Annotated in this window: 219 protein-coding genes, 1 tRNA gene and 3 pseudogenes (2 of these 223 running past the window's edge); 86 read left to right on the top strand and 137 right to left on the bottom strand. The window is 69.7% G+C overall.

Going from position 1 to position 226940, the window contains the following annotated elements; translation table 11 throughout:
• Together JYA75_RS06925 and JYA75_RS06920 are read right to left on the bottom strand one after the other, a co-directional pair.
• Positions 1-949 carry the 5' portion of a LutB/LldF family L-lactate oxidation iron-sulfur protein gene (locus JYA75_RS06925; protein ID WP_185713223.1) on the bottom strand. The gene continues 554 nt to the left of window position 1, outside the view, so the window shows 949 of its 1503 coding nt (coding positions 1-949); it begins with the start codon at positions 947-949; its stop codon lies off the left edge, out of view.
• A complete protein-coding gene (locus JYA75_RS06920) occupies positions 946-1710 on the bottom strand; it encodes a (Fe-S)-binding protein (protein ID WP_006940640.1) in 765 nt (254 codons plus the stop codon). Before JYA75_RS06920 ends, JYA75_RS06925 begins: the two co-directional genes overlap by 4 nt.
• Before the next feature lie 187 nt (positions 1711-1897).
• On the opposite strand from JYA75_RS06920, the gene JYA75_RS06915 reads away from it, so the two are divergent.
• Positions 1898-3565 carry an L-lactate permease gene (locus JYA75_RS06915; protein ID WP_006940638.1) on the top strand — a complete coding sequence of 556 codons (1668 nt, stop codon included), beginning with the start codon at positions 1898-1900 and terminating at the stop codon, positions 3563-3565.
• Positions 3566-3572: 7 nt separating this feature from the next.
• Here the strand turns inward: JYA75_RS06915 and JYA75_RS06910 are convergent.
• Positions 3573-3960, bottom strand: a pseudogene (locus tag JYA75_RS06910) (PPOX class F420-dependent oxidoreductase).
• Positions 3961-4037: 77 nt separating this feature from the next.
• Here JYA75_RS06910 and JYA75_RS06905 point away from each other — a divergent pair.
• The 3 genes from JYA75_RS06905 (at position 4038) to JYA75_RS06895 (ending at position 6190) form a co-directional block, all read left to right on the top strand.
• Entirely contained in the window at positions 4038-4778 is a 741-nt protein-coding gene (locus JYA75_RS06905) for an FCD domain-containing protein (protein ID WP_203329818.1), read from the top strand.
• A gap of 12 nt (positions 4779-4790) precedes the next feature.
• Positions 4791-4867, top strand: a tRNA-Met gene (locus tag JYA75_RS06900).
• A gap of 183 nt (positions 4868-5050) precedes the next feature.
• Positions 5051-6190: an AI-2E family transporter gene (locus tag JYA75_RS06895; RefSeq protein ID WP_029546477.1), complete on the top strand. Its 1140-nt coding sequence runs from the start codon at positions 5051-5053 to the stop codon at positions 6188-6190.
• Between the two features lie 3 nt (positions 6191-6193).
• Here the strand turns inward: JYA75_RS06895 and JYA75_RS06890 are convergent, their stop codons facing one another.
• Complete coding sequence (locus JYA75_RS06890) at positions 6194-6745, bottom strand: peroxidase-related enzyme (RefSeq protein WP_037201207.1); 552 nt, start codon at positions 6743-6745, stop codon at positions 6194-6196.
• A 104-nt stretch (positions 6746-6849) separates the two neighbouring features.
• Positions 6850-7347 (bottom strand): MarR family transcriptional regulator, encoded by a 498-nt coding sequence (locus JYA75_RS06885; RefSeq protein ID WP_051446174.1) that lies wholly within the window; start codon positions 7345-7347, stop codon positions 6850-6852.
• A 28-nt stretch (positions 7348-7375) separates the two neighbouring features.
• Here JYA75_RS06885 and JYA75_RS06880 point away from each other — a divergent pair, with 28 nt between their 5' ends.
• Positions 7376-7942: a carboxymuconolactone decarboxylase family protein gene (locus JYA75_RS06880; protein WP_239010538.1), complete on the top strand. Its 567-nt coding sequence runs from the start codon at positions 7376-7378 to the stop codon at positions 7940-7942.
• A 76-nt stretch (positions 7943-8018) separates the two neighbouring features.
• On the opposite strand, the gene JYA75_RS06875 is transcribed toward JYA75_RS06880, so the two are convergent.
• Both JYA75_RS06875 and JYA75_RS06870 read right to left on the bottom strand, forming a co-directional pair.
• Positions 8019-8672 carry a CoA transferase subunit B gene (locus JYA75_RS06875; RefSeq protein ID WP_072636474.1) on the bottom strand — a complete coding sequence of 218 codons (654 nt, stop codon included), beginning with the start codon at positions 8670-8672 and terminating at the stop codon, positions 8019-8021.
• A complete protein-coding gene (locus JYA75_RS06870; RefSeq protein WP_050036039.1) occupies positions 8669-9415 on the bottom strand; it encodes a CoA transferase subunit A in 747 nt (248 codons plus the stop codon). The genes JYA75_RS06875 and JYA75_RS06870 overlap by 4 nt, the downstream gene beginning before the upstream one ends.
• A gap of 169 nt (positions 9416-9584) precedes the next feature.
• On the opposite strand from JYA75_RS06870, the gene pcaH reads away from it, so the two are divergent.
• Genes pcaH through JYA75_RS06840 form a run of 6 tightly spaced genes read left to right on the top strand, consistent with a single transcriptional unit; the run spans position 9585 to position 15460 of the window.
• The gene (gene pcaH, locus JYA75_RS06865; protein ID WP_050036040.1) at positions 9585-10304 is read left to right on the top strand and encodes a protocatechuate 3,4-dioxygenase subunit beta; all 720 of its coding nucleotides are present in this window, start codon (positions 9585-9587) and stop codon (positions 10302-10304) included.
• Positions 10297-10890 (top strand): protocatechuate 3,4-dioxygenase subunit alpha, encoded by a 594-nt coding sequence (gene pcaG / locus JYA75_RS06860; protein ID WP_029546484.1) that lies wholly within the window; start codon positions 10297-10299, stop codon positions 10888-10890. The genes pcaH and pcaG overlap by 8 nt, the downstream gene beginning before the upstream one ends.
• 13 nt (positions 10891-10903) lie before the next feature.
• Positions 10904-12256, top strand: coding sequence for a lyase family protein (locus JYA75_RS06855; RefSeq protein ID WP_203329817.1), 1353 nt, complete (start codon positions 10904-10906; stop codon positions 12254-12256).
• Positions 12253-13422, top strand: coding sequence for a 3-oxoadipate enol-lactonase (gene pcaD, locus JYA75_RS06850; RefSeq protein WP_203329816.1), 1170 nt, complete (start codon positions 12253-12255; stop codon positions 13420-13422). The genes JYA75_RS06855 and pcaD overlap by 4 nt, the downstream gene beginning before the upstream one ends.
• Positions 13419-14225: an IclR family transcriptional regulator gene (locus JYA75_RS06845; protein ID WP_050036044.1), complete on the top strand. Its 807-nt coding sequence runs from the start codon at positions 13419-13421 to the stop codon at positions 14223-14225. Before pcaD ends, JYA75_RS06845 begins: the two co-directional genes overlap by 4 nt.
• 26 nt (positions 14226-14251) lie before the next feature.
• On the top strand, positions 14252-15460 hold the full coding sequence (locus JYA75_RS06840; protein WP_203329815.1) for an acetyl-CoA C-acetyltransferase: 1209 nt from the start codon (positions 14252-14254) through the stop codon (positions 15458-15460).
• A 54-nt stretch (positions 15461-15514) separates the two neighbouring features.
• Here the strand turns inward: JYA75_RS06840 and JYA75_RS06835 are convergent, their stop codons facing one another.
• From JYA75_RS06835 to JYA75_RS06755, 17 genes are all read right to left on the bottom strand, one after another.
• Complete coding sequence (locus JYA75_RS06835) at positions 15515-16801, bottom strand: MFS transporter (RefSeq protein WP_029546489.1); 1287 nt, start codon at positions 16799-16801, stop codon at positions 15515-15517.
• 52 nt (positions 16802-16853) lie between these two features.
• Positions 16854-17258 (bottom strand): RidA family protein, encoded by a 405-nt coding sequence (locus JYA75_RS06830; protein ID WP_202917175.1) that lies wholly within the window; start codon positions 17256-17258, stop codon positions 16854-16856.
• Positions 17255-17572 (bottom strand): hypothetical protein, encoded by a 318-nt coding sequence (locus JYA75_RS06825; protein ID WP_043802519.1) that lies wholly within the window; start codon positions 17570-17572, stop codon positions 17255-17257. The genes JYA75_RS06830 and JYA75_RS06825 overlap by 4 nt, the downstream gene beginning before the upstream one ends.
• A gap of 11 nt (positions 17573-17583) precedes the next feature.
• Positions 17584-18681, bottom strand: a complete 1098-nt coding sequence (locus JYA75_RS06820) for a Rieske 2Fe-2S domain-containing protein (protein ID WP_029546492.1) — start codon at positions 18679-18681, stop codon at positions 17584-17586.
• A gap of 1 nt (position 18682) precedes the next feature.
• On the bottom strand, positions 18683-18925 hold the full coding sequence (locus JYA75_RS06815; RefSeq protein WP_203329814.1) for a recombinase-like helix-turn-helix domain-containing protein: 243 nt from the start codon (positions 18923-18925) through the stop codon (positions 18683-18685).
• Positions 18922-19392 (bottom strand): hypothetical protein, encoded by a 471-nt coding sequence (locus JYA75_RS06810; protein ID WP_203329813.1) that lies wholly within the window; start codon positions 19390-19392, stop codon positions 18922-18924. Before JYA75_RS06810 ends, JYA75_RS06815 begins: the two co-directional genes overlap by 4 nt.
• Positions 19389-21074, bottom strand: a complete 1686-nt coding sequence (locus JYA75_RS06805; protein ID WP_203329812.1) for a thiamine pyrophosphate-binding protein — start codon at positions 21072-21074, stop codon at positions 19389-19391. The genes JYA75_RS06810 and JYA75_RS06805 overlap by 4 nt, the downstream gene beginning before the upstream one ends.
• A gap of 31 nt (positions 21075-21105) precedes the next feature.
• Positions 21106-21891: an SDR family oxidoreductase gene (locus tag JYA75_RS06800; RefSeq protein ID WP_043802461.1), complete on the bottom strand. Its 786-nt coding sequence runs from the start codon at positions 21889-21891 to the stop codon at positions 21106-21108.
• Between the two features lie 40 nt (positions 21892-21931).
• Positions 21932-22669 carry an SDR family oxidoreductase gene (locus tag JYA75_RS06795; protein WP_029546497.1) on the bottom strand — a complete coding sequence of 246 codons (738 nt, stop codon included), beginning with the start codon at positions 22667-22669 and terminating at the stop codon, positions 21932-21934.
• A complete protein-coding gene (locus JYA75_RS06790) occupies positions 22669-23454 on the bottom strand; it encodes an alpha/beta hydrolase (protein WP_235431130.1) in 786 nt (261 codons plus the stop codon). The genes JYA75_RS06795 and JYA75_RS06790 overlap by 1 nt, the downstream gene beginning before the upstream one ends.
• Positions 23451-24452 carry a VOC family protein gene (locus JYA75_RS06785; protein ID WP_006938331.1) on the bottom strand — a complete coding sequence of 334 codons (1002 nt, stop codon included), beginning with the start codon at positions 24450-24452 and terminating at the stop codon, positions 23451-23453. The genes JYA75_RS06790 and JYA75_RS06785 overlap by 4 nt, the downstream gene beginning before the upstream one ends.
• 17 nt (positions 24453-24469) lie before the next feature.
• Positions 24470-25357 (bottom strand): PDR/VanB family oxidoreductase, encoded by an 888-nt coding sequence (locus JYA75_RS06780; protein WP_102800030.1) that lies wholly within the window; start codon positions 25355-25357, stop codon positions 24470-24472.
• Positions 25358-25465: 108 nt separating this feature from the next.
• A complete protein-coding gene (locus tag JYA75_RS06775; protein ID WP_185713228.1) occupies positions 25466-25984 on the bottom strand; it encodes a cupin domain-containing protein in 519 nt (172 codons plus the stop codon).
• Positions 25985-26013: 29 nt separating this feature from the next.
• The gene (locus JYA75_RS06770; protein ID WP_006938326.1) at positions 26014-26385 is read right to left on the bottom strand and encodes a RidA family protein; all 372 of its coding nucleotides are present in this window, start codon (positions 26383-26385) and stop codon (positions 26014-26016) included.
• On the bottom strand, positions 26382-27944 hold the full coding sequence (locus JYA75_RS06765) for an aldehyde dehydrogenase (protein ID WP_185713229.1): 1563 nt from the start codon (positions 27942-27944) through the stop codon (positions 26382-26384). Before JYA75_RS06765 ends, JYA75_RS06770 begins: the two co-directional genes overlap by 4 nt.
• A gap of 256 nt (positions 27945-28200) precedes the next feature.
• Positions 28201-28737 (bottom strand): MarR family transcriptional regulator, encoded by a 537-nt coding sequence (locus JYA75_RS06760; protein WP_029546502.1) that lies wholly within the window; start codon positions 28735-28737, stop codon positions 28201-28203.
• A gap of 262 nt (positions 28738-28999) precedes the next feature.
• Positions 29000-29983 (bottom strand): YafY family protein, encoded by a 984-nt coding sequence (locus tag JYA75_RS06755; protein ID WP_168580236.1) that lies wholly within the window; start codon positions 29981-29983, stop codon positions 29000-29002.
• Between the two features lie 89 nt (positions 29984-30072).
• On the opposite strand from JYA75_RS06755, the gene JYA75_RS06750 reads away from it, so the two are divergent.
• Positions 30073-30489: a VOC family protein gene (locus tag JYA75_RS06750; protein WP_168580237.1), complete on the top strand. Its 417-nt coding sequence runs from the start codon at positions 30073-30075 to the stop codon at positions 30487-30489.
• A gap of 85 nt (positions 30490-30574) precedes the next feature.
• Here JYA75_RS06750 and JYA75_RS06745 read toward each other — a convergent pair whose 3' ends face one another.
• On the bottom strand, positions 30575-31327 hold the full coding sequence (locus tag JYA75_RS06745; RefSeq protein WP_168580238.1) for an isocitrate lyase/phosphoenolpyruvate mutase family protein: 753 nt from the start codon (positions 31325-31327) through the stop codon (positions 30575-30577).
• A 175-nt stretch (positions 31328-31502) separates the two neighbouring features.
• The gene (locus JYA75_RS06740; RefSeq protein WP_029546503.1) at positions 31503-32870 is read right to left on the bottom strand and encodes an NAD(P)/FAD-dependent oxidoreductase; all 1368 of its coding nucleotides are present in this window, start codon (positions 32868-32870) and stop codon (positions 31503-31505) included.
• A gap of 143 nt (positions 32871-33013) precedes the next feature.
• On the opposite strand from JYA75_RS06740, the gene JYA75_RS06735 reads away from it, so the two are divergent.
• The 3 genes from JYA75_RS06735 (at position 33014) to ygiD (ending at position 35720) form a co-directional block, all read left to right on the top strand.
• A complete protein-coding gene (locus tag JYA75_RS06735; RefSeq protein ID WP_029546504.1) occupies positions 33014-33916 on the top strand; it encodes a LysR family transcriptional regulator in 903 nt (300 codons plus the stop codon).
• 99 nt (positions 33917-34015) lie between these two features.
• Entirely contained in the window at positions 34016-34852 is an 837-nt protein-coding gene (locus tag JYA75_RS06730) for an alpha/beta hydrolase (protein ID WP_072636487.1), read from the top strand.
• Positions 34853-34877: 25 nt separating this feature from the next.
• Positions 34878-35720 (top strand): 4,5-DOPA dioxygenase extradiol, encoded by an 843-nt coding sequence (gene ygiD, locus JYA75_RS06725; protein WP_029546506.1) that lies wholly within the window; start codon positions 34878-34880, stop codon positions 35718-35720.
• A 77-nt stretch (positions 35721-35797) separates the two neighbouring features.
• Here the strand turns inward: ygiD and JYA75_RS06720 are convergent, their stop codons facing one another.
• The 5 genes from JYA75_RS06720 to catA form a co-directional block, all read right to left on the bottom strand.
• Entirely contained in the window at positions 35798-36775 is a 978-nt protein-coding gene (locus tag JYA75_RS06720; RefSeq protein ID WP_029546507.1) for an alpha/beta hydrolase, read from the bottom strand.
• 75 nt (positions 36776-36850) lie between these two features.
• Positions 36851-37984, bottom strand: a complete 1134-nt coding sequence (locus tag JYA75_RS06715) for a nucleotide pyrophosphatase/phosphodiesterase family protein (protein WP_029546508.1) — start codon at positions 37982-37984, stop codon at positions 36851-36853.
• Positions 37985-38011: 27 nt separating this feature from the next.
• On the bottom strand, positions 38012-38296 hold the full coding sequence (gene catC, locus JYA75_RS06710; protein WP_029546509.1) for a muconolactone Delta-isomerase: 285 nt from the start codon (positions 38294-38296) through the stop codon (positions 38012-38014).
• Positions 38297-38365: 69 nt separating this feature from the next.
• Positions 38366-39493 (bottom strand): muconate/chloromuconate family cycloisomerase, encoded by a 1128-nt coding sequence (locus JYA75_RS06705; protein WP_029546510.1) that lies wholly within the window; start codon positions 39491-39493, stop codon positions 38366-38368.
• Positions 39494-39622: 129 nt separating this feature from the next.
• The gene (gene catA / locus JYA75_RS06700) at positions 39623-40474 is read right to left on the bottom strand and encodes a catechol 1,2-dioxygenase (RefSeq protein WP_029546511.1); all 852 of its coding nucleotides are present in this window, start codon (positions 40472-40474) and stop codon (positions 39623-39625) included.
• Positions 40475-40670: 196 nt separating this feature from the next.
• Here catA and JYA75_RS06695 point away from each other — a divergent pair, with 196 nt between their 5' ends.
• Positions 40671-41441, top strand: a complete 771-nt coding sequence (locus tag JYA75_RS06695) for an IclR family transcriptional regulator C-terminal domain-containing protein (RefSeq protein ID WP_043802481.1) — start codon at positions 40671-40673, stop codon at positions 41439-41441.
• Positions 41442-41447: 6 nt separating this feature from the next.
• Here JYA75_RS06695 and JYA75_RS06690 read toward each other — a convergent pair whose 3' ends face one another.
• Positions 41448-42377 (bottom strand): AraC family transcriptional regulator, encoded by a 930-nt coding sequence (locus JYA75_RS06690; RefSeq protein ID WP_043802485.1) that lies wholly within the window; start codon positions 42375-42377, stop codon positions 41448-41450.
• Positions 42378-42620: 243 nt separating this feature from the next.
• On the opposite strand from JYA75_RS06690, the gene JYA75_RS06685 reads away from it, so the two are divergent.
• From JYA75_RS06685 to JYA75_RS06675, 3 genes are all read left to right on the top strand, one after another.
• The gene (locus tag JYA75_RS06685) at positions 42621-43184 is read left to right on the top strand and encodes a flavin reductase family protein (RefSeq protein ID WP_043802490.1); all 564 of its coding nucleotides are present in this window, start codon (positions 42621-42623) and stop codon (positions 43182-43184) included.
• Positions 43185-43234: 50 nt separating this feature from the next.
• A complete protein-coding gene (locus JYA75_RS06680) occupies positions 43235-44854 on the top strand; it encodes a 4-hydroxyphenylacetate 3-hydroxylase N-terminal domain-containing protein (RefSeq protein WP_203329811.1) in 1620 nt (539 codons plus the stop codon).
• Between the two features lie 72 nt (positions 44855-44926).
• Positions 44927-45418 carry a hypothetical protein gene (locus JYA75_RS06675; RefSeq protein ID WP_072636498.1) on the top strand — a complete coding sequence of 164 codons (492 nt, stop codon included), beginning with the start codon at positions 44927-44929 and terminating at the stop codon, positions 45416-45418.
• Between the two features lie 75 nt (positions 45419-45493).
• Here the strand turns inward: JYA75_RS06675 and JYA75_RS06670 are convergent, their stop codons facing one another.
• Entirely contained in the window at positions 45494-46459 is a 966-nt protein-coding gene (locus JYA75_RS06670; protein WP_037201213.1) for an AraC family transcriptional regulator, read from the bottom strand.
• Between the two features lie 139 nt (positions 46460-46598).
• Here JYA75_RS06670 and JYA75_RS06665 point away from each other — a divergent pair, with 139 nt between their 5' ends.
• From JYA75_RS06665 to JYA75_RS06625, 9 genes are all read left to right on the top strand, one after another.
• Entirely contained in the window at positions 46599-47810 is a 1212-nt protein-coding gene (locus tag JYA75_RS06665; protein WP_006946207.1) for a cytochrome P450, read from the top strand.
• A 3-nt stretch (positions 47811-47813) separates the two neighbouring features.
• The gene (locus JYA75_RS06660; protein ID WP_006946208.1) at positions 47814-48818 is read left to right on the top strand and encodes a 2Fe-2S iron-sulfur cluster-binding protein; all 1005 of its coding nucleotides are present in this window, start codon (positions 47814-47816) and stop codon (positions 48816-48818) included.
• 209 nt (positions 48819-49027) lie between these two features.
• Positions 49028-50419: a benzoate 1,2-dioxygenase large subunit gene (gene benA / locus JYA75_RS06655; protein ID WP_006946209.1), complete on the top strand. Its 1392-nt coding sequence runs from the start codon at positions 49028-49030 to the stop codon at positions 50417-50419.
• Positions 50420-50432: 13 nt separating this feature from the next.
• Positions 50433-50936, top strand: a complete 504-nt coding sequence (gene benB, locus JYA75_RS06650) for a benzoate 1,2-dioxygenase small subunit (protein WP_043801243.1) — start codon at positions 50433-50435, stop codon at positions 50934-50936.
• Positions 50937-50969: 33 nt separating this feature from the next.
• Positions 50970-52580, top strand: coding sequence for a benzoate 1,2-dioxygenase electron transfer component BenC (gene benC, locus JYA75_RS06645; protein WP_006946215.1), 1611 nt, complete (start codon positions 50970-50972; stop codon positions 52578-52580).
• Positions 52577-53386: a 1,6-dihydroxycyclohexa-2,4-diene-1-carboxylate dehydrogenase gene (locus JYA75_RS06640; RefSeq protein WP_006946217.1), complete on the top strand. Its 810-nt coding sequence runs from the start codon at positions 52577-52579 to the stop codon at positions 53384-53386. Before benC ends, JYA75_RS06640 begins: the two co-directional genes overlap by 4 nt.
• A gap of 108 nt (positions 53387-53494) precedes the next feature.
• Positions 53495-54841: an aromatic acid/H+ symport family MFS transporter gene (locus JYA75_RS06635; RefSeq protein ID WP_185713230.1), complete on the top strand. Its 1347-nt coding sequence runs from the start codon at positions 53495-53497 to the stop codon at positions 54839-54841.
• 11 nt (positions 54842-54852) lie between these two features.
• The gene (locus JYA75_RS06630) at positions 54853-57537 is read left to right on the top strand and encodes a helix-turn-helix transcriptional regulator (protein WP_203330157.1); all 2685 of its coding nucleotides are present in this window, start codon (positions 54853-54855) and stop codon (positions 57535-57537) included.
• Between the two features lie 7 nt (positions 57538-57544).
• Positions 57545-58807 carry a benzoate/H(+) symporter BenE family transporter gene (locus JYA75_RS06625; protein ID WP_006946220.1) on the top strand — a complete coding sequence of 421 codons (1263 nt, stop codon included), beginning with the start codon at positions 57545-57547 and terminating at the stop codon, positions 58805-58807.
• Positions 58808-58860: 53 nt separating this feature from the next.
• Here JYA75_RS06625 and JYA75_RS06620 read toward each other — a convergent pair whose 3' ends face one another.
• Complete coding sequence (locus JYA75_RS06620) at positions 58861-59031, bottom strand: hypothetical protein (protein ID WP_167666173.1); 171 nt, start codon at positions 59029-59031, stop codon at positions 58861-58863.
• 199 nt (positions 59032-59230) lie between these two features.
• Here JYA75_RS06620 and JYA75_RS06615 point away from each other — a divergent pair, with 199 nt between their 5' ends.
• The 4 genes from JYA75_RS06615 to JYA75_RS06600 all read left to right on the top strand — a co-directional run bounded on the left by JYA75_RS06615 (position 59231) and on the right by JYA75_RS06600 (position 63143).
• Positions 59231-60238 carry an NAD(P)H-dependent glycerol-3-phosphate dehydrogenase gene (locus JYA75_RS06615; RefSeq protein WP_006940963.1) on the top strand — a complete coding sequence of 336 codons (1008 nt, stop codon included), beginning with the start codon at positions 59231-59233 and terminating at the stop codon, positions 60236-60238.
• Positions 60239-60328: 90 nt separating this feature from the next.
• On the top strand, positions 60329-61759 hold the full coding sequence (locus JYA75_RS06610) for an NAD(P)/FAD-dependent oxidoreductase (protein WP_185713231.1): 1431 nt from the start codon (positions 60329-60331) through the stop codon (positions 61757-61759).
• A 37-nt stretch (positions 61760-61796) separates the two neighbouring features.
• Positions 61797-62477: a nitroreductase gene (locus JYA75_RS06605; RefSeq protein WP_006940961.1), complete on the top strand. Its 681-nt coding sequence runs from the start codon at positions 61797-61799 to the stop codon at positions 62475-62477.
• Between the two features lie 81 nt (positions 62478-62558).
• On the top strand, positions 62559-63143 hold the full coding sequence (locus JYA75_RS06600) for a sigma-70 family RNA polymerase sigma factor (RefSeq protein WP_029546522.1): 585 nt from the start codon (positions 62559-62561) through the stop codon (positions 63141-63143).
• Here the strand turns inward: JYA75_RS06600 and JYA75_RS06595 are convergent.
• Positions 63097-64284: an AAA family ATPase gene (locus JYA75_RS06595; protein ID WP_029546523.1), complete on the bottom strand. Its 1188-nt coding sequence runs from the start codon at positions 64282-64284 to the stop codon at positions 63097-63099. The genes JYA75_RS06600 and JYA75_RS06595 overlap by 47 nt on opposite strands.
• A gap of 128 nt (positions 64285-64412) precedes the next feature.
• Between JYA75_RS06595 and aztD the strand changes: the two genes are divergently transcribed.
• Positions 64413-65624 (top strand): zinc metallochaperone AztD, encoded by a 1212-nt coding sequence (gene aztD, locus JYA75_RS06590; RefSeq protein WP_072636506.1) that lies wholly within the window; start codon positions 64413-64415, stop codon positions 65622-65624.
• Positions 65625-65779: 155 nt separating this feature from the next.
• On the opposite strand, the gene JYA75_RS06585 is transcribed toward aztD, so the two are convergent.
• The 4 genes from JYA75_RS06585 to JYA75_RS06570 all read right to left on the bottom strand — a co-directional run bounded on the left by JYA75_RS06585 (position 65780) and on the right by JYA75_RS06570 (position 69357).
• Positions 65780-66754 carry an alpha/beta hydrolase gene (locus JYA75_RS06585; protein ID WP_231385965.1) on the bottom strand — a complete coding sequence of 325 codons (975 nt, stop codon included), beginning with the start codon at positions 66752-66754 and terminating at the stop codon, positions 65780-65782.
• Between the two features lie 159 nt (positions 66755-66913).
• Complete coding sequence (locus JYA75_RS06580) at positions 66914-67534, bottom strand: alpha/beta hydrolase (protein ID WP_203329810.1); 621 nt, start codon at positions 67532-67534, stop codon at positions 66914-66916.
• A 412-nt stretch (positions 67535-67946) separates the two neighbouring features.
• Positions 67947-68414: a 2,4'-dihydroxyacetophenone dioxygenase family protein gene (locus tag JYA75_RS06575; protein ID WP_006940945.1), complete on the bottom strand. Its 468-nt coding sequence runs from the start codon at positions 68412-68414 to the stop codon at positions 67947-67949.
• Positions 68415-68460: 46 nt separating this feature from the next.
• On the bottom strand, positions 68461-69357 hold the full coding sequence (locus JYA75_RS06570) for a TauD/TfdA family dioxygenase (RefSeq protein WP_168580654.1): 897 nt from the start codon (positions 69355-69357) through the stop codon (positions 68461-68463).
• A gap of 308 nt (positions 69358-69665) precedes the next feature.
• Between JYA75_RS06570 and JYA75_RS06565 the strand changes: the two genes are divergently transcribed.
• The 3 genes from JYA75_RS06565 to JYA75_RS06555 all read left to right on the top strand — a co-directional run bounded on the left by JYA75_RS06565 (position 69666) and on the right by JYA75_RS06555 (position 74350).
• A complete protein-coding gene (locus JYA75_RS06565; RefSeq protein WP_029546525.1) occupies positions 69666-70718 on the top strand; it encodes an AraC family transcriptional regulator in 1053 nt (350 codons plus the stop codon).
• A 383-nt stretch (positions 70719-71101) separates the two neighbouring features.
• Positions 71102-72523, top strand: coding sequence for an MFS transporter (locus tag JYA75_RS06560; RefSeq protein WP_203329809.1), 1422 nt, complete (start codon positions 71102-71104; stop codon positions 72521-72523).
• Positions 72524-72751: 228 nt separating this feature from the next.
• Positions 72752-74350, top strand: coding sequence for a long-chain fatty acid--CoA ligase (locus JYA75_RS06555; RefSeq protein WP_203329808.1), 1599 nt, complete (start codon positions 72752-72754; stop codon positions 74348-74350).
• A 110-nt stretch (positions 74351-74460) separates the two neighbouring features.
• Here JYA75_RS06555 and JYA75_RS06550 read toward each other — a convergent pair whose 3' ends face one another.
• The 3 genes from JYA75_RS06550 to JYA75_RS06540 form a co-directional block, all read right to left on the bottom strand.
• Complete coding sequence (locus JYA75_RS06550; protein WP_203329807.1) at positions 74461-75900, bottom strand: DUF4185 domain-containing protein; 1440 nt, start codon at positions 75898-75900, stop codon at positions 74461-74463.
• A 145-nt stretch (positions 75901-76045) separates the two neighbouring features.
• Complete coding sequence (locus tag JYA75_RS06545) at positions 76046-76474, bottom strand: VOC family protein (RefSeq protein WP_006940919.1); 429 nt, start codon at positions 76472-76474, stop codon at positions 76046-76048.
• A complete protein-coding gene (locus JYA75_RS06540) occupies positions 76471-76965 on the bottom strand; it encodes an AraC family transcriptional regulator (RefSeq protein ID WP_203329806.1) in 495 nt (164 codons plus the stop codon). Before JYA75_RS06540 ends, JYA75_RS06545 begins: the two co-directional genes overlap by 4 nt.
• 239 nt (positions 76966-77204) lie before the next feature.
• Here JYA75_RS06540 and JYA75_RS06535 point away from each other — a divergent pair, with 239 nt between their 5' ends.
• Positions 77205-78431 (top strand): glycosyltransferase family 87 protein, encoded by a 1227-nt coding sequence (locus tag JYA75_RS06535; RefSeq protein ID WP_203329805.1) that lies wholly within the window; start codon positions 77205-77207, stop codon positions 78429-78431.
• Here JYA75_RS06535 and JYA75_RS06530 read toward each other — a convergent pair.
• The 7 genes from JYA75_RS06530 to JYA75_RS06500 all read right to left on the bottom strand — a co-directional run bounded on the left by JYA75_RS06530 (position 78401) and on the right by JYA75_RS06500 (position 85164).
• On the bottom strand, positions 78401-78730 hold the full coding sequence (locus tag JYA75_RS06530) for an AzlD domain-containing protein (protein WP_168580252.1): 330 nt from the start codon (positions 78728-78730) through the stop codon (positions 78401-78403). The genes JYA75_RS06535 and JYA75_RS06530 overlap by 31 nt on opposite strands.
• Positions 78723-79415, bottom strand: a complete 693-nt coding sequence (locus JYA75_RS06525) for an AzlC family ABC transporter permease (protein WP_185713237.1) — start codon at positions 79413-79415, stop codon at positions 78723-78725. Before JYA75_RS06525 ends, JYA75_RS06530 begins: the two co-directional genes overlap by 8 nt.
• Positions 79346-79720, bottom strand: coding sequence for a WhiB family transcriptional regulator (locus JYA75_RS06520; RefSeq protein ID WP_037201217.1), 375 nt, complete (start codon positions 79718-79720; stop codon positions 79346-79348). Before JYA75_RS06520 ends, JYA75_RS06525 begins: the two co-directional genes overlap by 70 nt.
• Positions 79721-79785: 65 nt before the next feature.
• On the bottom strand, positions 79786-81426 hold the full coding sequence (pgi, locus tag JYA75_RS06515) for a glucose-6-phosphate isomerase (protein ID WP_185713530.1): 1641 nt from the start codon (positions 81424-81426) through the stop codon (positions 79786-79788).
• 21 nt (positions 81427-81447) lie between these two features.
• Positions 81448-82461 (bottom strand): glucose-6-phosphate dehydrogenase (coenzyme-F420), encoded by a 1014-nt coding sequence (fgd, locus tag JYA75_RS06510; RefSeq protein ID WP_203329804.1) that lies wholly within the window; start codon positions 82459-82461, stop codon positions 81448-81450.
• 94 nt (positions 82462-82555) lie between these two features.
• Complete coding sequence (locus JYA75_RS06505; protein ID WP_029546532.1) at positions 82556-84166, bottom strand: NAD(P)/FAD-dependent oxidoreductase; 1611 nt, start codon at positions 84164-84166, stop codon at positions 82556-82558.
• A gap of 50 nt (positions 84167-84216) precedes the next feature.
• On the bottom strand, positions 84217-85164 hold the full coding sequence (locus tag JYA75_RS06500) for an alpha/beta hydrolase (RefSeq protein ID WP_029546533.1): 948 nt from the start codon (positions 85162-85164) through the stop codon (positions 84217-84219).
• Positions 85165-85387: 223 nt separating this feature from the next.
• Between JYA75_RS06500 and JYA75_RS06495 the strand changes: the two genes are divergently transcribed.
• Positions 85388-86308 (top strand): SMP-30/gluconolactonase/LRE family protein, encoded by a 921-nt coding sequence (locus JYA75_RS06495; RefSeq protein WP_029546534.1) that lies wholly within the window; start codon positions 85388-85390, stop codon positions 86306-86308.
• Positions 86309-86377: 69 nt separating this feature from the next.
• On the opposite strand, the gene JYA75_RS06490 is transcribed toward JYA75_RS06495, so the two are convergent.
• The 4 genes from JYA75_RS06490 to JYA75_RS06475 form a co-directional block, all read right to left on the bottom strand.
• A complete protein-coding gene (locus tag JYA75_RS06490) occupies positions 86378-86815 on the bottom strand; it encodes a nuclear transport factor 2 family protein (protein ID WP_029546535.1) in 438 nt (145 codons plus the stop codon).
• A 26-nt stretch (positions 86816-86841) separates the two neighbouring features.
• Complete coding sequence (locus JYA75_RS06485; RefSeq protein ID WP_203329803.1) at positions 86842-88296, bottom strand: aldehyde dehydrogenase; 1455 nt, start codon at positions 88294-88296, stop codon at positions 86842-86844.
• Between the two features lie 63 nt (positions 88297-88359).
• Positions 88360-89550: an FAD-dependent oxidoreductase gene (locus JYA75_RS06480; RefSeq protein ID WP_006934069.1), complete on the bottom strand. Its 1191-nt coding sequence runs from the start codon at positions 89548-89550 to the stop codon at positions 88360-88362.
• Between the two features lie 57 nt (positions 89551-89607).
• Positions 89608-90852 carry a cytochrome P450 gene (locus tag JYA75_RS06475; protein ID WP_006934071.1) on the bottom strand — a complete coding sequence of 415 codons (1245 nt, stop codon included), beginning with the start codon at positions 90850-90852 and terminating at the stop codon, positions 89608-89610.
• Positions 90853-91003: 151 nt separating this feature from the next.
• On the opposite strand from JYA75_RS06475, the gene JYA75_RS06470 reads away from it, so the two are divergent.
• A complete protein-coding gene (locus tag JYA75_RS06470; RefSeq protein ID WP_003938422.1) occupies positions 91004-91201 on the top strand; it encodes a ferredoxin in 198 nt (65 codons plus the stop codon).
• A gap of 87 nt (positions 91202-91288) precedes the next feature.
• Here the strand turns inward: JYA75_RS06470 and JYA75_RS06465 are convergent, their stop codons facing one another.
• Positions 91289-92026: an FCD domain-containing protein gene (locus tag JYA75_RS06465; RefSeq protein ID WP_029546537.1), complete on the bottom strand. Its 738-nt coding sequence runs from the start codon at positions 92024-92026 to the stop codon at positions 91289-91291.
• 225 nt (positions 92027-92251) lie between these two features.
• Between JYA75_RS06465 and JYA75_RS06460 the strand changes: the two genes are divergently transcribed.
• From JYA75_RS06460 to JYA75_RS06430, 7 genes are all read left to right on the top strand, one after another.
• Positions 92252-93037: an enoyl-CoA hydratase/isomerase family protein gene (locus JYA75_RS06460; RefSeq protein ID WP_006934075.1), complete on the top strand. Its 786-nt coding sequence runs from the start codon at positions 92252-92254 to the stop codon at positions 93035-93037.
• Between the two features lie 188 nt (positions 93038-93225).
• Positions 93226-93966: an FCD domain-containing protein gene (locus JYA75_RS06455; RefSeq protein WP_029546538.1), complete on the top strand. Its 741-nt coding sequence runs from the start codon at positions 93226-93228 to the stop codon at positions 93964-93966.
• Between the two features lie 280 nt (positions 93967-94246).
• Positions 94247-95368, top strand: a complete 1122-nt coding sequence (locus JYA75_RS06450) for an NDMA-dependent alcohol dehydrogenase (RefSeq protein ID WP_006934078.1) — start codon at positions 94247-94249, stop codon at positions 95366-95368.
• A 109-nt stretch (positions 95369-95477) separates the two neighbouring features.
• Entirely contained in the window at positions 95478-96023 is a 546-nt protein-coding gene (locus JYA75_RS06445; RefSeq protein ID WP_006934081.1) for an SgcJ/EcaC family oxidoreductase, read from the top strand.
• A 40-nt stretch (positions 96024-96063) separates the two neighbouring features.
• Entirely contained in the window at positions 96064-96906 is an 843-nt protein-coding gene (locus tag JYA75_RS06440; RefSeq protein ID WP_029546539.1) for a mycofactocin-coupled SDR family oxidoreductase, read from the top strand.
• A 25-nt stretch (positions 96907-96931) separates the two neighbouring features.
• Positions 96932-98728 carry an NAD(P)/FAD-dependent oxidoreductase gene (locus JYA75_RS06435; RefSeq protein WP_043801205.1) on the top strand — a complete coding sequence of 599 codons (1797 nt, stop codon included), beginning with the start codon at positions 96932-96934 and terminating at the stop codon, positions 98726-98728.
• Between the two features lie 32 nt (positions 98729-98760).
• Positions 98761-99183 (top strand): nuclear transport factor 2 family protein, encoded by a 423-nt coding sequence (locus tag JYA75_RS06430; RefSeq protein WP_006934087.1) that lies wholly within the window; start codon positions 98761-98763, stop codon positions 99181-99183.
• Between the two features lie 70 nt (positions 99184-99253).
• On the opposite strand, the gene JYA75_RS06425 is transcribed toward JYA75_RS06430, so the two are convergent.
• On the bottom strand, positions 99254-99562 hold the full coding sequence (locus tag JYA75_RS06425) for an EthD family reductase (RefSeq protein WP_203329802.1): 309 nt from the start codon (positions 99560-99562) through the stop codon (positions 99254-99256).
• A 339-nt stretch (positions 99563-99901) separates the two neighbouring features.
• Here JYA75_RS06425 and JYA75_RS06420 point away from each other — a divergent pair, with 339 nt between their 5' ends.
• Entirely contained in the window at positions 99902-101530 is a 1629-nt protein-coding gene (locus tag JYA75_RS06420; RefSeq protein ID WP_203329801.1) for an NAD(P)/FAD-dependent oxidoreductase, read from the top strand.
• A 228-nt stretch (positions 101531-101758) separates the two neighbouring features.
• Here JYA75_RS06420 and JYA75_RS06415 read toward each other — a convergent pair whose 3' ends face one another.
• The 10 genes from JYA75_RS06415 to JYA75_RS06370 form a co-directional block, all read right to left on the bottom strand.
• A complete protein-coding gene (locus tag JYA75_RS06415) occupies positions 101759-103741 on the bottom strand; it encodes an FAD-dependent oxidoreductase (RefSeq protein ID WP_043802046.1) in 1983 nt (660 codons plus the stop codon).
• Positions 103742-103746: 5 nt separating this feature from the next.
• The gene (locus tag JYA75_RS06410; RefSeq protein ID WP_006934096.1) at positions 103747-104262 is read right to left on the bottom strand and encodes a pyridoxamine 5'-phosphate oxidase family protein; all 516 of its coding nucleotides are present in this window, start codon (positions 104260-104262) and stop codon (positions 103747-103749) included.
• Between the two features lie 7 nt (positions 104263-104269).
• Positions 104270-105109, bottom strand: a complete 840-nt coding sequence (locus tag JYA75_RS06405) for a mycofactocin-coupled SDR family oxidoreductase (protein WP_006934097.1) — start codon at positions 105107-105109, stop codon at positions 104270-104272.
• Positions 105110-105139: 30 nt separating this feature from the next.
• A complete protein-coding gene (locus tag JYA75_RS06400; RefSeq protein ID WP_006934099.1) occupies positions 105140-105556 on the bottom strand; it encodes a MaoC family dehydratase in 417 nt (138 codons plus the stop codon).
• Positions 105553-106020 (bottom strand): hypothetical protein, encoded by a 468-nt coding sequence (locus JYA75_RS06395; RefSeq protein WP_029546542.1) that lies wholly within the window; start codon positions 106018-106020, stop codon positions 105553-105555. The genes JYA75_RS06400 and JYA75_RS06395 overlap by 4 nt, the downstream gene beginning before the upstream one ends.
• Complete coding sequence (locus JYA75_RS06390) at positions 106017-107573, bottom strand: AMP-binding protein (RefSeq protein ID WP_029546543.1); 1557 nt, start codon at positions 107571-107573, stop codon at positions 106017-106019. The genes JYA75_RS06395 and JYA75_RS06390 overlap by 4 nt, the downstream gene beginning before the upstream one ends.
• A 24-nt stretch (positions 107574-107597) precedes the next feature.
• Positions 107598-108005 carry a nuclear transport factor 2 family protein gene (locus JYA75_RS06385; protein ID WP_006934104.1) on the bottom strand — a complete coding sequence of 136 codons (408 nt, stop codon included), beginning with the start codon at positions 108003-108005 and terminating at the stop codon, positions 107598-107600.
• 141 nt (positions 108006-108146) lie between these two features.
• Positions 108147-109226: a 2-oxoacid:ferredoxin oxidoreductase subunit beta gene (locus JYA75_RS06380; RefSeq protein ID WP_043802038.1), complete on the bottom strand. Its 1080-nt coding sequence runs from the start codon at positions 109224-109226 to the stop codon at positions 108147-108149.
• Positions 109223-111160 carry a 2-oxoacid:acceptor oxidoreductase subunit alpha gene (locus JYA75_RS06375; RefSeq protein WP_029546545.1) on the bottom strand — a complete coding sequence of 646 codons (1938 nt, stop codon included), beginning with the start codon at positions 111158-111160 and terminating at the stop codon, positions 109223-109225. Before JYA75_RS06375 ends, JYA75_RS06380 begins: the two co-directional genes overlap by 4 nt.
• A 30-nt stretch (positions 111161-111190) precedes the next feature.
• Positions 111191-112339, bottom strand: a complete 1149-nt coding sequence (locus JYA75_RS06370; RefSeq protein WP_185713248.1) for an acyl-CoA dehydrogenase family protein — start codon at positions 112337-112339, stop codon at positions 111191-111193.
• A gap of 163 nt (positions 112340-112502) precedes the next feature.
• On the opposite strand from JYA75_RS06370, the gene JYA75_RS06365 reads away from it, so the two are divergent.
• From JYA75_RS06365 to JYA75_RS06345, 5 genes are all read left to right on the top strand, one after another.
• Positions 112503-113297, top strand: coding sequence for a glucose 1-dehydrogenase (locus tag JYA75_RS06365; protein ID WP_029546546.1), 795 nt, complete (start codon positions 112503-112505; stop codon positions 113295-113297).
• Between the two features lie 20 nt (positions 113298-113317).
• Positions 113318-113755 carry a hotdog domain-containing protein gene (locus JYA75_RS06360; protein ID WP_006934119.1) on the top strand — a complete coding sequence of 146 codons (438 nt, stop codon included), beginning with the start codon at positions 113318-113320 and terminating at the stop codon, positions 113753-113755.
• Between the two features lie 359 nt (positions 113756-114114).
• Complete coding sequence (locus JYA75_RS06355; protein ID WP_144415056.1) at positions 114115-114606, top strand: nuclear transport factor 2 family protein; 492 nt, start codon at positions 114115-114117, stop codon at positions 114604-114606.
• A 33-nt stretch (positions 114607-114639) separates the two neighbouring features.
• Positions 114640-115383 carry an acetoacetate decarboxylase family protein gene (locus JYA75_RS06350; RefSeq protein ID WP_006934121.1) on the top strand — a complete coding sequence of 248 codons (744 nt, stop codon included), beginning with the start codon at positions 114640-114642 and terminating at the stop codon, positions 115381-115383.
• A 335-nt stretch (positions 115384-115718) separates the two neighbouring features.
• The gene (locus JYA75_RS06345; protein ID WP_185713250.1) at positions 115719-116987 is read left to right on the top strand and encodes a cytochrome P450; all 1269 of its coding nucleotides are present in this window, start codon (positions 115719-115721) and stop codon (positions 116985-116987) included.
• 171 nt (positions 116988-117158) lie between these two features.
• On the opposite strand, the gene JYA75_RS06340 is transcribed toward JYA75_RS06345, so the two are convergent.
• The 21 genes and pseudogenes from JYA75_RS06340 to JYA75_RS06245 all read right to left on the bottom strand — a co-directional run bounded on the left by JYA75_RS06340 (position 117159) and on the right by JYA75_RS06245 (position 140166).
• The gene (locus tag JYA75_RS06340; protein WP_185713251.1) at positions 117159-118403 is read right to left on the bottom strand and encodes a cytochrome P450; all 1245 of its coding nucleotides are present in this window, start codon (positions 118401-118403) and stop codon (positions 117159-117161) included.
• 45 nt (positions 118404-118448) lie between these two features.
• A complete protein-coding gene (locus tag JYA75_RS06335; protein ID WP_006941613.1) occupies positions 118449-119282 on the bottom strand; it encodes a mycofactocin-coupled SDR family oxidoreductase in 834 nt (277 codons plus the stop codon).
• Positions 119283-119519: 237 nt separating this feature from the next.
• Positions 119520-121211 (bottom strand): FAD-dependent oxidoreductase, encoded by a 1692-nt coding sequence (locus JYA75_RS06330; protein ID WP_185713252.1) that lies wholly within the window; start codon positions 121209-121211, stop codon positions 119520-119522.
• Between the two features lie 24 nt (positions 121212-121235).
• Entirely contained in the window at positions 121236-121763 is a 528-nt protein-coding gene (locus JYA75_RS06325) for a nuclear transport factor 2 family protein (RefSeq protein WP_185713253.1), read from the bottom strand.
• 41 nt (positions 121764-121804) lie between these two features.
• The gene (locus JYA75_RS06320) at positions 121805-122632 is read right to left on the bottom strand and encodes a mycofactocin-coupled SDR family oxidoreductase (protein ID WP_006941616.1); all 828 of its coding nucleotides are present in this window, start codon (positions 122630-122632) and stop codon (positions 121805-121807) included.
• A gap of 256 nt (positions 122633-122888) precedes the next feature.
• Complete coding sequence (locus JYA75_RS06315) at positions 122889-124163, bottom strand: cytochrome P450 (RefSeq protein WP_050036070.1); 1275 nt, start codon at positions 124161-124163, stop codon at positions 122889-122891.
• On the bottom strand, positions 124160-125236 hold the full coding sequence (locus JYA75_RS06310) for an LLM class flavin-dependent oxidoreductase (protein ID WP_185713255.1): 1077 nt from the start codon (positions 125234-125236) through the stop codon (positions 124160-124162). Before JYA75_RS06310 ends, JYA75_RS06315 begins: the two co-directional genes overlap by 4 nt.
• Positions 125221-126432: an AMP-binding protein gene (locus JYA75_RS06305; protein WP_241009810.1), complete on the bottom strand. Its 1212-nt coding sequence runs from the start codon at positions 126430-126432 to the stop codon at positions 125221-125223. Before JYA75_RS06305 ends, JYA75_RS06310 begins: the two co-directional genes overlap by 16 nt.
• 112 nt (positions 126433-126544) lie before the next feature.
• A pseudogene (locus JYA75_RS28720) lies at positions 126545-126874 on the bottom strand (AMP-binding protein); the annotation flags it as partial.
• A 14-nt stretch (positions 126875-126888) separates the two neighbouring features.
• Positions 126889-128370, bottom strand: coding sequence for an aldehyde dehydrogenase family protein (locus JYA75_RS06300; protein ID WP_051446159.1), 1482 nt, complete (start codon positions 128368-128370; stop codon positions 126889-126891).
• The gene (locus JYA75_RS06295; protein WP_006941630.1) at positions 128367-128687 is read right to left on the bottom strand and encodes a hypothetical protein; all 321 of its coding nucleotides are present in this window, start codon (positions 128685-128687) and stop codon (positions 128367-128369) included. The genes JYA75_RS06300 and JYA75_RS06295 overlap by 4 nt, the downstream gene beginning before the upstream one ends.
• A complete protein-coding gene (locus JYA75_RS06290; RefSeq protein ID WP_006941631.1) occupies positions 128684-130006 on the bottom strand; it encodes an acyclic terpene utilization AtuA family protein in 1323 nt (440 codons plus the stop codon). The genes JYA75_RS06295 and JYA75_RS06290 overlap by 4 nt, the downstream gene beginning before the upstream one ends.
• A gap of 131 nt (positions 130007-130137) precedes the next feature.
• The gene (locus JYA75_RS06285; protein WP_006941633.1) at positions 130138-131349 is read right to left on the bottom strand and encodes a CoA transferase; all 1212 of its coding nucleotides are present in this window, start codon (positions 131347-131349) and stop codon (positions 130138-130140) included.
• Positions 131350-131422: 73 nt separating this feature from the next.
• The gene (locus tag JYA75_RS06280) at positions 131423-132904 is read right to left on the bottom strand and encodes an aldehyde dehydrogenase family protein (protein WP_185713257.1); all 1482 of its coding nucleotides are present in this window, start codon (positions 132902-132904) and stop codon (positions 131423-131425) included.
• 1 nt (position 132905) lies between these two features.
• Positions 132906-133373, bottom strand: coding sequence for a MaoC family dehydratase (locus JYA75_RS06275; protein ID WP_029546556.1), 468 nt, complete (start codon positions 133371-133373; stop codon positions 132906-132908).
• Positions 133373-134263, bottom strand: a complete 891-nt coding sequence (locus tag JYA75_RS06270; RefSeq protein WP_006941636.1) for a CoA ester lyase — start codon at positions 134261-134263, stop codon at positions 133373-133375. Before JYA75_RS06270 ends, JYA75_RS06275 begins: the two co-directional genes overlap by 1 nt.
• A 9-nt stretch (positions 134264-134272) precedes the next feature.
• Positions 134273-135439 (bottom strand): acyl-CoA dehydrogenase family protein, encoded by a 1167-nt coding sequence (locus JYA75_RS06265; protein WP_006941637.1) that lies wholly within the window; start codon positions 135437-135439, stop codon positions 134273-134275.
• A 21-nt stretch (positions 135440-135460) separates the two neighbouring features.
• On the bottom strand, positions 135461-137131 hold the full coding sequence (locus JYA75_RS06260) for an AMP-binding protein (RefSeq protein ID WP_185713258.1): 1671 nt from the start codon (positions 137129-137131) through the stop codon (positions 135461-135463).
• Positions 137131-138156, bottom strand: coding sequence for an LLM class flavin-dependent oxidoreductase (locus JYA75_RS06255; RefSeq protein WP_006941639.1), 1026 nt, complete (start codon positions 138154-138156; stop codon positions 137131-137133). Before JYA75_RS06255 ends, JYA75_RS06260 begins: the two co-directional genes overlap by 1 nt.
• Before the next feature lie 28 nt (positions 138157-138184).
• Positions 138185-138958, bottom strand: a complete 774-nt coding sequence (locus JYA75_RS06250; protein WP_196813340.1) for an SDR family oxidoreductase — start codon at positions 138956-138958, stop codon at positions 138185-138187.
• 44 nt (positions 138959-139002) lie between these two features.
• Positions 139003-140166 carry an acyl-CoA dehydrogenase family protein gene (locus JYA75_RS06245; protein ID WP_029546558.1) on the bottom strand — a complete coding sequence of 388 codons (1164 nt, stop codon included), beginning with the start codon at positions 140164-140166 and terminating at the stop codon, positions 139003-139005.
• Positions 140167-140424: 258 nt separating this feature from the next.
• On the opposite strand from JYA75_RS06245, the gene JYA75_RS06240 reads away from it, so the two are divergent.
• The 4 genes from JYA75_RS06240 (at position 140425) to JYA75_RS06225 (ending at position 143816) form a co-directional block, all read left to right on the top strand.
• Complete coding sequence (locus JYA75_RS06240) at positions 140425-140979, top strand: nuclear transport factor 2 family protein (protein ID WP_185713259.1); 555 nt, start codon at positions 140425-140427, stop codon at positions 140977-140979.
• Positions 140980-141074: 95 nt separating this feature from the next.
• Positions 141075-142250 carry a thiolase family protein gene (locus JYA75_RS06235; RefSeq protein WP_185713260.1) on the top strand — a complete coding sequence of 392 codons (1176 nt, stop codon included), beginning with the start codon at positions 141075-141077 and terminating at the stop codon, positions 142248-142250.
• 27 nt (positions 142251-142277) lie between these two features.
• Entirely contained in the window at positions 142278-143042 is a 765-nt protein-coding gene (locus JYA75_RS06230) for an SDR family NAD(P)-dependent oxidoreductase (protein ID WP_185713261.1), read from the top strand.
• Between the two features lie 9 nt (positions 143043-143051).
• Positions 143052-143816: a crotonase/enoyl-CoA hydratase family protein gene (locus JYA75_RS06225; protein ID WP_029546561.1), complete on the top strand. Its 765-nt coding sequence runs from the start codon at positions 143052-143054 to the stop codon at positions 143814-143816.
• Between the two features lie 127 nt (positions 143817-143943).
• Here JYA75_RS06225 and JYA75_RS06220 read toward each other — a convergent pair whose 3' ends face one another.
• The 9 genes from JYA75_RS06220 to JYA75_RS06180 form a co-directional block, all read right to left on the bottom strand.
• Positions 143944-145107, bottom strand: coding sequence for an ABC transporter substrate-binding protein (locus JYA75_RS06220; RefSeq protein WP_029546563.1), 1164 nt, complete (start codon positions 145105-145107; stop codon positions 143944-143946).
• 17 nt (positions 145108-145124) lie between these two features.
• Positions 145125-145850, bottom strand: a complete 726-nt coding sequence (locus tag JYA75_RS06215; protein ID WP_006941656.1) for an ABC transporter ATP-binding protein — start codon at positions 145848-145850, stop codon at positions 145125-145127.
• Positions 145834-146649, bottom strand: a complete 816-nt coding sequence (locus JYA75_RS06210; protein ID WP_185713262.1) for an ABC transporter ATP-binding protein — start codon at positions 146647-146649, stop codon at positions 145834-145836. The genes JYA75_RS06215 and JYA75_RS06210 overlap by 17 nt, the downstream gene beginning before the upstream one ends.
• Complete coding sequence (locus tag JYA75_RS06205) at positions 146646-147632, bottom strand: branched-chain amino acid ABC transporter permease (protein WP_006941659.1); 987 nt, start codon at positions 147630-147632, stop codon at positions 146646-146648. The genes JYA75_RS06210 and JYA75_RS06205 overlap by 4 nt, the downstream gene beginning before the upstream one ends.
• Positions 147629-148519, bottom strand: coding sequence for a branched-chain amino acid ABC transporter permease (locus tag JYA75_RS06200; protein ID WP_006941660.1), 891 nt, complete (start codon positions 148517-148519; stop codon positions 147629-147631). Before JYA75_RS06200 ends, JYA75_RS06205 begins: the two co-directional genes overlap by 4 nt.
• Positions 148520-148618: 99 nt before the next feature.
• Positions 148619-149803 carry an ABC transporter substrate-binding protein gene (locus JYA75_RS06195; protein ID WP_029546566.1) on the bottom strand — a complete coding sequence of 395 codons (1185 nt, stop codon included), beginning with the start codon at positions 149801-149803 and terminating at the stop codon, positions 148619-148621.
• A 105-nt stretch (positions 149804-149908) separates the two neighbouring features.
• Positions 149909-151159 (bottom strand): quinolone resistance protein norA, encoded by a 1251-nt coding sequence (locus JYA75_RS06190; protein WP_185713263.1) that lies wholly within the window; start codon positions 151157-151159, stop codon positions 149909-149911.
• Positions 151156-151473 (bottom strand): ferredoxin, encoded by a 318-nt coding sequence (gene fdxA, locus JYA75_RS06185; RefSeq protein WP_029546568.1) that lies wholly within the window; start codon positions 151471-151473, stop codon positions 151156-151158. Before fdxA ends, JYA75_RS06190 begins: the two co-directional genes overlap by 4 nt.
• A 66-nt stretch (positions 151474-151539) precedes the next feature.
• Positions 151540-152748, bottom strand: coding sequence for an MFS transporter (locus JYA75_RS06180; protein WP_230304360.1), 1209 nt, complete (start codon positions 152746-152748; stop codon positions 151540-151542).
• Between the two features lie 117 nt (positions 152749-152865).
• On the opposite strand from JYA75_RS06180, the gene JYA75_RS06175 reads away from it, so the two are divergent.
• The gene (locus tag JYA75_RS06175; protein ID WP_043803186.1) at positions 152866-153624 is read left to right on the top strand and encodes a M50 family metallopeptidase; all 759 of its coding nucleotides are present in this window, start codon (positions 152866-152868) and stop codon (positions 153622-153624) included.
• On the opposite strand, the gene JYA75_RS06170 is transcribed toward JYA75_RS06175, so the two are convergent.
• The gene (locus tag JYA75_RS06170) at positions 153625-154287 is read right to left on the bottom strand and encodes a cyclase family protein (RefSeq protein ID WP_043803167.1); all 663 of its coding nucleotides are present in this window, start codon (positions 154285-154287) and stop codon (positions 153625-153627) included.
• Between the two features lie 64 nt (positions 154288-154351).
• Entirely contained in the window at positions 154352-155776 is a 1425-nt protein-coding gene (locus tag JYA75_RS06165) for an FUSC family protein (RefSeq protein WP_029546572.1), read from the bottom strand.
• 72 nt (positions 155777-155848) lie between these two features.
• Here JYA75_RS06165 and JYA75_RS06160 point away from each other — a divergent pair, with 72 nt between their 5' ends.
• Positions 155849-156361 carry a MarR family transcriptional regulator gene (locus JYA75_RS06160; protein WP_006941674.1) on the top strand — a complete coding sequence of 171 codons (513 nt, stop codon included), beginning with the start codon at positions 155849-155851 and terminating at the stop codon, positions 156359-156361.
• A gap of 9 nt (positions 156362-156370) precedes the next feature.
• Here the strand turns inward: JYA75_RS06160 and JYA75_RS06155 are convergent, their stop codons facing one another.
• Entirely contained in the window at positions 156371-156844 is a 474-nt protein-coding gene (locus tag JYA75_RS06155) for a hypothetical protein (protein WP_043803162.1), read from the bottom strand.
• Between the two features lie 62 nt (positions 156845-156906).
• The gene (locus tag JYA75_RS06150; RefSeq protein ID WP_029546575.1) at positions 156907-157719 is read right to left on the bottom strand and encodes a DUF72 domain-containing protein; all 813 of its coding nucleotides are present in this window, start codon (positions 157717-157719) and stop codon (positions 156907-156909) included.
• 108 nt (positions 157720-157827) lie between these two features.
• Between JYA75_RS06150 and JYA75_RS06145 the strand changes: the two genes are divergently transcribed.
• Positions 157828-158421, top strand: a complete 594-nt coding sequence (locus tag JYA75_RS06145) for an HdeD family acid-resistance protein (RefSeq protein WP_037201226.1) — start codon at positions 157828-157830, stop codon at positions 158419-158421.
• A 21-nt stretch (positions 158422-158442) separates the two neighbouring features.
• On the opposite strand, the gene JYA75_RS06140 is transcribed toward JYA75_RS06145, so the two are convergent.
• Positions 158443-158853 carry a PPOX class F420-dependent oxidoreductase gene (locus tag JYA75_RS06140; RefSeq protein ID WP_006941679.1) on the bottom strand — a complete coding sequence of 137 codons (411 nt, stop codon included), beginning with the start codon at positions 158851-158853 and terminating at the stop codon, positions 158443-158445.
• 156 nt (positions 158854-159009) lie between these two features.
• On the opposite strand from JYA75_RS06140, the gene JYA75_RS06135 reads away from it, so the two are divergent.
• Complete coding sequence (locus JYA75_RS06135) at positions 159010-159330, top strand: GYD domain-containing protein (RefSeq protein ID WP_010594059.1); 321 nt, start codon at positions 159010-159012, stop codon at positions 159328-159330.
• A 121-nt stretch (positions 159331-159451) separates the two neighbouring features.
• Here JYA75_RS06135 and JYA75_RS06130 read toward each other — a convergent pair whose 3' ends face one another.
• On the bottom strand, positions 159452-161137 hold the full coding sequence (locus JYA75_RS06130) for an AMP-binding protein (protein ID WP_203329800.1): 1686 nt from the start codon (positions 161135-161137) through the stop codon (positions 159452-159454).
• A gap of 239 nt (positions 161138-161376) precedes the next feature.
• Here JYA75_RS06130 and JYA75_RS06125 point away from each other — a divergent pair, with 239 nt between their 5' ends.
• Entirely contained in the window at positions 161377-162204 is an 828-nt protein-coding gene (locus tag JYA75_RS06125; RefSeq protein WP_231385969.1) for a helix-turn-helix domain-containing protein, read from the top strand.
• 78 nt (positions 162205-162282) lie between these two features.
• Here the strand turns inward: JYA75_RS06125 and JYA75_RS06120 are convergent, their stop codons facing one another.
• The 10 genes from JYA75_RS06120 to JYA75_RS06075 form a co-directional block, all read right to left on the bottom strand.
• Positions 162283-162534, bottom strand: a complete 252-nt coding sequence (locus tag JYA75_RS06120; protein WP_080688664.1) for a hotdog fold domain-containing protein — start codon at positions 162532-162534, stop codon at positions 162283-162285.
• A gap of 130 nt (positions 162535-162664) precedes the next feature.
• Entirely contained in the window at positions 162665-163792 is a 1128-nt protein-coding gene (locus JYA75_RS06115; RefSeq protein ID WP_029546579.1) for an acyl-CoA dehydrogenase family protein, read from the bottom strand.
• A gap of 1 nt (position 163793) precedes the next feature.
• On the bottom strand, positions 163794-165002 hold the full coding sequence (locus JYA75_RS06110; protein ID WP_006941685.1) for an acyl-CoA dehydrogenase family protein: 1209 nt from the start codon (positions 165000-165002) through the stop codon (positions 163794-163796).
• Positions 165003-165034: 32 nt separating this feature from the next.
• A complete protein-coding gene (locus JYA75_RS06105) occupies positions 165035-167236 on the bottom strand; it encodes an acyl-CoA dehydrogenase (RefSeq protein WP_185713265.1) in 2202 nt (733 codons plus the stop codon).
• Between the two features lie 3 nt (positions 167237-167239).
• Positions 167240-168376, bottom strand: coding sequence for a steroid 3-ketoacyl-CoA thiolase (locus JYA75_RS06100; RefSeq protein WP_029546581.1), 1137 nt, complete (start codon positions 168374-168376; stop codon positions 167240-167242).
• A gap of 118 nt (positions 168377-168494) precedes the next feature.
• Positions 168495-169700, bottom strand: a complete 1206-nt coding sequence (locus tag JYA75_RS06095) for a DegT/DnrJ/EryC1/StrS family aminotransferase (protein ID WP_185713266.1) — start codon at positions 169698-169700, stop codon at positions 168495-168497.
• 29 nt (positions 169701-169729) lie between these two features.
• Complete coding sequence (locus JYA75_RS06090; protein ID WP_065923349.1) at positions 169730-170929, bottom strand: lipid-transfer protein; 1200 nt, start codon at positions 170927-170929, stop codon at positions 169730-169732.
• Complete coding sequence (locus JYA75_RS06085; protein WP_050036081.1) at positions 170926-171336, bottom strand: MaoC/PaaZ C-terminal domain-containing protein; 411 nt, start codon at positions 171334-171336, stop codon at positions 170926-170928. The genes JYA75_RS06090 and JYA75_RS06085 overlap by 4 nt, the downstream gene beginning before the upstream one ends.
• A complete protein-coding gene (locus JYA75_RS06080) occupies positions 171333-171743 on the bottom strand; it encodes a Zn-ribbon domain-containing OB-fold protein (protein ID WP_043803139.1) in 411 nt (136 codons plus the stop codon). The genes JYA75_RS06085 and JYA75_RS06080 overlap by 4 nt, the downstream gene beginning before the upstream one ends.
• The gene (locus tag JYA75_RS06075; RefSeq protein WP_050036082.1) at positions 171743-172306 is read right to left on the bottom strand and encodes a MaoC family dehydratase N-terminal domain-containing protein; all 564 of its coding nucleotides are present in this window, start codon (positions 172304-172306) and stop codon (positions 171743-171745) included. The genes JYA75_RS06080 and JYA75_RS06075 overlap by 1 nt, the downstream gene beginning before the upstream one ends.
• A gap of 140 nt (positions 172307-172446) precedes the next feature.
• On the opposite strand from JYA75_RS06075, the gene JYA75_RS06070 reads away from it, so the two are divergent.
• On the top strand, positions 172447-173022 hold the full coding sequence (locus tag JYA75_RS06070; protein ID WP_006941703.1) for a TetR/AcrR family transcriptional regulator: 576 nt from the start codon (positions 172447-172449) through the stop codon (positions 173020-173022).
• A gap of 52 nt (positions 173023-173074) precedes the next feature.
• On the opposite strand, the gene JYA75_RS06065 is transcribed toward JYA75_RS06070, so the two are convergent.
• From JYA75_RS06065 to JYA75_RS06035, 7 genes are all read right to left on the bottom strand, one after another.
• Positions 173075-174241, bottom strand: coding sequence for a CoA transferase (locus JYA75_RS06065; protein WP_043803132.1), 1167 nt, complete (start codon positions 174239-174241; stop codon positions 173075-173077).
• Entirely contained in the window at positions 174238-175473 is a 1236-nt protein-coding gene (locus JYA75_RS06060) for an acetyl-CoA C-acetyltransferase (RefSeq protein WP_185713267.1), read from the bottom strand. The genes JYA75_RS06065 and JYA75_RS06060 overlap by 4 nt, the downstream gene beginning before the upstream one ends.
• Positions 175460-177157 (bottom strand): AMP-binding protein, encoded by a 1698-nt coding sequence (locus JYA75_RS06055; protein ID WP_168580284.1) that lies wholly within the window; start codon positions 177155-177157, stop codon positions 175460-175462. Before JYA75_RS06055 ends, JYA75_RS06060 begins: the two co-directional genes overlap by 14 nt.
• On the bottom strand, positions 177154-178011 hold the full coding sequence (locus JYA75_RS06050) for an alpha/beta hydrolase (RefSeq protein WP_006941707.1): 858 nt from the start codon (positions 178009-178011) through the stop codon (positions 177154-177156). The genes JYA75_RS06055 and JYA75_RS06050 overlap by 4 nt, the downstream gene beginning before the upstream one ends.
• Positions 178008-178742 (bottom strand): hypothetical protein, encoded by a 735-nt coding sequence (locus tag JYA75_RS06045; RefSeq protein WP_006941709.1) that lies wholly within the window; start codon positions 178740-178742, stop codon positions 178008-178010. The genes JYA75_RS06050 and JYA75_RS06045 overlap by 4 nt, the downstream gene beginning before the upstream one ends.
• A complete protein-coding gene (locus JYA75_RS06040) occupies positions 178739-179935 on the bottom strand; it encodes an acyl-CoA dehydrogenase family protein (protein WP_006941711.1) in 1197 nt (398 codons plus the stop codon). The genes JYA75_RS06045 and JYA75_RS06040 overlap by 4 nt, the downstream gene beginning before the upstream one ends.
• A gap of 88 nt (positions 179936-180023) precedes the next feature.
• Entirely contained in the window at positions 180024-180626 is a 603-nt protein-coding gene (locus JYA75_RS06035) for a TetR/AcrR family transcriptional regulator (RefSeq protein ID WP_029546592.1), read from the bottom strand.
• Between the two features lie 123 nt (positions 180627-180749).
• On the opposite strand from JYA75_RS06035, the gene JYA75_RS06030 reads away from it, so the two are divergent.
• From JYA75_RS06030 to JYA75_RS06020, 3 genes are read left to right on the top strand one after another with little or no spacing between them, the layout of a single operon-like run.
• The gene (locus tag JYA75_RS06030) at positions 180750-181244 is read left to right on the top strand and encodes a nuclear transport factor 2 family protein (protein WP_006941715.1); all 495 of its coding nucleotides are present in this window, start codon (positions 180750-180752) and stop codon (positions 181242-181244) included.
• A complete protein-coding gene (locus tag JYA75_RS06025; protein ID WP_006941716.1) occupies positions 181241-181582 on the top strand; it encodes a DUF485 domain-containing protein in 342 nt (113 codons plus the stop codon). The genes JYA75_RS06030 and JYA75_RS06025 overlap by 4 nt, the downstream gene beginning before the upstream one ends.
• The gene (locus JYA75_RS06020) at positions 181579-183195 is read left to right on the top strand and encodes a cation acetate symporter (RefSeq protein WP_006941717.1); all 1617 of its coding nucleotides are present in this window, start codon (positions 181579-181581) and stop codon (positions 183193-183195) included. The genes JYA75_RS06025 and JYA75_RS06020 overlap by 4 nt, the downstream gene beginning before the upstream one ends.
• A 65-nt stretch (positions 183196-183260) precedes the next feature.
• On the opposite strand, the gene JYA75_RS06015 is transcribed toward JYA75_RS06020, so the two are convergent.
• From JYA75_RS06015 to JYA75_RS06000, 4 genes are all read right to left on the bottom strand, one after another.
• Positions 183261-183449, bottom strand: coding sequence for a hypothetical protein (locus JYA75_RS06015; RefSeq protein ID WP_003938775.1), 189 nt, complete (start codon positions 183447-183449; stop codon positions 183261-183263).
• Between the two features lie 138 nt (positions 183450-183587).
• Positions 183588-184124, bottom strand: coding sequence for a DinB family protein (locus JYA75_RS06010; protein WP_050036084.1), 537 nt, complete (start codon positions 184122-184124; stop codon positions 183588-183590).
• A gap of 95 nt (positions 184125-184219) precedes the next feature.
• On the bottom strand, positions 184220-184402 hold the full coding sequence (locus tag JYA75_RS06005; protein ID WP_006941721.1) for a hypothetical protein: 183 nt from the start codon (positions 184400-184402) through the stop codon (positions 184220-184222).
• Between the two features lie 97 nt (positions 184403-184499).
• Positions 184500-184640 carry a hypothetical protein gene (locus JYA75_RS06000; RefSeq protein ID WP_006941722.1) on the bottom strand — a complete coding sequence of 47 codons (141 nt, stop codon included), beginning with the start codon at positions 184638-184640 and terminating at the stop codon, positions 184500-184502.
• A 145-nt stretch (positions 184641-184785) separates the two neighbouring features.
• Here JYA75_RS06000 and JYA75_RS05995 point away from each other — a divergent pair, with 145 nt between their 5' ends.
• The 5 genes from JYA75_RS05995 (at position 184786) to JYA75_RS05975 (ending at position 189888) form a co-directional block, all read left to right on the top strand.
• Positions 184786-185208 (top strand): MerR family transcriptional regulator, encoded by a 423-nt coding sequence (locus JYA75_RS05995; protein WP_029546595.1) that lies wholly within the window; start codon positions 184786-184788, stop codon positions 185206-185208.
• A gap of 112 nt (positions 185209-185320) precedes the next feature.
• Entirely contained in the window at positions 185321-186262 is a 942-nt protein-coding gene (locus JYA75_RS05990; RefSeq protein ID WP_231386039.1) for an aldo/keto reductase, read from the top strand.
• Positions 186263-186395: 133 nt separating this feature from the next.
• Positions 186396-187391 carry a LacI family DNA-binding transcriptional regulator gene (locus JYA75_RS05985; protein WP_050036087.1) on the top strand — a complete coding sequence of 332 codons (996 nt, stop codon included), beginning with the start codon at positions 186396-186398 and terminating at the stop codon, positions 187389-187391.
• Between the two features lie 55 nt (positions 187392-187446).
• Positions 187447-187905 (top strand): type II 3-dehydroquinate dehydratase, encoded by a 459-nt coding sequence (gene aroQ, locus JYA75_RS05980; RefSeq protein WP_006941726.1) that lies wholly within the window; start codon positions 187447-187449, stop codon positions 187903-187905.
• A 153-nt stretch (positions 187906-188058) separates the two neighbouring features.
• Entirely contained in the window at positions 188059-189888 is a 1830-nt protein-coding gene (locus tag JYA75_RS05975; RefSeq protein ID WP_006941727.1) for a sugar phosphate isomerase/epimerase and 4-hydroxyphenylpyruvate domain-containing protein, read from the top strand.
• A 7-nt stretch (positions 189889-189895) separates the two neighbouring features.
• On the opposite strand, the pseudogene JYA75_RS05970 reads toward JYA75_RS05975, so the two are convergent.
• Positions 189896-190902, bottom strand: a pseudogene (locus tag JYA75_RS05970) (NAD-dependent epimerase/dehydratase family protein).
• A 124-nt stretch (positions 190903-191026) separates the two neighbouring features.
• Between JYA75_RS05970 and JYA75_RS05965 the strand changes: the two are divergent.
• Positions 191027-192028 (top strand): MBL fold metallo-hydrolase, encoded by a 1002-nt coding sequence (locus JYA75_RS05965; protein ID WP_203329798.1) that lies wholly within the window; start codon positions 191027-191029, stop codon positions 192026-192028.
• 34 nt (positions 192029-192062) lie between these two features.
• On the opposite strand, the gene JYA75_RS05960 is transcribed toward JYA75_RS05965, so the two are convergent.
• From JYA75_RS05960 to JYA75_RS05945, 4 genes are all read right to left on the bottom strand, one after another.
• The gene (locus tag JYA75_RS05960) at positions 192063-194090 is read right to left on the bottom strand and encodes a TerD family protein (RefSeq protein WP_006941730.1); all 2028 of its coding nucleotides are present in this window, start codon (positions 194088-194090) and stop codon (positions 192063-192065) included.
• A 113-nt stretch (positions 194091-194203) separates the two neighbouring features.
• The gene (locus JYA75_RS05955; RefSeq protein ID WP_203329797.1) at positions 194204-194890 is read right to left on the bottom strand and encodes a tellurium resistance protein; all 687 of its coding nucleotides are present in this window, start codon (positions 194888-194890) and stop codon (positions 194204-194206) included.
• Positions 194891-194971: 81 nt separating this feature from the next.
• Positions 194972-196057: a DUF475 domain-containing protein gene (locus JYA75_RS05950; protein WP_006941733.1), complete on the bottom strand. Its 1086-nt coding sequence runs from the start codon at positions 196055-196057 to the stop codon at positions 194972-194974.
• Positions 196058-196183: 126 nt separating this feature from the next.
• Positions 196184-196759 carry a TerD family protein gene (locus JYA75_RS05945; protein WP_006941734.1) on the bottom strand — a complete coding sequence of 192 codons (576 nt, stop codon included), beginning with the start codon at positions 196757-196759 and terminating at the stop codon, positions 196184-196186.
• 234 nt (positions 196760-196993) lie between these two features.
• Between JYA75_RS05945 and JYA75_RS05940 the strand changes: the two genes are divergently transcribed.
• From JYA75_RS05940 to JYA75_RS05890, 11 genes are all read left to right on the top strand, one after another.
• Positions 196994-198115 (top strand): hypothetical protein, encoded by a 1122-nt coding sequence (locus JYA75_RS05940; RefSeq protein ID WP_203330156.1) that lies wholly within the window; start codon positions 196994-196996, stop codon positions 198113-198115.
• Positions 198112-199302 carry an HpcH/HpaI aldolase/citrate lyase family protein gene (locus tag JYA75_RS05935; RefSeq protein WP_029546599.1) on the top strand — a complete coding sequence of 397 codons (1191 nt, stop codon included), beginning with the start codon at positions 198112-198114 and terminating at the stop codon, positions 199300-199302. Before JYA75_RS05940 ends, JYA75_RS05935 begins: the two co-directional genes overlap by 4 nt.
• Positions 199299-200567, top strand: coding sequence for a phosphoribosyltransferase family protein (locus tag JYA75_RS05930; protein WP_203329796.1), 1269 nt, complete (start codon positions 199299-199301; stop codon positions 200565-200567). Before JYA75_RS05935 ends, JYA75_RS05930 begins: the two co-directional genes overlap by 4 nt.
• On the top strand, positions 200564-201670 hold the full coding sequence (locus JYA75_RS05925; RefSeq protein WP_006941747.1) for a cysteine protease StiP family protein: 1107 nt from the start codon (positions 200564-200566) through the stop codon (positions 201668-201670). The genes JYA75_RS05930 and JYA75_RS05925 overlap by 4 nt, the downstream gene beginning before the upstream one ends.
• A gap of 35 nt (positions 201671-201705) precedes the next feature.
• Positions 201706-202548, top strand: coding sequence for an HAD family hydrolase (locus JYA75_RS05920; protein WP_203330155.1), 843 nt, complete (start codon positions 201706-201708; stop codon positions 202546-202548).
• Between the two features lie 17 nt (positions 202549-202565).
• Complete coding sequence (locus JYA75_RS05915; RefSeq protein ID WP_203329795.1) at positions 202566-203849, top strand: TerD family protein; 1284 nt, start codon at positions 202566-202568, stop codon at positions 203847-203849.
• Between the two features lie 4 nt (positions 203850-203853).
• The gene (locus JYA75_RS05910) at positions 203854-205359 is read left to right on the top strand and encodes a TerD family protein (protein ID WP_203329794.1); all 1506 of its coding nucleotides are present in this window, start codon (positions 203854-203856) and stop codon (positions 205357-205359) included.
• A gap of 243 nt (positions 205360-205602) precedes the next feature.
• Entirely contained in the window at positions 205603-207165 is a 1563-nt protein-coding gene (locus JYA75_RS05905; RefSeq protein WP_203329793.1) for a long-chain-fatty-acid--CoA ligase, read from the top strand.
• A complete protein-coding gene (locus JYA75_RS05900) occupies positions 207162-208220 on the top strand; it encodes an MBL fold metallo-hydrolase (RefSeq protein WP_006941752.1) in 1059 nt (352 codons plus the stop codon). The genes JYA75_RS05905 and JYA75_RS05900 overlap by 4 nt, the downstream gene beginning before the upstream one ends.
• A gap of 4 nt (positions 208221-208224) precedes the next feature.
• Positions 208225-209100 carry a LysR family transcriptional regulator gene (locus JYA75_RS05895; RefSeq protein WP_050036093.1) on the top strand — a complete coding sequence of 292 codons (876 nt, stop codon included), beginning with the start codon at positions 208225-208227 and terminating at the stop codon, positions 209098-209100.
• A 4-nt stretch (positions 209101-209104) separates the two neighbouring features.
• A complete protein-coding gene (locus JYA75_RS05890) occupies positions 209105-209974 on the top strand; it encodes a LysR family transcriptional regulator (RefSeq protein ID WP_043799932.1) in 870 nt (289 codons plus the stop codon).
• Positions 209975-210068: 94 nt separating this feature from the next.
• Here JYA75_RS05890 and JYA75_RS05885 read toward each other — a convergent pair whose 3' ends face one another.
• Together JYA75_RS05885 and fabG are read right to left on the bottom strand one after the other, a co-directional pair.
• A complete protein-coding gene (locus tag JYA75_RS05885; protein ID WP_029546606.1) occupies positions 210069-211277 on the bottom strand; it encodes an acetyl-CoA C-acetyltransferase in 1209 nt (402 codons plus the stop codon).
• A gap of 52 nt (positions 211278-211329) precedes the next feature.
• Positions 211330-212070, bottom strand: a complete 741-nt coding sequence (fabG, locus tag JYA75_RS05880; RefSeq protein ID WP_006944004.1) for a 3-oxoacyl-ACP reductase FabG — start codon at positions 212068-212070, stop codon at positions 211330-211332.
• A 207-nt stretch (positions 212071-212277) separates the two neighbouring features.
• Between fabG and JYA75_RS05875 the strand changes: the two genes are divergently transcribed.
• Positions 212278-213462: an acyl-CoA dehydrogenase family protein gene (locus tag JYA75_RS05875; protein WP_203329792.1), complete on the top strand. Its 1185-nt coding sequence runs from the start codon at positions 212278-212280 to the stop codon at positions 213460-213462.
• 168 nt (positions 213463-213630) lie between these two features.
• Here the strand turns inward: JYA75_RS05875 and JYA75_RS05870 are convergent, their stop codons facing one another.
• The 4 genes from JYA75_RS05870 to JYA75_RS05855 all read right to left on the bottom strand — a co-directional run bounded on the left by JYA75_RS05870 (position 213631) and on the right by JYA75_RS05855 (position 218732).
• Positions 213631-215313, bottom strand: coding sequence for an AMP-binding protein (locus JYA75_RS05870; protein WP_203329791.1), 1683 nt, complete (start codon positions 215311-215313; stop codon positions 213631-213633).
• 10 nt (positions 215314-215323) lie between these two features.
• Positions 215324-216088, bottom strand: coding sequence for an SDR family NAD(P)-dependent oxidoreductase (locus JYA75_RS05865; RefSeq protein WP_006944010.1), 765 nt, complete (start codon positions 216086-216088; stop codon positions 215324-215326).
• A gap of 37 nt (positions 216089-216125) precedes the next feature.
• A complete protein-coding gene (locus JYA75_RS05860; RefSeq protein WP_203329790.1) occupies positions 216126-217256 on the bottom strand; it encodes an acetyl-CoA C-acyltransferase in 1131 nt (376 codons plus the stop codon).
• 135 nt (positions 217257-217391) lie between these two features.
• Positions 217392-218732, bottom strand: a complete 1341-nt coding sequence (locus JYA75_RS05855; protein ID WP_203329789.1) for an MFS transporter — start codon at positions 218730-218732, stop codon at positions 217392-217394.
• A 315-nt stretch (positions 218733-219047) separates the two neighbouring features.
• Here JYA75_RS05855 and JYA75_RS05850 point away from each other — a divergent pair, with 315 nt between their 5' ends.
• The 3 genes from JYA75_RS05850 to JYA75_RS05840 are packed head-to-tail and all read left to right on the top strand — an operon-like array spanning position 219048 to position 222695.
• A complete protein-coding gene (locus JYA75_RS05850; protein ID WP_006944023.1) occupies positions 219048-220313 on the top strand; it encodes a CoA transferase in 1266 nt (421 codons plus the stop codon).
• Entirely contained in the window at positions 220310-221503 is a 1194-nt protein-coding gene (locus JYA75_RS05845; RefSeq protein WP_006944025.1) for an acyl-CoA dehydrogenase family protein, read from the top strand. The genes JYA75_RS05850 and JYA75_RS05845 overlap by 4 nt, the downstream gene beginning before the upstream one ends.
• 34 nt (positions 221504-221537) lie before the next feature.
• Positions 221538-222695, top strand: a complete 1158-nt coding sequence (locus JYA75_RS05840) for an acyl-CoA dehydrogenase family protein (RefSeq protein WP_006944033.1) — start codon at positions 221538-221540, stop codon at positions 222693-222695.
• 99 nt (positions 222696-222794) lie between these two features.
• On the opposite strand, the gene JYA75_RS05835 is transcribed toward JYA75_RS05840, so the two are convergent.
• The 4 genes in view from JYA75_RS05835 to JYA75_RS05820 are tightly spaced (each overlapping or abutting the next) and all read right to left on the bottom strand, a layout consistent with a single transcriptional unit that may run on beyond the window.
• On the bottom strand, positions 222795-223625 hold the full coding sequence (locus tag JYA75_RS05835) for a sugar phosphate isomerase/epimerase (RefSeq protein ID WP_065923331.1): 831 nt from the start codon (positions 223623-223625) through the stop codon (positions 222795-222797).
• Positions 223622-225352, bottom strand: coding sequence for an FAD-dependent oxidoreductase (locus tag JYA75_RS05830; RefSeq protein ID WP_161996801.1), 1731 nt, complete (start codon positions 225350-225352; stop codon positions 223622-223624). Before JYA75_RS05830 ends, JYA75_RS05835 begins: the two co-directional genes overlap by 4 nt.
• Positions 225349-226443, bottom strand: a complete 1095-nt coding sequence (locus tag JYA75_RS05825; protein WP_029546613.1) for a Gfo/Idh/MocA family oxidoreductase — start codon at positions 226441-226443, stop codon at positions 225349-225351. The genes JYA75_RS05830 and JYA75_RS05825 overlap by 4 nt, the downstream gene beginning before the upstream one ends.
• Positions 226443-226940 carry the 3' portion of an aldo/keto reductase gene (locus JYA75_RS05820; protein ID WP_029546614.1) on the bottom strand. 339 nt of this gene lie beyond the right edge of the window, so the window shows 498 of its 837 coding nt (coding positions 340-837); the start codon falls outside the window, past its right edge; the stop codon is at positions 226443-226445. The genes JYA75_RS05825 and JYA75_RS05820 overlap by 1 nt, the downstream gene beginning before the upstream one ends.

The raw sequence follows: 226940 nt of genomic DNA, 5'->3' as shown, positions 1-226940 counted from the left end.
CGGCGAGCGCGGCGGTGCGGCCGTTGTCGAGCAGCACGAGGTGGAACTCCTGCGGTCCGTCGCCGGGGGTGACGCCGGTCCACATCGACGTGTACGGGTTCATCCGCTCCCCCGTCGACGACCGCGGCAGCAGTTGCAGGAACACCTCGAGGTCCCGGAAGGTGGGCAGCAGCTTCTCGATGCCCATCACCGTGATGAGGGTCTGCGGCAGGGTCAGGCACATGCGACCGTTGCCCTCGGATTCGACGACGGCGAGCGTGCCGGTCTCGGCGATCCCGAAGTTCGCGCCCGACACCGCGACCGGCACGGTCATGAACTTCCGGCGCAGGAACTTGCGGGCCGCGGCCGCGAGATGTGCCGGGTTGTCGTCGAGATCGGGGTCGACATCGGGCATCTCGCGCAGGAAGATCTCGCGGATCTCGGCGCGGTTGCGGTGGATGGCGGGGACGAGGATGTGCGACGGCTTGTCGTGACCCAGCTGGACGATGAGTTCGGCGAGATCGGTCTCGTAGGCCGTGATCCCCTGGTCCTCGAGATGCTCGTTGAGCCCGATTTCCTGCGTGGCCATCGACTTGACCTTGATGACCTCGTCCGAGCCGGTCTTGCGGACCAGGTCGGTGACGATGGCGTTGGCCTCGGTGGCGTCGGCCGCCCAGTGCACGACGCCACCGCGGGCGACGACCGCCGCCTCGAGCTCGATGAGCAGTTCCGGCAGCCGGCCGAGCACGTCGCGCTTGACGGCGGCGCCGGCGTCGCGGAGCTGCTGCCAGTCGGGCAGTTCGTCGGTCACGTTCAGCCGCTTGGCCCGGATGGTGTGGGTGGCCTTGCCGATGTTGCGGCGCAGCTGGGTGTTCGCGAGTTCGTGATGCGCTGCGGCGGGGAATTTCTCGGTGCCGCGCAGATTGCCGGAGCCGCGCGGGGGGACGGCGGGCATGCCGAGGACGGTCATGCGGGCACTCCCTTCGGCGCGACGGCCGGTTCGACGGAGGCGAGGATCTCCGCGAGGTGGATGGTGCGGGCCCCGGTGCGCAGGCGCGAGAGCCCACCGCCGATGTGCATCAGGCACGACGAGTCGCCGGCGCTGCAGTATTCGGCGCCGGTCGCGGCTATGTTGCACAGCTTGTCCGCGAGCATCGCGGTGGAGGTCTCGGCGTTCTTGATCGCGAACGTGCCGCCGAATCCGCAGCAGGAGTCGGCCTCGGGCAGTTCGACGAGGTCGATCTCGCGGACCGCCCGCAGCAGTTGCAGCGGTCTGTCGCCGACGCGCAGCATGCGCAGCGAATGGCAGGTGGGGTGGTAGGTGACCCGGTGCGGGAAGTAGGCGCCGACGTCGGTGACGCCGAGGACGTCGACGAGGAACTCGGACAGCTCGTACGTCTTCGCCTTCACCGTGTCGACGCGGCCGCACAGCGCCGGCGAGCCGTAGCGGGCGGCGACGATCTCGTGCTGGTGCCGCACGGAACCGACGCAGGACCCGGACGGCGCGACGATCGCGTCGATGTGGGTGTCGCCGAAGGTGTCGGCGTAGTTCTCGACGAGGGGCAGCGCGTCGGGTTGGTAGCCGGTGTTGACGTGCATCTGGCCGCAGCAGGTCTGGCCTTCGGGGAAGACGACGTCGTGGCCGAGCCGGGTGAGGAGCAGGGCGGTGGCCGAGACGGCACCGGGGAACATCGTGTCCCCGAGGCACGTCGCGAACAGGGCGATTCGCATGTGGATCTCCGCATCGGGTCTGTGTGGTCAGACCACAGTAACGCATGGTCGGTGCGGTGCGTCACCCCCTCGGCCGAAATTCTCCCGGATCCCTCCGGCACTCGATTGTGACCGGGGTCATGGTGTACGGTCCTGTGGTCTGACCACAGAACCCGCCGCGGTCCGCGGCGCAAACCGGGAGTTTCATGTGGAAACCGAACTGCTGGCGGTGACGTACACGCCGTCGACCACCGCCGTCGCCGGCAACCTCACCGCGACGGCCCTGCTGGGCCTGGTCCCCCTGCTGACGTTCTTCGTGCTGCTCGCCGGCCTCAAGCTCAAGGCCTGGTACTCCGGGCTCGGCGCGCTCGCCGTCGCGCTCGTCGTCGCCGTCGTCGGCTTCGGCATGCCGGCGCCGCTGGCCGGACTGTCCGCGCTGCAGGGCATCACGTTCGGCCTGTTCCCGGTCATGTGGATCGTGGTGACCGCAATCTGGTTCTACGAACTCACCGTTGTCAGTGGACGTTTCGAGGACTTGCGGCACGTGTTCAACTCGGTCGGTCACGGCGACATGCGCATCCAGGCGATGCTCATCGCATTCTGCTTCGGCGGCATGCTCGAGGCCCTCGCCGGATTCGGCGCACCGGTCGCCATCACCGGCGCGATGCTCATCGCGATCGGAATGCCCCCGATCCGCGCCGCCGTCACCGTGCTCGTCGCGAACACCGCACCGGTTGCGTTCGGCGCCATGGCAATTCCGATCACCACCGCCGGCAACCTCACCGGCATCCCGTCGACCGAGATCGCGGCCGTCGTCGGCCGGCAGACGCCGGTCCTGGCGTGGTTCGTGCCGTTGCTGTTACTGCTGCTGGTCGACGGCCGGCGCGGCGTCCGGCAGGTGTGGCCGATCGCGCTGGTCACCGGTTTCGCCTTCGCGGTCGCCCAGTACTGGTGCTCGAGCAACTTCTCGTACGAACTCACCGACGTCGTCGCGTCCCTCGTCGGGCTCGCCGCCGCCGTCCTCATGCTGCGGTTCTGGCGGCCCACCACGCCCGAGGACCAGCATTCGCACGTCACGGCCGAACCGATCGGCGCCGTGCGCACGGCAATGGCCCTGTTCCCGTACCTGCTCGTCATCGTGGTGTTCGGCATCGCCAAGCTGTGGACCCTCGGCCTCGACGTGCCGAAGTGGCTGTCGGGCACCGATATCAAGATCGAGTGGCCCGGGCTGTACGGGAATCTGCTCACCGCGAGCGGGGATCCGTCGACCGGGGCGATCTACACGCTGCCGTGGCTGTCGAATCCCGGCACACTCCTGCTGCTCTCGGGGATCATCGTCGGCGTCGTGTACACGGTGCGCAGCGGCGACGGGCGGTTCCCGATGACCGTCCGGCTCACCTTCCGCACCTTCGGCGAAACACTGTGGAAGATGCGGCTTTCCATCGCCACAGTGGCGACGGTGCTCGGACTGGCGTACGTGATGAACCACTCCGGGCAGACCGTCGCGATCGGTACGTGGCTCGCCGGCACCGGCGCGATCTTCGCGTTGCTGTCGCCGATCCTCGGCTGGCTGGGTACCGCCGTCACCGGCTCGGACACCTCGGCGAACGCGCTGTTCGCGCGGCTGCAGCAGACAGCGGGCCAGGCCGCGGGTATCGATCCGACACTGCTGGTCGCGGCGAACACCTCCGGCGGTGTCGTCGGCAAGCTGATCAGCCCGCAGAACCTCACCATCGCGGCGACCGCAGTCGCCCGGCCGGGCAGCGAGCCGCTGCTGCTGCGCAAGGTCGTCGGCTACAGCGTCGGGATGCTCGCGCTGTTGTGTGTGCTGGTGTATCTCCAGTCGACTCCGGTGCTGTCGTGGATGCTGCCGTGAGCCGGCACTACCGGGGCGGGTGCAGCCCGGTCAGCTCGTAGTGCAGTGTGGGCGTGCGCATGACCTTGTGGGCGGCACGCACCAGGTAGCGCTGCAGCACCGGATACTTGCGGTCGATCGCGCGACTCGGCGCCCGACAGCAGCCGGGCGGTGGCCTCGACCGCGGATCCGGTGACCCGCCCCCGCCACGTGCACGGGCTGATGCGTACCTCGGGAAAGTTCTTCAACCGCTTGTTCTTCGATGCCCGCCCGGGCGTACGGAAATAGGCGCGATCGCCCCGCACCGCGATGTTGACGGGGGTGTCGACCCAGCTGCCGTCCCGTTTCCGGGTCTGCAGCAGCACCACCTTCTCGGCGACGAACGGTTCGAGCTCGGGAGGAATCGGTTCGGTCATGACTGCTCCTCACGAGGATCACTGTCTCCCAGGATCCGCGCGTTCGGTGCGACCGGCAAACGGCATAGGCTCGCACCATGTCGCAGTCCGAGCCCCGCGCATGGGAGACCGTGTTGAACCACCTCGAGCAGCAACTGGTCTCGGGACACCTCGCCCCCGGCCAGCGGTTGCCCGGGGAACGCGTCCTGGCCGCCGAGCTCGGGGTGGGCCGTTCGTCGGTGCGGGAGGCACTGCGCGTGATGGAAGCGCTCGGGTTGCTCACCGCGCAGACCGGCTCCGGGCCCACCGCGGGCGCGATGATCGTCTCGCGGCCCACCGGCGGCATGTCCATGCTCATGCGCCTGCAGGTGGCAGCGCAGAATTTCCCGGTGTCGGACGTGGTGCAGACCCGTCTCGTCCTCGAGACCGAGGTGATGCGCGCGCTGGCCGCGAGCGACCCCACCCCGGACCTGTCGCACGCCGAGCAACTGCTCGAAGCGATGGACGACGCGACGCTCGCCGCACACGAATTCCTGGTGCTCGACGCCCGGTTCCACATCGCGATGGCGGACGCGGCCGGAAACCAGGTGATCGCGGCGATGATGACGGGCCTGCGCGACTCGATCGAAAGCTACGTGCTCGCCGGCGCCCCTCTGACCACCTGGCCCACGACGTGCACCCGGCTGCGCTGCGAGCACCGCGGGCTGCTCGAAGCCGTTCGGGCGGGCGATCCCGAGCTGGCCCGCGCCCGTATCGTCGAGCACATTCGCGGCTACTACGCGGAGAGCCTGGGGCGCCCGGACGCCCCTGAACGCGAGCACCCCCGACCTCGTGTATAGTTGGCGATGCAACGCGGGGTGGAGCAGCTCGGTAGCTCGCTGGGCTCATAACCCAGAGGTCGCAGGTTCAAATCCTGTCCCCGCTACCACCACCGGCCCGGACTCTCACGAGTCCGGGCCGGTTTCGTTGTCCCGTGCGAACCCTGTGGGCCGAGCGAATGTATCGCTCATCTCGACAGCGGTAGCGACCGATACATTCGCTCCGAGCCACGGCGGGCAGGCGAGTACATTCCCGCTGTGTACGGAACAGTCGGGCGACCGCGGAGTGTGCGATGAGCGAGGACGACCCGGGCGGGCGACCGGCGCAGCGTGAGAACGCCGGCCGGCGTGCTCCCCGCTGGCTGCGGCCGGCGATCTTGTACGTGCTGTTCGCCGTCGCCGCCTACCAGCTCTCGGGTTGGCTGTTCCACAACCTGCGCGGGTTCCTGGGCCTGCTGTTCCTGGCGTGGTTGCTGAGCATCACCCTCGAGCCGGTCGTCGACTGGCTCGAACGCGTCGGCATGCGGCGCGGCGCCGCCACCGGCCTGGTGCTCTTCTCTCTGCTGGCCTTCGCGATCGGGTTCGTCGCGCTGTTCGGCACCCTGCTCGTCGAGCAGCTGGGCCAGCTGTTGAAGGCCCTGCCGGACGCCCTCACCGCGGTCACCGAATGGGCCAACCGCGTCTTCGACACGAATTTCGCCACCGGTCCGGAGCTCCTCCGCCTGACCCCGGAGACCGTCCGGGAACTGGTCCAGCGGTTCACCCCCGGGGTCGTGGGGGTGGTGTCGTCTGTGGTGGGAGTGGTCTTCCAGGCCATGACGATGCTGCTGTTCGTGTTCTACATGTCGGCCGAGGGACCGGCGATGCGCCGCACGATCTCGAGCTGGTTCCCGGCCCGGCAGCAGCAGGTGATCTCGACGGTGTGGGAGACCTCCGTCGAGAAGGCCGGCGGATACGTCGTCTCGCGGCTCATCCTGGGTGCGGTCAGCGCCGTGGGCACCGGCATCTTCCTGATGGCGATCGGTGTGCCGTACTGGCTGCCGCTCGCGCTGTGGACCGGGGTCGTGTCGCAGTTCGTGCCCACCCTCGGGACGTATCTCGCGATCGCGCTGCCGGCGATCATCGCCGCGGCCAACCAGCCGATCGACGGGCTGTGGGTGGTGTTGTTCGGCACTGCCTATCAGCAGGTCGAGAACTACGTGCTGCACCCGCGGATCACGTCGAAGACCGTGTCGATCCACCCGGCCGTCGCATTCGGTTCGGTGATCGTCGGCGCGTCGCTGTTCGGTGCGATCGGGGCGCTGGTGTCGGTCCCCGTCGTCGCCGTGCTGCAGGCGTTGGTCGAAACATACGGACGCCGCTACGAACTCGTCGTCGACCCCACCGGCAGGACGAAGCCCGAGCCGGAACCCCGCGACGACGAGGACGGCTGAACGTTACTGCCGCGGCACCCGGCCCATGAGATAGAACTCGGGATTGGGCATCATCCCGGTCACGCTGGCCATCTTGTTGCTCAGGCCGAAGAACGCGGTGATCGCGGCGATGTCCCAGGCGTCCTCGTCGGTGAAGCCGTGGGCGTGCAGGGCCGCGAAGTCGGCGTCGTCGACGTCGTAGGCACGCTCGTTGACCTTGGTGGCGAAGTCGAGCATCGCGCGCTGCCGCGGTTCGATGTCGGCGGTGCGGTAGTTGACCGCCACCTGGTCGGCCACCGTCGGCTTCTTCTCGTAGATCCGCAGGATCGCGCCGTGCGCCACGACGCAGTACAGGCAGTTGTTGGCGGCGGAGATCGTGGTGACGATCATCTCCCGGTCGCCCTTGGTCAGGCCGGAGTCCTCCCGCAACATGATCGCGTCGTGGTACGCGAAGAAGGCCCGCCACTCGGCGGGACGTCGCGCGAAGGTGAGGAACACGTTGGGCACGAACCCCGACTTCTCCTGCACTTCGAGGACGCGCTCTGCGATGTCCCCGGGCAGATCCTTCAGTTCCATGGCGGGAAAGCGCGTGCTCACAAGGTCTCCTGGGCCGGTCGGGACAACGGACCCTGAAGTTAACCGGAATTAACCGAGTTGTCCAGATCGCCGCGCCACGGCGGTCACCGGTCGAACCACGCCTGCGCATCGAGACGGAAGCCCTCGGCGCCGGCGACCGTGCGCAGATCGGCTTCGAGCTGCCGCAGGCGCTCGGAGCCCAACGTCCGGCCCCACCGGCCACGGAGTTCGTCGAAGATCGCCGCGGAGCGCCGGAGGCAGTCGAGGCCTCGGTCGGTGAGGACGACGGTCTTCGCGCGCGCATCGGACGGATCCGCCTCCCGCCGCACGTACCCGAGTTGCTCGAGCCGATCCACCGTCTTGCCCGCCGCCTGTTTGGACACGCCGAGACGGCGGCCGATCTCGCTGGCCGAGGCGCCGGCGGTTCCGATGGCCTGCATCGCGAAGCCGTGCGCGGGGCGCACGTCCGGATGCCCCTCCTCGGCGAGCTGCCGATGCAGAGCGTCGACCAGGGCACGGAATCCCGCGAACAGCAGGAGTGGCAGCTCGTAGCCGGGGCCTTGCGCGGATTCGACAACTTGGTTTACCGTTCCGTCAACCATGTTGTCTATCTTAACGGAGGACGGTTCGATGCCCACCACCTTCACCCGCCACAGCCCCGAGACCGCGCCGCCCGCAGCCCGGCCGATCATGTCGGCGATCGGACGAGAGTTCGGATTCGTGCCCGACCCCGTCGCGCTCATGGCCGAATCCCCCGAACTGCTGTCGGCCTTCACCCGCGCCAACGCACTGTTCGAGCGCAGCATCCTCGGCGAGATCGAACGGGAGGTGCTGGTGCTGACGATCGCCACCCGCAACGAATGCCACGTGTGTGTCGCCCTGCACAGCGCGAAGCTCACCAGGATGGGCGCACCCGGGGACCTCGTCGACGCACTGCGCACCGGCCGGGCCCTCGCCGACGAACGACTCGAGGTCCTGCGGAGGTTCACCCTGGCGGTACTCGATTCGGCCGGTGCGGTGCCCGACGACCGGTGGGCCGAGTTCACCGCGGCGGGGTTCACGGCGCGCAACGCCCTCGAGGTGGTCCTCGGCGTCGGCACCTTCACCCTCTCGACGCTCGCCAACCGCCTCACCGCCGCCGAGCTGGACCCGCCGCTCGCGCCGTTCGCGTGGCGACGCGAGGAGGTCGCCCCGTAAACGCAGACGGCCGAATGTCACACGGGTTCAGTCAGATCGAACCCGTGTGACATTCGGCCCGTCAGGGGAGGAAGGGTCAGACGATGAGCGTCGCGGCGGTCGCGGCCAGAACGTCGTCGACACTCACGCCGGGCGCGGTCTCGACGAGCTTCAGGCCCTCGTCGGTGACGTCGATGACCGCCATGTCGGTGATGATCCGCTGGACGCAGTGCTTGCCGGTGAGCGGCAGGGTGCACTCCTCGAAGATCTTGGGCTCGCCCTTCTTGGTGACGTGCTCCATCATCACGATGACGCGCTTGGCGCCGTGGACGAGGTCCATCGCGCCGCCCATGCCCTTGACCATCGCGCCGGGGATCATCCAGTTGGCGATGTCGCCCTTGGCGGAGACCTGCATCGCGCCGAGGACGGCGACGTCGATCTGTCCGCCGCGGATCATGCCGAAGGACTCCGCCGAGTCGAAGAACGAGGCCCCGGGGATGACCGTGATGGTCTCCTTGCCGGCGTTGATGAGCTCGGGGTCGAGCTCGTCCTCGGTCGGATACGGCCCGACACCGAGCACGCCGTTCTCCGAGTGCAGGATCACCTCGACGTCCGGGTCGAGGTAGTTGGGCACCAGGGTCGGCATGCCGATGCCGAGGTTGACGTACTGGCCGTCCGAGAGTTCCGCGGCCACGCGCGCGGCCATCTGCTCACGGGTGAGCTTCTGGATGGTGGTGGCTGCCTGGGTCATGAACGGACCGTCCGATTCTCGATGCCGACAGTGACGGGGCCGACGTGCACGACGCGCTGGACGTGGATGCCGGAAGTATGGATCTCGTTGGGGTCGAGCTCGCCGGGTTCGACGAGGTGCTCGACCTGCGCGATGGTGATGCGGCCCGACGTGGCGGCGGGCGGGTTGAAGTTGCGGGCGCTCGTGCGGTAGACGAGGTTGCCGTGCCGGTCGCCCTTCCAGGCGTGGACCAGGGCGTAGTCGGCGACGATTCCGCGTTCCATGACGTAGGTCTCGCCGTCGAACTCGCGGGTCTCCTTCGGCGGGGACGCGACGGCGATACCGCCCTTGCCGTCGTAGCGCAGCGGCAGGCCCCCCTCCTCGACCTGGGTGCCGACACCCGCGGGGGTGAAGAACGCGGGGATGCCGGCGCCGCCGGCGCGCAGCCGCTCCGCGAGGGTGCCCTGCGGGGTCAGCTCCACCTCGAGCTCGCCGGAGAGGTACTGCCGCGCGAACTCCTTGTTGGAGCCGACGTAGGAGGAGATGGTGCGGCGGATGCGGCCCTTCTCCAGCAGCACCCCGAGGCCGAAGCCGTCGGTGCCGCAGTTGTTGCTGACCGTCTCGAGGTCGGTGGCGCCCTGCTCGAGCAGCGCGTTGATCAGGATTTCCGGAACGCCGACCAGACCGAATCCGCCCACGGCGATGGTGACGCCGTTCGGGATGTCGGCTACGGCCTCGGCGGCGGTGGCAACGACTTTGTCCATGCCTCTACGATAGCGGCAGTTGTGCGTAATGTGAACCCCCGTCCGTGATACGAACCATTTCGAGACTGTTTCATTTTGGAATATTGATTCGGCCAGGACGACCCACTAGCCTCGTACGCATAGCGTCCTTCCGTCCATATCGCGAACACGCATCGAACACCGAGGTCCCATGCTTCACCTGCCACCCCGCTTCGCCCGCCCCGACGGCGTGCACCCGCCGCTCGACTTCCCCGACTACCGGACCACCGCGCTGCGCCGCCCGGCGCAGCCGCTCACGCTCGTCCCACAGCGGCTCGGCGAGCTCACCGGGCCGGTCTTCGACGAGGACCGCGTGCAGGAGGGGGACGCCGACCTGAGCATCGCCAACGGCGGCGAGGCCGCCGGCCAGCGCATCATCGTGCACGGCCGCGTCCTCGACGGCGACGGCAAGCCCGTCCCCCACGCGCTGCTCGAGGTGTGGCAGGCCAACGCCGCCGGCCGCTACCGGCACGTCGACGACAACTGGCCCGCCCCGCTGGACCCGTTCTTCAACGGCGTCGGCCGCTGCGTCACCGACGCGGCGGGCCGATACCGGTTCACCACCGTCAAGCCCGGGGCCTACCCGTGGCGCAACCACCACAACGCCTGGCGTCCCGCCCACATCCACTTCTCGTTGTTCGGCACGGCGTTCACGCAGCGGCTCGTCACCCAGATGTACTTCCCCGACGACCCGATGTTCTTCCAGGACCCCATCTACAACGCGGTGCCCGCCGAGGCGCGGCACCGGATGGTCAGCGTCTTCGACTACGACGCCACCGTCGACAACTGGGCCCTCGGCTTCCGCTTCGACATCGTCCTGCGCGGACGCGAGGCCACCCCCTTCGAGAACGAGGAGGACGACGATGAGTGAGTTCGCTCCTCGTTACCCCGTCACCCCGGGCGACCAGAGCACCGCCGCCTTCGGTCCCACACCGTCGCAGACCGTCGGTCCGTACTGGAAGATCGGCCTCGAGTGGGCCGACGGCGCGGACGTCGTCCCCGCCGACACCCCCGGCCGGATCACCGTGCGCATCACCGTGATCGACGGGAACCGCGAGCCGATCGCCGACGCCATGGTCGAGACCTGGCAGGCCGACGCCGAGGGCCGGTTCGGCGCCGAGGGCTTCCGCGGCTTCGCCCGCAGCGCCGCCGACGGCACCGGCACCGCCGCGATCCACACGATCAAGCCCGGCGCCCACGAGTCCGACACCGAGGCCGACGAGGCGCCGCACCTGAACGTCGGGATCTTCGCGCGCGGCATGCTCGACCGCCTCTGCACCCGCATGTACTTCCCGGAGGACCTCGCCGCGCACGCCTCCGACCCGGTGCTCACCGCACTACCGGAGTCGCAGCGGCACAAGCTGATCGCCGACAAGTCCGACGACGGCTACGCCTGGACCGTGTACGTTCAGGACCTCGATCCGAACGGTGTGGAGACGCCGTTCTTCGCGATCTAGACGGGAGCGTGCCTTGACCGTGCCGGCGCAGTCCGACAATACCCGCGGCGCCCTCTTCGACCCTGTGTTCGGGGCCGGCGACCTCGCACCGCTGCTGTCCGACCGGGCGTGGATCGCCGCCCTGCTCGACGTCGAGGTGGCGATCACGCGCGCCGCCGAGAAGCACGGTCGCGCCACCGCCGCCGACGTCACGGCCGTCGCCGCGGCGGCCGGGGAACTCACCCGCGAACTGGACCCGGCCGAACTGGGCCGGCTCTCCGCGGCCGGGGGCAATCCGGTGATCCCCCTGGTGAAGATCCTGCGGGAGCGCGCGCAGGCCCCTGCCGCCGCGGTGCACGTCGGGGCCACGAGCCAGGACGTCCTCGACACCGCGCTGATGTTGCTGGCGCACAAGGCCGGCCGGCTCGTCGTCGCCGAGTTGCGCGGCGCCGCCGAGGCGACGGCACGCCTGGCCCGCCGGCACCGTGACACCCCGATGGTCGCGCGCACCCTCGGGCAGCAGGCGCTGCCCACCACGTTCGGGGCCCTCGCCGCGACGTGGCTCGTCGCGCTCGACGACGCCACCGCCTCGCTCGACCGCGCCCTCGTCTCGCTGCCCGCCCAATACGGCGGCGCAGCAGGCACTCTCGCCGCAGTGCACCCGGACGGCCTCGCGTTCGCGGACACCCTGGCGGACCAGCTCGGGCTGGCCAGGCCCCTCGTGCCGTGGCACACCGCGCGTACCCCCGTGACCGGGCTCGCGGCCGCCCTGGGGATCGCCGCCGGCGCGGTCGCCAAGCCCGCCACCGACGTCGTCCTCATGGCCGCAACCGAACTCGGCGAGGTCAGCGAGGACGCGCCGGGCGGATCGTCGGCGATGCCGCACAAGCGCAATCCGGTCGCGGCGATCACCGCCCGGGCGGCCGCGCGGCGCGTGCCCGGCCTCGTCGCGACCGCCCTCGCGTCGACGGACCACGAGTTCGCCCGCGCCGCGGGCGCCTGGCATGCCGAGTGGGAGACGCTCACCGACCTGCTCCGGCTGACCGGCGGTGCGGCCCATCAGCTTTCGGTCAGCCTGACCGGGCTGCACGTCCACGCCGACGCGTTGACCCGCAACCTCGAACTCACCGGCGGGGCGATCCTCGCGGAGAAGGTCGCCGCGGCGCTGTCCGAGCACACCGGCTCGGCGCGCGAGATCGTCACCGCGGCGGCCCGCGCCGGCACTCCGCTCGACCGCGATCCCGGCATCGTCGAGCACCTCGGCGCCGACCGGGTCCGCGCCCTGCTCGACCCCACCCGCTACCTCGGCCACGCCGGCGACCTCGTCGACCGTGCCCTGGCCCACCACGACACCACCGCCGACCGGCCCCTTGGAGGACAGGCATGACCGTCACGCTCAACTACGAACAGCACGGCGACCCCACCGCTCCCCCGGTGGTGCTGCTCGGGTCGCTCGGCTCCGACCTGTCGATGTGGGCGCCGCAGATCACCGCGCTGTCCCCGATCGCCAACGTCGTCGCCGTCGACCACCGCGGGCACGGCAAGTCCCCCGTCGTCGCCGGTCCCTACACGATGGCCGATCTCGGCGGTGACGTCGTCGCGCTGCTCGACTCGCTCGGCCTCGGCTCGGTGCACTTCGTGGGCCTGTCGCTCGGCGGCGCCGTCGGCCAGTGGCTCGCCGCGCATCACCCCGAACGCGTCCGCACCCTGACCCTGCTGTGCACGTCCGCCGCCTTCGCCCCGGCCCAGCCGTGGCTCGACCGCGCCGCCACGGTCCGCGCCGACGGGCTGGCGTCCATCGCCGAGTCCATCGTCGGCCGCTGGTTCACCCCGGGCCTCGCCGAACGCGACCCCGACCTGGTCGCGCGGCACGTCGAGATGGTGGCGGGCACCAGCGACGAGGGCTACGCCGCGTGCTGTGAGGCGCTGGCCACGTGGGACGGGCGCCCCGACCTCGCCCGCATCGTCGCGCCGACCCTCGTCGTCGCCGGTGCCCAGGACCCGGCCACCCCGCCGGCCGTCATGCGGCAGATCGCCGACGGCATCGCCGGCGCCGCCTTCCACGTCGTCGACCCGGGCGCGCACCTGGCCAACGTCGAACAGGCGGGCCGGATCACCGCCCTGATCCGCGAGCACATCGCCCGCGCCACGCCGGCCGGGGCGCAGCGCACCGCTGCCTTCGAACAGGGCATGCGGGTCCGGCGCTCGGTGCTCGGCGACGCGCACGTCGACCGGGCGATGTCGGCGGCCACCGCGTTCACCGAGCCGTTCCAGGACTTCATCACCCGCACCGCGTGGGGCGACGTCTGGTCCCGGCCCGGACTGGACCATCACACCCGCCGGCTGCTGACACTGGCGATCCTCACCGCCGTCGGCAACGAGCACGAACTCGACATGCACATCCGGGCGGCCCTGCGCGCCGGTCTCGACCCCGACGAGCTCGTGGAAGTATTCCTGCACACCGCGATCTACGCGGGAGTGCCGAACAGCAACCGGGCGTTCGCGCTCGGCAGGCAGGCGCTCGCAGACGGCGAGGGGAGCACCACACCATGACGATCACCGACGGCGACCCGATCGCGGCGACCGCAGCGTCGCCGGACTACGTGCAGTCGCTCGCGCGCGGACTGTCCGTCATCAAGGCGTTCGACGCCGAACACCCCCGGCGCACCCTCAGCGAGGTGGCCAGGGCCACCGACCTGACCCGGGCCACCGCGCGACGGTTCCTGCTCACGCTGGTCGAGCTCGGATACGTACGTACGGACGGCTCCCAGTTCTGGCTGACCCCGCGCGTGCTCGAGCTCGGCTACAGCTACCTGTCGAGCCTGACGCTGCCGGAGGTGGCACGCCCGCACCTCGAGGCGCTGGCGAAGAACGTCCACGAGTCGACGTCGGTGTCGGTGCTCGACGGTGGCGACGTCGTCTACGTCGCGCGGGTTCCGGTCAGCCGCATCATGACCGTCTCCATCACCATCGGCACGCGCTTTCCCGCGCACGCCACCTCGATGGGGCGCGTCCTGCTCGCCGGGCTCTCCCCCGCCGAACTCGACGCCTACCTCGCCACCGCGACGCTCGAGCCGCTCACCTCCCGCACCCTGATCACGGCCGACGGGTTGCGCGCCGAGCTCGACCGGATCCGGCGCGACGGCTACTGCATCGTCGACCAGGAACTCGAGGAGGGGCTCCGCTCGCTGGCCGCGCCCATCCGCGACGCCTCCGGCGGCGTCGTCGCCGCCGTGAACATCTCCACCCAGGCCGCCCGCTACAGCCTCGACGCCGTGCGGAGCGAACTCGTGCCCGCCGTGATCGAGACGGCAGCGGCGATCTCGGCCGATCTCGCCCGGACCCAGAAGCACTGACCCCGAATATCGACAAGGAAACTGCCATGCGCGACGTAGTGATCTGCGAACCCCTCCGTACCCCCGTCGGCCGCTTCGGTGGCGTCCTGAAGGACGTCGCACCGGAAGACCTCGCCGCCACCGTGATCCGCGAGCTCGTCGCCCGCACCGGTATCTCCGGCTCCGACGTCGACGACGTGATCCTCGGCCAGGCCTCGCCCAACGGGGAAGCTCCCGCCCTCGGCCGCGTCGCCGCCCTCAACGCCGGTCTCGGCGTGGAGGTTCCGGGCCAGCAGGTCGACCGTCGCTGCGGCTCGGGGCTGCAGGCCGTCCTGCAGGCCGTCATGCAGGTCCAGTCCGGCGGCAGCGACCTGATCCTCGCGGGTGGTGCCGAGTCCATGAGTCAGGCCGAGTTCTACGCCACCGGCATGCGCTGGGGTGTCAAGGGTGAGGCCGTGGCCCTGTCCGACCGTCTGGCCCGCGCCCGGGTCACCGCCGGCGGCCGGGACTTCCCCGTGCCGGGCGGCATGATCGAAACGGCCGAGAACCTGCGCGCCGAGTTCGCCATCAGCCGCGCCGACCAGGACGCCCTGGCGGTCCAGTCGCACCAGCGCGCCGTGGCCGGGCAGAAGGACGGCGTGTTCGCGCAGGAGATCGTCCCGGTGGCCGTGCCCCAGCGCAAGGGTGATCCGCTCGTCGTCGACACCGACGAGCATCCGCGCGCCGACACCAGCGTCGAATCCCTCGCCACGCTGCGCCCGATCCGCGGCAGGATCGACCCGGAGTCGACCGTCACCGCCGGCAACGCCAGCGGTCAGAACGACGGTGCCGCGCTGGCGATCGTCACCACCGCCGAGAAGGCCGTGCAGCTGGGCCTGCGCCCGCTGGCCCGGCTGGCGAGCTGGGCGGTGGCCGGGGTGCCGCCGCGCACCATGGGCATCGGCCCGGTCCCGGCCACGGAGAAGGCCCTCGGCCGCCTCGGCCTGAGCCTGGCGGACATGGACGTGATCGAGCTCAACGAGGCGTTCGCCGCGCAGACCCTCGCCGTGACCCGCAGCTGGGGCCTCGAGCCCGACGATGCGCGCCTGAACCCCCACGGGTCGGGCATCTCGCTCGGCCACCCCGTCGGCGCGACCGGCGGCCGCATCCTCGCCACCCTGCTGCGCGAGCTCGACCGCCGCGAGGGCCGCTACGGCCTCGAGACGATGTGCATCGGCGGCGGCCAGGGCCTGGCCGCGGTGTTCGAGAGGGCGTAAACGCCCGTGTGTCCTTCGGGCTGTTCCAGCAGCCCGAAGGACACACCGGCCGCGTCAGCGGCCTGCGGGCACGGCCGCCGGTGCCGACTTCGAGAGGGTCTTCGGAGCGGTGATCCAGCCGAGCACCGCGATGAGGACCAGGGCGGCCAGGACCGGAACGCACGCCACCAGCACGATGGTGCCGGTCGGGACGCCGAGGCCGATGAGCGCGCCGCCCACCACCGGGCCGACGACCGAGCCGAGCCGTCCCATGGACGCGGACCAGCCGACCGCGGTCGTCGCAGTCCCCTGCGGGTACATCGACACCGACAGCGCGGTCTGACCGATCATGCCGGCCTGGATGCCGAGACCCACGCCGCCGAACACGATCAGCAAGAGCACCTTGTCGGGACCGAGGAACGCGGACACGACGAGGAAGACGATCGCCAGCGACGTGGTGACCAGGAGCACCGACGACATCCGGAACCGCAGCGCACCGATCATGAGGACCGCCGCACCGACGATGCTGCCGACCCCGAGCGCGGCCGAGCCCAACGGTGCCAGCCCAGCCGAGAACCCGTAGCTCGTCAGCAGCGTCGGCAACCACGACGAGAAGACGTAGTACACGGTGAACATCAGGAACGAGAAGCCCCACAGCAGCAGCGTGCGGCTCCGCAGCCCCGGGTCGAACAGGCGCGCGACGGACGCCTCGCGCACCGCCGACGCGGTCGCGGCGGCGGCCGGCGCGGGCTCGCCGGCGGCGCGTCCGTCGGGGAGGCCGATCCACAGCAGCGGCAACAGGACGGCCGAGGCCGCGGCGCCGACGAGGAACACCGATTCCCAGCCGAACGCGCCGATCAGGCGCGTGCCCAGTACCCCGGCGATCAGCGCACCGAGGGAGATGCCCATGGTGACGAACACGGCGATCGACTGCCGCAGCCGGGCGGGATTGAGGGCCGTCGCGTGGGAGACGGCCGCCGGCAGGACCGCACCGAGGCCGAGGCCGGTCAGCACGCGCAGGGCGGTGAGTTCGGTGATCGTCGACGCGAACGCGGTCAGCAGCGAGCCGACGGTGAACACCACCACCGCGGCCAGCACGACGCGCCGGGCGCCGAACCGTGCGACGATCCGGCCGCAGGCGAGGTAACCGAGTGCCACGCCGACGCTGGTCAGGGACAGTGCGGGGGTGAAGTGGGACGGGGCGACGTCCCAGTCCTTCGCGAGCGCCGGGACCGACAGGCCCAGGGCGATCGTGTCGTAACCGTCGAGGACGACGGCGACGAAGGTCAGGACGAGGACGGGCCAGTTCGGCGCTGCCTCGTCGGTTCGGGAAGTGGACGATGTGGTGTTGGGTCCGCGCATGGTGGCGTCCTCGGGTCGGTCGATGCCCTACCAGGGGCGTCGAATCAGAAGGTTACGCGTCCGCCGTCGCGGCCGCCGAGATGATTCCCTGTGCTTCGACCTCGACGCTGAGGCCGTCCTCGACCAGGGCCGACACCGCGACCAGGGTCGAGCACGGGAAGTCGCCGCGGAACACCTCGGCGCGGGCCCGCCCGACGGCGGCCTTGGCTCCGATGTCCGTGACGTAGATGCGCAGCGCGAGGATGTCGTCGACCTGCGCGCCGCAGGCTTCCACCAGCGCGCGGGTGCGTCGGAACGCCTCCCGCGCCTGGCGGTAGACGTCGGCACCGCCGACGGGACCGTCGGGGGTGCCGGCGTGCATGCCGGAGACGAAGAAGTGCCGGCCGACGACGCGGGCGTTGCTGAACATGTCCGGCCGCGGCGGCTCCGGAACGGCCGGGTGACCCACCCGGGTCATCGGAGCACCGCGCCGCGACGTTCGTCGGATTCGCGGGTCAGCCGCTCCCGCACCGGCACGAAGTCGTAGGTCGGGTAGCACTCGGTGCGGAACACGCCCCACGCGCGGCGCTCGAGTTCGACGTTGACGGCGGCCAGCCGATCGGCGGGCAGCCGCAGGGTCACGATCTGCCCGATCCCCATCGCGACCACCCACGAGACGACCTCGCACCCCTCGGGCGGGAACCCGTGCCACCAGTCCGCGTCGTCGAGCCGGCCCTGCAACTGTTCGAGGTTCCGGCTCTGATCGTGCCGCAGGACCACGGTGAGCATCATGGTCCCGCCGCTCACGCCGGCACTCCCGCGAGCACCGCCGCCTGCTGCTTCGCGTCGGCCCGGTAGATCCGGCGGATCCGGGAGACACCGAGGTCGTGCTGGTAGAGGTGTTCCTCGACGTCGGCATCCGCGGCCAGCGCCTCCAGGACGGCACGGTCCTGTTCGAGCACCTCCCAGTGCCGTTCCTCGAGCCGGGTCCGGTACAGGAAGCGCCACGCCTCCCGTTCCCAGCCCGACACCCGCCGGGTGCGCCAGTGGAAGATGGCGGAGTGGTCCCGGTCGATCGGGGTGCACATGCCGACGATGCCGAACACGCCGCCGGGACCGGCATTGGGGGCGTAGGGGATCTCGAGGTCCACGTAGTCCATCGATCCGCGCACGAACTCGACCCAGTCGAAGTTCACGCCGCGCTGGTCGGTCTTCTCGAAGAAGAACCCGCGGTCGGTCTCACGGATCCGGAACCGCGCCGAGGTGTCGCCGCCGAACATCGAGTGCGAGTTGCGGTGCAGGAAGGCCCCGTGCATCGGGTCGAGCACGTTGTCCATGTAGAAGCGCCACGGCCCGGCCCACTCCGCGTAGTTGGGGAACCACGACACCTCCTCGTCCGCGAGCCGGTCCGGCAGGACGAACGGCGTCGGCACGGAGTCGTGGGTCAGGGGCACGAACGCGAAGATCGTGTCCGCGGCCTCGACCACCGACAGCGAGGCGGTCGCGCGTTTGCCCTCGAGCGCGCACCCGGGCATGCCGGGCACGGAGACGACGGTGCCGGTTCCGTCGACCTGCACGCCGTGGTACAGGCAGGCGACGCGGTCACCGAGATGCTGCCCCACCGACAGCGGGGCGCTGCGGTGCGGGCACCGGTCCTCGAGCATGTGGACCGCGCCCCGGGCGTCGCGGAACAGCAGCCAGTCCACGCCGAGGCGGGTGACCTTGACCATCGCGCCCGGTTCGACCATGCGCGACGGAAGGATCGGGTACCAGCGGTCGCGCAGGCCGGTCGCCGCGATCTCGTCGGCGTCCATCGGCCGGCGGGTGCCGACGGCGAACCGCGGTCCGGCCGGGCGCGGGGCGCCGCTGGTGGTGGTCTGTGCAGTCTCGAAGGTGGTCATGTCATCTCCCCAGTCGTCGCAGTTCGGCGCGGAAGGTGTCCTCGGTCCAGGGCCGGCCGTCGGGGCCGTGCAGGCCCAGGCCGTTGAGTCCCTCGACGACACCGGGCAGGTCGTGGGTGCCGGTCCCGAAGATCTCCATGAGCGACCCGGCGAGCTTGTCCTCGTAGGGGGTCAGCGGATCGGGATGGGTCTGTCGTGGTTCCAGGTACGGTTCTGTGAATCGTGCCGTCGCAGTGCGGTTCACGCGAGAACTCCTTCGATGTGGGGGGTGGGGGCGGCGAGCCCGGACCGGTAGCGGGCGGCGAGTCCCTCGGCGATGGCGGCGAAGGCGCTCGCCCATTCCGTGAAGGACTCGGGCCGGGTGAGGTGGACGGGCGCCGGACATCCGTCGACGACGACGAAGACTCCGTTGTCGATCTCACCCGCGAGCCGCTGCGGTACGGACAGATCGGTGTCGTCGCCGAGAGCGGAGGCCACCACCAGCGTGGGGACGGTGATCCGGCCCAGGAGGCCGGCGACGGCGTCGACGTCGCACACGGGATCGGCCAGGATCAGGCTGCGCAGCAGGGCGCCGTGACGATCGGCCGCGTGCAGGGCGGGTTCGGCGTCGGCGCCCGCGGCGTACAGGTGCACCGCGCGGCCGTCGCGCAGCGCGGCGGCGGCCTGCCCGTCGGTCCACCAGGCCGCCTCGGCGCGAATCAGCGGCGTCATCGGGCACCTCCCGTCGGCACGTGCACCGGTGGCACGAACGGTCCGGGCTGCGGGTCGAGGGCGGTCACGTCGACCTCGACCAGCGCGGGCCGGCGCGTCGCGATCGCCTCCCCCAACGCGGACTCGAAGACGCCGGGCCGCTGCACGAGGGTGTACGGCATGCCCATCGAGGCGGCGAGCAGATCGAACCGCGGCGTGTGCAGGTCCACCCCGGACCGACGAAAACCGTTGGCCTCCTGCATGTTCCGGAGAACGCCGTAGCCGCCGTCGTTGAACACCAGCACGACGCACCAGGCGTCGGACCCGGCGAGCGAGGCGAGCTCGCCGAGGTGCACGGCCAGACCCCCGTCCCCGGCCATCACGACCGTCGGAACGTCCCGGCGGGCATGGGCCGCGCCGAGCCCCATGGCGAGGCCCTGCCCGATGCCGCCGCCGAGCGGGAAGATGTTGGTCTCGCGCTCGTAGAACGGCAGCAGGCGGTTGCCCCACTGGCTGGACGCGATCGTCACGTCGCGGGCGACCACCGACCGGCGGGGCAGCACGCGGCGCATGCCCTCGCAGATCTCGGCGTAGCCGCCGATGTATGCGGTGAGCGCGGCCCGGCTGCGCTTCCGTGCCGCCTGAACCCGGGCCGCCCACTCGTCGCGCCGGACGGTGCCGTCGAGCGCGTCGAGGATGCCGCGCAGTGCCGTGCGGGCGTCGGCGACGATTCCGACCGTGGCCGGATACACCCGGCCGATCGCGGCGGGATCGATGTCGATCTGCACCTGCGTCGCAGGCAGCGTGAGGTGGTAGCTCTTGGTCTCGTTGGACCGGAAGTGGGTTCCGACGGCGAGCAGGACGTCGGCGTCGGCGAGGAGCCCGGCGACCTCGGGGGACGCCGCGAAGTTCCCGACGACGAGGTCGTCGTCCTCGGACACGATGCCCCGTCCGGAGTTGCTGGTGAGAATCCCCGCCCCGAGCCGGTGGGCGAGGGCGCGCAGTTCGTCGCCGGCGCCGGCGGCGCCCCCACCGAGCCACAGCAGGGGCCGCTCGGCGGAGGCGAGCACCGCGGCGGCGCGCTCCAGCGCAGCAGCATTGGGGGCCGGTGGCTGTGCGATCCGGGCCTCCGCCGCTCGCTGTTCGTCCGGCGACGCCAGATACTGCAGGTCGGTGGGCCATTCGACGCTGGCGGGTCCCTGCGGTGCCGACAGGATGCGGGCGATCGCGGCCTCGAGTTCCGCCTCGGCGTCCTTGGCGTCGGTGATCGTCGCCGCGTACCGGGAGACGGCGTCGAGCATCTGCCGTTGCCGGGGAAATTCGTGGATCACGCCGCGGCTCGACGCGGCCGGTTCGGGCGTGAGGTATTCGCTTTCGATCTGGCCGGTCACGTGCAGGACGCGGCTGCCGGCAGTGAGGGCCTCGATCATTGATCCGGCGGCGTTGCCGGCGCCGGTGCCGGTGCTCGTCAGCGCCACGCCGATGCGGCCCGAGGCGCGGGCGTACCCGTCCGCGGCGTTGACCGCGGCGGCCTCGTGCCGCACCTCGACGAAGTTCAGGTCGCGGGCGACGGCCTCGACGAGGGGAAGGTTGTGGATGCTGACGACGCCGAACGCGGTGTCGATGCCGTGCCGGCGCATGACCGACACGAGGACGTCGCCGCCGGTGGCGCGCCGACCCGGCGCGGATGAGGGGGTGTCCATGTTTCCTCCGATGCAGATGACCACTGGCGGGTCAGACGTAGCGCCCGACACCGCCGCCGACGTCGACGGTCGCGCCGGTCACGTAGCTGTTGCGGGGTGAGAGCAGGGTGGTGACGGGGAAGGCGACCTCGTCCGCGATTCCGAAGCGGCCCAGTCCGATCCCGCGGTCGGCGGCGATCTCGGCGCTCCACTCGTCGAAGGCGCGGCCGTCGCCGGATTCGGCGTGGCGGCGCTGCCACTGACCGGTGTCGACGAGGCCGAGCAGCACGGAGTTGACGCGGATGCCGTCGGGTGCGAGTTCCCCGGACAGGGACTGCGCCAGGTTGAGCAGTCCGGCACGGGCCGCCGAGGTGACGGCGAGCCGCAACTCGGGTTGCCGCGCGAGGATCGCGTTGACGATCACCACGGAGGCCGCATCGGACTTCGCGAGCGCCGTCCGTGCCGCGCGGATCAGATGCAGCGCGCCGAAGATCTTGAGTTCGAACTCGTCCCGGATCTGCTCGTCGGTGGTGTCGGTGAGCGTCGACATCAGCGAGCGCCCGGCGTTGCACACCACCCCGTCGATCCCCCCGAACCGGTCGACGACCGCATCGGCGAAGGCCTGCACGGAGTTCCGGTCGGTGACGTCGCACGCGACGGTGAGGACATCGGCCGGGTCGGCCGCCAACGTGCCGGCGGCGGCGCGCAGGCGGTCGAGGTCCCGCGCGCACAGTGCCACTCGGGCGCCTTCGGCGGCGAGCATCCGGGCGGTGGCGAGGCCGACACCGGAACTCGCGCCGGTGACGATCACCGTGCGTCCGGTGAGGTGCAGGTCCATGGGATCTCCGTGGGGTTCGGGTGCTCGCCGGGCGAGCAGGTCAGTTCAGGACGAATCCGCCGTCGACGACGACGGTCTGGCCGGTGACGAAGGCGGCGTCCTCCGACAGGAGGAACCGGACGACCCCGGCGACGTCCTCGGGGGTCTGGTCACGCGGGAGGGCGCGGCCCTGCGCGTAGGTGGCATAGCGGGCGGCGGGAACGGATTCGGTGGCCTCGACCCGGACGAGCCCGGGGGCCACGGCGTTGACCCGCACCCCGTGCGGGCCGGCGTCCCGGGCCATCGAACGGGTCATCGCGACGACGGCGCCCTTGGAGGCGACGTAGTGGATCAGCCGGGGCGATCCGTAGAAGGCCACGTCGGACGCCATGTTCACGATCGCGCCCCGGTTGGCGGCGAGCAGCGGCCACAGGTGCTTGGTCACCATCCAGGTGCCGCGCACGTTGACCGAGGTGATGCGGTCGAATTCGCTCTCGGACAGTTCCCAGAACGCGTCCCCGCCGACGCCGTCGGCGATGGCCGCGTTGTTGACCAGGCCCGTCAGCGGCCCCTCGTCCGCCAGTCGCGACGCGAGAGCGCGCACGGAGCCGGCATCCGCGATGTCCGTGACCACCGCGATCGCGTCGCCGCCGCGTTCGCGCAGGGCACGGGCGGCGCCCTCGGCGGTGTCCGCGTTGCGCTCGGCGATCACCACCCGGCGTCCGTCGGCACACAACCGCTCGGCGATGCAGTAGCCGAGGCCGCGGCCGGCCCCGGTCACCACGACGGTTCCGCTCATCACGCGGCTCCTTCCCAGAATCGGACGAGTTCGCAGGCGACCGTGCGGGGCTGCTCCTGGATCGCCGCGTGACCCGCATCGGCGACGACGACGAGCCGTGCCCCGGGGATCGCGTCCGCCAGGAGCTGCGATTCGGCGACGCCGGTGACGACGTCGTGGTCGCCGACGAGGACCAGGGTGGGGACGGTCAGGGTGGGCAGGATGGGCCCGTGGTCGGTGGTCGCCATGGCTTCCGCGGCCGCCGCGTATCCGGCGAGGCGCACGGCGGCCATGTCGGCGGCGACGCGTGAGCGGACGGCGCCGGGCGCTCCGGGCGCCGTGAGTTTCGGTGCCCGCTCCGCCGCGAACCGGTCGGCGCCGGCCTCGCGCAGGGCGCGGACACGGTCGCGCATGGCGGCGGCGCGTTCGGGCGACGTGCCCGAGCCCCGGGTGCTGTCGGCGAGGACGAGCGTGCGCACCCGGTCGGGCCGGCGCCGCGCGACCTCGAGTGCGACGACTCCGCCCCACGACGTGCCCACCAGGTGCACGGGCCGGACCGGGTCGATGTCGTCGAGGACGTCCAGGACGTCCGTCGCGTGGTCGTGCCGGACGTCGACCGGGTCGGCGGAGCGGCCGTACCCCGCGGCGTCGAGCCGGTACGTCGCGTGTCCGCGGGCGGCGAGTTCCGCCGCGAGCGGTGCACACGAGTTCGCGTTGCCGCCGATGCCGTGCAGCAGGAGCACCGGCTCCCCCGTCCCGAACCGCTCGACGTGCAGGTGCCCGGTCACCGCGGCGTCCGCGGTCACGACGGCGCTCCGGCCGCGACGCCGGCCCCGTAGAAGTAGTCGGCGTCGCGGGCCTCGACGCGGTCGCGGTGACCCGGGTCGGGGCTGCCGGCCATGGCGGCGCGCACGGTCGTGGTGGGCGGCCCGGCCGTCCCCCACTGGTCGGACAGTTCCGGTGTGCGCTTCCACGTGCGGCACAGCCAGGCGTCCTCGTCGATCTGGGCGACCTCGGAGGTGTACTCGCACACCAGGCCCGCGGGGTCGGTGAAGTAGGAGAAGGTGTTGTCGCCGGGGCCGTGCCGGCCCGGGCCCCACTGCGGCGCGATGCCGTGCGCCCGGAGCCCGCCGATGCCGCGCATGAAGTGATCGAGGCTCTGCATCTCGTACGCCACATGGTTGAGCGAGGGCCACGACGCCCGGTTGAGCGCAATGACGTGGTGGTCGGAGTTGCAGCGGAGGAAGGACATCTGCCGTTCCGACCAGTCGGAGACCCGCATGCCGAGCACCTGCGTGTAGAAGGCGGTGGTGCGTTCGATGTCGGTCGTGTTGAGCACGACGTGGGCGATCTTGCGGGGGATGGCCCGGCGGCCGGCCGGTTCCTGCTCGGTCACCGCGTGGGTGTCGGCCGACAACTCGAGGCACCGCCCCTCCGGATCGACCAGTTGCAGGCCGTAGCCGCCCCCGGCGTCGTCGAGCGGGCCCGGCGTGCGCAGCAGCGGGATGCCGAGCCGGTCGAGGGCCAGTGCGGCGTCGTCGACCTCGCGGGGGGTGGCGAGGGCGAAGCTGATGCGCCCCAGCGCGTTGACGTCGGCCCGTTCGACCGCGAGCACGTGGTGCTCGGGTCCGGTGGCGCGCAGCCAGAATCGGTCGCCGTCGGCATCGACGGTCGTCAGTCCCCAGGCCTCGTGGTAGAAGTCCCGCGACGCGGCGGGGTCCGGCACCGAGAGGGTCACCGAGCGCAGGGCGCGCAGCCGGCAGACGGGCGAGTCGCTGTAGCGCGGAAGTTGGTGGTGGTACATGCGTTCCGGTTCCCTTCTCACAGATCCAGTACGAGTTCGGCGGAGCGGCAACGGGACACGCACGGGAACATCGTCGATCCGGCGGCGTGTTCGGACTCGGTGAGCAGGAAGTCGCGGTGGTCCACGTCGCCCTTGATCACCCCGACCTCGCACGTCCCGCAGATGCCTTCGGTGCACGAGCTGGGTACGGGCACACCGGCGGCGGCGAGGGCGTCGAGCACCGACACGGTCGGCGGCACCGGGATGCGGCGGCCGGTGCTCTCGACGATCACGTCGAAGGCGGTGTCCTCCCCCTGGCGCGGCGCCGGTTCCGGGGCCGCGAACCGTTCGGTGCGTACCTGACCGGGGTCCGGGACGGTCGCGGCCACCGCGTCCATGAGGGGGGCGGGGCCACAGCAGTAGACGACGGCGGTCGGCGGCAGGCCGGACAGCAGCCCGGCGAGGTCCGGCAGGCCCCCGGCCTCGTCGTCGGCGTGGACGGTCACCTGCTCGGCGGGATGGGCGGCGATCTCGTCGACGAACGCCATGGCCTGCCGGGAGCGTCCGGCGTAGAGCAGGCGCCACGGCCGTCCCGTCGCCCGCAGCTCCCGCATCATCGCGACGATCGGGGTGATGCCGATGCCGCCGGCCACGAGGACGTGGTCGGTCGCGGCGGCGTCGAGGGCGAAGGCGCTGCGCGGTCCGTCGACGTCGATCTCCGCGCCGATCTGCAGCGACTCGTGCACGTAGGCGCTGCCCCCGCGGGAGCGCTCGGCGCGCAGCACGGCGACCGTCCAGCGCGTGGTGTCCCGCGGATCCGAGCACAGCGAGTACTCGCGCACCACACCGTTCGGCAGGTGCAGGGCGAGATGCGCGCCCGGCTGCCACTGCGGCAACGGCGCACCGGTCGGATCGACGAACGTCACGCTGGTGACTCCGTCTGCCTCCCAGGTCTTCTGGTGGACGCGGAGGCGACGTCGGACGGACTGCTCCATCGGTGATCTCCCTGTCGGTGGAGGGTCTTCTCGGCGGCGTCAGCGGGTGACGCCGTACATCTCCGAGCTCGGCGGGTAGGTGGGCAGCTGCGGCTTCGCGGCGCCGATGATCACGCAGAACAGGGCGTCGGTGTCGCCCACGTTCGCGAGGCTGCGCGGCACGCCGGCGGGAACGCGGATCATGTCGCGGTAGCCGAGCCGGCGGACAGCCTTCCGGGTGCCGTCCTCGACGTCGTGGACCGCGACCTCGAGCTCACCCTCGAGCACGAAGAACACCTCTTCGACGTCGTGGTGGGTGTGCTCGGGGCCGACTGCACCGGCGGGCAGCCGCATGTTGGACAGGGTGAAGTGCTCGGCGGGCAGCGTGCGGGCGTCGCCCTCGTGGTTGCCGGTGGCACCGGAGCCGATGTAGCGGATCTGGGCACGCTTGAAGCGATCTCCGCCCTTGGCGGCCTGGAAGCCGAGGGTGTCCCAGTCCTCGTAGCGGCTGTCGCGGCTGGCGATGCAGGTGTCGATGAGGGCTTCGAGGTCGACGGTGGTCTTCTCGGGTGCGGCCATGACGGTGGGTCCTTTCGTGCGGTGGGGGTTCAGGCGCGATGCGCGACGGCTTCGATCTCGACGGTGGCGCCGTAGGGCAGGGCGGCGACCTCGACGAACGAGCGGGCGGGCCGGGGCTCGGCGAAGACCTTCTCGTAGTGGCGGTTCGCCTCGTCGCGGAGCGTCACGTCGGTCACGAAGTACGTGGTCTTGACGACGTCGGCCAGGGTCATGCCGATGGTCGCGAGGCGCTCGCCGAGGCGGGCGATCGCGGCGTCGAGGGCGGGGGTCGTACCGTCGACGGCGATTCCGTGCTCGTCGACCGACAGGGCGCCGGAGACGAACCCGAAGCCGGCGACGGCGTAGGCGGGGCTGTACGGGTGGGCGGTGCGGTCGTGGGTCGCGGTAATCGAATCGGTCACCGGGAAAAGTCCTTTCGGGTTTCTGTCGGGTCGGGGGTGGCCCAGGCGATCGGTTCGCCGGACAGGTCGAGGTAGATGCTCTTCTGATCGCAGTACTGGCGGATGCCCTCGCGTCCCTTCTCGGTGCCGAGACCGCTGTCGCCGAGACCGGTGAAGGGCGTCGAGATGCTGAACTGCTTGTAGGTGTTGATCCAGACGGTGCCCGCCTTCACCGCGCTGGCCACGCGCCACGCCCGCCGGTAGTCGGAGGTCCAGATGCCGCAGGCCAACCCGTATACCGAGTCGTTCGCCTGCGCGATCAGGTCCTCCTCGTCGCCGAAGGGCAGCACGACGGCCACCGGACCGAAGACCTCCTCGCGGCAGATCGTCGCGGCGTTGTCGGCTCCGGTGAGCACCGTGGGCGGGTAGTACGCGCCGGACGAGAGCCGTTCGTCGGCCGGGATCGCGCCCCCGCACAACGCCCGGGCCCCGGCGGCGACGGCGTCGTCGACCATCGCGGCCACCCGGTCCCGGTGCGCGAAGGTGACCATCGGAGCCACCCGGGTGCGCGGGTCCGAGCCGGGGCCGAGACGCAGGGCCGCTGCGCGCCGGACGAGTTCGCCGGTGAAGGTCTCGGCGATGCTGCGGTGGACGAAGATCCGGGATCCGGCGATGCAGCTCTGCCCGGACGAGGAGAAGACGCCGTAGAGGACGCCGGCGAGGGCCTGTTCGAGATCGGCGTCCTCGAACACGATCGTCGGGGACTTACCGCCGAGTTCGAGCGTGATCGGCATGAGCTTGTCGGCGGCGAGATGCGCGAGGTGACGGCCGGTTTCGGTGCCGCCGGTGAAGGTGACCTTGGCGACGTCCGGGTGCCGGACCAGCGCCTCGCCGACGGTGCGCCCGGATCCCGGCAGGACCGAGAGCACCCCCGCGGGCAGCCCGGCCGCCTCGCAGATGCGGGCGAGACGCAGCGTCACCCACGGCGCCCACACCGGCGGCTTGCTCACGACGGCGTTGCCGGCGGCGAGGGCCGGGGCGATCTTCTGGGCGTCGGACGCGATCGGTGAGTTCCACGGCGTGATCGCGGCGACGACGCCCATCGGCTGGTACGTCGACATGGTCAACCACGGCCCCCGGGGCGTGGTCAGTGCGGAGTCCATCGTCTCGAGTGCGGCCGCGGTGTAACGAAACGTGTTGGCGGCGCTGGCAACCAGGGCCCGGGTCTCGGTCAGCGCCTTGCCGGTGTCGAGGGTCTGGAGCCGTGCCACCCGTTCGGCCTCGTCGTCGAGGGCGTTGCCGACGCGGTGCAGGACCCGTGCACGCTCGTGCGGGAGCAGTGCCGACCACCCGCCGCGGGCGGCGCGCAGACCTTCGGTGACGGCCCGGTCGACGTCGTCGACGGTCGCGGTGTGCAGGCTCGCGAAGACCCGGCCGGTGGCGGGGTCGACGGACTCGATGCACTCACCGAGTCCACGCTGCCATCGGCCGGCGACGAGGATCTCGTCGACCGTGTCGACGGACTCGGGCTCGTGCTCGGCGGGTCCCACCTGGAGAGGGGACGCGTAAGCAATGGGCATGAGGGAGGTCCGTTCGGTCGGGACGGACGCGGACCACGCTGCTCGCGGAGCCGGAGGGTGGTGCGCGCCGAGTCGATATCTTTGCACTAAGAGATTTGTATCGTCTTAGCGCAAAGAGGTCAATAGCAGAATGCCCAGATCAGCCGCTCGTTACGCCGGATTTACGGGGCCGAAACGGAGGAGACGCAGGTCACAGCGGTGTGGCGGGCGCCATAGAGATCCCGAAATTTTTCTCGGCGGACGCCCGACTGCGGCGTCAGACCGGCCGATCGGCGTCCGAGTCCACGCCCACACCGGTGCCCGAGTCCTCGAACTCGGCCGCTCGGGCGGAGTGCTCCAGACGGGCGAGCAGGCGCGCCAGCGTCTCGCGCTCGCCGGTGTCGAGGTCGCCGAGCATCGCGCGCAACTTGGCGAAGTGCGCGTCGGCGACCGAGTCGACGAGCGCGGCACCGGCGGGTGTGAGCTCGACATACACCACCCGGGCGTCCTGACTGTCCTTCGATCGGGTCACCAGGCCCGCCTGCTCGAGCCGATTGACGCGCAGCGACAGCCCGCCGGTGGTGACCAGCGTCTGGTCGGCCAGCTCCCCCGCGGTGAGCCGATGATGCGGCACGGCGCGGCGCAGGCAGGCGAGAACGTCGAACCCCGAATCGTTGATCCCGTGCTCCTCGAACGTGGGCGCGATGCGGGACTTGTAGACGAGGAAGCTCCGGTGGAGACGACCGAACACCTTCAGCCCCGACACGTCGAGTTCGGGACGGGCCACGGCCCAATGCGCGACGATGGCGTCCACGGCGTCGCGATCCCCAGGCTCTCCCACAATGCCGGGAGTCTACCCCCGGCACGACCGGGATCCCGTCCGGCCACGCACGGCGGGCCGCGCCGTGCGTGCCGGACGGAGGGGACGCCGAACGAATCGCCGCCGTTCGCCGGCGACGTCACTTCTTCTCGCACAAGCCGATTCGACCCGCCGATCGTCCATGTCACCGAATACCCGCACGGCACGCCGGATCCTCGCCACCAGGGGAGACCTGCACCTCTTCCGCGAGCCGGATCTACCGGCAGTCCCGTTCCGGTGCCGCACCGGTGCTTTCCGGATCGCGGTAGCGGCCGGTGAGCTCCGCGCCGATCCGCGCGAGTTCCGCCCGGACGGAAGGCGGTTCGGTCACCTCGATCATCGCGCCCCAGCCGGCGAGAGTGCGAGCGATGTCCAGCGGCGTCGGTGCGGCGACGCGGACCCGGACGCGCCCGTCGCCGAGTTCGCCGGCGGCGTGGCAGTGCCGGCCGAAGTGGTCGCGCAGGATCGGCACGAACCGGGCCGCGAGCAGGACGGTCGCCCAGGTACGTGACCGCCGCTGCTCGACCTCGCCGACGACCTGCCGCCACGCGGCGTCGAGCGCGAAGCCGTCCGGGCGCGCGGCCGGTTCGTCGGTCGGTTCGGCCCGGACGATCCGATCGACGCGAAAGGTGCGCTGGCCGCGATCGGTCCCCGCGATCAGGTACCAGATGTCGTCCTTGTCGACGAGACCCCACGGGTCCACCAGCCGCTCACTACGCTCGCGCGCGCTGTCGGTGTAGACGAGGCGCACTCTCCGTCGCCGCACGACGGCGGCCTGCAGAACATCGACCGTCTCGGGCCGGTGCCGGTCTCGCGCGCCCCACCGGGTGGAATCGATCATCGTGGCGTCCGCAGCGGCCTCGGCGTCGGCCCGGAACGTCGACGGCAGCGCCCGCACCAGCTTGCGCAGGGCGGTCTTGACCTCACCGGAGACGGCCGCCGCGGGGCCGACGAGCAGGAACAGTGCCTGCGCCTCGGCGGCCGAGAGCCCGCTGAGGTCGGTGCGGGCGCCGCCGACGAGCGACCACCCACCGCCGCGTCCGGGCTGCGGATACACCGGGATCCCCGCCGCGGACAGCGCCTCGAGGTCGCGGCGAGCAGTGGCCACGGACACCTCGAGTTCGGCGGCGAGCTCGGCGGCGGTCACCCGCCCACGGCTCTGCAGGAGCAGCAGGACGGCGACGAGACGGTCGGCGCGCATCCCCGAAATGTCTCACGAAAAGTGCTCGGAAGGTGAGCGCTTTCGCCCGCAGGATGGATGTCGACACCCCCCGAGGAAAGGAACGAGCCATGTTGCGAGGACTCTCCACCGTCAGCTTCTTCGCCGACGACCTGACGGCCGCCGGTGCCTGGTACACCGAACTGCTCGGCGTCGAGCCGTACTTCCGACGCTCCGTCGAGGGCAGGCTTGCATACCTCGAGTTCCGCACCGGCGACTACGGGCACGAACTCGGGATCATCGACGGGCGGTTCGTCGCCCACGAGCGCCCCGGGCAGCCCGGCCCCGCGACGACCTACTGGCACGTCGACGATCCCGCGGCCGCCCTCGAGCGGCTCGAATCGATGGGCGCGACGGTGCACGACAAGCCGGTCGAGCACGGCCCCGGATTCGTCACCGCCTCGGTGGTCGACCCGTTCGGCAACGTGCTCGGCGTGATGTACAACCAGCACTACCTGGACGTGCTGGCGGCGCGGACGGAGCCGTGACGGACGATCGTCGGAGGTCGCCGAGCGGCGCGGAGTGGGACGTCGGCGGAGTCGCCCGGCCGGCGAACGCGCGCTGCGCGATCGTTCAGCGCCACCGGCCCAGCAGCTCACCCGCCCGCTCGGCCAGGGTGGCCTGCAGCAGCGGCCCGAAGCTGATCCGGGCGACGCCGAGAGCAGCGAGCGACGCGAGATCGTTCTTCGCCGGGTGGGCGATCGCATTGACCGGCAACGGCAGCTCCGACGTCAGGCGCCGCTGGACCTCGTCGCTGTGGAAGCCCACCGGATAGAGCACATCGGCGCCGGCATCTGCGGCCAGCTTCAGGCGGTCGATCGCCCGGTCCACCCGGTCGGGCTCGTCACCGATCTTCTTGACGAACAGGTCGGTGCGGGCGTTGACCACCAGGTGCACACCGGCGGCGTCGGCGGCGGCACGCAACCCGGCCACGTACTCGGCGTGCTCGGCCGGCTCGCGCAGCCGGCCGCCCTCACTGTGCACGGTGTCCTCGACGTTCAATCCGACAGCGCCCGCCCCGAGCAGCCCCTCGACGATCCGAGCGGGGGCCTCGCCGTAACCGGCCTCCACATCCACCGAGATCGGGACGTCGACCGCTGCGGTGACCTGCCGGACCCGGGTCAGCAGCTCCTCGAACGTCATACCCTCGTTGTCCGGCTTGCCGACCGAGTCGGCCACCGGATGGCTGCCCATCGTCAACGCGGCGAAACCGGCCTGCACCGCCAGGTTCGCCGACCAGGCATCCCACACGGTCGGCAGCACCACCGGGTCACCCGGAACGTGCAGAGACTTCAGCGCTACGGCCTTCTCGGCAAGAGTCGTCATGCCGCATCCAACCACACACGTCCCCCGGCATTCCCGGCGAACACACTGCACCCGGGTGCGGATGCGCGACGGGTGCCGCGGCAGAGGCCGGGGGCAGGGGGCAGGGGCAGCGAGAAGACCGGGCCCCGTGCCGTTCGCAGTGAACGGCACGGGGCCCGGTTCTCGTCGAGTCGTCCTATCGGACGCTGACCTTCTCGGGTTCCGGCTTCTTCTCGGGAGCGCGGTCGACCCGGGCAGGTACAGCGGTGACGGTCACGTCGTCGGGGACATCGGCGTCGAGCCGGTGCTGCTCCTGCGCGTAGTGGAAGTGCGGGCGCCGGTGACCGAGGAAGGATCCGAACCACGACATCACCGCGACGTAGCGGTTGCGGAAGCCCACCATGTAGACCAGGTGCACGGCCAGCCACAGCACCCAGGCGATGAAGCCGCTCAGCTCGATCTTTCCGACGCGGGTGATCGCGCGGAAGCGGTTGATGATGGCCATGCTGCCCTTGTCCCGGTACTTGAACCGGGTGCCCACCGGCTGCTTGCCGAGGATGGTCCGCGCGACGTGGCGGCCGCCCTGCATCGCGACGGGCGACTGCCCGGGCAGGTTGTTCAGCGACGTCATGTCGCCGATGGCGTACACGTCGGCGTAGCCGCCCACGGTGAGGTCCGGGTTGACCAGCAGCCGGCCCGCACGGTCGGTGGCGCAACCGGTGCGCTCGGCGAGGACTCCGGCGAAGTCGTTGGCGCGCACGCCGGCCGACCAGATGATCGTCTCGGCGGTGATCCGGCGCTCCTCGTCGCCCGCCTTGAGCGTGGCACCGTGCTCGTCGATGTCGGTGACGAAGGTGCCGAGCACGACGTCGACACCCGACTTCTCCAGCGACTGCTTGGTGTATTCGCTGAGCTTGCCACCGAAGGCCGGGAGGGCCTCGCCCGCGCCCTCGACGAGGGTGACGGAGACGTCGTCGGCGCTGATGTCGTGGAACGACTGCTCGAAGTAGCGGCCCGCGAGTTCCTTGATCTGGCCGGCGAGCTCGACGCCCGTCGCGCCGGCACCGATGACCACGAAGCTCAGCAGGTTGCGGCGGCGCTCCGGGTCGGTGGTGGTGTGCGCCTCCTCGAAGCACCGCAGGATCTGCCGGCGCAGCCGCTCGGCGTCCTCGACGGTCTTGAGGGCGTAGGTGACCTTCTCGAACTCGTCGCGGCCGAAGTAGGCCTGGCGCGCACCCGTCGCCGCGACGAGCGAGCGGTACCCGACGGTGTGGACGACGCCGCCGGCAACGTAGTCGACCTCGTGCACGTCCGGCCGCACGTCCACGACCCGGCCGAGGCGGACGTCCGCGCTGGGGTACTTGGCGAGGATGGAGCGGATCGACGGGGCGATCTCGCCGGCCGAGAGCACGCCGGTGGCGACCTGGTACAGCAGAGGCTGGAAGAGATGTTCGGTGGTCTCCGAAATCAGGACGAACGGCGTCCCGGCCTTGGCGAGCTTCTTCGCCGTTGCCAGCGCGCCGAAGCCCGAACCGACGACGACGACCTCGGTCCGATCGGTCACTGCTGTGCTGCCCACGATTACCTCTACCTCCACCTTGAAGTCGATGTATGACAACCACCGTATGGAGACGGCAGACCGATGGCCACCAACCTGCCGTATTCGCGGAAGTCTTATCTCGATCGCTCATAAGTAGGATTGGGGGCATGGACTTCCGGCAGCTGCGTTACTTCCTCGCCGTGAGCGAGGAGCTGAGCTTCAGCAAGGCCGCGCAGAAGTGCTTCATCTCCCAGTCCGCCATCAGTCACCAGATCACCCGGCTCGAGAAGGAACTCGATACGTCGCTGTTCGAGCGGTCCACCCGGGTGGTGCGGTTGACCCCCGCCGGTTCGCGGCTGGTCCCCATCGCGCAGCAGGTGCTCAGCCTCGAAGCGCAGGCGTATGCGGTGGCGCGCGAACCGCGCAACCGCATCCGCATCGCCGCGAACATGACCTTCGCGTCCCAGAGCCTCGATGCCATCGCCCACGTCCGCGAGCAGTACCCGGCGATCGACATCGAGTTCGTCATCAAGAGCTTCGCCGACCGGATCGACGCCGTCGCCGGCGGCGACGCCGACGTCGCCCTGATCCGCGGCGGCGTCGACCGCCCGGGTCTCGAGACCGTGGAACTGGGGATCGAGGACCTGGTCATCGTCACGTCGAGCCGGCACCCGCTTTCCGCGTTCTCCACCGTCGACCTCGGCGACCTGGCGCCCTACCCGCTGCTGCTGCCGCCCCGGCCCAGCCAGGTGCTCATCCACACGGTGATCGAGGACGCCTTCCGCGCGGTGGGACGCCGGGTGCAGCTCGGGCCGTCGATCGCGAGCGACCACACCGCCACCCTCGACGTCATCACCAATCCGCGGGCGTGGACGGTCCTGTACCCGAGCACCGCCGCGGAGACCCCACGGACGGGCCTGGCCTACATGCGCGAGGCGCGCAATCGCCTCAGCGTCCCGGTGTGCGGCGTGGTCCGCAGCGACGCGCCCCGCTCGTCGGCGATGTCGAGCCTGATCCTCGCGCTGCGACGGTCGATGACCAGCGAGGCACCGCCGGGACCCGAGGACTGAACACACAGCCGCGCGGTCGCCGCAATGCGCACCGATCCGGCGGCGTTTCGTGGAAGGATGACCCGATCCGGCGGCGGATCCACGCGGTGAGGAGCGATCATGCAGCGAACCGAGACTTCGTTCACCAGTGCCGACGGCACCCGCATCGTCTACGACGTGTGGTCGCCCGGCGGGGACCCGACCGGCGTGCTCGTGCTGTGCCACGGGTTCGGCGAACACGCACGTAGATACGACCACGTGATCGAGCGCCTCGGTGATCTCGGCCTCACGGTGTACGCGCTCGACCACCGCGGGCACGGCCGCTCCGGCGGCAGGCGCGTATATCTGCGGGAGATGGCCGAGTACACCGGCGACGTGAACCGGCTGTTCGGCATCGCCTCCTTCGACAATCCCGGCCTGCCGCGGTTCCTGCTCGGCCACTCCATGGGCGGGGCCGTCGCCCTGGCCTACGCGCTCGAACACCCCGACGAGCTCACCGCCCTCGTCCTCTCCGGCCCCGCGGTCGACGTCACCTCCGGCACGCCGCGCGTCGTCGTCGAACTCGGCAAGCTCATCGGGCGCGTGCTGCCGCAGCTACCGGTGCAGAAGCTCGACTCCGCGGGCGTCTCCCGCGACCCCGACGTCGTCGCCGCGTACGAAGCCGATCCGCTGGTGCACCACGGGCTCGTGCCCGCCGGCATCGCGCGGGCCCTCGTCGTCACCGGGGAGAGCCTCCCCGACCGGCTGCCTGCGCTGAACCTGCCGGTCCTGCTGCAGCACGGCGCCGAGGACCGGTTGACCGCCCCGGCCGGCAGCCGGCTCGTCGCCGAGCGGGTCGGGTCGCCGGACGTGACCCTGAAGTTGTACGACGGCCTCTACCACGAGGTGTTCAACGAACCGGAGAAGAAGCAGGTCCTCGACGACCTCGTGGAATGGCTCCGGCCGAGGCTCATCTGACGTGGCCGCCGAACCGTCCGCGCGCATGCCGGCCGCGTTCCTCGGGCACGGCAGTCCCCGCAACGCGCTCGACGCGAACCGCTACACCCGGGCGTGGCGGGAGTTCGGGCGCGCGGTCCCCACGCCGCGTGCGATCCTCGCGATCTCGGCGCACTGGTTCATCAACGCCACCGCCGTCACCGCCATGCCCAGCCCGCGCACGATCCACGACTTCTTCGGCTTCGAGCAGCAACTGTTCGACGTGCAGTACCCGGCGCCGGGGCTGCCCGAACTGGCCGAGGAGATCGCCGACGTCGTGCATCCGACCTGGGTCGGCGCGGACGTCGACTCGTGGGGCATCGACCACGGCACCTGGTCGGTGCTCACCCACGCCTTCCCGGCCGCGGACGTGCCGGTCGTGCAGCTGAGCTTGAACGCCTACCAGGATTTCGACTACCACCTCGAACTCGGCGCGAAGCTCGCGCCGCTACGCGAACGGGGCGTTCTCGTCGTGGCCAGCGGCAACATCGTGCACAACCTCGCCGGCATGGATCGGCGCCTCCCGGACGAGGGGTTCGACTGGGCGCACCGGTTCGACGCGGCGGCGCGGGTCATGATCATGGACCGCCCCGACGGCGTCGCGAGTCTCGACGGGCACGCCGACTTCGAGCACGCGGTCCCCACCACGGATCACTTCCTCCCGCTGTTGTACCTCGCGGGCCTGGCTGGTGTGGGCGACGATCTCGTCGAACCCCTGGTCGACGGCTTCGCGTACGGATCGCTGTCGATGAGCGCCTACACCCTCGGGGTCACGTGCACGGCCGGCGAGGACGGCCCCCCGTCCGCCGGGTTCCCCGACACCCCAAACCCGTCCGACACCAATACCTGACTGCTCGGGCACGCGGCCGAATGTCACACCGCGTCACTCAGATCGAATGGATGTGACATCGGGCCGCCACGGCGGGGTCATGCCGTGTGGCGACGCTCCTGCGCGACAACGGTGCGCCGCACGAAGTCGATGCTGTAGTGCAGCAGCGTGCGGGCCTCGGGCAGCACCTGCCCTATCACCGGGAAGGCGTGTACCTGACCGGCCCACAGGTGGGTCTCGACCGTCGCGCCCACCTCGTCGAAGGCGCCGGTCATGATCTCGACGTCGGGTCGGGTGATCTCGTACTCGGCGACGGAGAAGAACACGGGCGGGAACAGCGCCGGATCGGCACGGACGGGCGACTCCTCGCCCTCGATGTAGTCGGGACCGGCGAGCCAGCGGTCGCGTAGCTTCTCGACCTGCCGCATCGGCAGGTACGCGTCGCGCTTCATGAAGTCGGGGTCGTGCTCCTCGAGTTCGAGGTTGAGCAGCGGCGAGTAGCCGATCACCGCGGCCGGCCGGATCATGCCGCGCAGCGCGGCGATCTCGGCGACCTTCATCGCCAGGTAGCCGCCGGCCGAGTCACCGGCGACGACGATGCGGGTGGGGTCCTCGACCGTCTCGAGCAGCGCGGTGTACGCAGCCATCGCGTCGATGACGGAGGTACCGATCGAGCCCACGGGAAGCTGCCGGTAGGCGACGGAGTACACCGGAACCCCCGACTCGGCGGCGAGCAGTGAGCAGACGGTGCGGTGGGTGGCGAGGCCGCAGAACACGAAGGCGCCGCCGTGGAAGTACAGGATGGTGACCCCGGCGAGCGAGTCCCGGGCGGGTCGCGGCGGTTCGATGCGCTCGCTGGGCACCCCGCCGAGGGTCAGGGGGTCGATGTCGACGCCACGCGGTCGGGGCAGCAGCTTGTCGACGCGACGGTCGAGCCGGCTGAGGGTCTCGATGCCCCGGTCGGTGGCAGGCCACCAGGTGAAGAGCGGCTTCACGAAGATCCGCACGAACCAGAAGACGAGGATCGCCCGCAGGCTCACCGTCCAGTGCCAGATCGTCGATCCGTGGGTGCGCATGTACGCCACGATAGGACGAGGCCGGTACCCGGTCGAGGTACTCTCCGTCACACGTATCTTCCGGACCCTCAGCCCTCAGACCTGCAGCAACGGCACCAGCAGCTCCTCCTCGGTCAGCGCACCGTGCTGGCCGGGCAGCTGCGACATGACCAATTCGCCGTCGGAGCGGATCACCGTGGACTCGCCGAGGCCGATCGCGACGACGTCACCGATGCGTCGGCACGCGGCGGGCGACGGGTCCGGGCCGAACAGGCCGCCGGCGATCACGTCGTCGCGGGTGCCGATCCACATGTCGTCGCCGAGTTCGTTGCGCCACCGCTCCAGCACTGCGTCGGGCCGGCGGGTGTGCACGTGCCGGCAACGGGGTTCGCCCGCGATCGCGTCGACGTCCTCCGAGAGGCCGGAGATGTGGTCGAAGTCGGCGCGACGGCCCCGGGAGGCGTCGACCATGCCGTGGTCGGCGGTGATCAGCAGCCGCGCCCCGGCGGGCAGGGCCGCGACGAGCTGCTCGACGAACCGGTCGACGACGGTGAGCTGCGCGGTCCAGGACGGGGACTCGGGTCCGTAGAGGTGGCCGATCGTGTCGACCTCGCCGAGGTAGCAGTAGACGAGGGTGCGGTCGCCGGCGGCGACGGCAGCGACGACGTGGGCGAGCAGGTCGCCGTAGGCGGAGACACCGACGAAGTTGCCGCCGCGCAGCACGGCCCGGGTGAGCCCGCTGCCGTCGAAGCTGCGGGGCACGACGGTGGTCACGGTGAGCCCGGCGGCGTCGGCGCGTTCGAACGCCGTCGGGTGGGGCTGCACCCATTCGGGGACGAGTCGCTCACGCTGGTCGACCGCGGTCCCGGCGAGGGTCCAGCGCAGCCAGTTGAACGGGGCGTCGATCTCCTCGACGTAGGACTGGTAACCGGTGATGGCGTGGGCGCCGGAGGCCAGGCCGGTGCCCAGCGACGCGATGCTCACCGCGGTGGTGGTGGGGAATCCGGCGCGGATCGGCCGGCCGTCGAGTCCGGTGAGAAACGGGGCGGCTGCGGCATTGCGCCGCAGCAGGTTCCACCCCATGCCGTCGACGAGCAACACGACGGTGCGGGACTGCTCGTCGAGCGCGAGACGGTTGGCCTCGCCGGGCACCCCCGCGGACGCGAGCACGGACGGCATCAGGTCCGCGAGGGTCGGTTCGGCGTAGACGTCGTGCAGCGGCAGGTCCATTACCCGAGTATGGCCTGCCGGCGGCCACTAGTCCTTGATGTCGGATCCGTGCTTGGTCAGCGGCATGATCTCGATGTTCATGTACGGGAACAGCGGCAGGTTCCACAGGATCTCGTGGAGTTCGTCGGCGGAGTCGACGTCGAAGATGCTGATGTTGCTGTACTTGCCGACGATGCGCCAGATCTCCCGCCACTTGCCCTCGCGCTGCAGTTCCTGGCTGTAGGCCTTCTCCCGCGCGACGGTCTCGGCCCGCACCTCGGGATCGAGGTCGCGGGGGATGTCGACGTCCATGCGAACGTGGAACAGTGCCATGGTGCGTACTCCTTTCGGGCCGTGCGCGGTTTCGGTAGCTGTTTCTACCGAAACCGCGCACGGGTGTGGTCAGTCGCGGGCGAGGTGCTTGACGACGTCCATGTCGAGTTCGACGCCGAGGCCGGGCCCCTGCGGGAGGTGCACCTGCCCGTCGGAGTAGTCGAGCGGGGTCTGCAGCAGCTCGACGGCGAACAGCTGCGGCCCGAACAGCTCGGTGCCGTAGTTGATCCCGGGCTCGGCGCAGGCGAAGTGGATGGACGCCGCAGTGCCGATGGGCCCCTCGATCGAGGTGGCGCCGTGGCAGCGGATTCCGGCCGCCTTGGCGACGGCCACGACCTCCTTGCTGCGTTGCAACCCACCGCACTTGGTGGTCTTGAGGGCGATGACGTCGGCGGCGCCGAGCTTGGCGATCTCGAGCGCGTCGTGCGGCGTCTGCACGGACTCGTCGGCCATGACGGGGGCGGACACCAGATGGTTGATCTCGGCGAGGACCTCGCGCTGCTCGCCGGGGGTCGGCTGTTCGATGAGTTCGACGCCGCCGTCGACGAGTTGCGGGACGTACCGCAGCGCGGTGAACCGGTCCCAGCGGGCGTTGACGTCGATGCTGACGCCGGCCTTGCCCTCGAGGGCCTGCGCGATCGTGACGACACGTTCGGTGTCGACCTTCGGGTCGAGCGCGCCCATCTTGAGCTTGAACGCGAAGTTCAGGCGGGCCGCCATCTTCTCCTCGACCTCCTCGAGGATCTCCTCGACCGGCGCGGCGCCGAGCGCCCAGCGCACGTCGACCCCGGTGCGGAAGGCGCCGCCGAGCAGGGCGTGCACGCCGACGCCGAGGGCGCGGGCCCAGGCGTCGTGCAGGGCGACGTCGACGGCGGCCTTGGCGAACCGGGCGCCGGAGACGACGCGTTCGATGTCGACCATGATGCCGCTTATCTCGTCGACGCCGCGGCCGGCGATGTAGGGGGCGATGTAGCCGTCGACGATCGCCTTCATCGTCTCGACGGATTCACCACCCCACCACGGACCGCCGGGCACGACGCCCTCGCCGTAACCGGTGACGCCGCCCGCGGTGGTGATCGCCACGAGCAGGATGGGCTGCTTCTCGGCGGTGGTGGTGGCGAACTTGTGCGGACGTACCAGCGGCACGTCGATGATCGTCGTGTCGATCGAGACGATCTTCAGGTCGGGGTCGGACATCGAACAGCTCACAATCGGATATCGGCGGTGATGCGGGCAACAGTGGACCCTCGGGGACGACGAATGCCGGTGTCCTCTTGGTGGACACCGGCATTCGTCAACTCACGTGGACCCGGTCCATGGAGACGATCAGGCCTCGGGGTCGAGCACGAAGTTGTAGGTCACCTCGTCGACGCCCTCGGCGTTCGGCTGCGGGTCGAGGATGAGCTCGGGCTTGGTCGCGGTCGCGACGTCGTCCTCGACCCACTCGCCACCCTGGAAGTACAGCTGGGTGGTGATCGAGCGCTTGCCGGGGGCCTTCACCATCAGGTGCAGATGGGCGGGGCGCCACGGGTGTCCACCGTAGGACTCGATGAACCAGCCGGTCGGGCCGTCGGCGGGGATCTTGTAGGGGGCGGGCTTGAGGGTGGTGATCTCGAAGTTGCCCTCGTCGTCGCACTCGACGGTGCCGCGCAGGTTCCACTCGGGGATGCCGGGGGCGAACTGCGAGTAGAGGCCCTCCGCGTCGGCGTGCCACAACTCGATGGTGGCGCCCTGCAGTCCGTTGCCCTCGAGGTCGGTGACCCGGCCCTTGAAGATCAGGGACTCGGCCGCCTTGTCCTGCTCACGCATCGGCATGGTGCACTTGGCCGGCAGCTTCGGGGAGTCGGCCACGTAGTACGGGCCCTCGATGCTGCCCTTGGTGCCGGTGAAGTGCTTGCGGTTGTAGTGCACCTCTTCGATCTCGTGCTCGACGAAGACGTCCAGCCACAGCGGCCACTCGCCGTACTCGCCCACGTCGATCATCCACTGCTTGAGCACGCGGTACTCGTCGTAGGTGACCTCGTGCTTGTGGATGATCTCGGCGAACGCCCCGAGCACATCCTTGTAGATGGCGGCGGCACGCTCGACCGACGTGTCCGACGAGACGCGCTCGTTCTTGAACTTGTCGGTGGCCGCATTGCCGGACGCGTGGGCGGTGGGATTCTCGGTGGTGGTCATGTGTCCTCCTCGGCGAGGCTCGAACGATGGTCACGAAAGCTGTCGTGGTGATCGCGGGGCTGGCGCTCTCGCCACTCGGGTTGTACGCTGTGCGTACTTCTGTATCGCAGTGCGTACACACACTGTGCGTCCAGTCACAGGTGATTGTCAACACCCGGGTGGCCCCGGGCGCCGAAACCGCAGGTAGGAGCCAGCAATGCCTAGCCAGGACCGGGATTTCGTCCAAAGCATCGAGCGCGGCTTTGCCGTGCTGCTCGCGTTCGACGAACAGCACCCCAACCCGTCCCTCGCCGAACTGGCAGCGAAGACCGACCTGTCCCGGCCCGCGGTCCGCCGCATCCTGCTGACCCTGCAGAAGCTCGGCTACGTGAGCAACACGGGCAGCCGATGGTCGCTGACCCCGCGCGTGCTCAGCATCGGTCAGCACTACTCCGCCTCGCACGCCCTGGTCGAGGCCGCCATGCCGCGGCTGGTCGAGATCTCCGAGTACACCGGCGAATCCGCCTCCCTCGGCGTTCTCGACGGCGCCGAGGTGGTGTACGCCGCCCGGGTCCCGGTGCGGCGCATCATGAGCATCAACGTCTCGGTGGGCACCCGGGTCCCCGCATACGCGACGTCGATGGGCCGGGCGCTGCTGGCGTGGGCCCCCACCGACACCGTCGAGCAGGTCGTCGCCGATACGAGTTTCGAGAAGCTCGCCACCGCGACCGTCGGCAACGCGGACGAACTGCGGGCCGAGCTGGCCCGGGTGCGCGCCCAGGGCTACGCGCTCACCTCCGCCGAGCTCGAGGAGGGCCTCATCTCGGCGGCGGCGCCGGTGCGCGACGCCGCCGGCACCGTAGTCGGTGTGCTCGCCTGCTCGACGTCGGCGGCCCGGCACACGCCCGAGGAATTCCGCGCGCTCGCCGTGGACTGCCTGGTGAAGTCCGCGAACGACCTCAGCGCCGACCTCGGGTACCGCGGGTAGGTCTCGTCAGCCGCGCAGGGTCGCGGACGGGGTCACGCCGTACTTGCGGCGGTAGGCGGCGGCGAAGCGGCCGGTGTGCGTCATCCCCCAGCGCATGGCCACCTCCGTGACCGACGTCGCCGCCGGGTCGCCGGCCGCGAGCTCCTCGTGGATCCGCTCGAGGCGCAGGTCGAGCAGGTAGTCGCGGGGACAGACCCCCAGATACTCGCGGAATCCCTCCTGGAGGCGGCGCACGCTCACGCCCGCCAGCTCGGCCATGTCCGCCGACGTCCACGGCTGGGCCGGATCCTCGTGGATGCGGTCGAGGACCCGCTTGACGATCCGCGGTCGCGCCGCGGTGCCGGTTCCGCCGTCGGGCATCACCGCGAGCACGAACGCCGAGGTCAGGGCGCCGGAGAGCTGCTCGGCGACCAATGGATTGCGCCACAGCTCCTCGTCCGCGCGCAGCTGGTCGACCACCGAACGCAGCAGGGTCATCCAGCTCTGACCGGCCTCCCCGGTCAGGTCCACCTGCTCCGGCAACTGCAGGTCGGGACGTCCCAGGATCCGCGCCAGCTCACGGTCCAGGTAGTCGCGGTCGAGCTTGACGCCGACGATCTCGCAGTCGTCGGTCCAGCGGGTGATGGTGGCGGCGGTGTCCGGCCGGAACACCGACGCCTGTCCCTGCACCGAGACCACCTCGCGGCCCGCCGTCACCGATTCGATGCGCCCGGACAGGGGGATGTTGACCGCGTAGGCACCCGGATGGTCCGACTGCACCGTGACCTCGGCGCCCCATCCGATTCGCGCCAGCCGCAGCGGACCGAGCTGCAGCGCGCGGACATCGACGTGCGGTTCCGTACCGGCGGCCAGCGGGGCCAGGGTGTGCGGGAAGTATGCGTCGGACACCACATGCTCGGCTTCGTCCCAATCGGCCGGATCAGGCGTCGACCTCACCCCGTACCTCCGTTTCCGTCCCCGGGACCTTCGGCGCCGTTCGCCATTCGGGACCTTCGTCCCGGTATACCCGGGACCCACTGCCCAGTGTGATGGGCAACACGTCTCCGGGCAAACGAGGCCATCGGTCACGCCGACCGCGCTAACCGGATAGCGACCGCGTTCAGCGGATCGCAGCCGGCACCCACCCGCTCCTATGGTCTACATCACACCAGCACGGATCGACCCGGGAGGAGCGCCGAAATGGAACAGCGTCGGCTCCGGAACATCTTCGGACAGTTCGCAAGTGGCGTCACCGTGATCACCTGCGCCAACCACGAGGGCACACCCCACGGCGCGACGGTCACCGCGTTCACCGCCGTCTCCCTCGAGCCCCGGCTGTGCCAGGTCACCCTGACCCGCACGTCGAAGGCGTGCGGCTTCCTCTCCGGCGCACCGTTCGCGGTGAACATCCTCGCCGCGGACCAGGTCGACACCGCCCTGCACTTCGCCGGCCGGCCGCAGACCCCCGGCCCGGTGTTCGAGGACGGACCCACGGCGCCGGTGCTCGCCGGGGCCGCGGCGACCCTGTCCTGCGTCCCGTGGCGCGAGTACGACGGCGGCGACCACGTGATCTACATCGGCGAGATCGTCGACGCCCAGTGCCGCGACACCGCCCCGCTGCTGTTCTACCGGAGCACCTTCCACGAACTCGGCGCACCGAGCGCCTCCGCCGCATGGAACGGCTCGATGGACGATCCGCACAGCGGCTGGTTCGACGCCCGGACCCGGTTCACCCCGCTCCACCTCGATGCCGCGGTGAACTGACCACCGCCCGGAACCACTTACCAGTTCCCTTCACCCGCAAGGAGATATCCATGACCACTCTCGAGTCCCGTCCCGGCGAGAACACGATCGACCGCTCCACGGTGAACGTCGCCGCCGATTCCCCGGCGAACCGGCAGCAGAATTTCGCCACGCGGCCGATGACCGGCGACGAGTACATCGAATCGATCAAGGACGGCCGCGAGATCTGGCTGCACGGCGAGCGGGTCGAGGACTTCACCAACCATCCGGCGTTCCGCAACTCCATCCGCATGACCGCCCGCCTCTACGACTCGCTGCACACCGGCGAGCACGTCGGCACCCTCACCGCCCCGACCGACACCGGCAACGGCGGGGTGACCATGCCGTTCTTCCGCACCCCCACCTCCGCCGACGACCTGCTCGCCGAACGCGACGCCATCGCCACCTGGGCGCGGATGACCTACGGCTGGATGGGCCGGTCCCCCGACTACAAGGCCTCCTTCCTCGGCACCCTCAACGCCAACAGCGAGCTCTACGCCCCGTTCCAGGACAACGCCAAGCGCTGGTACCGCGAATCGCAGGAGAAGGTCCTGTACTGGAACCACGCCATCATCAACCCCCCGGTGGACCGGCAACTGCCCCCGGACCAGGTCGGCGACGTGTTCATGAAGGTCGAGAAGGAGACCGACGCGGGCCTGATCGTCTCCGGCGCCAAGGTCGTCGCCACCGGCTCGGCGATCACCAACTACAACTTCATCGCCCACTACGGCCTGCCGATCAAGAAGAAGGAATTCGCCCTGATCTGCACGGTGCCGATGGACGCGCCCGGCATCAAGCTGATCTCGCGGGCCTCCTACAGCCAGAACGCCGCCGTGGTCGGCTCGCCGTTCGACTACCCGCTGTCCTCGCGCATGGACGAGAACGACGCGATCTTTATCTTCGACAAGGTGCTCGTGCCGTGGGAGAACGTGTTCATGTACGGCGATGTGGAGAAGATCAACGCGTTCTTCCCGCAGTCCGGATTCCTGCCGCGGTTCACCTTCCAGGGCTGCACCCGCCTCGCCGTCAAGCTCGACTTCATCGCGGGCCTGCTGCTCAAGGCCCTCGACGCCACCGGCGCCGGCGGCTTCCGCGGCGTGCAGACCCGCGTCGGGGAGGTCATCGGCTGGCGCAACCTGTTCTGGTCGCTCACCGAGTCGATGGCCCGCGACCCCGAGCCGTGGATCGGCGACACCGTCATCCCGAAGCTCGAGTACGGCCTGACCTACCGGATGTTCATGATCTCCGGCTACCCGCGCATCAAGGAGATCATCGAGCAGGACGTCGCGTCCGGCCTGATCTACCTGCCCTCGTCGGCGGCGGACTTCAAGAGCCCCGAGGTGCGCCCCTACCTGGACAAGTACGTCCGCGGCTCCGACGGCATCACCGCCGTGGACCGGGTCAAGGTCATGAAGGCCCTGTGGGACTCGATCGGCTCCGAGTTCGGCGGCCGCCACGAACTCTACGAGCGCAACTACTCCGGCAACCACGAGAACGTCAAGGCCGAACTGCTCTTCGCCGCCGAGAACCGCGGCATCGTCTCCGGCATGAAGGGCCTGGCCGAGCAGTTCATGAGCGAGTACGACCTCGACGGCTGGACCGTGCCCGACCTCATCGGCAACGACGACGTCAGCGCCTACTACCGCAAGTAACCCCCAGCTGCCGCGCGCGGGCGATCCCCTGCCGCCCGCGCGCGGCGTTCCACCCGCGAAGGAGCGCCCGAGATGACCACCGCCTCGAAGTCCGTCGCCCATGCCCCCGTCCCGGAGTTCGACGCCGTGGTCCTCGGGCGCTCCTTCGCCGCCCTGCGGGCGGCCGGCCGCCTGCGCGACGAACTGCGATTGGCCGTCCACGACACGGCCGGCGCGACCTCCGCCCGCTACGACGACGTCGACCACCGCTGGGACATCCTCGACGGCTCGACCGTCGTCGCGCGGGCCAAGTTCCTCGTCGACGGGGACGGCACCCTCCCGCTGTGCGGCCGCGACGGTGCGCGGTGCACGGCGAACACGTTGACGGCGAAGGGTTTTCCCAACCTCTTCCGGCCGGCCACCGCCGTCCACCCCGATCCCGTCGGATACACCGTCGCGTGCATCGAGCACATGCGCGCCTACGGCCACGACTACGTCGAGCGCCGAGCCCGGGTCCCGATCTGCGACGACGACTTCCCGGAGCTGTCGTTCGACCGGCCCACCCCGCAGTTCTGGGTCGGGTAGGCCCACGCAACGACACAGGTCCCGGACATCGACAAGCGTCTCGACGGTTGTCGACGTCCGGGACTTCTGTGTGCGTCAGCGGCCGCGCAGGACCTCCGCGGGCGTCGTCCCGTAGCGCCGCTTGAACGCCGCGGCGAACCGGCCGGGGTGGCTGAAACCCCACCGGTAGGCCACGTCGGCGACGGTGACCGCGCCCGCTCCGGCGACGAGGTCGGCGTGGGCGCGGTCGAGCCGGATGTCGAGCAGGCACGCCGACGGGCTGCGGCCGACGAAGTGGGCGAACGCCTCCTGCAGGCGGCGGACGCTGGTGCCGGCCAGTTCGGCCATGTCGGCCGAGGTCCACGCCCGGCCGGGATCGTCGTGCAGGGCGTCGAGGACGCGACGGATCATGCCCGGCCGCGGGGGTCCGGCCGGCCCGTCCTGCGGGGCGACGGCCAGGACGAACGCCGCGGTCACGGCACCGGCGAGCTGCGCCCCGACCACCGGATTGCGCACCACCTCGAGGGCACCGTCGAGCTGTTCGGACAGGGCCCGGACGAGCCCGTGCCACTCGCTCGCCGGACCGGTCAGGTCGAGCTGGTCGGGCAGCTCGAGCTTCGATCGCACCGGCGAACCGAGGATCCGGTCGGCCTCCCGCTCGAGATGCTCCCGGTCGAACTTCACCCCGAGCACGGAACACGTTGCGCCCCAATGGGTGATCACACTCGGCGTGTCGGCCCGGAAAACGGTGGCCTGACCGGGCACCGAAACGGTCTCGCCGTGGCTGCCACGGGACTCGAGCCGGCCGGTGACCGGGATGTTCACCTCGTAGGCGCCCGGATAGTCGCACGCGATGGCGATGTCGGCACCCCAGTGCAGGCGGCCGAGGGTCACCCCGCCGAGATCGACCGTCGTCAGCGACAGCTTCGGCCGGTCGGTGCCCGACAAATCGGTCAGCTCATGGGGAAAGTACGCGTCCGCCACCGCCCGGGATGCGGCATCCCAGTCTCCGATCTCGGTCGCACTCACACCACGAGCGTACGTAGCGGAGACGCCGGTCACAGAAAGTCGCGCGATGTGTCCAGGGGCCGCGCGGATCGTCTCGGCGATCGTGTGACTGCCGTCATATGTTCTGCCTCACCCGACGAACGGCCCCGCTCGAGGGGTCTACCCGCCGAAGACACATCGAGGAGCAATACCGATGACGAGCACCCTCTCCTGGATCGACGAGATCACCATGACCGAACTCGAGCGCAACCCGTACCCGGTCTACGAGCGGCTGCGGGCCGAGGCACCGGTCGCCTTCGTCCCCGTCCTCGGCGCGTTCGTCGCCTCGACCGCCGAGGCGTGCCACGCCATCGCGACGAGCGACGACTTCGAGGCCATCATCACCCCGGCCGGCGGGCGCACGTTCGGACATCCCGCGATCATCGGTGTCAACGGCGACATCCACCAGGATCTGCGCTCCATGGTCGAACCCGCGCTGCAGCCGAGCGAGGTCGACCGCTGGATCGAGGACCTGGTCCGGCCCATCGCCCGCCGTTACCTCGAGGGTTTCGAGAACGACGGCCGCGCCGATCTCGTCGCCCGGTACTGCGAACCGGTCAGCGTCCGCGCGCTCGGAGACCTGCTCGGGCTGAAGGACGTCGGCTCCGACACGCTGCGCGAGTGGTTCCACAAGCTGTCCGACTCCTTCACCAACGCCGAGGTCGACGACCACGGTGAATTCACCGACCAGGAGCGGTTCGCGGCCGGCGACGCCGCGAAGGCGGAGATCCGCTCGATCGTCGATCCCCTGATCGACCACTGGATCGAACACCCGGACGACAGTGCGATGTCGCACTGGCTGCACGACGGCATGCCCGAGGGACAGACCCGCGACCGCGAGTACATCTATCCCACGCTGTACGTGTTCCTGCTCGGGGCCATGCAGGAGCCGGGGCACGCGATGTCCTCGACGCTGGCGGGGCTGTTGAGCCGGCCCGAACAGTTCGAAGCCGTCGTCGACGAGCCGGGTCTGATTCCGCGCGCGATCGCCGAGGGCATGCGGTGGACGTCGCCGATCTGGTCGGCGACCGCCCGCATCGCGAGGCGGGACACCACGGTGTCCGGGGTCGACATCGCGGCAGGCACCGTGGTGATCCTGTCGTACGGCTCGGCCAATCACGACACCGGCAAGTACGACGCCCCCACCGAATACGACATGACCCGCCCGCCGCTGCCGCACCTGGCGTTCGGCGCCGGCAACCACGCGTGCGCCGGCATCTACTTCGCGAACCACGTGTGCCGCATCGGCCTCGAGGAACTGCTCGACACCATCCCCAACCTCGAGCGGGACACGAACGCCGACGTCGAGTTCTGGGGCTGGGGCTTCCGCGGACCCACCGCCCTGCACGTCACCTGGGAGGTCTAGGACATGAGCGCCACCGTCACCGTCGGCGACACCACCGTCGCGTGCGCACCCGAGCAGACCGTGCTCGACGCACTGCTGCGCAGCGGGGTGTGGATGCCCAATTCGTGCAACCAGGGCACGTGCGGCACCTGCAAGATCCGGGTCCGCTCGGGCGCCGTCGACCACCGCACGTCCCCCGAGGCGACGCTGCCCGCGACGGAACGCGACGCGGGCTTCGCCCTCGCGTGCCAGGCCACGCCGTGCGGCGACACCGTCGTCGAGCGGCCACGCACCGACGACGGCCGGGACCGGGACGCCACCCACGCGCTGCGCGACCTCGTCGGCACCGTCACCGAGGTCCGCGACATCGCCCACGACACACGGCGGATGCTGCTCACCCTGGACACGCCGCTCGAATTCTCCGCCGGGCAGTACGTCGAACTGACTGTCCCGGGCACCGGCGTCCGGCGGCAGTACTCGCTGGCGAACACCCCGGGTGAGGCGAAGCTGCTCGAGCTGCATGTCCGTCGCCGGCCGGGTGGGGTCGCGAGCGACCGGTGGGCGTTCGGCACCGTCGCGGTCGGCGACCGTGTCGACGTCACCGGACCGCTCGGGGACTTCACGTTCGACGCGGAGTCCACCGGCCCCATGGTGCTGCTCGCGGGCGGGACCGGACTGGCCCCGATGAAGAGCATCGTCCGGCAGGCGCTGTCGCTGGATCCGCGGCGCGAGATCGTCCTCTACCACGGGGTGCGCACCGCCGAGGACCTCTACGACTCCGGCTTCTTCCGCGAGCTGGAGGCGCAGCATCCCGGCTTCCGGTTCGTCGCGTGCCTGAGCCGTGAGTCCGGCGGCGACCGCGAGGGCTACGCCCCCGACGCCTTCGTCGAGGACGTGGCGTCGGCGAAGGAGTACACGGGCTACATCTGCGGCTCCGAGGCCTTCGTCGACAGCGCCGTCAAGGCGTGCAAGCGGCGCCGGATGTCGCCGCGCCGGATCCGGCGGGAGAAGTTCACCTCGGCGACGTGACCCACCCCCGGTGCGTCCTTTGGGCTGTTCCAGCAGCCCAAAGGACGCACCGGGCGTTTGGGGACTTCCTACCCTCCTGCCGAGGGTCCTAGGTAGGCCTAGGCATTTGCCTGGTGTGACTGTGGCCACATGGTGGCATGGTGGAGATAACGCGGAAACAGCCCCATTCTCCGCCGGGGCCGACCCGACACCCTTTCTGGAGGATCCCCATGACCGAGACCCTGGACCATGTGCGCGCCGCCCTCGACGGCGCTCTCGTCGAAGATGCGGCCAGCGGCCGATACCAAGTGCGCCGCAACATCTTCACCGACGAGGAAGTCTTCGAGCTGGAGATGAAGCACATCTTCGAAGGCAACTGGGTCTACCTCGCGCACGAGAGCCAGGTTCCGAACAACGGGGACTACTTCACCACCTACATCGGTCGCCAGCCCGTCGTGATCAGCCGCGACAAGGAGGGCGAGCTGCACTGCCTGATCAACGCGTGCAGCCACCGGGGCGCGATGCTGTGCCGGCGCAAGACCGACAACCGCACCACGTTCACCTGCCCGTTCCACGGCTGGACGTTCCGCAACAACGGCAAGCTGCTCAAGGTCAAGGACCCGCGCGACGCCGGCTACCCGGAGGGGTTCAACAAGGACGGCAGCCACGACCTGACCAAGGTCGCCCGGTTCGAGAGCTACCGCGGCTTCCTGTTCGGCAGCCTGAACGAGGACGTCAAGCCCCTCGAAGAGCACCTCGGCGACGCCACCAAGATCATCGACATGATCGTGGACCAGTCCCCCGAGGGTCTCGAGGTGCTGCGCGGTTCGTCCACCTACACCTACGACGGCAACTGGAAGCTGCAGGCGGAGAACGGCGCCGACGGCTACCACGTGTCGGCGACGCACTGGAACTACGCGGCCACCACCGCGCGCCGCACCGCCGGCGAGTCGACCAACGAGACCAAGGCGATGGACGCTGGCACCTGGGGCAAGCAGGGCGGCGGCTACCACTCGTTCGAGAACGGCCACCTGCTGCTGTGGATGTGGTGGGGCAACCCGCAGGACCGCCCGCTCTTCCCCCGCAAGGACGAGCTCGCCGCAGAATTCGGCGAGAAGAAGGCCGAGTTCATGGTCGGCGCGTCCCGCAACCTCTGCCTCTACCCGAACGTGTACCTGATGGACCAGTTCTCCTCGCAGATCCGGCATTTCCGGCCGATCTCCGTGGACAAGACCGAAGTCACCATCTACTGCATCGCCCCCAAGGGTGAGAGCGCCGAATCCCGCGCCAACCGCATCCGCCAGTACGAGGACTTCTTCAACGCCACCGGAATGGCCACCCCGGACGACCTCGAGGAGTTCCGGTCCTGCCAGAAGACCTATCTCGCGTCGGCCGCCCCGTGGAACGACCTCAGCCGCGGCGCCACCCACCAGCTCAACGGACCGGACCAGGTCGCGCTGGACCTCGGCATGAAGAACGTGCTGTCGAGCGGCGTGAAGACCGAGGACGAGGGCCTGTACCCGATCCAGCACGGTTTCTGGCTCGAGAGCATGCGCAAGGCCGTCGCGGCGGAAACCGCCGAGAACGCCGCCGCCGAGCCCACCACCACGAACGAGCGCTGAGGAAGACCAGGACATGACCGCCGCAACGGAATTGACGCAGACCGACATCGAGCAGTTCCTCTACCGTGAAGCCCGTCTCCTCGACGACCGCGAGTTCGAGAAGTGGCTCGAGTGCTACCACCCGCAGGCCGAGTACTGGATGCCGGCATGGGACGACAACGGTGCGCTCACCGAGGACCCGCAGCGCGAGATCTCGCTCATCTACTACCCCAACCGCGGTGGCCTCGAGGACCGGGTGTTCCGCATCCGCACCGACCGCTCCTCCGCGACGTCGCTGCCCGAACCGCGCACCGGCCACAACATCACCAACGTCGAGATCCTCGAGCGCCGCGGCACCGAGATCGACCTGCGCCACAACTGGTTCTCGCTGTACTACCGGTACAACACCACCGACACCTACTTCGGCACGAACTTCGTGACCCTCGACGTCTCGGGCCCGCACCCGGTGATCAAGAAGAAGAAGATCGTGCTCAAGAACGACTACATCCACCACATCGTGGACGTCTACGTCGTCTGATCCACCCCCGATTCACGAAAGGAGGCACATGCCGTGAGCTTTCAGGTGGCATTGAGCTTCGAGGACGGGGTGACCCGCTTCATCAAGTGCGGACCGAACGAGACGGTCGCCGACGCGTCGTACAAGGCGCGGATCAACATTCCTCTCGACTGCCGCGACGGCGCGTGCGGTACCTGCAAGGCACTGTGCGAGTCCGGCAACTACGACGGCGGCGACTACATCGAGGAGGCGCTGACCGACGACGAGGCCGAGCAGGGATTCTGCCTGCCGTGCCAGATGGTCCCGGAATCCGATCTCGTGCTGCAGATCGCGACGACCTCGGACGTCGCGAAGACCGCGGCCGCGACGTACACGGCGACGATCACGGACCTGCAGCGGTTCTCTCCCAGCACCGTGGGCTTCACCGTCGAGATCCCCAATCGGGACGACCTGGTGTTCCTGCCGGGCCAGTACGTGAACATCACCGTGCCCGGAACGGAACAGACCCGGTCGTACTCGTTCAGCACGGGACCGAACGACCCGCAGTTGTCCTTCCTGGTGAAGATCACCGAGGGCGGCCTGATGTCCGAGTACCTGAGTGATCGCGCCCAGGTGGGAGACACCCTGCAGTTCACCGGCCCGTTCGGCAGCTTCTTCCTGCGTGAGCGTAAGCGCCCCGCCCTCCTGCTCGCCGGCGGTACCGGCCTCGCGCCACTGCTCGCCATCCTGTCGAAGATGCAGGAGGAGGGCAGCGACCTGCCGGTGCACCTGGTCTACGGCGTCAGCTTCGACCAGGACCTGGTCGAGCTGGACAAGCTCGAGGCCTACACGCGGTCGCTGCCGAACTTCACGTTCGACTACTGCGTTTCCGATCCGGAGTCGACCGCCCCCAACAAGGGGTACGTCACCGGCCTGTTCGAGCCGAAGCACCTCAACGACGGCGACGTCGACGTCTACCTGTGCGGGCCGCCGCCGATGGTCGAGGCGGTGCGCACGCACCTGTCGGACGAGGGCATCTCGGTGACGAACTTCTACTTCGAGAAGTTCAACAACTCCGCGACCCCCGGCGCCGCCGAACCGGCGCCCCGGCCCACCGAGCGGGAACTCGAAGCCGCCACCAGGGCAGCCGAGGAGACCGGCCTGCCGGTGTCCCTCGGCGCCGCCGAGCAGGTGCCGGTGGGCAACTACGAGATCGGCGAGGAGCACCCGCCCGTCACCGAATCCGACGCCCAGTTCGACGCGCGCATGGCGCTCGAACTCGGTGCGCTGGAGCTGACCATCGGCCGGCTCACCGACGCGCAGCTCGTGGAATTCCGGATTCTCGCCGAGGCGTCGACCGCGTCGATCGACCACGACCGCTTCACCGACGCGGGCGCGTTCACCGACACCAACGCCGCCTTCCACGAGTTCCTGTTCCGCTGCTGCGGCAATCCCGTGCTGCTCGAGGCGTACAACCGGCTCGAGGTGACCCAGCTGATGCGCAAGGTGCTGCGCACCGCGCAGTGGGTGGACGAGCAGATTCCGCACGACCACCTGCAGATCGTGCGGGCGTTCGAACGCAAGGATCGCGCGGCGGCCCGCGACCTCATCGTCAGCCATGCCGAGCACGCCAAGGCGACGATGCGCCGCGCCATCGAGGAGTCCGCGAAGGTGGAACTCGCGTGAGTGCCCTTCTTCCGGTCGGCACCGTGTACCCGGGCCGCTTCGACGGCAGGGTTGTCACCGTCACCGGCGCCGCGCAGGGTATCGGCCTCGTGGTCGCGTCCCGCATCGCAGCCGAGGGCGGATCCGTGATCCTCGTCGACCGCTCCGAGCTCGTGCACGAGGTGGCGAAGGAGTTGCGCGAGAAGGGTTTCCAGGCGCATTCCGTCACCGCCGACCTCGAGACTTTCGCGGGAGCGCAGTCCGCGATCGACGAGGCCCGGCAGCAGCACGGCCGCATCGACGTGCTCGTCAACAACGTCGGCGGGACGATCTGGGCGAAGCCGTACGAGCACTACACCCCCGAGCAGATCCAGGCGGAGGTGCAGCGGTCGCTGTTCCCGACGCTGTGGACATGCCGCGCGGTGCTGCCGTACCTGATCGAGCAACGCTCGGGCACGATCGTCAACGTGTCCTCCGTGGCGACGCGCGGTGTCAACCGCGTCCCCTACGCCGCCGCCAAGGGCGGGGTCAACGCGATCACCGCCGCGCTCGCCCTCGAGGCCGCCCCGTACGGGATCCGGGTCGTCGCCACCGCCCCCGGCGGCACCGACGCCCCCGCCCGCCGGGTAGCGCGCGGCCCCGCCGCGCAGAGCGAGCAGGAGAAGGGCTGGTACCAGCAGATCGTGGACCAGACCGTCGACTCCTCGCTGCTCAAGCGGTACGGCACGCTCGACGAGCAGGCCGCCGCGATCACCTTCCTGGCCTCGGAGGAGGCCTCCTACATCACCGGCACGGTTCTTCCCGTCGCCGGCGGCGACCTGGGGTAACACCCCAGCACCGCCACAGGCCTCACCGACAGGCCAGGGATCCCCTGCCGGTGAGGCCCTCTTTCTGCCCCGTTTCATTTGTGACCGCACTCACAGACCGGAGCCGACATGGCCGACAACACAACAGCCTGGGCAAGTCCCCGGCACCGCCGCACCGTCATCTGGGTCGTCGCCCTCGCCACGCTCGCGATCATCTTCGACGGCTACGACCTCGTCGTCTACGGGACGATCCTGCCCACACTGATGGCCGACCCCAGCCAGATCGGAGCGATCTCCGCGCAGCAGGGCGGCGCGCTGGGCTCGTACGCCCTCATCGGCGTCATGGTCGGCGCCCTGTTCACCGGCGCGTTCGGCGACCGGCTCGGGCGCCGGAGGATGATGCTGATCAACATCGTCTGGTTCTCCGTCGGCATGGGCGCCGCGGCGATGGCCACCAGCATCACCTCCTTCGGCATCCTGCGCTTCTTCACCGGCATCGGCGTCGGTGGTCTCGTCGCCACCGCGGGTGCCGTGGTGGCCGAGTTCGCTCCGCCCGGGAAACGGAACCTGTTCAACGCGATCGTCTACAGCGGCGTCCCCGCCGGCGGCGTCCTCGCCTCTCTGCTGGCCATCGTGCTGCGCGACACCATCGGCTGGCGCGGACTGTTCTGGATCGGCGCGCTGCCGCTGGTGATCCTGCTGCCCCTGGCCCTGGTGAAGCTCCCCGAATCCCCGATGTGGCTGCAGGCGCGCGGGCGGACGGACGAGGCGGCCGCGGTCTGTGACAAGTTCGGTCTCCCCCTGCCCACGATCGCCCCGGCCCCGGCCGAGAAGGTCGGATTCGCCGCACTGGCCACCCGCCGCTACGCGTGGGGCACCACCCTGCTCGGCCTGATGAGCTTCGCCGGGCTCCTGCTGACCTACGGCCTGAACACGTGGCTGCCGAAGATCATGGCCGACGCCGGCTACAACGCGAAGGGCTCGCTCGCATTCCTGTTGGTGCTCAACGGCGGTGCGATCATCGGCGGCCTCCTGGCCTCCCGGATCGCCGACGGCCGCGGCCCCCAGCCGGTCATCGCCACCACGTTCGGCCTCGCCGGCCTGGCACTGATCCTCCTCACCTTCGGGTTCCCGCTGCCCGTCCTGCTGACCGCGGTGGCGATCGCCGGGGTCGGCACGATCGGCACCCAGGTGCTCATCTACGGGTTCGTCTCCAACTACTACGAGACGGCAGCGCGCGGTGCCGGTGTCGCCTGGTGCGCCGGATTCGGCCGGCTCGGCGGCATCTTCGGCCCCATCATCGGCGGCCTGCTCATCGGTGCCGGGCTGAGCAACGACGTGAGCTTCTACATCTTCGCGGGCATCGCCGTGGCCGGCGCCCTGGTCACGGTGTTCGTTCCCATCCGACGGGGTGCGCAGTACGTTGCCCGAACCCCCGAAGCTGCGGCCGCGAGCCCCACTACCGTGGAAGTGTGACTCACCCCGCCATGCTGGTCGGACGTACCCGAGAGCTCTCCGAGCTCGACCGTCACCTAGGCGAGGCGCGAGCCGGTTCACCCGTGCTCGCCCTCGTCGAGGGTCCGCCGGGTATCGGCAAATCCGCCCTGGTGCAACGATTCACCGAGGTCTTGAACGGCTGGCAGGTCCGCGTGTCCGCGGGCGTCCCGTGGGAGGCGGCGCGCGCGTGGAGCACGGCCGAGCAACTGCTGCAGGCCCCCGTCACCGGACGTGATCCGGTGGAAGTGGCGCACGAACTGTTGTCCCTCGTGGACGATCCCACCGTTCTCGTCGTCGACGACGCGCACTGGTCCGATTCCGAGTCGTTGCAGGCTCTGTCGTCCGCCGTCCGCCGCGCCCACGGCAAGCAGTTGCTCGTCCTGCTGGTGACCGTGGACCCGCTGCCGGAGGCGGTCCCGGACAGCACCCGGCAGGTGCTCGACCATCACCGCGCCCTCTCCGTGCACGTGCGGCCCCTCGGGCCGCAGGACATCGCCCAGCTGGCCCTCGCCCGCATCGGCGTGGACCTGTCGCCGTGGACCGCGCGACGGCTGTTCGAGCACACTCTCGGCACACCCCGCCCGATCCTGCAGTTGCTCGACGAGATCCCCCGCAACCAGTGGCAGCACTGGCAGGCCCGGTTCCCGGCGCCCCAGGAACGGTCGGGCGCCGTGCGCCGCACGCTGGACCACTGCCCCGCCGAGACCCGGGCACTCGTGGAAGCGGCGGCCGTGCTCGGTGGCGAAAGCACCCTGACCCAGGCCGCGGCGCTGGCCGGGCTGGCGGACCCGACCGCGGCGCTCGACGCCGCGCACACCGCCGGATTGCTCCGACGACGCGAACAGCGCGGCGCGGTCACCCTGATCTTCCCGGACCCGATGACGCGGGCCGCCGTCGCGGACGACATCGGTCCCGCCCGCTGGCGCGACCTGCACGCCCGCGCCGCCGAACTGGTCGACGACGAGGGTGCCGCCCTCACCCACCTGGTCTCCGCCACCCCCACCGCCGATGCGGACCTCGCGGACCGCCTCGATCGGTACGGCCGGCGCCGCGCCGCCGTCGGTGCGTGGTCGGATGCTGCCGAGGCACTGATCATCGCGAGTGGCATCAGTCCCGACCGCGACCAGCGCGCGCAGCGGCTGATCCGCGGCGTCGACGCCCTCACGGGCGCGGCGGACCTGCCCCAGGCGCTGACGTTCGTGCCGGCGATGGAGGCCGCGCCCGAGGGCTCCATGCGCGACGTGGTGCTCGGCTACCTGGCGATCCAGCGCGGCCGGTCGGCCGAGGCCTCCCAGCTGCTCACGCGCGCATGGCAACTGCTCCCGGACCCGGCCCGGGACCCCGATCTGGGTGCGATGATCTGCCAGCGCATGGTGCTGCATTCGCTGGCCCAGCTCGACGGCGCGGGCCTCGTCGAGTGGGCCGACCGCGCGTCGTCCCTCGTAGCTCCCGACATGCCCGCTGCCGTCGAGTCGGCCGCGATCCGCGGCCTCGGCCTGGCCATGACCGGCCGCGTCGACGAGGCACGCGCCTCGTACGCAGAGCTGTCGGAGACCTTCCGGCTCGGCGCCCAGAGCCAGCGGATCCGCATGGCGGAGGGCTGGCTCGCCCTGGCGCTGGACGAGCCGGATCGCGCCCGCGCGGAGCTCGAGAGTGCCGAGCCGACCGTCTTCCGCGGCGGCTCGATCCGGATCTCGTTGTGGGCGCAGGCGTGGCTGGCGCGCACGGAGTTCGCGCTCGGCGCATGGGACGACGCCGTGCGCACCGTCGACCGCGCGGCCGCACAGCTCGACACGGCCGGCCTGGATCTGCTTCGGCCGCTGGTGCATTGGACGGGAGCACACGTGCACGCCCTGCGCGGGGACTGGTCGCTGGCCCGCGAGCACCTGCGTCGCGGACGCGCGGGCGCCACCGACTATGCCGTCATGGTGGTGCCGTCCTGCATCGCGGCCGCCCAGTGCGCAGAGGTCGCCGCCGACTACGACGGGGTGCTGCGGCACCTCGCACCGCTCACCACCCGTCGGCGGCAGGCCTTGGTGGAACCGGGTTTCTGGCCGTGGCCGGACCTGTTCGCGAATGCTCTCGTGATGACCGGACGCGTCGACGAGGCCGACGAGTTCCTCCGTCCGTTCGAGGAACTGGCCGTCTCCCGTGGGCACCTGTCCGCCCGGGCGCGGCTCGGATACGTGCGCGGACGGATCCACGGGGCACGGGGTGACATCGACGCCGCCCGCAGAACATTCGAGGACGCGCTGGCGAACCTGGCGACGCTGTCGCTGCCGTACGACCGTGCCCGCGTGAACTTCGCGTACGGGCAGACGCTGCGCCGCGCCGGACGCCGGCGGGAGGCGGACGCGGTGATGCGCACGGCCCGCGAGCTGTACGTGACGCTCGGCGCGACGTCGTACGTGCAGCGCTGCGACCGCGAACTCAAGGCCGGGGGGATGAAGGCGAACGGCGACGATACCCGCCGGACACACATGGATCTGGCGGCGTTGACCCCGCAGGAGAAGGCGGTCGCCGCGCTGGTGGCCGCGGGCAATACCAACAAGGACGTGGCGGGCGAGCTGTTCCTGTCGGTGAAGACGGTGCAGTACCACCTGACACGGGTCTACGCGAAGCTCGGCATCCGTTCGCGCAGCGAGCTGGCCGCCCAGTTCCGGCAAGAGGAGTGAGGAAGAGATGACAGCAGTCGACGAGAAGACCTCTCCCCCGAACGACACCGACCTGCTCGAGCGGCCCGCTCGGCCCGTGACCCGGCCGCGCCGGGTGCTGCGGGACCTCGGCGTCGAGTACGCGGCGAACGGCGTGATCGGGCTGGTGTTCTCGTCGACGGGGCCGGTCGCGGTCGTCCTCGCGGCCGGCGCGGCCGGCGGGCTCGGCGCCGCCGAACTGGCGTCGTGGATCTTCGGGATCTTCGTCCTCAACGGCGTGCTGACGATCGCGATGAGCATCGCCTACCGGCAGCCCCTCGGCTTCGCCTGGACGATTCCGGGCACGATCCTCGTCGGCGGGTCGCTGGGGCACCTGTCCTGGCCGGAGGTGATCGGGGCGTTCCTGGTCACCGGCCTGCTGGTGCTGGTGCTGGGGGCGTCCGGGCTGGTGCGGCGGGTGATGGAGGCGCTGCCGATGCCGATCGTCATGGCGATGGTGGCCGGCGTCTTCCTGAAGTTCGGTGTGGACCTGGTGCTCGCGCTCGGTGCGGACGTCGCGATCGCCGCGCCCATGGTGCTGATGTTCCTGGCGTTGAGCGCGTTCGGCCGGATCGGCCGGTGGCTGCCGCCGATCCTCGGGGCGCTGATCGCCGGTGCGGTCGCGGTGGCGGCGTCGGGGCGTTTCTCCCCGGCCCCGGGCGGAGCGGGCATCCTCGCGTCGCCGGTCTTCACCGCGCCGGTGTTCACGTGGACGGCGTTGCTGGAGTTGGTGATCCCGCTGGCGATCACCGTGCTGGTGGTGCAGAACGGGCAGGGAGTCGCGGTGCTCACGGCGGCCGGGCACCGGCCCCCGATCAACGTCACCACGATCGCGTGCGGGGTGTGGTCGCTCGGTGCCGCCTGCGTCGGCGCGGTGTCGACGTGCCTGACCGGCCCGACGAACGCCCTGCTCACCGCGTCCGGTGAGCGGAGCCGCCAGTACACGGCGGCCGTGTGTTTCGGGCTGTATTCGATCGTGTTCGGACTGTTCGCGCCGCTGTTCGTGCGGTGGATGACCGCCGCGCCGGCGGCGTTCGTCGCGACCCTCGGGGGCCTGGCGATGCTGCGGGCGCTGCAGGGCGCGTTCGTGACGGCGTTCGCCTCGAAGTACACGATGGGGGCGCTGGTGGCATTCGTCGTCACCGCCGCGAACGTGACGTTCTGGAACATCGGGGCGGCGTTCTGGGGCCTGGTGGCCGGGGTGATCGTGTCGCGGTTGCTCGAGCGGGGGGACTGGACCACCGGCCGGTGACGGCGGGCGCGCGCGTGGGTGCGCGCACCCGCCGTGTCCCGAGCCGGTGGGTGTCAGCGGCCGAACAGCGAGCCGAAGATGCCGGAGCTCGTCTTGGGAGCGGAGTCCTGGTCGCAGGCGCATCGCTCGGCGGCGGGCACGGACTTCATCACGCTGTCGACGTGCTGGCCGCAGCCGCCCCAGCCGGTCTTTCCACACTTGGGGCAGGTGACGGGGTAACACATGGGCGTCCTCCTCGGGGAAGCGGTCGGGGTCTATCGTCAATATACCCCCTGGGGTATCAGATATGCCAGTGTGCGCATCCGCACATACGGTACGACGCAGATCGGGGACCGGGCATACCGCGAAAATCCGGCGCCGGGACGGGCGAACTGACACCCTGAGGGCCGTACCGTCCCGCCGCGCAGACAGGATCAACAACCCATGGCACGTCCGGTTCGCGTCGTCGTCCTCGGTTCCGGCTCGTGGGGCACCACCGTCGCAGGGCTGTCGGCCCGGAACACCCCGACCCTGCTCTGGTCCCGCAATCCGGACACCGCCCGCGAGATCGACGAGGAGCACCGCAACACCCGGTACCTCGGCGAGCGGACCCTGCCGGCCAACCTGCGCGCCACCTCGGACCTCCTCGAGGCCGCGCACGAGGCCGACGTGCTGGTGGTCGGAGTGCCGTCCCACGCGGTCCGCGCCACCCTCGCCGAGATCTCGAACGAGGTGCGGGCCTGGGTGCCGATCCTCTCGCTCGCGAAGGGACTCGAACCGGGCACGCGCCTGCGGCCCACCGAGGTGATCGGCGAATGCCTGCCGGGGCACCCCGTGGGGCTGCTGGCCGGGCCGAACATCGCCGGCGAGGTTGCCGACGGCATGGCGGCCGCCGCGGTGGTGGCCACGGCGGACGAACGCGTCGCGGCGGCCCTGCAGCCACTGTTCGCCTCGAAGGTCTTCCGCGTATACCGCAACACCGACGTCCTCGGCTGTGAACTCGGCGGGGTCCTGAAGAACATCGTCGCGATCGCGGCGGGCATGGCCGAGGGGCTGCGGGTCGGCGACAACACCCGGGCGATGGTGCTCACCCGGGGCCTCGCCGAGATGACCCGGCTCGGTGAGGTGATGGGGGCCAACCCGCGGACGTTCGCCGGCCTGACCGGCATGGGCGACCTGATCGCGACGTGCACGAGCCCGGCGTCCCGCAACCGCCGGATCGGCGAGGCGCTGGCGAGCGGGCTCACCCTCGAGGAGGCGGTGGCCCGGCTGGGCCAGGTGGCCGAGGGGGTGAAGACGGCCCCGACGGTGATGGAACTGGCGCGCGAGTACGAGGTGGAGATGCCCATCGCCGCCGAGGTCGAGGCCGTCGTGGCCGGCCGCCGCTCCCCCGCCGACGCGTACCGGGGGCTGCGCCGGGTCACCCCGGGCAACGAGGAGGACGTGGTCTGATCGGGAAGTATCCGGGATTCTCGACCGCGTACTAGATGGCGATATAGACCCTAATTTGCCTGGTGAAGCCCGTACTTGCACACTGTTCAAGTGATCGGAACCGAAGTACTCGTCGTCGGCGCCGGCTTCGCCGGGCTCGGTGCCGCCGCACACCTGCGGCAACGCGGCCGCGACGTGCGCGTTCTCGAACGGAGCGCCGCTCTCGGCGGCACGTGGCGCGACAACACCTACCCGGGGTGCGAGTGCGACATCCATCCGGCCCTGTACTCGTACTCGTCCGCTCCCCAGGCCGTCTGGGCCCGCGGCCGCGCCACCCAGCCGGAGATCCTCGCGCACCTGCACGCGTTCGCCGCAGGGAACGGGCTCGACGACCGGATCGCCTACGGCACGACCGCAACCGGGTGCCGGTGGGACGAGACGACGGGCCGCTGGCACGTGCGCACCGACCACGGTCCGGACTACGCGGCCCGCTTCCTCGTCCTGGCCACCGGCGCCCTGAACGTCCCGCAGATTCCCCGCCTCGAAGGCTCCTTCGCGGGCCCCGCCTTCCACACCGCGCGCTGGGACCACGGCGTCGACGTCACCGGGCGGCACGTCGCCGTGATCGGCACCGGTGCGAGCGCCGCCCAGGTGATCCCGTACCTCGCCGACACCGCCGGCCGTGTCACGCTGTTCCAGCGCAGCCCCGCCTGGGTGCTGCCGCGCCGCAGGCAGCACCTACCGCTGCCGCACCGCGCGCGACGGACGGTCGAGTACTGGCGCGGCGAGGCGCTCGTCCCCGCCCTCACCGGGTCCGACCGCCGGCTCGCCCGCCTCGAGGCCCGGGCGCTGCGGCACCTGCACCGGCAGGTGCCCGACCCGGACCTGCGCCGCGCCCTGACCCCGCGACACCGGATCGGGTGCAAACGGATCCTGTTCTCCGACAGTTACTATCCCGCGCTCGCCCGAGACTCCAGCACGGTGGTCACCACCCCGGTCGCGGGACTGGGCCCGCACGGTGTGCGCACCGTCGACGGTCGGGAACACGCGGCCGACGTCCTGGTGTACGCGACCGGATTCCGGGTGTCCGCCGCGCTCGCCGGTCTGCCGGTCGTCGGCCGCGACGGCCGCACCCTGATCGAGCGGTGGGGGCGCGACGGCGCGTCGGCGCACCTGGGCACGACCGTCGCCGGGTTCCCCAACGCCTTCCTGCTCGGCGGGCCCAACACCGGCATCGGCCACACCTCGCTGCTGTTCATGATCGAGAGCCAGCTCCGCTACGTCGCCGCCGCGATGGACGCCACCGACCGGGAGGGCGTCACCGCACTCGAGGTGCGGGCGGCCGCCCAGCGGGAGTTCTCCGACGAGATGCGCCGGCGCTCGACAGGCACCGTGTGGACCACGGGGTGCCGGAGCTGGTACCTGGACCGCGACGCGGTGAACCGGTCGCTGTGGCCGGACTCGTCCTGGCGATACCGGCTGCGCACCCGGCGGTTCGACCGGGAGAACTACACGGCCGCCGGTCCCGCACGACGGCCCTGAACGAGCGCTACACAGGTGCCTGTGCGACCCTGGTCACATGACGATCGACCACCGTGCCTCGCTCTCGACCCTGCTCGACACCCGCTACTCCTGCCGGGCGTTCCTGTCCAAGCCGGTGCCGCGCGAGGACATCGAAACCATGCTGCGGATGGCGCAGCGCACCCCGTCGTGGTGCAACTCCCAGCCGTGGGAGGTCGTCGTGGCCGGCGGGGACGCCATCGAGCGGCTGCGGACCGCGGTGTACGAGCAGGCGGCGTCCGGCCATCTCGACCCGGACATCCCCGGCCCCGCCGAGTACCGCGGGGTGTACGCCGACCGGCGGCGAGGCGCCGGTTACGCCCTCTACAACAGCCTCGGCATCGCCCGCGACGACTACGCGCGCCGCACCGAGCAGATGCTCGAGAACTACCGCTTCTTCGGGGCGCCGCACGTCGCGATCGTCACGACCGACAAGGCACTCGGCACGTACGGAGCGGTCGACTGCGGCGGGTACGTCGCCACCCTGCTCCTCGCCGCGCAGGCGCTCGGCATCGCCGCCGTCCCGCAGGCCGCCGTCGCGATGGCCGCCGGTGCCGTCCGCCGCGAACTCGGTATCTCCGACGAGCGCGACATCGTGTGCGCGATCTCCTTCGGCTACGCCGACGAGAGCCACCCCGCCAACACCTGCCGCACCGACCGGGCGAGCCTGGACGACGCCGTGCGGTGGGTGGAGGAGTAACCACCCCCAGGGGTCCTGGCCCGGGGCGCCCGGGCGACGGAAGGTGGAACTCACCACCTTCCCCGCCCGAGAGGACACCCCGTGCACCGCATCGAAACCGAGGAGCTGCTCCGCCGTTGGGTACCGCGCGCCGTCGCCGGTGAACCGCACGCCGTGGGCGTGGTGGTGAGTTCCGTTCGCCCCCATGTGCTGAGCTTCTGCGCCGCGCGTATGGACGAGGGCACCCGCGCGCACACTCCGGCCGAGGACGTCACCCAGGAGGTGTGCCTCGCACTGACGCGGGCACTGCCGCGCTACCAGGATCGCGGTGCGTCGCTGCTGCGCTTCGCGTTCGGGATCGCCACGCACAAGGTCGCGGACGTCCGGCGCAAGGCTGCGCGTACCGTGACGCCGCTGCACGACGTCGCCGGCCCCGGGCCCGAGGAGGGCGTGCTCGACGAGGAGCTGCGTTCCGCGGTCCGCCGGCAACTCGCGCTGCTGCCGGAGCAGCAGCGCCGCGTGGTGCAGCTGCGGATCCTGCAGGGCTACAGCGCCGAACGCACCGCCGCGATGCTCGGCACCTCGGTCGGCGCCGTCCGCATCGCCCAGCACCGCGCCCTGCAGCGAATCCGGTTGCAGCTCAGTCGTGCTGAGCGCGCAGATACCGTCCGAAGTGCGGCACGGTGAATCCGATGAAGCCCCGTTCGGCGGAGTAGATGAGCCCCTTCTTGATGAGCCCGTCCCGCGCGGGCGACAGCGACGCAGGCTTGCGGCCGAGTTCGGCCGCGATCTTCGACGTCGCGACGGGACCGTCGTCGCCGGAGAGGTCGGCCATGGCGCGCATGTACTCCCGCTCCGCGGGGGTGGCGCGCTCGTACCGGGAGCCGAAGAACCCGACGGCGAGTTCCTCCTCGGCGGCGGGCGCGCCGACGCGCACGTCGTCGGCGGTGATGGGGCTCGTCGCCGCGACGTCCCAGGTCGCCTTGCCGTAGGCCTGGACGAAGTAGGGGTATCCGTCGGCCGTCTCGTACAGCGCGTCGAGCGCCTCCTCGGTGAAGGTCACTCCCTCCCGCTCGGCCGGCGCGATGAGGGCGATGTCGGCGGAGCCGCGGTCGAGCCGGTCGATCCGGTGGTAGCTGAACAGCCGCTCCGAGTAGCTCTTCGACGCGGAGAGCACCGCGGGCAGGTGCGGCAGCCCGGCGCCGACCACGATGAGGGGTGCGGCGTCCTGGCTGAGCTCGTGGCACGCCCCGCAGATCGCGGAGATGTCCGGTGCGCCGAGGTCCTGCATCTCGTCGACGAACAGCGCGATGCCCACGCCCACGTCGCGGGCGAGCCCGGAGGCGTCGATCAGGAGTTCGACGAGGTCGATCTCGAGGTCGCCGGTGTCGGCGCGGCCCTTGACCGCGGGGGCGTCGATGCCGGGCTGCCACCGCTCGCGCATGCCCTTGTCCGCGGTGGCCCGCAGCGCGAACGACTTGAGCACGCCGAGGAAGTACTCGACCGATTCGGGGTGCGGATGGGCCGGGGCGATCTCGCGCACCGCCATGTGCAGCGCCGACGACAGCGGCCGGCGCAGGTCCTGGTCGGGCCGGGCCTCGATCTTGCCGGTGCCCCAGCTCCGCGAGATCGCCGCGGAGCGAAGCTGATTGAGCAGGACGGTCTTGCCGACGCCGCGCAACCCGGTGAGCACGACACTGCGTTCGGGGCGGCCGCGGGCGATCCGTTCGAGCACCACGTCGAAGGCGTCGAGCTGCTTCGCCCGGCCGGCGAGCTCGGGCGGGCGCTGCCCCGCGCCGGGAGCGTACGGGTTGCGGACCGGGTCCATCGGTCGATGGTAACGGCGCCGCGCGTGGACACCGCCTCCTTGCACCGCGTGTCGCGGGACATCCCGGATGCGGACATTCGCATAATAGACTTTGACATTTGTTTGCAATAACGCGTAGATGTTCCGGCATGAAGTCCTCCCGAAGTCTCGCGCTCACCGCCGGGCTGGCCGCCGTGCTCGTGGCCGGCTGCTCCACCTCCACCGCCGAGGACGCCCCCGCGGCCCCCGCCCCGACCGCTCCCGCCGAGGTCGCCGCCGCCGAGCCCCGGCTCGCCGTCACCTACGACGGCGGCATTCTCGTCCTCGACGCGAACGACCTCGACGTCGTCGCCGACCTGCCGCTCGACGGATTCAACCGCCTCAATGCCGCCGGCGACGGCCGGCACGTGTTCGTCTCCACCGCCGGCCGCTTCCGCGTCCTCGACACCGGCAGCTGGTCCGAACCCCACGGCGACCACGCGCACCACTACGCGGGCAGCGCGGCACTCACCGACGTCGAGTTCGCCGCCGCCAAGCCCGGGCACGTCGTCCGGCACGCGGGCAGGACCGTGCTCTTCGACGACGGCACCGGCCGCGTCGACATCCTCGACCCCGCGGACCTCGCCGACGGCACGCCGCAGACCGACACCTACACCACTCCGGAAGCGCACCACGGCGTCGCGGTCGCGCTCGCCGACGGCAGCCTGCTCGTCACCCTCGGCAACAGCGAGTCCCGCAACGGCATCGCCGTCCTCGACGCCGAGCGCCGGGAGATCACCCGCAACGAGCAGTGCCCCGGCGTGCACGGCGAGGCCGTCGCCGCCGACGAGGCCGTCGTGCTGGGCTGCGAGGACGGCCTGCTCGTCTACCGCGACGGCACGATCACGAAGGTGAGCGCCCCCGACCCGTACGGCCGGATCGGAAACCAGGCCGGATCCGAGGAGTCCGACATCGTGCTCGGCGACTACAAGAGCGATCCGGACGCGGAACTCGAACGACCACAGCGTGTCTCGCTCACCGATACCCGCACCGGCGAACTGCGGCTCGTCGACCTCGGCACCAGCTACACGTTCCGCTCGCTCGGACGCGGACCCCACGGCGAGGCACTCGTCCTGGGCACCGACGGAGCGCTGCACGTGATCGACCAGAACAGCGGCGCGGTGGTCCGGCGCATCGACGTCCTCGCCCCGTGGACCGAGCCCGACGAGTGGCAGTCACCGCGCCCGGCGCTGTACGTGCAGGGCCACACCGCCTACGTCACCGACCCGGCGAACAACGCGCTGCACGCGGTCGATCTCGACTCGGCCGCCGTGACGACCGCGTCGCTGCCGCAGACCCCCAACGAGATCACCGGCACCTAGGTGACCGAATGTCACATGGGTTCGATCCAACCGAACCCATGTGACATTCGGCCGGGCGACCGGCGCACGGGCGGCCGCGACAGCGCAGGCCGACGCACGGAGTCCCCAACCCCTACGGGACACACTTTCGTTGCGAGTCGCCGGAGTCCCTCCGTTCAGAGATCGGCGAGGAAGGCGAGCAACATTCCGGTGACGAGTTCCGGCTGTTCCTCCGCTGCGCTGTGACCGACTCCCTCGAGCAGGGCTTTCCTGCGCAAGTTGGGAAGATGGCTCTCCAGACGGTCGTAGAGGGGAGCGAATCGGTCCAACGCGGGATCCGCCGCTCCACCGATGAACAGACTGGGCTGCTGCAGCTTCAGGCCGTCGAGGAACGAGCTCTGCTCCCAGATGCGGTCGCGGTTCCGGTAGAAGTTCAACGCAGGCCCGAACCCGGTGCGCGAGTATTCGCTGACGTAGTAGTCCAGGGCGATCTCGGGTAGCCAACCCGGGAGGAACTCGGGGTCGAAAACCGTATCGAGAAAGTTCTCGCCCTCCGCGACGAACTGGCGCCAGCGTTCCTCACCGACCGCGCTGCCGGAGACCGAGTAGTAGATGCTGCGCAGCGTCGTGCGGACATCGGCATCCATGTGTCGCTCGGCTTCACCCGGCGTCTGGAAATAGTGCTGATAGAAGCGCGTACCGGTCTCCGCTTCCAGCTTCTTCCAATTCTCACTCGGCCGGCAGGGCTCGCGGGGAGGGACAGGGGTGTTCAGCATGGCCAGGGCATGGAACAGATCGGGGCGCAGCTGGGCCGCCGCATGGGCCACGAACGATCCGAGATCGTGGCCCACGACCACGGCCGAGGTTTCCCCGAGGCCGCCCATCAACCCGACGAGGTCGCCGACCGCATCGAACACATTGCAGTCCTGCACCTGCTCGGGACACCCGCTCCGCCCGAACCCACGAATGTCCGGTGCCACCACTCGATATCCGGCCGCGGCCAGTGCACGGATCTGCCGGCGCCACATGTACCAGAGGTATGGGATGCCGTGCACCAGCACCACCAGCGGACCTTCCCCCTCCTCGACATAGTGGATACGCATTCCGTTGACTTCCGCGAATCGATGCAGGAAACCGTGAGGGTCGTCCACGGTAGGCGCTGCCGTTTCCTCGGCAGAATCCGATCTTTGCATAGTCATTCAATGTTCTCCCAGTTGAAGCGCGACGGACACGTTCCGCGGATCAGATTCAGGGTTTCCCGGAACGGAGTGGCGCCGCCGCAGAAGGCAAACCGATTCAGGATGGGTCACTCATTGCAAGGATGGGTGCGCCGGGCACGCCCCCGGTATGCGCACTCGCCCGAGATCGCGGACCAGTTCGTGCGCCTGATCCCAATTGCCGTATCCAGCAGTAGGATCCAAATGCCCGGCATCTCCCGCATCGATCAGACGGCTACCCCAGTGTTCGGCCATGCCGGCCACGCGGCGGAAGCAGGCCAGGGCGTCGTTTCTGCTGGCGGCAACGATGCTGCGGAACGGCAGTCGCCTTCGGGGCAATGGATTCCAGCCGTGGCGGTCGAGATCCTCGGTGGAGGGGTATCCATCGGGCAGCGGTAGTTCGAAGTCCGGTGGAGCCACCAGCAGCGCTCCGTCGACGGGGCGGTTGGGTTGCCGAGCCCAGTGGACAGTGGTGAGCACGCCGGCACCATGGGCGACGAGGACAACCGGGCCCGCGATGCCGGCGAGGACCGCCTCGAGCGCCTCAACCCACGCGGTTCGGCTGAGCGGGGCACAGCCGGGCGGCGCGACAATGCGCGCCTTCTCCCATTTCTCGGCGAGCAGGCACTGCCAGTGGTCGGCGGTGAGGGGGACGAAACCGGGGACGAGTACCACGGTAGGCGGGGTGATGGTGGTGGTGCTGGTGGTGTTCACGGTCGGCTCCGGTAGATCGCGTCGGGGATGTGCAGGAGATCTCTTGTGATCCGTCGATACCGCTCCGAATCCCACTCGCGGAGTGCGTCTTACATGGAATTCCGCGCGCGCTTCCTCCGCGCCGGATCCCGGCGGTGTGACCGCCGACGGCCGGGCGTGAGTTCGGTTGCTGTGCGGGGTGTCATGACGTCGACTGCGTGGACATCGCGTGAAACGTCATGGATACGCGTTGACGGGAAATCGTTCCGACGACTCCTCCGCCCGACTGCGGCGCTCTTCCCGCCGCAAAGGACCCGCCGTGCAACTTCGATGACCATCGCCGAAACCAGGGAGTCGGGTAGTCGAATCCGGTTGCGGCCGTTCCTCGGCCCGATGGCCGCAACCGGATTCGAGTGGTGTCGATCTGCGGTGGTCAGTCCTGCCAGCTGCTCAGGTCGCGCGCCGCGATGCCGTGCTCGGCGCAGTAGGTGTTGTAGCGTTCGATGTGGGTCTTGTGAGTCTCCTGCCACAGGATCTTGTTGTCCTGGTCGAGGAACAGCAGTTCACCGACGAGATAGAAGAAGACCTCGGTGTCTTCGAGGCTTTCGGGGGTGTGAGAGGAGCCGGCGACCTCGTAGACGGTGTCGCCGCTCCGGGAGATCCAGTTGTTCTCCTTGTAGCGCCAGGCGCCCTTGACGGTGTGCCCGACCACGATGCCGGTGTGGTAATGGGGCGGCAGCTCGAGCCCCGCCGGGATCTTCATCGAAACGACGATCTCGGCCCGTACGGGGTCGACCTTCCAGTACTTGAGGAACACCTGGTCGGTGAGTGGAGTGAACGGGATCCACGGATTGTCGTCGCCCTTGATGTAGTTGACGTCGAGTTGTTGAGCGGTCTGCATGAGAATCTCCTTCAGGGGGTGCTGTGGGTGGTCCGGGCCGTCGCCGTCAGAATGGCTGGTCTCCGATGATGGTGGCGCGTTCCATCTTCCGGACGGCCGGCCAGTAGTCCTGCACTGCGTAGTGCTGGGTGCTGCGGTTGTCCCAGATCGCGACGCTGTTCTTGGTCCATCGCCAGCGAACCTGGTACTCCGGGATCGCGGCGCGGCTGATCAGGTAGTTGAGCAGGTTGCCGGAGCCGGGCGCGAAATCCGTCCCGAAGCGCACGTTCTGCGGGGTATGGAAGTTCACGAAGTGAGTGGTCACGCCGTTGACGTAGAGGATCTTCTCGCCGGTCTCGGGATGCGTACGCACCACCGGGTGCTCGGGATCGGGGAAACGCTCTTTCAGTTGGTGGCGCAGTTCCATGGGCTTGGCTGCGCCGAAAAGGGTTTCGAAGCTACTGCGAGCGCGAAGTCCGTCGATCTGTTGCTTGACGTGCTCCGGGAGATCCCGGTACGCCTGCACCATGTTCGCCCAGATCGTGTCCCCGCCCACCTCCGGTGTCTCCACGCACCGCAGGACAGCGCCCATGGCTGGACGCTCCCGCCAGATGGTGTCGGAGTGGAAGACGTTCTCGTAATGCTCGGGCGTGCTGTCCGCGTCCTTGTACAGCAGCACCAGTCCGGAATCGTTGGGCGCGTTGGGGTGGGGCTCCTCGAGGGGACCGAATCGCTCGGCGAAGGCGACGTGCTCGGCGCGCGTGATGTCCTGATCCCGCAGGAACAGTACCTTGCGCTCGAGCAGAAGAGCCTTCGTTTCGGCGAACAGCGCATCGTCGCGGGCGATCTCACCGAGAGTCACATCGAACAGTTCGGTACCGATATACCTCGAGAGCGGCTTCGCCTTGATCAGTGGCGGCGCGTGATCCGCGTCGACGGGGGCCTGTTCTTCGGCGTGGAGCATGTTCTTCATCTGAATCCTCCCTGGTTGGGATCTGGCCTGGTTGATCAGGACATGAGGGTGGGGCGGGCATCGGGTGCAGCCGCACATGCCGGACCTGCGAACGTCGGGTCGGGGCCGATGGCCGTGGCCCCGAGGTGCTCCCGGCCGGAGCTTCTCCGTCCGGACGACGGCGCCACCTCTGTCCGTGACGCGTGCTTCCCGATCCGACACCGTGTGATTTCGGTAACCAGAGCGTAGACCCGCACACGCAATATTTCTTGACTCTGCGTGGCAGAATCATTGACATTACGGGGCACGTAAGGAGTCGCATGAACCCCCTGGTCCGCAACACCACCTTGAGCGCCTACCTGGACTTCATGCGCTCCGTCGGCGTGGACCCGCTCCCACTGCTGAGGTCGGTCGGCCTGAGCACAGCCGACCTGGCCGTACCCGGTCAATGGATCGCCGTGCACGCGGTCGCCGAACTGCTCGAAGTGTCCGCAGACGCGACCGGCTCGGCGGCCTTCGGCCTTCAGCTCGCGCAGACCCGGCGCTTGTCCGTCCTCGGCGCGATCGGACTCGGAGCCCGGGAGGAGCCGGATGTGCGTAGCGCGCTGCAGTTGATCAGCCGTTACGAGCATCTGCACAGCGAGGCGTTCCATATTCGGATCTCCGAAACCGATGGTCTGGCCACCGTCAAGATCGAGCTGGACCTGGCGGCGACCGTCAAGTCACGCCAGCTCGTCGAGCAGGTCGTCGGCACCACCGTTCGCGTCGTCCGCGCCTTGGTCGGGGGTGCGTGGAAGCCTGTCACCGTGTGTTTCCGGCACGACCCCCCGGCCGACCTCACCGTTCACCATCGCGTCCTCGAATCCGAGATCCGCTTCGGCGCAGAATTCGACGGACTCGTGATGTTCGCCGATGACCTCGAGGCCCCCAACAGCCTGGCCGACCCGCTGCTGCGTCCCCTGGCCAGACAGTACGTGGAAGGAATCGCCGCCGGCCGACCCGGAGACGACCTCGACCGGATCCGCGAACTGGTCGAGGCCCTGCTCCCTACCGGCCGGTGCTCGCTGCAGCAGGTCGCCCGAACACTGGGCGTGGACCGCAAGACGGTGCACCGCCGCCTGGTGCGTGCCGACACGACCTTCTCCGCCCTCCTCAACTCCACCCGCCTGGATCTGGCGCGCCAGTACGTCGGACACCAGCGCCGACCGCTCGGCCAAGTCGCGGAACTGCTCGGGTTCTCCGAACCCTCCGCGTTCTCACGGTGGTTTCGCGGCGAATTCGGCGCCAGCCCCACGTCGTGGCGCGCCACCCACAGAACCGGGGACGTCTCCCGCCCCGACCCGTCGACCGGCGCGGAACAGTCCACGCACTGACGTCGGACGCTACCCCGTCGACGACACTGCGACCCGGACCCGAGGAGACATCGACCACGGGTCGGCAGGCGTACGGACTCGGCGGCGATGGAGCATCTTTGCGCACTCCACTCGGGACAGAATGTCAACTCGGGTGCCACGTCAGGTCAAGCACTCGGGCGCCGACCCGGGCTACTGTGATGTCCGCCACCTCGAAGTGGTCGCCCGCACGCACCTCGATCCCGGATCGCCCCGCCGCCACAACGCCCGAGTGCGAGAGTGCCGCGGAGGACCGCGGAGGACCGCGGAGGACCGCGCCGGCATACGGCTCGGACGCGCCACATCGGATCGCACCGATCGCGGGCGCCGAGAGGTGAGCTGAACCGACCGTCTGAGGAGCGTCCATGGAAACAAAGGCCACGCCGGAGATCGACTGCGCGTCTGCCACATCGCCCCCACCGACGCCTCGATCCAGGATCTACCCCTGGGTCGTGCTGGCGCTCATCCTCGGACTGATGCTGTCGGACTACATGTCCCGGCAGGTACTCAGTTCGATCTATCCCTTCCTGAAGCAGGAATGGGATCTGTCCGACGCCGAACTGGCCTCCTTCCACAGCGTCGTCGCGCTCATGGTCGGTCTGCTGGCACTACCCTTGTCGATCCTGGCCGACCGGTGGGGTCGCGTGAAGAGCATCGTCCTGATGGCGACCATCTGGAGTGTGGCCACGCTGCTGTGCGCGGTCGCCGCCGGCTACGAACAGATGCTGGCGGCCCGATTCCTGGTCGGTGTGGGAGAGGCGGCATTCGGTAGCGCAGGGATCGCAGTGATCTTCAGCGTCTTCGCTGCACGCCTGCGCGCCTCCCTCAGCGGCGCCTTCTATGCAGCAGGAGCAATGGGCTCGGTGATCGGTGTCGCCCTCGGCGGCACCGTCGCCACCTCTCTGGGCTGGCGGTGGTCGTTCGGCGTCATGGCCGTCATCGGGTTCGTCCTGGCCGGATTGTTCAGCCTCGTGGTCACCGACCGCCGAATAGTGCAGCAGCAGAGTCCGGAGGCAGAAGCCCCGCCCGCAGAGTCCGGCACGGACGGATACCGTGCGCCGCTGTCGAGCCTGTTCTCGAGCGTCTCGGTGGTGTGCGCATACGCCACCGCGGGTCTGCAGATGTTCACCGTCGGCGCGCTGACGGCATGGTTGCCGAGCTTCTTCAACCGCTACTACTCTCTCGCGCCCGACCGGGCCGGAGCGGTTGCCGCAGTGTATTTCCTGGCGATCGGCCTCGGAATGCTGGTCGGCGGGATCGCCACCGATCGGATCTGCCGCAACACCCCGGACCGGCGGTGGAGCGTGGCACTCGCCTTGTGTGCAGTTGCAGCACTGCTGTTGATCGTCGGCTTCGGCCTCGAGCCGGGACCGCCGCAACTGGCGCTGCTCGCCGGCGGTGCACTGTGTGCCGCGTCCATCTCCGGAGGCATCACTTCGGTGGTCGCCAGCCTTACCCACCCCAGTCTGCGGGCGTCCGCCTTCGGCACCGTCACCATGTCCAACAGTGTCTTCGGACTTGCCCTGGGACCGTTCGTGGTAGGCCTCGCCGCCGACCGGATCGGCCTCGACGTCTCCCTCCAATGGGCACCACTGGCATACGTGGCCGCCGGGGTGCTCCTGATCATCGGACGGCGGACGTATTCGGCGGGAGTGCGGCGGGTGGAGGCCCTTCGACCGGACACCTCCGTCCGGCCGACGTCCCTGGCAGACCGCACCCGAACACACGGCTCGCACGATTCGTCGTCGAATCGCGTTGACAACGAATCGAATCGGCTCGACAACTGACCAACTGCCCCCTATGCTTCACGTCGGGCCATCGCGCGCCGACCGCACAGGGCGCGCAGCCGTTCCGCCCCTCGGATGTCCACGCACTCCGCCGACCGCAGCGCACTCCGCCGATACGGGCCGCAGACGGCACGCCGGGCCGGCGCCTCCGCCGTGAGGAGAATCGTCGCCGATCGACCCGGAGCGTCCGGCCCCGCCCTTCTCGACTCATCGAACCAGGAGAACCACATGCTCAACGGACTCATGATGGATGACTATCAACTGACGATCGCGGCGGTGGCCGAGCGCGCCGAGTACTTCCACCGCAACAAGGAAGTGGTATCTCGACGTCCGGACGGCAGCATCGTACGGTCCACTCTGGGAGCATGTGGCGCACGTGCCCGTCGGCTGGCATCAGCGCTCGCACAACTCGGCGTTGCCGACGGCGACAGGGTAGCCACACTGATGTGGAACCAGATCGAACACATGGAAATGTACCTCGCGGTACCCGCGATGGGCGCGGTGGTCCATACCCTCAATCCGCGCCTGCACCCCGACGAACTGAGCTTCATCGTCGGTGACGCGCAGGACCGGGTGCTCGTGGTGGACGAATCCCTGCTGGACGTATTCGACAGCATCCGAGAAGGACACACCTTCGACCATGTCATCGTCGTCGCCCACGACGAACCGGCACCCGAGGGAACGCTGGACTACCACGACCTCGTCGACTCGGCGGCCCCGATGTCGTGGCCCTCTGTCGACGAGCATCGAGCTGCCGCAATGTGTTACACGTCTGGGACCACCGGGCGGCCGAAGGGAGTGGTCTACTCCCATCGGGCGTTGGTCCTGCACTCCCTGACCGCAGCGCTTCCCGACACGCTGGGGGTCTCCGCACGCGACACGCTGCTTCCGGTCGTCCCGATGTTCCACGCCAACGCCTGGGGCCTGCCGTATGCCGCGGCACTGATCGGCGCACGACTTGTACTGCCCGGCCGGCAATTGGACCCGTCCAGCGTGCTCGACCTGCTCGCGGACGAGCGGGTCACGATAACGGCAGGGGTACCGACGGTGTGGATGGGAATGCTCGCGGAGCTGGATGCGGATCCGCATCGGTGGGACCTCACCCGGCTCGATCGGCTGATCGTCGGCGGTGCCGCCGTCCCGCGCAGCCTGCTCGAAGGCTTCGACCGCCATGGTCTCACTGTCGTCCAGGCATGGGGAATGACGGAAACCACTCCGCTCGGCAGCATCTGCCGACTGCCCGACGATCTCGACGACGGCAGCCGGGACGAGCAGTACGAGTTCCGATCCCGGCAGGGCATCGCCGTGCCCTTCGTGGAGATCCGCGCCCGCCGGGAAGAGGGCGACCTGATCGACTGGGACGACAAGTCCATGGGAGAACTCGAAGTCCGCGGTCCCTGGGTGGCCGCCGCCTATCACAACGGGTCGGGTGCAGACAGCTTCACCCCTGACGGGTGGTTCCGCACCGGAGACATCGTGCGTATCGATCATCGCGGGTGCATCCGCATCTGCGACCGGGCCAAAGACCTGGTCAAGTCCGGGGGAGAGTGGATCTCCTCGGTCGATCTCGAAAACCACCTGATGGCTCACCCCGCCGTCGCAGAGGCAGCCGTGGTGGCGGTCCCCGACGCGCGGTGGGGCGAGCGACCGCTGGCGGTCCTGGCCCTGCGCGAGGGGAAGTCCGTCGATCCTGACGCCCTCAGAGAGCACCTGTCCACCGAGTTCGCCAAATGGCAGATGCCGGACCGTTTCGAGATCCTTCCGGCCATCCCCCGAACGGCGACCGGAAAGTTTCGGAAAACGGCATTGCGTGAGCAGTTCTCGTGACCGAATGTCACATGGGTTCGATCGAACCGTACCCATGTGACATTCGGCCGGTCAGCGGGCGGCCGGGCAGCCGACCGGCGGGCAGCGGCCGGTCGGCGGGCGGCCGCGGCTCAGCGCTCGATCCTCGCCCGCAGCAGGAAGGTGTTGTAGTCCGACCACGTCGAGAGCATGAAGTACAGGTCCTCGTCCGTCGACCATGGATGGACGAACCCGCCGTACAGCTCCGGGTGTTGTTCCACGCCGACCAGCCGCATGCTCTCCGACCACACTCCCTGGGGCGACTCGGCCTCCCGCACGACGATCGCGGCCTTGGCGGTGTCCAGGTACGTCATCTGCCAGCGGTCCGCGGCGGCGTCGTAGCGCACGGACAACTCCCCAGCGGGGCCGTGCACGACCGGCGTCGCCGCAGTGTATCCGCCGGCAGGGGTCCAGTTCCCGTCGCGCCAGTACTGGTAGGCGCCCGGCTCGAGCACCCGGTCCTCGGGCACCCGGGCCAGCGCCACCGAGCCGAGCCGGGTATTGGGGGTGCCGAACAGGTAGACGTATCCGTGTGCCGGCACCGCCGCGGCCACCTGGAAGTTGGTGACGCCGAAGATGTTGTCCCACTTGGCGTACGGATCCTTGGTCCAGGTGGAACCACCGTCGTCCGAGTACGCGATGCCACCGTGGTTGGTCCACCACGTGCCGGGAATGCTGTTCCAGGTCCGGATGGACATGTACGTCAGGTACTGGCGGTCGCCGACCGCGAATCCCGACGTCGGGATCGTGGTGATCTCGACGTTGTCGAGCTTGCGGCTGCCGAGGATCTCGGCGGCATGGCACCGCGAGTCCTGCACCATCGAGTCGAAGCTCATCCCGTCGGCGAGATCACGGTCGGTGGAGAAGGCCAGCACGTTGCTGCGCCAGTCGTCACCCTGCCCGCCCGGCGGATGGAAGCCCCTGCCGACGGTGTCACCGAACGCGACGGCGATCCGGCCGGGCTCCGACTCCCACATGATGCCCAGATCGGTGCCGTACACCTGCCAGCGCTTGTCGGTCCGGGTGACCGATCCGGCGCCCGTCTGCTTGGCGACGGTGGAGACCTCGACGACCCGCGGAGCCGGGAGCGCGGGCGCCTGCGGGGCGGGCTCGATCGGCGGGGTCTCGGGCGCCGGAAGCGGCGGCAGCGGCTCGGCCCCCTCGCCGGGCACCGGGATGCCGAGGTGGAAGGGACTGGGCTTCAGGGCGATCCGGGGAAAGACCGGATCCGGGGTGACCGGCTCGTCGGTCAGGTCCGGGCACGGATCGGCGCACGGGTCGACCGGCAGCGGAGGCGGATCGATCCGCACGGTCTCCGGTTCCGGCGCCGGGTACGGCACGGTGGTGATCACCGGGTACGGCACCGGGATGTCGAGGTCCTTGGGGATCAGCGACTCGTGCTGCCACGTGTCGCTCGCACACGGGCCGCTGCCGGGCACCCCGTCCGTCGCGGGCTCGGCGGGTGCGGCATGCGCCGGCGTCGCCGCCAGCACCGCAGCGAGCAGCGCGATCACCGGCGCCTGCCGTGTCATGGGTTCCCTCCCGTGCGTCACCGTGCCGGACGGCCCGGCGCCGCACAGGAGGGTACCGCCGGCGCGTCCGGGCGGCTTCCCGACGTGGATCTGCGCCTTTATATCCCTCTCTCGGAAAAGTTCGAGAAAGTCGTAGAGTTCCGAATCAACGGAACTCGTCGGGCGTGTACTCGCGGGGCTCCACCAGCACGAGCCAGTTTCCCGAGTTGTCCCGGAACACGGCCTCGACACCGTAGGGACGCTCGGACGGCGGCTGGGTGAACTCGACCCCCTTCGCCGTGAGCTCCTCGTACGTCTTGCGGCAGTCCGTGGTACGGAGCCCGAAACCGCCCATGGTGCCGTCGGCCAGCGCGCGGCGCACCGCCGCGGCCATGTCCGGGCCCAGGGGTGGGCCGGGCACCATCAGCGTCACCTCGAGTTCCGGGTGGTCCGGGTGCGCGACGGTCACCCAGCGGAAGCCCTCACCCATCGCCACGTCCGCGGTCTCCACGAACCCCAGCGTGTCGACATAGAACTTCTTCGCCTCGTCCTGATCGGTGACATAGAGGGTGAACAGGGAGATGTTGGTGATCACAGCGTGTCCTCCGGGTCGGTGGTGCGGCACGCCTCGACCGTAGATCGACGGGAACGGTGCGGGCTTCTCCCAAATTGCGCAGTTCGACGGCGGTCGCTCAGACCGTGCATGAACACCCAGCAGCCCGGGATGCGGGGCGCACCGGACTCGGCGAACGTGGCCTGATACTCGGTGGGAGTGACGCCGACCAGCTGACGGAACCGGGTGCCGAACGACCCGAGGCTGCTGTACCCGACGAGATGACAGATCTCCGTCACGGTCAGGTTCGTCGCCCGCAGCAGGTCCTGCGCCCGCTCGATGCGTCGTTCGGTGAGGTGAACCCCGGGCGTCCTGCCGTACACGGCGGTGAAGCAGCGCAGGAAGTAATACTTCGAGACCCCCGCGGCGGCGGCGAGCCCGGCGAGGTCGAGAGGTTGCGCGTATTCCCGGTCCGCGAGATCGCGGGCGCGGCGCAGGTGCGGCAGAAGCTCCTCGGGCACGCGGCGCGGCATGCGCCCAGTATCGCAAGGCCCCGCTCGACAGGAATTTCTGTCCATATCTAGGAGACGTCGTAGAGATCGCGATTTCGTCTCGACTGTGCGAGGCAGGCCGTCGCACGGAATCGCCCGAACCGGACAAACCGGCCGGAAACGCGGTGGGGGACCGGGCAACCCGCGCATCCGGCCCCGAAGGCAACGATTGTGTAACGTATCCGGGAGGTTCCTGTCCCGACAAGCGGAGGTGATCGTCCGTGCTGCTGTCCGAAGTCCGTGCCCGGCCCGGGTACTCCCTGCTCGTGGGGGTGGGGCTGATGGCCTCGGCGATCGTGGTCGGTGTCCACCTCGAGAACGCCGTCACCGGATACCTCATGGACCTGTCCGTCTTCCGCGACGCGGGGTGGGCATTCCTGCACCACACCCCCCTCTACACCGAGGGCTTCCACACCAACTCGGGATTCCGGTTCATCTATCCGCCGTTCGCGGCGTTCCTCTTCGCCCCGCTCCCCCTGCTCAACGCGACGTTGATGCAGGTGCTGTGGACCGCGGGATTGATCGGCCTGGTGTGGTGGGTGCTGAAGGTCTCGCTCGACCGCATGGACGTCCGTCGCGCGAACGTGGTCGCGACCGCCGCGCTGGGCGTGGCGCTCTGGCTCGAACCCATCCGGTCCAACTTCCTGTTCGGGCAGATCAACATCATCCTCATGGCCCTGGTCGTCGCCGACGTCCTCGGTGTGATCCCGCAGCGGTTCCGCGGCGTCGGGATCGCGCTCGCCGCCGCGATCAAGGTGACCCCCGCCGCGTTCGGTGTGCTGTTCCTGCTCCGTCGGGACATGCCGTCCGCGGTGCGCGCCTTCGGTGCGTTCCTCGCCGCCGCAGGCTTCGCGTACTGGCTGCGCCCGGAATCCTCCGTGTACTTCTGGACCACCGAAGCCTGGGCCACCGACCGGGCCGGAGACCAGGACTTCTTCCGCAATCAGGCGCTCAGCGGCCTGCTCGCCCGGCTCGGCCTCGAGGGCCACGCGTACACCGCGGCGTGGCTCGCGGGCGTCGCGCTCGTCGTCGGAGCGGCGCTCTGGGCCGCCCACCGCTTCACCCAGGCCGGCGAGCACGTCGTCGCCCTCGGGGTGATTGCGCTGGCGACCCTGCTCGCGGCGCCCATCGCGGTCACGCACCACTGGGCATACAGCGTGCTGCTCGTCGCGGTCGCGCTGGCTCCCCGGTACCGCTCGTGGTGGCCCGTGCTGCTGCCGGCCACGCTGGTCTTCCTCGTCGGACCCAACTACCTGCTCGAGGACACCTCGACGCACGGCTGGGTCGAGTCGGCCATCCAGCAGACCCTCGGCAACGCGCAGTGCGTCACCGGTCTCGCGGTGCTCGTCGCCGCGGTCGTCGCGGCACGTTCCCGCCGCCCCGACGCGGTCCCGGCGCCGGTCGGCGCTCGCACCGCTCAGCTCCAGAACGCCCCGGCCAGGACGTAGATCGCGGTTCCGGCCACGGTGCTCAGCGCCGCGCTGCGCCGCCACAGGTGCACCGCGACGGTTCCCGCCAGGCCCAGCACCGCCGGTAGCCACGTCGCCGGCCCGACGTCGCGCAGGGTGTACATCACCAGGATGACCATCACGCCGGCCGGCATCGCGGCGCCGAGGTACCCCACCACGTCCGACTCCCGCAGCCGGGCGAGCGCGGCGAACGGCGCCGCCCGCAGGCCCACGGTGACGAGGAACATCGCGATCAGGGCAGCGACGACGTAGCCGGCGTCCGGTACCGGCTCAGGCACGGGCCACCTTGTTGCGGTAGACGAACCGCACCAGCAGGCACGCGACGAACAGTCCCAGCGAGATCACCAGCATGCCGTCCTTCGACACGGCCGCCCCGACGAGGCCGCACACCACCGCGAGAGCCGAGGCCGGCAGGTCCCGCCCGAGGCGGAAGGCGTCGAGCGCGAGCACGGCGAACAACGCGGTGAGGGCGAATTCCAGGCCCGACAGCCCCGTCGGCAGCGCCGCGCCGATCAGGGCGCCGACGGTCCCGGAGGCGACCCACAGCAGCTGGCAGGTCGCCGCGACCGTCAGCATCCGCGGGCCGGTCAGCTCGTCGCGGTGCTTGGTGGCGACGATGGCATAGGTCTCGTCCGTGAGGGCGTAGACACCGTACGCCCGGCCGAGCCGGCTGCGGATCTTCTCCAGGGGGAACGACAGCCCGTAGAACACGTGCCGGAAGTTCACGAGCAGGGTCGCCGCGGCGATCGACGCCACCGGCGTCACCGCACCGATCAGGCCGACGGCGAGGAACTCCATCGAGCCCGCGTAGATCACCGTCGAGAAGACGGGCGCCCACCACCAGTCGAAGCCCGCCTGCGTGAGCACGACCCCGAACGCGAGGCCGAGCGGGATCAGGCCGAGACCGACCGCCCAGGAGTCGCGGACACCCGTGCGGATCTCGGGGAGACGGCTACCGGACACGGCTCCAGGCTATGGGGTGCCCTGTTCGACGGCCGCACCAGGACTCTGCGTTCTTCCTCCGAGAACCCGCCCCAGATTCCGTGCCGTTCCCCGGCCTCGAGCGCGTGCCGGAGACACTGCGTCCGCACAGGACAGGATTGGCAGATCCGCTTCGCGGCACGAACTCTGTCGGTGCGCGCCTCACCCCGTTCGTTGTCCGGATGGAAGAACGTCGCGGCATCGGCGTCCCGGCAGGCGGCGTGCAGCTGCCAGTCCCAGGACTCCGTGATCGCCGGGGGCAAGGTCAACAGCTTGGGCGCGGGCATGATTCTCCCTTCTCTGGGCGGCTTCGCCGGTGCGTCCTCGAGGCGGTGGGGGCCGCCCGAGGGACTCACGTGCGGCGGAGGCGCCGGATGGTGCGGACGAGGGTGTCGGTGGAGGTGTCGCCGGTGTCGGGGTCCGCCGCGCCGGTCAGGGCCGGTGCCAGGGCCAGGGCCTGGGTCTTGCCGAGTTCGACGCCCCACTGGTCGAACGAGTCGATGCCCCAGATCACGCCCTGGACGAAGGTCTGATGCTCGTACAACGCGATCAACTGGCCCAGCGTCGCCGGGGTCAACGCCGGGGCGAGCAGGGTGGTCGAGGGCCGGTTGCCGGGCATCACCTTGTGCGCCACCAACCCCGGGTCGGTGCCGTCGGCGGCGACCTCGGCCGCGGTGCGCCCGAACGCGAGCACCTTGGCCTGGGCGAGCATGTTCGCCAGCAGGATCTGGTGCATGCTGCCGGTCCCGTCCCGGGTGGGCAGGTCCTCGCACGCGGCGGCGAACCCGACGAAATCGGCCGGGATCAGCCGGGTGCCCTGGTGCAGCAACTGGTAGAACGCGTGCTGCCCGTTGGTGCCCGGCTCGCCCCAGAAGATCTCCCCGGTGTCGTGGTCCACCGCGGTGCCGTCCCGGCGCACGCTCTTGCCGTTCGACTCCATGGTCAGCTGCTGCAGATACGCCGGCAGCCGGGCCAGGTCCTGACTGTAGGGCAGCACCGCCCGCGACTGCGCCCCCAGCACCGACGCGTACCACACCCCCAGCAGCCCGAGCAGCACCGGCGCGTTCGCCTCCAGCGGGGCGGTGGCGAAGTGCTCGTCCACGGTGTGCATCCCGGCGAGGAACTCGGCGAAGCGCACCGGGCCGATCGCGCACATCACCGCCAGCCCGATCGCCGAGCCCACCGAGTACCGCCCGCCCACCCAGTCCCAGAACCCGAACATGTTCGCCGGGTCGATGCCGAACTCGGCGACCTTGCTCGCGTTCGTGGACACCGCCACGAAATGCGCCGCGACGGCGTCCTCGCCGAGCGCGGCGACCAGCCAGCGCCGCGCGGCGGTGGCGTTGGTGAGGGTTTCGACGGTGGTGAACGTCTTCGACGCCACCACGAACAGCGTGGTGGCCGGGTCCAGCCCGGTCAGCTGCGCGGTCAGATCCGCCGGGTCGATGTTGGCGACGAACCGCACCGCCGGGCCGTCGGCGTAGTGCCGCAACGCCCGCGCCACCATCGCCGGGCCCAGATCCGAGCCGCCGATCCCGAGGTTCACCACCGTGGCGATCGGCTCGCCGGTGGCGCCGCGCCAGGTGCCCGAGCGGACCTTCTCGGCGAAGCCGGCCATCGCGTCGAGCACCGTGTGCACCTCGGCGACCACGTCGGTGCCGTCCACGGTCAGCGTCGCCGACCGCGGCAACCGCAGCGCGGTGTGCAGCACCGCCCGGTCCTCGGTGGTGTTGATCCGGTCCCCGGCGAACATCGCATCGCGGCGGGCCTCGAGCCCACACGCCCGGGCCAGATCCAGCAGCAACCCCACCGTGGTGTCGGTGATCCGATGCTTGCTGTAGTCGATGTACCACTCCCCGACGGTCAGCGAGAACCGCTGCGCCCGACCCGGATCCGCCGCGAACAACCCCCGCAGATCCACCGCCTCGAGCTCGCCACGATGGGCGGCCAGCGCCCGCCACGGCGCCGTGCCGGTGAGTGTAGTTGTGGCCATGTTCATTCGGACTTTCCTTCCTCAGGCCAGCGCCCGCAGGCGGGGAGCGAGATCCTTCTCGAACAGGTCGAGGAAGCGCCGCTGATCGTGCCCCGGCGCGTGGAACACCAGATGGTTCAGCCCCGCGTCGACATACGCCGCGACCTTCTCCACCGCCTCGTCCGGATCCGACGCCACGATCCACCGCCTGGCCACCTGCTCGATCGGCAGCGCATCGGCCGCCGCCTCCATCTGCACCGGATCGTCGATGCTGTGCTTCTGCTCCGCCGTCAGCGACAACGGCGCCCAGAACCGGGTGTTCTCCAGCGCCCGCTCCGGATCGGTGTCGTAGGAGATCTTGATCTCGATCATCTTGTCGATCGCCCCGGCGTCCCGCCCGGCCTTGCCCGCACCCTCGGCCACCGCCGGCAACAACTTCCCGGTGTAGAGCTCCATCCCCTTACCCGAGGTGCAGATGAACCCGTCCCCCGCCCGGCCCGCATACCGCGCCACCACCGGACCCCCCGCCGCGATGTACACCGGGATCCCGCCGGCGGGCACGTCGTAGATCGACGCCCCCTTCGTGGTGTAGTACTCCCCGTCGAAGTCGACCCGCTCCCCGGTCCACAACTCGCGCATCAACGCCACCGACTCCCGCAACCGCGCGAACCGCTCCTTGAACTCCGGCCACACCCCCGCATACCCGGTGGCGATCTCGTTGAGCGCCTCCCCGGTGCCGACCCCGAGCATCACCCGCCCCGGATACAGGCACCCCATCGTCGCGAACGCCTGCGCGATCACCGCCGGGTTGTACCGGAACGTCGGGGTCAGCACCGAGGTCCCCAACTGCAACCGCGAGGTACGCTCACCGACCGCGGTCATCCACGCCAACGAGAACGGCGCATGCCCCCCGTTGTGCCGCCACGGCTGGAAATGATCCGACACCGTCGCCGAATCCATCCCGTGTTCCTCCGCCAGCACCGCCTGCTCCACCAGCTCCCGCGGCCCGAACTGCTCCGCCGACGCCTTGTACCCCAACTTCAGACCCTGCGACACCACCAACTCCTCGTCGTCGGAAACCTCGGAAACGACGGCAGGACGCGCCGCGGCACGCAGCCGCGAGTGCGCGTCCTGCCGTTGCCGTTTCCCGTTACTTGATGGCGAAACCGCGATAGCCTTCGGCCGCGACGTCGTCGCAGATCTCGCGGTAGGTGTTGAGCCCACCGACGTAGGACATGATCACCCGCGGCTTGCCCGGCACATTGGCGCCCGTGTACCACGAGTTGCCCTCGGGATAGAGCGTGCCCTTCGCCAGTTCGTTGTTGAGCTCGGTCCAATCGTGCGTATACGGCTCGAGCGCCTCGAACCGGCGGGCGCCGCGCTGCTCGAGACGTTCGATGCAGTCGGCGGTCCACTCCACGTGCTGCTCGATCGCGCACACCACGTTGGTGAGCACGTTCGGGCTTCCGGGACCGGTGAGCATGAACATGTTCGGGAACCCGTCGACCGCGATCCCGAGGTACGTGACGGGTCCGTCCTGCCACTTCTCCCGCAGCGTCTCGCCGCCGACACCGGAGATGTCCATCTTCAGCAGCGGACCGGTGATCGCGTCGAACCCCGTGGCGAGGATCACCGCGTCGAGTTCGTGCTCCGTTCCCCCGGCCCGGATGCCCTTGTCCGTGAACTCCTCGAGCGGCGCTTCGCGGAGGGAGACGAGCTCGACGTTCTCCCGATTGAAGGTCTGGAAGTAGTTGGTGTCGAGCGTGATCCGCTTGGCACCCAGCGGGTAGGTCCGCGGTGACAGGTGTTCGGCGAGCTCGGGGTCCTGCACCACCGCGCGGATCTTGCTGCGGAAGAACTCGGCGATGGTCTCGTTGGCCTCCCGGTTGGTGAACAGGTCGGGGTAGGCGGCGATGAGGTCGATCGCCCGGTGCCGGTTCCACCGCTCCTCGTAGACCGCCCACCGCTCCTCGGGGGAGTGGTCGAGCGCGCCGACCTCGAGGGTGTCGGTGTACTGGCCCGACGGTGTGGTCTTCGAGGTCGCCTTGAAAGTCTCGATGTTCTCCTTGAACTCCCGCTTCTCGTCCTCGGTGAGGGGGCGGTTGCCGCAGTCGAGGCTGAACGCCGGAGTCCGCTGGAACACGGTCAGTTTCTCGGCCTGCTCGGCGACGAGCGGGATCACCTGGACGCCGGACGAACCGGTGCCGATCACCCCGACCCGCTTGCCGGTGAAGTCGACGCCCTCGCGTGGCCAGTCGGCCGTGTGGTACGTCGCACCGCGGAAGTTGTTCAGGCCCGGGAAGTCCGGCGTCTGCGACGTGGACAGACAGCCGACCGCGGTCACGAAGTACTTGGCGACGGCGACGTCACCGGAGTCGGTGGTGATCGTCCATCGGTCGGTGTGGTCGTCGAACCGGGCCGAGTCGACCCGGGTCCGGAACCGGAAGTGCTTCTTCACGTCGAGTCTGTCGGCGGCGAAGTTCAGGTAGCGCAGGATCTCCGGCTGGGCGGGATAGCGCTCGGTCCACTCCCACTCGTCGATCAGCTCGGGCGAGAAGGTGTAGGCGTATTCCATGCTGATGCAGTCGCATCGAGCGCCGGGATAGCGGTTCCAGAACCAGGTGCCGCCCACACCGTCGGCGGCCTCGAAGGCGCGGACCGTCAGCCCCATCTCCCGCAGCCGGTGCACCATGTAGATGCCGGAGAAGCCGGCACCGACCACGATCGCGTCGAACTCCTCGGCGGTGTTCTCGGTACCCATGCCGTTCTCCGTCCGATCGGTACCCATGCCGTTCTCCGTCCGATCGGGGCTCATCGGGCGATGTCCGCGCCGGCGAGCACGTCCTCGACCGCCTCGACGACGTAGTCCATGCCGTCCTTCGCGCCCGGCAGGATGTTCACGAACTGGAAGAATCCGTGCATCTGCCCGGTGAACACCTTCTCGCGCAGTGGCACTCCGGCCGAGCGGAGCGCCTGCGCGTACTTGCGGCCCTCGTCGTGCAGGACGTCGTGCTCGGCGATCAGCACCGCGGCCGGGGCGACACCATCGAACGATTTCGCGTTGATCGGGGCGACCTCCCAGCGGGTGCGGTCCTTCGCCTCGGGCACGTACAGGTCCCAGAACCACACCATTGCGTCCCGGGTGAGCATGAGCTCATTCGCGGGGTCGAGGTAACTGGGTGTGTCGAAGTCGCAGTCGATGACGGGGTAGGCGAGGAACTGCAGGGCGAGTTCGGGACCGTTCTCCCGGGCGGCGCGCTGCGCGACCACCGCGGCGAGGTTGCCGCCGGCACTGTCACCGCCCACGATCAGCGGGGCGTCCGCGGCCGCGTAGGTGGCGCGGTTCGCCGCGAGCCACTGCACCGCGGTCCACGCGTCGTCGGCGGCGGACGGGAACACGTGCTCGGGAGCGAGCCGGTAGTCGACGAGGGCGACGACGCAGCCGGTGCGCTCGGCGAGCTGACGGCCGAGCGTGTCGTACCCGTCGAGGCTCCCGACCACCCAGCCCCCACCGTGCAGGTAGGCGATGACGCCGCGGGCGTTGTCGGTCGGCACCAAGAGCCGGATCGGCAGCTGGTGACCGTCCGGAGTCGGCACGGTGCGGTTTTCCACCCGGGTCATCTCCGGGCCGTCGCCGTAGAGCGGCGTGAAGCCTTCGCTCATCGCGCGGGCCTCCTGCGGGGCCATTTCGTGCAGGGGCGGACCGCCTGCCTTCGCCATCTCGGCAAGAAACGCGGTGGTGGCCGGGTCGAGGGCCATGGCATCTCCTTCGTGTGAGGCATGGGTTTCGACAGACGTCGACGACTCCCGATCGGATGCGCAGAGTCGGCGCCCAGCGAGTGATGCACATCACCATAACCATACGCATGATTATTTGCAATACCGGCGCGCTAGGGCCTTTATCTATGCGCATGATTGGTCTAGCTTGGAAGCGAGAGTTCCGGGGGCATCTCCCCGCATCTACTACGGAAGGCCACCGACCATGACTGCCGGAAACCAGGACACCGCGCTGCAGAGCCCCATCGACACCGTCGTCTCCGACCGTGCCTTCCTCGAGTGCCCCCGCTGGCACGACGGACGGGTATGGGTCTCGGATCTCTATCGGCACGAGGTGATCTCGATCGGCGCCGACGGTGCGGTGACCGTCGAGGCCACCCTCCCCGGCGACGAGCCGTCCGGCCTCGGCTGGCTGCCCGACGGCCGCCTGCTGATCACCGCGATGGAGTCCGGGCGGATCATGCGCCGCGAGCACGACGGCGAGATCGTCGTCCACGCCGACCTCTCGTCGGTCGCCACCGGCAAACTCAACGACATGGTGGTCGCCGAGGACGGCACCGCGTACGTGGGCAGTTTCGGCTTCGAGTTCAAGCGCGACACCCCGATCGCGCCGGCCAACCTGATCCGTGTCGCGCCCGACGGGTCCTTCACCGTCGAGGCCTCGGATCTCCGCTTCCCCAACGGCATGGTGATCACCCCCACCGGCACGCTGATCGTCGCGGAAAGCATGGGCAACAAGCTGACTGCGTTCGACATCGGTTCCGACGGCCGGCTCGGCGGGCAGCGCACCTGGGCCGCGTTCGGTCCGGACCTGCCCACCGACTCCGTCAAGGCCGCGATGAGCGCCGCGGCGGTCGCGCCGGACGGCATCTGCCTCGACAGCGACGGTGCGGTGTGGGTCGCCGACGCCCTCAACCGGCGGGTCATCCGCGTCGAGGAGGGTGGCGCGATCACCGGCGAGGTCGTGTTCCCGACCGGGGTGTTCGCGTGCATGCTCGGCGGCCCGGAGGGCAACACCCTCTACGCCTGTGCCGCGCCGAACTCCTCGGAGGCCGCCCGTCGTCACACGCGCGACGCGAGCCTGCTCGCCACCCGCGTCGGCGCCACCCACGGCGGTCGCCCGTAGGACGGCCCCAGGACATGGGAAAGGGCGGCGATTCGTCGAATCGCCGCCCTTCCCTGTTGTTCGGCTCGATCAGTACGGCGCGTACGCCGCCGCGGAGGCCGGCTGGTCCAGCACGCGGTCCACGGTGATGCGCTTGCGTTCGATGAGCAGTGTCCCTTCACGCTCGGCGAACGTGTCGGCGTAGCGCCCGTACAGCCGCTGCGTGCCCTCGGGGCCGGCCACCGTGGCCTCGAAGTACGCGTCGACCCGCACCCGGCCGTCGCCCTCGTCGGACACGCGGACGTTGGTGATCGCGTGGCGGGAGAACTCCGCGCCGGACTCGGCGAAGGCACGGTAGACGCCGAGGAACTCCTCCGGGCCCGCATCCTCCTTGCCGTTCTGGGTGATCGAGACGTCGTCGGTGATCAGCGCGCGCAGGGCGTCGAGGTCGCCCTCGTCCACGGCGGTCGCGTACGCGTACATCACGTCCTCCGCGCGGCGCGCGAGATCGGGAGAAACCGCAGTCATATCGGGTCCTTCGCTTTCGTCGTGGGTCAGGGAAGCTGGATCAGCTTGGTTTCGAAGAACGCGTCGAAGCCCTCGATGCCGCCCTCGCGGCCGAGACCGGACTGCTTGTAGCCGCCGAAGGGCTGCACGACGCACATCGCGTAGCCGTTGACGGAGATCTGGCCGGTGCGCACCCGTCGCGCGATGCTCTGGGCCAGCTCTTCGTCCTTCGCGTAGACGGAGCCGGAGAGGCCGTAGTCCGAGTCGTTGGCGATGGCGACGGCCTCGTCGATCGAATCGAACGGAATGACCACCAGCACAGGCCCGAAGATCTCCTCCTGCGCGATGCGCATGTCGTTGGAGACGTCCGCGAACAGGGTCGGTTCGACGTACCACCCGCGGTCGAGGTGGGCGGGCTTGCCGCCACCGGTCACCAGACGGGCACCCTCCTTCTTGCCGATCTCGATGTAGTCGAGCACCCGCGTCTGCTGACGCTCGGCGGCCAGGGGGCCGAGGACAGTGTCCTCGTCACGGGGATCACCGACCTTCACGCTCTCCATCACCGCCTTGATCGCCTCGACGACCTCCTCCTGGCGCTCGCGCGGGACGATGATGCGGGTGAGGGCGGCGCAGACCTGCCCCGAGTGACCGATGCCGCCGAACACCATGCCGGGCAGGAAGGTGTCCAGGTCGATGTCGTCGGCGATGATCGCGGCAGACTTGCCGCCCAGCTCGAGGGTGACCCGCTTGATCCGCTCGGCGGCCCGGCTCATGACGACGCGGCCGGCCGCCGTGCTGCCGGTGAAGCTGATCTTGTCGACGTCCGGGTGGCTGACGAGGTAGTCACCCACCTCCCGTCCTGCCGGCACGACGCTGATGACGCCTTCGGGCAGACCGGCGGCGTCGAGCGCCTCGGCCAGCATCATCATCGTGACGGGGCCCTCCGGGGCCGGCTTGAGCACCACCGTGCAGCCCGCGGCGAGTGCGGGCGAGATCTTCAGCGAGCCGGTCGCAACCGGACCGTTCCACGGGACCACGACCGCGACGACACCGATGGGCTCACGCACGATCTTGCCGTGCCCGCCCTTCCAGGTGCGCTCCTCCTCGAACGCGAAGCGCTCGTGGAACGTGGCCGCGTCGTCCCACATGTCGACGGCGTTCTGGTGGAACAGAGTGGAAACCGCTGCGGGGGCGCCCAGTTCGAGGGTGAAGGCCTCGGCCATCTCGGGGATGCGCTTCTTCACCTCGTTCCCGACGCGCACGAGGATCTCCGCCCGCTCGGCGGGCGTCATCCGCGGCCAGGGACCTTCGTCGAACGCCTTGCGCGCCGCCGCGACGGCGCGGTCCATGTCCGCCTCGCGCGCCTCGGGCACGGTCGCGATGACCTCGCCGTTGATCGGGGAGATCACCTCGATCACCGCGTCGCTGGACGGCTCGACCCACGATCCGCCGATGAACAGCTTGTCGTAGCTCTTCAGCTGGATGGGAGTGGCTGTGGTCATGCTGTGTTCCTCCACTCGACCGCGGACTCTCGCCACGGCGACTCGCTGGATGGGATGGGAGTACTACTTCGCTGCCGGGGCCGGCGCCTGCAGGGGCGCCGACAGATCCCGGATCTCGTCCGGATCCACGACGACACGGCGGTCGATCGCCATGCGGGCCTGCACCATGTGCCGGGGGGAATCGACGCTCAGGTGCGCGGTGAGCTGCCCGGCGGCATCGAACCAGGCCGCACCCCACTTGCCGTCCGCACCCTCGCGGAACACCATATCGTCGGATTCGCTTCTGTGTCCGACGAATTGGATTTTGTGTCCGAACTGGTCGCTCCAGAAGTACGGGACCGGGTCGAAGACGGGCGGCGACTGCGGTCGCAGGAGCGCGCCGGCGACCGTCGCCGGCCCGGTGCGCGCCTCGTCCCAGTGTTCACCCCCGAGTCGCGTTCCGAACCGGGGCGACCAGCGCATCGCGACGTCTCCGACGGCGAACACCGCCGGGTCGGCGGTTCGCAGCGACTCGTCGACGACGACCCCGCGATCGATCTCGAGTCCCGATCCGGTCAGCCAGCCCACGTCGGGCCGCACTCCGATACCGGTGACGACGACGTCCGCCGGCAGTGCGGTGCCGTCGTCCAGTGTCAGCCCGTCTGTCGTGACCTCGCCGACGCCGGTGCCGCAGCGCAGATCGACTCCGTCCCACCACGATCGCAGCCGTTCGGCGACCTGCGCGCCCAGCGGACCCGCGAGCGGCCGGGACCCGGCTTCCACGCAGGTGACCGAGCAGCCGAGAGACAGTGCGGTCGTGGCGATCTCGGCGTTGATCCAGCCGGCACCGACGAGAACGACGCGGGCTCCCGGGCGCAGCTCGGCGCGGAGACGCTCGGCGTCCGCGGCGGTGCGGAGCACGAGTTGCCGGCCCGCCCCGGGCAGCGAGACCGGGGCCGCCCCGGTCGCGACGACCAGCGCGTCGTAGGAATGTGCGCCGGCATCGGTGTGCACCGCCCGGGCTGCGGTGTCGAGCGCCCGGGCCCGGACACCGAGGCGCAGTTCGACGCCGAGCGCCGCGTAGTCGACGTCGAACGTGGTGTCCTGCGCCTCGAGGAGTGCGGACTTGCTCAGCGGCGGGCGGTCGTACGGCGGGGTGGGCTCGGAACAGATCAGCTCGAGCTCGCCGTCGAAGCCTTCGGCGCGCAACGCCTCACACGTGCGGAGCCCGGCGAGGCCGCCGCCGACGACGACGATTCTTCGGCCGTTGAACACGGCGTTCCCCTGTCCTGTCGATGAATCGGATGGTGCGGTGGGTGCGCTCGGTACAACTCAGTACAAGGTGTAGTCCGACAGCACGCGCGGGCCCGGCGTGTAGGTGGCCGGGATCCGCTGCCAGCCCATGTTGGTGCCCTGATGCGGGTACCGCTCGAGCGCGGAGAAGTCCACCTCGTAGTCGGGCATCCGCTCGAGAATCTGGGTGATGAGCGTCTTGGACATGTAGCGGCCGAGATGCGATCCGGCGCAACGGTGTACGCCGATTCCGAATGCGGTGTGCCGGTTCGGCCACCGTTCGATGTCGATCTCGTCCGGGTTGTCGAAGAGCTTCTCGTCGCGATTGGCCGACGACCAGGACAGCAGCACCCGATCGCCCTTCTTCATGGGGCAGCCCTGGAACTCGGTGTCCTTGGTGACGGTCCGGGCGAGCGCCTGAGTGGGCGAGAAGTACCGCAGGAACTCCTCGACGGCGTGGTCCATCAGGCTCGGATCGTCGATGAGCCGCTGCCGCACGGCCGGGTGCTCGGCGAGCCACACCAGCGCCTGGCTCACCAGGGACGCGGTGGTACCGACACCGCCGGCGAGCAGCAGATCGACGATCGAGTACATCTCGAAGTCGTTGAGCGGACGACCGTCGACCTCCTGCTGCACGAGGTAGCTGATGATGTCGTCGGTGGGGTTCTCGCGACGGGCCCGGATGGTCTCGCGCATGCGGTCGCCCAGGTACGGGAAGTCGACCTCCATCGCGTGGCGGTAGTCGTCACTTCCCGGAATGCCGGCGAGCGCCTGGTGGTGCGCGTGGGAATAGCGCTTCCAGTCGGCGAGGTCGAGACCGAGCCAGTCCACCGTCACGATGGAGGGAACCGAGATGACCGAGGTGAGGTCACACTGCCCGTCCTCGATCACGCTGTCGATGAACCCGGCGGTGTGGCGGTCGACGAGCGCCTTCATCCGCTCGACGGCCGCGGGCGCGGTGATCGGGTTGACGATCTTGCGGTACTTGCGGAACTCCGGGGGATCGAGCTCGATGGGGATGTGGAAGTGCATCGGCGTCTTCGGGATGACGACCGAAAGGCCCTCTCCCCCATATTCGTTGCGCGCGGACGAGAACGTCTCGTCGTCACGGGCGGCCTCGAAGACCGAGTCGTAGTCGCTGAGCACCCAGTACCCGCCGTGCGCCTCCGTCCAGGCGACTCGCTCGTTCTGGCGGACCTTGCGGTACGAGGCGACCGGATCGGCAGAGTGCTCCTGCGAATTGTGGTCGAAGTTGATGACGGGGCAACGATTGCGGCTGTCCATCGCGTGGACCCTCCTGCGTCGGATCGGGCATCTCCTGCTAATGGTTATAACAGATGATATAGTAGTGTAGATCACACCGCCAGCCCGGCTATCAAATCAAATGTTCAACGAGCTGGCATCCTCGATATCCGGATGACGGAAGGAGCGACCGATGAAGGTTGTTGTCGACGAGAACCACTGCCAGGGCCACGGGCTGTGCTTCATGACCTCCCCGCAGGTCTTCGCGCTGCGCGAGGAGGACGGCCACGCGTACGTCCTGCCCGGGGGCGACGACCCGGCCAACGAGCACGCCGCACGCGAGGCCGCCGCGTCCTGCCCCGAGCGTGCGATCTCCGTCGTCACCGAGTGACGACGCCTTCCGAGCGGCCGGCACACGACGGAGGAAGGGGCCCCGGGTTCGACCCGGGGCCCCTTCCTCCGTGTGCGGCCGTGCGCCTCAGCCCAGGGCGCGGTCCCACTGGATGACCTGTTCGAGCAGGTCGGGGTACTTGCGCTGCGCGTACCTCCGGTAGGCGTTGATGTGGTCGCGCATGCGTTCCTCGGATCCGATCGGGTCCCCCTGCGAGAGCGACTCGTAGATCTGGGTGTGCGCGACGATGATCGCCTCGCGCCGGTGCGGTGGGTAGTCGATCCCGATCGCAGTGCCGTCCATGATTCCGAGCAGCGAATCGACCATGTACCCGAACAGCGGATTACCCGAGGACCAGGCGATCAGATCGTGGAAGTTCTTGTTCGCCTCGAGGAACTCGTGCTGATCGCCGAGCGAGCCGTGCATCCGGTCGATGGTCTCCTTGAGCTCGACCAGTGTCTCCCCGCTGATGCGCTGGGCAGCCAGGCGGCTGATCATCGGCTCGAGGGCGGTGCGCGCCTCGATGATGACACTGAACGGCGCGTCCTTGAGCTGCATGAGAAGGATGAGCGAACTCGCGAGGTGGGACGCATCGGGATCCAGTATCACCGGCCCGCCCCGGGGGCCGGGCTTGAGGGCGATCACCCCCTGAAACTCCAACAGCCGCAGGGCTTCCCGCAGCGTGCCGCGGCCGATCTCGTACTTCTCGAGCATGACCCGCTCCGACGGCAGCAGATCGCCCGCCGCCAGGTTCTGCCTGGTCGCGTCCCTGATGATGTGCTGCGCCACCACCATGGCAGCTTTCGGCGCCCGTCCTGTGATCATCGCGCCTTCTCCTCCCGAGAGCACCTGCCGGTTCGGGAACTCTGTCCGGATCGGACACTCCCCCACTTCCCGACGGGCCAAAATAATGCTAACGATTATAACGTACAGTTCGTGTCTTGGCTCCTTACCGGCGAAGAGACACTCCCGCCGGCCCCGCCCCTCCCACACCCCGCCTCTCTCGTACCCCGCCGAGCCGAACCGTGAACCTCGACCGAAGGAGTTCCCATGAGCAGCCCCACCTCCACCACCACGAGCGTCGTTCTCGAATCCGTCGACTCCAGCCTGTGGATCCGGCTCAACCGGCCCGAGCGCCGCAACGCCTTCGACGCCGAGATGTGCGCTGTCATGGTCGACGCGCTCCACGAGGCCACCGAGTACCGCTCGGTGGTCATCACCGGATCGGGGGGAAGCTTCTGCGCCGGCGGCTCGCTCGGCCAGCTCAGCCAGCCCACCGTCAAGGAATTGCGGGGTCTCTACCGTTCATCGCTCGAACTCTTCGACGCGATCCGCACCTGCCCCCGCCCGGTCGTCGCGGCCGTCAACGGTGCCGCGGCAGGTGGCGGCAACGAACTGGTGGTGGCCTGCGATCTCGCCGTCGCCGCCCGCTCGGCGACATTCGGTCAGACGGGTCCCCGCGTCGGCAGCTCTCCGGTCAGCGGCGCCACGAACGTGATGGGAGTCCAGATCGGCGAGAAGCGCGCCAAGGAACTGTCGCTGCTGTGCCGGCGCTACCCGGCGGAGCGCGCCTACGAGATGGGACTGGTGAACGAGGTGGTCGACGACGAGCTTCTCGAGGAATCCGTCCGCTCGCTGTGCCGCGAGTTCGAGGCCCTGAGCCCGCGCTACCTCGAGATCACCAAGGTCAGCTCGAACATCTGGTGGAACTCCGCCCGGGACTCGTTCAGCAACGGGCTCGGCATGCTCGTCCAGGCGATCGGCAGCGCCGACATGATCGAGGGTGCGCAGGCCTTCCTGGAAAAGCGTAAGCCGCAGTTCCCGCCCGCCGAATAGGCACACGTTCGATAATGGTGCACATCAATGTGCACAATCGCGTGCACAATGAGTACAGTGCACAATTCGGATCGTCCGGGGAAGTTGCCCGCCCGATCCGCCGACACGGCGAGCACCCGCTGCGCCGTGACAGCCTCCGCTTCCCGGAAGTCAGGAGGCCACGAGGCTAAGGAGGTTCCGTGGCTGCAATGTCGAGAGGCCCGAAGACATCGCTGGTGGTCGCCCAGCAGATCGTCCGGGATACGGCGCGAAAAGGTCTGCAGCCCGGGGACCTGCTGCCCCCGGAGAAGGCGATGCTCGAGGAGTACCAGATCGGCCGCGGCACCCTCCGTGAGGGACTGCGGCTGCTGGAGTTCCAGGGGATGATCGCCCTCAAGCCGGGGCCCAAGGGCGGTCCCGTCCTCCTCGATCCGGACGCGTCCCATCTGGCGAGCACCATCATCCTGCTGATGCAGCTCCAGAACGCCTCGCTCAGCACGATCGTGGAGGCCCGCACCGCCCTCGAGCCCGTCATCTGCCGCCTGGCCGCCGAGCGGATCAGCGACGAGAACCTGCTCGAGCTCAAGCAGTCCGTCGACCGCATGCAGCAGTCGTTCGACACGGCGGACATCGACACGTTCCTCGAGACGAACAAGCAGTTCCACGACGTCATCGCCTGGTCCACCGGCAACGCGCTCTTCGGCTACCTGACGGACGCGCTGCTGCGGATCACCGGCGGCACGGTGATGGGCGTCGACCACCCCGCCCCGCTGCGGGAGACGACCCTCAAGGCGCACATCCAGATCTACGAGGCGCTGCATTCGCACGACGCGGACCTGTCCGAGGACCGGATGCGCGACCACATCAACGAATACGTCCGGTACGCCGAGCGCAAGTTCCCCGAACTCCTGAGCCAGGTCCTGCCCTGGAACCAGGCGCTCGGCGGCTGAACACCGCTGTCGCCGCCGTCCGGCGACACGGACCCCGCGGGCCCGCACCGAGCATCGTCTCGGCGCGGGCCCGCCGTGTTTCCGGGCCGATTCGCGACCGGCGGCCCGGTTCCCGAGGTCCGGCGAACTCCGACGACACCGCTATTGCTTATATCCATGCATATGGTTATGGTGATAGTGATCACATGCATGCATAGCGATCAACACCGTCGAGCCCGTGCCGGCGCCCTACGCCGGCCGCCGCTCGCGCCTTCACCCCCGTTCGTCACGAGGAGAAGCCATGAAGACCATCGGAGCGCTGCTGTGGGAGCCGGGAACCCGGTCCGGTTGGAGCGTCGAGGAAATCGAGATCGATCCCCCGAAGAGCCGGGAGGTGCGGGTCAAGCTCGCCGCCTCCGGCATCTGCCACAGCGACGACCACGTCGACACCGGCGACATCCCCCTCGACTGGGCGCCGATCATCGGCGGGCACGAAGGTGCGGGCGTGATCGAGGAGCTCGGCCCCGACGTCACCGGCTTCGAGGTCGGCGACCACGTCGTCCTGTCCTTCCTGCCGTCCTGTGGCCACTGCAAGATGTGCACCATCGGCCGTTCCAACATGTGCGAGATGGGCGCCGGCGTGCTCGGCGGCTTCGCCCCCGACGGCACCCACCGCGTCCACGCCCGGGGCCAGGGCGTCGGCCCGTTCTCCTACCTCGGCACCTTCTCCCCGTACGTCGTGGTCAACATCGACTCGTGCGTCAAGATCGGCAAGGACATCCCGCTCGACAAGGCCGCACTGATCGGCTGCGGCGTCCCCACCGGCTGGGGCTCGTCCGTCTATGCGGCCGACATCCAGCTCGGGGACACCGTCGTCGTCATCGGCACCGGCGGTGTGGGCATGAACGCGGTCCAGGGCGCCCGGCACAAGGGCGCCAAGAACATCGTCACGATCGACCCCGTCGAGTACAAGCGCGACCAGGCCAAGATCTTCGGTGCCACCCACACCACCGAGAACTTCGAACAGTGCCGAGAGGTCGTCGACCAGCTCACCGAGGGGCAGGGCGCCGACGTCGTCATCATCACCGTCGACATCGCCTACGGGCACCTGCTCAACCCGGCGCAGGAGATGACCCGCCGCGGCGGCACCCTGGTGCTCACCGCCGCCGCTCCCGTCACCCAGCGCGACGTGCCGTTCGACCTGTTCACCTTCGCGATGTCGGGCAAGCGCCTGCAGGGCACCCTGTACGGCACCACGACGGCGCGCCGCGACATCCCGCTCATCGCCGACATGTACCGCCGTGGCGAGTTCAAGCTCGACGAGCTGGTCACCAAGACCTACAAGCTCGAGGACATCAACACCGCGTTCAAGGATCTCCGCGAGGGCAAGAACATTCGCGGCGTCATCATGTACGACGACTAGATCGGCACACGCGATTCCCCGGGAGTGTTCGCGCCCGGCGCACGGGCCGGGACGGGGGTCCACACTCCGTCCCGGCCCGATCCGTGTACCTCCGACAGGAACAGAGCCGATGACTGCCTCGAAACTCGCGGACCTCGATTCCGCCGCCCTGAGCCGCCTCGTCGCCAAGGACGAGATCCGGGACCTGGCCGGACGTTACGCCCTGGCCGTCGACGACCACGACATCGATACCGTGCTGTCGATGTTCACCGAGGACGGTGTCTTCGAGGTCGCCGGCACCGAGCTGCGCGGCCGTGAGCAGATCCGCCCCTTCTACGTCTCCAGCATGGACCGTTACCACACCATGCTGCACACACCCGAGATCCACCTCGTCACGATCGAAGACGACTCGCACGCAAGCGGAATCATGACCGGCCATGCCGAACTCGCGGTCCACGACACCCTGATGATGACCGCGTTCCGGTACCGCGACCGATACGTGCGCCGGGACGGCACCTGGCTTTTCGAAAGACGCGCCGTGTCGTTCATGTACGCGGTACCGTTCGAGTCGATGGGCTCCAGTTTCCGTACCACCAAACGGATTCGGTGGCCCCAGACCCGATACACCGAGGCCGACTATCCGGAGTCGGCTCCCACCTGGAACACCTACCGCTGACGGCGGATCGGGCCCGTCGGCGGCCCCCGAAGGAGCAGCTATGACAGGACGGGTAGCAGGTAAGGTCGCTTTCATCACGGGCGCGGCCCGCGGCCAGGGACGCAGCCATGCGATCCGCCTCGCCGAGGAGGGCGCCGACATCGTCGCTCTCGATGTGGCCGAGGACATCGAGAGCGTCACCCGCTTCTACCCCGGCGCCACCGAGGACGACCTGGCCGAGACGGTGCGCGCCGTGGAGGCACTCGATCGCCGGATCATCGCCCGCAAGGCCGACGTCCGTAACTTCGACGCCGTCAAGGCCGTGGTCGACGAGGGCATCGCCGAGCTCGGCCGGATCGACATCGTCGCCGCCAACGCCGGCATCTTCCTCTTCGGCGACGAGACACACCTGGTGAGCGAACGCGACTGGGACGATGTCCTCGACATCAATCTCAAGGGCGTGTGGCACACGTGCAAGGCCGTCACCCCGCACCTGATCGAACAGGGCACCGGGGGGTCGATCGTCATCACCAGCTCCACCGCCGGCCTGAAGGGCACGCCGAACGTCGCGCCCTACACCGCGAGCAAGCATGCCGTGGTCGGCCTGATGCGCACGCTCGCACTGGAACTGGGTCCGCACGGCATCCGCGTCAACACCGTGCATCCCACCGGCGTCGCCACAGACATGATCCTCAACGAGGCCTGCTTCCGGCTGTTCCTCCCGGACGTCGAACATCCCACCCAGGAACAGGCCGCACCGGTCTTCGCCACCACCAACGTCCTGCCCGTGCCGTGGATCGAGCCGATCGACATCTCCAACGCGGTGTTGTACCTGGCCTCCGATGAGGCCCGGTACGTCACCGGCACCGAACTGAAGGTCGACGCCGGCTACACCCTCCGCTGACCCGGCCGGACGAACGGGAGACCACATGACTGCTCGACTCGACACACCGCGCCTCGATCCCGCCCACCCCGACGCGGTCGCCGAACGCTGGCTCGCGGACTTCGCCGGTGCGCTCCGATCGGGAAACGCCGACGACTACCCGGACGCACTCGCCACCGACGCGTGGTGGCGCGACCTGCTCGCCTTCACCGGCGATCTGCGCAGCCTGCACGGCGAATCGGCGATCCGCCCGCTGCTCACCGGCGCGGCGGATCTCGAGGTCCGCGACGAAGCGCTCGATTCCTCCGTGCCACCGGCGCTGCTGCCGACAGGCGAGGGCCCGCCGGTCGTGCAGCTGCTCTTCCGCCTCACCATCCGGTTCGGACACGTCCGTGGCGTCGCGCGACTGACCCCGGACGATGCGGGCCGCTGGCGCGCGACGGCTGTCCTGACGACGCTCGACAGTCTCGCCGGCGCCGAACCGGCTGTGGGAGAGCGTCGTCCGAACGGTGTCCCGGAACCCGGTGAACGCGTCACCGTCCACTGGGGTGATCGTCGGCTCCTCGCGAGCGAGTGCACCGAACGGGATCCGGAGGTCCTCGTCATCGGCGCCGGACATTCCGGTCTCGGGCTCGCCGCCTACCTCGGGGCGATGAACGTCCACGCGCTCGTCGTCGAGCGCAACGAGCGCGTGGGTGACAACTGGCGCAACCGCTACGACTCGCTGGTGCTGCACGACCCCGTGTGGTCGAACCATCTGCCGATGATGCCGTTCCCACCCACCTGGCCGGTGTTCACACCGAAGGACAAGATGGGCGACTGGCTCGACATCTACGCCCGAGCCCTGGAACTGAACGTGTGGACCCGCACGGAACTCGTGAGCGCCTCGTACGATCCCGCGACGAAGCGGTGGGAGGTGCTGCTCGACCGCGGAGGTGAACGGCGGGTGCTGCGCCCGCAGCACGTGGTCCTGGCCACCGGCCTGAGCGGCACCGAGCCGCTCGTACCGGACATCCCCGGGACCGGAGAATTCGCGGGTGAGCTGCTGCATTCCGGCCGGTACACGACGGACCCACGACGGAGCGGCCGTGATGTCGTCGTCATCGGCACCGGGAACAGCGGCCACGACATCGCCCAGGACCTGTACAACACCGGCGCTCACGTGACCCTCGTCCAGCGGGGTCCGACCTACGTCGTCGGCGGCACCACCGTGGTCGACGTCATGCTGAAACCCGCCTACGGCGAGAACACCGCGCCCACCGAGATCGCCGACCTCGTCGGTGCGTCGTTCGCGCGGCGGGACCAGGGATTCGTCGACGGCCTGCGCACCGCCGTCGCGGCCATGGCCGACATCGATCGCGACCTGCTCGATGCCCTGAGCGCCCGGGGATTCCGGCATCACCTGGGCGACGGCGGGACCGGAGCGATGGACCTCTTCCTCACCCGGAACGGCGGCTACTACATCGACGTCGGAGCGTCCCGGCTCGTCGCCGACGGGTCGATCGGACTGGTCGCAGGGAAGACCGTGGAACGGTTCGTTCCCGAGGGAGTGGTCATGTCGGACGGCACCGTCGTACCCGCCGACACCGTCGTGTTCGCCACCGGGTTCCGGGGCATCCTCGACACTGCCCGCCGCATCCTGGGCGACGCCGTCGCCGACCAATGCGGACCGGTCTGGGGTCTCGACGACGAGGGCGAGATCCGGTCGGTGTGGCGACGTTCGGGTCACGACGGATTCTGGTTCAGCGGCGGCAATCTCACCCTCGCCCGTATCTACAACAAGTACCTTGCTCTCCAGATCAAGGCCGACCTGGACGGCATCGACCTGCCGTCCGTTCCCTGACACTGCACCTCGAGTACATCGGAGACCGACACATGCGCGCCGACGACATCAACGAGATCATCCGCATCACCCATCTCTACGCCCGTGGCCTCGATCGATTCGACCCCAAGGAGGCACTGTCCGCCTTCGCACCCGACGGAGCGTGGGACGCCAGCGCCGTCGGCCTGACCCGGTACGAGGGGCACGAGCAGATCCTCGACTTCTTCGAGCGGGACGCACAGGCAGTGGACAAGCAGTTCCACATCATCACCAACCACGTCATCGACTTCGAGGACGACGACCACGCCACCGGTACGAACTACGTCTTCTCCGAAGCGGAGATGAAGAACGGCGCCGCCATCAAGGCAATCGCGCTCAACGAGGACCGCTACGTCCGCACCGCCGACGGCTGGAAGATCGCCGAGCGGATCATCACCGGCCTCACCACGCCGCAGATGGACGGTTTCGACGCCTGACCGGAGCACGGCAGCGGCACATGCGGCAGGGTGGGGACTTCGCGGTCCCCACCCTGTCGCATGTCTCGGCTCAGATGTCCTTGGTGATCTCGTAGAAGTCGAACGAGACGCCGGCCTGCGCAAAGTTCTCGAGGTCGGCGGCGCCCTGCTGCCCTTCCGGAGACGCCATGTCGGCGAGCATGGCTTCCTTGCTGTCCCAGTCGCACACCGCGACCAGGAAGTGCGGCGGGGTGCTGCCGTCGGGGGTGGAGCACACGCCCCATTCGTAGTTCCGGATCCCCTGCTGCTTCAGCGCGAGCTTGGAGTGCACGTTGCGGTAGTGCTCGAGGAACTTCTCGGGATCCTCGGGGTGGGTGTACGCGGCGACGAGTCGGTACATGTCGACCTCTTTCCATGGTGGATTCGGAGATTTCCGTGTGGAACAGCCCCGCACACGGGGGTGTGGAACAGCCCCGCACACGGGGGTGTGGAACAGCCCCGCACACGGGGGTGTGGAACAGCCCCGCACACGGGGTGGCGCGACGACGCCCGCCAAATATATCCGCTCTACACCTTTGATTATATCCATTCGCATTGATAGAGTGATACCCGTCACAGACTTTTCCGCGAGCGGACGACCATCCGGCCGCACCGCGCTCCCGCCTGGCACACCGAAACCGCGAGCCTGGCGGTGACATCGGCACATCCGACCGAATCCCCCAGTCAGAGAGGTCATCCGATGACTGCAACCCCCAACTCCTCAACATCCGCAATCGAGGTCGACGCCGTCGTCGTCGGCGCCGGCTTCGCAGGCCTGTACCTGTTGTGGAAGCTGCGCAGGCACGGTTACACCGCCGTCGCGCTCGACAAGGGCGAGGAGGTCGGCGGCACCTGGCATTGGAACCGCTACCCCGGCGCCCGCTGCGACGTGGACAGCCACGACTACTCGTTCGGATTCGACGAGGAACTCGAGCAGGAGTGGGAGTGGAGCGAGCGCTACCCGTCGCAGCCCGAGCTGCAGGCGTATCTCTCGCACGTCGCCGACCGGTTCGACCTGCGCCGCGACATCCGTCTCGAAACCACCGTCACCGAAGCCCGTTTCGACGAGGGCGAGCAGAAGTGGCACGTCCGTACCGACAAGGGCGACGAGTACGTTTCACGGTTCTGCCTCATGGCCGTCGGCTGCCTGTCGGTCCCCAAGGACGTCGATGTTCCGGGCCTCGACAAGTTCCAGGGGCCGATCTACCGCACCAGCGCGTGGCCGGAGGAGGGTGTGGACTTCACCGGTCTCCGGGTCGCCGCCGTCGGCACCGGATCCTCCGGCGTGCAGGCCATCCCGGAGATCGCCAAGCAGGCCGGCAAGCTGACCGTGCTGCAGCGCACCGCCAACTTCGTCATTCCCGCCCGCAACCACAAGCTCGACCCGGAGTTCGTCGCGAACGTCAAGGCGAACTACCGCGAGCGACGCCGTGCGTGCCGGACCGCCGCCGCGGGCTGCATCCGCGACGACAACCCCAAGGCCGCGTTCGACGTCAGCGACGAAGAGCGGTGGGCCGAGTACGAGAAGCGTTGGCAGGGCGGCGGAATTGCCTTCCTCGGCGCGTTCGCGGACCTGATGGTGGACCAGCGGGCGAACGACTCGGTCTGTGACTTCATCCGGGCCAAGATCGACGAGATCGTCGACGACCCGGACGTCGCGGACAGCCTCAAGCCGTTCGGCTACCCGATGGGTGCGAAGCGGCCCGTCGTCGGCACCGACTGGTACGAGACCTTCAACCGCGACAACGTCGAACTGGTCGACCTGCGCAAGAAGCCCCTCGACAGCTTCACCGAACACGGCATGCATCTCGCCGACGGCACCGAGTACGAGTTCGACGCCGTCGTACTCGCCACCGGGTTCGACGCCTTCACCGGCGCGTTCACCCAGATCGACATTCGCGGCCGGGGCGGCCTGCCCTTGCAGAAGGCGTGGCAGGAGGGCCCGAAGACGCACCTCGGCCTGGGCACCGCCGGATTCCCCAACATGTTCATCATCGCCAACGTCGGCAGCCCGTCGGTGCTGTCGAACATGGTGACCGCCATCGAGCAGCACGTCGAGTGGACGGTCGAGACCATGGACCACATGCGCGAGCACGGACTGACCACGATCGAGGCCACCGAGGAAGCGCAGAACGCGTGGGTCGAGACGGTCGAGGAGATCGCGAACATGACCCTGTGGCCGCAGGGCGAGTCCGGGTCGTGGTACCGCGGCGCGAATGTGCCCGGTAAGCCGCAGATCTTCATGCCGTACGCCGGCGGAATCGTGCTCTACGAGCAGACGTGGAATGAGGTCCGGGACGCCGACTTCAAGGGATTCGTCCTGGCCTGATGCGGCGGATCTCGCGCCGGGCGATCGCGACCAGCGATCGCCCGGCGCTTTTCGCTGCGTCGTTCGTGTCGCGCGGGTGGATCTCGCGCCGAGCGGGAGGATCTCGCGCCGAAACGCGAGAAGCGACGACGACAACCTCCCGCTCGACGCAGCAACCTCCTGCTCATCGCCGACGGACACCGAAACGGGGGTGCGGGCCCGAAGCCCGCACCCCCGTCGTGGTGTCCGTCAGATCAGCTTCGCGAGCGCGAATGCCTGCCGGGTGGCGAAGACCAGTCGGCGCGGTGCGTAGGCGTCACCGAGGATGTGCACCTCCCGCTCGCCCTCTGCAGCCGGGCCGTCCTTGATGCTCTCGTACAGGCCGGCGTCCCCGATGCCACCGCAGGCGAGCACCACCGAGTCGAAGCCGTCGACCTGGTGCGTGCGGCCCGAGTAGACGTTGCGGGTGACCACCCCGGTCGGGGTGATCTCGACGACGTCCTCCATGAACCGGTACTGCACGCCCTTCTCGTCGAGGCGCCCGAGGATCGCACCGACGATGTAGCGGCCGAGCAGCTGGCCCGCGACCTGAGTCGCGTAGACGATGGTGACGTCGTGACCGCGATCGGTGAGGAAGTCGGCGAGCGACAGCGGCGGCATGTGATCGTCCTGCGCGACGATCAGGACCCGCTTGCCGACCGCGGCGTCGCCGTTCAGGACGTCGCGGATGTCGGCGACGTTGTCGCCGTACACGCCCGGGATGTCCGGGATCCGGCGGGTGGAGCCGGTGGCGACCGCCACCACGTCGAATCCGGCGGCCTCGATCTCCGCCTTCGTCGCCGCGTGCCGGTAGTCGATCTTCACGCCCGCCCGCTCGAGCCGGCGCTGCTGCCAGTCCAGGTACTTCTCGAACATGTCGTACGTGGGCGCGTTGATCGCGGTGCGCAGCTGGCCGCCGAGCACGTCGGACGCCTCCCACAACTCCACGTCGTGGCCCTTCTCCCGGGCCAGGGCCGCGAACTCCATGCCCGCCGGGCCGCCACCGACGACGAGCACGCGCCGGGGGTCGGTCACGGTGGGCCACGGCCCGTCGACCTCGTTGCTGGTGACGGGGTTGACCGCGCAGCCGAACGGCAGGCCCTCGACGTAGCGGCGGCTGATGCACTCGTTGCCGCCGACGCAGGGCCGGATCTCGTCGACGCGGCCGGTGCGGACCTTCTCGATGATCGACGGCTCGGCGATGTGCGCGCGGGCCATGCCGACGACGTCGGCGTCGCCGGCCGCGAGGATCCGTTCGGCGACGTCGGGGTGGTTGATGCGGCCCGTGTGCACGACGGGCAGCGACACCGCCCGCTTGAGCTGCCCGGCGAGATCGCTCCACTGGCCGGCCTCGTAGAAGTGCGGCTGGATGTAGGACGGGTTGCCCCACGGGCTGCCCACCACGCCGTGGAAGTAGTCGACGAGGCCGGTGCTCTCGAGGTACTGCGCGATCTCGATGGCCCCGGTGATGTCGTAGCCGCCCGGGACCTCCTCGCGCAGGTTCAGCCGGATGCCGATGACCATGGACGATCCGATCACGTCGCGGATGGCCCGCAGCACCTCGACCGGGAACCGGCAACGGTTCTCGATCGAGCCGCCGTACTCGTCGTCGCGCTTGTTGGTCAGCGGCGAGAGGAAGTACTCGAGCAGATCGTCGTGGTTCATGTGGAGTTCGACGCCGTCGAGGCGTGCCTTCTGGGCCTGCTCCGCACAGAACTTGTACTGGCCGACGAAGTAGGCGATCTCCTCCCGGTTCAGCTTGTGCGGAACGTTGTTGATCACCGGAGCGCTCAGGACCGACGACGCACCATGCGGCATGCCGCCCTGGTGGACCATCTGCCCCGTCGCCACCGCGCCCTCGGCGTGCAGGGCATCGGAATACGCCTGTACGCGTTCGACGAAGATCGGCAGGCTGTAGTGGCCCTCGACCGTGGCGCCGACGCCGGTGGGCTCGAACCCCGGGATCACCCCGGTGTTCGGAACCCAGGCGCTGAGGCTGTCGAACCACGCGGCTCCGCCCCTCGCCCGGGACACGTAGTAGGCGAGGTTGCGTTCGGCGTCGGCCTCGGACCCGAAGATGTTGCCGATCGCCGAGGCGTGCGGCGGCAGCACCACGCGGTTGCGCAGTTTCATCGGGCCGATCTGGAACGGCGAGAGCAGGTGGGCGTAGGCGGAGTCCGGATCCGCGGTCATATTGTTCACTCCTTGTTCGGTCGAGGCCCGAGCGAGCCGCCGCGTCCGTCGCCCGGCATCCTGGTCGAGTCGTGACTGACCGCGATGCGAACGGGACGGACTTCCAGGACGACTCGGTTGGGGCTGTCCAGCAGTCGCTGGAAGGCTGCGGGATCGGTCGGAGCATGGCGCTGCGCGAACGCCGCATAGAACCAGCGCTTGGTCTCCGCGTCGGCGTGGACGGTGACGCGGCCGCGGACGGCGAGCATCCGCCTGCCGGGCAGGCCGGTGCCGGCATTCGAGATCACGAGCGTCACGCGGGATTCGCGCATCGCCGCACGTACGTGCGCGCGGTCCTTCGCGGCGGTGAGCCAGAACCGGTCGTCGTGGTGCAGGTAGCTCATCACCACCCCGGCGGGCCACCCGGCCGCCGTACTGAAGGCGAAGGTACATTCGGTCTGCGCCGCAACGAGTTCGGCGATGCCCTCCTCGTCGACCCGCAGTGTACGCAGATCCTCGTTGTCGTCGATTCCGACGGCCATCGTCACATCACTTCACGTACGCGCCGGCGTCCACCGGGAAGGTGACTCCGGTGACGTACCGTGCCTCGTCGCTGCCGAGGAACAGCACCGCGTTGCTGATGTCGATCGATTCGACCCAGGGCACCGGCAGCGTGTTCAGCGACATGAACCCCGGCATCGCCTTCTCCTGCGACGGCTCCGGATCCCCCGGGGAGAACATGCCGTACGTCCCGGGATTCTGGATCATGATGGTGTCGACGTTCGTCGGGTGGATGGTGTTGACCCGGATGCTGTGGGGACCGAGCTCGTTCGCCATGGTCCGCATGAGCCCGACGATGCCGTGCTTGGCGGCGACGTAGTGGGCGACCTGCTGAATGCCCTTGAGGCCACCGATCGAACTGGTGAACATGATGGACCCACCGCGGCCCTGCTCGATCATCGTGGGGATCGCGACGACCGCGGTGTTGAAGACGCCGGTGAGGTTGACGTCGATCATGTCGCGCCACTGCTCGGCGGTGAGTTCCCACGAGCGGCCGTAGGTGGCGATGCCGGCGTTGGCGACCACGATGTCGACGCCGCCGAGCTGCGCCACCCCGTCGTCGAAGGCGCGCTGCAGCGCCGCGCGGTCCCGGACGTCGGCGCGGTGCGCCACGATCCGCCGGTCGAGGGCCTCGACGAGCCGGACGGTCTCCTTGAGCTCGTCCTCGGTGGCCAGCGGGTAGTACGGGGTCACCGAGTCGATGTTCTCGCAGATGTCGACCGCGATGATGTCGGCGCCCTCCTCGGCGAGCCGCAGCGCGTGGCTGCGACCCTGGCCGCGGGCGGCCCCGGTGATGAACGCGACCTTGCCTTCTACTCGTCCTGCCATGATTGTCGCCCCTCTCGTGGGAAATGGTGTCTAGCGATCGGCGGGGAACCGGACGGTCCCGGTGCCTTCGAGAACGCGCGCTCCGCCGAGGACGTCGAGCGTGAGGTCGCAGCGCACCAGGAGGCCGTCTGCTGTCTCCTCCACGTCGGTCACCACGCCCGCGGCCCGCAGCCTGTCACCCTCGAATACGTTGCCGAGGAACCTGAACCGGTATCCGGTGACCCGGTCCACGCCACCGGCCCAGGAGCCGAGCATGGACACGACGTAGGCGATGTTGCTCGGGCCCTGATTGACCGTGCGGTCGCCGAGGCCCAGCGCGCTCGCCGCCTTCCGATCGAAATGGATCGGGTTCGGGTCCCGCATGAGCGCCGAGAGGGTCTTCATCCGGGCCGGATCCACCGCGTCGATGGTGCGCTCGGGAATCTTCTGTCCGACGGTCGGTTTCATGCGGTCTCTCCTCGCCGCGGGAACACGATCGAGTTGGTGGTGGAGGCACAGTGCGCGCCGTCCTCGTCGTGCAGGTCGAGACGGTAGCCGACGATGTCGAAGACGCCGGTGCGCCGGCCCACCTTGCGCGTCGCGGAGACGATCTCGCCCGAGACGCGGTAGGTGGCGCCGACGCGCAGCGGCCGGTGCACCACCGTCTCGGTTTCCCCGGCCATCGGGCCGTCGGCCTCGGTGGCCCCGAACACCGCGAACAACTCGTCCCAGCTCCAGCCCATCGCGCCGGTGGCGACGAGGAACACCAGCACCGGGTGCGCACCGCCGTCGGCGGGGTCGGCGAGCATGCTGTCGAGGACGAGGTGCACCCACCACGGCTCGAGCGTGGCCTGGCCGCCGGGGAAGCGGGTGCCGACCAGTTCGGCGAGTTCGGTCTCGGTCGGCACCCGGCGTCCGGTGTCCACGGTCATCGGGCCGCCGTCGCTTCGAGGTACGGCGCCCGCAGGTCCCGCTTCATGATCTTCCCGGTCGGCGCCTTCGGCAGGGCGTCGACGAAGTCGACCGAACGGGGCTTCTGGTAGGAGGCCAGGTTCCGCTTGGCGGTGTCGATGATCTCCTGTTCGGTGGCGGTGTGCCCGGGCTTGAGCACGACGACGGCCTTGACGACCTCGCCCCACTCGTCGTCGGGGATGCCGATGACGGCGCATTCGAGGACTGCGGGATGGGCGCCGATGGCCTCTTCGACCTGGATGCTGTAGATGTTCTCGCCACCGGAGATGATCATGTCCTTGGCCCGGTCGACGATATAGACGTAGTGGTCCTCGTCCCAGACCGCGACGTCGCCGGTCCACATCCAGCCGTCGCGCAGGGTCTGCGCGGTCAGCTCCGGCTTGTTCCAGTAGCCGAGCATGTTGGCCTCGGAGCGGACCACGATCTCGCCGGGGGTCCTGCCGTCCTTGGGGACCTCGTTGCCGTCGAAGTCGACGACCCGGATCGTGGTGCCGAATCCTTCGCGGCCGCAGGACTTCAGCCGGTGCTCGTTGATGCCGTTGACCGCGTCGAGGTGGTCCTCCTGGGACAGGAACGACATCGTCGTGCCCTCGGTCTGGCCGTATCCCTGGATGAGGGTGCACGGGAACGCCTCGAGCGCGCTGCGCACGATCGCGGACGGCATGGGGCCGCCGCCGTACTGGATGTTGCGCAGGCTCGACAGGTCGTAGGAGTCGAAGTTCTCCACGGCCATCATCCAGTTCAGCATCGTGGTGATGCCGAGGAACGCCGAGACCCGTTCCGACTCGATGATCTCGAGCGCCTGCTTGGCCTCGAAATTGACCAGCACGACCGGACATCCGTGCTTCATGTAGTTCATCGAGAGCACCACCGGAATGTGGTACATCTGGCCGGTGAGCATGTAGACGTCGGTCGGAACGACCCGCTCGGCGACGGTCTGGTTGAGCATGCCGGCGGCCGCGCTGGTGTGCGAGTGCAGCGCGCCCTTGGACTCGCCGGTGGTGCCGCCGGTGTAGAGGATGAAGAACGGGTCGTCTCCCCCGACGCTCGGCGTCCAGATCGGTTCGGCCGGGCTGGAGCTCGCGAGCAGCTCCTCGTACGTCCCGCTTCCGCCCGGGCCGAACTCGAGCCAGTGGTCGACCGTGGTGGATCGACTCAGTTCCTCTGCCACGGACCGGAACTCGGAGGCGGTGATGAGCACCTTCGGGGTGGCGTCGGCGACGAGCCCGAGCAGGGACGGAGTTGCCAGCCGCCAGTTCAGCGGCTGCAGGATCAGTCCCGCTCGGCCGACGGCGAAGAACAGTTCCTGGAACTCGATGCTGTTCTTGGTCAGCACGGCGACGCGGTCGCCCTTCTCCAGGCCGAGTCCGCGCAGTCCGTTCGCCAGGCGCCGGACGCGCTCGTCGAGGTCGGCGAACGTGATGCGGCGATCGTTGGGGACGTCGTACAACGCCATGCGGTTCGGGGTGAGGGCGGCCCACTTGGCGGGGATGAGGCCCTGGTTCATCGTCATGGGTGTCTCCGGATGCGGGAGGGTTCAGTACGGGAGGTCGAGGGCGATGTGCCGCTTGGTGAGCACCCAGTCGCCGCCGCTCCGGGTCCACTCGTCCTCGTACTTGCCCGTGGACAACACCTTCAGCGCACCGTTCTCCGCGGAGGTGATGAGCAGGTAGGACACCGTGCGGACGTTCTTCTCGTCGATCTCGTCGATCAGCAGATTGGTGGTGATGTGCCGCCGCTGGTCGGTCTGCGACTCGTGCGCGCCGCGGAACAGGCCCATGATCTCCTCGCGGCCGTTCAGCGGCCCGATGAGGTCGCCGTCGCCGATCTTCATGGTGAACACGGCGGTTTCGCCGAAGACGCGCTCGACGCCGTCCATGTCGCCGTCGTCGTAGGCGAGCGCGTAGCGGGCGAGGGCGTTTTCGATTTCGTTCCTGAGCGACATTACGACTACTCCTGCCGAGGGGAGGGAAGGAAGGGAGGTGTGATGGCAGTCACTTTATACTAATCATGCGCATTGTCTAGGGGTACGAGGACCCCAGTTTCCGCGCCGAGGGACGGCGATCGACGCTATTCGAACATCGGGCTAATCGGACACAGTCCAGGTGTCGTGCCCGGTCAACAAGGACTGCAGGGAGTCTCGGCGGTCGAGACCGCCGGTGCGGGCGCTCTCGTTCTGCTCCCGCACCAGGTCGTCGTACGTCGGACGGGCAACGCTGCGGAACACGCCGAACACGGTGTGTTCGAGGTCCTGGTCGGACAGCCGCGACAGCGCGAAGGCGTACTCCGGATCGTCGGCGTGCGCATCGTGCACCACGATCGCACCCGGGTCGGCCGTCGCCGTGTCCACCACGCGCAGTCCGAATCCGTCACGGACGACGCACTTCTGGCCCTCGGCGCCGAACACGATCGGCTCACCGTGGCGCAGCGGGATCACCCGCTGCTCGGCGTCCTCCTTGCGCAGCACGTCGAAGGAGCCGTCGTTGAAGATCGGGCAGTCCTGATAGATCTCGACGAACGAGGTGCCCCGGTGCTCGGCTGCGCGGCGCAGCACGTCGGTCAGACCCTTGCGGTCGGAGTCGAGCGCTCGGGCCGCGAAGGTGGCCTCGGCACCGAGAGCGAGGGACAGCGTGTTGAACGGGTGGTCCACCGAACCCATCGGCGTGGACTTGGTGATCTTCCCGACCTCGGACGTGGGCGAGTACTGCCCCTTCGTCAGGCCGTAGATCCGGTTGTTGAACAACAGGATCGTGAGGTTCACGTTGCGGCGCAGCGCATGGATCAGGTGGTTTCCGCCGATCGAGAGGGCATCGCCGTCACCGGTGACCACCCACACCGACAGGTCGGGCCGGGTGACGGCCAGACCGGTCGCGATCGCCGGCGCACGGCCGTGGATGGAGTGCAGGCCGTAGGTCTCGAGGTAGTACGGGAACCGGCTCGAACAGCCGATGCCCGAGACGAACATCAGGTTCTCGCGCCGCAGGCCGAGTTCGGGCAGGAAGTTGCGGATCGCGGCCAGAATGACGTAGTCACCGCAGCCCGGGCACCAGCGCACCTCCTGGTCGCTCGTGAAGTCCTTGGCCTTCTGCGGGGTGTCGGTCGTCGGGACGAGCGCGGTGGCACTCAGTCCGAGATCGGTGCCCACGCGGCTGATCAACTCGGTCATGCCGATTCCTCCTCGCGGTCCGGCTCCGGACGGTACTCGGCCGCAGCCAGCGCGGCGGTGGTCTTGGCGTGTTCCAGCTCGCGCAGGGTGCCGGCGAGCGCGGCATCGATCGCGTCGACGATCTCGTCGGCGAGGAAGGCCAGGCCCTGAACCTTGGTCACCGGCTGGACGTCGACAAGGTAGCGCGCCCGCAGCACACTCGTCAGCTGTCCCAGGTTCATCTCGGGCGCGATCACCGTGCGGTACCGGCCGAGCACCTCACCGAGGTTGCGCGGCAACGGGTTCAGGTGCCGCAGGTGCAGGTGGGCGACCGCGGTGCCGCGACGCCGGGCCCGGCGGCACGCCTCGCCGATCGGCCCGTAGGAACTGCCCCATCCCACGATCAGCAGTTCCGCCTGCCCCGACGGATCGTCGACCTCGGCGTCCGGGACCGAGATCCCGTCGATCTTCGCCTGGCGCAGGCGCACCATCAGATCGTGGTTGGCCGGGTCGTAGGAGATGTTGCCGCTGCCGTTCGCCTTCTCGAGGCCACCGATCCGGTGCTCGAGGCCGGGCGTTCCGGGGATCGCCACGGTGCGGGCCAGGGTTTCGCGGTCCCGGGCGTAGGGGCGCAGGGGCGCACCACCGGCGTCCGGGCCCGTCTCGTAGCCCGGCTCGATCGGGGCGAGCTCGTCTACCCGCGGGATCTGCCAGGGTTCGGAGCCGTTGGCGATGGCGCCGTCGGACAGCAGCAGCACCGGGGTCCGGTAGGTCAGGGCGATGTGGGCCGCCTCGACCGCGGTGGCGAAGCAGTCGGCCGGCGAGCGCGGCGCGAGCACCGCGACCGGCGACTCACCGTTGCGCCCGTACAGCGCCTGCAGCAGGTCGGATTGCTCGGTCTTGGTCGGCAGGCCCGTCGACGGTCCGCCGCGCTGCACGTCGATCACCACGAGGGGGATTTCGGTCATCACGGCCAGGCCGATGGCCTCGCTCTTGAGGGCCAGGCCCGGACCGGAGGTGCTGGTGACGCCCAGGGCGCCGCCGATGGAGGCCCCGACTGCCGCGCCGATGGCGGCGATCTCGTCCTCCGCCTGGAAGGTGGTCACGCCGAGGCTGCGGTGCTTGGTCAGCTCGTGCAGGATGTCGGAGGCGGGAGTGATCGGATACGTCCCGAGGAACACCTCGAGCCCGGACAGCTCACCGGCGGCCACCAGGCCGTAGGCCAGGGCGGTGTTGCCGGTGATCTGCCGGTACGTACCGGGCGGCAGGTCCGCCTTGGCCACCTCGAACGTCGTCGCGAACGTCTCCGTGGTCTCGCCGTAGTTCCACCCGGCGTGGAATGCGAGCAGGTTGCCCTGGGCGACCTGCGGCTTCTTGGCGAACTTGGTGCGCAGGAACTCCTCGATCCGCCCCACCGGCCGGTTGTACATCCACGACAGCAGCCCGAGCGCGAACATGTTCTTCGCGCGTTCCCCGTCCTTGCGGCTCAGGCCGGCCGGCTCGACCGCCCCGACCGACAGGCTCGACATCGGCACCTGGTGGATCACGAACTCGTCGAGGCTGCCGTCCTCGAGCGGGCTGGCGGCGTAGCCGACCTTGGACAGGTTGCGCTTGGTGAACTCGTCGGTGTTGACGATGACGGTGCCGCCGCGCGGCAGGTCGCCGATGTTCGCCTTCAGCGCCGCCGGGTTCATCGCGACGAGGACGTCCGGGCGATCACCCGCGGTGAGGATGTCGTGGTCCGCGATCTGGATCTGGAACGACGACACGCCGGGCAGCGTGCCCTGCGGTGCCCGGATCTCGGCGGGGAAGTTCGGCTGCGTCGCGAGGTCGTTGCCGAACGCGGCCGCTTCGGAGGTGAACCGGTCGCCGGTCAGTTGCATGCCGTCGCCCGAGTCGCCCGCGAAGCGGATGACGACTCGCTCCAGCTTGGTGGTGTTCGCGTCCGTTGTCATGGGTGCCTGCCTCTGGTCCGCATTCTGCCCCTAATGGGCTTCCTTCACGAGTTGCTTGGCCAGGGAATCGAAGATCACCTCGGTCGAGCCCTCGTAGATCCGCATGGGACGGGCCTCCCGGTAGAGGCGCTCGAGCTTCCCGCCGCGCACGAGCCCGAAGCGGCCCATGATCTGCACCGAGCGGTCGACGACGCGGGCGGCCGCCTCGGTGGCGCCGACCTTTGCCATCGACGACAGGTGCAGATTGGCGCGTGCGTCGCGGGCCGACGCGGCGGCCGCGCGGTAGGTCAGCGAGCGCGCCATCTCGATGTCGGTCCAGCAGGAGGCGAGGTGCTCGGGCACCGATCCGAGACGCGCGAGGCTGACGCCGAAGCCCTCCCGGGTCTTGGCGTGGGCGACCGCCTCGTCCAGCGCGGCCTGGGCCACGCCGACGGCGGCGCCGGCCACGGACACGCGGAACGTGGCGAGGGTGGCGAGGACGAGCCCGAAGCCCTTGCCCGGTTCCCCGATGCGGTTGCCGACCGGTATCTCGACGTTCTCGAGGATGACGTCGCTGAGCACGTGGGGCGCGATGATCTGGTGCGGGCGCTCGATGCGCAGGCCGGGCGCGTCGGCCGGGACCAGCACGAGGGAGTATCCGTCGCCCTCGCGGGCGAGGATGCTGTAGAAGTCCGCGTCGCCGCCGTTGGTGATGAAGGACTTGTGCCCGTCGACGATCAGCTTGCCGTCGCGCTCGACGACGGTGGTGCTGAGTGCCTTGAGGTCGGAGCCGACGTGCGGCTCCGTCAGGCCGAGGGCGGCCACGGCCTCGAGCCGGGCCACCTTGGGCAGCCACTCCGCCTTGAGTTCCTCGGAGCCGCCGACACTGATGCAGTAGCTGCCGATGCCCTGCATGCCGAACATGGAGTCGAGGTGGGCCGACTCGGCGGCGAGGGCCTCGCGCACGATGGTCACCGCGAGCGAGTCGACCTTCTCGAAGCGACCACCGTAGGCAGCCGGCACGACGACCTCGGTGAGCCGGGACGCGGTCAGCCGCTTGCGGACGTCCGGATCGAAGCTGTCCGCCTCGTCGGCGCGCGCGGCGATGTCGGCACACTCGGCCGCGAGGTCCCGGGCTTCCCGCTGGAGGTCGAGGTACCGCTGCGGCAGGGCGAACAGGTCCTGCTGGTCGTCACTCACCTTGTACTCCGTTCTGGCGATGCGTCCGATCCACCGGGTGCGACACGGCGGTGTGACTCGGCGCGGTCTCGGCCATTGTCGTGAACTGGATCACTATCCGCTAATCTATGATCACAATAGCAAGGAATTGGGTACCGTCAACCAGGACCAGTGGAGGAACTCGATGACCGATTCAACAACCGGCCGGACCCGCCCGGGGTTCGACCCCGTCCGCGCGTTCGATCTGACCGACCGCACGGCGATCGTCACCGGCGGCAGCCGGGGCCTCGGCCGCGCCATGGCGTTCGGGCTGGCTCGCGCCGGCTGCGACGTCGTCATCGCCAGCCGTGACCTGGCCTCCTGCCAGGCCACCGCCGACGAGATCACCGAGGAGACGGGACGCAAGACGCTTGCGCATTCGTTCCACGTCGGACGATGGGAATCGATCGAGGAACTCGTCGAGGCGGCCTACGGTCACTTCGGGAAGATCGACGTGCTGATCAACAACGCGGGCATGTCCCCGCTGTACGACAGTCTCGACACCGTCAGCGAAACGCTGTTCGACAAGGTGATCGGGGTGAACCTCAAGGGCCCGTTCCGGCTCGCGGCACTCGTCGGAACCCGCATGGCGCAGGGCGACGGCGGATCCATTATCAACATTTCCAGCGCCGGGTCCGTGCACCCCAGGCCGGACATCCTTCCCTACGCCGCCGCCAAGGCCGGACTCAACGCCGTTACGATCGGCATGGCGCACGCGTTCGGTCCCACGGTGCGCAGCAACGCAATCATGGCCGGCACCTTCCTCACGGACGTGAGCAACTCGTGGGACATGGAGGCGTTCTCCCAGCGGGCGCAGCGCTTCGCCGCCAAGCGCGGCGGACAGCCCGACGAGATCGTCGGCGCCGCCCTCTACCTCGCGAGCGACGCCTCGAGTTTCACGACCGGCTCCATCGTCACCGTCGACGGCGGCCACCCCTGATCCACCCGGAAGGACACGACATGACCACCGCCACCACCGCCGTCACGCAGCAGCGCTTCCAGCTCGCCTACGGCGACTGCGACGCCGTCGGGATCTCGTACTTCGCCATCAACTACCCGTGGATGGAACGCACGTACAGCGTCTGGCTGCACTCGTTCGGCCTCGACAGCCACACGTTGCTCGACACCGTCGGCGTCTACACCGTGGGCCTGAAGTCGGAGTGCCAGTACATCACCAGCTGCGAGGTGTTCGACGAGCTGACCTGCACGGTCGTCCTCGACCACCTCGGCACCACCTCGTACGCGCTGGGATTCGACTTCGAGCGCGGCGACGAACTCGTCGCTCACGGCAAGATCACGTTCGCCGTGCGCGGCGCCGATGGAAACAAGGCCCCGATCCCGGAGCGGCTGCTCGCCGCCCTCCGGACGCTGGAGCCGCCGAAGACGACGCAACCGTAGTTCCCGCGCGAGTTCCCGCGCGCGAAGGGGGCGTCCACTCCACCGAGTGGACGCCCCCTTCGGCATCTTCGGCGTGCGCGAAATCCATTGACAATTACCAAATTCCGCATACAGTCGTCAGCATCGGTGATCTGGATCACTTCGACTCCGATCCCGAACCGTCCGCGGAGGCGCTCGCCCCTGAGCGACGCAACTCCCGCTCGACCGTCGATTCGACGATCCGCAGAGGCCCGAGCGACCGCAGGAGAGCCCCCGTCCCATCCCAGCCGATGCGCGAGCATCGACGGCGGCTTTCCTCGGGACGGACCTGTCGACCGGCGCGGGAGCAGCCCGCCCCGGAATCACGAAAGCGAATGGACATGGGAACCAACGAAAAGAAGGTCGTACAGAACTGGCTCGCCGCCGTCCGCGGCGATTCGGAGGGGGTGGGAGACGCGTTCACCCGCTACTTCCATCCCGATGCCACCTGGACCCTCATCGGATCCACTCCCATCTCGGGCACCTACAAGGGTCTCGAGTCCATCCAGAACGACTTTCTCGGCGCGAACTTCCGCGGCGAGGAGCGCGAAGGCCCGTCCGTGCAGGGCCTGAGCCAGGAGTACGGCATCAAGCCACTCGAGGTCGAGGACGTCCTCTCGCTGGAGGACGGGCGCGTCGTCGTATTCTGCCGCTCGGATGGCATGGGCCGCAACGGGGTTCCGTACAAGAACCAGTACTGCTGGATCGTCACCGTCCGCGACGACAAGATCGCGGCCATGCTCGAGTTCTGCGACACCGCCCTGATCGAGCAGGCGCAGTTCGACAAGATGATCGTCCCCCGGGGTACCACCACTCCCGTCTACGAACACTGATCCGCCACATTTCCCTCGACGCAAGGAGCAATCATGGCCAAGCAGGGACGACTCACCCGGGAGAAATTCGGCTACACGATGCCGGTGGACGAGCCGCTCTACCCGAAGCCGCCCGTCTACTATCGCGACATGGAGACCATCACGGTCGCCTACGAGACCGACGAGAACGCCGCGCTCGACCTCCTTCCGGAGGCAGCGGGTTTCGAACTCACTCTCCCCGCAACCGTCCGCATCGTCATCGCCAAGATGCCGTTCACCACGTTCGGTGCATACGAGGAGGCTTACCAGTTCCTCGACTGCACGTGGGAGGGCGAGCCGTGCATCTATCCCGTCCGCATCCTGCTCAACCAGGAGTCGGCACTCGCCGCCGGCCGTGAGATCTGGGGCAACCCCAAGAAGTTCGGCCACATCGAGTGGCAGCAGGAAAGCGAGGTCATGCAGGGAATCGTGGAACGTCCCAAGGGAAGCCGCATCTGCACCGTACAGATGAAGCCGGAGCGTCCGGTCGACCTCGAGCCCTACGACATGAAGCCGATGGGCCTCCGGGTCATCCCGAATCCCGAGGGTGGGGACCCGTCGCTCGCGGATCTGGTGCTCAACTCCTGCCGCGTGACCCCGAAGCAAGCATGGTCCGGGCGCGGCTCGATCTCGTTCGGTGTGGAATCCGAACTCGATCCATGGCACACCCTGCCGATCAAACGGATCACAGACGCCCTCTACGTCCGCTCGGACATGGACGTCGCGCCGACAGCGAAGGTCGTCAAACGGTTCTTCTAACCCGCTGCGGGTCCAGCATGTGCAGCCGACTCGGATCGGACGACGAGTACGACGCGGCGCTCGCCGACTACCGCCGGCGTGGCAGCACCCTCGAGCTGGACGGCAGATTCGGTGCGGGCGCCCACTCCTCACGAGTGGGCGCCCGTTCCCGTCGAGAACTCGTTTCACCAATATGCGTTGACATCATTCGAATCGTATTTATAGTTATCAGCACCTAGTGATCCGGATCACTGTCCACCTCCGGCCCCAGACCCTCGGCGGAGCGGCACGACCCCGACCGGTGCTCCGGCACCGATCCTGCTCGACCCTCGATTCGACGATCAGGAGATCCCAGAGTGACCGCAGTCGATCCCCGCCCCATCGCCCCCGACATCCTCTCCCCCGAGTTCCTCGACAACCCGTACCCGCTCCACCGCGTGTTGCGCGACCACTACCCGGCCCTGCACCACGAGGGCACGGACAGCTACCTGATCAGCAGGTACGCCGACTGCGCCGAGGCCTTCCGCAGCCCGAAGTTCTCCAGCCGCAACTACGAATGGCAGCTCGAGCCCATCCACGGCCGCACGATCCTGCAGATGGAAGGGCGCGAGCACTCCACGCACCGCGCGCTGCTCAACCCGTTCTTCCGCGGCAACGGACTCGAACGCTTCATGCCGGCCATCACCCACAATGCCGCCCAGCTGATCGGCGACATCGTCGCGCACAACGCCGGCGAGCTGCTCGGCGCGGTGGCCCGGCAGGGCGAGGCCGAACTCGTCTCCCAGTTCACCAGCCGATTCCCCATCAACGTGATGGTCGACATGCTGGGCCTGCCCAAGAGCGATCACGAGCGGTTCCGCGGCTGGTACTTCTCGATCATGGCCTATCTCAACAACCTGGCCGGAGACCCCGAGATCAACGCCGCCGCCGAACGCACCCATGTCGAGCTGCGCGAGTACATGCTGCCGATCATCCGCGAACGACGCTCGGGCGACGGCGACGATCTGCTCTCGCGCCTGTGTCGCGCGGAGGTCGACGGCGAGCAGATGTCCGACGAGGAGATCAAGGCCTTCGTCAGTCTGCTCCTCGTCGCCGGTGGCGAGACGACGGACAAGGCCATCGCCAGCATGATTCGCAATCTGATCGACCATCCCGAGCAGATGCGGGCCGTGCGCGAGGACCGCACCCTCGCCGACCGCGTCATCGCCGAGACGCTGCGGTATTCCGGACCCGTCCACATGATCATGCGCCAGACCGAGGACGAGGTGCAGATCGAGGACTCGACCATCCCCGCAGGGGCGACGTGCATCATGATGCTCGCGGCCGCCAACCGCGACGAGCGCCACTTCTCGAATCCGGACGAGTTCGACATCTTCCGAACCGACCTCAACGTCGACCGAGCATTCAGTGGTGCGGCCAACCACGTGCAGTTCATCCTCGGCCGCCACTTCTGCGTGGGCTCTATGCTCGCGAAGACGGAGATGACCATCGCGCTGAACCTCGTGCTCGACACGATGGACTCGATCGAGTACCAGGACGGCTTCGTACCGCGCGAGGAGGGCCTCTACACCCGCAGCATCCCCGAACTGCGCGTGAAGTTCGAACCGACCGGGAAGCTCGGCTGACAGCCGCGACAGCCGGCCGTCCGCGCATGCGATCGCGTACGCGGACGGCCGGCACTGCCGCGTCGACGAAAGACGGCACTGCCGCGTCGACGAAAGACGGCACTGCCGCGTCGGCGAAAGACGGCACTGCCGCGTCGGCGAAAGACGGCACTGCCGCGTCGGCGAAAGACGTTACTGCAGCATGTAGTCCGTCAGTACCCGGCGACCGGGCGTGAAGGTGGCCGGGATGCGCTGGTAGCCGGTGTTCACGCCCTGTCGCGGGTACGGCTGCAGCGCCGCGAGGTCGACGTCGTAGTCCGGCATCCGTTCGAGCACCTGGCTGATCAGAGCGTGCGACATGTACCGGCCGAGGTGCGAACCGGCGCAGCGGTGCACACCGATGCCGAAGGCGGTGTGCCGGTTGGGCCACCGTTCGATGTCGATCTCGTCGGGCTTGTCGAACAGTTCCGAATCGCGATTGGCGGAGGCCCACGACAGCAGCACCCGGTCGCCCTTCTGCATGGGGCAGCCGTGGAACTCGACGTCGTGCGTCACGGTGCGGGCGAGCGCCTGGGTCGGCGAGAAGTACCGCAGGAACTCCTCGATGGCGTGATCGAGGAGATCGGGGTGGTCGATGAGACGCTGCCGCACGTCCTTGTGGCGGCTGAGCCAGACCAGCGAGTTGCTCACCAGGGACGCGGTGGTGCCGACGCCGCCGGAGATGAGCAGGTCGACGATCGCGAACACGTCGTGATCGTTCATCGGGCTGCCGTCGACCTCCTGCTGGACGAGGTAGCTGATGATGTCGTCCTTCGGATCCCGTCGCCGTTCGGTGATGGTCTGCTCGATGCGTCCGGCCAGGTACGGGAAGTCGACCTCGACCGCGCGGGTGTGCTCGGGGGTGCCCGGAATTCCCGCGAGCACCTGGAAGTGGGCGTTGGAGTAGCGGCGCCACTCCGAGACGTCGAGTCCGAGCCACTCCACCGTGACGATCGAGGGCACTCCGATGACCGACGTCAGGTCGCACTCACCGCTCTCGATCACGCTGTCGATGAAGCCCGCGACGTGCCGGTCGATGGTGGGCTTCATCTTCTCGACGGCGGCCGGCGCACTGACCGGGTTGACGATCCTGCGGTACTTGCGGAACTCCGGGGGATCGAGCTCGATCGGAATATGGTCGTGATGCGGGGTTTTCGGGATCACCACGGACAGCCCGTCGCCGCCGTACTCGCTGCGCGCCGAGGAGAACGTCTCGTCGTCGCGGGCGGCGTCGAAGACCGAACTGTAGTCGGAGAGCACCCAGTATCCGCCGTGAGCGGGAGTCCAGCCGATCTTGACGGTTTCGCGGATCTTCCGGTACGACTCGGCCGGGTCGGCCGAGTGCTCGGGCGAATTGTGGTCGAAGTGGACGACCGGACAGCGAGCGGGGCTTTCCATCGTGCGTTCCTTCCGAGACGGGATTCGTTGGCGGCGAATCGGGTTCTAGGCCTTGGCGAGCAATCCGGCGTCGATGGGCAGGACCACGCCGGTCACGTACCGGGCCTCGTCGGAGGCCAGCCAGACCAGGGCATTGCTGATGTCGACGGCCTCGACCCAGGGGACGTCGAGTTCGTTGCGCCGGCGGCAGTGGTCGACGATGTCGGCCTGCGTGGGCGACTCGAGGTCCGGACGGTAGATGCGGTACATGGCGTCGTTCTCGATCATGTCCGTCCGGACGGTGCCGGGGTTGAGGGTGTTGACCCGGATGCCGTGTTCCCCCAGCTCGTTGGAGAGGGTGCGCATGAGGCTGACGACCCCGCCCTTGCTGGCCGCGTAGTGCCCGAGGTTGCGGCTCGCCCGGATCGCCGCGACCGAGCTGGTGAGCACGATCGCGCCGCCGGTACCCTGCTCGATCATCCGGGGCACGACGGCCCGCACGGTGTGGAAGACACCGGTGAGGTTGACGTCGATGACGTTCTGCCATTCCTCGTCGCTGAGATGCCAGGTGGGCGTGAAACTGACGATGCCGGCGTTGGCGCTGACGATGTCGAGGTGCCCGAACTCGTCGACGGCGTCGGAGACGAGGAGGTCGAGGGCCGCCTGGTCACGCACGTCGACCACCCGGGACAGGCAGCGGCGGCCCGTCGCCTCGACGAGCCGGTGGGTCTCGGCGAGGTCGTCGGTGGTGGCGAGCGGATACGCGACCGTGTCGACGTCCTTGCAGGAGTCGAGGATCACGACGTCGGCACCCTCCTCCGCGAGGCGGACGGCGTTCGATCGTCCCTGGCCCCGGGCGGCGCCGGTGACCAGCGCGACCTTTCCGGCTACTCGTCCCATGGGTGCTCCCGTTCTCATTGTATGCGTACTGTGACGAACCGCACTCTAATGCTTATCATGATTATTAGCTAGTGAGCCCGCAAGGTCCGAAGGTCCCCGATCGCCGGACACCTACGTCCCGTGCCGGCACAGGTTCCGGAGCCGCGCGCACGGCAGTCAGCCGCGACAGCAACGAACGGCTGTCGCGGCTGACTGGGGACCGCGCGGATATTCGGCAGGGATCCCTCCCCTGATCCGTCAGGCGAGCGACACCGGCCGCAACGGCGCCGCGGCCGGATCCGCCGACGGATCGGCCGCACGGACCGACGCCCTCGCCGCGGCCCGGCCCGCCCGGTAGCCGAATACCAGGGCAGGGCCCAGGGTTCCGCCGGCTCCGCCGTAGACCATGCCGGTGGGGGCCGCCATGACGTTCCCGGCGGCGAACAGGCCGGGGATGACCCGATCGTCGACGTCGAGGACCGCGCCGTCGGCGTCGGTGCGCGGACCGCCCTTCGTGCCGAGCGTGCTGCTGTGGATCTGCACCGCATGGAAGGGGGCCCGCGCGACGGGTCCCAGGGTGGATTCCACGCCGGGGTACCTGTTCTTGTCACCGACGAACCCGTCGTACACGCTCTCGCCGCGGTGGTACTCGCTGTCGTGGCCCCGGCGCACGTCCTCGTTCCAGTGGGCGACCGTCGATTCGAGGGTGTCCGCGGGGACGTCGATCTGCCGTGCCAGATCGGCGAGAGTGTCGGCCCGCACGACCCACTCCGGGGCTTCGGTGCCCGGCGCGGCCCCGAACGCCCCGTACTTCTCGACGTGGTCGGCGTCGAAGATCAGCCAGCACGGCTGGTTCAGGTAGTCGAAGTCGTGCGCGTCGAGCTGGTGGAACGCCCCACCGAGCGCGTTGTAGTTGGTCGCCTCGTTGGTGAACCGCCGGCCGAGCCGGTTGACCATGATCGAGTGCGGCGCAGTGCGCTCCCGGTGCACGAGCTGGACGGCCTGGGCACCGTTCGCCCGTTGCCCGGGCAGCACCGCGACCGGCGCCCACCAGGCCTCGCGCATGTTGCCGAGCTGCGCGCCGACGCGCATCGCCATGCGCAATCCGTCCCCCGTGCACGTGGGTACGGTGGCGGGGTGCGCCATCGGTCCGCGCAGAAAGTCGCGCCGCAGCCGCTCGTCCCATTCGAAGCCGCCGGTGGCGAGCACGACGCCGTGCTCCGCGCGCACGTCGTGCGCCCCGTTCCGCCCCTCGAACCGCACGCCGGTGATGCGGCCGGACTCGTCCTGGATCAGCCGCACGCCCCGCTCCCCGGTGTGCACGGCGACGCCCTCGTCGAGGCAGCCCTGGAGCAGGGCCGCGATCATGCCGCGGCCCAGGCCCTCCACGCGGTCCCGCTCCCGCTGCTCGAGCACGTCGGGGGGAAGGTGGCCGGTGCCGCCGCCGATGGGGGTCTCCGCGACCGTCATACGGCGCGGGACCCCGACGAGCTTGTCCTCCCATCGGCCGAGGTCGATGAAGCTGAACAGGTCGGGTTCGAGGGAGCGTCCGCCCTGCGGCATCCCGCCGGGCCGCTCGGGGTGGTAGTCGGGGTAGCCGGCGACGAGGCGCATCTTCAGCGGCGTGGTGTCGAGCCAGTCGAGCAGTTCGGGAACGGTGTCGACGAACGCCTCCGCGAGCTCGGGCAGGATCATCCCGTGCGACAGGGATTCGAGATAGGCGAGGGACTGCTCGCGCGAGTCGACGATCCCCGCCTCCCGCGCGTACCGGTTGTTCGGCAGCCACGCCACGGCGCTCGACAGGCACGTGGTACCGCCGAGCAGTTCGCCCTTCTCGAACACGCCCACTCGGGCACCGCACCGGGCGGCCGACAGGGCGGCGCACAGTCCGGCACCCCCGCTGCCGAGCACGATGACGTCGTAGGCGTCCGATCCGTCGTTGTCTTGCATCGTAATTCCCTCTCTCGGGATGGTTCAGTCGAAGGTGGGTGACGGACTCGGCCGGAGTCGTCCGTCCTGCTCGACAGGGGACGGCGGGTCGGGTGCGGCCCCGGCCGTGAGGACCGTCCCGTACGTCGCGGTCGGCGTCGCGTACCGGACCTCGAGCCGGCGTTCGCCGAAGTACCAGCGCCCGGCCCGTCTCACGTAACGGTCGTGGTATCGCAACGCGAGAATGCTTTGCACCCCCGCCTGCGCGAACTCGACGTGGCAGGGCACGATCCCCTGCGCCGTGTCCTCATCGGTGAAGTCCACCGTGCCGGGGTGCGGGGTGTGCACGCTGACCCCGTCGTATCCGTCGAGCGCGGCACGAACGTAGGTGATGATCGCGTCCCGCCCCCACAGCGATTCCGACAGACCGTGGAACGCGGCGTCCGGCGTATACAGCGCGGCCAGCGTCTCCATGTCGTGGTCGTCGACGGCCAGGGCGTACCGCGTCGCCAGTTCGCGGATCTCGAGGACATCCTCCGTCCGTCGCGGGTGGCGGTCCCGGCCGTCGAGCATGTCGTGTCCTTCCGTCGCAGAGCGCGTTTCGGGGCCTGTCACTACTTCACCAGGGCGCCGGCGTCGATCGGCATCGTGATGCCGGTGACGTAGCGGGACTCGGCTCCGGCGAGGAACAGAACGGCGTTGCTGACGTCGTCGGGCTGCACGAACGGGACGTCGAGGGCGTGCATGCCGTGCAGCAGCGGTTCGACCTGTTCCCGGGTGGGCTGCGGCTCGTCCGGGAGGAACAACTTGTAGATCGCGTCGTTCAGCAGCATGCGGGTCTCCACGTTGGTCGGCAGGACCGCGTTGACCCGGATACCTTCGGGGCCGAGTTCGTTGGCGAGACTGCGCATCACGCCGAGCACGCCGTGCTTGGCCGCCGCGTAGTGGGCGTTGTTCGGCAGGCCCTTCAGTCCGGCGATGGAGCTGATCAGCACGATGCTGCCGCCGCGGCCGCCGGCACGCAGGTGCGGGACGGAGGCCTTCACCGTGTTCCACACGCCGGTGAGGTTGATGTCGATCATGTCGCGCCAGATCTCGTCGGTGAGATCCTCGACCGGATAGCTGCCGGCGATCCCGGCGTTGGCGACGACGACGTCGAGGCGGCCGAACCGCTCGACCCCCGTCGCCACGGCCTTGGCGACCGCGGCCGAATCCCGCACGTCCGCTTCGGTGGCGACGATCTGCCGCCCCTCGGCCTGCACCAGGCGGACCGTCTCGTCGAGGTCCGCCCGGGTGGCCATGTCGTACGGGGCGCCCTGCACCGGAGCGCACAGGTCGATCGCGATGATGTCGGCGCCCTCGCGGGCGAGGCGCACCGCGTGGTTGCGCCCCTGTCCCCTCGCCGCACCGGTGACGAAGGCAACCATTCCGTCGAATCCCATGACGTGAACCTCTCTCTCGACTCGCTCTTCGGTTCGCGTCACGGACCGGGCGACCGTCCCCGCGAGGAGGCCGGCCGGGCTTGCGTGCAGAGCGGTGGATCGCGAGACGCGAGAAGAACGGAAACGGAAGAAATCTCTGCATATGATTATGCTCACATCGGACCCGGGAGGTCAATGGTCGATTCGGCGAGCACCCCCGGGTTCACGGTCCGCCCGTCCCGTTCCACCGGCGCGAAATCTCTTGAAGATGAACCTTTCAGATCGAGAAGGGGCGCGCGTTCCCGGCGGTGGGGCCGATACGCGGTCCCGGCGTGAAGCGCGCGGGAATTCGCTTCCAACCGGGATTGACCGCCTGGTGCGCGAACGGTACCACCCGATCGTGCAGGATCTCGTAATCCGGCATGCGGCACAGGATCTGGCCGAGCATCTCGACGGACAGCGCACGGGCGATGTGCGCCCCGGCGCACCGGTGCACACCCATGCCGAACGCCGTGTGCCGGTTCGGCCACCGCTCGATGTCCACGGTGTCCGGGTCGTCGAACGCCTTCGGGTCGCGGTTCGCCGACGCCCAGCCGAGGAGCACGCGATCGCCCGTGCGGAAGTCGTGCCCGTAGAACTCGACATCACGAGTCACCGTGCGGGCCAGGGCCTGCGTGGGTGAGAAGACGCGCAGGAACTCCTCGATCGCCCGCGGCAGCTTCTCCGGGTGCTCGGCGAGGGTGCGACGCAGCTCGTGGTTGCGGTCGAGGTACATCAGCGTCTGGCTGACGAGGGAGGCGGTGGTGCCCACGCCGCCGGAGATCAGCAGCTCCGCCATGGCGAATACCTCGTCGTCCGTCACCGGCCGGCCGTCCACCTCCGAGCCGACGAGGTGACTCAGCACGTCGTCCCGCGGCCGTACGCGCCGCTCGGCGATCGCGGCCCGCAATTGCTCCTCCATCCACGGGAACTCGACGGAGATGGCGTGCTCGAACTCCGGCGTGCCCGGCACGTCGGAGAGCGCGGCGTGATGGGCGTGCGCGTACCGCTCCCAGTCCGCCGGCGGCAGGCCGAGCCAGTCGATCGTCACCACGGCCGGCACGCCGATGACCGTCGCGAAGTCGCACGTGCCGGCCTCGATGACCTGGTCGATGAACCACGTCGTGTACTTCTCGATCGCCGGCCGCAGGTGCTCGACGGCCGCCGGGGAGGTCAGCGGGTTGATCAGCTTGCGGTACTTGCGATGTTCCGGGGGATCGAGTTCGACGGGGATGTGGTGGTTCACCGGCGTCTTGGGGATGACGGTGGCCAGGCCGTCGCCGCCGTAGGGGCACCGCGCGGACGAGAAGGTCTGGTCGTCGCGGGCGGCCTCGAACACGCCGTCGTAGTCGGTGAGCACCCAGAAGCCGCCGTGACGGGTCGACCGGACCACCGGCCCTGCCGCCCGCATCCGACGGTAGGAGCCGACCGGGTCCTCGGCGTGCGCGGCGGAGTTGTGGTCGAAGTCGACCACGGGACAACGCGGTTCGGTGCTCCGGTCGTCGAGCGTCATCGGACTTCTCCTGTCGGGCTCGTGGACGCCATCGCCGAGGGGGCCACCATGGTGCGGGCGTCGATCGACACGATCTCGCGCATTCCGGGAACGATGTCGCGGCCGAGGTCGTCGAGGTACGCGACGACGTCGTCGGCCGTCATGTCGGGCCACTGCGCGCGCACGATCACCGGATCGACCGGCACCTGCGCCGCGAGAGCGCGCAACTGGCCGAGACAGTCGTCGGGGGTTCCGACGATCGCCTCCGCGGCGGCGACCTGCCGGAATCGTTCGGTGAGGGCGGTGGCATCGCGGGTGTCCAGTTCCCGCTGCGCGTAGGCCAGGAGGCGTTCCCGCGCCATGGATTCGAAGCGCCGGAACGCGTCCTCGGTGGTGGCGCCGGGAACGATCTCGCGGCGGAGCGGATGCCGCGCCACCAGCGGCCGCCCGTGCTTGTGCCGCGCCGCGGCATAGACGCCGAACATGCGGTGCATGTCGTCGGTCCGGGTTTCGGGCGTCACCGGCCACGCGTCGCCCAGTCGTGCGGAGCGCCGGACGCCGGAATCCTTCAGTGCGCCGATCCAGATCGGCGGGTGGGGATCCTGCCAGGGACGGATGTGGGTCTTGACCCTGTCGAGCCGCCAGAACCTGCCGTGGAAGTCGACCTCGTCCTGCGTCCACATGAGCCGGATGATCTGCAGCGCCTCGTCCATCATGGCGAACCGCCGGTCGAAGTCGACGCCGAACGCGGCGAACTCCTCGCGCCGGTATCCCGCGCCGGCGCCGACGATGAGGTTGCCCCGGGTCAGGATGTCGAGGGTGGCGAGTTCCTCGGCGAGCGCGACCGGATGGAACAGCGGCACCTGCACCACCATCGTGCCGATCTTCACGCCGGGGTCCAATTCGGCCGCGATCCGCGCCAGGGTCGGGATCGGCTGCAGCCAGCGCAGGTTGCCGTAGATGTAGTGGTGGCCCATCACGATGTAGCGCACGCCGTTGCGCTGCGCGGCCTCGACCTGGCGCAGCAGTCCGTCGAGGTGCTCGCGCGGCGACAGCGTGGAGTGCACGTCGCCGAGGATCACACCCAGGTCCATGTCTTCCTCGCTTCCGTCGACGGCTCGAGCAGCCAGTGCCGCAGCTTCGCCTTGGCAACCTTGTTCAAGGTGGCGCGCGGGAACTCCGGTACCAGGTGGACCTCGCGCGGTCGTTTGAAGTCGGACAGCAGTTCTGCGCAGGCCCGTTCGATGTCGGCCGGCAGGCCGTCGGGCGCGGCGCCGTCCGGGATCACGAAGGCGACCGGGACGTCGCCGAGCATCGGGTCCGGTTTCGCCACGACGGCGGCCTCCCGGACGCCGGGCACCGCCGCGACCACGCGTTCGATCTCGGCGGCGGCGACGTTCTCACCGCCGACCTTGAGCATGTCCTTGGACCGCTCGACGAACCACAACTGCCCGGAGCGGTCCTGGCGCACCCGGTCTCCGGTGCGGAACCAGCCGTCGGCGGTGAAGGCCTCCCGCGTCGCGTCGTCGTTGTGCAGGTACCCGGCGAACAGGGACACACCCGGTGTTCCGCGCACCCACAGGTCACCCACCGTGCCGGGCTCGACGGGACGGCCGTCGTCGCCGACGACGGCGACGGCGTACTCGGGGGCCGGACGTCCCATGGTCCCGTCGGGGTCGGGATGGGCCAGTTCGCTGACGACGGGGTGCGACACGGTCTCCGTCATGCCGAACCATCCGGTCATGCGGATCCCGTCGGCCACCGAGTGCTGCGTCGCGCTGCCCGACCAGTGCCGGTAGGTGTGGCCGGCCGGAACGGGAGCACCGTCGAGGGCCCGGAGCATGAACGACACCACCGATGCCCACGTGCACCGGTGCCGGAGCGAGACGTCCCAGAAGCGGGACGCGGAGAACTTCGGGGTAAGCACCACGGTGGCCCCCACCCACAGCAGTCCCAGAAACGAGTAGCCCAGGGCGTTGGTATGGAACAGCGGCAGAGTGATCAGTCCGACGTCGGTGCCCCGCAGCCCGGCGTGGGCGGCGTTGACCCGGGCGGCCCAGAGGCAGTTGGCGTGTGTCCAGACCACGGCCTTGGGCCGCGCCGTCGTCCCGGAGGTGTACTGGATGCTCGCGGGCGCGAGCGGATCGATGGACACCGGCGCGGGTGCCCCGGCGGCCCGTCCGAGCGCGCCGAGGCTGCCGGACGCCCTTTCGGGCACGGTACCCCCCGGTGCCGCGGCCTCGAGGGTCTCGGTCCCGCCGGTCGTCGCGATCCACTCCAGGCCGGGCATGGCGGCCCGCGCGGCCTCGGCCGACCGGGTTCCGATCAGCGCGGCCCGGGGGGGCGCAGTGCCGGTCGTAGTAGGCGAGTTCGTCGGCGCTGCTGCGGGTGTTGAGGCACACCGCGACCGCGCCGGTCGACACGATCGCCGCCCATCCGACGAGGAAGTCGGGGCAGTTGTCCATCAGCAGCACCACACGGTCACCGGGTGCGATGCCGCGCGCCTGCAGTCCGGCCGCGAGCCGATCCACCGCGGCGGCGAATTCCGCATAGCTCCAGCGCTGCGCCTCGGCGCCGGTGTGCGGCTCCCAGATGAGGAAGGTCGTCTCCGGCCGGTCGGTGCGCCACCGGTCGAGCAGCCACGGCACGGTACGGCTTCCGGTAGACGCGCGGACGGCGAGGTCGGGTGCCGGTCCGTCGAGGATCGGGTACGCGGGAGCGTGTGCGGGCATTCGGGTTTCGGTGGTCACGACGGCACCTGCCAGTTCAGGTGCCTGATCCGGAAGAACTCGGCGAACCCGTCCTCGCCCATCTCGACGCCGGTGCCGCTGCGCTTCGATCCGCCCCACGGCACGTCCGCCCGCATGGGGCCGCCACCGTTGATCGCGACGGTGCCGGTGTCGAGGCGCCGAGCCACGGCCACCGCCTCGGCGTGGTCGCCGAAGACGCTCGCGTTGAGTCCGTACGGGGAGTCGTTCGCGACGGCGACCGCCTCGTCGACGTCCCGGTACGGAAGGACCACCGCGACGGGAGCGAACAGTTCCTCCCGGCAGATCTCGGCGGAGTTGTCCACACCCGTCACCAGGGTCGGCGGCAGGAACCAGCCCTTGCCCACCGGCCGCTCGCCGGCGACCGAGATGCGGCCGCCGGCGGCGACGGCGCGGTCGAGGTAGCCGCGCACGCGCGCGAGGTGCTCGGCGGAGATCAGCGGCCCCACTTCGGTGCGCTCGTCGAACGGGTCGCCGGTCGGCACGTTCTCCTCGATGAAGCCCGCTGCCAGATCGAGGAATTCGTCGATGCGATCGTGTGGAACGAGGATCCGGGTGGTGGCGCCGCAGCCCTGTCCGGCGTTGCGGCAGAACCGCAGGATCGACGGTCCCACGGCGGTGGACAGGTCCGCCGACGGGAGAAGGATGTTGGGGGACTTCCCGCCGAGTTCGAGCACGACCTTCTTGTGGGTGGCCGCGGCCTGTGCCATCACGGCCGCGCCGACGGCGGAGGATCCGGTGAAGCTCACCATGTCCACCCCGGGGTGGGAGCTGAGCAGTTCGCCCACGGCCGGTCCACCCGGCACGAGATTCAGCACGCCGGGCGGCAATCCGGCCTCGTCTGCGAGGTGCATGAAGGCCAGCGCGGACAACGTGCCCCGCGGCGAGGGCAGCAGGACCACGCTGCAGCCGGCGGCGAGCGCGGGCGCCACCTTCCACGAGATCATGTTCAGCGGGTAGTTGTACGGCACGATCGCCGAGACCACGCCGATCGGCTCGCGCAGCAGGAGGCTCTCGGACGACACCGCGCCGCGGATGCCGGGCAACCGCTCCTGGTAACCCCCACGGGGACCACGCAGCGCCGCGTCGGCGAACCACCGGAAGTTGATCGCCGGCTGCGCGACCTGCAGGGTGCGGGCCAGACCGATGGGTGATCCGACCTCCCGCACGACCAGTTCGGTGAGTTGCCCGGCGTGCTCGTCGATCAGGTCCGCCAGCCGCCGCAGGACCTTGGCGCGCTGGTCCGGGGAGGCGGCGCGCCATTCCCCGGCGTCGAAGCTGCGGCGGGCGGCCGTGATCGCGCGTTCGGTCTGCTCCCGGTCAGCGGCGGTCCACCGTGCCAGCGCCTCCTCGGTGGCGGGATCGATCGAGTCGAACGTCTCGCCGCGCCCGGTCTCCCCTCTGCCGCCGACGTGCACGGACGGGCCGTGCGCCGCCCGGGCGAACAGGTCGTGGATCATCGCCTCTCCTCGCGTCCCGGAACGTCGATGTCGAGAATCAGGGACTGGTAGGACTTTCCGTGCGGGTCCACCCGCAGGGACTTGGAGACCCCGCCCGCGAGGGCACGGGTGAGGACGAAGTTCAGGCAGCAGTTCACCGGGATCTCGTAGCGGGTCACCTCGCCCTCGACGAGGTTCCCGAACGCCTCGGCGACGATGTCCTCGGTGAGCACCGACCGGAGCCAGTCGTAGTCGGCGTCGTCGTGCGGGAACACGCAGATGTTGCTGGTGTCGCCCTTGTCGCCGGAGCGGCTGTACGCGACGTCACGAAGTTTCATGCGGTGGTCACCTCCACGGACAGGGGTACCTCGCTGCGGGGCAGCAGGGCGGGGGTCACGACGACGGCGGGGACGACCGAGGTGACCACGCCACCGCCACCTGCGGGACCGAAGTACAGGTATTCGACCTCGTAGGCGGCGGCCTTGGCGACGTCGGGATCGAGGGCCCGGGCCGCGAGCCGCAGCCGCACCTCCGCCGGCTCGCCGCCGGCGATCCGGTCGCCGAAGAGGGTGTCGACGCCGTGCAGTTCGATCCGCAGTTCGTCGATCTGCGCCCGGATCGGTTCGAGGCGCCGGCGCACGATCTCCTCGGCGCGACGGGCGCGGTCGACGCAGCCCGGTCCGCCGTAGGAGATCTCGGCGACGGCCTTGTATCCGAGGTCGACGCCGACGAGCACCTTGAGGGTGTCGGGCCGGGCGGATCCGCGGGCGCCGGACAGGCGTACCCGGTCGGGCCCGGCCTGTTCGATCCGCACGTCGCTGAAGTCCGCGGTCACGTCGGGGGTGAGATAGCGCGCGGGATCGTGGATCTCGTAGTAGAGCTGGGTGCGGGTGGTGCGCAGGTCGACGGCCCCGCCGGTGCCGTCGAGCTTGGTGACGATCAGCTCGTCGTCGTCGATCTCGGCCAGAGGGAAGCTCAGGTTGTGCGGGTCGGGGACGACCCGGTACGGCGGGTCCTCGAAGTTGCCGCCGGTGCTGTGGACGCCGCACTCGAGCAGGTGCCCGGCGAGGGTCGCGGTGCCGACGCGGTCCCAGTCGTCGAGCGACCATCCCAGCTCGTGGCAGATCGGCCCGACGAACAGGGACGGGTCGGCGATCCGGCCGCCGAGCACGATCTGGGCGTCCTGCCGCAGGCAGTCGACGATCGGATCGGCTCCGATGTAGGCGTTGGCGGAGACGATCCGGTCGGCGAGCGCGCGCGTGGTGGTGCCGAGTTCGGGGAGCGCGACGTCGGCGGCCGTGACGGCGTCCCGCACGTCGTCGCCGCGGATGATGCCGATCCGGGTCCCCCCGAGCCCCAGAGCGCGCAGATTGACGGCGAATTCGGCCGCCGCGGCGTCGGGATTGGCGGCACCGAAGTTGCCGACGACGCGGCCTCCCGACGCGAGGAAGCGGCGCAGGATCGGCACCAGGGCGGAGATGCGTTCGTCCTGGCCGGCCGACGGATCGCGCAGGCGGCGGATCTGGGCCAGCGCCATCGTGCGTTCGGCCAGGCAGTCGAAGCCCATGTACCGGACCCGGCCGCTGTCGGCCATGGCGGCCGCTGTCTCGAGCCGGTCGTTGGCGTAGGCCGAGCCCGAGCCGATACTCAGCTGCATTGGTACCTCGTCTCGTTGCGTGCGTCGGCGAACCTGCTGAATTCGCGCGTGACACCGGAATCCGCGCACGCCGTGTCGTGGGTGGATTCCGGTTCACCGCATCGATTTTCGGACTGCGGTCCGTGCGACTCTCAGGACTTGCCGATCACGCCCGCCTCGGCGAGCGCCGCGAGCCGGTCCGCGCTCAGCCCCAGCCGGTCCGAGAGCACCTCGGCGGTGTGCTCGCCGATGGTGGGCACACCGTCGTAGCTGGGACCGTCGTAGCTGTCGAGGTGCAGCACCGGCCCCGGCATCAGCACACCCTTCATGATCTCGTTGCCCGTGATCTCGACTAGGGTGCGCTCCTGGAAGTGCGGGTCGGCGACGACGTCCGCGGCATCGTTCACCGGTGCGCTGACGACCTCGAACTTCTCCAGGGTCTCGAGCACGCTCGCCCGCGGCATCGAGCCGACCCATTCCTTCACCATCGCCTGCACCTCGTCGTTGTGCTCGAGGCGTGCGGCGTTGGTGGCGTAGCGGGGATCCTCGATGATCTCGGGCCGCCCCATCGCGGCGAACAGCCGCTTGGCGATGCCCTGGTTGGACGCCGCGATGGACAGGAAGCGCCCGTCCTGGGCCTCGTAGATGCCCCGCGGCGACGCCGCGCCGGTGGCGTTGCCGATGCGCTGCTGGATCTCGCCGAGCGCGGTGTAGCGCAGGAACATGTCACCGATGATGAACATCAGCGGCTCGTACAGCGCGACGTCGACGACGTCGCCCTGCCCCGTCCGCTCCCGCTTGTACAACGACATCGCGACGCCCATCGCGGCGGACAGCCCGGCGATGGAATCGGCGAACCCGAACGGCGGGGAGGTCGGCGGCGAGTCCGGCCAGCCGTTGACGTGCGCGAAACCGCTGGCCGTCTCGGCGACGGTGCCGAATCCCGGCAGGCTGCGATTGGGTCCGGTCTGTCCGAACCCGGACACCCGGGCCAGCACGAGCCCCGGGTTGTCCGCGCTCAGCACGTCGTAGCCCAGGCCCCACTCCTCGAGCCGGCCGGGACGGAACGACTCGACGACGACGTCGACCTCGGCCGCGAGCCGGCGCACCAGGTCGCGGCCTTCCGGCGAACGCAGGTCGATGCCGAGGGACTTCTTCCCGGCGTTGAGACGGGAGAAGCCCAGCGACAACCCCTCCTTCTGCGGAACCCACTGGCGTGCGAAGTCTCCGGTCGTCGGGTCCTCGACCTTGACCACCTCGGCGCCGAAGTCGCGGAGCATGCGCCCCGCGGTGGGGGCGGCATACATGGTGCCGAGCTCGAGCACCTTGACTCCCGCGAGCGGACCCGCAGCGGATGCGTTCATCGTCGTCTCTCCTAGCCTTGTCGTCCGGTTCGGCCCTGCCGAATGCGATGTTGCCGAATACCTTGCCGGCGAATCAGATCCGCCACTGGATGTGCTTGACCTCGAGGTACTCGCGCATCCCCCACTCACCGAGCTCGCGGCCGACTCCCGAGCGCCCGTAGCCGCCGAACGGCGCGTCCGGCCGCATGGCACCGCCGCCGTTGATCCATACCGTTCCGGCGCGGATCTTCTCCGCGACGCGGCGCGCCTCGACCGGGTCGTCGCACCACACGTTCGCGGCGAGACCGAAGGGGGTGTCGTTGGCGAGGCGGATGGCCTCCTCGGTGTCCTTGAACGGCAGGATCACCGCGACGGGACCGAAGATCTCTTCCTGCACCGCGCGCGCGTTGGGCGGAAGATTGCCGAGCAGAACCGGATTGACGAACCAGCCCTTCTCGGGCAGCGGCTTGGTCACCTCGAGCAGCTTCTTGCCGCCCTCGGCCGCCGCGCCGTCGATGAAGCCCTGCACGCGGTTCTGGTGGTCGGGCCGGATCATCGGGCCGATGTTCGTCGCACGGTCCCACGGGTCGCCGACGACCATCTGGTCGAACGCCGACGCGCCGGCCTCGAGGAACTCGTCGTAGACCGAGTCGTGCACCAGCAGCCGGGCGAGGGCGGCGCAGCCCTGACCGCCGTTGCGGGACCAGCGCAGGTGCATCTCGACGGCGATCTTCTGCACGTCCACGCCGGGCAGCACGATGTTCGGCGACTTGCCGCCGAGCTCGAGGGTCACGCCGGCCAGGTTCGCCGCGGCCTGCTCCATGATCTTCGCGCCCACCCCGTCGGAACCGGTGAAGGACACCCGGTCCACGCCGGGATGCGAGGACAGCCGCTGCCCGACGTCCGCGCCGCCGATGACGACGTTCATCACGCCCGGCGGCAGACCCGCCTCGCGGATGAGATCGCCCAGGAACAGGGTGGTCAGCGGGGTGCGCGGGGACGGGAGCAGCACCACGGTGCAGCCGGCCGCGAGCGCGGCGCCGAACTTGAAGATCGCCAGGTTCAGCGGGTAGTTGTACCCGGTGATCGCCGCGACGACACCCACCGGCTCGTACACGACGTCGCTCATCGTCGGCACCGGCTTGTCGTACTCGCCGAGATGGACGGTGCGGTCGGTCTTCGCGGCCTCGGCGGCCCACCGCAGGTGCTCGTCGACGGCCATCTTGACCTGCAGGTACTCGGCGAGCGAGACCGGCGTGCCGACCTCGTTGACGATCGAGGGCAGCAGCCGGTCGGCGGCCTTCTCGAGCACGTCGGCGAAGCGGTGGATGTGGCGGGAGCGCTCCTCGCCGCTCAGGGCGGACCACGCCGGGAAGGCGGCGCGGGCGGCGGCGACGGCGGCGTCGACCTGGTCGGTGGAGGCGCCGCCGACGGTGGCGATGACATCCTCGGTGGCCGGGTTGTAGACGTCCCACGTCTCACCGGCGGGCTCGACCTCCCGATCGCCGATCAGCAGGGTCCGGGTTTCGGGAACCCAGTCCTTCAACGGGAATTCGGTTTCGGGCGCTGCAGTCATCTCAGGCACCTTCCTCGGTGGTGGGGCGCTTGGCCATCAGGCCGACGCGCTCGAGCAGGCAGACGAGTTCGTCGCGCTGGTTGAAGCCGCGGTGTTCGAACCACACGATGCCGCTGTCGGTGCGGCTCTCGGATTCACGCTTCTTCAGGATGGTGGTCTCCGCGCGCAGGGTGTCGCCGTGGAAGACCGGATTCGGGAACTTGACCTTGTCGTAGCCGAGGTTGCCGAGCGTGGTCCCCATGGTCAGCTCGGGTACGTGGAACGCACCGATGAGCGCGACGGTGAACAGGCTGTTGACCACCCGCTGCTTGTGGATCGTCGTCTTGCAGAACTCCTCGTCGAGGTGCAGCGGCTGGATGTTCATCGTCAGCGAGGTGAACAGCACGTTGTCCATCTCGGTGACGGTGCGGGTCATCGAGTGCTTGTAGTGCTTCCCGACCTCGAACTCCTCGAAGTACAGACCGCGCATCACCGTTCACCTCTCCGTAGGATCGCCTCGGCTCGTTCGAGCCATTGAATTGCCTTGTCGTAGTGGGCCTTGTCGATGTGCAGGCCGCGATACCGCAGCGCGCCGACGCCCTCCGCCTCCGCCTTCTCGTAGGCCTCGGCGAGTCCGCGGTAGAACTCCAGGTCCTGCTCCGACGGGCTGAACACGTCGTTGACGGTGGCCACGTGGGAGGGGTGGATCGCAATCATCCCGCGGAACCCGAGCTGCCGGCCTCGCACCGCGAAGTCGCGAAGCCCGTCCAGGTTCTCGAGATCCTCCCACAGGCCGGTCAGGGCGTGGATGCCGGCCTCCCGGCAGGCCAGCAGCACCCGGCTGCGCAGGTAGAGGGTTTCGTGTCCCTCGGGGGTCCACTCGTAGCCGACCTCGCGGGCGATGTCGGCGTGCTCGGCCGACGGGCCGATCATAGCGCCGACGCGCGGCGACGCCGTGGCCACCTCGAGACAGTTGTGGATGGCCTTCACCGTCTCGACGGGCACGATGTACTCGAGCCCCGCCACCCCGTTGCGCAGCTCGAAGTGGTCGAGCAGCGCGTCGTAGCGCAGGACGTCGGTGGCCTGCTCGATCTTCGGGGCGAAGATGCCGGTCAGGCCCGGCACCACGACCGCCTCGAGATCGGCCCCGGTCAGCCGGGTGGCGAGGGGGTTGACGCGCACGAACAGCCCGACGTCCCGGTTGGACTCGCGCACCCGCGCGATGGACTCGGCGACGGTCGCGCGGGCGGCCGCCTTCTCCGCGGCCGGCACGGAGTCCTCGAGGTCGAGCACGACGCAGTCGGCGCCGGCCGCGACGGCCTTGTCCACCCACTTCGGGCGGTGCCCCGGGACGAACAGGATCGAACGATACGGCTGCACGTCGTCCTCCTAGTAGCTTCGCGGCAGGCCCAGCACGTGCTCGGCCGTGTAGTTGAGGACCATCTCCTGGCTGATCGGCGCGATCCGCATGAGCCGCGCCTCCCGGAAGTACCGCTCGACGTGGAACTCCTTGCCGTAACCGAAGCCGCCGTGGGTCTGCAGGGCGACGTCGGCGGCGTAGAAGCCGGCCTCGGCGCACAGGAACTTCGCCGCGTTCGCCTCCCGTCCGCACGGCAGGCCCTGGTCGACCATCCACGTCGCCTTGTCCAGGACCGCCTCGGCGGCGTCGAGGCGGATGCGGGCCTCGGCGAGCTGGAACGCGATGCCCTGGTTCTTCCCGATGGGACGGCCGAAGACCTCGCGCTGCTTGGCGTAGTCGACGCCGCGGCGCAACGCCGCCTCACCGATGCCGAGGGCGGCGTTCGCCGAGATGACGCGTTCGGCGTTGAGGCCGCCGAGGATGGTGCGGAAGCCGTGCCCGACCTCACCGACGACGTCCTCGTCCGCGACGAACAGCTCGTCGATGAACAGCTCGTTGGTGTCGACGGCGTTGCGGCCCATCTTGGGGATCGGCCGGATCTGCACCTTGCTGCGGTCCATCTCCGCGAACATCAGCGTCATGCCGGCGGTGCGCTTGGCGTTCTCGTCGCGGGGGCTGGTGCGGCACAGCAGGAGCATGCGCTCGGCCTCCTGCGCCTTGGTGATCCACACCTTCTTGCCGGACACCAGCCAGCCGCCGTCGACCTTCTTGGCGAAGGTGCGGATGTTGGTGGTGTCCGTACCGGCGTCCGGCTCGGTGACGGCGAACGAGGTGTGCAGCTCGCCGGTGACGACGCGCGGCAGGTACTTGCGCTTCATCTCCTCGGAACCGTGGTGGATGATCGGCTCGAAGCCGAAGATGCCGATGTGTACCGCGCTGCACCCGCCCATGCCGGCGCCGGACGCGGCGATCTCCCGCTCGACGATCGCGGCCTCGGTGACGCCGAGGCCGCCGCCGCCGTACTCCTCGGGGACGGTGAGACCCATCCAGCCGCCCTCGGCCATGGCGTTGTAGAACTCCCACGGGAACTCGTGGGACTCGTCGTGCTCGGCCCAGTACTCGTCGGGGAACCGCTTGCACAGATCGTGGATCCCCCGCCGGATTTCCTCGTGGGTCTCGTTCTTGCTGTAGTCCATCTCGGTTGCCTTTCCCGGCCGTCAGACCGCGGGGACCGCGGTGCGGTCTGCGTCGGAGACCGCGGTGCGGTCGTAGGTGTCGGGGGTGATGCCCTCCTCGCGCAGGACCGCCTTGCGGACCTTCTCCGACGGGGTCTTGGGCAGCGCGCCGACGAATCGAAGGTAGCGCGGGATCGCGAAGGCCGGAATCCGGCCGTCGCACCAGGCCAGGATCTCCTCCGGACCGACGTCGCCGGTGCCGACCACGGTCGCGAGCACCTCGTCCTCGCCGCCCTCCACGTCGGCGGGAACACCGATCACCGCGCACTCGACGACGGCCGGGTGCCCGAGCACCGCCTGCTCGATCTCGTAGGAGCTGATGTTCTCGCCGCGACGGCGCAACGCGTCCTTGTACCGGTCCACGAAGTAGAACCAGCCGTCCTCGTCCTTCTTGAGGGCGTCGCCGGTGTGGAACCACAGATTGCGCCACGCCTCGAGCGTCTTCTCCGGCATGTTGTAGTACCCCATGCTGCACGTCCACGGCTGCACCGGACGCACGACCAGCTCGCCGACCTCGCCGACCTCGACCTCGCGGTCCGTCTCCGGGTCGACCAGCCGGATGTCGAACCACTCGGAGGCCGCGAGCCCCGCGGCGCCGGCCGGCCGGGGCACCCCGTAGGGCGCGACGATCGGCGCGCAGGTCTCCGTCAGCCCGAACGCGTCGACGAAGGCCTCGATGCCGTAGCGCTTCTTGAAGTCCTCGACGATGGAGCTGGCCGTCGGCGCCGCGTACACGCAGCGCAGGCGGTTGTCGAGGTCGTTCTCGCGCGGCGGCTGCTTCCACGCGAAGTCCATCATGACCCCGACGAAGTTGGTGACGGTGACGTCGTCGTCGCGCACGTGGTCGATCCAGCGGCTCGCGCTGAACTTCGAGCGCACCACGGCCCGCGCCCCGGCCACCAGGGCGGGGTAGACCGCCATGAACTGGGCGTTGCCGTGGAACAGCGGCGTGGTGGTGAGGTAGGTGTCCTCGCGGGTGAGCCGGGTGAAGCACACCACCTCCTGCGCGAAGAAGTACAGCTGCGAGTTCGGCATCGCCACGCCCTTGGACGGGCCGGTGGTCCCGGAGGTGAAGAAGATCGCGCCGAGGTCCTGGGGCCGTGCCTGCGGCAGCTCCTGCACCTCGCCCGCTTCCAGCGTCTCCCACACCTCGGCGTCCCAGCCGTTGGCGCGCAGCAGTTCGAGTGCCAGGTCGCGGTTTCCGGCGCCCGAGTCGACCACCCAGAACTTCTCGATGCCACGCGCATGCTCGGCGATCGCCACGAACCGCTCGGCGTAGGTGTCGTCGATCACCGCCCACCGCGGCTCGACGGTCACCACCTGGTGGCGGAGAAACTCGCCCTCGTAGTTGGTGTTGATCGGCACCTCGACGAGTGCGCCGACCGCCGTGCCGAACCAGGAGCGCACGAGCTGGGACGAGTTCTGCGCCATGATGATCACCCGGTCACCCTGGTGCGCGCCGGCCCGGTACCAGGAGCTCGCGATCCGTTCGGCGGAGGAGAGCATCTCGGCGTAGGTGAAGCGCCGATTCTCCTCCGGCGTGACGAGGAACTCCGAATCCGGCTGGGACGCAGCGTACGTGCGCAGCACGTGGCCCAGCGTCCAGTCCTCCGGGTCGGTGAAGGTCGGTTTCAGATCGGTGTAGGTCTGCATCAGGACAACTCCCGGTTTGCGGGGATCGCGGTGATCGACGGAACGATTTCCTTGCCGAGCCGGGAGATGGCGGCGATGGTCTCGTCCGCGTCCATCGTCGGCCACTGCGGACGCATCAGCAGCGGGTCGACCGGCATGGTGGTCACCAGGTCGGTCAGCTGGGCGACGACCTGCTCGGGATCGCCGACGACGGCGTGGCTCGACACCGCCTTGGCGAACTCGTTCTCGAGGTCGGTGCCCTTCATGACGTCCAGGCCCTTGTTCGCGTAGGTGAGGTAGCGGCCCTGCGCCACGCGGGCGTACTCCTGCATCGCCTGCTCGCGGGTGTCGGCGACCAGCACGTTGCGGCGCAGCGGCTGCGGGCCGAATTCCTTGCCCCGCTCGGCGAAGAGATCCCGCACGACCCGGAAGCGTTCGAGCACTTCCTCTTTCGGGGTCTCCGGCGGCGTCGCGTACGCGTCACCGTACTTGCCGGCGCGGCGGACACCGCCCATCGCGTGCGCGCCGATCCAGATCGGCGGGTGCGGATCCTGCACCGGGAACAGGTGCGGCTTGACGCCCTCGAGCTGGAAGTACTTGCCGTGGAAGGTGACCTCTTCCTCCGTCCACAGCTTCTTCATGATCTGCAGCGACTCGTCGAACCGTCCGGCCCGCTGCTTGAACGGAATACCGAGGTAGTCGAACTCCTCGGGTCGATAGCCCAGGCCGGCACCGAAGATCAGCCGCCCCTCGGTGACCACGTCGAGCGTGGCGATCTCCTCGGCCAGCATCACGGGGTGATACAGCGGCGCGATCATGATCTGGGTGACGAGCTTGATGTGCGGCTCGACGTGCGCGGCGAGGCGCGCGAGCAGCGGCACGGGCTGCAGCCACCGCAGTTCCCCGTAGAGGAAGTGCTGGCCGATCGCGATGTAGGTGAAGCCGTTCTCCTGCGCCGCGTCGACGATGCGCAGTACGTCCTTGAACTGCTGTGCGGGGCTCACCGACTTCGGAACGTCGCTGAGCAGCAATCCGACCTGAACCATGGTCCTGTCCCTCCGGTCGAAGTGGTCGTTACTGAGCGGTGAGTCCGCCGTCGACCGGAATGGTCACGCCGGTGATGTAGCTGGCATCGTCGCTGTTGAGGAAGGCGATCACCGACGCGATCTCCTCGGGCTGAGCACCCCGGCCGAGCGGGATGGTGGCGACGAAGTCCTTGGTCAGGGCCGAGACGTCGGCGCCGGGCTCGCGCCCGAAGAACTGCGAGAGCATCGGCGTGACGACCTGGCCGGGGCAGATGACGTTGACCCGGATACCGTCCTTGGCGCCGACGAGCGCGAGGGAGCGGGCGAACGGGACGAGCGAGCCCTTGGTCATCGAGTAGATCGGGCTGAACGGCGAACCGATCAGCGCGGACGTCGACGACGTGAGGGTGACCGAGCCCTTGCCCTCCGCCTTCTTCAGCAGGTCGAAGCCGAGGGTGGTGGAGTAGTAGGCGCTCTTGACGTTGACCGCGATGTTCTTCTCCCAGTCGGCGTCGCCGACCTCGAGGCCGCCCGGGCCGGGCATGCCGACCTGCGCGTGCAGCGCATGGAGGACGCCGTGGTCGGCGTCGATCTTGCCGAAGAGCGAGCGAAGATCGTCGTTGTTCGTCGCGTCCACCCGCATCGGAGTGGCCTGACCGCCCTCGGCCCGGATCTCCTCGGCGACGGTGACCGCACCGTCCTCGGACAGGTCGGCGACGTACACGTGGCCGCCCTCCTGGGCGATGCGATGGCTGATCGCGCGGCCCATGCCCGAACCACCGCCGATGATCGCGGCAATACGTCCCTCGTAACGACCCAGCATTTCGTTCACCTCGTTCTCGAGAAGTTCTTCGTTGATGTGCAATGTCAGGCGCGCTGATCGAACGTGCGGCCCAGGAGCTCGGAGACGATCCGGGTGCGCTGCATGGTCGGCGTGCCGCCCGCCAGCGCCCATCCGTGCGAATCGCGGTGCAGCCGTTCGATTCCGAACTCCTCGGTGTACCCGTTGCCGCCGTGCAGCTGGATCGCCATGTCGGTGACGCGCTTGGCCATCTCGTTGGCGGTGCACTTGGCGAGGGAGACCTCGAGCGGATCGGGCAGGCCGTCGGTGATGTTCGCGACGGCGCGATCGCGGAGCAGCCGAGCGGCCTCGACCTGCAGGACCATGTCGGCCAGGGTCATCTGGACGGACTGGAACTCGACGAGCGGCTTGCCGAACTGGTGGCGTTCCTGCACGTAGGTGACGGTGCGGTCGAGCGCCTCCTGCCCGATGGCCAGGCTCATGGTCGTGTTGCCCAGGCGCTCGATGGTGAACGCGCCGAACAGCTTCCTGAAGCCGCCGGCCTCGGCGACAATGTTCTCCTCCGGAACGACCACGTCGTCGTAGAAGATGTCGGCCGACGGAATGCCCCGGAAGCCCATGAGCTTCTCGCGTGCGCCGTAGCTGATGCCGGGCCGGTCGGCCTCGACGAGGACGGCTCCGATGCCCTTGGCGCCGGGGGCATCGCCCATGCGGCAGTAGGTGAGGTAGACGTCGGCCTCGCTGCCGTTGGAAATCCACCGCTTCATGCCGTTGACGACGACACCCTTGTCGGTGCGCACGGCCTTGGTGGTCATGTCGGTGGCGGCGGAGCCGGCGTCGGGCTCGGAGATCGCGACGGCCATGGTCTTCTCGCCGGCGACGATCTGCGGCAGGAACGTCTTCTTCTGGTGTTCCGTGCCCAGGCGGGCGATGGCCTGGGCCGGGCCGGTGTTGGATTCGAAGATCTGGAAGGCCGCCGGCCGGCACACCTTCGCGAACTCCTCGATCACCGCCAGGGCGTGGGACAGCGGGGCGCCGGACCCTCCGTACTCCTCCGGCAGCGAGATGCCGAGATAGCCCAGCTCGCCGAGGAAGCGACGCTCGTCGTGCGGGAACGCGGTGCGTTCGAGATCCCACTGCGCAGCCTTCGGTGCGTAGCGTTCCCGGGCTACGGTCGCCGCGGCCGCACGGATGTCCCGGAGCTCGTCGTCGACGTGCGATGTCGCCATGTCCCCACCTTTCTGTGTTCATCATTAACCTAAAGTGCCCACCGGATGTGGTCAAGGTCACTCAGTTCGATGACTCACATACTAACCATGATAATGATTAAGAGGCAATCGCTTCTTTGGTCGATGGTCGCCACCCAGGCCCGGAAGGGTCGTCACCTGCGGAATTCGCGGCCTCGCCGGCGCCGCCCTGTCCTTCCCGCGCCTCCACCGCCTATTGTGCAATACATCACAATCGTTATCAGTTTCTATGGAGGTCACATGACGACACTCGACTCGTCCCCGACGGCGCTGGAGGAGCTGGCCCGGCGCCTCACCCGGCTCGAGGACCGTGCGCGCATCCAGGACCTCGTCGCGGCCTACGCCATCGCCGTCGACGACCACGACCTCGAGACCCTGCTCTCGCTGTTCACCGAGGACGGCGAGTTCGAGCGCGCCGGCTCCATCGCCCGCGGGCGCGAGGAGATCCGCGAGTTCTACGTCGCCGCCATGGACCGCTACAGCCTGACCCTGCACTCGCCGCAGAGCGACCAGATCTCCGTCGACGGGGACCGCGCACGCGGATTGCTCACGGGCCGAGCAGAACTGGCGCTCGACGGGACGTTGATGATGGCGGCGTACCGATACTCCGACGAGTACGCCCGCATGGACGGCCGCTGGCTGTTCCGGCGCCGGGACCTGCGGTTCATGTACGCCGTGCCGTTCGAGCGGATGAATGCGGGCCTGTGCACGACGGAGCGCATCCAGTGGCCGGGCACCCCGCACCGGCGCGCCGACTTCCCCGAATCCCTGCCGACCTGGTCGACCTACCGATGAGGGCCCTACCGGTGTGACGCGGGCCATACGATCGGTCGGAGAATGGTTTATAGTAACCATCATCATGAATTGATTTCCCGACTGGAGGAACGCCCATGACCCGCGCTGTCATCGTCGACGCCGTCCGATCCCCCACCGGACGGGGCAGAGCGCAGGGAGCGCTGGCTGGGGTGCACCCCAGCGATCTGCTCGCCCAGGTCCTGGCCGGGCTCGTCGCCCGCAACGACCTCGATCCCGGCCTGATCGACGACGTCCTCATCGGCTGCGTCAACCAGTCCGGCGAACAGTCCGCCACCCCCGGGCGGCAGGCCCTGCTCGCGGCCGGATTTCCCACGCACGTGCCCTCCGTGACCATCGAACGCAAGTGCGGCTCCGGCCAGCAGGCCGTCGACTTCGCGGTCCAGGGCATCACCGCCGGCGCGTACGACATCGTCGTCTCCGGCGGCGTCGAGTCGATGAGCCGGGTCCCGATGGGATCGGCGGCCATGGGCAAGGACCCGCACGGGCCCGCCGTGCGCGAGCGCTTCCCCGATCTCGTCCCGCAGGGCATCGCCGCGGAGCTCGTCGCGCAGAAGTGGGCACTGAGCCGGGCCGAGCTGGACGAGTACTCGGCCCGCTCGCACGAACGCGCGGCACACGCGCGCGCCGCGGGCTGGTTCGACGGCGAGATCGTTCCCGTCACCACCCCCGACGGCGTGGTGACCTCCGACGAGACCATCCGCGAGGGCACGACCGCCGGCAGGCTCGCCGGTCTGCCCGCGGCCTTCGACACCGACACGTGGCGCGAGCGCTTCCCCGACCTGGACTGGAAGGTCACCGCGGGCAACTCCTCGCAGATCTCCGACGGCGCGGCCGCCCTGCTGATCATGTCCGAGGAGAAGGCGGCCGCGCTCGGCCTGCGCCCCCGGGCCGCGATCGTGGCCTCGGCCGTCGTGGGCGACGATCCCACCCTCATGCTCACCGGCCCCATCCCCGCCACCGAAAAGGTCCTCGCCCGGGCGGGCCTGTCCGTCCGGGACATCGCCGCCTTCGAGGTCAACGAGGCATTCGCCGCCGTCCCCCTCGCCTGGCAGCGCGAGATCGGCGCGTCCGACGACGTCCTGAACCCGCTCGGCGGCGCCGTCGCCCTCGGGCACCCGCTTGGCGCGTCCGGTGCCCGGCTGATGACCACACTGCTCAACCACCTCGAACGCACCGGCGGGCGCTACGGCCTGCAGACCATGTGCGAAGCCGGCGGAATGGCCAACGCGACCGTCGTGGAACGACTGTAGAAACCCACTTCCGACTCAGGAGAAAACATGGACATCACCCAGGGATCGGCGGTAGTGACCGGCGGGGCCTCCGGCCTCGGCCTGGCCACCGTCAAGCGCTTCGTCGGCCTCGGCGTGCCGACGGTGATCCTCGACCTGCCCACCTCCGACGGGGAGGTCGTCGCCAAGGAACTCGGCGAGCTCGCCGTGTTCGCACCGGCCGACGTCACCGATCCCGACGCGGTGAACCGCGCACTCGACGCGGCCGAGGAACGCGCTCCGCTCCGGGCCGTCGTGCACTGCGCCGGCCGCGGCGGCACCGTCCGCGTCGTCGAGAAGGACGGCACCCCCGGTTCGCTGGACATGTACGAGAACCTGATCCGGATCAACCTGATCGGATCGTTCAACGTGCTGCGCCTGTCGGCCGCCCGCATGGTGAACAACGAGCCCGTCGACGGCGAACGCGGCGTCGTCATCCTCACCGCGTCGGTCGCGGCGTGGGAGGGCCAGATCGGCCAGATCCCCTACGCCTCCGCCAAGGCCGGTGTCGTCGGCATGACCCTCGTCGCCGCCCGTGATCTCGCCCGGAAGCTCGTGCGCGTCAACAGCATCGCGCCGGGCACCTTCGACACACCGATCCTGTCCCGGTTCTCGCAGGAGATCCGCGACGGACTCGCCTCCCAGACCCCGCACCCCGCCCGCCTCGGGCAGCCCGACGAGTACGCGAAGCTCGCCCTGTCGATCGTGGACAACGCGATGATCAACGGCGAGACGATCCGTATCGACGGCGCGATCCGCATGCAGCCCCGCTAGGAGACAGCCATGGACACCCCCGTACACGTCGAACAGTCCGACGGCGTGCAGATCATCACGATCAACCGGCCCGAGGTGCGTAACGCGATCAACACCGAGACCGCCGTCGCCGTCGCCGCGGCCCTCGACGAACTCGACTCCCGCGACGATCTCGTCGCCGGCGTGATCACCGGCGCCGGCAAGACCTTCTGCACCGGGATGGACCTGAAGGCCTTCCTCGCCGGCGAACGCCCCTCCGTCGAGGGTCGCGGCTTCGCGGGCATCACCGAGAAGTCCCCGGCCAAGCCGCTCGTCGCGGCGGTCGAGGGACACGCCGTGGCCGGCGGATTCGAGATCGTGCTCGCCTGCGACCTCATCGTCGCCTCCGAGACAGCCGTCTTCGGCCTCCCCGAGGTCAAGCGCGGCCTGCTCGCCGGGGGCGGCGGACTCCTGCGGCTGCCGCGCCGCGTCCCGCACCAGCTCGCCGTCGAATGGTGCCTCACCGGTGAGTACTTCTCCGCGCAGACCGCGTACGAGGCGAAGCTGCTCAACCGCCTCGTGCCCGAGGGGCAGGCGCTGACCGAGGCGATCGCCCTGGCGAAGACCATCGCGAAGAACGGCCCGCTCGCACTGCGCGCCACCAAGCAGATCATCGCGCAGGCCCGGGACTGGTCCAACGAGGAGGAGTTCGAGCGCATGCGCGAGATCTACGAGCCGGTGCGTTCCTCCGCCGACGCGAAGGAAGGCGCGCTGGCGTTCAAGGAGAAGCGCGAACCCGTCTGGCAGGGACGCTGACCCAGCGGTACGACGAGCGGGGCCCGGGAGGAATTCCCGGGCCCCGCTCGCATTCGTGTGCCGAAGGACCGAATGTCACACCGCTTCGATCTGATCGAAGCGGTGTGACATTCGGCCACAGGATGAATCAGGCCGACGGCTTGGCGACGACCACCTCACGGCTGCCGTCCCATTCGACGAGCACGCCCGGGGTACGCATGTCGTGACCCTCGAACGTGATCTCGCCCTGTGCACCGTCGAATCCTTCGGCGGTGACCTGCTCGAGACCACGCTGGATGTCCTCGCGGGACGCACCGCCGGAGGCCTTGATCGCGCGCGCCAGCAGCCACGCGGCGTCGTATCCCTCGGCCGCGTAGTTCAGCGGGTCCTCGTTGTACTTCGCCCGATACGCCGCGACGAACTCCTGGGACGACGCCGCCGGCTGGTCGAGTGTGAAGTTGGCGGTCCAGAACATGCCGGCGCCGTCAGCCCCCGCCGGGACGAGGTTCTTCGCGCCTGCACCGGTCTGGCCGAGCACCGGTCCCGTGTATCCGGCCTGGCGCAACTGCCGCATGGCCGTGGCGTTCTGGGCGCCGGTGAGGAGCATCGCCACGGCGTCGGGCCGTTCCCCGGCGATCTTCGTCGCCGAGGACGCGAAGTCCTGGGTGGTGTTCTGCACGGACGTGGTCGAGACGATCTGGTAGCCGTGCTCGGCCTGCCCCTCGGGAAGGTTCTTCTCCGCCATCTCCGCGAGGGCCGGGTTGGCCGCGTTGAACAACACGCTGACCCGCTCGACGCCGAGGTCCTCGAGATGAGCCAGGGAGGTGCCGATGTGCGTGGTCTGCGGCGGGGTCGCCCGGAAGGTGTAGTCGCCGCCGAGCACACCGTCGCTGGCGGACTGCGTGTAGACGGTCGGCAGCTTCGCCCGGTCGACGAGCGGCGAGATCGCGATCGCCTGGGCACTGGAGATGCCGCCGAGCAGGGCGCTGACCGACCGGTCCGCGGTCGCTTCGGTCGCCTGGCTCACAGCGGTCTGCGTGTCGCTGGCCGCATCGCGGCTCTCGAGCACGAGCTTCGACTCACCGAGGAACCCACTGCTGTTGACCTGTTCGACGGCGAGCTCGATACCCCGGAACTGGGGCAGGCCACCGAAGGCGGTCAGACCGGTCTTGTCGGTCACGGACACGATCTTGATCTCGCCGGGCATCTCGCCGGACCCCACGGTTCCGCCGCCGCCCGAGCCGCACGCGGTGGTCAGGGCGAGCCCGGCGACACCGGCCAACGCGGCGACGGCAATGCGCTTGTTCTTCATTCTCTTCCGTTCTCGGTTCAGTTGTCGGTTCCGGTGAGCGCGGCTTCACCGAGGAAGGCCAGCACCACGGACGAGTGGTTCCGCGCCTCGTCGACCGGTCCGGAGTACACGGATTCGCCGCGGTTGACGACGACGACGTCGTCCGCGATCTTCATGCCGGCCTCGGCGTTCTGTTCGACCATGAGGACGCCGATGCCACGGTCGGCGATGCTGCGCACGCTGGCCATGACCCGGTCGACCACGGCGGGGGCCAGACCCATCGACGGCTCGTCCATGAGGATGTACCCGGGCTGCGACATGAGGCTGCGGCCGAAGGCGAGCATCTGCTGCTCGCCGCCGCTGAGCAGGCCGGCGGGGCCGGACTGCCGCTCCTCGAGGATGGGGAACATCTCGAACACGGTCCGCATCGATTCCTCGCGGGCCTTCTTCGACGCCACCAGGCCCCCGATCTTGAGGTTCTCGTGGACGGTGAGCGAGCCGAACACCTTGCGGCCCTCGGGAACCAGCGAGATGCCCCGCTTGAGGATCTTGTGGGCGGGCCATCCCTTGATCGACTCGCCGTCCAGAAGCACGTCCCCGGAACTGGGCGTGGTCAGCCCCGCGACGGTGCGGAGGGTGGTGGTCTTGCCGGCGCCGTTGGCGCCGAGGACGAGCGTCACCCGGCCCGGCCGCGCGGTGACGGACACCCCGCGCACGGCACTGACCTTGCCGTAATCGACGTGCAGATCACGAATCTCGATCATCGTTGTCCTGCTTTCCGAGATAGGCCTCGCGCACCGCCGGATCACGCACCACGTCGGCGGGGGAACCGGAGGCGATGAGCTGTCCGGAGTTCATGGCGAAGAGGTGATCGCAGACGTCCACCATCATCTGCACGTCGTGTTCGACGATCAGCTGGGTGAGTCCCTCCGAGCGCAGGTCGGACATCAGCCCGCCGATCTCCTCGCGTTCGAAGCGGTTCATGCCGGCGGTGGGTTCGTCGAGCAGCAGCAGCTTCGGGGACATCACGATGGCGCGGGCGATCTCCACCCGGCGCTGCAGGCCGTACGAGAGCTGGCCGGGGCGCAGCTTCTCCTTGCCGTCGAGCCCGGTGCGTTCGAGGGCGGTGCGCACGGCCGCCTCGGCGGCGTCGCGTTCGGTGCTGTCGACCCGTCGCCACCACCGTCGCGGTCCCGCGATCAGGTCGTGCCCGAGTTCGACGTTCTCGTGCACGGTGAGATCGTCGAGGAGACGGACGGTCTGGAAGGTGCGCCCGATGCCGAGCCGCGCCACCTGCTCGGGTTGGACGCCGGAGAAGTCCCGCCCCTCGAAGTGCATCGATCCGCGGGTCAGGGGCGTGAGCCGGGTGACGGCGCCGAGCAGGGTGCTCTTGCCCGACCCGTTGGGTCCGAGGATGCCGGAGATCAGGCCGCGCTCGAGGCCCAGGGTGATGCCGTCGACGGCCTTGATGCCGCCGAAGTGGACCGCGAGATCCTCGATGCGTAGCACCCGGTCCGGAACCCGGCCGGGAACGCCCTCCTGGGGAGCGACTTCGGTGGTCATCGCGTTTCTCCTGTCGAGGCGGAGTGGGCACCGGTGCCCGCGAGTTCGGCGCCGAGTTCTGCGGCGGCCTCGTCGTCGGCCGCGTCGGCGAGACGTTCCGCGGCAGCCGCGTCCTCGAGGGCTGCGCTGTCGCGACGGGCGAGGCGGCGACGGTACAGGTCGGTGACGACGCCGGTGATGCCGCCGGGCATGAAGATCGCGGCGATGGCGACGATGATGCCGTAGACGATGCTCTGGTAGGTGCCCACCTGCTCCAGCATCACCGGAAGCCACGTGAAGATGAGGGCGCCGATGAGCACACCGAGCCAGGACCGGGAGCCACCGACGATGATGATCGTCAGCGCGAGCACGATCAACGGGAAGCCGATGTTCTCCGGGGCGATGGCCGTCATCATCAGGATGTTCAGGGCGCCTCCGAGCGCGCCGAGCACACCGCTGATCACGAAGGACATCCGGCGGTAGCGGGCGACGTTGATGCCCATGGCCGAGGCGAGTTCCGGGTCTTCGCGGACCGCCTCGATGCGCCGGCCCATGCGGCCACGCTCGCTGAGGATCATCGCCGCGACGACGGCGGCACAGACGACGGCCAGGTGCGGGACGGAGATCTCCGGGGTGGTGAGAACGCCGAACAGGCCGACCGAGCCGCCGGTGAGCTCGCCGCCGTTGTGGGCGACGACGGTGACGATCATGACGAACGCGACGGTGGCCATGGCCAGGTACAGGCCGGCGAGGCGCTGCAGGATCAGCGAGAGCAGGTATCCGATGACCGCGCAGATCACGACGATGGCGGCGGTCGCGGAGATTGCGTCGAATCCGTAGTGCAGCACGAAGATTGCGGCGCCGTAGCTGCCCATGCCGTAGAAGGCGGCGCCGGCGAAGGAGAACACTCCCATCCGGAACTGGATCTGGATGCTCAGGGCGAGCAGCAGCACCGTGAACGTGCTCTGGATGAGGACGATGTTGGAGAAGTAGAAGTCGCTCATACCCGTCGCACCTCCTTCCTTCCGAAGATGCCCTGCGGCCGCAGCAGCAGAACCACGAGGATGAGGCCGAAGCCGACGGCGTCGACCCAGCCGCCGCCGGTGTAGCGGAGCACCAGGACCTCGGAGAACGCGAGCACCATCGCGCCGAGCGCGGCGCCGCCGGTGCTGCCCACGCCGCCGAGGATGATGATGGCGAACGCCTTGATGAGGAGGGTCTCACCGCTCTCGGCGGTGATGGCGCCGAGGTTGTACGTGAGCAGGGCACCGGCGAGGCCGGCGAGGCCGCCCGACACCGCCATCGTCAGCAGCGACAGCTGGCGCCGCTTGACGCCCATCAGTTCGGCGGTCTCCGAGTCCACGCCGATGGCCCGCAGGGCGAGCCCGTGGCTGGTGTTCTTGAGCCAGAAGGAGATCGCCAGCGTGAGGATCAGCGCGCAGCCGAGCACGATCAGGCCCGTGCTCGTCAGTCGCAGGTCGCCGACGGTGTAGACCGACGTCTCGTACGAGCTGCCCACGAAGCCGAACGGCTCGCTCAGCGTGCGGAACTGCACGACGGCGACCGGGATGGTGCCGATTCCGATGCCGCCGATGAGGATCTGCAGTTCGGCGGTCCGCTGGTTCTTGGCCCGTCGCAGGATCGGCTGGAACGCGAAGACGTCGATGGCCGCCGAGAGCGCCGCCCCGACCACGACGGAGATCAGGCAGACCGTGACGAGCCCGAGACCGACGTTGGACACGATCTGGGAGGCCACGAACGCGGAGAACATGAAGATCCCGCCGTGGGCGAAGTTGAGGATGTCGATCGTTCCCCAGGAGATGCTCATTCCCAGGCAGAAGAGCAGGTAGATGGAGCCGAGCACGAGCGCGTCGATCACCAGCTGTGACATGACGCCTGCCTTCCTCCGGCCGGGATTCCCCGGCGGCGGTGCGATGTTCTTCCGGTCATTCGTCGAACTCCTTGGTGCACAGGTGCGGAGCGATCCGCACTACTTCGCCGATTCCTGGTCGTCGATCAGCACTTCTTCCGTGCCGTTCCATTCCACGAGCACGCCGTTGACGCGCATGTCGTTGCCTTCGAAGCGCACCGGGCCGAGCGCGCCGTCGAAGCCCTCGGCCACGACCTGCTCGAGGCCGCGCTGCAGGTCGTCGCGGGACGCACCGCCGGCGTTCTTGGCAGCGTGGGCGAGCATCCAGGTCGCGTCGTAGCCCTCGGCCGCGTAGTTGAGCGGATTCTCCCCGTTGTACTCGGCGCGGTACGCCTCGACGAACTGCTGCGAGGACTCGTCCTTCTGGTGGAAGCTGAAGTCGGTGGCCCAGTACATGCCCGCGCCCGCGGCACCGGCGGGTGCGAGGTTGCCCGCGCCGGCGGCGGGGTTGCCCACCACGGTGCCGGTGTAGCCGGCCTGGCGCAGCTGCGACATGGCCGTGGAGTTGCCGGCGCCGACGAGCAGGACGATGACCGCGTCGGGCTTCTCACCGGCGATCTTCGTTGCGGTGGTGCCGAAGTCCTGCGTGGTGGCCTGGACGGAGGTGCTCGACAGGATCCGGTAGCCGTACTTCTCCTGGCCCTCGGGGATGGTCTTCTCACCGAGTCCGGCGAGGGTGACGTTGCCCGCGTTGTAGAGCACGCTCACGGTCTTCACACCCTGTTGCTGCAGCCGCTCGAGCGCCTTGACGAAGTAGGTCTCCATCGGAGCCGTCGCGCGGTAGGTGTAGTCGCCGATGACGACGCCCTCGCTGCCGGACTGGGTGAAGATCGTCGGCAGCCCGGCCCGTTCCACGAGCGGGGCGATCGCGACGGCATGGGCGCTGAGCACCGGTCCGAGTAGGGCGCTGACACTCTTGTCGGTCAGCGTCTCGGTGGCCTGGCTGACCGCGGTCTGCGTATCGCTCGCCGAATCACGCTTCTGCAGAACGATCTTCGAGTCACCCAGGTAATTCTGCTCGTTGATCTCCTGGATCGCGAGTTCGATGCCCTTGAGCTGGCTGTTGCCGACGTACGCCGTGGTGCCGGTCTGGTCGGTCACGGAGACGACCTTGATCTCGGCCGGCAGGTCACCGTCGGCGACGGTGCCGTTTCCGCCGGAGCCGCAGGCGGCCGTGAACAGGACGCCGAACGCGCTCGCGGCTCCGAGCAGACGACGCCGGACTTTCCGGTCGACTCGAGACATGTGTGCACCTTCCGGTCGAATGATATGCATCATTAGTCGTGATGCCCGTCACAGTAGAGCCACGCCGACGAAATGTCCAGAGGCCGATCCGGATATGCGCAGGAATTATTTGCGGGCGGGGACGCGTACGGGGTCCACGGCGACGGCCGGCGTCCACCGACCCCGGCCCGCCCCCGCGACGGCCACACAGAAGAGGACAAAAATCGTTACCGCACCGGCGGATCCGTAGGAGTATCCCCACGCCGACGAGAAGGCGCCGGCCACCAGGATCATCACCGCCGCGAAGCCGTACGACGAACACGCGTACAGCGACGTGCTCCTCCCCTGCTCCACCGGCGTCATGCCGGCGGTGAGCAGGATGAGGCCCTGCGCGTATGCGAAGCCCTGCCCGATGCCCCACAGGAAGCTGCCGGCCAGTACCGGCCACAGCGTGCGGGCGACGAGGCCGGCGGCGACGAACACGCCACCACCGGCGAGCAGGAGCAGACACAGCTGGGGCCCCGGGAAACGGCCTGCGGCCCGGGCGAGGTAGGGGCCCAACCAGGCCGTGACGAGCAGGATGATGGCGGCGAGGACGCCGACCACCAGCAGCTCGGACCCGATCCCGTCGCGCAACGCCGACGGCAGCACGCCGACGGCGATGCCGCCGACCGTCCACCCGGCCGCACCCAACCCGTAGGCGGGCAACCTGTTCCGGTCGAACGCGGCGCCCGCGCCAGCCGGAACGGGCCCCGCCGGGCGCGGGGGCTCGGCGTGCCGGAGCGCGGAGAGCCGGCGTCTGTTCCCCCACAGCGCGGCGGCGAGCAGCAGTCCCGAGAGCACGAGGGAGACGGCGTGCAGCCGATAGATGAGAACGGTGGGCTCCGGCAGCAATTGGGCGACGGTGGCCGCGGCGATCAGGCCGAGGAACGAGCCGGCGATCGCGCCGGTCGCCGCCAGGGTGCGGCCCGCGTCGCCGCGCGCCGCCACGGCGAGCGTGGCGGCGGATCCGGTGGCGAGCCCGACACACGTTCCGGTCAGGGCACGGCCGACGAAGAGCAGCCCGGCGGTGTCGGCACCGGACCACAGGGCGACGTCGCCGAGGACCCCGACGACGAGCGCACCCGGCAGGACGGCCCACGCGAACCGTCCGAGCGCGCTCCTGCTCACGACCAGGAACATCGACACCAGGGCGACGAAGTACGTCACGAACAGGGCGGCCAGCACGAACGGGGACAGGCCCAGATGGTCCTCGTACAACGGCAGGATCGGGCCCGGAATGTTGGACCCGACGACGGCGAACGTGAATGCGGCCGCCACCGCGGCGCCCAGGAGGACCGGTCCCCGGCCGGGTCGCGGAGCCCGGACCGCGATCATGCCCGTACGGGCAGACTCTTCACGAGCGGTGGGTCGTAGTCGGTCTTTCCGATCTTGGAAGCGCCGCCCGGTGAGCCGATCTCGGCGAAGAAGTCGGCGTTGATCTGCGTGTACCCGGCGCGATCCTCGGGGACGTCGTCCTCGAAGAAGATCGCCTCCACGGGGCAGACGGGTTCGCAGGCGCCGCAGTCGACGCATTCCTCCGGGTTGATGTACATCATCCGGCCGCCCTCGTAGATGCAGTCCACCGGACACTCCTCGATGCACGCCTTGTCGAGGACGTCGACACAGGGCTCGGTGATGGTGTAGGTCACTGCGCACTCCTCCGATTCGATGACCGCGTGATTTAGGTCATAATCATATTCATTGATTGTCGGGTGTCAATGGGTGTCCGCTCCGAGTGCCTCGACGACCGGCCGGCGACGCACCACCGCGACCCCGGCACCGCAGACGCAGGCCAGGAAGAACCCGCAGAAGGCGTAAGTCGCCGGGCGCAAGCCGATTCCGTCCGCCAGGAATCCCAGCCCGAGGATCCCCGACCCGACGGTGGCGTATCCGGCGAGCCACACCATGGACACCACTTCGGCGGTCCGCCCCTCCGGCGCATACCCGCGCGCGAGGGTGAGCCCGGCGAGCTGTGCCAGGCTCTGACCCAGGCCTGCCGCGATCGCGGCCACGACGATGACGGGCACCGAGGCGGCGCCGACGGCGACGGCGATGAGCACCGCGGCCAGCGCGGAAACCGAGAGCCCGACCACCGCGACCCGGTAGATGCTCATCCGGCGGACGAGGAACTGCGCCCCGGCCCCGGCCCCGAAGACCACGAACGACACCGCGCCGGCCAGGGTTCGCGTGTCGTTGCCGAGCAGGTCGGCGATCAACGCCGGGCCGAGGGAGATGAACAGCCCCGCCAGCGCGAAGGGGCTGCCGGCCACAGCCATGGACAGCAGCACGGTTCCCGCGATCTCGCGCGGGATGCTCGGCAGCTGCACCCAGCGACCGCCCACCCCGGCCGGACGACCGCCGACGGCGGTCAGCGGTATCGCGGCCGCCGCCAGCGGAACGATCAGCACCAGGAAGACCAGCCGTGTGGGCGCCGGCGCGACGTCGGCCAGCACCCCGGAGAGCAGCGGCCCCACGGCCGACCCGGCGACGGGTGCCGCGCTCGCGTACAGCGCGGCACGCGCTCCGCGGCCGGGGCCGAACGCGTCGGCGATCGCCGCCGACCCCGCCGCGCCGAACGCCCCGGATGCGAGGCCGATGAAGAACCGCCCCGCCTCCAGCCACAGGGGCGTGCGGGCCGTCGCGAACACGAGGCAGGCCACGATCGCGAGACCCAGGGCGGGCAGCAGGACGGCCCGACGTCCGAATCGGTCCGAAGCGCGGCCACCGAACACCAGCGCCACGACCGACCCGACTATGTAACTGACGAAGATCAGGCTGACCGTGCTGGGTGGAAAACCCATCTCGCGCTGCCAGACCACATACAGCGGAGCCGGGGCATTGCTCGCCGCGAACACGAGGAACACCGACAGTGCGATCCACGACGGCCGAGCCACCCGGCGCCTTTCCAGAACCTCGACCGACACCCGGCCTCCCTATTGATATGAATGATTAGCCCCTATAGAGAGTGGCACATTCCCGGCGCCCGTGGAGCGAATTGCCGGACCGTACGATGGCGGACTCCCGAGAGAAAGGTGCCGACCGTGGACCCTGAGGCCGATCCGTCCACGCCACTCGAGTCCTTCGGGTCGGCGGTCCGCGCCGGATGGCACGCCGTCTCCGCGGTGAGCGAGCCCGCGCCGCCCCTGCTCGTCGCCCTCACCGCCACCGTCGCGCTGGTGCTGGTGACGGTGCGCCCGCTGTGGCTGGTGACGCGGCATGTGATCACCCAGGCACACGAGGGCTCGCACGCGCTCGTCGCACGGCTCGTGGGCCGGCAGCTGGCGGGCATCCGCCTGCACAGCGACACCTCGGGCGTGACCGTGTCCTCCGGCAACCCACGCGGGCCGGGCATGATCGCCACCGCGTTCGCCGGGTACACCGGCCCGGCCGTGCTCGGGTTCGTGGCCGCGACCCTGCTCACCGTCGACCGGCCCGCGGCGGTGCTGTGGTCCGTGCTGGCCGCGCTCGCCCTGCTGATCCTGTTGATCCGCAACTTCTTCGGATTCGTCTCGGTGCTGGCGGCCGGCGCGGTGATCGGGACCGCCGCCTACTACGGCGACGAGCTGGTGCGCTACACCGTCGCGTACCTGACCACCTGGGTGCTGCTGTTCGGCGCCACCCGGCCGGTGCTCGAACTGGCGCGCACCCACCGGCGCGGCCGCGGGCAGGGCTCCGACGCGGATCAGCTGCGGTGGCTCACCCGGGTGCCGACGGCGGTATGGATCGTGGCGTTCGCGGTCGTCACGCTCGGTACCGCGGCGTACGGCACCGCACGCATCGTCGCGACGCAGGTGCCCTGATCACGGCTCGAGCGCGATCGCCACGGCCCGCACCGGGGCGCCGTCCGCGTCCCGCAGCCGCAGCGGAAGAAGACTGATCAGCGGATCGGGAAAGTCCACGAGTTCGAGGTTGCACAGGTTCTCGCACACGATGCCGCCGGCCTCGGCGACGAGGCGATGCGCTGGATAGTCACTGCCGAGGGCGGAATCGATGCTCGGGGCGTCGAGGCCGATGGTGCGCACGCCCCGCCCGAGCAGCCACCGGCACGCGTCCTCCGACAGATAGGGGTGCTCGAAGTAGGCATCGGTGCCGTAGTGCTCGGCCCACCCGGTATGCAGGAGGACGATGTCGCCGGGGCCCGGGTCCGGTCCGCCGGCCACTCCGTCGACGACGTGCCGCCGCGTCACCGCGGTGCGCGGCGGCAGGCCCCGCACGTCCAGGACGATCCCGCGACCCACGAAATGTTCGAGCGTCACCCGGTCGATCGGCGCGGCCCCGGCGCGCATGTGCAGCGGGGCGTCGACGTGCGTTCCGGTCTGCGAGCCGATCTCCACCCGCAGCAGGTTGTACCCGTCGCGCTCGAGCGTCGCGTGCGGCGTCAGCACCGGCACGGGATCGCCCGGGTAGACCTGGGTGTCGCCGGAGACGGTGCGGCTCAGGTCGACGATCCGGCGCACGCGCATGCGCCGATGCTAACGGGTGACCCGCGATCCGCGGGGTCACGCAGCGCCGCCGCGCGGGGCTCACTCAGCGCGCCGGCGCTGCCGTGAGGTGATGCCGGTCGGCGCGGTCGATCGTCGCGGCCGCGACGAGTACGCCGACCACCACGCCGACGAGGGTGTCGGCGATCCGGCTCAGCGCGATCTCCGGCCCGACGGACGCCCCGAGACCGGTGAGGAGCAGCGCCATCGCGGTCACCGCGACGGAGGTCGCTGCGTAGTTCTTCATCACGTACAGTTCCGCCACCGTCTGCAGGACGACGATGGCCAGCGCGTACGGCCAGTAGTCGAGGGACAGCGCGAGCAGCGCGGCGGCGAGCACCGCGCCTGCGACGTTGCCGAGCAACCGCTGGATCGCGCGCTGCACGGTGTTCCGGTAGTTGGCCCCCTGCAACGCGGCCATCGCGCCCATCGTCGCCCACAGCGGGTGCTGCAGACCGGCGGCCTCGGCGAACCAGCCCGCGATCAGCGCGGCGAGCAGCACCCGGCCCGCGCCGACGAGAAGCGCGCGATCGCGCAACCGGGCGAATCCCTCTCGCGCGAACCCGGCGGGCCGCGCGAGGACCGGCGCCCCAGCCGCATCGACGCGAGGAATCGCGATGTCGCGCCGCACCTTTCGCAGCTCGGCCTCGAACAGGGCGAATTCGGCGACGCGATCGGCCGCGACGCCGGATGCGGCCCCGTCGACGACCGTCTCGGCCGCGTCGAGCAGCGCGAGCAGTTCGTGGGTGTGCCGGTCGGTCCGGCTGAATCCGAGCGCGAGAACCTCGTGGGCGCGGGCGATCGCCGCCCGGGCGCCCGGCACGGCCCGTTCGCCGTCGCGTTCGATCGCCGCGACCGCCGCCAGGGCCCGGGCCACGGCGAGCCGGGCGGGACCGTGCGGGTGATGCAGCGCGGGCAGCATCGCGACGGCCCAGCCGACGAGCGCGCCGAGGGCCGTCGCGACGACCACGTCGCGCACGTCTACGGCGGTGCGTGCGAATCCGGCGGCACCGGCCGCGGCGAAGATGAGGATCACCGGGCCAGGGCCGGACAGCCGGAAGGCGCCGAGGATCCAGAAGGCGATCGCGGCCGCGACGGAGAGCACCGCGATCTGCGTCCACATGGCCGCACCGGTGGTCCCCACGGCGGCACCGAGTGCGGCGTACCCGACCACCCCGAGGCCGACCACCGCGATCTTGCCGGCCTGCTGCGAGTAGGGCTCGTGCCGGCCGAACGCCGAGGCGAGTGCACCGAGGGCGGCGAAGCCGGCCGGATGCGGCAGATCCAGCAGCCCTCCCGCGACGAGGACTACGAGAACTGCCGCCCCGACGCGCAGCGCCGGAGCGCGCGTGGCGTCCGCACTGCGGAACTCGAGCGACTCGCGCCACGCCGTCGGCGAGAGGGAGTGCGCGAGGGCGATCCGCGAGTGACGGAGGCGGCTGCGGTCCGGGACAGAGGTAGCGAGGGGCACTCCCCCAGTGTAGATACTTCACGTATAAATTAAATATAAATCGATTGTGAGACTCATCGCTAGAATGGGCCCATGACGGACGCCACCCAGCCCGAGGACTTCGTCGACCGCGTGCGGGTCGGCTGGGCCGAGACGTACCCCGACATCGACACGCGACCCATCGACGTCGTCGGCCGCATCACGCGGATCAGCTCCCTGGTGCTCGCCCAACTGGACCGCGAACTCGTCCCCAGCGGCGTCACGCGCCCCGAATTCGAGGTGCTGTGCGCCCTCGCCCGCAGCGAATCACCGCTGCGCGCCAGCGAAGTCACCTCCGTCACCGGACTGAGCGGCGCTTCCACCACCAAGCACGCGGACCGCCTCGTCGGGCTCGGCCTCGTCGAACGTCAGCGCTTCGAGCGGGACGGTCGCGTGGTCCTGCTCGCACTCACCGATGCGGGGCGAGCCGTGGTCGACACCGAGTTCCCGCGCCGCCTCACCCGGGAACGCCACCTGCTCGACGGATTCACCGACGGCGAACTCGACACCCTCACCGCTCTGCTGCGGCGCCTCACCCGCGAGGTCGAGGCGCAGACCCGGCCCTGATCCGGGACGTCAGGGCAGCTCGATCGTCTCTGCGCGTTCGATCTCGCCCAGCGCGCGGCGCAGGTAGAGCTCGGGACCCGCCCGGCGGGCCGCGAGCAGATCCGCGAGCACGACCAGCCCCGCCCGCAGGTACTCGTCGGGGCGAGCCTTCGGCGCGTCGGGATCGGACACCCCGAGCGTGCCGGTGAGCACCGCGACCAGCGTGTCCGGCTGCAGCGACGGCAGCCACGTCGACGCCGTGCGCGCGCTGCGCTCCAGCACCGCCTGCACGTCCTCGCCGGTCAGCCCGTCCGGATGCAACTCCTCGAGCAGTTCCCGCATCATCGTCGCGTGTACCCCGGCGACCTGCTCGTACGGCAACGCGGCGAGCTCGGCCACCGCGTCCTCCCACGCCGGCACCGACTGCGCCCGGGCCGCGGCGAGCGCGGTCGCGGTGTGATCCGCAACGTCGCGTGCGATCTCCGGCCACTGCGTTGGCCACACGATGTCCTCCTGGGGTTGCCGACATGTCGGCGCCAGCCTGCCAGCCGGCACCGACATCCGTGTCACACCCGGCGTTGCAGCTCGAGCGCGTCCCACGGCGCGTAGCCCTTGATGTCGTTGTCGAAGTACACGTACACGTCGCGCCCCTCGGAGCGCCAACCGCGGATCCGGGCCGCCCACTCGTCCAGCGCCTCGGGGGTGTAGCCGCTGGCGTACAGCTCGGTGTCGCCGTGCAACCGCACGTAGACGAAATCGGTGGTGGCCTCGGTGAGGAACGGGAAGCGGCCCGCGGTGTCCGCGACGACGAGGGCGACGTCGAGCCGGCGGAGCAGGGCGGCCGCCTCCTCGTCGGCGAAGCTGGGGTGGCGCACCTCGAGCGCGTACCGGATCGGCCGGTCCGCGTCGATCTCGGTCCACACCCGGTCCTCGCGCACCTTGTCCGTGTGCCGCGCCGCGAGCGCCGCGGCCTCGCGCGTCGACGCGGGCAGGCTCGTGAGAAATGCGCCGAGGCGCTCCGGCTCGAATGCCAGAGTGGGGGGCAGTTGCCACAGCACCGGTCCGAGCTTGGGACCGAGGGCGAGCACACCGGAGGCGAAGAAGTTGGCGAGGGCGTCGTCCACGTCGACGAGACGCTTCATGTGGGTGACGAACCGTCCGCCCTTGACGGCGAAGACGAACCCGTCCGGCGTCTCGTCGCGCCACCGCAGGAAGCTCGACGGCCGCTGCAGCGCGTAGAAGGTGCCGTTGATCTCGATGGAGCCGAACCGCTCCGCGGCGTACTCGAGTTCGCGGCGCTGCGGCAGGCCGGACGGATAGAAGTCGCCACGCCACGGGGCGTACCGCCAGCCGGAGATCCCGATCCGCACCTGAGCCACCGCTACACGGTAACGCTCGTCACGACTGGGAATCGGATCGTCATTCGGCGGGCGCCGGGCGCGGCACGGGCCTACGCTGTGCCCGAACTACGAGACCGCATCCTAGGAGTGGCCGTGTCCGAGAGAGCTTTCACCGCAAACGATCAGTTCAGTCCCCTGTTCAAACAGATGTGGTGGTTGGTGCTGATCCGCGGCATCCTCGCCGTGTTGTTCGGCGTGGTCGCCCTGGTGTGGCCCGGGATCACCGTCTGGGCCCTGGTGGTGGTGTTCGGCATCTATGCCATCGTCGACGGCGTGGTGCTCGTCTACCACTCGATTCGTGACCGGGCCCGCCTCGACGGCTGGGGCTGGTGGCTCGCGATGGGCCTGGTCTCCATCGCCGCCGGCATCGTCGCCCTCGTCTGGCCGGCGGCCACCGCGCTCGTGGTGCTGTACATCATCGCGTTCTATGCGATCCTCTTCGGCGTCACCGGCATCATCGGTGCGCTGAGCTTCCGGAAGGTACCGAACTCCGGGTGGGGATGGTCGCTGTTCGCCGGGATCCTCGCCGTCCTGCTCGGCGTCGTGCTGCTGATCTTCCCGGGCAGCGGCATCATCAGCCTGATCTGGTTGCTCGGCATCTACGCGATCCTCTTCGGCGTGCTGCTGATCGTCCTTTCCTTCCAGATCCGCAAGGTGGCCAAGGCGGCCGGGCTCGTGTGAGCCCGGCCGCCCGGGGCCGGCTCAGGCGACGTCCTTGAGCCGGCCCCACGCGTGCCAGCGGTCGATGTCGATCCAGGCACTCACCCGCGGCCGGTTGCGCACCCCGTACGGCTTGCCGGTGTAGTGCCGCGCGATCCGGTCGATGTCGGTCAGTTCCGGGTCGTCGGCGAACTCGGTGACCCGGCCCTGGATGCTCACGTGCGTCACCCAGTCCGTCGGGTCCATGGCGCTGAGACTGACCCGGGGATCGCGCCGCAGGTGCCCGAGGCGGGTGCGACCGGCGTCCATGTTGACCAGGATGCGGCCGTTCTCGAACAGATACCAGGTGGGCACCGACACCGGATGTCCGTCGGCGCGCAACGTGCTGATCGTGGCGTAATTCGGCTGGGCCAGCATCTCGGCGACGGCCTGCGGCAGCGGGGCTTCGGGCACGGCGTGGTCCTTTCCTCGGCGGACGGTGGCGGATGTTCGATCACGAACCTACGCCGGTTCCGGCGGAAACCATCCCGCGACAGGGCCTCCGGGCCGACGATGGGAGGGTCCACGAGCCCGACCATGGAATGGTCCGACAGCCGAGGAGCTGAGAACATGCCGAAGTACCTGTGGCAGGTCACCTACACCCCGGAGGGCGCGCAGGGGCTGCTCTCCGAGGGTGGTTCCGTCCGTAGTTCCGCCATCACCGAGATGGTCGAGAGCGTGGGCGGCAGCGTCGAGTCCGTGCACTTCGCACTCGGCGGGCACGACCTCTACGTCATCGGGGAGGTGCCCGACGACCTCGCCGCGGCCACGCTCGAGTTCCGCACCCGGGCGTCCGGCATCGCGCGTTCCGTGCCGATCCGGCTGCTCACCCCGCAGGAGATGGACGACGCGGTGCATCGCAACGCCGCGTACCGGACGCCCGGGCACTGAGCGGGCCGCTCCCCCCGGGCACCGAGCGGGCCGCTCCCCGGGCACCGGCGACGAACTCGAGGCGCAGGTCTCCGGGTACTTCGCCGATCGCCCCGCCCGGCTCGGGGTGCCGTCGTTCCGGTCAGGCGACCGGGGTTGCGGCCACCGATCGGGCCGGAAGCAGTCCCGCCCGGCCGTGCGCGACGAACTCGGCCTCGTAGCGGTCCCGCGCGTCCTCGCCGAACGGAACGTACTCGCTGGTTCGTCCCACCCGGACCAGGACCGGATCGTCGGTGCGCCACGCCGCGGACCGCAACGGCGCCTTGTTCACCTTGTTGCTGCCTGTCAACGGGATTCGCTCGACGATCCGCACGAACCGCGGCCACCACTTGTCGCCCATGTCCGGTTGCGCGGCGAGGAACGAACCGAACTGTCGCCCGTCCAGGTGCGCGCCGGGCGACAGTTCGAGTACACACATGACCTGGTCGCCGGTGACCGGATCGGGCACCGCGAAGACCGGGGCGGGCAGGACCGCCAGATGACGCTGCAGAATCCGTTCGATCGGTGCCGCGGAGAAGTTCTCGCTGTCGACCCGTAGCCAGTCGGAGGAGCGGCCGGCGAAGTAGAAGTACCCGTCGGCATCCCGGTATCCGAGATCCCCGGACCAGAAGTCGTCGCCCCGGACGCGGTCCGCCATCGCCCCCGGGTTCTTGTAGTAGCCCTCGAACATGCCGGCAGCCCCCACCGCGACGATCTGCCCCACCGCCTCGGGGTTCGTCAGCCGGCCGGTGGCGTCGAACCGGGCGCGTGGGCATTCGTGTCCGGTCGCCTCGTCCAGGATCCGGACGTCGGCGTCGCCGGCGGGCAGGCCCAGCGAGCCCGGCGGAGTCCCGGGCGTGCGGTTGATCCGGAACACTCCCTCACTGAGGCCGTAACCCTCGATCACCGTGCAGCCGAATCGCTCGGCGAAACGCGCGACGTCGGCCTCGGAGGCCTCGGTGCCGAACGCCAGTTCCAGTGTGCCCGTCCGGTCCCGGGGATCCTCGGGCCGGCTCAGCACGTAGGACAGGGCCCGGCCGACGTAGTTGACGAACGTCGCGCCGTACCGGTGGATGTCGTCCCCGAAACGCGAGGCGGAGAACTTGCGGACCATCGCCACCGTGGCCCCCACGCGCATCGCCGTGCCCAGGTTGAGCATGAGCGCATTGCCGTGGAACAAGGGCATGCACAGGTAGGCGACCGAGTCCCGGCGCATCTGTGTCCGGTCGACGAGAACGTCGATCAGCCGGCCGAGTCGCCCCTGGCCGACGACGACCGCCTTGGGCGCCCCGGTGGATCCCGAACTGAACAGCAGAAGGGCAAGTTGCTCAGGCGACGGTGTCGCGGCGGGCGGCTCCACGCCGCGGAACGGTGCGAGCAGTTCGGCGTAGGAGTCCGAGTCGACGTTCAGGATCCGCTCTTCCGCAAGGCCGTGCTCCTCACCGTGGACCAGGTGCGCGAGCCGGTTCTCGGTGAGGAGGAGGTCGACGTCCGCGTGGGCGATGTCGTGAGCGATCTCGGGCCCGCCGCGGCTGGCGTTGATTCCGACTACGACGGCGCCGGCGAGCGCCCCGGCTCCTATCCAGAACACGAAATCGGGCACGTTGTCCAGCAGGACCCCGACGTGGCGTTGCCGACCGGCCGGGGCGGTCACGATCGACTCGAGAGCGGCTGCTCTACAGGCGCTTTCGGACACCACCTCGTCCCAGGTCCAGTCTCTCCCCTCGAAACGCAGTCCGACTTTCGGGTCGCCTCGCCGCGCGAGCAGCACGTCCGTGAATGTCTCCACCGTCCACCTCCGCTGTGTGCAGCATGCGGCGCCTGCCGTCCGGTTCGACGCACCGCCGGGAACCGTCCGGTGCGGAATCGTCGCCGCGGCTGCAACGCCTCGATTCTGTACGAGCGCATCACATCAGAGCAGTCACAGCAGACACGGCCCGTTCCCGCCTGACGGGAGCGCACCGCATTCCGCATAGCGCACCAAGCAAATGCTAGGTAAAGTGCACCGAAGGAGGCCAGACATTGACAGTGACGCGTAGTGACTCGATTCCGACGTCGGACATGCCGCGCGAGCAACGCCCCAGCGTGGCGGAACGGTTCACCCAGATCCTCGACGTGTTCGCATCCGGTCCCGACCGGATGTTCCTCGAGGAGATCACGGCCGCCACCGGATTGCCACGCTCGACCGCCTTCCGCCTGCTCACCCAGCTCGTCGACCTTCACTGGGTCGAACACGACTCCCGCGGATACGGCCCCGGCCTGCGGATGCAGACGATGGCCCGACCCCGGGACTACTCGCAGCTGCGCGCCGCAGCCGCGGGGATGCTCAACGACCTGCAGATCGGCACCGGCGGAGTCGCGCACCTGACGGTGCTCGAAGGCTCGTCCGTCTATTTCCTCGACCGGATCGGGGGCACGGCGAGCGCGGGCATCCCCTCCCAGGTCGCGGCCCGGCTGCCGGCCGAGAGTACCGTCAGCGGACGGGCGCTGCTCGCCGGTCTCGAGCCGGAGAAGGTCGACGCCCTCATGACGGCCGGACCGCACGTACGGTCCCGGGCCGACCTGTCGACACTGCACGACCGTCTGAACCGGGTGCGCCAGCGGCAGGGTCTCGCGTTCGTGCCCGGCCACGCGTGCCCCATGTCCATCAGCGCGGTCGCCGCACCGGTCGTCGGTCCCGACGGCGTCGTGGGTGCGATCTCGGTGGCGTGCCGCGGAACGGTCGAACTCGCCCACATCGCACCGATGGTCTGGGCCACCGCGCGCCGCACCTCGCGGTTGCTCACACCCGGCCGGCCCGGTTCCACCGCGCGGACCCGTCTGTCGCACCGAACGCACGTGGGTGTCGTGAACTAGAACGTGGCGGCGCGCCGGAGGTCGTCCGGCGCGCCGCGAATTCGAGCTGCCTGCACACCGTTCCGTCGACGGAACCGGTCATTCCTCGACGCGGACGAACACTCCCCGCGCCTCGACCGTGCACTCACCGCGGCATTCGATCCAACCCCCGGCGACGGTCTTCCGGCCCTCGATCTCGACGATCCGCGAATACAGATCCAGCGGCTCGTCGAGCGACGTGCGCCGCAGGTAGCGCAGGTCGAGCGACGCCGTCAGCGAACGACTGCCCCGTGCCTGCATGAGGATGCCGAGCATGCAGTCCAGCAGGTGAGCGCTGAACCCGCCGTGCACGCTGTCGGGCGGGCCCTCGTGCAGGGCGTTCGCGATCAGCCGGGCGCGCCTCGTCCGCGCCGAAGTGGATCTCGAGCGATCGCCCGGCCGGTGCCGCGGCTCGCGCCGGTGACGAGCTGCCCGGCGTTCGTCATGCGGGCGCCCCGATTCCTGGTGCGGATCCGAGGACGTCTCCCAGCTCGGCCGCGGTGGCGTCCGCACCGCCGAGGGTGAAGCACAATTGCCGTCCCCACAGGAAGTAGCGGTGGATCGGGTAGTCCACGTCCGCACCGATACCGCCGTGCAGGTGCTGCGTCGCGTGCACCACCCGCAGACCGCCGCGCGACGCCCACCATGTGGCGACGAGAACCGCGGATTCGGCCTCCTGCTCCCGTCCGGCGTCGAGCAGCCACGCCGCCCTCCGGGTGGTGAGCCGGATCGCCTCGGTGTCGAGGTAGGCGTCTGCGGCCCGCACCGCCACCGCCTGGTTGGTCGACAGCGGACGGTCGAATTGGATTCGCTGCGAGGTGTATTCGGCCGTCGTCTTCAGCGCCTGCCCGCACACGCCCAGCTGCACCGCGGCGAGCGCGAGCTGGATCCGGCGGCGCACCCAGGTGACCGTCTCCGCGCCGTCGCCCGGCAGGCGATCGGACGCGGGCACCACGACGTCGTCGAACCGGACGTGGGCGAGGCTGCCGCGGTCGGTTGCGGCGACCGGTTCCACCGTGACCCCGTCCGCCCCGGTCGGTATCACCGCGACGGCGAGCGACCCGTCGTCGCACCGGACCGGAACGATCGTCGCGGCGGCCACGGCTGCGGCGGGCACACCGGCGACAGTTCCACTGACGACCAGGTCGTCGCCCTTGCTCACCGCCGACAGCGAGGTGAGTTCACCGTAGGGCGCATCGAACGCCGCGACGACCGGTCGGGATCCGTCCACGATGCCGGGGACCAGGCGTTCGACCTGTTCGGCCGTGCCGAAACGGACGATCGCCGATGCGGCCGCCGTCACCGACCACAGCGGTACCGGCGCCACGTGCCGGCCCTGCTGTTCGAGCACCGTGATCAGGCCGAGCAGGCCCATCCCGGCGCCACCGGACTCCTCCGGCACCGCGATGCCGAGCAGACCGGCGTCGGCCAGGGCACTCCACAGCTTCGCGTCGAAGCCGCCCTCGTTCTTTTCCACCTCGACAACCCGATCGACCGGCGCGAGCTGCCGGAAGAGCTGGGACGCCAGGTCCTGCACACTCGTCAGGTCGTCGTCTAGTTCGAAATCCATGTCAGCTCCTCGTGCTGGTGGGGGCGTCGGTGCGGCGACGGGCGGCGAGCGTCATGCCGAGGCACTTGGCGGCGACGATCTCGCGCATCACCTCATTGGTGCCGCCGCCGAAGGTGTTGTTCTGGGCTCTGCGCGCCAGGGTTTCGACGCGCCCCTCGAGGACGGCACCGGGGCTGCCGGGCCGGAGCAGACCCCGCACGCCGAGGATCTCCTGCATCTTGCCGTAGGCGGTGACGACCGCCTCGGTGCCGAAGATCTTCGCCGCCGCGGAATCACCGCCGCCGAGGGTGTTCGCGGCGACGTCCGCGACGAGCCGGAGGTTGACGAGGTCGGCGGCGCTGAGCAGCGCGTACGTCTCCGCCAGATTGGCGCGCACCCAGGGCAGGTCGTAGACCGTCCCGGCGCCCAGGGGCTCGGACTGCGCCCAGGCCAGGACGGCGTCGTACAACTCGTTCGCGATGCCACCGCGGGCGGCGAGCGCCACCCGCTCGTGGTTGAGCTGGTTGGTGATCAGGCCCCAGCCCTGGTTCAGCTCGCCGACGACGTTGGTCAGCGGCACGCGGACGTCGTCGTAGTAGGTGGCGGAGGTGCTGATGCCACCGACGGTGTGGATCTCGGTCACCGAGAACCCGGCCGCCGACGTCGGTACCAGCACCACCGAGATGCCCTCGTGCCGCGGCGCGTCCGGATCGGTCCGGACGGCCAGCCAGATCCAGTCCGCGTAGACTCCGGCGCTGGTGAAGATCTTGTTGCCGTTGATGACCAGTTCGTCGCCCTCGATGCGGGCGCGGGTCTGCAACGAGGCGAGGTCGGTGCCCGCGTTCGGTTCGGTGTAGCCGATGGCGAAGATGAGTTCGCCCGCCAGGATCGGCGGTAGGAAGAAGTCCTTCTGCGCCTGGGTACCGTGCTTCATCAGCGCCGGCGCGACGGTGTTGAGGGTGACGAGCGACAGCGGTGCGCCGGCGCGGATCACCTCGTCGTAGAACACGTACAGGGCCTCGGGATCCTCTCCCCGGCCGCCGTATTCGGTGGGCCAGCCGAGACCGAGCCACCCGTCGCGGCCCATCCGCCGCAGGATGCGGTCGAACACGGGACCGCCCTCGGTCTGATCGACGAGCGCGCGCCGGTCGTCGTCGTCGATGATCTCGGCGAAGTAGTTGCGCAGTTCGGTGCGGAGCCGACGTGAGTTGTCGGACAGTTCCGGGTGCATGGCCCCTCCAGGTTCGTGTGATGGATTCGGTGTCAGCGCGGCAGTCCCAGCACGCGACGGGCGATCACGTTGAGCTGGATCTCGATGGTGCCGCCGCCGAACAGCACCGCGGGCAGGCCGATGTGGTCGAGCATGTGGCCGTCGTCGTCGACGGCGCCGACCGGGCCGAGCAGCGAGACCAGCCCGCGCGAGCCGTCGCGTTGGGCGAGGGCGCTGAAGACCTTCTGGACGCTGATCTCCGCGCCGGCGTCGAGACCGGACAACCGTCGCAGCACGCTGCGCAGGTTCATCGCCGACAGGGCCATCTCGCGGCCGGTGTTGCGGCCGAGGACGCGCAACGCGTCGTCGCGGCCGGCGGCGTAGCGGCCCGACTCGACGAGGTCGCGCACCCGCGCGGCCGCGCCGTGCGCGAGCTGTGTGCCCATGCTGAGCCGTTCGTTGGCGAGCGTGGTCACCGCGAGGCGCCAGCCCTGCCCCGGTTCGGAGACCAGACAGTCTTCGGGGACGAAGACGTCGTCGAAGAACACCTCGTTGAACTCCGCGCGCCCGGTCGCCTGCCGCAGCGGCCGCACGTCGAGCCCGTCGCTGCGCATGTCGACGAGGAAGTACGAGATGCCCTCGTGCCTGGGCACATCGGGATCGGTGCGGGCCAGGCAGATACCCCAATCCGCCTCGTGCGCCATCGAATTCCACACCTTCTGTCCGGTGAGGATCCAGCCGCCGTCCACCTTGCGGGCCCGGGTGGACAACCCGGCCAGGTCCGAGCCGGCGCCCGGTTCGCTGAACAACTGGCACCAGACGATCTCGCCGCGCAGGGTGGGCGCGACGAAGCGGCGCTGCTGGTCCTCGCTGCCGTGCAGCAGCAGGGTGGGCAGGGCCCACTCGCCGATGACGGTGGTCGGCTGTTCGAGGCCGCGGCGCGCGAATTCGTCCGCGATCACGGCCTGCTCCTGCGGTCCGGCGGCCAGCCCGTACGGCCGGGGATAGTGCGGCGCGACGAGACCGGCCTCGGCGAGGCGGGCGCGACGTGCCCCGCCTCGCGCCGGCGCCCATCCGTCGCTGTGCACCGCGTCGTCCGGCAGTGCACGTACCTCGTCGAGGACGGCGCCGACCTGCGCGCGCAGCTCCGGTAGCGCATCGGCCTCGACGAAGGAGAAGTCGCGCTCGTCCGACAGTGCGAGCTCACCGAGCCGGCGTGCCCAGACGTCCTCCGGGCCGGCGACGGAGGCGATCGACAGTGCCCGTCGCCAGTACAGGTGCGCGTCGTGTTCCCAGGTGAAGCCGAGACCGCCGAGCAGGGTGACGCATTCGAGCGCCACGTCGACGGCCGCCGGCACTGCCGTCAGTCCTGCCTGCGCCGCCGCGAGCCGCTGCTGCTCCCGGCCCTGCTGCACCGACCGGGCCGCGTCCCACGCTGCGGCACAGGCGATCTCGCTACGCACCAGCATCATCGCAGCCTTGTGCTGCACGGCCTGGAAGCTGCCCACCGGGCGGCCGAACTGGTGCCGGTTGCGGACGTGGTCCACGGCGGTGTCCAGCGCCCACGCCGCAAGCCCGGCCGCCTCGGCGCCGAGCACGGTGTTGACGATCAGCTGCACGTCGTCGTCGTCGATCGCCGGGAGCAGGTGCTCGGGCGTGATCGCCGCTCCGGACAGTCGCAGTCGTCCCACCGAGCGGGTGGGGTCCACGCCGTCGGCGAGCTCGACCTCTCCGGCCGCGGGCGGGAGCCTGAACCACACGGGCGCGCCGTCGGCGGTGGCGCGCACGATCACCTCGTCGGCGCCGGGCAACCCGAGCACCGGCTCGGAGACACCGGTGACCGTCCATCCCCGCCCCGACGTGATCGCGACGAGACCGGGGGTGGTGACGGCGGCACCGGTCGCTCCGTCGGCGAACCGCCGCAGCAACTCCGCCGCGGTGCCCTCGGCCGGGAGGGTGGCGGTCAGCGCGCCGGCCACGACGGTGGGCACCCATGGCCCGGGTACCAGGGCGCGGCCGAGCTGCTCGGCCACGACCGCGAGTTCCGGCAGTCCCGCCCCACCGCCGCCGTGCTCCTCGGGCAGGTGCAGGGCGTGCAGGCCCTGCGCGATGCACGCATCCCAGATCTCGGGCCGCTTGCCCGCCGCCAGGTCGGCGAACGCGGCGCGGGTGCGTTCGATCGGGGCATGGCGACGGGCGAGGCCCGCGACGGAGTCGGCAAGGTCGCGATGGTCGGCGTCGAGTGCAATGGCCATGACTTACATCCGTTCCAGAATCATGCACGTGGTGGCAGCCGACGCGCAGATGGCGATCATCGCGACCTGCCGGTCCCGGCGTTCGAGTTCGTCGATCGCGGTGGCCAGCAGCCGGATTCCGGTGGCGCCGGCCGGGTGACCGAGGGCGATGGCACCGCCGCCGACGTTGAGCACGTCCGGGTCGACCTTGTGCACCTGGGCGAACGACATCGGCACGGCCGCGAAGGCTTCGTTGACCTCGAACAGGTCCACGTCGGCGACCGTCATCCCGGTGCGGTCGAACAGCACCTGCGCCGCGGCCACCGGGCCGTCGAGCATGAACTCGGTGTCGCCGCCGATGACGCACTGCGCGAGCAGCCGGGCCCGCGGCGCCGCACCGAGTTCACGTGCCCTGTCCTCGGACATCAGGACCGCGGCGCTCGCCCCGTCGGACACCTGCGACGAGGTGCCGGCGGTATGGAGACCGCCCTCGATCGTGGCACGCAACCGCGCGAGCGCCTCCATGCCGGTCTCGCGCAGTCCCTGGTCCCGGGTGACCGTAGTGTCGCCGTCGTCGCTCGGGACGGCGACGGGGATGATCTGCCGGTCGAACCACCCGGCGTCCCAGGCGTCGCGCGCCCGCTGCTGCGACCGCAGGCCGAACGCGTCGAGGTCCTCGCGGGAGAAGCCGCGGTGCCGGGCGATGCGATCGGCCGCCGTGTACTGGTCGGGGGTGTCCACCGACCACGACGCCGGCCGCGGGGTGCCGGCGCCGGTGCCGACCTTGTAGGTGAGCGGGACCCGCGACATCAGTTCGACGCCGCACGCCAGGCCGACCTCGAGGGTGCCGAGCGCGATCTGCCCGGCGACGAGATGCACCGCCTGCAGCGCGGTGCCGCACTGGGCGTCGATGGTGGTGGTCCCGGTGTGGGACGGCAGACCGGCGTGCATCCACGCGGTGCGGGTGATGTTGCCGAACTGCTCCCCGATCGGGGTGACACACCCGCCGACGGCCTGCTCGACGAGGGTGGCATCGAGGTCGAGCCGGTCGAGCACGCCGCGTTGCGCGAGACCGAGCAACTCGGCGGCGTGCAGACCGGAGATCCAGCCGTCGCGCTTGCCGAAGGGGGTGCGTGCGGCGTCGACGATCACGGGCTTCATGCGGGCACCTGCACCCGGGTCCACTGCCGATTGTCGAGCCCGCGGACCTCGCGCCCGAATTCGTCGACGAGGCCGAGGCTGTCGCAGATGCGGCCGGGGAAACGAGACGGCACGGCGGTCACCTCCACTTCGCGGCGAAGGCGTGGACCGCGTCGGTCACGCGGGTGACCTCCTCGTCGGACAGCCCGTGGCTCATGCCGAGCGTCATGCCGCGCTCGAACACCGCATCGGCCTCGGGCAGGCCTTCGTCCGGCACGCGGTGCTCGACGCCCGCCATCATCGGGTGGCGGGTGATGTTGCCGCTCCACACGGTTCGCGTGTCGATGCCCTGCGCGTCGACGAATTCCTGCAGGTCGCTACGGGAGAACGGGGCGTCGGCGGTGACCGTGACGGGATAGCACAACCAGGCGGTGTCGAGTTCGTCGGTCTCCACCGGCGTGCTGAAGAACTCGGGGTAGGCGCCGTACGCGGCGGTGAACTCCGCGAAGGTCTTGCGGCGCCGCTCGTAGTTCTGCGCGAGCTTGTTCAGCTGCACGACACCGTAGGCGGCGCCGAGTTCGGACGGCTCGAAGTTCCACGGCAGCAGGTCGAAGATGAAGTCGTTGTCGTAGTCGACCCCGTCCAGATCCTCCCGGAAGACGCGTCCACGTCCGTTGCCGAACAGGTTCGGCTCGGATCGACGTCCCCACCGGCGCAGCAGGAGTGCGCGATCGCGGGTCTGCTCGTCGTCCATCATGACCATGCCGCCGGTGCCGGCACACGTGATGATGTGGGCCATGGAGAAGCTGGTGACGGTCAGGTCGGCGCGCGCGCCGGTGGGCGTGCCGCGCAGCCGGGCGCCGAGGGTGTCGCAGGTGTCCTCGATCACCTTCAGGTCGTGCCGGTCGGCGACGGCCCGGATCGCGTCCCAGTCCGGGCAGTTGCCGGCGAGGTTCGGGATGAGCACGGCGCGGGTCCGGTCGGTGACCATCGCCTCGATCCTGGTGACGTCGACGTTGAACGTGTTCGGTTCGACGTCGACGAAGACCGGTATCAGGCCGGCGCGCACGAGGGGCGCGACGTCGGTGGAGAAGGTCAGCGGCGAGGTGATGACTTCGCTGCCCTTCGGCAGGTCGAGCAGCTCGACCGCGAGGTACAGGCCGGAGGATCCGGAGTTGCACATCACGCCGTACTGTTTCCCGGACAGCTCGGGGATGCGGCGTTCGAGCTCGAGGACGTTCTTGCCGATGCGCAGCCCCTGATGGCCGCTGCGCAGGACGTCGACCACCGCTCGGATTTCGTCCTCGCCGTGGGTGGCGCGGGCATAGGTGATGCGTTCGGTCATGTCGGGACTTCCTCTGGATGGGTGGTCGGTCAGTTGTCGGTGGAGAGCACGAGTGCGCTGTGCGGCACCGGGGAGCCGCCCGTGACCAGAACGTTCGCCACGTCCTTGCCGGGCTGGTTCACCGACGTGCCGCGGATCAGCCGCACGCCCTCGGCGATTCCGTTGACGCCGTGGATGTATCCCTCGCCGAGTTGTCCGCCGTGGGTGTTGACGGGCAGACGGCCGTCGAGTTCGAGGTTGCCGTCCGCGATGAAGTCCTTGGCCTCGCCGCGGGCGCAGAACCCGTACTCCTCGAGTTGCAGCAGCACCATCGGGGTGAACGCGTCGTAGAGGATTGCGGCGTCGATGTCGTCCGGATCGATGCCGGCCTGATCCCACAGCTGCCGTGCCACCAGCTCGACCTCGGGCATCTCGTCGATGTCCTCGCGGTAGTAGCTGCTCATGGAGATCTGCTGGGGCCCGACGCCTTGCGCGGCGGCGGAGACGACGGCCGGCGGGTGCGGCAGGTCGCGGGCCCGCTCGGTGCTGACGATCACCAGGGCCTGTCCGCCGTCGCTCTCCTGGCAGCAGTCGAGCAGCCGCAGCGGGTCGGCGATCATCCGGGAGTTCTGGTGCTCGTCGAGGGTGATGGGCCGCTCGTAGAACCATGCCTTGGGGTTGTTTGCGGCATGCTTGCGCGACAGCACGGAGATGCGGCCGAAGTCGGCGCTGGTCGCGCCGTACTTGTGCATGTAGCGCCGGGCGAGGAACGCCTCCTGCTGGGCGGGGGTGAGCAGCCCGTAGGGATTGATCCAGTTGCGGTATTCCTGATCGGTGTTGGCCGTGTAGGCGAACGGCGGCGGGCCGGCGCCGAACCGGGTGCCGGAACGTTCGTTGAAGGCCCGGTAGACGACCACGACGTCGGCGACACCGCTCGCGACGGCGAGTGCCGCCTGCTGCACGGGTGCGCATGCGCCGCCGCCGCCGTGCGGGATGCGGCTGAAGAACGTCAGTTCGGGGATGCCGAGTGCGCGGGCGACCGCGATCTCGGGGTTGGTCTCCATCGTGAACAGCGCGAAGCCGTCCACCTCCTCGACGCCGATCTGTGCGTCCTCGAGCGCGGCGAGCACACTCTCGCAGGCCAGCTGCCATTCGCTGCGCCCGGAGTTCTTGGAGAATTCGGTGGCGCCGATGCCGGCGATCGCCGCCTTGCGGGCGAAGCCCCCGCCGGGAATTATCCTGCCGCTCATCGTGTCTGTCCTTCGTACGGTGCGACGGTGACCTCGGCGGTCACGTGCGTTCCTCGGGCGTTACGGCCGAGCACCTCGACGGTGACGGCGCCTGGGTCGACGCGGGTCACCGTCCCGGTCAGGCGCATGGTGTCGCCGGGAAAGTTGGGGACGCCCAGCCGCAGTGCGACGCGGCGGATGCGGGCGGTCGGCCCGGCCCAGTCGGTGATGTAGCGGTCGACGAATCCGTTCGTCGAGTTGATGCTCATGAAGATGTCGGGCGTGCCGCGCTTTCCGGCTGCGCCCGGATCGTGGTGCACGTCCTCGAAATCCTGGGAGGCGAGGGCGGTGGCGACGATGGTGCTGCGATCGAGGGGCAGGTCCAGTGCCGGCAGTTCGGTGCCGACGGACACGGTCGGCAGGCTCATGCGGCACCTCCGCCCGGTAGACGCAGCTGCGGCAGGATTTCGCCGTGCGCGTGCTCGGCGAAGCCGACCTCGAGCTCCATGCCGATCTGCAGCCGGTCGTGCTCGACCCCGGCGATGTCGGCGACGATCCGGATGCCCTCCTCGAGGTCGATCAGCCCGACCGCGAGGGGATAGTCGAAGGACGGGTCCTTCGGGTGGTGGATCACGGTCCAGCTGTGCAGGGTGCCGCGGCGCGACGACTCGACAGTGTCCCATTTGAAGGAGCGGCACTTCGGGCACGCCGGTCCCGGCGGATGCCGGAGCGCGCCGCAGTCGCTGCAGCGCTGGATCTCGAGCCGGCCCTCGCGGGCGGCTGCGAACCAGAACTCGTTGTCCTGGGTGACGGTCAGCCTGGGAACGGCCGTCATCACGCCTCCTCGGTGGTGTTCGGGTTGAAGCGGAGCAATCGGAACCGCTCCTCGACGAGCAGTTCGCCGCGCTGGTTCTCGTAGCGTTTGTGCAGGGTGACGAAGCAGCCGCGGCCCAGGCCGGTGCGCTTGACCGGGGAGATGGACTCGATGGTGAAGTGCGCGGTGACGTGGTCGCCCGGGACGAGTTCGCGGTGGTAGTCCTGCTCGGCGTTGGTGGCGACGACGGAGGTGAAACCGTGCCGGTCCAGCAGTGTCATCAGCGCGGAGTAGGCGAAGTCCTCGGTCCGTCCTTCGGCGCGCAGCCGCTGCACCTCGCGCCAGCGGCGGTAGCCGGCCATCACCCACGTCGAGATCATCGCGGGCGGGCACACCACGTCCGGTCGTCCGGTCGCGCGGGCCGCGTCCCGGTCGACGTAGACGGGGTTGTAGTCGTCGTGGGCCTCGACCCAGTTCCGGATCATCGCCTCGTCGACGGCGTACCGGGCCACCCGGGCGGGCTCGGCCACCTTCCCGACGTACTGTTCGAACTCGCGTTCCAACTCCTGTTCCAGCGTCGGCATGTCCGCACCACCTTTCTTGAGCAAGCGCTTGGTGCAGTACGGTAGGCGCGGGCGCCCCGCCAGGACTGCCCACTCCCACTCAGTTGGAACAGAGGGCGGAAAACTCGCGCCGAACCGGCGAATCGGAAGGTGAGGTGACCATGACGTCGGACCGACGCGACGAGATCATGCGGCTCGCGGCCGAACTCTTCGCGACCAAGGGGATCGGGCCGACGACGGTCCGCGACATCGGCGAACGCGCCGGAGTGTTCTCCGGCAGCCTGTACCACTTCTTCAGATCCAAGAATGCACTCGTCGCCGAGATCCTCAGCGGCTTCATGGCCGACATCGACCAGCGCTTCCGGCGCGTCGTGGAGACCTCGACGAGTCCCCGCGAGACTGTGCGCGGCCTGATCCACCAGACCCTCGTCGTGATCGAGGAGCATCCCCATCCGACGGCGATCTACCAGCAGAACCGGCAGTACCTGCGCGACAACGGCCTGCTCGACGTCGTCGACGCACCGTCGCGCACGGTGCGCGACTACTGGCTGACCACGATCGCCACCGGCGTCGCCGACGGCAGCTTCCGCTCCGACATCCCCGCCGAGGTCTTCTACCGCACGGTGCGGGACGCGCTGTGGGCGAGCATGCACTGGCCGGGACGGGACGGATACACCACCGACGAGTTCACCGACGTGCTCGTTGCGCTGTTCTTCGGCGGTTTCGCCGAGGAGTGACCGGACTCGTCACCGGACCGAACGGCGCTCAGCGCACTCGACACGGCCGCGGTCAGCGCGCTCCGCCGGGTTCGTCTCCACGCTCGGGGGAGAGACCGAGTTCTTCGAGTACCTCTCGGGTGTGCTGCCCGTGGCGCGGCGCCGGGCGCGCCTCGGTGTACGTCCCGTCCCAGCGCAACGGGGAGCGCGCCGTCGGCACCGGGCCGACGCCGGGCTGCTCGACGCGTTCGATCACCGCGTACTCGCGGGCGGCCACCTCGTCCATGGTCCGGTACGGCGCCCACAGCACCCGGCTGCCGGACAGTTCCTTCTCGATCTCGGCGAGCGTGCGCGCCGCGAACCACGGACGCAGGATCGCCGTGATCTCGTCGCGCGCGGCGTAGCGGTCACCCTCGTCGGCGAACCGCAGCCCGCGGTGCCGTTCGAGCGCCGCGAAGACCTCGGCGGTGCCGGTGACCTCGACGAGCGATCGCCACTGTGCGGGGGTGAGGCCGACAACCATGACGGCGCGGCCGTCCGCCGTGGCGAAGTCGGACCCGTAGCTGCCGTAGAGCGCGTTGCCCTGCCGATCGCGGGCCGAGCCGCGTTCCTCGGCCTCGGCCAGCCAGCCCATGCTCGCGACCGCGGACACCGCGACGTCCTCGAGCGCGAGCTCGAGGTACGCGCCCTCCCCCGTGCGGTCCCGCCTGCGCAGCGCGGCGACGATGCCGAGGGCCGCCTGCACCCCGGTGATCAGGTCCCAGGCCGGGAGCACGTGGTTCACCGGGGCCGCAGCATCGACGGGCCCGGTCATGAGAGGCAGCCCGACAGCGGCGTTGACCGTGTAGTCCACGGCGGGGGTGCCGTCGGCGTTGCCGGCGATGTGCAGGTGGATCAGGTCGGGTCGTCGCGCGGCGAGCACCTCGTGGGCGAGCCACGGTGCGTGGGCCGCGTTCTCGAGCACCACCCCGGACCGGGCGATCAGCTCGGTGACGACGGCACGACCGTCCGCACTGCGCAGGTCCACCGCGACGGACCGCTTCGCCTGGTTCAACCCCGTCCAGTACAGGCTCGCCCCCGACTCCGCGAGGGGCCACCGCCCGCCGTCGACCGCGCCGGCGACCGGATCGACACGGACCACGTCGGCACCGAGCTCGGCGAGGATGCGCCCGGCGGTCGGACCGGCGACGAAGCTCGACAGGTCGACGACGCGGATCCCCTCGAGCGGCCGGGTCGTCATGCGGCCCTTTCGAAGATCGCCGTCAGCCCCTGCCCGCCACCGATGCACATCGTCTCGAGGCCGTAGCGCGCCCCGCGACGATCCAGTTCGCGCAGCAACGTGGCGAGGATGCGCACGCCGGTCGCCCCGACCGGGTGGCCGAGCGAGATTCCCGAACCGTTGACGTTTGTCCGCTCGAAATCGGTTGTCCCGAAGTTCCATTCACGGGTCACCGCGAGTGCCTGCGCCGCGAACGCCTCGTTGAGTTCGATCAGGTCGATGTCGGCGAGCGTCAGGCCGGCGCGCTTCAGGGCCTTCTCGGTGGACGGCACCGGGCCGATGCCCATCTCCGCCGGCGCGACGCCGGCCACCGCCCAGGTCACCAACCGGCCCAGGGGACGCAGGCCCAGGCGGTCCGCCTGCGCGCGGGTGGTGACGAGACAGGCTGCGGCACCGTCGTTCTGACCGCTGGCGTTGCCCGCGGTCACCGTCGCCTCCGGATCCTGCGCCGCCATGATCGGCCGCAGTTTCGCGAGGGTGTCGACGGAGGCGTCCGCGCGCGGATGCTCGTCCCGGTCCACGATGCGGTCGTCGCCCTTGCGCTGGGGCACCGCCACCGGCACGATCTCCTGCGCGAACACCCCGGATTCGATGGCGGCCACCGCGCGCCGGTGCGATTCGACGGCCAGCTCGTCCTGTTCGCGTCGGCCGATGCCGTACTTGCGGCGCAGGTTCTCGGCGGTCTCGAGCATCCCGCCGGGGACGGGATGGTGACGGCCGCCGGCGGTGACCCGGCCGCGGGCGAGGCGGTCGTGCAGGGCGGCCGGAGCCCCCTTGGCACCCCACCGCATCGATTCGGTGTAGTACTCGGCGCGGCTCATGGATTCGACGCCACCGGCGATCACGACGTCGGCGACGCCGGTCTGCACGCGCATCGCCGCGTCGAGCACGGCCTGCAGCCCGGACCCACACCGGCGGTCGAGCTGCAGGCCCGGCACCGTCACCGGCAGGCCCGCGTCGAGCGCGGCGACGCGGCCGATCGCGGGGGCCTCGCCGTTGGGATAGCACTGGCCGAAGATCACGTCGTCCACCGACCCCGGGTCGATGCCCGTGCGCGCCAGCAGTTCCGAGATCACCCCGGCGGCGAGGTCGGTGGCGGGGACGTCGACGAACGCCCCGCCGTACCGGCCCACCGGTGTGCGCAGCGGTTCGCAGATCACCACATCGGTTGCGGTCACATCAGTTGCGGTCACGTCGGAAGTCCCTTTCGCGGTCGGTCCATTGCTGCGCCCACTCACGCAGTTCCACGGCGCGGATCTTGGTGCCGTTGCCGCCCACCGTCGTGGGCATCGTCTCGATCACGTGGATCGTCGCCGGCACCTTGAACGCGGCCAGCGTCTCGGCGCACCACGCCTTCAGCGATGCCGCATCGAACTCGACGGCGTCCTCGACGGGGACGACGAACCCCACCGCCCGGGTGTAGCCGCCCTCGCCGGTGATGCCGACGACCTTCGCGGTCCGCACCCCGGGGTGTTCGGCGAGACGGTGCTCGATCTCGGCCGGGTCCACGAGAAACCCCCGCAGCCGCAGCACGTCTCCCATCCGGCACACGTAGGTGTAGCCGCCGTCTCCGGTCGCGACGGCGAGGTCGCCGCTGCGGAACCAGCCGTCGGCGGTGAATGCGCGGCGGGCGGCATCGGGGTTGCCGAGGTAGGCGTCGACGACGTTGGGGCCGCGGACCTGCAGCTCGCCCTGTTCCCCGTCCGGGAGGACACGGTCGTCGAGCGGGTCGGCGATGCGGACGTCGACCGACGGGTCGACCGGGCGGCCGCCGCCGTTCCAGCGCACCGACTCCGGGTCGCCGGCCGACCACAGCAACGCCAGCGCGAACACCTCGGACGACCCGAACACGCCCGAGGTGTGGGCGCCGAACTCGTCGCGCGCCCAGCGGGCGATCTCGTGCGAGCGGCCGAGGAAGTCGGCGATGCCGAGCCACTTCAGCGCCGACAGGTCGGCGCGCATCTCGGCGTGCCACGTGTCGTGGAGCCGGCCGAACAGGTCGTCGCCCCCGACGACGTGCGTGACGTACAGCTGTTCCATGCGGCGCAGGGTCGCCGCGGCATCGAAGACCGGCTCCATCAGCAGCGCGGCACCGCCGGCGAGCGCGGCCATGGCGGTGCTGTAGCCGAACACCCCGGAGACCGGCAGCACGCACAGCGCGACGTCGCCGGGCTCGACCCGCATGATCGCGGCGTCGGCGCGAGCGTGCCGCACGATCGCCGAGTCGCGGTGGGCGGCGAGCTTGGGGGTTCCGGTGGAGCCGGACGTGGTGAACGCGACGGCCAGCGGGTCCGCCGGATCGTCCTCCGCGCCGGCGGGCGTGAGCGTCGCGGTGTCGGGCGTGTCCGGGGCGCGCACGCCGCGGGTGTCGCCGCCGCCCGCGCACCAGGACCCGGCGCCGAGGTCGAAGGGGGCCGGATCGGCGGATCCCCCGCCGGGTCCGGCGACGACCGCGACCGCGGGAGCCGGCACCGCGGCGACCTCCGAGGCGGCACGGAGCGTGCCGAACAGGTCCAGGCCGTGGAAGCCGGCCGCGACGGCGACGACCGCCGGCCGCGCCGCGGTGAGGATGTGGGCCACCTCGGCGGTGTTGTAGCGGGTGTTCACGCCGATCACGTGGGCGCCGAGCGCCGCGGCCGCGAACTGCCACACGAGGGCGTCGGACCAGTTGGGCAACAGCACCGCGATGCACCGGCCGCGCCGGACGCCGACGGCCGCGAGTTCGGCCCGCACCACCTGCACGCGGCGCCGCAGCTCCGCCCTGCTGCAGATCAGCAGCCGCCCGTCGGCGACGTCGTAGGTGGCGACGGCACCGGGATCGGTGGCGACGAGGTCGTCGAGGAACGCGGCCAGTCCGGAGGTGGTGGTCGCGGTCACGACAGCACCTCCGCGGTGGCGCCCCGCAGGTCGGTCAGCCACGAGTCGGCGAGGACGGCGAAGCCCTCCACCTCCTCCATGGGGTAGTGGCCGACGCCGTCGAGCCGGGTGAACCGCGCCCGTCCCGGCGAGATGTCGTTGATCCGGACGGCGAGGTCCGCGACGGCGTCCGGGTCGAGCCACGGATCGTCGGCCCCGACGACGAGGTGGAGCGGGCAGGTCAGCAGCGGCAGCCGGTCGCGCACGTCGTGGGTGCCCCAGCCGATGAGGTCGGACGACGAGATCTCCGGGTCCTCCCGCTTGTGCATGAGGGCGATCCGGTGCGCCGTCGCGGCGGGTACCGAACGCCCGACGGAGGCGAGGGTGCCCAGATAGGTGCGTTCGGCGCGCGACGGCCCGGCGACGTCCTCGAGTTCGCGGCGCAGACCCGAGACGTTGACGCGGCCGGGGCCGGCCTCGGCCTCCATCGCGACGGCGCCGGCGAGCGGCCGGTCCGGTCGGGTGGCGAGTTCGAGGGTCAGCTTGCCGCCGATCGAGCAGCCGAGCACGTACGGCCGGTGCACGTCGAGCGCGTCGAGCAGGGCGGTGAGCCAGTCGCCGTACGTGGTGAGGCTGGTGACCGGTCCGTCCGGGGCGGGCTCGGATCGGCCGTGTCCCGGCAGGTCGGGCACGAGCACGCGGTAGCCGCGGGCCGCGAGGTCGTGGGCGACGTGCCGCCACTGCACCCCGCTCTGCCCGGCGGTGTGGATGCACAGCACGGTGGGAAGCGCGTCGGGGGCGTGTTCGCCGGCGGGGGTGACGATCTCGACGAATCCGAGGGCTCCGTCGATGTCCAGGTAACGGGCCTCGATCATGAGCGGGCCTTTCTCGCGACGGCACGGGCGTGGCCGATGATCAGGTTCAGCGGTTTGGTGAGCCGGAGATACTCGTATCCGTCTCCGGTGGAGGAGAATTCGCCGCCGATTGCGCGGCGCATGAAGTCGTCGTGCGCACCGAGGATCAGGTCGACCCAGGTGTGGTCGGGTGCGACGAACGTGAAGGTGGCCCCGTGCGGGGTGCGCCGCGTGACGTCGACGATGCGGCCGCGGTAGATCCGCAGGTGCAGTTCCCGGTCGCCGCAGCGCAGGCCGACGGTGCCGTCCCAGGTGGCCAGGGCGGACCCGAAGGCGGGGTCGGCCTCGAGGTGGTCACGGAGCAGCTCACCCCAGGCCGGAGTGCAGAAGTCCAGTGCCGGAACGGGTTCGGATGGCGTGGCGAGCCGCCAGGTCTCGGTGCCCTCCTCCCGCACGGCGCCGGCGGCATCGAGCACGCGGACGAACCGCTCGGCGGTGGTGCCCTCGACGCGGGTGACGACGGCCTCCGACCGGATCCGGTCCACCGCCGTGACCGGCGTGATCGCCGTCCAGCGCAGTCCCGTGCGGTGCGCGGCGGGCACGGGCGGGGTGAGCAGCTCGGCGGCGACGGTCCCGAGCGCGAACGTCCCTGTCGGGAGGACGATTCCGGACTCTGCGAGCAGGTCGGCGGCCATCCGGCCGGAACCGGCGGTGCGATCGCCGACGCGGAGGGTGTTCAGTGTGGTGCTCATGCGGTTTCCGGCCTTCCGAGCAGCTCGTCGGAGATGATGCGCATCTGGATCTCGCTGGTGCCTTCGAAGATCTTCGTCAGGCGGGCGTCGCGCCAGTGCCGTTCGACCTGGAAGTCCGTGGTGTAGCCGGCACCGCCGTGGATCTGCACGGCCTCGCTGGTCACCTGCTCGGCCATCTCGGTGGCGACGAGCTTGCACATCGACGCCTCGAGCGAGCAGCGCCGCCCGGTGTCGATGTCGGTGGCCACGGAGTACATCAGCTGGCGGGCCGCCTCGATGTCGGCCGCCATCTTCGCGATCTTGAACCGCAGGTGCTGGAAGTCCCCGATGGGACGGCCGAATTGGCGCCGGGTGTGTACGTAGGCGATCGAGTCCTCGAGGGCCGCACGGGCGAGGCCGATCGCGCGGGCCGCGGTGTGGGCCCGGCCGACCTCGAGCCCGGAGACGGCGAGATAGAAACCCTTGCCCTCCTCGCCGAGCATCTTGCCGGCGGGGATGCGGAAGTTGTCGAACGACAGCTCCCAGGTGTGCCAGCCGAAGTAGCCGATCTTGCGGACCTTGGTGCCCGAGATTCCCTCCGGGAACACGCCGCGCTGCTTCTCGACGAGGAACGCGCTGATCCCGCGGTGCGGCTTGGCCGGATCCTTGTGCGGATCGGTGCGGGCGAACAGCACCAGGTAGTCGGCCTCGTCGGCGTAGGTGCACCACATCTTGGTGCCGTTGACGACCCATTCGTCCCCGTCGCGGGTCGCCCGGCAGGAGATGTTGGCGACGTCGGAGCCGGCCTCCGCCTCGGACAGGGCGTACGCGCCGAGGTATTCGCCGCGAGCCACCTTCGGCAGCAGGGCGGCCTCCTGCTCGGGAGTGAAGCCACCGCCCATGCCGTTGCCGCGGGCGAGGAGACCGGACACGCTCATCCAGGCCCGGGACAGCTCCTCGGCGACCAGGCAGTACTCGAACACGCCGAGACCGAGGCCGCCGTGCTCCTCGGGGATCATGATGCCGAAGAACCCGATCTCGGCCATCTCCTTCTTCAGCGAGTCGGGGATGGTGCCCTGGACGGGGTCGAGCTCGTTGGCGACGGGCAGCACCTTCGTCATGGCGAAGTCACGGGCGAGGTCGCGGATGGCGAGGCGCTCTTCGGTGAGGTACCGCGGGGTGTCGGTACGGGGCTGCGACGGCCGGTGGGTCATGGGGGACTCCCTCGGTGAACCAGAATCTGGTTATTAACGCTTGTTCACCAAGTACAGCACGCCCCCGCCCGGGCGTCAACGCCGGAGTTCAGGCGGGGCGGTATCCGAGCAGGTTGAGCGCGTACCGGCCGTAGTCGTCGGCCACCTCGGCCGCGCCGAGCGGCCCGTCCGGGCGGAACCACAGCGGGATACCGGCGCACATCGTGAGGACCGCGGTCACGGCCTGGTGCACGTGCGGAACATCGAAAATCCCTATCCGGGAACCCTGTTCGGCGATCTCGACGAACAGCTGCTCCTGCGCGTCCCGCGAACCGACCACCCGCTTGCGATCCACCTCGCCGAGATACCGGAGCTCGGTGTTCGCCACCAGGCACTCCCGCGGATTACGGGCGGTGAACAGCGCGTGCGCCACCACGGCGGCCCGCCAGCGCTCGGCGGGATCCGTACCCGCCTTGCGCAGCGCGTTGCGCGTGGCGGTGAATTGCTCGTCGCTGGCCGCCCGGAGGATCTCGACGAGCAACTCCGACTTGTTCTCGAAGTGGTTGTAGACGTTCGCAGCGCTGCAACCAGCACGATTGGCGATGGTGCGCATCGTCGCGCCGTGGAAACCGGCCGCGAAGAACTCGTCGAGCGCCGCGTCGAGGATCCGGTCCCGGACGCCCATCAGGGTCGTGCCCGATCGAGTGTTCATGAGATGGAGGGTAGAGGCCCAGGTCGGGACCAGCAAGAAGCCGGTCTTGACGGGGCGGTTGCCGCCCGTCTATGGTCCACCTCACATGAACATGCGTTAACCACGTCTTCGGAGGGCGCACCTGTGACCACCATCCCCGACATCACGCTCACCGAGCGCATCACCCGCCTCGAGGACCTCGAGGCGATCCGTTCGCTCGACGCCCGCTACTGCCGTCACCTCGACGACGGCGACTGGGACGCCCTGATGGACCTGTTCACCGACGACGGCGAGTTCGACGGCCTGTCCCATCCCCGCGGCAAGGCCGAGATGCGCGAGTTCTTCGCGGGCCTCGCCGCCGGAGGGCTGACCACGTTCTGGCACTTCATCACGAACATGGAGATCGACCTCGACGGCGACCGCGCCACCGTGCGGTCCTTCCTGTGGCAGCCCTGCGTGACCGACGGCGCCCCCGCCATCGCCGCCGGCCGCTACACCGACGAGGTGGTCAAGGTCGACGGTCGTTGGCGCTACCGGGTCAAGCAGGTCCGCTTCCACTTCTTCGGTCCGCTCGAGCAGGGCTGGGACGAGAACCTCTTCGCACTGGAGACGGCACGCCGGGCGGCGGTGCGGCCGTGACCGAGTTGCAGACCGGAACGCAACCGACCTGGAGCGCGATGCTCTCCCTGCCCGAGGTCGTCGAACTGCGCCGCCGCCGGCGCACCGTCACCAACTCCCTCGGCGCCCTCGCGATCACGCTCTTCGCGTCCTTCCTCGTCGGCTTCGCCTACTTCCCCGAATTCCTCGGTGACACCGAGCTCCTCGGAGTTCCCCTCTCGCTGTGGGTCGTGTTCTCCCAGTTCGCCGGGACGTGGGTCCTCGTCTACGCCTACTTCCGGCTCACCCGCATCTACATCCAGCCCGCCGCCGACGCCGCTGTCGCGGCCGTCCTCGAGAACCAGGAGCGTGCGGCATGACCGGCGACGCCGACTACCTCGCGATCGCGATCTGCGCGGCGGTGATCTCGCTGACCCTGTGGGTCACGTTCGCCGTGTCCCGGCGGGCCCGCAGCGCCGACGGATTCTTCGCCGCCGGCCGCTCGATCTCGAGCTGGCAGAACGGCTTCGCGATCGCCGGTGAATTCATCTCGGCCGGAAGCTTTCTCGGAACCACCGGCCTGATCTTCTACAAGGGCGTCGACGGCGCCGTCATCCTCTGCACCTCGGTGATCTCGTTCCTGCCCGTGTTGTTCCTGCTCGCCGAGAAGATGCGCAACGTGGGCAAGTACACCCTCGCCGACGTACTCGTGTTCCGCACCGAGGCACGCAGCGTGCGGGTCGTCGTGGCGTTGAGCACCATCGCCACCGGCACCTTCGTGTTGCTCGCGCAACTCGTTGCGGCCGGGGTGCTGCTCGAGTCGGTCTCCGGTATCCCGTTCTGGCTGTCCGTCATCGTCGCCGGCACCCTCATGGGCATCTACGTCTTCGTCGGCGGCATGCTCGCCACCACGTGGGTGCAGGTCATCAAGTCCACGATCCTGTCGGTCCTCGCGATCGTGGTCGGGCTGGGCATCCTCGCGCAGTTCGGGTTCAGCTTCCCGAAGGTCCTCGACACCGCGACCGAGCACGCGGTTGCGGGCGAGGCCGTCCTGTCCCCGGGCCTGATCTTCGGGCAGACCAGCGCGCTGAACCTCGTCTCGTACTCGCTGGCGTTCGCGCTCGGCACGGCGGGCATGGCGCACATCCTGATCCGCTTCTTCACCGTCCCCGAGGCGAGCACCGCCCGACGCTCGCTGGGCTGGACCGTCGCGCTGTGCAGCATGTTCTACCTGATCGTCATCGTGATGGGCTTCGGCGCCGCAGCCCTGCTGGGGGACGGCGGCGCCGATCGGGTCGGCGCCGGCGGCAATCTCGCGGCGCCCGTGCTCGTCACCGAACTCGGCGGGGGCGTGGGCACGATCGGCGGCTCGATCGCCCTCGCGATGGTCGCGGCGGTCGCGTTCGCGAGCATCGTCGCCGTTGTCGCCGGCGTGGTGATCTCCGCCGCGGGCACCTTCGCCCGCGACATCTGGCCGGCGCTGACCCGCAAGCCGCCGGTGGACGAACTCGACGTCACGGCGCGCACGCGCGAGGAGAACGCCCAGGCCCGTGTCGCCCGGTTCGGTGCGGTGGCGTTCAGCGCCGTCGCGATCGGGCTGACCATGCTGATCGGCGACGACACGAACATCACCTACTTCATGGGAATGGCGTTCATGGTGGCCGGCAGCGCCCACCTGCCGTCGCTGGTGCTCAGCCTGAACTGGCGGCGCTTCAACAGCACCGGTGCCGTGTGGGGAATCCTCACCGGCCTGGTCTCGACCATCGTCAGTCTCATGCTCACCGAGGCGCTGTGGCTCGGCAGCGGCCCGGCACCCCTGACGATCCAGCTTCCGGTGATCGTCACCATGCCGCTCGGCCTTGCCGCGTGCGTCGTCGGCTCACTCGTGGCCGAGAAGCGACGCGGACGCTCCGCGCACGAGGACGAGAAGTTCGCCGAGATGCTGGTGCGCGCGGAAACCGGGATCGGGGCCGAGGTCGCGACCGCCCACTGACGACGACGCAGGCGGGCACCCGCACTCGGCCAGGTCCGGGCGGGGTGCCCGTCGCGTCGCCGTCGTCAGGGCAGGTCGAACAGCGTCGGATGGTCCTGCTGCGCCTGTTCGGCGAGCACCGCGCCGTGTCTCTCGCACATCTCGCGTGCGATGTGTTCGGGGCACGCGAGTTCGCGACCGATCTGTTCCCAGTCCCACCCGGACGCGTGCAGTTCCCAGGCGACGCGGCCGTCTTCGTCCCAGAGTGCCGACATGGCCCGATACTGCTCCGTGTCGAGCGCACGGCCAACGACATTCGTGCGCGTGTCGCGGATCGGGCTGCCGTCCCGCGACCGAAAGTGCTTCCCGCGCTCGTACGGACGCGCGCGGGAAGCACCCCCGCGCGCGGACGTCTAGTCGAAGGTCATGCCGGCGTCGGTTCCCTGCTGCATGGTGGTGTTCGCCCCGTCGAGGGACTCGCGGATGATGTCGGCATGACCGCTGTGGTGGGCGGTCTCCCGGATGATGTGCAGCAGCACCTTTCGGGCGCTCCACCACTGTCGCTCCGGCGCCCACGGCGCGGTGGGCAGCGGCACCTGCAGGTCGAGGTCCGCGAGGCCGGCGACGAAGGCCTCCGTCTGCTCCGCGATCGCCTCGTACCGCTCGAGCAGGCCGGCGACGGTCTCGTCGTCGCGCATGTAGTACTGCTCCATCGCGGACTCCATGTCGAACTCGGCGGTGTCGTCGAGTGTGCGGATCGTGTCGATCCAGTGCTGCTCGGTGGTCGAGACGTGCTTGAGCAGCCCACCCAGGGTCAGGTCGCTGACGGTGCTGCGGGTGCGGGCCTGCTCGTCGTCGAGGTTGCGGAGGGTGATCAGAAACATCTTCCGCTGCTCGGCCAGCATGTCGAGGATGTCGGCCCGTTCTCCGGAGAGGGTCCGCTCGGTCATGTCGCTTCCGCCCTTCGTGATGTCGATTCTGCGGCTACGACTACGACGGTAGGGACGAATGCGGACAGTTTCGGTCCTCGATAGGTGACCGGAAATCAGGTGGCGAAGAAGACCGCACCGGTCACCGGCACGAGCGTCAGGAACAGGACCGACAGGACGAACAGCGTGATCGTCAGCTTCCTGTTCCATCCGCCGCGCGTTCCGCTCGCGGCGAGCACGAAGAGCACGAATCCGACGCAGATGGACACGATGCCCACGATCACGGGTGTCTCGATCATCTGTTCATCATCCATCTGTTCGTCATCGCGGAGGGCCGCGCACCGCGCCCACGGTGGGCGGCGTCGGGAACGGCGACGTCCCCGACGCCGCCCGTGCTCAGCCCGGGCAGTGGATGGTCACGTGGCCGCATTTGACGGACGCGCTCGCGGTGGCGGCGTTCGCGGCGCCTGCGGTGCCGAGGACGACGGTGAACAAGGTCGCGACGACCGCGACGGTGGTGCGGATCCGGGTCTTCATGGCAGCCTCCTGAGGGTGGTGAGAAACGGGGTTCGCCCATCGTCGGCCGCCATCCGGGTCCTCGACAGGCACCCTGTGGTGCCGATGCGGCCACCCCGGATCGCCTTCGGAGCGCAGGACCACCCCCGAGGCGGATCATGAAGCCATGACGACCGCCCCTTCCGCGACGACCGTTGCGACCATCGCCGAGGCCGCCGAGCGCACCGGTCTGACCACCCACACCCTCCGCTATTACGAGCGCGACGGCCTCATGCTGCGTGAAATCGGCCGCTCCTCCTCCGGCCACCGGCTCTATACCGAGGACGACCTCTCCTGGGTGGTGCTGCTGACCCGGCTGCGGGCGACGGGCATGCCGATCCGCGAGATCCGCGAGTACGCGGCCCTCTGCCGGGCCGGCGGCGGCAACGAACAGGACCGCCTCGCGCTGCTCCGCGCGCACCGGGCGCGGGTGCTCACCCAGCTCGACGAGGTGACCGAGCACCTCGCCGCGATCGACGGCAAGATCGAGATCTACCTCTCCCGGACGAGCGGCCGCGACGACGGACCGTGCGAGAGCGCTCGCGCTTGACTTCGAGCGCGCTCGAAGGTCTTGACTCGACGCCATGACCACGAACAACACCTCCCGGCCCCCACTCGGCACCCGCACGCTCGGCACCGCGTCGCCGCTGACGGTCTCGGCGATGGGACTCGGGTGCATGGGCATGTCCGAGTTCTACGGCACCGGGGACGAGGCCGAGGCCGTCGCCACCATCCGCCGGGCCCTCGAGCTCGGCGTGACGTTGCTCGACACCGCCGACATGTACGGGCCGTTCACCAACGAGAACCTCGTCGGCCGCGCCGTCGCGGATCGCCGCGACCGCGTCGTCCTCGCGACCAAGTTCGGCAACGAGCGTGCCGAGGACGGCACCCGCCTCGGCATCAACGGCCGGCCCGAATACGTCCACACGGCCTGCGACGCGTCGCTCCGCCGCCTCGGCGTCGACCACATCGATCTCTACTACCAGCACCGCGTGGACAAGACCGTGCCGATCGAGGACACCGTCGGCGCGATGGCCGAACTGGTGCAGGCGGGGAAGGTCCGCCATCTGGGTCTGTCGGAGGCGTCCGCGGAGACGATCCGCCGGGCCCACGCCGTCCACCCGATCACCGCGCTGCAGACCGAGTACTCGCTGTTCACCCGCGACATCGAGGACGAGATCCTGCCGGCCCTGCGTGACCTCGGCATCGGGCTCGTGCCGTACTCGCCGCTCGGGCGCGGCATCCTGACGGGCGCGATCACGGCGCCGTCCGATCTCGAGAGCTCGGATTCTCGCCGCACCGCGTATTTCCCGCGATTCCAGGGTGCGGCGCTGGAGGCGAACCTGGCGCTCGTGACCGCCGTCCGCCGCCTGGCCCGGTCCAAGAACTGCACCCCGGGTCAGCTGGCACTGGCGTGGGTCCTCGCCCAGGGCGACGACGTGGTCCCCATCCCGGGGACGAAGCGGGTGCGTTTCCTCGAGGAGAACGTCGCGGCCGCGGCCGTGTCGCTCACCGCGGACGAGCTGGGCGCGATCGAGTCGGCGGTACCCCGGGAGGCGGTCGTGGGGGAGCGCTACGGGGACATGTCCAGCATCGACGGGTGAGCGACGCGTCGCCCGCTGGGTACGGTCGGCGGGCGACGCCCAGGCCGCCCCTCCGTGCAAGCGGTTACATGCAGCTTGACAAAGCGATGTAACCGCTTGCACAGTGGGTGGACCCCACACCTGAGGAGAACCCATGGCGACGCTTCGCGAGGTCGCAGCGCGCGCCGGCGTCTCGACCGCCACGGTCTCACGCGTGTTCTCCCGCCCGGAGGCCGTCAGTCCCGACACGCGCGCGAAGGTGTTCACCGCCGCGGAGGCACTGTCCTTCACCCCCAACCCCACCGCCCGCTCGCTCGCCCTCGGCCGCACCCACAACCTGGGCTTCCTCGTCCCGGACATCCGCAACCCCGTGTTCGGCCCCGCCGTCGAGTCGGCACAGGACCGGGCCCGCGCGCGCGGCTACTCCCTCTTCGTCGCGGCGGGCGAGGGACGGTCCGCGGACGAGCTGGACCTCGTCCGCGCGATCGCCCGGCAGGTCGACGGACTGGTTCTGATCGCCCCGCGCATGTCCGACACCGACCTCGAGGACCTCGCACGGGTCACGCCCGTCGTGCTCGTCAACCACACTGCCGGCGATCTGCCCGCCGTGCTGCTGTCCTCCGACGACGGCATGGTCGAGGCCGTCGAGCATCTCGCCGACGCCGGGCACACCGCCGTCACCTACCTCGGCGGCCCCGAGTACTGGCTCGCCCAGCGCCGCCGCCGCGCCGCCTTCGTGGAGGCCTGCGCCGGCCGGGGCATCACCGGCACGGTGCTCGGCCCCCTCGAGCCCGACTTCGTCGTCGCGGGCCGGAAGGCGGCCGAGGAACTGGTCGGCACCGGGACGACGGCCGTCGTCGCGTACAACGACCAGGCCGCCGTCGGCCTCATGCAAGGCTTCGCCGAGCACGGACTGCGGGCGGGCCGCGACTACTCCGTCGTCGGGTTCGACGACTCGTGGCTCTGCGAGATGACCTCGCCGCCGCTGACCACCGTGCATCTCGCGTTCGACGAGGCCGGCGTGACTGCGATCGACCTGCTGTGCGACGTCCTCGACGGAAAGACCACACCCCGCGCTGCGCCCGTGGAACTCGGCACCCACCTCGTCGTGCGCTCGAGCACCGTGACCGCCGGCCTGCCCGTCGGCTGACAGACCCGGCCGGGAGATGCCCCCGGAACACGAAGAAAGCAAAGGAGATTCGTCCATGACCTCGGTGCTCGTCCTCAACGGCCCCAACCTCAACCTGCTCGGCACCCGCGAGCCCGGCGTGTACGGCGCGCAGACCCTCGAGGACGTGGAGACCCTGTGCCGCAACGTCGGCAAGGAACTGGGCGTCGACATCGACTTCCGGCAGTCCAACCACGAGGGCGTCCTCATCGACGCCCTCCACGACGCCGGCGCCGCGGTCGCCCGCGGGGAGTCCCTCGGGGTGGTGTTCAACGCGGGCGCCTACACGCACACCTCGGTGGCCCTGCACGATGCGATCAAGGGCGCCCACGTACCGCTCATCGAGTTGCACATCTCCAACGTCCATGCCCGCGAGGGGTTCCGCCACCACTCCTACATCTCCCCGGTCGCGTCCGGGATCATCGTGGGTCTCGGCGTCGCCGGCTACGAGTGGGCGCTGCGCGCGCTCGTGGCCCAGCGCACGGCGCAGGCGTAACCGGCGCCCCCACACCCCGAGACCGGTCCCCTCGCGCGCGACCCGCGGCGAGCCACCCCTGCCGATACCGGTGTGCGGGGCGAACCCGCCCTCGCGCACCGGTCCCCGATTCCGAGTCCGCCCGCACAGGCGGCACCGTGGAGGAGCCCGACCATGACCCACCCCCGTCCTGGGACCAAGCGCGCCAAGGCAATCGCCACCGTGTGCCTGTCCGGCACCCTCGAGGACAAGCTCGTCGCCGCCGCCCACGCCGGGTTCGACGGCATCGAACTGTTCGAACCCGACCTGATCGGCTCCCCGCTCACCCCCGCGGCGGTGCGCGAGCGCTGCGCCGAACTCGGGCTGAGCATCCCGCTGTATCAGCCCTTCCGCGACTTCGAGGCCGTCCCGGCCGAGATCCACGCCCGCAACATGCGCCGCGCGCGGCACAAGTTCGACGTGATGGAACAGCTCGGCACCGACCTCGTGCTGGTGTGCTCGTCGGTGTCGCCGCACACCGTCGACGATGTCGATCTCGCGGCCGCGCAGCTGCGGGAACTGGCGGATGCGGCAGCGCAGCGGGGCATGCGGATCGCCTTCGAGGCGCTGGCGTGGGGCCGCCACGTGAACACCTGGCAGCGCTCGTGGGAGATCGTGCGCCGGGCCGATCATCCGGCCCTCGGGCTGTGCCTCGACAGCTTCCACATCTTCTCCCGCACCAAGGACGTCGCCGGCATCGCGGACATCCCGGGCGAGAAGATCTTCTTCCTGCAACTCTCCGACGCACCGGAGATGGACATGAACGTCCTGCAGTGGAGCCGCCACTACCGGGTGTTCCCGGGCGAGGGCGAGTTCGATCTCGTCGGACTCGTCGGGCACGTCCTCGCGGCGGGTTACACCGGGCCGCTCTCGCTGGAGGTGTTCAACGATGTGTTCCGCCAGTCGGCGCCGGTGCCGACGGCGATCGACGCGATGCGCTCGCTGCTCGATCTGGAACTGCGGCTCGACGGTGACCCCAACCCGGTACAGGTGCGCGGGCACGCGTTCACGGAGATCGGAACTCCGCCCACCGCTGCGGAGCCGGTCCGTGCGGCCCTCGCCTCGCTCGGCTTCACCCACTCGGGGCAGCATCACAGCAAGCCGGTGGAGCTGTGGGAGCAGGGGGACGCGCGGGTGCTGGTGAACACCTCGAACCCGGCCCACAGCGCGGCCGAGGGCGCGGCCGTCACCGCTCTGGGGATCGAGGTCGCGGACGTCGGCGCCGTCTCCCGGCACGCCCACGAGCTGCTGGCACCGCAGCTGGCGCGGGTCGTCGGCCCGGGTGAGGCACCGTTGTCCGCAGTGGTCTCCCCGGACGGCACCGCCCTGTTCCTGTCGTCGCGGAGCGACGGCCCGGCGAACTGGCGCAACGACTTCCGCCCCACCGGCACGACGCCGACGACGGCGGTGGGCGTGCGGTGCACCGAGTACGTCGCGCTGACCCAGGCCTACGACCGATTCGACGAAGCCACGCTGTTCTACCGGTCGGTGCTGGGCCTGACCGACGCCGAGGCCGCCGAATACGCGGGACCGTTCGGCTTGGTGCGCAGCCGCGTCCTCGCCACGGACGGTTTCGAGGTCGGCCTGGTCGCACCCGTGCTCCGTCGCGGCGAATGGGCACCGGGCGTGCGGCACCCCCAGCACATCGCGTTCGGTGTCGACGATGCGGTGGAAGCCGCTCGCGCCCTGCATGATTCGGGAGCACCGGTGCTCGAGATCCCCCGCAACTACTACGACGATCTGGATGCGCGCCTGGCTCCGGATCCGGAAATGCTTGCCGCCCTTCGGGAATACAACGTGCTCTACGATCGGGACGAGGACGGCGGCGAGCTGTTCCAGGTGTTCACCAAGGTCGTCAGTGCCCGGGTGTTCTTCGAACTGGTGCAGCGGCGCGGCGGCTACCGGGGTCACGGCACGGTCAACGCCCCGATCCGCATGGCCGCGCACGCGGCCGCACGACGCTGACCCACTGCTACCGGGCGCCACCCACCGCGCTCGCCAGCGCCGCGAGGGTCTGGGCGCTCGTGTAGTGCGGCTGCCAGCCGAGCTGCGTCCGGGCCCTCGTCGTGTCCATCACGACGGACGTGCGGCCCGTGTGGATCCACTCGACCATCGAGGGCAGGAACGGCAGCCGCGCAACCACGGCCGACGCGGCCGTCGCGACCGACGCCGGGACCCGGATCGGCCGGGCGCCGAGCGCGGCCGCGACGTCCGACAGCGACACCACCCCGTCGCCGGCGATGTTGTACGCACCGGGCGGCCCTTCGGACGCCACGGCGGCGACGACGGCACTCGCGACGTCGTCGTGGTGCACGAGCTGGAGCGGATGACCGGGGTCGGGGAACACCGGGCGCGGCAGGGGCAGGGCGCCGGCGGCCTTCCGCACGGCGCCGGGCAGATGCCCGGCGACCTGCCGCCACGGCATGGCATCGGCCAGGGCGGTCGCGTGCGGCCCCGCGACGATGCAGGGCCGCAGCACGAACACCTCGAGGTCCGATCCGCGGGTGACCTCGTCGAGCACCCGCTCGAGTTGGGCCTTCTGTTCGGAGTAGTAGTGCTCGTGCGAGCCACGCGTGGGCACGTCCTCGGAGAGCGGGGTCGGATTGTCGGGGTGGTATCCGTACGCGGCGACGGACGAGGTGTACACGAGACGCCGCGGCCGGGCGGCGGCAACCGTCGCCTTGAAGACGTTGCGGGTCCCGGCGATGTTGATCCGGTGACTCTCGGCGCGCGAGCCCATGATGACGAAGGCCAGGTGCACGACGAGACGTCGGCCTCCGCGACCAGGGCGTCGACGGCGCCGCGGTCGAGGATGTCGCCCTGCCGGTACTCGGTCTTGGTCCAGCCCTGCCGGGCAGGATCGAACGGGCCTCGCGCCATGCCGAGGATCCGGTCGATGCGCGGGTCCTGTTCGAGGGCCGCGACCGCGGCCCTGCCGATCTCGCCGGTGGGACCGGTGACCGCAACCGTCGTTCCCATGGGATCCCCTTCGCTCGTGACGCCGTCCGTGCGATTCATACCGCGTTCCCGGGCCGGGCCGGGGGCAAACCACGGTCCGGCTCGTGCGGTTAGACTCACCGCCACTGCGGACGGGGGGCGAACGGTGGGCGACGGCGGGTTGACGCAGATCGGCGACGGGGTGTGGGCGGTTGTACGGACGCCGGGCGGCTGGGGAGAAGCGAACACCGGTCTCGTCGTCGATGCGGGCACGGCGTCGCTGGTCGTGGACACCGCGTGGGACACGCGGCTGGCGCGGCGGATCGCCGAGGCACAGCAGCCGCTGGTGTCGCGGGCACCGATCACCGAGGCCGTCAACACCCATTCCGACGGCGACCACTGGTGGGGCAACGACACGCTTCCGGCGACGGCTCGCATCACGACGAGTGCGGCCGCGCTGCGCGGCATGCGCGAGGATCTCCCTCCCGCCGCGGTGGCGGCGCTCGCGGCGGCCGGACGTCCGCTCGCCGCGCTGCCCGGGATGCTGGGCGCCGCGGCCGCCTACATGCGCCGGGTGCCGGGCGGCGCCCGCCTGCCGCTGCGATCGCCTCGGCTGCCCGACCACACCTTCGACACAATCCTGCGGCTCGATGTGGGGCAACGTCCGGTCCAGCTCGAGCGCCTCGGGCCGTGCCACACCGCCGGGGACCTCATCGCGCACGTGCCGGACGCCGGCATCGTGTTCGCCGGCGATCTGCTGTTCATCGGCTCGACCCCGATCCTGTGGCACGGGCCGCTGGAGAACTGGCTCGCCGCGATCGACCGGCTGCTGGCCCTGGACGCGGACCTCTACGTGCCCGGTCACGGGCCGCTGTGCGGACCCGCGGAGATCCGCGAGTTGCGCGCCTACTGGGTGTGGCTCGAGCAGGCCGGCCGGGAACAGTACGCGCGCGGCGCCGGGCCGCTCGAGGCGGCCCGGCAGCTGGTGCGGGATCCCGAATTCGTCCGGTGGGGCGACTGGATCCACCCGGAGCGGATCGTCCTGAGCCTGAGCACGCTGTTCTACGGGTGGGACGGGCATCCGCCGGCGGCGCCGACCGTCGTGCGACGGGCGCGGGCGTTCGCCGACGCCGAGACGCTGCTGCGCGAGTTGTCCGCGAAACGATGAAGGGCCCGCCGGTAGGGCGAGCCCTCCCCCGGGCCTATTCGAACTCGGAAGCAGCCGGTTCGCCGAGAGGTGCCGGTTTGGGAGCAGCCGGCACCCACCCCCTCAGGGGCTGGACGACACCGGCATAGAACGAGTCGGTGGAAGAGGTCACGCTGGTGATGAATCCGGCGGCAGTTCCCGACCGTCGGCCTCCCATAGGGAAGCCCTGCTGAAGGGTGAAGCTGACGATCCGGCCGTCCCTCCCCTCGGTGAGGATCTTGGAATCGGCACGGACGGCGTCGAGATGCTCGCAGGCTTCGTTTCCGCGCTCGGAGAAGACTGCTTCCACTTGGACATCACCCGGTGCGTCCTTCAGTTGCCTCAGCAACCAGGACAATCGACGTGCCGAAGTGCCTTCGTCAGGAGCATCGATGGTGGTCCGGCAGCGGACACGGTTGGTGCGGAGATCGGCCACTACCACGAGATCACCGGCTGTTTCCGGAATACGGAGAAGGGCCTCGAGAGTCCCCTCGGACGCCAGCTTTTCTGCGAAGTAGGCGTTTCGTGCACTCGGGTCGTTGTTGTATCGCCGAGGTAGAACGTGTTTGACCGTCACTCCCAATTCAGCGGTCAAACGAAGCGCAAGATGCCGCGCCAAGGACACCCACGTGTCCGCCACTGCTGCCGCCTTCTTGTCGCCCGCACGCAAAGTTCCTGACGCGACGGCATCTCGGACCCCAACCCAATGGCGTCCCATGTCGACGAACTCGGCCGCACCGGACCGGGGGTGGTCCAGGTAGCGAAGAAACTCACCGAGAATCCACGCCTGCAGCGCATCGTCGACACCGCCGTGGGACAGAAGCATGCGAGCTTCGTGCGCTACCTCCGACCAGGACAGATGCCGCAGGGCCACCTTGGCGAGTTTGCGGCGGTCGACCTCGATGGGAAGCTCTCCCGCACTGGCAGGAATGTCGTTCGAAAGACTCACGACGACGTCGTACTTGTTCTTCCGCGCGACATCGAGATAGTTCTCCAACTGTTCCCGTCTGAGCTTGCCGTTCCCCGTCTTGACCTCGAGCAACGCGGTCCAGAGTTTGGCGCCACGCGACACCTTCAGCACGGCGTCGGGAATCACCTTCGACTCGCCCTGGGCGTACTGCACTTCGCAATAACCCTCGAACGCACCTGCCGGCGCCCCGACTCGGGAACAGATGGCACGGGCGAAAGGACGTACCGCCTGCATAGCCGCAACAAGCGCGGACGTTGCCCTGCGTTCCTGCTCTTCGCCGCTACCCACTCCAGCTACGGAGAAGAGTCGCGCAGGTTGCCAGGCGTCGTGCTCTGCGAGCTTGAAATCGATCGGCTTCGCCTTTGTGACAACTCGCCTGGTGGTTCGTACGCCGCGCCGCTTCGCTGAAGGTGCGGCGGATGTGCCGGCGTGGTCCTCGATGACATCCGCGACCGGAGCGGTCGGTGCCTCCCCGGCATCGGTGTGAGCGGAGTCGCGCACTGAGACGGTGTCACCGGCGTCGTGCGACGGTCCCCCCGGTTCCTCGTCGATGTCGACGCCGAAATCCGTCGCGAGCGCGGACAGACCGGAATCCCATCCTTGCCCGACAGCACGGACCTTCCATTCGCCGTTGCGCCGATAGATCTCCCCGAAAACGAAGGCAGCTTCGCTGGTCGCATCTGCGGTCACGTACTCCGCCACCGGATGCCCTGCAGGGTCGACCACTCGCAGGGTGAGCTTGCCCAGGTCTCCGAATCTCCCGGTACCGAGGCTTCCCGCGAGCGCCACCGTGTGTACGTCGGCGGGCACGTCCGAGAGAACGACAGCGATCCGCGCCTGCGCTCCTTCTTCGGTTGTACTCGTGCCGAGGAACCGTACGGACCCGTCGGCGGACTCCGGCTGGTTGTAGAAGACGAAGTCCGCGTCCGAACGTACCTTTCGTTCGGAGCCGAGCAGCAGCGCCGAAGCGTCGACCTCGACCTCCGATTCGACCCACCCGACGACCACGTCGATCTGCGACAGGTCACTCGGCAGAGTGATGTTCTGTCCCTTGGACAGAATCGGAGATGTCACGGCAAACCCCCTGAGTAGTCGGCATCGTTCCACCCGAAGGGGTGAACCTCTGAAGGGATCGCTGTCGGCCCGATATTCGTTGCAGCCGAATGCCACCATCGGGCGCGATGGTGCTACTTGCGGCCCGGGGCCCAGTTCATGCCCCAACCGTAAGCACGATCGAGGTCGGACTGGCTGCCGTCGACGTACTCGACGAGCCGCGAGACGCTGATCTCGCGGCCGGTGTTCTGCAGCATCGCGATGGCACAGATGCGTGCGCCATTGTTCGGCGAGTCGAGGCGCACCTCGATCTGCGGTCCGGAGGGCGGAGTGAGGGTGACGACACCGTCCACGGCAGCCCAGTTCGGGGCGCCCTCGTAAATCATCGCGAAGATCAGGATCCGCCGGAATCGTTCGGGTTGGCCCAGGTCGATGCGCATGGTCTCACCGCCGGATACGGCGCCGGTCCGGTCGTCGCCGTCGAGTGCGATGAACGGGGGTTTCTCCAGCGCACCGAAGCTGTTCCCGAGGGCCTGGACGACGCCCTTGGAGCCGTCGGCAAGCTCGTAGAGGCAGGCGAGGTCGAGGTCGATGCCGCGGCCCGTCGCGCCACCCGTGAGCTTGGCGAGGAACCCCTGCTTCCGTGGGGTCGGGGATCCGCCCTGGGACCAGTTCAGGTTCACCTGGGTGATCCCTCGCTCCGCTCCGGACTTGGCGAGGCCGACCGTCGGAGCGGCCTTGGTGAGGCTGATCTTGCTCAGGCCGACTCCGCCCTGCTTGTCGCCGGGGTTCTTCGAGGGTCGGGTGTAATCGATTGCCATGGGTAAGACCTTTCCCTGGATACGAAGATGGGAACCCTCGATCGCTCGAACCGATCGAGGATTCCCATCGAAGTCGTGCGGTCAGGCGGCGACGGTCGCCTTCGCCTCCTGACGATTGCGGCGGATGCTGCTGGCGAACGCGGCACCGATGAGCGCGACCCCCACGAGACCCGTGACGATCTCGTTCACGTGATGGCCGATCGAGTACAGCAGGATGAACGCGAGCGCACCGATCGCCCAGTGCGCGCCGTGCTCGAGGTAGCGGTACTCCGAGAGGGTGCCCTTGCGGACGAGGAACACCGTGATCGAGCGGACGAACATCGCGCCGATGAAACCGAGGCCCAGGGCGATGATGATCGGGTCCGAGGTGATGGCGAACGCGCCGATCACGCCGTCGAAGGAGAACGACGCGTCGAGCACCTCGAGGTAGAGGAACAGGAAGAACCCGGCCTTGCCGGTGGCCTTGGCCAGCTGGGTGGGCCCGCCCGTCGGCTCTTCCTCTTCCTCGGGGATGTGGAACAGCTCGCCGAGCCCGTTGACGACGATGTAGGTGATCATGCCGAGCACGCCGGCGATCATCACGGTGGAGACCTTGTCCTCGGGAGCGAGGATCGTGGCGGTCAGCACCAGCAGCACCGAGGCGGTGACGACCTCGAGCTGGTCCAGCTTGCCGGCCCGCGCGAGCGGACGCTCGAGCCAGGCCAGCCACTTGATCTCGCGTTCCTCGAAGATGAAGTTCAGGAACAGCATCAGCAGGAACATGCCACCGAACCCGGCGATCTGCGGGTGGGCGTCGGTGATGATGGTCTCGTAGCTGGGGCTGCCGTCGGGGAAGTACGCGGCGTCGTTCGGCGGCGGGTTCAAGGCGAGGTCGAGTGCCTCGATCGGACCGAGGCCGGAGGCGATCCACACGATGAGCAGCGGGAAGATCAGCCGCATGCCGAACACGGCGATGAGGATGCCGATGGTGAGGAAGATCTTCTGCCAGAATTCGCTCATCCGCTGCAGCACGGTGGCGTTGATGACCGCGTTGTCGAACGAGAGCGAGACCTCGAGGATGCCGAGGATCGCGGCGAGGAACAGGGCCTGGGGTCCGCCGTAGAGGAAGGCGACCACCAGGGAGACGACGGTGACGGCAAACGATATGCCGAAGATGCGCAGAACCACGAAGCGTGGCCTTTCTGTCTGGATCGGGGCGGTGCAGGGTGGTTACTGCAGCAAATTATCGGTGAACCAAGGAAAGCGGCCCCCGGCGACGAAGCCGGGGGCCGGATCCGGAATCCGGATGCGACGTCAGACGTTGACGCCGTAGTCGCGGGCGATGCCCGCCAGGCCGGACGCGTAGCCCTGGCCGATGGCGCGGAACTTCCACTCCGCACCGTGCCGGTACAGCTCACCGAAGACCATGGCGGTCTCGGTGGAGGCGTCCTCCGACAGGTCGTAGCGGGCGAGCTCGTTGCCGTTGGCGCGGTCGACGACGCGGATGTACGCGTTGCGGACCTGTCCGAACGACTGGCTGCGGGAGTCGGCGTCGTAGATCGAGACCGGGAAGAAGATGCTCTCGATGTTGGCCGGCACGGCGCTCAGGTCGACGTTGACGACCTCGTCGTCGCCCTCGCCCTCGCCCGTGCGGTTGTCGCCGATGTGCTCGATCGAGCCGTCCGGGGACTTGAGGTTGTTGAAGAAGACGAAGTGCTGGTCCGAGACGACCTTCTTGTCGGCGCCGGTCGCGATCGCGCTGGCATCGAGGTCGAAGTCGGCACCGGTGGTGCTGCGGATGTCCCAGCCGAGGCCGACGGCCACGGCGGTGAGGTTCGGCGCTTCCTTGGTGAGGGAAACATTGCCGCCCTTGGTCAAGCTGACGCCCATGCGGGGTCCTTTCGATCTGTCGGTCCGGACGAGGTGCCCGGGCGGGCACGCCCGATTTGCGCGTGTCACTCCACCCTAATAGCTGTTCCGCGCCGACGCCCCATGCTCGGGGCGCGCGCACGGGGCCGAACCGCGCGGACCAGTACCATTCGGGGCGTGGCGAGCCGATGGACGCGCCGCCTCTTCGGCGGTGGGAGCACCGACGATCCGGTGGCCCGTGGCGCCTACGACGCGATGGTCGCCGCGTTCCTCGACATGGACCGCCGCCAGTCCGTCGCCGAGGCCGGCGTCACGGCCTCGCACGACTTCGCGCCGCAGCGCGGCCTGCGCCGCGAGTGGGAGCCCGTCCGCGAAGCCTGTTACCGCGCGGCCGAGACGTACCTGCACCTCGCCCGCACCGAACCGACCGATCCGCTCGCTCCCGCCCCGGCCTACGAACAGGCTCTGCAGCAGATCGGTCTCGCCACCCGCACCCTCGACCAGTTCTACGATCGCCACCGCGCACACCTCGAGCATTCGGTCGCGGTGGCACAGACCGTCCCGCAGCTCGCCCGGCAGGTCCGCACCGAGGCGCAGGCTGCGGCGGCGCTGGTGGACGCGCCCGAGCACGCCGCATACGCCGACTATCCGTCCGTGCGGGCCGCGGCGAACGTGCTCGACGCGGAGGTCCGCGCCCTGGATTCGGCGGTGGGAACCGGCGCCGTCCGAACGGCGGCGCGGCGGGCCGAGGAGGCGGCCACCGCCCTGCGTCGCGCCCTCGCGCAGGCGCCGGACAAGGCCGAGTCCGCCCGGAAAGCTGTGGCATCCGTCACCACCCGCCTGTCGGCGGTCCGCACCCGCGCCGAGAGCCTGGCGCCGGCGTTCTCGGCCCTGCTGCGGGAGTTCAACGCGGCCAGCTCCGCCGACCTGTCCGGCAACGAGCGCGCCGCCCGCGAGTTCCTCGACCGGGCCGACGCCGACGTGACCGCGGCGCGAACGGCTTCGGCCGGGAACCGGCCCGAGCAGGCGCTCGAGCTGACCGCGGCGGCCCGGGCATCGCTCACCCAGGCGGAACGCTACGTCGACGCCGTCACCGAGCGGCTGTCCGTCCTCCGCGCGGTCCGCCGTGATCCGGCCGCGAAGGTGGAGCAGGTACGGTTCCGTCTGCGCGACGCGCAACAACTCGCGGTGCAACGGGGGTTGACCGCAGAATGGGGATCGGTGCTCGACGCGCAGCTCGATCGGATCGACAGGGCAGTCGGTTCGCTCACCGGCGTACACCCCGACTACTGGGCGTACGTGCGGGAGCTCGACGCCGTTTCGCGCTTCATCGCCGGCGTGGTGCAACGACTGAGAGGACGAACGGAAGAGGCATGAGTGGGGGAACCTTCGCCGATATGCGCACGATGCACCATTTCCACCACATGGACCGCGCGACCCGGGACACGCTGTTCCTGCATCCGCCGCAGGCATTCTCCGATGCCGACGAGCGCGATCGGCTCGCCGTCGCGCTCGGGGCCACCCTGTACGTCCCGGCCACCCGCGCGGATCTGACCGCCACGATCGCCCGCCGAGCCCGCGAGGGTGTCGCCTCGATGGTGATCGACCTCGAGGACGCCGTCGCCGATCACGAGGTCGAGGACGGCCTGCGCAACGCGGTCGCCACCCTCGACGAGCTCGCCGGCACCGCGGCCGCGACGATGCTGCTGTTCGTCCGGGTGCGCACCCCCGACGGTGTCGACCGCATCGCCGACATCCTGGGGCCCGGCGTCACCGCGTTGACCGGATTCGTTCTGCCCAAGTTCACCGCGGCGTCGGGGCCGGCCTTCCTCGATGCGGTGGCGGCGGCGTCCGAGCGGCTCGGCAAGCACCTGTACGCGATGCCGGTGCTCGAGTCCGCCGAGCTGGTGCACCGGCAGACCCGCGACGGCGAGCTGCAGCAGATCGCGGCACTGCTCGCCGGGCACCGTGACCGGGTGCTGGCGGTACGGATCGGGGCCACCGACATGTGCGGCACGTTCGGCATCCGCCGCGACCGCGACCTGACCATCTACGACGTGCGCGTGGTCGTCGACGTCATTGCGGATGTCGTCAACTACCTCGGCCGCACCGACGGCACCGGATTCGTCATCACCGGTCCCGTCTGGGAGTACTTCGCCGATCACGAGCGCATGTTCCGCCCGATGCTGCGGGCCACGCCGTTCGCCGAGCACGACGCGGTGATGTTCCGCCAGCAGCTCGTCAGCCGGGATCTCGACGGGCTGCTCCGCGAGATCGCCCTCGACCGGGCGAACGGCATCCAGGGCAAGACCGTGATCCATCCCTCCCATGTGGCCGCGGTGCACGCCTTGTCCGCGGTCACCCACGAGGAGTACCACGACGCGGTCGACATCCTCGGCGGCGACGCAGGTGGCGTGCAGGCCTCCGGTTACCGCAACAAGATGAACGAGCGGCGTCCGCACCGCACCTGGGCGCAGCAGACGTTGCTGCGCGCCTCGGTGTTCGGCGTCACCAACAAGGGAGTCACTTTCGTGGACCTGCTGACGGCCTTGGTGGACCGGTGACCGCGGGGTTGCAGTCACCCTGGGCGACGGAGCAATTCGGCCTGGAACTGCAGCACTTCGACTCGGCGACCGGCGACACCGTGCCGGACCTCGTCGTGCCGGGGCTGCGCCGCAACCCCCGTCGCGCACACCTGCTGGTCTCCACGGTGCTCGGCAAGCACATTCCCACCGACCCGGCCGCGGTCATCGGCGCGGGTGACCGGCTCGGCGATCTCGTCGCGGACCTGCTGGGCTCCGCCGCGCACGACACGGTCGTACTCGGATTCGCCGAAACCGCAACGGGCCTGGGTCATTGTGTGGCCAGCCGGCTGCGAGCGCGCTGCTACCTGCACTCCACCCGGCGTGACGTGCCCGGCGCCGGCACCTTCGCCGGGTTCGAGGAGGGCCACTCGCACGCCACGTCGCACCTGCTCCAGCCGACGTCGCCGGAGCTGTTCGCGAACGACGCACCGCTGATCCTGGTGGACGACGAGATCTCCACCGGCGCCACCGCCGTCGACGCGATCCGGTCCCTGCACCGGCACAGTCCCCGCGCCCGGTACGTCGTCGCGTCGCTGGTGGACATGCGCACCGCCGATCACCGTCGGGCGGTCGACGAGGCGGCCGCCGAACTCGGCACCCGGATCGACCACGTGAGCCTCGCGGCGGGACACACGATCCTTCCCGACGGACTCGTCGAGCGGGTCGCCGCGCTGCCCGATCCGGATATGAATCCCGTTGCCTCACAACGAGGCTCCGTGGAATTCGTGACGTTGCCGTGGCCGGCGACCGTGCCCGACGGCGGGCGGCACGGCTTCCTGCGCACCGACACCGCGGCTTTCGACGCCGCGATCGCGCACGCGACCGAGGCCGTGGCCACCGCCCTCGGACCGGGACGGCCGGTCGTCGTCGTGGGCCACGAGGAACTGATGTACCTGCCGCTGCGCATCGCCGACGCACTCGCCCGCCGGGGGATCCCCACGCGGTTCCAGACCACCACCCGCTCCCCCGCGTACGTCCGGGACGTGCCCTGCTACCCCCTGCGCCGCGGATTCATGTTCGCCGCACCCGAACCCGACGACGTCCCGCGTTATCTGTACAACGCGCGGTGGCCGGAGGAACGGGCACGGCTGCTGCTGGTGCTCGACGATCCCGCCGACACCGATCGCCTCCGCGCCGACGGGGGCCTGCTCGACGTGCTGACCGCCGCCGGGGAGGACGTGGTCGTCGCCGTCGTGCCCGCCACCGACCCGTCGGTGCTGCGCGCCGCCCGGGAGGGACGATGACCGTTCCGCTGGCCGGACCCGACTTCGGCTCCTACGCCCCGGACGAGGTGCGGTGGCTCCTCAAGGACCTCTCGCACGTCGCCCTCGAGGCCGACATCGCCGAGCGCGAGCGCCGCATCCAGTCGGGTCTCGCCCACTACGCCGAGACGCTGCCGATCGAATACCAACCCGATGCCGCCTACCGCGAGCTGTTCGACAAGGTGCTCGCCGCGACGGCGGGGCGCCTCGCCCACGCCGTCGGTACGGTCACCGAACTGCTGCTCGCCGAACGGGGCCGGGACCTGACGCTCGTATCACTGGCCCGCGCAGGCACTCCCGTCGGCATCCTGATCCGTCGCTGGGCGCAGCGGCACCACGGGCTGGACCTGCCGCACTACGCGGTGTCGATCGTGCGGGGCCGTGGCATCGACGTCGCCGCCCTCGACCACGTGACGGCGCGTCACGATCCGGCCTCGGTGGTGTTCGTCGACGGCTGGACCGGCAAGGGCGCCATCGCCCGCGAACTCGCGGCGGCCCTGGCCGAGTACCGGGCCGCGGGCGGTCCGGAACTCTCCGGCGACCTCGCCGTGCTCGCCGACCCCGGGTACTGCGTGCGGACCTACGGCACCCGCGACGACTTCCTCATTGCCTCGGCGTGCCTGAATTCCACTGTCTCCGGCCTGGTCTCACGCACCGTCCTCAACGAAACCCTGATCGGCCCGGGCGAGTTCCACGGCGCCAAGTTCTACGCCGAACTTGCCGGCGAGGACGTCTCGGCCGTCCTCCTCGACACCGTCGCCGCGGAATTCGGCGACCGGGACGCCGCAGTCACCGCCGCCGGGGACATCCTGCGGTCCGACCGCACCCCCACGTGGGCGGGCTGGGAGTCGGTGGAGAGGGTACGGGCCGAGTACGGCATCTCCACCGTCAACTACGTCAAGCCCGGTGTCGGTGAGACCACCCGGGTGCTGTTGCGGCGCGTGCCGTGGCGGGTGCTGGTCCGCGAGGCCGATGCCGAGGAGCACGCGCACATCCGGATGCTCGCCGCAGCCCGCGACGTGCCGGTCGAAACGGTTCCCGACCTGGCGTATTCCTGCATGGGACTGATCAAGGATCTGCCGTGACCACCGCCCTCGTCGCGACCGACCTCGACCGCACGATGATCTACTCGCGCGCCGCGATGGGCGAATCGCCCGTCGTCGACCGCGATCTGGTGTGTGTCGAGCACTACGACGGTGCGCCCCTGTCGTACCTGACCGTCACGTCCGCGCAGCGCCTGCGCGACCTGGCCGCCGCCGCGGTGGTGGTGCCGACCACCACGCGCACCCCGGAACAGTTCCGGCGCATCGCGCTGCCCGGCGCACCGTGGCGCTACGCGATCGCCAGCAACGGCGGCGTGATCCTCGCCGACGGTGTGCCGGACACCGGGTGGCGGCAGGCGGTGGACGCGGGCGTGCGCGCCGAGGGCGCCGGACTCGACGAGGTCACCGCCGAACTGCGGCGCCGCGTCTCCGACGACTGGGTGCACAAGTTCCGCATCGCCGACGAGCTGTTCTGCTATCTCGTGATCGACGTCGCCGCCCAGCCGGTCGGATTCCTCGACGAATGGGACCACTGGTGCCGCGGCCGCGGGTGGAGCGCCTCGCAGCAGGGCCGCAAGCTGTACACGATGCCGTCGGCGGTGTGCAAGAGCAAGGCCGTCGCCGAGGTCCGCCGGCGCCTGGTCGCCGACGGAACGCTCCCCCCGGATGCCGCGGTACTCGCCGCCGGGGACGGAGCGCTCGACGCCGAGATGCTGATCGCCGCCGACGCCGCGATCCGGCCGAGGCACGGCGAACTCGAGGCGCTGGACTGGCGGCACCCGACGGTGACGGTGACCCGGGAAACGGGGATCCGGGCCGGCGAGGAGATCCTGGCCTGGTTCGCCCGATACGCCCGGATCGGCGCGGGTTCGTACAGTGGCAGTGACGCTCCATGTTCCCCAAGACAGAGTTTCCAGTAACAGTGAGGACCCCTCCCGTGCCCGTATCTCTCGCCAAGGGTCAGAACGGCCCCCTCACCGCCACCGACGTCGTCGTCTCGCTCGAGCTGACCACCCCGGCCGACCTGTCTGCCCTGTTGGTCAAGGCCGACGGCAAGGTGCGCTCCGACGCCGACTTCGTCTTCTTCAACCAGCCGAGAGGGCCGGGGGTGCGGCTCGTGCCGGGCGCTCCCGGGCAGGCCGCGTCGCTGGCCGTGTCGCTGAACCAGGTGCCGGCAGACATCGACCAGGTGCGCGCGGTCATCACCCTCGACGACGCGTCGAGCAGCTTCGGTCGCTTCGCCCCGCCGTCAGCGCGGGTCTCCGACACCGCGGGCAACGTCCTCTACGAGTACCGGATCGACGGGCTGAGCAGCGAGTCGATCGTGATCGCCCTCGAGCTGTACCGGCGGCAGGGCGCGTGGAAGGTGCGGGCCGTCGGCCAAGGATACGCGGGCGGGTTCGCCGCGCTCGTGACCGATCACGGGGTGAGCGTCGACGACGCGCCCGCGGCGGCGCCGCAAACGGCTCAGCCCGTGCCGCCGTCGGTCCCGGCCGCGCCGCCCGTACCGCCGGCCTACTCCACGCCGCCGCCTTCTGCTCAGCAGCCCTACCAGCAGCCGGCCCCGCCGCAGCCGTACGTGCAGGCCTCCGCGCCGCAGCCGGCGCAGGACGCCCAGCCCGAGGTCAGCCTCACCAAGAGCCGGCCGGTCAGCCTCGTCAAGGGCCAGAAGGTCACCCTCCGCAAGGAGGGCGGTGTGGCCCTGACCTACCTGCGCATGGGGCTGGGCTGGGATCCGATCGCGAAGCGCGGTCTGTTCGGCAACCGTGCCGCCGACATCGACCTCGACGCGTCGGCCGTGCTGTTCGCCGACCAGAACCTCGTCGACGTCGCGTACTACGGCCAGCTGCGGTCCAAGGACGGCTCGGTCCAGCACCAGGGCGACAACCTCACCGGCGAGGGCGCCGGCGACGACGAGGTCGTGCTCGTCGACCTCACCCGGGTCCCGGCCCACATCACGACGGTCATGTTCATCGTCACCTCGTACAAGGGGCACACCTTCGAGCAGGTCGCGAACGCGTTCTGCCGGCTGGTGGACGGCACCAACAACGCCGAGCTGGCCCGCTACACCCTGCAGGGCGGTATGCCGTTCACCGGCATGGTGATGGCCAAGGTGTACCGGCAGGGGCAGGACTGGAAGCTTCAGGCGATCGGCGAGGGCATCCAGGCCAAGCATCCCGGGGAGGCCGCGCCGCAGCTCGGCCGGTTCCTGGTGTCCTGACGCCGTGACGGGGAGATTCGCGGCGGGGCAGAACGCCCCGCTGACGGCGCGCCGGGTCCGCTTCACGGCGCGCGCGGCGGGGCCGCTGGACGTGTGCGCGCTGGTGGTCGACGCGAACCTGCAGGTACGCACCTCCGCCGACGCCGTGTTCTACAACCAGCCCGGGGCGCTGGGCGTGGACCTGGCCGGCGACGCCGTCGTCGTGGATCTCGACCGGGTGTGCCCGCAGGCCGCCGCGGTGCTGTTGGCGGTCTCCTCGGACCGAGGGCCGGTGGGCGCGCTGTCCACCGACCTGACCGGGCCGCCCGGATCCGGGCCGGCGACGTTCGACGCGCCCGCCGGCGGTGCCGAGTCGGCGGTGATCTGCTGGGAGTTGTACCGCCGCGACGGCGGATGGAAGCTGCGGGCGGTGGGCCAGGGGTATACCGGTGGACTCGCCGAACTGTTCCGCGCGCACGGAGTGGACGTCGACGACGAGCCGGCTCCGCCCTCGCCGGATACCCCGGCGACGGTGCCGGTCGAACCGGAGCAGGCGTGGGAGCGGACCTGGCAGATCTTCGAGGACGCATCCCGCTCTGCCGCCGCGTTCGTCTCCGCGCACGACTACGCACTGCACCGGCTCGACGAGGAACTGTCCGCAGCCGTCTCCGACCCGGCCCGCCGCACCGGACCGGCCGCCGACCAGGCTCGGGCCGAGGCGAATCGGCGATGCGACGAGCTGATCGCCGCGGCTCGGGCCCGGCACGCCGCCGACACCGCGTTGTTGACCGAGGAACTGCGCGCCGTCGGCGCGGCCCTGCCCGCGGCGATGGCCTCGTGGGACGCACCGGCGTGGCAGCGGCCGGGTCTCGGCGGAAACGGGCTGCGGATAGGCGAACTCGGGGCCCCGGATCGCGACTCGCCGACACTTCCGTTGTGCCTCCCGTTGCCGCTGCGGCGCCCGCTGTGGGTCGACGGGGACTCCGTCGCCGCCGCCCCGATCGTGTCGGCCCTCGTGGTGCGGCTCCTCGCGGCGCACCCGGCGGCGCGCCTCGACATCGTCGACACGGCCGGTGCGTTGTCCGCCCTCACCGATGTGGTGTCCTTCGCAGTGACGAGCCTGGTCGTCCGCGACGTCCCGGACATCGGACCCCGGCTGCACGACGTGGCGCACGCGGTCGATCTCGCCGCCCTGGCCGCGACCGCGGATCCGGGTGCCGAGCCACCGGCGCCACGGATCGTGGTGCTCGCGGGTATCCCGCACGGCTACACCCGTGACGATCTGAGGCACGTCATCCGGATCGTGGAGGCGTCTGCGACACAGTCGGTTTCGGTGATCATCGTCGGCGAGGACGACGGTGTGACGGACGAGCCGTTGCTGGACCTGCTCTCGCAGGAGGCTCAGCACCTACCGGTGGCGCCGGGCACCCACATGGCCGATCCGTGGACCGGCACCGACTGGCAGCTCACGTTGGACACTGCGCCGGACCTCGACGGGCTCCGCCGCGTCGTCGCTGCGCTCGGGCGCTGAGCCTCGGGCTGAGCCGAACATCCGCGCGCGGCCGTGCTCCTTGCGCGCGTCCGTCGGGGGCCGTACCCGCGCAGGAAGCACCTCTGCGCGCAAGGACAGTCGCGCGCCGCCGGTCCCGACATAGGCACTCGCTATCGGTCGCTGTGGATCTTGGACTTTGTTCCGCCGAGGCGCTGGTGATCGACTGATCGGGCACGGCGGCCCGACATCGAGGCGCTCGCCGAACGGAACGAGGAGTGGGATGTGAGCGGTCTGCACCTTCCGCAGCGGGTCCGGCAGCACGCGGCGGAACGGCCGGACGCACTTGCACTGACCTGCGGCGACACCACCGTCACCTTCGCCGAACTCGATCGGCGCACCAATCGGCTCGCGACCGCCCTGAGCGGTCTGGCCCGCCGCGGCGGTCGGATCGGAGCGCTCCTGCGCATGCGGCTCGAGGCCGCCGAGACGTTCGTCGCCTGCGGGAAAGCGGGGCTGGTGTTCGTCCCCCTGAACTGGCGGCTCACCCCGGCGGAGGCCGCCCGCATCGCCGAGGACGCGGAACTCGACGTGCTCGTCGTCGAATCCGGGTTCGCAGCGGCAGCCGAGGCGATCCGTGCCGCACTGCCCGGCCTGCCCGTCGTCCTCGTCGACACCGAGCCCGGCGACGACCTGCTGCCCGGGGCGTGGACGTGGGAACGGCTCACCGCCACCGGCGCCGACACCGATCCCGGCCGCGGCAACGACCCCGACACGACGCTGTTGCAGCTGTACACCTCCGGCACCACCGGCACGCCGAAGGGGGTGCTCATCACCCACCGCAACCTCCACAACGACGAGGAGGGACAGCGCATCTACCACTGGCGGCCCGACTCGGTGGCGCTGAACGCGATGCCGCTGTTCCACATCGCCGGGGCCGGATGGCTGAGCACCTGCCTGTCCGCCGGTGTGCACGCCGTCCTGCTCGGCGAGTTCCAGCCACGCACCGTCGCGTCGCTCGTCGAACGCCATCGCATCACCCATGCGTTCCTGGTGCCCGCGACCGTCCAGATGCTGCTCGACCTGCCCGGCCTGGACACGTTCGACCTGTCGAGCCTGCAGTTGATCTTCTACGGCGCCTCCCCCGTCACGCCGTCGATGCTGCGCCGAGCCGTGCACACCCTCGGATGCGGATTCGTCCAGCGCTACGGGATGACGGAGACGAGCGGCTCCGTCACCGCGCTGCGCGTCGAGGACCACGACCCGACCGGTCCCCGCTCCTACCTGCTGCGCTCGGCGGGCCGCCCCATGCCCGGTGTGGAGATCGCCATCCGCGACGTGGCGACCGGGGAGGACCTGCCGGTGGGAGGGTCCGGCGAGATCGTGTGCCGCTCCCGCCACAACACGTCCGGCTACTGGCGGCGCCCGGAGGAGACCGCGGCGCTGTTCACCCACGACGGGTTCCTGCGCACCGGCGACGCCGGCCACCTCGACGAGGACGGCTACCTGTTCGTCACCGATCGGGTGAAGGACATGATCATCACCGGCGGGGAGAACGTCTACCCGATCGAGGTGGAGTCGGTGCTCGCCGAGCATCCCGCCGTCGCCGAGGTCGCCGTGGTCGGGGTCCCCGACCGCAAGTGGGGCGAGGCCGTCACCGCCGTCGTGCGGGTGGCCGACGGTGCCGCCGTGCCGGACGAGAGCGAACTGGTCGCGTTCACCACCAGCCGGCTCGCCTCCTACAAGAAGCCGCAGCGCATCCACTTCGTGAGCGAGCTGCCGCGCAACGCCAGCGGCAAGATCCTCAAGCGCACGTTGCGCGACACCCTCGCGGAGGAGGTGTCGTGACCGCGGTCGAGGTCGTCGGCGTCGTGCAGCAGGAGGCGTGGCGGCGCGGCGAGCTGCCACCGGTCGAGCAGGTCCGGCCCGGGCTGTGGTCGATTCCCGTGCCCATGCCGAAGAACCCGCTGCGCTACGTGCTGGTCTACGCGCTGGCCCTGCCCGACGGCCTGGCCCTGATCGACGTCGGCTGGGACTCGGAACAGTCGTGGCAGGCCCTGGTCGACGGAATCCGGCAGACCGGGCACGACATCACCGAGGTCCGGTTCGCGGCGATCACGCACCTGCACCCGGACCACTTCGGCCTGGCGCCGCGGCTGCGCGAGGTCAGCGGTGCCGCACTGGCGATGCACGCCGCCGACGCGTCGCTGCTCGGCCACCACACCGCCACGGATCGGGAAGGGTTCACCGCGGCCTGGGCCCGGCAGCTGGCCCGGCTCGGAGCCCCCGAAGAGGTCCGATCGGGCGAGGTCATGGAACTGGTCCGGTTCGGGCCGCGCGAGTCGCTCGACGTCGTGCTCGACGACGGCACCCCCCTGGATCTGCCGGGCTGGGACCTGCACGCCGTGTGGACGCCCGGCCACACCCCCGGCCACCTGTGCTTCGTCGATCGCACCCACGAGCTGGTGTTCAGCGGCGACCACATGCTCCCCCGCATCAGTCCCAACATCTCCACCGTCCCGGGCGAACTGCCGAATCCGTTGCACCGCTACCTGCTGTCGCTGCACGCCACCACGAGCCTGCCCGACGGCGAGGTCTTCCCCGCCCACGAATACCGCTTCCGCGGTGTCGCTTCCCGCGCGCAGGCGCTGCTCGGCCACCACGAGGAACGTCTGGCCGAGATCGCCGAGGCCGTGTCCCGGCATCCCGGTTCCACGGCGTGGGAGGTCGCCACGCGGATCTCGTGGTCCCGTCCGTTCGAGACGATGTCGCCGCGTCTGTGCCGGCTCGCGGTGCGGGAGACCGACGCCCACCTGTTGGTTCTCGCCGACCGGGACGTGGTCACCGGGTGCGGTACCGACCCGGACCGCTGGATGCCGGCAACCGCCGTCCCCGTACGATGAGCCGGTGGACCTTCACCTCATCACCTATTTCGTCGCGGTCGTCGACCGGGGTGGGATCACGAAGGCCGCCCAGTCCCTCTACATTTCGCAGCCGTCGCTGTCGCAGGCCATCCGCACACTCGAACGTCGGCTCGGCACAACCCTGTTCGACCGGACCGGGCGCCGGCTCACGCTCACCGAGGACGGCCGCCGGCTCGACGTAGCGGCGCGCCGCATCCTCGCCGACGTCGAACGGGCGAAGGCGAAGGTCGCCGCGGTACGCGAACTCGCCTCGGGCCGCGTCGACGTGGTGACGTACTCGTCGTTCTCGTTCGACCCGATGATCGAGCTCGCCCGCCGCTTCCGTGACCGCTACCCGCACATCCTGGTGCGGATCGTCGACACGGACGGTCCCGCCGGGGTGCACACCGCGCTGCGCCGCGGCGAGGCGGAGATCGGCGTGACCGACCTGTCGGTCGAGCACGCGGGCATGATCACCGTGCCGCTGTTCGAGCAGGAACTCGTGCTCGCCCTCCACCACGACCTCGCGGCCGACCTGCCGGACCCGATCCCGCGCACCCGTGTGCGGGACGTACCCCTCGTCGTCGATCTCGGCGACCGGACCAACGCCGCGAAGGCGGGCGGGCTGCTCGCCGAGAACGCCGCCAATGTCGTCGTCGACTGCGCCCACCCGGCGGCGACGTGGGGACTGGTGTGCCTGGGCACCGGCGCAACGGTGGTGCCCAGGCCGGTTGCCGAACAGCAGATGCCCACGGTGACGGTGCGGCCGCTGGAGCCGCCACTGACCCGGCCCGTCGGACTCGTGCTGCGGGCGGGCGAGCCGTCGCCGGCCGCGGCGGCGTTCCTCGACGTCGCCTCGACACTGCGGCAGGGAGTGTAGGACTGTGGATTTCCGGCAGGTGGAGTACTTCCTCGCGGTCGTCGAGAACAACGGCATCAACGGGGCCGCGACCGCGCTCGGCGTCGCGCAACCGACGGTGTCGCAGGCCCTGCGCAGCCTCGAACGCGAGCTCGGCGTCGAGCTGTTCCACCGCATCGGTCGCGGCATGGTTCTCACCGCGGCGGGCCGCAGCCTCATCGGCCCGAGCCGGCAGATCCTGCGTGACGTGACCGCGGTCGAGGAGCTGCTCGCCACGTCGGACGGCGCGGTGGCGGGCCGGCTCGACATCATGGCCTTCCCGGCACTGTCCGCCGGCCCGCTGGTGGAGCTGATCGCGCGGTTCCGCCGCGAATATCCCAAGGTCGCGGTGCGGTTCTCGGCCCTGCAGGACGAGGAGCTGGTCGCGTCGCTGATCCGCGACGGTCACTGCGAGTTCGTCGTTGCGCACCTGCCGCTCGAGGGCGGCGACGGACTCGAGGTGATCGAGCTGGGCGAGCAGGAGTGGTGGCTGGCGTATCCGCCGGGATCCGAGCTGCCGGAGGGCCCGATCCACCTGTCCGAGCTGCCGGACATCCCCATGGTGTTCGCGCCGACCGGTGGGTCGATGGTCGATGCGGTGGAGTCGGCGCTGCGCGCGGCCGGTGCCCGTCCGGAGATCTCCGTCCTGGTCGGCCAGCGCGAAGTCCGGCTGCCGATGGTGGCAGCCGGACTCGGCGGGTCGATCGTGGATCGGGTGCCGGCAGAGGCCGCCGGGGACCGGCTCGTGGTGCGCGCATGCGAGCCGCGGCTGGTGGGCACGTACGGGCTCGCATTCGATCCGGCGACCCTGTCTGCGGTGGGTCAGGCGTTCGTCGACCTGGTACGGCGGCGCTGACGCGCCATGGCGCTGCCGCGCCATGGCGCTGACGCGCCGGTGCGTCCTTTGAGTTGCTCCTACAGCCCAAAGGACGCACCGGCCGCGAAGCGGCCTACACCCTCTCGAACACCGCGGCCAGACCCTGACCGCCGCCGATGCACATCGTCTCGAGGCCGTAACGGCCGTCGCGGCGGTGCAGTTCCCGGGCGAGCGTCGCCAGCATGCGGCCGCCGGTCGCGCCGACCGGGTGGCCCAGCGAGATGCCGGACCCGTGGACGTTGGTGCGCTCGAAATCGGCTGCGCCGAACTTCCATTCGCGAGTCACCGCGAGTGCCTGCGCCGCGAAGGCCTCGTTGAGTTCGATCACGTCGACGTCGGCGAGCGTGATGCCGGCCTTGGCGAGGGCCTTCTCCGTGGCCGGAACCGGGCCGATGCCCATGATCTTCGGAGCCACACCGGCCAAGCCCCAGGACACGACCCGCACGAGCGGGGTCAGGCCCAGCTCCGCGGCGCGCTCGGGGGTGGTGACGAGGCACATGGACGCGGCGTCGTTCTGGCCGCTGGCGTTACCGGCGGTGACCGTGGCCTCGGGATCCTGCTTGCCCATGATCGGCTTCAGCTTCGCCAGCGACTCGACGGTGACGTCCGGGCGGGGATGCTCGTCGGTGTCGATGACGTCGTCACCGGAGCGGGTCGTGACGGTGACCGGGACGATCTCCTCGGCGAGGATGCCGTTCTTCTGCGCGGCGACGGCGCGGGCGTGCGAGGACACCGCGAGCTCGTCCTGTTCGAGCCGGCTGATGCCGTAGTCGCGGCGCAGGTTCTCGGCGGTCTCGATCATGCCGCCGGGCACCGGGTAGAAGCGGCCGCCGGCGGTGGCCCGGGCACGCACGAGGCTGTCGTGCATCTGCACGCCGGTGCGGGCGCCGCCCCAGCGCATGTCGACGGAGTAGAACGAGGCGTTGCTCATCGACTCGGCACCGCCGGCGACGACGACCTCGTTGTCGCCGTTGCCCACCTGGAGCGCAGCCTGGATGACGGCCTGCAGGCCGGAGCCGCAGCGACGGTCGATGTGCATGCCGGGCACCGTGATCGGCAGGCCCGCGTCGAGCGCGACGACGCGGCCGATGGCGGGGGCCTCGCTGTTGCCGTTGCAGTGGCCGAGAATGACGTCCTCGATCGCGTCGGGGGCGATTCCGGTGCGGTCGAGGAGACCCTTCAGTGCGGCGACACCGAGGTCGACGGCGGTGAGGGACTTGAACATTCCGCCGTAGCGGCCGATAGGAGTGCGGACGGGCTCGCAGATGACTACTTCGCGCATGACGACCTTCGGGAGAGGAGAGTGATTGTGAAAGAGACCGTGAGACAGGGACTCACATGAATCGGCCGCCGGTGACCTCGAGTACCGTGCCGGTCATGTACGAGGACATGTCGGACGCGAGGAAGAGGGCCACGGACGCGATCTCGGACACCTCGCCGGGCCGGCCCATGGGGATCTCGCTCATCTTCTGATCCCAGGCCTTCTGCGGCATCGCCTCGGTCATCGCGGAACGGATCAGGCCCGGCTGGATCGCGTTGACCCGCACGCCGTGGTGCGCCATCTCCTTCGCGGCCGCCTTGGTGAGGCCGACGATGCCCGCCTTCGCGGCCGAGTAGTTGGTCTGGCCGACCATGCCGACCTTGCCGGAGAGCGAGGAGATGTTGACGATGGCGCCACGCTTGGAATCGCGCATGATCGCCGACGCCTTGCGGGTGCCGTGCCAGGTGCCCTTGAGATGGACGGCGATCACCAGGTCGAAGTCCTCCTCGGTCATGGTGCGCATCGTCGCGTCGCGGGTGATGCCGGCGTTGTTGACGACGACGTCGAGCGAGCCGAACCCGTCGACGGCCTCGGCGAGGAGCGTGTCCCACTCCTCCGCGTTCACCACATTGCACCGCACCGCCCGGGCCACCTCGCGGCCACCGAGCTTCTCGGCGGCGGCCGTCGCGGCATCGAGGTCGAGGTCGCCGAGGACGACCCGGGCGCCGGCGTCGACGAACTCCTGTGCGATCGCGAAACCGATGCCCTGAGCGCCTCCGGTGATGACGGCAGTTCGGTTCTCCAGCAGTGACATGAGGTTCCTTTCGCACGAGCCCACCCGGTCCGGGGACGGTGGGAAGGCACCGATGAATCGAGGACGCGGGCGACGCCCGTCGGCTGATGCTCCGAATATACCGAGAGGACCGGTGATTCGACCCCGCCCCATTCATCGACAGTGCCTATGTGGCGATGGGGTGATTCGTATTGGACACCCGCCGCCCCGGAAACCGATGGTGGATTCATGACAACCTCGACTGCGACGCCGGCTGCCCAGGTCGACGACGACGACTTCCAGGAAATCCTCGCCCAGACCCGCGCGTTCGTGCGCGGCGTGGTGGTGCCGCGCGAGCAGGAGATCGCCGACACCAACGCGATTCCGGACGACATCCGCACCGCCGCCAAGGAGATGGGCCTGTTCGGGTACGCCATCCCGCAGGAGTGGGGTGGGCTGGGCCTGAACCTGACGCAGGACGCCGAGCTGGCGATGGAGCTGGGCTACACCACGCTGTCGCTGCGGTCGATGTTCGGCACCAACAACGGCATCGCCGGGCAGGTCCTCGTCGGGTTCGGCACCGACGAGCAGAAGGCGCAGTGGCTCGAGAAGATCGCCTCCGGCGAGGTCGTCGCGTCGTTCGCGCTGACCGAGCCCGGCGCCGGCTCGAACCCGGCCGGGCTGCGCACCAAGGCGGTGCGCGACGGCGACGACTGGATCATCACCGGCGAGAAGCGGTTCATCACCAACGCCCCGCTCGCGGACCTGTTCGTCGTCTTCGCCCGCACCCGCCCCGCCGACGAGAACGGCACCGGCATCGCGGTGTTCCTGGTCCCGGCCGACACCGCGGGGGTGCAGGTCGGCGCCAAGGACCGCAAGATGGGCCAGGAGGGGTCCTGGACGGCGGACGTGCACTTCACCGACGTGCGGGTGCCGGCCGCGGCGCTGGTCGGCGGCAGCGAGGACGTCGGCTACAAGGCCGCGATGACCTCCCTGGCCCGCGGCCGGGTGCACATCGCGGCGCTGTCGGTGGGGCAGGCGCAGCGCGCGCTGGACGAGTCGGTGGCGTATGCGGCGACCGCGACGCAGGGCGGCACCGCGATCGGCAACTTCCAGCTGGTGCAGGCGATGCTCGCCGATCAGCAGACCGGAGTGATGGCCGGGCGGGCGCTGGTGCGCGACGCGGCGCGGGCGTGGGTGGAGGGCACCGATCGGCGGATCGCGCCGTCGGTGGCGAAGCTGTTCTGCACCGAGATGGTCGGCACGGTCGCCGACCTGGCGGTGCAGATCCACGGCGGCACCGGGTACATGCGGGAGGTGCCGGTCGAGCGGATCTACCGGGACGTGCGGCTGCTGCGCCTGTACGAGGGCACCAGCGAGATCCAGCGTCTGATCATCGGCGGCGGACTGGTCAAGCAGGCCCAGCGCGGCTGACCCCGGAACGCGACGAGGGGCGGTGCCTGTCGAAGGCACCGCCCCTTTTCGTCTGTTCGTCCGAGCGAATGTATCGCTCACCTCGTCAGACCGACAGCATGGTCCATTCGCTCGGCGACGCGGTGACGCGGCGACAGCCGGGCACCGTCGCGGTACCCGGCTGCCGGTTCAGCGTGAGGCCGCGGCCTGCTCGATCCGGGCCCGCAGATCCGTCTTGAGCACCTTGCCCGCCGCGGAGGTGGGCAGCGCGTCCACGAGCACGACCTCGCGAATCTTCTTGTAGGGCAGGACCTGCTCGGCAACGAATGCCATCAGCTCGGCAGGGTCGGGCTGCGCGCCCGGCACCGGCACCACGAAGGCGACCGGTTCCTGCCCGACGTTGCCGGCCTCGCGGCCGACCACCGCCGCCGTCGACACCGCAGGATGGGACACCAGGATCTCCTCGAGCTCACGCGGATACACGTTGTAGCCCTTGTAGATCAGCATGTCCTTGGCGCGGTCGCAGATATAGACGTAGCCGTCGGCGTCGCGGTAGGCGATGTCGCCGGTGTCGAGCCAGCCGTCCACGTACTGCTGGGCCGTGATCTCGGGATGGCCGAGGTAGCCGTCGGTCACCTGAGGCCCACGGACCCACAGTTCGCCGCGCTCGCCCTCGCCGAGGACGACGCTCGGATCGTCCTGGACCCGGATCTCGATCTCGGTGTCGAAGACGGGCAGGCCCACACTGCCGAGACGATAGGTGGACCCGATGATCAGCGGCATGGCGGTGACCACACACGTGCCCTCGGTCAGGCCGTAGCCCTCGGCCACGCGGGCGTTCGGGAACGCCGCACCGAGCGCCTCGAGCGTGACGTGGTCGATCGGCGCCGCCCCCGACGACACGACCCGCACCGACGTGGTGTCACGGCGGGCGACGTCGGGGTGGGTGGCCAGCGCATGCCACATGGCCGGGCTGCCGGTGATGTAGCTGGCGCGGTGCCGCTCCACGAGCTCGAGCATGCGGGCGGGGTCGAAGCGGCCCGCGAGCACCTGGGTGAGGCCGCACAGCAGCAGGAACGACGTGTTGATCAGCGCGTGGGCATGGAACAGGGGCGACACGACGACGGTGGCGCCCTCGCCGGGGATCACCCCATGCACATCGAGACCCTCGATCGGGCGCAGCGCGACCAGCCCGTCGTCGGTGGTGACGACCTGGTGGGCGGCCCGCCACCCGCACATCTGGGTCACGTTGGCGACCACGTTGCGGTGCAGCACGCGCACGCCCTTGGAGATGCCGGTGGTACCGCCGGTGAAGGCCAGGTGCGCGACGTCCGTTCCGGCGACCTCCGCCGGCGTGAACGCCGTGGGCTGCCCGGCGAGGAACTCGTCGTACCGCACGACGGCCGCGGAGGTGGGGGCCACCTCCACCGGCTCGTCGGAGACCACCACGATCGTCGCGGCCGTGGTGCCCGCCGCGGCGCCGAGGAGGACACCGAGCTGCTGCGGCTGGGTCACCGCCGCCACGGCGCCCGTCTCCTCGATCTGCTTGCGCAGGCCCGGTTCCGGCTGCAGCGGGTTGACCAGCGTCACGGTGGCGCCGGCCCGCAGCGCACCGTAGTAGGCCACGATGAACTCGATGCAGTTGCCCACGTGCAGCAGCACCACGTCGCGCGGGGCGACACCGGCTCCCTGCAGGGCGGAGGCGAACTGCGCGGAGCGCTCGTCGAGCTCGCGGTACGTGCACACCCGTTCCCCGTCGACGATCGCCGGGCGGTCGCCGTAGAGGGCGGCCATGCTCGGCGCCCACACGCCCATCGTCACGTCCGGGTAGGACAGCGACATCGTCGACGGATCCGGCAGGTTCATGGTCATCCGTCCCACCTCAGCGCGGGGCCATGCGGATGGCACCGTCGAGACGGATGGTCTCACCGTTGAGGTAGCCGTTCTCGAGGATGTTGGTGGCCAGCCGGCCGAACTCGTCGGGGCGGCCCAGGCGCGCCGGGTTCGGCACGGTCTTCTCGAGCGAGGCACGCACATCGTCGCGCAGGCGCGCGAGCAGCGGGGTGTCCATGATGCCCGGCGCGATGGTGTTGACGCGGATGTTCTTGCTGGCCAGGTCGCGGGCGGCGACGACGGTCATGCCGACGATGCCGGCCTTGGACGCCGAGTAGTTGATCTGGCCGATCTGCCCCTCGAAGGCGGCGACCGACGCGGTCATGACGATGGCGCCACGCTCGCCGTCGACCGGCTCGAGCGCGGCCATGCGCTCGGCACCGAGACGCAGCGCGTTGAACGAGCCGATCAGGTTCAGCCGGATCACGAACTCGAAGTCCTCGAGCGAACCGGCCTTGCCCTCCTTGTCGAGGACGCGCATCTTCCGGCCGGCGCCGGCGCAGTGCACGAGTCCGCGCAGGCCGCCGCGCTCGTGCGCGACGTCGAGGGCGGCGGCGAACTGCTCGGCGTCGGTGACGTCGGCGGCGGCGAAGGCCGCGCCGTCACCGAGGGAACTCGCGACGTCGGCACCCGGCGAGCCGGGCAGGTCGATGAGGGTGACGGTGCCGCCGGCGTCGAGGACGCGGCGGGCGGTGGCCAGGCCGAGACCGGAGGCGCCGCCGGTGATCGCGACGGAAAGACCCTTCAGTTCCATATCTTTCGTTCCTTTTCGTGAAATGCGAAGCGGGGTGTCAGAGCAGTTCGAGGATGGTGGCGTTCGCCATGCCGCCGGCCTCGCACATCGACTGCAAGCCGTAACGGATGCCGTTGTCGCGCATGTGGTGCACGAGACGGGTCATGAGGATCGCGCCGGAGCCGCCGAGCGGGTGGCCGACGCCGATGGCGCCACCGAGGGGGTTGAGCCGGTCCATCGCGGCGCCGGTCTCGATCTGCCACGCGAGCGGCACCGGGGCGAACGCCTCGTTGATCTCGAAGGCGCCGATCTCATCGATGGACAGGCCCGACCGCTTCAGCGCCTTCTCGGTGGCCGCGATGGGACCGGTGAGCATGATGACCGGATCGTCGGCGGCGACGACGGCGGTGTGGATGCGGGCCATCGGGGTCCAGCCCTGCGCCTCGGCGTACTCGCTCGTGGTGATCAGCAGGGCACCGGCGCCGTCGGAGATCTGCGAGGAGTTGCCGGCGTGGATCACGCCGTCCTCCTTGAACACGGTCTTCAGCTTGGCCAGGGACTCGAGGCTGCCCCCGCGGCGGATGCCCTCGTCGGCGCTCAGGCCGGCGATCGGGGCGAGTTGCCCGGCGAAGGCGCCGGCGTCGGTCGCGGCCGCGGACAGCTCGTGCGAGCGCAGCGAGTACTCGTCGAGCGCGGTGCGGGACAGGCCCCACTTCTCGGCCATCATCTCCGCGCCGGTGCCCTGGCTGAAGCCCTCGACACCGAACCGCTCGAGAACCTCGGCCGGGAAGTGCTCACCGTTCTTGCTCGCGCTGCCCATCGGGACGCGGCTCATCGACTCCACGCCACCGGCGACGACCACGTCGCTCTGACCGGAGATCACGGTAGCCGCGGCGAACGAGACGGCCTGCTGGCTCGACCCGCAGGCGCGGTTCACGGTGGTGGCCGGAACCGTCTCGGGCCAGCCGGCGGCGAACACGGCACTGCGTGAGACGATTCCGGCCTGCTCGCCGACCTGGCTCACGCAACCCCACACGACATCCTCGACCGACGCGGGATCGAGCCCGGTGCGGTCGGCGAGGGCCCCGAGCACGTGTGCCGACAGGTTGGCGGGATGGATCTCGGACAGGGCACCGCCACGGCGCCCGATCGGAGTACGGACGGCATCGACGATCACGGCATCGCGCATGGGGATTCCTTACTGCAGTAGAAGAGCGAGGAGCGGAGACGACGACCGGCCGGGTGGTGGTCCTCGATATCGAGTCGATCACGCACCCGGCCGGTGGGGAAAGGACATTCGGTGGATGACTCCGTTAGGCGGAAGCTATGCCTTCGCGGTGGCGTCCGACTCGCCCCGGATGACGGCGCGGTCGCGCTCCGGGTTCGCGAAGATCAGGACGAGGATCGCCGCGACGATGCCGAGTGCACCGATGACCTGGAAGGCGGTCGCGTAGCCCTCGGCCGGGGTGGCCGCGTTGTCGACGAGCACGCCGGTGCCGTAGGGGGCGACCAGGCCGCCGACCGCCATCAGTGCGAGGAACACGCCCATCGTGCCGGCGGTCTGCTGCGGCGGGCACAGCTCCGAGATGGCGGCGTTGATCAGGGGGAAGACGATCGCGCCGAAGCCGTAGCCGATGGACACGGCCGCGACGGCGAGGCCGGGGGTGCCGATGCTGGGCAGGAAGACCAGGACCGAACCGCAGACGAGGACGCCGATGCCGGGAACGATGATCCGCACGACCCGGGAGCGGTAGCCGCGCTGGGCGAGCCGGTCGGTGACCGAACCGGAGGTGACCATGAGGACGAGACCGACGATCGACGGCAGGGCGAACATCGAACCGGCCTGCAGGGCGCTGTAGCCGAGGCCCACCTCGAAGTAGGAGGGCAGCCAGGTCAGCACGACGGTGGTGAGCGCGTAGACGACCATGATCAGGACGGCGCAGCTGATGAACGTGCGGGTGAGGAAGATCTTCTTCCACGGCACCGACGGTTCGGTGGATGCGGTGCCGGTCCCCTTCTTCACGGCCGTCGCGGTGAACGGGCCTTCCTTCCAGCCGGTCAGCCACGAGGCCATCCACACGGCGCCGAGGATCGACAGGGAGACCAGGGCGGCCCGCCAGCCCCACTCGACCGTGATGTAGGCGAGGACCGGGGCGAGAGCGATCTTGGCAACCGACGCCGAGCCGGCGAGGAAGGCGCCGGGCAGGCCGCGCTTGGCCGGGGGATGCCAGGAGTACGCGGCGGTGTGCATGAGCGCCGAGCTGGGGCCTTCGGCCAGGCCGAGCAGCATGCGGGTGACGATCAGCATCACCAGGCTCGCCGAGACGACCAGCGGCAGCATGACCACCGACCACATCGCGGCCAGCGCAAGCAGCGCCCACCGCAGGGTGAGGTACTTGTTGAGCGGGCCGGCCAGGAAGCCGCCGAGTGTGAAGGTCACGAAGAACAGGGATCCGACGAGGCCGATCTGGGAAGAGGACAGTCCCAGCTCGCGAGCCAGCGGCTGCGCGATGATGCCCAGCACCGCCTTGTCGGCGTAGTTGACGACGTACAGGAAGATCACGAGGCCGGTCATGCCCCATGCCTGCTTGCCGCTGACGAGTGGTGTCGCCCCCTTCGGCGGGGCGCCGTGCGCTGCGTCGTGCGAGATTTCGCCAGTGGTCACCGGAGTGTCCCCTTAATGGCTCGAAGGGATATATCGATCGGACGGTGCGTCGGCGATCGGAGGAGATGCACCGATCAGGCGCTCGGGATCCATTCAACGTGGTCTAGGTCACTGAGGCAATGTCCCGTCGACGAATCGATCGATCGTCGAAACCTATGGACTTCCGGCCCTCCAATGCGAGGGCCATTGATCGGCGCTAACCGACCTATAGCCGAACGGTGTTGGCCCTGCGGCCCGGCGGTGCTGCATATTTGCTCGGACAGCTTCGCCGGCGCGCCCTGGGCTCCGGCGTCCGCCCGGATGAGGACAGGCGATATGAACTCCACTGCTTCCATCGACGAGCTTCCCTCGTCCACCGCGCCCCTGGCCGGTGTGCGGGTCATCGAGGTCTCGAGTTTCATCGCAGCCCCACTGTGCGGCATGACGCTCGCGCAGCTCGGCGCCGAGGTCGTCCGCGTCGACCCGATCGGCGGCGCTGCCGACTACCACCGGTGGCCCGTCACCGAGGACGGCGAGTCCATCTACTGGGCGGGACTGAACAAGGGCAAGCGCTCCCTCGCGGCGGATTTCCGGGACCCGAACGCGCACAAGCTGATCCGGGACCTCATCACCGACGCCGGGGTGCTCGTCACCAACGCCGCGGGACGCGACTGGCTCGACTACGACGAGCTCGCCACGATCCGCCCCGATCTGATCCACGTGCAGGTCCTGGGCCGTGCGGACGGCGGTTCCGCCGTCGACTACACCGTCAACGCCGCCGCGGGCTTCCCGCTCGCCACCGGCCCCGTCGGCCACGCCGGACCGGTCAATCACCTGTTGCCGGCGTGGGACGTCGCATGCGGTCTCTACGCCGCGCTCTCGGTCGCGTCCGCGGTGCACCGCCGCGAGGTCACGGGTGCGGGCGCGAAGATCGTGCTCCCCCTCGAAGACGTCGCCCTCGCCACCGTCGGCAACCTCGGCTACCTCGCCGAGGCCCAGCTCGGCGGGCCCGACCGCGACCGGATCGGCAACGCCGTCTACGGCACCTACGGTCGCGATTTCACCACCTCCGACGGCGCGTCCTTCATGGTCGTCGCGCTGACCCCGCGCCACTTCCGCGACCTGACCGAACTGACCGGCACGACGGCCGCGGTCGACGCGCTCGAAGCCGCCCTCGGCGCCGACTTCCGCGACGAGGGCGCCCGCTACCGCCACCGCGAGGTACTCGACGCGCTGTTCGCCGTGTGGTTCCGCGAGCACACCGCCGCCGAGGTGGAGACCGCCCTGTCGGGCACCTCGATCCTGCACGAGCGGTACCGCACCTTCGCCGAGATCGCGAAAGACCCTCGCGTCACCGCCAATCCGATGTTCCAGTACGTCGAGCAGCCCCGCGTCGGCGGGCACCTGGCCCCCAGCCTGCCGATGTCGTTCGACGGCCTCCACCCCGCACCCCGGCCGGCGCCGGCCAACGGCGACGACACCGCCGCCGTCCTCAGCGAACACCTCGGCCTGACGCCCGAAGAGATCGATCGTCTCGCCACCGACGGGACCGTCGGTGTCCCCGCCGGCACCCTCCCCGCCCTCGAGAAGGACTTCGCATGACCCGTCTCGCCCAGACCCTCGGCCTCACCGAGTTCCAGACCGAGATCCTCGCCACCGTCCGGCAGTTCGTCGACCGGGAGATCATCCCGAACGCGCAGGAACTCGAGCACTCGGACACCTACCCGCAGGCCATCGTCGATCAGATGCGGGAGATGGGCCTGTTCGGGCTGATGATCCCCGAGGAGTACGGCGGGCTCGGCGAGTCGCTGCTCACCTATGCCCTGTGCGTCGAGGAACTCGCCCGCGGCTGGATGAGCGTGTCCGGCGTGATCAACACCCACTTCATCGTCGCCTACATGCTGCGCCAGCACGGCACCGACGAGCAGAAGAACTACTACCTGCCGAAGATGGCGACCGGCGAGACCCGCGGCGCCTTCTCGATGTCCGAGCCGGAACTGGGCTCGGACGTCGCCGCGATCCGCACGAAGGCCAAGCGTGACGCCGACGGCGACTACGTGATCAACGGCCAGAAGATGTGGCTGACCAACGGCGGCAGCTCGACCCTCGTGGCCGCGCTGGTGCGCACCGAGGAGGGTGCCGCCAAGCCCCACGAGAATCTCACCACGTTCCTCGTGGAGAAGCCCGCCGGCTTCGGCGAGGTCGTCCCCGGCGTCACCATCCCCGGCAAGATCGACAAGATGGGCTACAAGGGGATCGACACCACCGAGCTGATCTTCGACAACTACCGCGCCAAGGCGACCGATGTCCTCGGTGGCACTCCCGGCCGCGGCTTCTACCAGATGATGGACGGCGTCGAGGTCGGCCGCGTCAACGTCTCCGCCCGCGCCTGCGGCGTCGCCATCCGCGCGTTCGAACTCGCCGCCCGGTACGCGCAGCAGCGCACCACCTTCGGCAAACCCATCGCGCAGCACCAGGCGATCTCCTTCTCCCTCGCGGAGATGGCGACGAAGGTCGAGGCCGCTCATCTGATGATGGTCAACGCCGCGCGGCTGAAGGACTCCGGCGAGCGCAACGACGTCGCGGCCGGCATGGCGAAGTACCTCACCAGCGAGTACTGCTCGGAGGTCACCCAGGCCAGCTTCCGCATCCACGGCGGCTACGGCTATTCCAAGGAGTACGAGATCGAGCGGCTCATGCGCGAGGCACCGTTCCTGCTCATCGGCGAGGGCACCAGCGAGATCCAGAAGACGATCATCAGCAAGGGCGTACTGCGCAGCTACGCACTCTGATCCGCATCGACCCCATTCGAAGGAGAACCTTTCCGTGCAGCGAACCGTGTTCAACGAGGACCACGAGGCCTTCCGCAAGCTCGTCCGCGACTTCATCGCCAAGGAGGTCGCGCCGGTCCACCACGACTGGGAGGTCGAGGGGCATCCGCCGCGCGACTTCTACCGCCGTCTCGGTGAGCTCGGCGTGCTCGGCATCCAGGTGCCCGAGGAGTTCGGCGGGGGCGGCGAGAAGTCCATCAAGTTCAACGCCGTCGTCGCCGAGGAGACGGCCGCCGCGGGCGTGTCCTTCGGCAGCTACTCGGTGCATTCCAACCTGATCCTGCCGTACCTGCTCGAGTACGCTTCCGAGGAGCAGAAGCAGCGCTGGCTGCCCGGATTCGCCTCGGGTGACCTGATGTTCGCGATCGCGATGACCGAGCCCGGCACCGGGTCGGACCTGGCAAACATCTCGACGACGGCGAAGCTGTCGGCCGACGGCAGCCACTACGTCGTCAACGGCGCGAAGACCTTCATCACCGGTGGTGCGCTCGCCGACCGCATCCTCGTGGTGTGCCGCACGGCGCCCGCCACGCCGGAGGACCGCCGCGCGGGGCTGAGCATTCTCGTCGTCGACACCACCTCCGAGGGCTTTGCCGTGGGCCGCAAGATCGAGAAGATCGGCCTCAAGGCGTCCGACACCGCCGAGCTGTCCTTCACCGACGTGAAGGTGCCCGTGACGGATCGGCTCGGCGAGGAGGGATCCGGATTCTCTTACCTGACGCACAATCTCGCGCAGGAGCGGCTGACCATCGCATTCGGCGCATCGGCGTCCTCGGCCGCGGCGCTCTCGCACGCGATCGCGTACGTCAAGGACCGCAAGGTGTTCGGCAAGCCGGTCGCGTCGTTCCAGAACACCAAGTTCGTCCTCGCCGAGTGCGCCACCGAGGTCGAGGCGATCCGGCTCATGGTCGACCGTGCCCTCGACCTGCACGACGCCGGCGAACTGACCGTCGCGGACGCGGCGAAGGCCAAGCTGTTCTGCACCGAGGCCGCCGGCCGGGTCATCGACAAGTGCCTGCAGCTGCACGGCGGCTACGGCTACATCACCGAGTACCCGATCGCGCGGCTCTACGCCGACACCCGCGTCACCCGCATCTACGGCGGCACCAGCGAGGTCATGAAGACGATCATCGCCAAGGATCTCGGGCTCTGACCTCCGCCCGCACAGGATCCGTGCGGCGAACCGGAATCCGCCCATGCCACGGCGTGGGCGGATTCCGGTACTGCGAGCGAATTCGGTTGCGCTCCGGATTCACTCGACGATCGCGGTGGCCGGGACACGTCCGAGCACGGCCCTGGTGGCGGTGACCAGCTGCTCGAGCCAGGCGTCCGTGCCGATCGCCTGGCGCAGCGGCTCGTTCGGCAGCTCGATGCTCACCGGCAGCCCCTCCGGCAGGGCGGACCAGATCGCCGGGAGGTCGATGCCGCCCGTGCCGGGCACGAGCCTTTCCTCCCGGGCGTGCCGGATCAGTTCGGCGTGATCGCGCGGGGCGGGGGTGGCGCCGTCGCACATCTGGGCGTAGTGCAACCACTCGCGCGGGATGGCCGCCAGGTCGGCGACGGTCGTGGAAGAGCGTGCGACGTGCAGCGCGTCGACGAGCACACTGCGGGCCGGACCGTCGGCCCCGGCGACGATCTCGACGGCCGTCTTCGCGTCGGGAACCGCTGTCCACGGCATGAATTCGAGGCTCGCAACGATGCCGTAGGAGGCGCACAGCTCCGCCAGCCGCGCGTAGGAGTCGGTGAGACGGGCCCGGTCGGGGTCGTCGCCGCCGACCAGGACGGCCCGCGCCCCGAGCCGCGCGCCCGCCTCGAGCAGCGGAGCGTAGTCGGACGGGTCGAAATCCGGACCGAGACGGATGATCTCGAGATCGAACACCTCGACCGGGGAATCGGCGAGACGGCGGACGAGCGCGGAGAGCGCGGCGTCGTCCTCATGCAGCGGGTAGGCCGTGGTGCCGGGCGCCGCGGGCAGCAGACGCAGTCCGATCGTGTCGAATCCGTGCCGTTCGGCGAGATCGACGTGCTGCAGCGGCGGGGTGTCGAGGACAGTGAGGGCGGCGAGGCCGAGCGGGGTGCTCATCGGGTGGCTCCTGTGGTCGATGCGAGGCGGCGTCCGGTCAGGTACCCGAAGGTCATTGCCGGGCCCAGATTGATTCCGCCGGAGGGGTAGTGGCCGCCCATTACGCTGGACTGGTCGACGCCGACCGCGAACAGCCCGTCGATCGGCCGGTCGTCGCGGTTCAGCACCCGGGACGACGAGTCGGTGACCAGGCCGGCGAACGTGCCGAAACTGCCGGGGACGACCTTGACGGCGTAGAACGGTCCGCGCTCGAGCGGCGCGAGGGACGGGTTGGGCCACGGGTTGTCCGCATCCCCGGACTTGACGTTGAACGGGGTGGTGCCGCGGCCGAATTCGGGATCCTCCCCGAGGCGTGCGCTCTCGTTGAACGCGGTGACGGTCTTCTCGAGCCCGTCCGGGTCGACGCCGATCCGCTCCGCGAGTTCGCGGAGCGTCCGGCCCTTCGAGAGGTATCCGGATCGCAGGTAGGGCCACGTCGGGATCGGGAAGGGCTTGGCCATGCCGAGCGGGAAGTACCGCAGGTACTGCTGGTCGGCGATCAGCCAGGAGCAGATCTCCTCGCCGTCCGGCACCTGTTCGACCATTGCCAGTGTGTAGTCGTGATATCCGAGCGCCTCGTTGACGAAACGGCGTCCGTCGGCCAGCACCCCGATGACACCGGGCTTTCCGCGGTCCAGGATGTGCGGGAACACGCCTTGCCTGCCGTTGCGGTACCGGACGAGGGATACGGGACAGTATGCCACCGGCGAGGCGAGCGAACGGTCGAGGCGGCCACCGACGGATTCGCCCAGCGAGATGCCGTCACCGGTCGTCGTCGACGGCGTGAGCGTCCAGTGTTCGCGTCCGGTCGGGGTGCGGGGGAACAGCTCTCGCCGCCGGTCGAGGTCGCGGGTGAACCCGCCGGTCGCGAGGACGACACCCCGGCGGGCGGACACCGTGTAGGCGCCGTCGGGGCCCTCGAGCCGGACACCGACGACACGGCCGGACGGGTCGGTGACGAGTGCGGTGGCGGCGGTGGCGACGCGGATGTCGGCGCCGGCATCGAGTGCGGAGCGCAGCAGCCGGCCCACGAGCGCCGTCCCGTTGACCAGTTGCTGGCCCCGACGCCTGGTGGCGAGGTCGAACATGTGGGTCGAGACGCGGCGCGCGCAGTGCAGGAACGCCCGGCCCGAGCGGGTCGAGTGCAGGAAGGCCTGCAGGTCCGGGCCGGCCATGATGCCCATGCCGAGGAACGAGGTCTCGTACAGCTGCCGCCGCAGCAGCGCGGCGACGTCGGGTCCGAGGCGGCGCAGGCTCACGGGCTTCGGCGCGACGGAGCGGTGTCCCGTGCCGGCGCCGGGGGTGTCACCGTGGATGTCGGCGATGGCGGCGCCGGGGACGAACTGCAGCGCCGTGTGGTGTTCGAAGAACTCGACCATCTCGGGGGCACCGTCGAGGAGCGCGTCCACCTTGGCGGCATCGAAGTTGTCCCCGAGCCGGTGTTCGAGGTAGCGGCGCGGCTCCGAGCGGTCCTCGTGCACCCCGTCGGCGTGGGCGAACAGGGTCCGCGGCGTCCACATCCACCCGCCCGACCAGGCGGTGGCGCCGCCGCACACGTCCGCCTTCTCGACGACGAGCACGGAGGCGCCCCCGTGGGCGGCAGCCACGGCCGTGGACAGCCCGCCCGCGCCGGACCCGACGACAACCACGTCGTAGGTGAGGGATTCGGACACTGTGTCGGGGGTCATCGGAGCTCCTTGCCGGACGAGACGAGGGTGGGTGCGGGCGCGAGGTCGACGACCCGGCCGGTGCGGGAGGATTCGTAGATCGCGGCGACGACGGCCAGGGAGGCGCGGGCGTCCCGCCCGGTCACCGCGGGCCGGCGGCCGGTCAGCACGGACTCGGCGAAGTCCTGGACCTGCAGGGTGTGGAAGTCGGCGAGGCCGGCGTTGACGTCGCGGACGTCGAGATTGGCGTCGACCTCGGGGGAATACGGGGTTCGCAGCTCCACCTCGCCCGGCGCGGTCCACAGCTCGTTGACGCCCTCACGCCCCTCGGGGAACTCGAGGACGCTCGCGATCGCCCCGGTTGCGCCGATCACCGTCACGCGGTTGCCGAGGTTGTGGTTGGCGCCGGTGGTGGCGGTGATCGTCGCGGTGCCACCGGAGGCGAACGAGACGACGGCCGAGGCGCTGTCCTCGGTTTCGATGTGCTCGCCGTGGAAGCGGGTGCCGACGAAGCCACTGACGCGGACCGGCGCACCCATGAACCACTGCAGCATGTCGATCTGGTGTACGGCCTGCGTCATGAGGACGCCCCCGCCGTCGGTGTCCCACCGCCCGCGCCACGCGTCGGCCGAGTAGTAGGTCGACGGGCGGTGCAGGATCACCGACACCTCCCCGAGGACGGGAACGCCGAGGCGGCCGTCGTCGATCGCCGCCTTGATGCGGCGCGCCGCGGGCCAGAATCGGCGCTGGAACAACACCCCGAAGGTGATGCCCGCGCGGTCGGCGGCCGCGATCATCCGGTCGGCCGCGGCCACGTCCACCGCGATCGGCTTCTCGCACAGCACGTGGATCCCGGCCTCGGCGGCGGCGAGGACGATCTGTTCGTGCACGGGGTGTGGTGTGCAGACGGTGCAGGCGTCGAGGCCGAGAGCGAACAACTCCGCCACCGATCCGACGGCGTGGGCGATGCCGTGCCGGGCGGCGAATGCGCGAGCGCGCTCCAGGTCGGGGTCGCAGCACGCGACGACCTCGACGCCGGGCACCTGCTGCAGTGCGTGCGCATGGTTGCCCGCGATCTTTCCGCATCCGACGATGCCTGCACGAAGGGGCATCAGAAGTGTTCCTCTCGTTCGACGTCCCGGGCCGCGGCTTCGCCGCGGTCGAGACGGTTCAACGCGGCGACGTCCGCCGCCGTGAGTTCCACGTCCACGGCGGCCAGATTTTCGGACTGGCGCGCCGGGTTCGCCGACCGCGCGACCGGCACGACGCCCTGCGCGAGGTGCCAGGCCAGCACGACCTGCGCGCGCGTGCAGCCGACGCGGTCCGCAATCGAGGCGACGACGGGGGCGCCGAGCACCTCGCCGCGGCCGAGCGGGCTCCACGACTGGGTGAACACCCCGAGCTCGTCGTTCGCGCGGCGGACGGGCAGGCGGGCCAGCGACGGATCCATCTGGATCTGGTTGACGGCGGGAGCCTCCCCGGTCTCGGCCACCACCTTGCGCAGATGGTGGCCGAGGAAGTTGGAAACCCCCACGTAGCGGACGAGCCCGGCGTCGCGGCACTCGAGCATGGCCTCGAAGGCCGCAGCGTACCGGTCGAAACGCGGCAG

Source organism: Rhodococcus sp. PSBB066 (assembly GCF_017068255.1).
GTDB lineage: Bacteria > Actinomycetota > Actinomycetes > Mycobacteriales > Mycobacteriaceae > Rhodococcus > Rhodococcus aetherivorans.
Note: the sequence above shows the minus strand (reverse complement) of the source record. Positions and strands in the feature narration are given on the sequence as shown.

Bases quoted from the DNA above. Each gene is read 5' to 3' on its own strand.
- JYA75_RS06920 (WP_006940640.1), bottom strand. From the start codon at position 1,710: ATGCGAATCGCCCTGTTCGCGACGTGCCTCGGGGACACGATGTTCCCC.
- JYA75_RS06905 (WP_203329818.1), top strand. From the start codon at position 4,038: ATGTCGCAGTCCGAGCCCCGCGCATGGGAGACCGTGTTGAACCACCTC.
- JYA75_RS06895 (WP_029546477.1), top strand. From the start codon at position 5,051: ATGAGCGAGGACGACCCGGGCGGGCGACCGGCGCAGCGTGAGAACGCC.
- JYA75_RS06890 (WP_037201207.1), bottom strand. From the start codon at position 6,745: ATGGAACTGAAGGATCTGCCCGGGGACATCGCAGAGCGCGTCCTCGAA.
- JYA75_RS06885 (WP_051446174.1), bottom strand. From the start codon at position 7,347: ATGGTTGACGGAACGGTAAACCAAGTTGTCGAATCCGCGCAAGGCCCC.
- JYA75_RS06880 (WP_239010538.1), top strand. From the start codon at position 7,376: ATGCCCACCACCTTCACCCGCCACAGCCCCGAGACCGCGCCGCCCGCA.
- JYA75_RS06875 (WP_072636474.1), bottom strand. From the start codon at position 8,672: ATGACCCAGGCAGCCACCACCATCCAGAAGCTCACCCGTGAGCAGATG.
- JYA75_RS06870 (WP_050036039.1), bottom strand. From the start codon at position 9,415: ATGGACAAAGTCGTTGCCACCGCCGCCGAGGCCGTAGCCGACATCCCG.
- pcaH (WP_050036040.1), top strand. From the start codon at position 9,585: ATGCTTCACCTGCCACCCCGCTTCGCCCGCCCCGACGGCGTGCACCCG.
- pcaG (WP_029546484.1), top strand. From the start codon at position 10,297: ATGAGTGAGTTCGCTCCTCGTTACCCCGTCACCCCGGGCGACCAGAGC.
- pcaD (WP_203329816.1), top strand. From the start codon at position 12,253: ATGACCGTCACGCTCAACTACGAACAGCACGGCGACCCCACCGCTCCC.
- JYA75_RS06845 (WP_050036044.1), top strand. From the start codon at position 13,419: ATGACGATCACCGACGGCGACCCGATCGCGGCGACCGCAGCGTCGCCG.
- JYA75_RS06840 (WP_203329815.1), top strand. From the start codon at position 14,252: ATGCGCGACGTAGTGATCTGCGAACCCCTCCGTACCCCCGTCGGCCGC.
- JYA75_RS06835 (WP_029546489.1), bottom strand. From the start codon at position 16,801: ATGCGCGGACCCAACACCACATCGTCCACTTCCCGAACCGACGAGGCA.
- JYA75_RS06830 (WP_202917175.1), bottom strand. From the start codon at position 17,258: ATGACCCGGGTGGGTCACCCGGCCGTTCCGGAGCCGCCGCGGCCGGAC.
- JYA75_RS06825 (WP_043802519.1), bottom strand. From the start codon at position 17,572: ATGATGCTCACCGTGGTCCTGCGGCACGATCAGAGCCGGAACCTCGAA.
- JYA75_RS06820 (WP_029546492.1), bottom strand. From the start codon at position 18,681: ATGACCACCTTCGAGACTGCACAGACCACCACCAGCGGCGCCCCGCGC.
- JYA75_RS06810 (WP_203329813.1), bottom strand. From the start codon at position 19,392: ATGACGCCGCTGATTCGCGCCGAGGCGGCCTGGTGGACCGACGGGCAG.
- JYA75_RS06805 (WP_203329812.1), bottom strand. From the start codon at position 21,074: ATGGACACCCCCTCATCCGCGCCGGGTCGGCGCGCCACCGGCGGCGAC.
- JYA75_RS06800 (WP_043802461.1), bottom strand. From the start codon at position 21,891: ATGGACCTGCACCTCACCGGACGCACGGTGATCGTCACCGGCGCGAGT.
- JYA75_RS06795 (WP_029546497.1), bottom strand. From the start codon at position 22,669: ATGAGCGGAACCGTCGTGGTGACCGGGGCCGGCCGCGGCCTCGGCTAC.
- JYA75_RS06785 (WP_006938331.1), bottom strand. From the start codon at position 24,452: ATGTACCACCACCAACTTCCGCGCTACAGCGACTCGCCCGTCTGCCGG.
- JYA75_RS06775 (WP_185713228.1), bottom strand. From the start codon at position 25,984: ATGGCCGCACCCGAGAAGACCACCGTCGACCTCGAAGCCCTCATCGAC.
- JYA75_RS06765 (WP_185713229.1), bottom strand. From the start codon at position 27,944: ATGCCCATTGCTTACGCGTCCCCTCTCCAGGTGGGACCCGCCGAGCAC.
- JYA75_RS06755 (WP_168580236.1), bottom strand. From the start codon at position 29,983: ATGCGCGCCGACCGTCTCGTCGCCGTCCTGCTGCTCCTGCAGAGCCGT.
- JYA75_RS06750 (WP_168580237.1), top strand. From the start codon at position 30,073: ATGTTGCGAGGACTCTCCACCGTCAGCTTCTTCGCCGACGACCTGACG.
- JYA75_RS06745 (WP_168580238.1), bottom strand. From the start codon at position 31,327: ATGACGACTCTTGCCGAGAAGGCCGTAGCGCTGAAGTCTCTGCACGTT.
- JYA75_RS06735 (WP_029546504.1), top strand. From the start codon at position 33,014: ATGGACTTCCGGCAGCTGCGTTACTTCCTCGCCGTGAGCGAGGAGCTG.
- JYA75_RS06730 (WP_072636487.1), top strand. From the start codon at position 34,016: ATGCAGCGAACCGAGACTTCGTTCACCAGTGCCGACGGCACCCGCATC.
- ygiD (WP_029546506.1), top strand. From the start codon at position 34,878: ATGCCGGCCGCGTTCCTCGGGCACGGCAGTCCCCGCAACGCGCTCGAC.
- JYA75_RS06720 (WP_029546507.1), bottom strand. From the start codon at position 36,775: ATGCGCACCCACGGATCGACGATCTGGCACTGGACGGTGAGCCTGCGG.
- JYA75_RS06715 (WP_029546508.1), bottom strand. From the start codon at position 37,984: ATGGACCTGCCGCTGCACGACGTCTACGCCGAACCGACCCTCGCGGAC.
- catC (WP_029546509.1), bottom strand. From the start codon at position 38,296: ATGGCACTGTTCCACGTTCGCATGGACGTCGACATCCCCCGCGACCTC.
- JYA75_RS06705 (WP_029546510.1), bottom strand. From the start codon at position 39,493: ATGTCCGACCCCGACCTGAAGATCGTCTCGATCGACACGACGATCATC.
- catA (WP_029546511.1), bottom strand. From the start codon at position 40,474: ATGACCACCACCGAGAATCCCACCGCCCACGCGTCCGGCAATGCGGCC.
- JYA75_RS06695 (WP_043802481.1), top strand. From the start codon at position 40,671: ATGCCTAGCCAGGACCGGGATTTCGTCCAAAGCATCGAGCGCGGCTTT.
- JYA75_RS06685 (WP_043802490.1), top strand. From the start codon at position 42,621: ATGGAACAGCGTCGGCTCCGGAACATCTTCGGACAGTTCGCAAGTGGC.
- JYA75_RS06680 (WP_203329811.1), top strand. From the start codon at position 43,235: ATGACCACTCTCGAGTCCCGTCCCGGCGAGAACACGATCGACCGCTCC.
- JYA75_RS06675 (WP_072636498.1), top strand. From the start codon at position 44,927: ATGACCACCGCCTCGAAGTCCGTCGCCCATGCCCCCGTCCCGGAGTTC.
- JYA75_RS06665 (WP_006946207.1), top strand. From the start codon at position 46,599: ATGACGAGCACCCTCTCCTGGATCGACGAGATCACCATGACCGAACTC.
- JYA75_RS06660 (WP_006946208.1), top strand. From the start codon at position 47,814: ATGAGCGCCACCGTCACCGTCGGCGACACCACCGTCGCGTGCGCACCC.
- benA (WP_006946209.1), top strand. From the start codon at position 49,028: ATGACCGAGACCCTGGACCATGTGCGCGCCGCCCTCGACGGCGCTCTC.
- benB (WP_043801243.1), top strand. From the start codon at position 50,433: ATGACCGCCGCAACGGAATTGACGCAGACCGACATCGAGCAGTTCCTC.
- JYA75_RS06635 (WP_185713230.1), top strand. From the start codon at position 53,495: ATGGCCGACAACACAACAGCCTGGGCAAGTCCCCGGCACCGCCGCACC.
- JYA75_RS06630 (WP_203330157.1), top strand. From the start codon at position 54,853: ATGCTGGTCGGACGTACCCGAGAGCTCTCCGAGCTCGACCGTCACCTA.
- JYA75_RS06625 (WP_006946220.1), top strand. From the start codon at position 57,545: ATGACAGCAGTCGACGAGAAGACCTCTCCCCCGAACGACACCGACCTG.
- JYA75_RS06620 (WP_167666173.1), bottom strand. From the start codon at position 59,031: ATGTGTTACCCCGTCACCTGCCCCAAGTGTGGAAAGACCGGCTGGGGC.
- JYA75_RS06615 (WP_006940963.1), top strand. From the start codon at position 59,231: ATGGCACGTCCGGTTCGCGTCGTCGTCCTCGGTTCCGGCTCGTGGGGC.
- JYA75_RS06605 (WP_006940961.1), top strand. From the start codon at position 61,797: ATGACGATCGACCACCGTGCCTCGCTCTCGACCCTGCTCGACACCCGC.
- JYA75_RS06595 (WP_029546523.1), bottom strand. From the start codon at position 64,284: ATGGACCCGGTCCGCAACCCGTACGCTCCCGGCGCGGGGCAGCGCCCG.
- aztD (WP_072636506.1), top strand. From the start codon at position 64,413: ATGAAGTCCTCCCGAAGTCTCGCGCTCACCGCCGGGCTGGCCGCCGTG.
- JYA75_RS06575 (WP_006940945.1), bottom strand. From the start codon at position 68,414: ATGCAGACCGCTCAACAACTCGACGTCAACTACATCAAGGGCGACGAC.
- JYA75_RS06570 (WP_168580654.1), bottom strand. From the start codon at position 69,357: ATGCTCCACGCCGAAGAACAGGCCCCCGTCGACGCGGATCACGCGCCG.
- JYA75_RS06565 (WP_029546525.1), top strand. From the start codon at position 69,666: ATGAACCCCCTGGTCCGCAACACCACCTTGAGCGCCTACCTGGACTTC.
- JYA75_RS06560 (WP_203329809.1), top strand. From the start codon at position 71,102: ATGGAAACAAAGGCCACGCCGGAGATCGACTGCGCGTCTGCCACATCG.
- JYA75_RS06555 (WP_203329808.1), top strand. From the start codon at position 72,752: ATGCTCAACGGACTCATGATGGATGACTATCAACTGACGATCGCGGCG.
- JYA75_RS06550 (WP_203329807.1), bottom strand. From the start codon at position 75,900: ATGACACGGCAGGCGCCGGTGATCGCGCTGCTCGCTGCGGTGCTGGCG.
- JYA75_RS06540 (WP_203329806.1), bottom strand. From the start codon at position 76,965: ATGCCGCGCCGCGTGCCCGAGGAGCTTCTGCCGCACCTGCGCCGCGCC.
- JYA75_RS06520 (WP_037201217.1), bottom strand. From the start codon at position 79,720: ATGCCCGCGCCCAAGCTGTTGACCTTGCCCCCGGCGATCACGGAGTCC.
- pgi (WP_185713530.1), bottom strand. From the start codon at position 81,426: ATGGCCACAACTACACTCACCGGCACGGCGCCGTGGCGGGCGCTGGCC.
- JYA75_RS06505 (WP_029546532.1), bottom strand. From the start codon at position 84,166: ATGGGTACCGAGAACACCGCCGAGGAGTTCGACGCGATCGTGGTCGGT.
- JYA75_RS06500 (WP_029546533.1), bottom strand. From the start codon at position 85,164: ATGGCCCTCGACCCGGCCACCACCGCGTTTCTTGCCGAGATGGCGAAG.
- JYA75_RS06495 (WP_029546534.1), top strand. From the start codon at position 85,388: ATGACTGCCGGAAACCAGGACACCGCGCTGCAGAGCCCCATCGACACC.
- JYA75_RS06490 (WP_029546535.1), bottom strand. From the start codon at position 86,815: ATGACTGCGGTTTCTCCCGATCTCGCGCGCCGCGCGGAGGACGTGATG.
- JYA75_RS06485 (WP_203329803.1), bottom strand. From the start codon at position 88,296: ATGACCACAGCCACTCCCATCCAGCTGAAGAGCTACGACAAGCTGTTC.
- JYA75_RS06475 (WP_006934071.1), bottom strand. From the start codon at position 90,852: ATGGACAGCCGCAATCGTTGCCCCGTCATCAACTTCGACCACAATTCG.
- JYA75_RS06470 (WP_003938422.1), top strand. From the start codon at position 91,004: ATGAAGGTTGTTGTCGACGAGAACCACTGCCAGGGCCACGGGCTGTGC.
- JYA75_RS06465 (WP_029546537.1), bottom strand. From the start codon at position 92,026: ATGATCACAGGACGGGCGCCGAAAGCTGCCATGGTGGTGGCGCAGCAC.
- JYA75_RS06460 (WP_006934075.1), top strand. From the start codon at position 92,252: ATGAGCAGCCCCACCTCCACCACCACGAGCGTCGTTCTCGAATCCGTC.
- JYA75_RS06455 (WP_029546538.1), top strand. From the start codon at position 93,226: ATGTCGAGAGGCCCGAAGACATCGCTGGTGGTCGCCCAGCAGATCGTC.
- JYA75_RS06450 (WP_006934078.1), top strand. From the start codon at position 94,247: ATGAAGACCATCGGAGCGCTGCTGTGGGAGCCGGGAACCCGGTCCGGT.
- JYA75_RS06445 (WP_006934081.1), top strand. From the start codon at position 95,478: ATGACTGCCTCGAAACTCGCGGACCTCGATTCCGCCGCCCTGAGCCGC.
- JYA75_RS06440 (WP_029546539.1), top strand. From the start codon at position 96,064: ATGACAGGACGGGTAGCAGGTAAGGTCGCTTTCATCACGGGCGCGGCC.
- JYA75_RS06435 (WP_043801205.1), top strand. From the start codon at position 96,932: ATGACTGCTCGACTCGACACACCGCGCCTCGATCCCGCCCACCCCGAC.
- JYA75_RS06430 (WP_006934087.1), top strand. From the start codon at position 98,761: ATGCGCGCCGACGACATCAACGAGATCATCCGCATCACCCATCTCTAC.
- JYA75_RS06425 (WP_203329802.1), bottom strand. From the start codon at position 99,562: ATGTACCGACTCGTCGCCGCGTACACCCACCCCGAGGATCCCGAGAAG.
- JYA75_RS06420 (WP_203329801.1), top strand. From the start codon at position 99,902: ATGACTGCAACCCCCAACTCCTCAACATCCGCAATCGAGGTCGACGCC.
- JYA75_RS06415 (WP_043802046.1), bottom strand. From the start codon at position 103,741: ATGACCGCGGATCCGGACTCCGCCTACGCCCACCTGCTCTCGCCGTTC.
- JYA75_RS06410 (WP_006934096.1), bottom strand. From the start codon at position 104,262: ATGGCCGTCGGAATCGACGACAACGAGGATCTGCGTACACTGCGGGTC.
- JYA75_RS06405 (WP_006934097.1), bottom strand. From the start codon at position 105,109: ATGGCAGGACGAGTAGAAGGCAAGGTCGCGTTCATCACCGGGGCCGCC.
- JYA75_RS06400 (WP_006934099.1), bottom strand. From the start codon at position 105,556: ATGAAACCGACCGTCGGACAGAAGATTCCCGAGCGCACCATCGACGCG.
- JYA75_RS06395 (WP_029546542.1), bottom strand. From the start codon at position 106,020: ATGACCGTGGACACCGGACGCCGGGTGCCGACCGAGACCGAACTCGCC.
- JYA75_RS06390 (WP_029546543.1), bottom strand. From the start codon at position 107,573: ATGACGATGAACCAGGGCCTCATCCCCGCCAAGTGGGCCGCCCTCACC.
- JYA75_RS06385 (WP_006934104.1), bottom strand. From the start codon at position 108,005: ATGTCGCTCAGGAACGAAATCGAAAACGCCCTCGCCCGCTACGCGCTC.
- JYA75_RS06380 (WP_043802038.1), bottom strand. From the start codon at position 109,226: ATGACCGAGTTGATCAGCCGCGTGGGCACCGATCTCGGACTGAGTGCC.
- JYA75_RS06375 (WP_029546545.1), bottom strand. From the start codon at position 111,160: ATGACAACGGACGCGAACACCACCAAGCTGGAGCGAGTCGTCATCCGC.
- JYA75_RS06365 (WP_029546546.1), top strand. From the start codon at position 112,503: ATGACCGATTCAACAACCGGCCGGACCCGCCCGGGGTTCGACCCCGTC.
- JYA75_RS06360 (WP_006934119.1), top strand. From the start codon at position 113,318: ATGACCACCGCCACCACCGCCGTCACGCAGCAGCGCTTCCAGCTCGCC.
- JYA75_RS06355 (WP_144415056.1), top strand. From the start codon at position 114,115: ATGGGAACCAACGAAAAGAAGGTCGTACAGAACTGGCTCGCCGCCGTC.
- JYA75_RS06350 (WP_006934121.1), top strand. From the start codon at position 114,640: ATGGCCAAGCAGGGACGACTCACCCGGGAGAAATTCGGCTACACGATG.
- JYA75_RS06340 (WP_185713251.1), bottom strand. From the start codon at position 118,403: ATGGAAAGCCCCGCTCGCTGTCCGGTCGTCCACTTCGACCACAATTCG.
- JYA75_RS06335 (WP_006941613.1), bottom strand. From the start codon at position 119,282: ATGGGACGAGTAGCCGGAAAGGTCGCGCTGGTCACCGGCGCCGCCCGG.
- JYA75_RS06330 (WP_185713252.1), bottom strand. From the start codon at position 121,211: ATGCAAGACAACGACGGATCGGACGCCTACGACGTCATCGTGCTCGGC.
- JYA75_RS06325 (WP_185713253.1), bottom strand. From the start codon at position 121,763: ATGCTCGACGGCCGGGACCGCCACCCGCGACGGACGGAGGATGTCCTC.
- JYA75_RS06320 (WP_006941616.1), bottom strand. From the start codon at position 122,632: ATGGGATTCGACGGAATGGTTGCCTTCGTCACCGGTGCGGCGAGGGGA.
- JYA75_RS06315 (WP_050036070.1), bottom strand. From the start codon at position 124,163: ATGACGCTCGACGACCGGAGCACCGAACCGCGTTGTCCCGTGGTCGAC.
- JYA75_RS06310 (WP_185713255.1), bottom strand. From the start codon at position 125,236: ATGGACCTGGGTGTGATCCTCGGCGACGTGCACTCCACGCTGTCGCCG.
- JYA75_RS06305 (WP_241009810.1), bottom strand. From the start codon at position 126,432: ATGCCCGGCCTGGAGTGGATCGCGACGACCGGCGGGACCGAGACCCTC.
- JYA75_RS06300 (WP_051446159.1), bottom strand. From the start codon at position 128,370: ATGATCCACGACCTGTTCGCCCGGGCGGCGCACGGCCCGTCCGTGCAC.
- JYA75_RS06295 (WP_006941630.1), bottom strand. From the start codon at position 128,687: ATGAAACTTCGTGACGTCGCGTACAGCCGCTCCGGCGACAAGGGCGAC.
- JYA75_RS06290 (WP_006941631.1), bottom strand. From the start codon at position 130,006: ATGCAGCTGAGTATCGGCTCGGGCTCGGCCTACGCCAACGACCGGCTC.
- JYA75_RS06285 (WP_006941633.1), bottom strand. From the start codon at position 131,349: ATGAACGCATCCGCTGCGGGTCCGCTCGCGGGAGTCAAGGTGCTCGAG.
- JYA75_RS06280 (WP_185713257.1), bottom strand. From the start codon at position 132,904: ATGACTGCAGCGCCCGAAACCGAATTCCCGTTGAAGGACTGGGTTCCC.
- JYA75_RS06275 (WP_029546556.1), bottom strand. From the start codon at position 133,373: ATGCGCGGTCTGTACTTCGAGGAGTTCGAGGTCGGGAAGCACTACAAG.
- JYA75_RS06265 (WP_006941637.1), bottom strand. From the start codon at position 135,439: ATGGACTACAGCAAGAACGAGACCCACGAGGAAATCCGGCGGGGGATC.
- JYA75_RS06260 (WP_185713258.1), bottom strand. From the start codon at position 137,131: ATGCAGACCTACACCGATCTGAAACCGACCTTCACCGACCCGGAGGAC.
- JYA75_RS06255 (WP_006941639.1), bottom strand. From the start codon at position 138,156: ATGGTTCAGGTCGGATTGCTGCTCAGCGACGTTCCGAAGTCGGTGAGC.
- JYA75_RS06250 (WP_196813340.1), bottom strand. From the start codon at position 138,958: ATGCTGGGTCGTTACGAGGGACGTATTGCCGCGATCATCGGCGGTGGT.
- JYA75_RS06245 (WP_029546558.1), bottom strand. From the start codon at position 140,166: ATGGCGACATCGCACGTCGACGACGAGCTCCGGGACATCCGTGCGGCC.
- JYA75_RS06240 (WP_185713259.1), top strand. From the start codon at position 140,425: ATGACGACACTCGACTCGTCCCCGACGGCGCTGGAGGAGCTGGCCCGG.
- JYA75_RS06235 (WP_185713260.1), top strand. From the start codon at position 141,075: ATGACCCGCGCTGTCATCGTCGACGCCGTCCGATCCCCCACCGGACGG.
- JYA75_RS06230 (WP_185713261.1), top strand. From the start codon at position 142,278: ATGGACATCACCCAGGGATCGGCGGTAGTGACCGGCGGGGCCTCCGGC.
- JYA75_RS06225 (WP_029546561.1), top strand. From the start codon at position 143,052: ATGGACACCCCCGTACACGTCGAACAGTCCGACGGCGTGCAGATCATC.
- JYA75_RS06220 (WP_029546563.1), bottom strand. From the start codon at position 145,107: ATGAAGAACAAGCGCATTGCCGTCGCCGCGTTGGCCGGTGTCGCCGGG.
- JYA75_RS06215 (WP_006941656.1), bottom strand. From the start codon at position 145,850: ATGATCGAGATTCGTGATCTGCACGTCGATTACGGCAAGGTCAGTGCC.
- JYA75_RS06210 (WP_185713262.1), bottom strand. From the start codon at position 146,649: ATGACCACCGAAGTCGCTCCCCAGGAGGGCGTTCCCGGCCGGGTTCCG.
- JYA75_RS06205 (WP_006941659.1), bottom strand. From the start codon at position 147,632: ATGAGCGACTTCTACTTCTCCAACATCGTCCTCATCCAGAGCACGTTC.
- JYA75_RS06200 (WP_006941660.1), bottom strand. From the start codon at position 148,519: ATGTCACAGCTGGTGATCGACGCGCTCGTGCTCGGCTCCATCTACCTG.
- JYA75_RS06195 (WP_029546566.1), bottom strand. From the start codon at position 149,803: ATGTCTCGAGTCGACCGGAAAGTCCGGCGTCGTCTGCTCGGAGCCGCG.
- JYA75_RS06190 (WP_185713263.1), bottom strand. From the start codon at position 151,159: ATGATCGCGGTCCGGGCTCCGCGACCCGGCCGGGGACCGGTCCTCCTG.
- JYA75_RS06170 (WP_043803167.1), bottom strand. From the start codon at position 154,287: ATGCGCGTGCGCCGGATCGTCGACCTGAGCCGCACCGTCTCCGGCGAC.
- JYA75_RS06160 (WP_006941674.1), top strand. From the start codon at position 155,849: ATGACGGACGCCACCCAGCCCGAGGACTTCGTCGACCGCGTGCGGGTC.
- JYA75_RS06135 (WP_010594059.1), top strand. From the start codon at position 159,010: ATGCCGAAGTACCTGTGGCAGGTCACCTACACCCCGGAGGGCGCGCAG.
- JYA75_RS06115 (WP_029546579.1), bottom strand. From the start codon at position 163,792: ATGGATTTCGAACTAGACGACGACCTGACGAGTGTGCAGGACCTGGCG.
- JYA75_RS06110 (WP_006941685.1), bottom strand. From the start codon at position 165,002: ATGCACCCGGAACTGTCCGACAACTCACGTCGGCTCCGCACCGAACTG.
- JYA75_RS06105 (WP_185713265.1), bottom strand. From the start codon at position 167,236: ATGGCCATTGCACTCGACGCCGACCATCGCGACCTTGCCGACTCCGTC.
- JYA75_RS06100 (WP_029546581.1), bottom strand. From the start codon at position 168,376: ATGAAGCCCGTGATCGTCGACGCCGCACGCACCCCCTTCGGCAAGCGC.
- JYA75_RS06095 (WP_185713266.1), bottom strand. From the start codon at position 169,700: ATGACCGAACGCATCACCTATGCCCGCGCCACCCACGGCGAGGACGAA.
- JYA75_RS06090 (WP_065923349.1), bottom strand. From the start codon at position 170,929: ATGAGCGGCAGGATAATTCCCGGCGGGGGCTTCGCCCGCAAGGCGGCG.
- JYA75_RS06085 (WP_050036081.1), bottom strand. From the start codon at position 171,336: ATGAGCCTGCCGACCGTGTCCGTCGGCACCGAACTGCCGGCACTGGAC.
- JYA75_RS06080 (WP_043803139.1), bottom strand. From the start codon at position 171,743: ATGACGGCCGTTCCCAGGCTGACCGTCACCCAGGACAACGAGTTCTGG.
- JYA75_RS06075 (WP_050036082.1), bottom strand. From the start codon at position 172,306: ATGCCGACGCTGGAACAGGAGTTGGAACGCGAGTTCGAACAGTACGTC.
- JYA75_RS06070 (WP_006941703.1), top strand. From the start codon at position 172,447: ATGACGTCGGACCGACGCGACGAGATCATGCGGCTCGCGGCCGAACTC.
- JYA75_RS06065 (WP_043803132.1), bottom strand. From the start codon at position 174,241: ATGACGACCCGGCCGCTCGAGGGGATCCGCGTCGTCGACCTGTCGAGC.
- JYA75_RS06050 (WP_006941707.1), bottom strand. From the start codon at position 178,011: ATGATCGAGGCCCGTTACCTGGACATCGACGGAGCCCTCGGATTCGTC.
- JYA75_RS06045 (WP_006941709.1), bottom strand. From the start codon at position 178,742: ATGAGCACCACACTGAACACCCTCCGCGTCGGCGATCGCACCGCCGGT.
- JYA75_RS06040 (WP_006941711.1), bottom strand. From the start codon at position 179,935: ATGACCCACCGGCCGTCGCAGCCCCGTACCGACACCCCGCGGTACCTC.
- JYA75_RS06035 (WP_029546592.1), bottom strand. From the start codon at position 180,626: ATGAACACTCGATCGGGCACGACCCTGATGGGCGTCCGGGACCGGATC.
- JYA75_RS06020 (WP_006941717.1), top strand. From the start codon at position 181,579: ATGACCGGCGACGCCGACTACCTCGCGATCGCGATCTGCGCGGCGGTG.
- JYA75_RS06015 (WP_003938775.1), bottom strand. From the start codon at position 183,449: ATGTCGGCACTCTGGGACGAAGACGGCCGCGTCGCCTGGGAACTGCAC.
- JYA75_RS06010 (WP_050036084.1), bottom strand. From the start codon at position 184,124: ATGACCGAGCGGACCCTCTCCGGAGAACGGGCCGACATCCTCGACATG.
- JYA75_RS06005 (WP_006941721.1), bottom strand. From the start codon at position 184,402: ATGATCGAGACACCCGTGATCGTGGGCATCGTGTCCATCTGCGTCGGA.
- JYA75_RS06000 (WP_006941722.1), bottom strand. From the start codon at position 184,640: ATGAAGACCCGGATCCGCACCACCGTCGCGGTCGTCGCGACCTTGTTC.
- JYA75_RS05995 (WP_029546595.1), top strand. From the start codon at position 184,786: ATGACGACCGCCCCTTCCGCGACGACCGTTGCGACCATCGCCGAGGCC.
- JYA75_RS05990 (WP_231386039.1), top strand. From the start codon at position 185,321: ATGGGACTCGGGTGCATGGGCATGTCCGAGTTCTACGGCACCGGGGAC.
- JYA75_RS05985 (WP_050036087.1), top strand. From the start codon at position 186,396: ATGGCGACGCTTCGCGAGGTCGCAGCGCGCGCCGGCGTCTCGACCGCC.
- aroQ (WP_006941726.1), top strand. From the start codon at position 187,447: ATGACCTCGGTGCTCGTCCTCAACGGCCCCAACCTCAACCTGCTCGGC.
- JYA75_RS05975 (WP_006941727.1), top strand. From the start codon at position 188,059: ATGACCCACCCCCGTCCTGGGACCAAGCGCGCCAAGGCAATCGCCACC.
- JYA75_RS05955 (WP_203329797.1), bottom strand. From the start codon at position 194,890: ATGGCAATCGATTACACCCGACCCTCGAAGAACCCCGGCGACAAGCAG.
- JYA75_RS05945 (WP_006941734.1), bottom strand. From the start codon at position 196,759: ATGGGCGTCAGCTTGACCAAGGGCGGCAATGTTTCCCTCACCAAGGAA.
- JYA75_RS05940 (WP_203330156.1), top strand. From the start codon at position 196,994: ATGGTCGCCGCGTTCCTCGACATGGACCGCCGCCAGTCCGTCGCCGAG.
- JYA75_RS05935 (WP_029546599.1), top strand. From the start codon at position 198,112: ATGAGTGGGGGAACCTTCGCCGATATGCGCACGATGCACCATTTCCAC.
- JYA75_RS05925 (WP_006941747.1), top strand. From the start codon at position 200,564: ATGACCGTTCCGCTGGCCGGACCCGACTTCGGCTCCTACGCCCCGGAC.
- JYA75_RS05920 (WP_203330155.1), top strand. From the start codon at position 201,706: ATGATCTACTCGCGCGCCGCGATGGGCGAATCGCCCGTCGTCGACCGC.
- JYA75_RS05885 (WP_029546606.1), bottom strand. From the start codon at position 211,277: ATGCGCGAAGTAGTCATCTGCGAGCCCGTCCGCACTCCTATCGGCCGC.
- fabG (WP_006944004.1), bottom strand. From the start codon at position 212,070: ATGTCACTGCTGGAGAACCGAACTGCCGTCATCACCGGAGGCGCTCAG.
- JYA75_RS05875 (WP_203329792.1), top strand. From the start codon at position 212,278: ATGACAACCTCGACTGCGACGCCGGCTGCCCAGGTCGACGACGACGAC.
- JYA75_RS05870 (WP_203329791.1), bottom strand. From the start codon at position 215,313: ATGACCATGAACCTGCCGGATCCGTCGACGATGTCGCTGTCCTACCCG.
- JYA75_RS05865 (WP_006944010.1), bottom strand. From the start codon at position 216,088: ATGGAACTGAAGGGTCTTTCCGTCGCGATCACCGGCGGCGCCTCCGGT.
- JYA75_RS05860 (WP_203329790.1), bottom strand. From the start codon at position 217,256: ATGCGCGATGCCGTGATCGTCGATGCCGTCCGTACTCCGATCGGGCGC.
- JYA75_RS05850 (WP_006944023.1), top strand. From the start codon at position 219,048: ATGAACTCCACTGCTTCCATCGACGAGCTTCCCTCGTCCACCGCGCCC.
- JYA75_RS05845 (WP_006944025.1), top strand. From the start codon at position 220,310: ATGACCCGTCTCGCCCAGACCCTCGGCCTCACCGAGTTCCAGACCGAG.
- JYA75_RS05835 (WP_065923331.1), bottom strand. From the start codon at position 223,625: ATGAGCACCCCGCTCGGCCTCGCCGCCCTCACTGTCCTCGACACCCCG.
- JYA75_RS05830 (WP_161996801.1), bottom strand. From the start codon at position 225,352: ATGACCCCCGACACAGTGTCCGAATCCCTCACCTACGACGTGGTTGTC.
- JYA75_RS05825 (WP_029546613.1), bottom strand. From the start codon at position 226,443: ATGCCCCTTCGTGCAGGCATCGTCGGATGCGGAAAGATCGCGGGCAAC.